The organism is Hymenobacter sp. CRA2, from assembly GCF_002007105.1.
GTDB lineage: Bacteria > Bacteroidota > Bacteroidia > Cytophagales > Hymenobacteraceae > Solirubrum.
Genome location: NZ_MVBC01000005.1, coordinates 1 through 230686 on the forward strand (window position 1 = coordinate 1; position 230686 = coordinate 230686).

The 230686-nt window shown below is 61.8% G+C and carries 192 protein-coding genes, 1 tRNA gene and 1 pseudogene (1 of these 194 cut by a window edge); 93 read left to right on the top strand and 101 right to left on the bottom strand.

Going from position 1 to position 230686, the window contains the following annotated elements:
• Positions 1 to 190, top strand: a 190-nt coding sequence (locus B0919_RS09570; protein WP_139362026.1) for a transposase, incomplete at its 5' end; no start/stop codon positions are given.
• Between the two features lie 126 nt (positions 191 to 316).
• Positions 317 to 871 (top strand): helix-turn-helix transcriptional regulator, encoded by a 555-nt coding sequence (locus B0919_RS09575; protein WP_176132965.1) that lies wholly within the window; start codon positions 317 to 319, stop codon positions 869 to 871.
• 153 nt (positions 872 to 1024) lie between these two features.
• On the opposite strand, the gene B0919_RS25860 is transcribed toward B0919_RS09575, so the two are convergent.
• Positions 1025 to 1159, bottom strand: a complete 135-nt coding sequence (locus B0919_RS25860) for a hypothetical protein (protein ID WP_262490547.1) — start codon at positions 1157 to 1159, stop codon at positions 1025 to 1027.
• Here B0919_RS25860 and B0919_RS26050 point away from each other — a divergent pair.
• Entirely contained in the window at positions 1122 to 1649 is a 528-nt protein-coding gene (locus tag B0919_RS26050) for a helix-turn-helix transcriptional regulator (RefSeq protein ID WP_410503621.1), read from the top strand. The two genes, B0919_RS25860 and B0919_RS26050, sit on opposite strands and share 38 nt — an antisense overlap.
• A 221-nt stretch (positions 1650 to 1870) precedes the next feature.
• Here B0919_RS26050 and B0919_RS09585 read toward each other — a convergent pair.
• The 3 genes from B0919_RS09585 to B0919_RS09595 form a co-directional block, all read right to left on the bottom strand.
• Positions 1871 to 1944 (bottom strand) — tRNA-Arg (locus B0919_RS09585).
• A gap of 109 nt (positions 1945 to 2053) precedes the next feature.
• On the bottom strand, positions 2054 to 2767 hold the full coding sequence (locus tag B0919_RS09590) for a TVP38/TMEM64 family protein (RefSeq protein ID WP_078012029.1): 714 nt from the start codon (positions 2765 to 2767) through the stop codon (positions 2054 to 2056).
• An 81-nt stretch (positions 2768 to 2848) separates the two neighbouring features.
• Positions 2849 to 3838, bottom strand: a complete 990-nt coding sequence (locus B0919_RS09595) for a DUF2167 domain-containing protein (protein WP_254846534.1) — start codon at positions 3836 to 3838, stop codon at positions 2849 to 2851.
• Between the two features lie 149 nt (positions 3839 to 3987).
• Between B0919_RS09595 and B0919_RS09600 the strand changes: the two genes are divergently transcribed.
• The 5 genes from B0919_RS09600 to B0919_RS09620 all read left to right on the top strand — a co-directional run bounded on the left by B0919_RS09600 (position 3988) and on the right by B0919_RS09620 (position 10394).
• The gene (locus B0919_RS09600) at positions 3988 to 5127 is read left to right on the top strand and encodes a cystathionine gamma-synthase (RefSeq protein WP_078012031.1); all 1140 of its coding nucleotides are present in this window, start codon (positions 3988 to 3990) and stop codon (positions 5125 to 5127) included.
• 123 nt (positions 5128 to 5250) lie between these two features.
• Positions 5251 to 6555 (top strand): hypothetical protein, encoded by a 1305-nt coding sequence (locus B0919_RS09605; protein ID WP_139362028.1) that lies wholly within the window; start codon positions 5251 to 5253, stop codon positions 6553 to 6555.
• A 29-nt stretch (positions 6556 to 6584) separates the two neighbouring features.
• Positions 6585 to 7895, top strand: a complete 1311-nt coding sequence (locus B0919_RS09610; protein WP_078012033.1) for a DUF2029 domain-containing protein — start codon at positions 6585 to 6587, stop codon at positions 7893 to 7895.
• A 10-nt stretch (positions 7896 to 7905) separates the two neighbouring features.
• Complete coding sequence (locus B0919_RS09615) at positions 7906 to 9120, top strand: hypothetical protein (RefSeq protein ID WP_078012034.1); 1215 nt, start codon at positions 7906 to 7908, stop codon at positions 9118 to 9120.
• A complete protein-coding gene (locus B0919_RS09620) occupies positions 9117 to 10394 on the top strand; it encodes a hypothetical protein (RefSeq protein ID WP_139362030.1) in 1278 nt (425 codons plus the stop codon). The genes B0919_RS09615 and B0919_RS09620 overlap by 4 nt, the downstream gene beginning before the upstream one ends.
• Positions 10395 to 10480: 86 nt before the next feature.
• Here the strand turns inward: B0919_RS09620 and B0919_RS09625 are convergent, their stop codons facing one another.
• Positions 10481 to 11491 (bottom strand): OmpA family protein, encoded by a 1011-nt coding sequence (locus B0919_RS09625; protein ID WP_254846535.1) that lies wholly within the window; start codon positions 11489 to 11491, stop codon positions 10481 to 10483.
• Between the two features lie 256 nt (positions 11492 to 11747).
• Here B0919_RS09625 and B0919_RS09630 point away from each other — a divergent pair, with 256 nt between their 5' ends.
• The 11 genes from B0919_RS09630 to B0919_RS09680 all read left to right on the top strand — a co-directional run bounded on the left by B0919_RS09630 (position 11748) and on the right by B0919_RS09680 (position 22701).
• On the top strand, positions 11748 to 12797 hold the full coding sequence (locus B0919_RS09630) for a class I fructose-bisphosphate aldolase (protein ID WP_078012037.1): 1050 nt from the start codon (positions 11748 to 11750) through the stop codon (positions 12795 to 12797).
• A 64-nt stretch (positions 12798 to 12861) separates the two neighbouring features.
• Positions 12862 to 14151 (top strand): hypothetical protein, encoded by a 1290-nt coding sequence (locus tag B0919_RS09635; RefSeq protein ID WP_078012038.1) that lies wholly within the window; start codon positions 12862 to 12864, stop codon positions 14149 to 14151.
• Positions 14152 to 14176: 25 nt separating this feature from the next.
• Positions 14177 to 15472, top strand: coding sequence for an SPFH domain-containing protein (locus B0919_RS09640; RefSeq protein ID WP_078012039.1), 1296 nt, complete (start codon positions 14177 to 14179; stop codon positions 15470 to 15472).
• A 210-nt stretch (positions 15473 to 15682) separates the two neighbouring features.
• Entirely contained in the window at positions 15683 to 16558 is an 876-nt protein-coding gene (gene accD, locus B0919_RS09645) for an acetyl-CoA carboxylase, carboxyltransferase subunit beta (RefSeq protein ID WP_078012040.1), read from the top strand.
• Positions 16559 to 16758: 200 nt separating this feature from the next.
• Positions 16759 to 17499, top strand: coding sequence for an OmpA family protein (locus B0919_RS09650; RefSeq protein WP_254846536.1), 741 nt, complete (start codon positions 16759 to 16761; stop codon positions 17497 to 17499).
• A 189-nt stretch (positions 17500 to 17688) separates the two neighbouring features.
• Positions 17689 to 17973, top strand: coding sequence for a YMGG-like glycine zipper-containing protein (locus tag B0919_RS25205; RefSeq protein ID WP_078012041.1), 285 nt, complete (start codon positions 17689 to 17691; stop codon positions 17971 to 17973).
• Positions 17974 to 18406: 433 nt separating this feature from the next.
• A complete protein-coding gene (locus B0919_RS09660; protein WP_078012042.1) occupies positions 18407 to 19114 on the top strand; it encodes an OmpA family protein in 708 nt (235 codons plus the stop codon).
• 148 nt (positions 19115 to 19262) lie between these two features.
• The gene (locus tag B0919_RS09665; RefSeq protein ID WP_078012265.1) at positions 19263 to 20027 is read left to right on the top strand and encodes an endonuclease III domain-containing protein; all 765 of its coding nucleotides are present in this window, start codon (positions 19263 to 19265) and stop codon (positions 20025 to 20027) included.
• A 152-nt stretch (positions 20028 to 20179) separates the two neighbouring features.
• A complete protein-coding gene (locus tag B0919_RS09670; RefSeq protein ID WP_078012043.1) occupies positions 20180 to 21163 on the top strand; it encodes a radical SAM protein in 984 nt (327 codons plus the stop codon).
• Between the two features lie 94 nt (positions 21164 to 21257).
• Positions 21258 to 21782 (top strand): gamma carbonic anhydrase family protein, encoded by a 525-nt coding sequence (locus B0919_RS09675; protein ID WP_078012044.1) that lies wholly within the window; start codon positions 21258 to 21260, stop codon positions 21780 to 21782.
• A 55-nt stretch (positions 21783 to 21837) separates the two neighbouring features.
• Complete coding sequence (locus B0919_RS09680) at positions 21838 to 22701, top strand: aminotransferase class IV (RefSeq protein WP_078012045.1); 864 nt, start codon at positions 21838 to 21840, stop codon at positions 22699 to 22701.
• Between the two features lie 39 nt (positions 22702 to 22740).
• Here B0919_RS09680 and B0919_RS09685 read toward each other — a convergent pair whose 3' ends face one another.
• Positions 22741 to 24057: a hemolysin family protein gene (locus tag B0919_RS09685; RefSeq protein ID WP_254846537.1), complete on the bottom strand. Its 1317-nt coding sequence runs from the start codon at positions 24055 to 24057 to the stop codon at positions 22741 to 22743.
• A gap of 165 nt (positions 24058 to 24222) precedes the next feature.
• Here B0919_RS09685 and B0919_RS09690 point away from each other — a divergent pair, with 165 nt between their 5' ends.
• The 5 genes from B0919_RS09690 to B0919_RS09710 all read left to right on the top strand — a co-directional run bounded on the left by B0919_RS09690 (position 24223) and on the right by B0919_RS09710 (position 33004).
• A complete protein-coding gene (locus tag B0919_RS09690; protein ID WP_078012047.1) occupies positions 24223 to 26466 on the top strand; it encodes a protein-disulfide reductase DsbD family protein in 2244 nt (747 codons plus the stop codon).
• Between the two features lie 88 nt (positions 26467 to 26554).
• Positions 26555 to 27685, top strand: coding sequence for an isoaspartyl peptidase/L-asparaginase family protein (locus tag B0919_RS09695; protein WP_078012048.1), 1131 nt, complete (start codon positions 26555 to 26557; stop codon positions 27683 to 27685).
• A 579-nt stretch (positions 27686 to 28264) separates the two neighbouring features.
• Complete coding sequence (locus tag B0919_RS09700; RefSeq protein ID WP_078012049.1) at positions 28265 to 28729, top strand: Lrp/AsnC ligand binding domain-containing protein; 465 nt, start codon at positions 28265 to 28267, stop codon at positions 28727 to 28729.
• Positions 28730 to 29040: 311 nt separating this feature from the next.
• On the top strand, positions 29041 to 31935 hold the full coding sequence (locus tag B0919_RS09705) for a T9SS type A sorting domain-containing protein (protein WP_176132969.1): 2895 nt from the start codon (positions 29041 to 29043) through the stop codon (positions 31933 to 31935).
• 127 nt (positions 31936 to 32062) lie between these two features.
• Positions 32063 to 33004, top strand: a complete 942-nt coding sequence (locus B0919_RS09710; protein ID WP_078012051.1) for an energy transducer TonB — start codon at positions 32063 to 32065, stop codon at positions 33002 to 33004.
• A gap of 73 nt (positions 33005 to 33077) precedes the next feature.
• Here the strand turns inward: B0919_RS09710 and trxA are convergent, their stop codons facing one another.
• The 4 genes from trxA to B0919_RS09730 form a co-directional block, all read right to left on the bottom strand.
• A complete protein-coding gene (gene trxA, locus B0919_RS09715) occupies positions 33078 to 33407 on the bottom strand; it encodes a thioredoxin (protein ID WP_078012052.1) in 330 nt (109 codons plus the stop codon).
• 202 nt (positions 33408 to 33609) lie between these two features.
• Positions 33610 to 37326 (bottom strand): DNA polymerase III subunit alpha, encoded by a 3717-nt coding sequence (gene dnaE, locus B0919_RS09720; RefSeq protein WP_078012266.1) that lies wholly within the window; start codon positions 37324 to 37326, stop codon positions 33610 to 33612.
• Positions 37327 to 37848: 522 nt separating this feature from the next.
• The gene (locus B0919_RS09725) at positions 37849 to 38088 is read right to left on the bottom strand and encodes a hypothetical protein (protein ID WP_139362032.1); all 240 of its coding nucleotides are present in this window, start codon (positions 38086 to 38088) and stop codon (positions 37849 to 37851) included.
• Positions 38089 to 38276: 188 nt separating this feature from the next.
• Positions 38277 to 38756, bottom strand: coding sequence for a hypothetical protein (locus tag B0919_RS09730; protein WP_078012054.1), 480 nt, complete (start codon positions 38754 to 38756; stop codon positions 38277 to 38279).
• Positions 38757 to 39148: 392 nt separating this feature from the next.
• Between B0919_RS09730 and B0919_RS09735 the strand changes: the two genes are divergently transcribed.
• Positions 39149 to 40216 carry a fatty acid desaturase family protein gene (locus B0919_RS09735; protein WP_078012055.1) on the top strand — a complete coding sequence of 356 codons (1068 nt, stop codon included), beginning with the start codon at positions 39149 to 39151 and terminating at the stop codon, positions 40214 to 40216.
• A 97-nt stretch (positions 40217 to 40313) separates the two neighbouring features.
• Here the strand turns inward: B0919_RS09735 and B0919_RS09740 are convergent, their stop codons facing one another.
• The 9 genes from B0919_RS09740 to B0919_RS09780 form a co-directional block, all read right to left on the bottom strand.
• On the bottom strand, positions 40314 to 41531 hold the full coding sequence (locus B0919_RS09740; RefSeq protein WP_078012056.1) for an NAD(P)/FAD-dependent oxidoreductase: 1218 nt from the start codon (positions 41529 to 41531) through the stop codon (positions 40314 to 40316).
• 150 nt (positions 41532 to 41681) lie between these two features.
• Positions 41682 to 44099, bottom strand: a complete 2418-nt coding sequence (locus tag B0919_RS09745) for a LysM peptidoglycan-binding domain-containing protein (RefSeq protein ID WP_078012057.1) — start codon at positions 44097 to 44099, stop codon at positions 41682 to 41684.
• Between the two features lie 274 nt (positions 44100 to 44373).
• Positions 44374 to 47397, bottom strand: a complete 3024-nt coding sequence (locus B0919_RS09750) for an outer membrane beta-barrel protein (protein WP_078012058.1) — start codon at positions 47395 to 47397, stop codon at positions 44374 to 44376.
• 116 nt (positions 47398 to 47513) lie between these two features.
• The gene (locus B0919_RS09755; RefSeq protein ID WP_078012059.1) at positions 47514 to 48161 is read right to left on the bottom strand and encodes an O-methyltransferase; all 648 of its coding nucleotides are present in this window, start codon (positions 48159 to 48161) and stop codon (positions 47514 to 47516) included.
• A gap of 170 nt (positions 48162 to 48331) precedes the next feature.
• The gene (locus B0919_RS09760) at positions 48332 to 48805 is read right to left on the bottom strand and encodes a YDG/SRA domain-containing protein (RefSeq protein ID WP_078012060.1); all 474 of its coding nucleotides are present in this window, start codon (positions 48803 to 48805) and stop codon (positions 48332 to 48334) included.
• Positions 48806 to 48963: 158 nt separating this feature from the next.
• Positions 48964 to 50202, bottom strand: a complete 1239-nt coding sequence (locus tag B0919_RS09765; protein WP_078012061.1) for a M16 family metallopeptidase — start codon at positions 50200 to 50202, stop codon at positions 48964 to 48966.
• Between the two features lie 243 nt (positions 50203 to 50445).
• Positions 50446 to 51501 carry a glycosyltransferase family 9 protein gene (locus B0919_RS09770; RefSeq protein WP_078012062.1) on the bottom strand — a complete coding sequence of 352 codons (1056 nt, stop codon included), beginning with the start codon at positions 51499 to 51501 and terminating at the stop codon, positions 50446 to 50448.
• 88 nt (positions 51502 to 51589) lie between these two features.
• On the bottom strand, positions 51590 to 52045 hold the full coding sequence (locus B0919_RS09775) for a hypothetical protein (protein ID WP_078012063.1): 456 nt from the start codon (positions 52043 to 52045) through the stop codon (positions 51590 to 51592).
• Positions 52046 to 52074: 29 nt separating this feature from the next.
• Entirely contained in the window at positions 52075 to 52560 is a 486-nt protein-coding gene (locus tag B0919_RS09780) for a hypothetical protein (RefSeq protein WP_078012064.1), read from the bottom strand.
• Positions 52561 to 52702: 142 nt separating this feature from the next.
• Between B0919_RS09780 and B0919_RS09785 the strand changes: the two genes are divergently transcribed.
• Both B0919_RS09785 and B0919_RS25935 read left to right on the top strand, forming a co-directional pair.
• Entirely contained in the window at positions 52703 to 53992 is a 1290-nt protein-coding gene (locus B0919_RS09785; protein ID WP_078012065.1) for an aminopeptidase P N-terminal domain-containing protein, read from the top strand.
• Positions 53993 to 54245: 253 nt separating this feature from the next.
• Positions 54246 to 55709, top strand: coding sequence for an OmpA family protein (locus B0919_RS25935; protein WP_078012066.1), 1464 nt, complete (start codon positions 54246 to 54248; stop codon positions 55707 to 55709).
• Between the two features lie 550 nt (positions 55710 to 56259).
• Here B0919_RS25935 and B0919_RS09795 read toward each other — a convergent pair.
• From B0919_RS09795 to B0919_RS09810, 4 genes are all read right to left on the bottom strand, one after another.
• A complete protein-coding gene (locus tag B0919_RS09795) occupies positions 56260 to 56820 on the bottom strand; it encodes a DUF4252 domain-containing protein (protein WP_078012067.1) in 561 nt (186 codons plus the stop codon).
• Between the two features lie 60 nt (positions 56821 to 56880).
• Positions 56881 to 58413, bottom strand: a complete 1533-nt coding sequence (locus tag B0919_RS09800) for a hypothetical protein (protein WP_139362033.1) — start codon at positions 58411 to 58413, stop codon at positions 56881 to 56883.
• Positions 58414 to 58689: 276 nt separating this feature from the next.
• Positions 58690 to 59097, bottom strand: coding sequence for an EVE domain-containing protein (locus B0919_RS09805; protein ID WP_078012069.1), 408 nt, complete (start codon positions 59095 to 59097; stop codon positions 58690 to 58692).
• Between the two features lie 108 nt (positions 59098 to 59205).
• Positions 59206 to 59607: a hypothetical protein gene (locus B0919_RS09810; protein ID WP_078012070.1), complete on the bottom strand. Its 402-nt coding sequence runs from the start codon at positions 59605 to 59607 to the stop codon at positions 59206 to 59208.
• 99 nt (positions 59608 to 59706) lie between these two features.
• On the opposite strand from B0919_RS09810, the gene polX reads away from it, so the two are divergent.
• Positions 59707 to 61476 carry a DNA polymerase/3'-5' exonuclease PolX gene (polX, locus tag B0919_RS09815; protein WP_078012071.1) on the top strand — a complete coding sequence of 590 codons (1770 nt, stop codon included), beginning with the start codon at positions 59707 to 59709 and terminating at the stop codon, positions 61474 to 61476.
• A gap of 79 nt (positions 61477 to 61555) precedes the next feature.
• Positions 61556 to 62626, top strand: coding sequence for a glycosyltransferase family 9 protein (locus tag B0919_RS09820; protein WP_078012072.1), 1071 nt, complete (start codon positions 61556 to 61558; stop codon positions 62624 to 62626).
• Positions 62627 to 62663: 37 nt separating this feature from the next.
• On the opposite strand, the gene B0919_RS09825 is transcribed toward B0919_RS09820, so the two are convergent.
• A complete protein-coding gene (locus B0919_RS09825) occupies positions 62664 to 62966 on the bottom strand; it encodes a DUF2695 domain-containing protein (protein ID WP_078012073.1) in 303 nt (100 codons plus the stop codon).
• 166 nt (positions 62967 to 63132) lie between these two features.
• Between B0919_RS09825 and B0919_RS09830 the strand changes: the two genes are divergently transcribed.
• From B0919_RS09830 to B0919_RS09840, 3 genes are read left to right on the top strand one after another with little or no spacing between them, the layout of a single operon-like run.
• Complete coding sequence (locus B0919_RS09830) at positions 63133 to 63606, top strand: OsmC family protein (protein WP_078012074.1); 474 nt, start codon at positions 63133 to 63135, stop codon at positions 63604 to 63606.
• A 13-nt stretch (positions 63607 to 63619) separates the two neighbouring features.
• Positions 63620 to 63889, top strand: coding sequence for a UBP-type zinc finger domain-containing protein (locus tag B0919_RS09835; protein WP_078012075.1), 270 nt, complete (start codon positions 63620 to 63622; stop codon positions 63887 to 63889).
• Between the two features lie 9 nt (positions 63890 to 63898).
• Positions 63899 to 64303, top strand: coding sequence for a zinc ribbon domain-containing protein (locus B0919_RS09840; RefSeq protein ID WP_176132971.1), 405 nt, complete (start codon positions 63899 to 63901; stop codon positions 64301 to 64303).
• 51 nt (positions 64304 to 64354) lie between these two features.
• Here the strand turns inward: B0919_RS09840 and serS are convergent, their stop codons facing one another.
• Positions 64355 to 65635: a serine--tRNA ligase gene (serS, locus tag B0919_RS09845; protein WP_078012076.1), complete on the bottom strand. Its 1281-nt coding sequence runs from the start codon at positions 65633 to 65635 to the stop codon at positions 64355 to 64357.
• A gap of 532 nt (positions 65636 to 66167) precedes the next feature.
• On the opposite strand from serS, the gene rho reads away from it, so the two are divergent.
• Both rho and B0919_RS09855 read left to right on the top strand, forming a co-directional pair.
• Complete coding sequence (gene rho / locus B0919_RS09850) at positions 66168 to 68393, top strand: transcription termination factor Rho (RefSeq protein WP_078012077.1); 2226 nt, start codon at positions 66168 to 66170, stop codon at positions 68391 to 68393.
• A gap of 362 nt (positions 68394 to 68755) precedes the next feature.
• Complete coding sequence (locus B0919_RS09855) at positions 68756 to 69436, top strand: DsbA family protein (protein WP_078012078.1); 681 nt, start codon at positions 68756 to 68758, stop codon at positions 69434 to 69436.
• Positions 69437 to 69450: 14 nt separating this feature from the next.
• On the opposite strand, the gene B0919_RS09860 is transcribed toward B0919_RS09855, so the two are convergent.
• The 4 genes from B0919_RS09860 to B0919_RS24680 all read right to left on the bottom strand — a co-directional run bounded on the left by B0919_RS09860 (position 69451) and on the right by B0919_RS24680 (position 72139).
• The gene (locus B0919_RS09860; protein WP_217701021.1) at positions 69451 to 70062 is read right to left on the bottom strand and encodes a hypothetical protein; all 612 of its coding nucleotides are present in this window, start codon (positions 70060 to 70062) and stop codon (positions 69451 to 69453) included.
• Between the two features lie 77 nt (positions 70063 to 70139).
• Positions 70140 to 71027: a UbiA family prenyltransferase gene (locus tag B0919_RS09865; RefSeq protein WP_078012080.1), complete on the bottom strand. Its 888-nt coding sequence runs from the start codon at positions 71025 to 71027 to the stop codon at positions 70140 to 70142.
• Between the two features lie 31 nt (positions 71028 to 71058).
• Positions 71059 to 71853: a class I SAM-dependent methyltransferase gene (locus B0919_RS09870; protein ID WP_078012081.1), complete on the bottom strand. Its 795-nt coding sequence runs from the start codon at positions 71851 to 71853 to the stop codon at positions 71059 to 71061.
• 4 nt (positions 71854 to 71857) lie between these two features.
• Entirely contained in the window at positions 71858 to 72139 is a 282-nt protein-coding gene (locus B0919_RS24680; RefSeq protein WP_139362034.1) for a hypothetical protein, read from the bottom strand.
• A gap of 331 nt (positions 72140 to 72470) precedes the next feature.
• On the opposite strand from B0919_RS24680, the gene B0919_RS09880 reads away from it, so the two are divergent.
• The 8 genes from B0919_RS09880 (at position 72471) to B0919_RS09915 (ending at position 80221) form a co-directional block, all read left to right on the top strand.
• A complete protein-coding gene (locus tag B0919_RS09880; protein WP_078012083.1) occupies positions 72471 to 73172 on the top strand; it encodes a hypothetical protein in 702 nt (233 codons plus the stop codon).
• Between the two features lie 90 nt (positions 73173 to 73262).
• Positions 73263 to 73562 carry a winged helix-turn-helix domain-containing protein gene (locus tag B0919_RS09885; RefSeq protein WP_078012084.1) on the top strand — a complete coding sequence of 100 codons (300 nt, stop codon included), beginning with the start codon at positions 73263 to 73265 and terminating at the stop codon, positions 73560 to 73562.
• Positions 73563 to 74039: 477 nt separating this feature from the next.
• The gene (locus B0919_RS09895) at positions 74040 to 75707 is read left to right on the top strand and encodes a DUF4173 domain-containing protein (RefSeq protein ID WP_078012086.1); all 1668 of its coding nucleotides are present in this window, start codon (positions 74040 to 74042) and stop codon (positions 75705 to 75707) included.
• A gap of 37 nt (positions 75708 to 75744) precedes the next feature.
• Positions 75745 to 76047 (top strand): hypothetical protein, encoded by a 303-nt coding sequence (locus B0919_RS09900; RefSeq protein WP_078012087.1) that lies wholly within the window; start codon positions 75745 to 75747, stop codon positions 76045 to 76047.
• Positions 76048 to 76138: 91 nt separating this feature from the next.
• Positions 76139 to 76906, top strand: a complete 768-nt coding sequence (locus B0919_RS24685) for a hypothetical protein (RefSeq protein WP_139362035.1) — start codon at positions 76139 to 76141, stop codon at positions 76904 to 76906.
• Between the two features lie 11 nt (positions 76907 to 76917).
• Positions 76918 to 77400, top strand: a complete 483-nt coding sequence (locus B0919_RS24690; protein WP_139362036.1) for a hypothetical protein — start codon at positions 76918 to 76920, stop codon at positions 77398 to 77400.
• The gene (locus tag B0919_RS09910; RefSeq protein ID WP_078012089.1) at positions 77397 to 77744 is read left to right on the top strand and encodes a hypothetical protein; all 348 of its coding nucleotides are present in this window, start codon (positions 77397 to 77399) and stop codon (positions 77742 to 77744) included. The genes B0919_RS24690 and B0919_RS09910 overlap by 4 nt, the downstream gene beginning before the upstream one ends.
• Positions 77745 to 77827: 83 nt before the next feature.
• Positions 77828 to 80221, top strand: a complete 2394-nt coding sequence (locus B0919_RS09915; protein WP_254846538.1) for a penicillin-binding protein 1A — start codon at positions 77828 to 77830, stop codon at positions 80219 to 80221.
• A gap of 204 nt (positions 80222 to 80425) precedes the next feature.
• Here B0919_RS09915 and B0919_RS25865 read toward each other — a convergent pair whose 3' ends face one another.
• The 4 genes from B0919_RS25865 to B0919_RS09935 form a co-directional block, all read right to left on the bottom strand.
• Entirely contained in the window at positions 80426 to 80671 is a 246-nt protein-coding gene (locus B0919_RS25865) for a BPTI/Kunitz domain-containing protein (RefSeq protein ID WP_078012091.1), read from the bottom strand.
• Between the two features lie 114 nt (positions 80672 to 80785).
• Positions 80786 to 81715 carry a TIGR01777 family oxidoreductase gene (locus tag B0919_RS09925; protein WP_078012092.1) on the bottom strand — a complete coding sequence of 310 codons (930 nt, stop codon included), beginning with the start codon at positions 81713 to 81715 and terminating at the stop codon, positions 80786 to 80788.
• 94 nt (positions 81716 to 81809) lie between these two features.
• A complete protein-coding gene (gene folE, locus B0919_RS09930) occupies positions 81810 to 82472 on the bottom strand; it encodes a GTP cyclohydrolase I FolE (protein WP_078012093.1) in 663 nt (220 codons plus the stop codon).
• The gene (locus tag B0919_RS09935) at positions 82465 to 82872 is read right to left on the bottom strand and encodes a 6-pyruvoyl trahydropterin synthase family protein (protein ID WP_078012094.1); all 408 of its coding nucleotides are present in this window, start codon (positions 82870 to 82872) and stop codon (positions 82465 to 82467) included. Before B0919_RS09935 ends, folE begins: the two co-directional genes overlap by 8 nt.
• Before the next feature lie 264 nt (positions 82873 to 83136).
• Here B0919_RS09935 and B0919_RS09940 point away from each other — a divergent pair, with 264 nt between their 5' ends.
• The gene (locus B0919_RS09940) at positions 83137 to 83841 is read left to right on the top strand and encodes a hypothetical protein (protein WP_078012095.1); all 705 of its coding nucleotides are present in this window, start codon (positions 83137 to 83139) and stop codon (positions 83839 to 83841) included.
• 78 nt (positions 83842 to 83919) lie between these two features.
• On the opposite strand, the gene B0919_RS09945 is transcribed toward B0919_RS09940, so the two are convergent.
• Complete coding sequence (locus B0919_RS09945; RefSeq protein ID WP_254846549.1) at positions 83920 to 84396, bottom strand: inorganic diphosphatase; 477 nt, start codon at positions 84394 to 84396, stop codon at positions 83920 to 83922.
• Between the two features lie 127 nt (positions 84397 to 84523).
• Complete coding sequence (locus tag B0919_RS25210; RefSeq protein ID WP_176132975.1) at positions 84524 to 87520, bottom strand: M1 family metallopeptidase; 2997 nt, start codon at positions 87518 to 87520, stop codon at positions 84524 to 84526.
• Positions 87521 to 87674: 154 nt separating this feature from the next.
• On the opposite strand from B0919_RS25210, the gene B0919_RS09950 reads away from it, so the two are divergent.
• Positions 87675 to 88085 (top strand): hypothetical protein, encoded by a 411-nt coding sequence (locus tag B0919_RS09950; protein ID WP_078012097.1) that lies wholly within the window; start codon positions 87675 to 87677, stop codon positions 88083 to 88085.
• Positions 88086 to 88211: 126 nt separating this feature from the next.
• On the opposite strand, the gene rplS is transcribed toward B0919_RS09950, so the two are convergent.
• The 4 genes from rplS to B0919_RS09970 form a co-directional block, all read right to left on the bottom strand.
• Entirely contained in the window at positions 88212 to 88568 is a 357-nt protein-coding gene (gene rplS / locus B0919_RS09955; protein ID WP_078012098.1) for a 50S ribosomal protein L19, read from the bottom strand.
• Positions 88569 to 88660: 92 nt separating this feature from the next.
• The gene (gene trmD, locus B0919_RS09960) at positions 88661 to 89398 is read right to left on the bottom strand and encodes a tRNA (guanosine(37)-N1)-methyltransferase TrmD (RefSeq protein ID WP_078012099.1); all 738 of its coding nucleotides are present in this window, start codon (positions 89396 to 89398) and stop codon (positions 88661 to 88663) included.
• Between the two features lie 45 nt (positions 89399 to 89443).
• The gene (gene rimM, locus B0919_RS09965) at positions 89444 to 90040 is read right to left on the bottom strand and encodes a ribosome maturation factor RimM (protein ID WP_078012100.1); all 597 of its coding nucleotides are present in this window, start codon (positions 90038 to 90040) and stop codon (positions 89444 to 89446) included.
• A gap of 135 nt (positions 90041 to 90175) precedes the next feature.
• On the bottom strand, positions 90176 to 90715 hold the full coding sequence (locus B0919_RS09970) for a 30S ribosomal protein S16 (RefSeq protein ID WP_078012101.1): 540 nt from the start codon (positions 90713 to 90715) through the stop codon (positions 90176 to 90178).
• 614 nt (positions 90716 to 91329) lie between these two features.
• Here B0919_RS09970 and B0919_RS09975 point away from each other — a divergent pair.
• Positions 91330 to 92685 (top strand): T9SS type A sorting domain-containing protein, encoded by a 1356-nt coding sequence (locus tag B0919_RS09975; RefSeq protein ID WP_176132977.1) that lies wholly within the window; start codon positions 91330 to 91332, stop codon positions 92683 to 92685.
• 70 nt (positions 92686 to 92755) lie between these two features.
• On the opposite strand, the gene B0919_RS09980 is transcribed toward B0919_RS09975, so the two are convergent.
• From B0919_RS09980 to B0919_RS09995, 4 genes are all read right to left on the bottom strand, one after another.
• Positions 92756 to 93523, bottom strand: a complete 768-nt coding sequence (locus B0919_RS09980; RefSeq protein ID WP_078012103.1) for an acyl-CoA desaturase — start codon at positions 93521 to 93523, stop codon at positions 92756 to 92758.
• Between the two features lie 173 nt (positions 93524 to 93696).
• Complete coding sequence (locus B0919_RS09985; protein WP_078012104.1) at positions 93697 to 94413, bottom strand: RluA family pseudouridine synthase; 717 nt, start codon at positions 94411 to 94413, stop codon at positions 93697 to 93699.
• 302 nt (positions 94414 to 94715) lie between these two features.
• Entirely contained in the window at positions 94716 to 95531 is an 816-nt protein-coding gene (gene panB, locus B0919_RS09990; protein WP_078012105.1) for a 3-methyl-2-oxobutanoate hydroxymethyltransferase, read from the bottom strand.
• Between the two features lie 169 nt (positions 95532 to 95700).
• Positions 95701 to 98478 carry a putative LPS assembly protein LptD gene (locus B0919_RS09995; RefSeq protein ID WP_139362037.1) on the bottom strand — a complete coding sequence of 926 codons (2778 nt, stop codon included), beginning with the start codon at positions 98476 to 98478 and terminating at the stop codon, positions 95701 to 95703.
• Positions 98479 to 98716: 238 nt separating this feature from the next.
• Between B0919_RS09995 and B0919_RS10000 the strand changes: the two genes are divergently transcribed.
• From B0919_RS10000 to B0919_RS10015, 4 genes are all read left to right on the top strand, one after another.
• The gene (locus B0919_RS10000) at positions 98717 to 99448 is read left to right on the top strand and encodes an N-acetylmuramoyl-L-alanine amidase (RefSeq protein WP_078012107.1); all 732 of its coding nucleotides are present in this window, start codon (positions 98717 to 98719) and stop codon (positions 99446 to 99448) included.
• A 122-nt stretch (positions 99449 to 99570) separates the two neighbouring features.
• The gene (locus B0919_RS10005; protein ID WP_176132978.1) at positions 99571 to 100557 is read left to right on the top strand and encodes an MlaD family protein; all 987 of its coding nucleotides are present in this window, start codon (positions 99571 to 99573) and stop codon (positions 100555 to 100557) included.
• 202 nt (positions 100558 to 100759) lie between these two features.
• Complete coding sequence (locus tag B0919_RS10010; RefSeq protein WP_078012109.1) at positions 100760 to 102415, top strand: acyl-CoA carboxylase subunit beta; 1656 nt, start codon at positions 100760 to 100762, stop codon at positions 102413 to 102415.
• A gap of 18 nt (positions 102416 to 102433) precedes the next feature.
• Entirely contained in the window at positions 102434 to 102886 is a 453-nt protein-coding gene (locus tag B0919_RS10015) for a hypothetical protein (protein WP_078012110.1), read from the top strand.
• 477 nt (positions 102887 to 103363) lie between these two features.
• Here the strand turns inward: B0919_RS10015 and B0919_RS10020 are convergent, their stop codons facing one another.
• Positions 103364 to 104848, bottom strand: coding sequence for a serine hydrolase (locus B0919_RS10020; protein ID WP_078012111.1), 1485 nt, complete (start codon positions 104846 to 104848; stop codon positions 103364 to 103366).
• A gap of 523 nt (positions 104849 to 105371) precedes the next feature.
• Between B0919_RS10020 and B0919_RS10025 the strand changes: the two genes are divergently transcribed.
• The 4 genes from B0919_RS10025 (at position 105372) to B0919_RS10040 (ending at position 109904) form a co-directional block, all read left to right on the top strand.
• On the top strand, positions 105372 to 106679 hold the full coding sequence (locus B0919_RS10025) for an Ig-like domain-containing protein (RefSeq protein WP_078012112.1): 1308 nt from the start codon (positions 105372 to 105374) through the stop codon (positions 106677 to 106679).
• A gap of 5 nt (positions 106680 to 106684) precedes the next feature.
• On the top strand, positions 106685 to 107035 hold the full coding sequence (locus tag B0919_RS10030) for a low molecular weight protein tyrosine phosphatase family protein (RefSeq protein WP_078012113.1): 351 nt from the start codon (positions 106685 to 106687) through the stop codon (positions 107033 to 107035).
• Positions 107036 to 107113: 78 nt separating this feature from the next.
• Complete coding sequence (poxB, locus tag B0919_RS10035) at positions 107114 to 108850, top strand: ubiquinone-dependent pyruvate dehydrogenase (RefSeq protein WP_078012114.1); 1737 nt, start codon at positions 107114 to 107116, stop codon at positions 108848 to 108850.
• 169 nt (positions 108851 to 109019) lie between these two features.
• On the top strand, positions 109020 to 109904 hold the full coding sequence (locus B0919_RS10040) for a transglutaminase-like domain-containing protein (protein ID WP_078012115.1): 885 nt from the start codon (positions 109020 to 109022) through the stop codon (positions 109902 to 109904).
• Between the two features lie 143 nt (positions 109905 to 110047).
• On the opposite strand, the gene B0919_RS10045 is transcribed toward B0919_RS10040, so the two are convergent.
• Positions 110048 to 110653, bottom strand: coding sequence for a redoxin domain-containing protein (locus tag B0919_RS10045; RefSeq protein ID WP_078012116.1), 606 nt, complete (start codon positions 110651 to 110653; stop codon positions 110048 to 110050).
• Positions 110654 to 110669: 16 nt separating this feature from the next.
• Positions 110670 to 111338 (bottom strand): 4'-phosphopantetheinyl transferase family protein, encoded by a 669-nt coding sequence (locus B0919_RS10050; RefSeq protein WP_176132980.1) that lies wholly within the window; start codon positions 111336 to 111338, stop codon positions 110670 to 110672.
• 125 nt (positions 111339 to 111463) lie between these two features.
• Between B0919_RS10050 and B0919_RS10055 the strand changes: the two genes are divergently transcribed.
• The 3 genes from B0919_RS10055 to folB all read left to right on the top strand — a co-directional run bounded on the left by B0919_RS10055 (position 111464) and on the right by folB (position 114130).
• The gene (locus tag B0919_RS10055; RefSeq protein WP_078012118.1) at positions 111464 to 112396 is read left to right on the top strand and encodes a WD40 repeat domain-containing protein; all 933 of its coding nucleotides are present in this window, start codon (positions 111464 to 111466) and stop codon (positions 112394 to 112396) included.
• A gap of 115 nt (positions 112397 to 112511) precedes the next feature.
• Positions 112512 to 113516 carry a DivIVA domain-containing protein gene (locus B0919_RS10060; protein ID WP_078012267.1) on the top strand — a complete coding sequence of 335 codons (1005 nt, stop codon included), beginning with the start codon at positions 112512 to 112514 and terminating at the stop codon, positions 113514 to 113516.
• 242 nt (positions 113517 to 113758) lie between these two features.
• Complete coding sequence (folB, locus tag B0919_RS10065; protein ID WP_078012119.1) at positions 113759 to 114130, top strand: dihydroneopterin aldolase; 372 nt, start codon at positions 113759 to 113761, stop codon at positions 114128 to 114130.
• A gap of 2 nt (positions 114131 to 114132) precedes the next feature.
• Here folB and B0919_RS10070 read toward each other — a convergent pair whose 3' ends face one another.
• Entirely contained in the window at positions 114133 to 114798 is a 666-nt protein-coding gene (locus B0919_RS10070) for a hypothetical protein (protein WP_078012120.1), read from the bottom strand.
• A 215-nt stretch (positions 114799 to 115013) separates the two neighbouring features.
• On the opposite strand from B0919_RS10070, the gene B0919_RS10075 reads away from it, so the two are divergent.
• The 4 genes from B0919_RS10075 (at position 115014) to B0919_RS10090 (ending at position 121283) form a co-directional block, all read left to right on the top strand.
• On the top strand, positions 115014 to 115439 hold the full coding sequence (locus tag B0919_RS10075; RefSeq protein WP_078012121.1) for a BlaI/MecI/CopY family transcriptional regulator: 426 nt from the start codon (positions 115014 to 115016) through the stop codon (positions 115437 to 115439).
• Positions 115426 to 117936, top strand: coding sequence for a M56 family metallopeptidase (locus B0919_RS10080; RefSeq protein WP_078012122.1), 2511 nt, complete (start codon positions 115426 to 115428; stop codon positions 117934 to 117936). Before B0919_RS10075 ends, B0919_RS10080 begins: the two co-directional genes overlap by 14 nt.
• Before the next feature lie 177 nt (positions 117937 to 118113).
• Positions 118114 to 120795 (top strand): DUF5916 domain-containing protein, encoded by a 2682-nt coding sequence (locus B0919_RS10085; protein ID WP_078012123.1) that lies wholly within the window; start codon positions 118114 to 118116, stop codon positions 120793 to 120795.
• 98 nt (positions 120796 to 120893) lie between these two features.
• Complete coding sequence (locus B0919_RS10090; protein WP_078012124.1) at positions 120894 to 121283, top strand: VOC family protein; 390 nt, start codon at positions 120894 to 120896, stop codon at positions 121281 to 121283.
• Between the two features lie 81 nt (positions 121284 to 121364).
• Here B0919_RS10090 and meaB read toward each other — a convergent pair whose 3' ends face one another.
• Positions 121365 to 122342, bottom strand: a complete 978-nt coding sequence (gene meaB, locus B0919_RS10095; protein ID WP_078012125.1) for a methylmalonyl Co-A mutase-associated GTPase MeaB — start codon at positions 122340 to 122342, stop codon at positions 121365 to 121367.
• Positions 122343 to 122498: 156 nt separating this feature from the next.
• On the opposite strand from meaB, the gene B0919_RS10100 reads away from it, so the two are divergent.
• Complete coding sequence (locus B0919_RS10100; RefSeq protein WP_078012126.1) at positions 122499 to 123899, top strand: DUF5723 family protein; 1401 nt, start codon at positions 122499 to 122501, stop codon at positions 123897 to 123899.
• Positions 123900 to 124055: 156 nt separating this feature from the next.
• Here the strand turns inward: B0919_RS10100 and B0919_RS10105 are convergent, their stop codons facing one another.
• The 5 genes from B0919_RS10105 to B0919_RS10125 form a co-directional block, all read right to left on the bottom strand.
• On the bottom strand, positions 124056 to 125147 hold the full coding sequence (locus tag B0919_RS10105) for a YncE family protein (RefSeq protein ID WP_078012127.1): 1092 nt from the start codon (positions 125145 to 125147) through the stop codon (positions 124056 to 124058).
• A 109-nt stretch (positions 125148 to 125256) separates the two neighbouring features.
• Complete coding sequence (locus B0919_RS10110; RefSeq protein WP_078012128.1) at positions 125257 to 125670, bottom strand: hypothetical protein; 414 nt, start codon at positions 125668 to 125670, stop codon at positions 125257 to 125259.
• A 140-nt stretch (positions 125671 to 125810) separates the two neighbouring features.
• On the bottom strand, positions 125811 to 126371 hold the full coding sequence (locus tag B0919_RS10115; RefSeq protein WP_078012129.1) for an NUDIX hydrolase: 561 nt from the start codon (positions 126369 to 126371) through the stop codon (positions 125811 to 125813).
• A complete protein-coding gene (locus B0919_RS10120; protein WP_217701023.1) occupies positions 126368 to 126826 on the bottom strand; it encodes a VOC family protein in 459 nt (152 codons plus the stop codon). Before B0919_RS10120 ends, B0919_RS10115 begins: the two co-directional genes overlap by 4 nt.
• A gap of 168 nt (positions 126827 to 126994) precedes the next feature.
• On the bottom strand, positions 126995 to 127720 hold the full coding sequence (locus B0919_RS10125; RefSeq protein WP_254846539.1) for a murein L,D-transpeptidase family protein: 726 nt from the start codon (positions 127718 to 127720) through the stop codon (positions 126995 to 126997).
• 193 nt (positions 127721 to 127913) lie between these two features.
• On the opposite strand from B0919_RS10125, the gene B0919_RS10130 reads away from it, so the two are divergent.
• Positions 127914 to 128474 (top strand): hypothetical protein, encoded by a 561-nt coding sequence (locus B0919_RS10130; RefSeq protein WP_078012131.1) that lies wholly within the window; start codon positions 127914 to 127916, stop codon positions 128472 to 128474.
• A 59-nt stretch (positions 128475 to 128533) separates the two neighbouring features.
• Here the strand turns inward: B0919_RS10130 and B0919_RS10135 are convergent, their stop codons facing one another.
• Complete coding sequence (locus B0919_RS10135) at positions 128534 to 129322, bottom strand: SDR family NAD(P)-dependent oxidoreductase (protein ID WP_078012133.1); 789 nt, start codon at positions 129320 to 129322, stop codon at positions 128534 to 128536.
• A gap of 210 nt (positions 129323 to 129532) precedes the next feature.
• Between B0919_RS10135 and B0919_RS10140 the strand changes: the two genes are divergently transcribed.
• Positions 129533 to 130021 (top strand): ankyrin repeat domain-containing protein, encoded by a 489-nt coding sequence (locus B0919_RS10140; protein ID WP_078012134.1) that lies wholly within the window; start codon positions 129533 to 129535, stop codon positions 130019 to 130021.
• An 11-nt stretch (positions 130022 to 130032) separates the two neighbouring features.
• Here B0919_RS10140 and B0919_RS10145 read toward each other — a convergent pair whose 3' ends face one another.
• Positions 130033 to 130839 (bottom strand): class I SAM-dependent methyltransferase, encoded by an 807-nt coding sequence (locus B0919_RS10145; RefSeq protein ID WP_078012135.1) that lies wholly within the window; start codon positions 130837 to 130839, stop codon positions 130033 to 130035.
• A gap of 204 nt (positions 130840 to 131043) precedes the next feature.
• On the opposite strand from B0919_RS10145, the gene B0919_RS10150 reads away from it, so the two are divergent.
• Positions 131044 to 132039: an alpha/beta hydrolase gene (locus B0919_RS10150; RefSeq protein WP_078012136.1), complete on the top strand. Its 996-nt coding sequence runs from the start codon at positions 131044 to 131046 to the stop codon at positions 132037 to 132039.
• A gap of 301 nt (positions 132040 to 132340) precedes the next feature.
• Here the strand turns inward: B0919_RS10150 and B0919_RS10155 are convergent, their stop codons facing one another.
• Complete coding sequence (locus tag B0919_RS10155) at positions 132341 to 132652, bottom strand: hypothetical protein (protein WP_139362040.1); 312 nt, start codon at positions 132650 to 132652, stop codon at positions 132341 to 132343.
• A 64-nt stretch (positions 132653 to 132716) separates the two neighbouring features.
• Complete coding sequence (locus B0919_RS10160) at positions 132717 to 133163, bottom strand: hypothetical protein (RefSeq protein ID WP_078012138.1); 447 nt, start codon at positions 133161 to 133163, stop codon at positions 132717 to 132719.
• 807 nt (positions 133164 to 133970) lie between these two features.
• Here B0919_RS10160 and B0919_RS10165 point away from each other — a divergent pair.
• Together B0919_RS10165 and B0919_RS10170 are read left to right on the top strand one after the other, a co-directional pair.
• Entirely contained in the window at positions 133971 to 135563 is a 1593-nt protein-coding gene (locus B0919_RS10165; RefSeq protein ID WP_078012140.1) for an ABC-F family ATP-binding cassette domain-containing protein, read from the top strand.
• Between the two features lie 214 nt (positions 135564 to 135777).
• On the top strand, positions 135778 to 136515 hold the full coding sequence (locus B0919_RS10170) for a DUF4397 domain-containing protein (protein WP_139362041.1): 738 nt from the start codon (positions 135778 to 135780) through the stop codon (positions 136513 to 136515).
• A gap of 201 nt (positions 136516 to 136716) precedes the next feature.
• Here B0919_RS10170 and B0919_RS10175 read toward each other — a convergent pair whose 3' ends face one another.
• From B0919_RS10175 to B0919_RS10190, 4 genes are all read right to left on the bottom strand, one after another.
• Positions 136717 to 137214, bottom strand: coding sequence for a hypothetical protein (locus B0919_RS10175; protein ID WP_217701024.1), 498 nt, complete (start codon positions 137212 to 137214; stop codon positions 136717 to 136719).
• 320 nt (positions 137215 to 137534) lie between these two features.
• Positions 137535 to 137936, bottom strand: a complete 402-nt coding sequence (gene tssD, locus B0919_RS10180) for a type VI secretion system tube protein TssD (protein ID WP_078012142.1) — start codon at positions 137934 to 137936, stop codon at positions 137535 to 137537.
• A gap of 100 nt (positions 137937 to 138036) precedes the next feature.
• Positions 138037 to 139410 (bottom strand): DUF5458 family protein, encoded by a 1374-nt coding sequence (locus B0919_RS10185; protein ID WP_078012143.1) that lies wholly within the window; start codon positions 139408 to 139410, stop codon positions 138037 to 138039.
• 42 nt (positions 139411 to 139452) lie between these two features.
• On the bottom strand, positions 139453 to 139893 hold the full coding sequence (locus B0919_RS10190; protein WP_078012144.1) for a hypothetical protein: 441 nt from the start codon (positions 139891 to 139893) through the stop codon (positions 139453 to 139455).
• Positions 139894 to 140246: 353 nt separating this feature from the next.
• Here B0919_RS10190 and B0919_RS10195 point away from each other — a divergent pair, with 353 nt between their 5' ends.
• The 3 genes from B0919_RS10195 (at position 140247) to B0919_RS10205 (ending at position 144477) form a co-directional block, all read left to right on the top strand.
• Positions 140247 to 142772 carry an ATP-dependent Clp protease ATP-binding subunit gene (locus B0919_RS10195; RefSeq protein ID WP_078012145.1) on the top strand — a complete coding sequence of 842 codons (2526 nt, stop codon included), beginning with the start codon at positions 140247 to 140249 and terminating at the stop codon, positions 142770 to 142772.
• Positions 142773 to 143043: 271 nt separating this feature from the next.
• On the top strand, positions 143044 to 144015 hold the full coding sequence (locus B0919_RS10200) for a helix-turn-helix transcriptional regulator (protein WP_078012146.1): 972 nt from the start codon (positions 143044 to 143046) through the stop codon (positions 144013 to 144015).
• A gap of 69 nt (positions 144016 to 144084) precedes the next feature.
• Positions 144085 to 144477, top strand: a complete 393-nt coding sequence (locus tag B0919_RS10205) for a RidA family protein (RefSeq protein WP_078012147.1) — start codon at positions 144085 to 144087, stop codon at positions 144475 to 144477.
• Positions 144478 to 144604: 127 nt separating this feature from the next.
• Here the strand turns inward: B0919_RS10205 and B0919_RS10210 are convergent, their stop codons facing one another.
• From B0919_RS10210 to B0919_RS10230, 5 genes are all read right to left on the bottom strand, one after another.
• Positions 144605 to 146485: a type VI secretion system baseplate subunit TssF gene (locus B0919_RS10210; protein WP_139362042.1), complete on the bottom strand. Its 1881-nt coding sequence runs from the start codon at positions 146483 to 146485 to the stop codon at positions 144605 to 144607.
• Positions 146486 to 146597: 112 nt separating this feature from the next.
• Entirely contained in the window at positions 146598 to 147023 is a 426-nt protein-coding gene (locus B0919_RS10215) for a GPW/gp25 family protein (protein ID WP_078012150.1), read from the bottom strand.
• Between the two features lie 45 nt (positions 147024 to 147068).
• On the bottom strand, positions 147069 to 147968 hold the full coding sequence (locus tag B0919_RS10220; protein WP_078012151.1) for a hypothetical protein: 900 nt from the start codon (positions 147966 to 147968) through the stop codon (positions 147069 to 147071).
• Positions 147969 to 148000: 32 nt separating this feature from the next.
• Positions 148001 to 149182 (bottom strand): hypothetical protein, encoded by a 1182-nt coding sequence (locus tag B0919_RS10225; protein ID WP_078012153.1) that lies wholly within the window; start codon positions 149180 to 149182, stop codon positions 148001 to 148003.
• 108 nt (positions 149183 to 149290) lie between these two features.
• Positions 149291 to 150136, bottom strand: a complete 846-nt coding sequence (locus B0919_RS10230; protein WP_078012154.1) for a TssN family type VI secretion system protein — start codon at positions 150134 to 150136, stop codon at positions 149291 to 149293.
• A gap of 192 nt (positions 150137 to 150328) precedes the next feature.
• On the opposite strand from B0919_RS10230, the gene B0919_RS10235 reads away from it, so the two are divergent.
• Positions 150329 to 151408, top strand: coding sequence for a type VI secretion system baseplate subunit TssG (locus B0919_RS10235; RefSeq protein WP_078012155.1), 1080 nt, complete (start codon positions 150329 to 150331; stop codon positions 151406 to 151408).
• 47 nt (positions 151409 to 151455) lie between these two features.
• On the opposite strand, the gene B0919_RS10240 is transcribed toward B0919_RS10235, so the two are convergent.
• The 14 genes from B0919_RS10240 to tssD (B0919_RS10300) all read right to left on the bottom strand — a co-directional run bounded on the left by B0919_RS10240 (position 151456) and on the right by tssD (B0919_RS10300) (position 165635).
• On the bottom strand, positions 151456 to 152004 hold the full coding sequence (locus tag B0919_RS10240) for a hypothetical protein (protein WP_139362043.1): 549 nt from the start codon (positions 152002 to 152004) through the stop codon (positions 151456 to 151458).
• A gap of 28 nt (positions 152005 to 152032) precedes the next feature.
• Complete coding sequence (locus B0919_RS10245) at positions 152033 to 152467, bottom strand: SMI1/KNR4 family protein (protein ID WP_078012157.1); 435 nt, start codon at positions 152465 to 152467, stop codon at positions 152033 to 152035.
• Between the two features lie 63 nt (positions 152468 to 152530).
• Positions 152531 to 152923, bottom strand: coding sequence for an immunity 22 family protein (locus B0919_RS10250; protein WP_078012158.1), 393 nt, complete (start codon positions 152921 to 152923; stop codon positions 152531 to 152533).
• A gap of 106 nt (positions 152924 to 153029) precedes the next feature.
• Complete coding sequence (locus B0919_RS10255; RefSeq protein WP_078012159.1) at positions 153030 to 153554, bottom strand: hypothetical protein; 525 nt, start codon at positions 153552 to 153554, stop codon at positions 153030 to 153032.
• A 14-nt stretch (positions 153555 to 153568) separates the two neighbouring features.
• Positions 153569 to 157723, bottom strand: a complete 4155-nt coding sequence (locus B0919_RS10260; RefSeq protein WP_078012161.1) for a DUF6531 domain-containing protein — start codon at positions 157721 to 157723, stop codon at positions 153569 to 153571.
• A 60-nt stretch (positions 157724 to 157783) separates the two neighbouring features.
• Positions 157784 to 158614, bottom strand: coding sequence for a hypothetical protein (locus B0919_RS10265; RefSeq protein ID WP_078012162.1), 831 nt, complete (start codon positions 158612 to 158614; stop codon positions 157784 to 157786).
• 11 nt (positions 158615 to 158625) lie between these two features.
• A complete protein-coding gene (locus B0919_RS10270; protein WP_078012163.1) occupies positions 158626 to 160449 on the bottom strand; it encodes a type VI secretion system Vgr family protein in 1824 nt (607 codons plus the stop codon).
• Positions 160450 to 160645: 196 nt separating this feature from the next.
• A complete protein-coding gene (locus B0919_RS24695; protein WP_139362044.1) occupies positions 160646 to 160825 on the bottom strand; it encodes a hypothetical protein in 180 nt (59 codons plus the stop codon).
• A 52-nt stretch (positions 160826 to 160877) separates the two neighbouring features.
• Positions 160878 to 161309, bottom strand: coding sequence for a hypothetical protein (locus B0919_RS10275; RefSeq protein ID WP_078012164.1), 432 nt, complete (start codon positions 161307 to 161309; stop codon positions 160878 to 160880).
• 6 nt (positions 161310 to 161315) lie between these two features.
• Positions 161316 to 162212 carry a glycoside hydrolase family 19 protein gene (locus B0919_RS24700; RefSeq protein ID WP_139362045.1) on the bottom strand — a complete coding sequence of 299 codons (897 nt, stop codon included), beginning with the start codon at positions 162210 to 162212 and terminating at the stop codon, positions 161316 to 161318.
• A gap of 43 nt (positions 162213 to 162255) precedes the next feature.
• Positions 162256 to 162663 (bottom strand): type VI secretion system tube protein TssD, encoded by a 408-nt coding sequence (tssD, locus tag B0919_RS10285; RefSeq protein ID WP_078012165.1) that lies wholly within the window; start codon positions 162661 to 162663, stop codon positions 162256 to 162258.
• Positions 162664 to 162670: 7 nt separating this feature from the next.
• Complete coding sequence (tssD, locus tag B0919_RS10290; RefSeq protein WP_078012166.1) at positions 162671 to 163063, bottom strand: type VI secretion system tube protein TssD; 393 nt, start codon at positions 163061 to 163063, stop codon at positions 162671 to 162673.
• 123 nt (positions 163064 to 163186) lie between these two features.
• Positions 163187 to 164104 carry an ankyrin repeat domain-containing protein gene (locus B0919_RS10295; RefSeq protein WP_176132982.1) on the bottom strand — a complete coding sequence of 306 codons (918 nt, stop codon included), beginning with the start codon at positions 164102 to 164104 and terminating at the stop codon, positions 163187 to 163189.
• Between the two features lie 88 nt (positions 164105 to 164192).
• A complete protein-coding gene (tssD, locus tag B0919_RS10300; RefSeq protein WP_078012168.1) occupies positions 164193 to 165635 on the bottom strand; it encodes a type VI secretion system tube protein TssD in 1443 nt (480 codons plus the stop codon).
• A gap of 474 nt (positions 165636 to 166109) precedes the next feature.
• On the opposite strand from tssD (B0919_RS10300), the gene B0919_RS10305 reads away from it, so the two are divergent.
• Together B0919_RS10305 and B0919_RS10310 are read left to right on the top strand one after the other, a co-directional pair.
• Positions 166110 to 167306 carry an SDR family oxidoreductase gene (locus B0919_RS10305; RefSeq protein ID WP_078012169.1) on the top strand — a complete coding sequence of 399 codons (1197 nt, stop codon included), beginning with the start codon at positions 166110 to 166112 and terminating at the stop codon, positions 167304 to 167306.
• A 647-nt stretch (positions 167307 to 167953) separates the two neighbouring features.
• A complete protein-coding gene (locus tag B0919_RS10310; protein WP_078012170.1) occupies positions 167954 to 168226 on the top strand; it encodes a DUF4242 domain-containing protein in 273 nt (90 codons plus the stop codon).
• 535 nt (positions 168227 to 168761) lie between these two features.
• Here the strand turns inward: B0919_RS10310 and B0919_RS10315 are convergent.
• From B0919_RS10315 to B0919_RS10325, 3 genes are all read right to left on the bottom strand, one after another.
• Positions 168762 to 169481: a hypothetical protein gene (locus B0919_RS10315; RefSeq protein WP_139362046.1), complete on the bottom strand. Its 720-nt coding sequence runs from the start codon at positions 169479 to 169481 to the stop codon at positions 168762 to 168764.
• A 350-nt stretch (positions 169482 to 169831) separates the two neighbouring features.
• Positions 169832 to 170149 carry a hypothetical protein gene (locus B0919_RS10320; protein ID WP_078012172.1) on the bottom strand — a complete coding sequence of 106 codons (318 nt, stop codon included), beginning with the start codon at positions 170147 to 170149 and terminating at the stop codon, positions 169832 to 169834.
• Positions 170150 to 170211: 62 nt separating this feature from the next.
• Positions 170212 to 171300 (bottom strand): DUF4062 domain-containing protein, encoded by a 1089-nt coding sequence (locus B0919_RS10325; RefSeq protein ID WP_078012173.1) that lies wholly within the window; start codon positions 171298 to 171300, stop codon positions 170212 to 170214.
• A 277-nt stretch (positions 171301 to 171577) separates the two neighbouring features.
• On the opposite strand from B0919_RS10325, the gene B0919_RS24705 reads away from it, so the two are divergent.
• Positions 171578 to 172243: a hypothetical protein gene (locus tag B0919_RS24705; RefSeq protein ID WP_139362047.1), complete on the top strand. Its 666-nt coding sequence runs from the start codon at positions 171578 to 171580 to the stop codon at positions 172241 to 172243.
• A gap of 61 nt (positions 172244 to 172304) precedes the next feature.
• Here the strand turns inward: B0919_RS24705 and scpA are convergent, their stop codons facing one another.
• Both scpA and B0919_RS10335 read right to left on the bottom strand, forming a co-directional pair.
• A complete protein-coding gene (gene scpA, locus B0919_RS10330; protein ID WP_078012175.1) occupies positions 172305 to 174497 on the bottom strand; it encodes a methylmalonyl-CoA mutase in 2193 nt (730 codons plus the stop codon).
• Between the two features lie 166 nt (positions 174498 to 174663).
• Positions 174664 to 176487, bottom strand: coding sequence for a methylmalonyl-CoA mutase family protein (locus B0919_RS10335; protein WP_176132984.1), 1824 nt, complete (start codon positions 176485 to 176487; stop codon positions 174664 to 174666).
• A 337-nt stretch (positions 176488 to 176824) separates the two neighbouring features.
• Between B0919_RS10335 and B0919_RS10340 the strand changes: the two genes are divergently transcribed.
• The 4 genes from B0919_RS10340 (at position 176825) to dnaA (ending at position 181636) form a co-directional block, all read left to right on the top strand.
• On the top strand, positions 176825 to 178054 hold the full coding sequence (locus tag B0919_RS10340) for a porin family protein (RefSeq protein ID WP_078012177.1): 1230 nt from the start codon (positions 176825 to 176827) through the stop codon (positions 178052 to 178054).
• Positions 178055 to 178084: 30 nt separating this feature from the next.
• Positions 178085 to 178837: a 5'-nucleotidase C-terminal domain-containing protein gene (locus tag B0919_RS10345; RefSeq protein WP_078012178.1), complete on the top strand. Its 753-nt coding sequence runs from the start codon at positions 178085 to 178087 to the stop codon at positions 178835 to 178837.
• Positions 178838 to 178953: 116 nt separating this feature from the next.
• Positions 178954 to 179892, top strand: a complete 939-nt coding sequence (locus tag B0919_RS10350) for a bifunctional metallophosphatase/5'-nucleotidase (protein WP_078012179.1) — start codon at positions 178954 to 178956, stop codon at positions 179890 to 179892.
• Positions 179893 to 180025: 133 nt separating this feature from the next.
• Entirely contained in the window at positions 180026 to 181636 is a 1611-nt protein-coding gene (gene dnaA / locus B0919_RS10355; RefSeq protein ID WP_078012180.1) for a chromosomal replication initiator protein DnaA, read from the top strand.
• Positions 181637 to 181734: 98 nt separating this feature from the next.
• On the opposite strand, the gene B0919_RS10360 is transcribed toward dnaA, so the two are convergent.
• Positions 181735 to 182232 carry a hypothetical protein gene (locus B0919_RS10360; RefSeq protein WP_078012182.1) on the bottom strand — a complete coding sequence of 166 codons (498 nt, stop codon included), beginning with the start codon at positions 182230 to 182232 and terminating at the stop codon, positions 181735 to 181737.
• A 94-nt stretch (positions 182233 to 182326) separates the two neighbouring features.
• A complete protein-coding gene (locus B0919_RS10365) occupies positions 182327 to 182758 on the bottom strand; it encodes an OsmC family peroxiredoxin (RefSeq protein WP_078012183.1) in 432 nt (143 codons plus the stop codon).
• Between the two features lie 108 nt (positions 182759 to 182866).
• On the opposite strand from B0919_RS10365, the gene B0919_RS10370 reads away from it, so the two are divergent.
• The 10 genes from B0919_RS10370 to B0919_RS10415 all read left to right on the top strand — a co-directional run bounded on the left by B0919_RS10370 (position 182867) and on the right by B0919_RS10415 (position 192062).
• A complete protein-coding gene (locus B0919_RS10370) occupies positions 182867 to 183457 on the top strand; it encodes a hypothetical protein (protein WP_078012184.1) in 591 nt (196 codons plus the stop codon).
• A 58-nt stretch (positions 183458 to 183515) separates the two neighbouring features.
• Positions 183516 to 185009 (top strand): GH3 auxin-responsive promoter family protein, encoded by a 1494-nt coding sequence (locus B0919_RS10375; RefSeq protein ID WP_078012185.1) that lies wholly within the window; start codon positions 183516 to 183518, stop codon positions 185007 to 185009.
• Positions 185010 to 185027: 18 nt separating this feature from the next.
• Complete coding sequence (locus tag B0919_RS24710; protein ID WP_139362048.1) at positions 185028 to 185468, top strand: hypothetical protein; 441 nt, start codon at positions 185028 to 185030, stop codon at positions 185466 to 185468.
• A gap of 155 nt (positions 185469 to 185623) precedes the next feature.
• Positions 185624 to 186136, top strand: coding sequence for a hypothetical protein (locus B0919_RS10380; RefSeq protein WP_139362049.1), 513 nt, complete (start codon positions 185624 to 185626; stop codon positions 186134 to 186136).
• Positions 186137 to 186456: 320 nt separating this feature from the next.
• Entirely contained in the window at positions 186457 to 187182 is a 726-nt protein-coding gene (locus tag B0919_RS10385; protein ID WP_078012187.1) for a slipin family protein, read from the top strand.
• An 11-nt stretch (positions 187183 to 187193) separates the two neighbouring features.
• Positions 187194 to 187634 carry a hypothetical protein gene (locus tag B0919_RS10390; RefSeq protein ID WP_078012188.1) on the top strand — a complete coding sequence of 147 codons (441 nt, stop codon included), beginning with the start codon at positions 187194 to 187196 and terminating at the stop codon, positions 187632 to 187634.
• Positions 187635 to 188094: 460 nt separating this feature from the next.
• The gene (locus B0919_RS10400) at positions 188095 to 188544 is read left to right on the top strand and encodes a 3-oxoacyl-ACP synthase (protein WP_317043891.1); all 450 of its coding nucleotides are present in this window, start codon (positions 188095 to 188097) and stop codon (positions 188542 to 188544) included.
• A 264-nt stretch (positions 188545 to 188808) separates the two neighbouring features.
• Positions 188809 to 189975, top strand: a complete 1167-nt coding sequence (locus tag B0919_RS10405; protein WP_078012191.1) for a 1-deoxy-D-xylulose-5-phosphate reductoisomerase — start codon at positions 188809 to 188811, stop codon at positions 189973 to 189975.
• A gap of 173 nt (positions 189976 to 190148) precedes the next feature.
• Entirely contained in the window at positions 190149 to 191465 is a 1317-nt protein-coding gene (gene rseP / locus B0919_RS10410) for an RIP metalloprotease RseP (protein WP_078012192.1), read from the top strand.
• A gap of 99 nt (positions 191466 to 191564) precedes the next feature.
• Positions 191565 to 192062, top strand: a complete 498-nt coding sequence (locus B0919_RS10415) for a DUF6702 family protein (protein ID WP_078012193.1) — start codon at positions 191565 to 191567, stop codon at positions 192060 to 192062.
• A gap of 155 nt (positions 192063 to 192217) precedes the next feature.
• On the opposite strand, the gene B0919_RS10420 is transcribed toward B0919_RS10415, so the two are convergent.
• Positions 192218 to 194224 carry an OmpA family protein gene (locus B0919_RS10420; protein ID WP_078012194.1) on the bottom strand — a complete coding sequence of 669 codons (2007 nt, stop codon included), beginning with the start codon at positions 194222 to 194224 and terminating at the stop codon, positions 192218 to 192220.
• Between the two features lie 308 nt (positions 194225 to 194532).
• Here B0919_RS10420 and lon point away from each other — a divergent pair, with 308 nt between their 5' ends.
• Together lon and porQ are read left to right on the top strand one after the other, a co-directional pair.
• The gene (gene lon, locus B0919_RS10425) at positions 194533 to 196995 is read left to right on the top strand and encodes an endopeptidase La (RefSeq protein WP_078012271.1); all 2463 of its coding nucleotides are present in this window, start codon (positions 194533 to 194535) and stop codon (positions 196993 to 196995) included.
• Positions 196996 to 197183: 188 nt separating this feature from the next.
• On the top strand, positions 197184 to 198224 hold the full coding sequence (gene porQ, locus B0919_RS10430; protein WP_254846540.1) for a type IX secretion system protein PorQ: 1041 nt from the start codon (positions 197184 to 197186) through the stop codon (positions 198222 to 198224).
• Positions 198225 to 198313: 89 nt separating this feature from the next.
• On the opposite strand, the gene B0919_RS10435 is transcribed toward porQ, so the two are convergent.
• From B0919_RS10435 to B0919_RS10445, 3 genes are all read right to left on the bottom strand, one after another.
• Positions 198314 to 198862 (bottom strand): energy transducer TonB, encoded by a 549-nt coding sequence (locus B0919_RS10435; protein ID WP_176132986.1) that lies wholly within the window; start codon positions 198860 to 198862, stop codon positions 198314 to 198316.
• A 212-nt stretch (positions 198863 to 199074) separates the two neighbouring features.
• Positions 199075 to 200820 carry a RagB/SusD family nutrient uptake outer membrane protein gene (locus B0919_RS10440; protein WP_078012197.1) on the bottom strand — a complete coding sequence of 582 codons (1746 nt, stop codon included), beginning with the start codon at positions 200818 to 200820 and terminating at the stop codon, positions 199075 to 199077.
• Positions 200821 to 200841: 21 nt separating this feature from the next.
• On the bottom strand, positions 200842 to 204027 hold the full coding sequence (locus tag B0919_RS10445; RefSeq protein ID WP_078012198.1) for a SusC/RagA family TonB-linked outer membrane protein: 3186 nt from the start codon (positions 204025 to 204027) through the stop codon (positions 200842 to 200844).
• Positions 204028 to 204526: 499 nt separating this feature from the next.
• On the opposite strand from B0919_RS10445, the gene hslU reads away from it, so the two are divergent.
• Entirely contained in the window at positions 204527 to 205942 is a 1416-nt protein-coding gene (hslU, locus tag B0919_RS10450) for an ATP-dependent protease ATPase subunit HslU (protein ID WP_078012199.1), read from the top strand.
• 116 nt (positions 205943 to 206058) lie between these two features.
• Positions 206059 to 206802, top strand: a complete 744-nt coding sequence (locus B0919_RS10455) for an SDR family NAD(P)-dependent oxidoreductase (RefSeq protein WP_078012200.1) — start codon at positions 206059 to 206061, stop codon at positions 206800 to 206802.
• Positions 206803 to 206862: 60 nt separating this feature from the next.
• Here B0919_RS10455 and B0919_RS10460 read toward each other — a convergent pair whose 3' ends face one another.
• The 6 genes and pseudogenes from B0919_RS10460 to B0919_RS10485 form a co-directional block, all read right to left on the bottom strand.
• Positions 206863 to 208230, bottom strand: a complete 1368-nt coding sequence (locus B0919_RS10460) for a RagB/SusD family nutrient uptake outer membrane protein (protein ID WP_078012201.1) — start codon at positions 208228 to 208230, stop codon at positions 206863 to 206865.
• A gap of 26 nt (positions 208231 to 208256) precedes the next feature.
• Positions 208257 to 211274, bottom strand: a pseudogene (locus B0919_RS10465) (SusC/RagA family TonB-linked outer membrane protein); the annotation flags it as partial.
• Between the two features lie 466 nt (positions 211275 to 211740).
• A complete protein-coding gene (locus tag B0919_RS10470) occupies positions 211741 to 213393 on the bottom strand; it encodes a RagB/SusD family nutrient uptake outer membrane protein (protein WP_254846542.1) in 1653 nt (550 codons plus the stop codon).
• A 20-nt stretch (positions 213394 to 213413) separates the two neighbouring features.
• Positions 213414 to 216590: a SusC/RagA family TonB-linked outer membrane protein gene (locus B0919_RS10475; RefSeq protein ID WP_078012203.1), complete on the bottom strand. Its 3177-nt coding sequence runs from the start codon at positions 216588 to 216590 to the stop codon at positions 213414 to 213416.
• Between the two features lie 189 nt (positions 216591 to 216779).
• Complete coding sequence (locus B0919_RS10480) at positions 216780 to 218273, bottom strand: RagB/SusD family nutrient uptake outer membrane protein (protein ID WP_078012204.1); 1494 nt, start codon at positions 218271 to 218273, stop codon at positions 216780 to 216782.
• Positions 218274 to 218293: 20 nt separating this feature from the next.
• Complete coding sequence (locus B0919_RS10485; RefSeq protein ID WP_078012205.1) at positions 218294 to 221527, bottom strand: SusC/RagA family TonB-linked outer membrane protein; 3234 nt, start codon at positions 221525 to 221527, stop codon at positions 218294 to 218296.
• A 663-nt stretch (positions 221528 to 222190) separates the two neighbouring features.
• Here B0919_RS10485 and B0919_RS10490 point away from each other — a divergent pair.
• Positions 222191 to 225355, top strand: a complete 3165-nt coding sequence (locus tag B0919_RS10490; protein ID WP_078012206.1) for a SusC/RagA family TonB-linked outer membrane protein — start codon at positions 222191 to 222193, stop codon at positions 225353 to 225355.
• Between the two features lie 70 nt (positions 225356 to 225425).
• Positions 225426 to 227039, top strand: coding sequence for a SusD/RagB family nutrient-binding outer membrane lipoprotein (locus tag B0919_RS10495; RefSeq protein ID WP_078012207.1), 1614 nt, complete (start codon positions 225426 to 225428; stop codon positions 227037 to 227039).
• 75 nt (positions 227040 to 227114) lie between these two features.
• Here B0919_RS10495 and prfB read toward each other — a convergent pair.
• From prfB to B0919_RS10515, 4 genes are all read right to left on the bottom strand, one after another.
• Positions 227115 to 228192, bottom strand: a protein-coding gene (gene prfB / locus B0919_RS10500; protein ID WP_139362050.1) for a peptide chain release factor 2 whose coding sequence is annotated in 2 segments (ribosomal slippage) — positions 227115 to 228140 and positions 228142 to 228192 — 1077 coding nt in all. Because the reading frame shifts where the segments join, the coding sequence is not laid out codon by codon here.
• 165 nt (positions 228193 to 228357) lie between these two features.
• On the bottom strand, positions 228358 to 229422 hold the full coding sequence (locus B0919_RS10505) for a branched-chain amino acid aminotransferase (protein WP_078012208.1): 1065 nt from the start codon (positions 229420 to 229422) through the stop codon (positions 228358 to 228360).
• A gap of 74 nt (positions 229423 to 229496) precedes the next feature.
• A complete protein-coding gene (locus B0919_RS10510; RefSeq protein WP_078012209.1) occupies positions 229497 to 230051 on the bottom strand; it encodes a cob(I)yrinic acid a,c-diamide adenosyltransferase in 555 nt (184 codons plus the stop codon).
• 131 nt (positions 230052 to 230182) lie between these two features.
• A protein-coding gene (locus tag B0919_RS10515) for an ABC transporter ATP-binding protein (RefSeq protein WP_078012210.1) crosses the window boundary here: on the bottom strand, positions 230183 to 230686 show its 3' portion. It continues 219 nt past the right edge of the window; only the last 504 of its 723 coding nucleotides appear in the window; its start codon lies beyond the right edge, outside the window; its stop codon occupies positions 230183 to 230185.

Sequence of the window (230686 nt, forward strand, 5' to 3'; positions counted from 1 at the left end):
ACCCCGGCGCAAGCGCCGCCACCCCCGCGCCTTCGACGCGCAACGCTATGCCCAACGCCACCCGGTCGAGCGGCTCTTCAGCCGCCTCAAGCAGTTCCGGCGCGTGGCCACACGCTATGAAAAGCTGGATGCGCATTTCCTGGCATTCATCCACCTCGCCGCTACCGTGCTCTGGCTGCGTGACTGTTAACACTTCCTAGGCTTCAGTGCCGCACTACGAAAACTGATCGGGCGCCTGACAAAACAAGTCAGCCAGGCTGCGCAAGCAGAGGCAGCCGAAGTTCCGGTTCTCCATTTTGCTACGCCGCCAGATTATGTGGGTACCAAACACTTGCAGCCGCTTTACCAGGCTATTCGGCGGCAACAGGTGTTGCGGCTACATTATCGGAAATTTGGCGCACCTGAAGCAGATGAAAGAATCGTGCATCCATTTGTGCTGAAAGAATACAACCACCGGTGGTTCCTACTGGCCCGGGACCAAGATTTTGCTTCGGTAAGCACCTTCGCACTGGATCGTATCGTGAGCTTTGAGCCTGATAGTAGAACATATCGGGCGGAAGGACTTAATCCCACGGACTTCTTTTCCGAAGTGATTGGGGCCACAGTACCGGCAGTGGCAGCAGAGGAAATTCGCTTACTGTTTCGCTCGGGTCGTGGTGAATACGTACTGACGAAAAAGCTTCATCATAGTCAGTTGGAAATCAGCCGAACCGGCGAAGAGCTGGAAATTAGTCTGCGCCTAAGGATTAACCGGGAGCTGGAGACGGTGCTGCTGGGTTTTGGAGAAGACGTCGAAGTACTGGCGCCGTCATCGTTACGGGAACGTATAAAACAGCGGCTACAACGTGCGGCTGGCTTGTATTTTTCCTGAAGAGTTGGTAAACGTTGATTTGCTTCAAAAGCAAAGAACGCAGCCCGTCCAGGGCTTCCTAGAAGTCGGCCAGCCATCAATAGTTCCCGAGACATAGGGCGCAGACCAGGTAGAGTAAGCTGTTTTTCGTACCTCACATAAACGTCGGCGCACCTAGCCGAGGACGCGCTCCACTTCGTTGCGCACGGCCCAGCTGCTAGCTGCGTGGTTGTTGTTTATGAAGGCAAAAGCCACCAGCCGGCCTTTGCGGGTGCGCAGGGTACCGCAGAGGTTAAAGTCGTGGCGCAAGGGTGCCAGCTATCGAGTTCGAGCAAGTACCCAGTCGTTCGATGCTGCGGATAGCTGGCAGGAAGCCGTGCATCCGTATCAGCTAATACAGTACAACAACGGCTGGTTTCTGATGGGGCCAGGCTCCGGCCGGGAAGGCATCAGCAACTTCGCCTTCGACCGGATCCTTGCTATGGGACCTGATTTAGCAACGGCCTTCTTGACCTCAGAAATCGCCTTGTTCGCGCGTTTTGCGGAAATAATCGGGGTGTCATTCAACGAAGCAGAGCCGGTTCAAGAAATACATCTGCGCTTTTATGATGGCCGAGGCAGTTACGTGCGCACTAAGCCATTGTATGCCAGCCAGCCACTTGTAGCAAGTGACGCAAACACACTAGAACTAACGTTGAGGTTAAGCCCAAACCGCGAACTAGAGCCCCTCTTGCTAAGCTTTGGGCAGGACTTAGAGGTTGTCGCACCCGCTTCGTTGAGAGAACGAATGCAGAAGTGATTGTTCGCTGCTATCAGTCGATATAGTGCTCCTACTTCATGAAGCGTTAGCGCTTCCGGTTAGAAGAGCAGCAATCCATCCGGACAGAACTAAGCTTATATGGAAGCTAGCAGACTCAATGAGTTGTTGAAAGCGAAGAGCCCTAGATGTCTTGATCTGTACCCCTAACTGTACCCTTGAAAACAAAAACGCCCTCAGCGCAGTGCTGAGGGCGTTTTGAGTGGTCACGTAGGGAGTCGAACCCCAAACCTCCTGGTTCGTAGCCAGGTGCTCTATCCAGTTGAGCTACGTGACCGTTTTTCCGTTTTGGTGCTGCAAAGATAAGCGCCCCTTTTTGGCTTCTGCAAATGTTATCCGAATATTTCCTGGGCGGATGCCGTTCTCATGCTTCAAGCAGCTGAAAGTCAGGCGACATTTTTTTGCGATTTTTTTAGCGCCCGTTTCAGCGCCCGGTCGAAAAGGTAGTAGAGGCCAAACACCGATACGGCAATGAGGCCAGCCACCAGGAGCTTGCCGGCCGTGCCCGTGTCCGGGTCGCGGACCAAGGCAAATACATCCTGTGCCTTAGTGCCTAGCCAGTAGAAAAAAAGACTGCGCGGGAGCATGCCTACCACCGAGGCGGCCAGGAAGCGTTTGCGCTCCACGCGCATCACGGCCAGCACAAAGGTCATCAGGGCGAAGGGCAGCACGGGCGAGATGCGCGTGAGCAGGATAAGCTGCCAACTGTCGTTTTTTAGCTCCTGCATCACGGCGTCGGCCTTGGGAAAGTGATGAAGGAACTGCAGCATCTTGCCGTGGTCCAGCGACGCGGCCACGAGGTAGCCCACCATGGCCGCCAGCGCGTAGCTGAGCACCATGCCCGGAAAGCCCCACCAGCCCAGATAGAAGCCCGTCACCAAGGCCACGAAGGTGGTGGGGGTGAGGGCAAAGGCCATGGTAAAGGCAATCAGGGCCAGGTACAGCAGCACCTGGGCCGTGGAAAGGTGCTGCAGCAGCTCCTGATTGCGGTACAGCACCCAGCTCAGCGACGAGCTGCCCAGCACGGGCAAAGCCACCAGCAGGCCCATGGAGAGCAGGGTAGAGGCGTTGTAGCGGAATAAGTCGCGGAGGAAGCGCATGGGCGGGCGGCAAAAGCAAAGCGGGCCGGCCACCTGAGGCCGGCCCGCGTGCGAGGCTAAACGTAAAACCAGGGGCCGAAGCTACACTTCGGCCGTTGGATTCTCGTCGGTGGCGGGTAGCACCTCCGCGGCCGGCTCGGTGGCCACGGCGGCCGAGCGGCCCCCAAAGAAGCGGCGCAGGGCCTGAATGCCACCGGCGGCAGCCAGGATCAGCAGCTTCCAGCCCTTGGCCAGCAACAGCACGATGACCTTGCCGAATTTGGCAATCAGGGCGAAGAAGCCCACTTTGGCCAGCACCTTGCCTGCCACCAGGCCGCCCAACGAGTAGGCAGCTACCTCGTCCACGTCGGCGTCGAAATCGATGTAGCGGGAGCCTTGGGCGAAATCGGTGCCCTCGATGACGGCCGGAATCTGGGCCTGCACCAGGGCCAGCTGCATGGGGTCGGCCACGGCGTTCAGGCTCAGCACGCCCTTGCGACCGAGTAGGCGCACGTCGTAGTTGAGGGTGGGGTTGGAGTTGTCCTCAAACTGAATTTTCTTGGCCCAGTGCAGGGCGTGGGCTTCCTTGTCGTAGTGCGGGGGCACGGCCCAGCCCAGCAGCTCGCGGGTGGGGTAGCCGGCGGCTTTGCGGTCGGGGTTGCTCTCGCGAATCTCGGCCTGCATGTCGCTCAGCAGCTCGTCGTAGTTGATGTCCTCCGCGTCGTCGTCCTTGACGTAGCCCATGGCCTCGTAGCTGACCACGAAGGCCCAGCCGTTGTCGTCGACGGGGCCTTTGTCGGCGGGGAAGAGCATGCCCTCCACGCCCTCAGCGGCGGCTTCGGGGTTGCCCCACAGCTTCACCAGCACGGTGCGGCTCTGCTGCGCGTCGAGAAAGCGCATGCCTTTCGGGACGGTGAGCGTGCCCAGCTTGTCGCCGAGCTCCACGCGGCCCGTGCGGTAGTGGAAGCTGGCGTTGACAGAGTCCAGCCGGGCTTTGTAGAGGGCGGCCGAATCGGCGGGTGGCGTGGCGGCGGTAGCGGCCAGAGCCGGGGCCAGCAGCCAGCATAACAGAATGCGTAGTAGTTGTTTCAAGCGCAAAAGGTGAAGGTTAACAACGGGATACAATCGGCCGCAAGTTACGCGGCCGCATGGACCCGGCCAGCGCGGGGCCGTAAAAAAACGGCCTGCTACCTTTGGGGCTGCAAGCGTTTCTCTTGCTCACTTCTCAGCTGACATTCCCTATGAAATTCGGCACCAAAGCCATCCACGCCGGCGTGCACCCGGACCCGACCACCGGGGCTATCATGACGCCCATCTACCAGACGTCGACCTACGTGCAACGCTCGCCCGGCGACCATAAAGGCTACGAGTACTCGCGCACCCACAACCCCACGCGCACCCAGCTGCAGGACGCGCTGGCCGCCCTCGAAAACGGCAAGCACGGCCTGTGCTTCGCCACGGGCATGGCTGCCATCGACTGCATGATCAAGCTGCTGGAGCCCGGCGACGAAGTGGTAGCCACCAACGACCTGTACGGCGGCTCCTACCGCATCTTCACCAAGGTTTTCGCCAAGTACGGTATCAAGTTCAGCTTCGTGCCCATGCACGACGCCGAGGCCGTGCGCGCGGCCATGACCGAGCGCACCAAGCTGGTGTGGGCCGAAACGCCCACCAACCCGCTGCTGCACGTGGTCGACATCCGCGCCATTGCCGAAGTGGCCCACGCTGGCGGCGCTCTGCTGGTAGTCGACAACACCTTCGCCACGCCGTACCTGCAGGTGCCGCTGGACCTGGGCGCCGACGTGGTGATGCACTCGCTGACCAAGTACATGGGCGGCCACTCCGACGTGGTGATGGGCGCCCTGATTGTGAAAGACGACGAGCTGCACCAGCGCCTGAGCTTCATCCAGAACGCCTGCGGCGGCACCCCGGGGCCCCAGGACTGCTTCCTGGTGCTGCGCGGCCTCAAGACCCTGCACATCCGCATGCAGCGCCACTCGGAAAACGGCCGCGCCGTAGCCGAATTCCTGCGTCAGCACCCGCGCGTGGACAAGGTGTACTGGCCCGGCTTCGAGTCGCACCCCAACCACCAGGTGGCCCGCCAGCAGATGCGCGACTTCGGCGGCATGATGTCCTTCGTGCTGAAGGGCGACAAAGTGGAAGATGCCGTGGCCGTGCTGGAGAAGTTCCAGCTGTTCTCCCTGGCCGAAAGCCTCGGCGGCGTGGAAAGCCTCTCGGGCCACCCCGCCACCATGACGCACGCCAGCATCCCGGCCGAAGAGCGCCGCAAAGCCGGCCTGTCGGACTCGCTGATTCGCCTGTCGGTGGGCATCGAGGATGCCGAGGACCTGATTGAGGACCTGGCTCAGGCTCTGAGCTAAGCGTTGCTGCTGAAACACTTTTCTGCGCCGCCCCACGCCCGCAAGCGTGGGGCGGTTGTGCGCTAGGCAGCCAGCGGACACGGCCGCCCAATGGTATAAAGTATGATAAACGGCTACTGATCAATGAATACCAAAACGGGGACGTGGCGGGCGCGGTGGGGCAGCTGGATTGGGGGCAGCGCGCTGCTATTGGGGCTGCTGGTGGTATTGCTGCCCGGCACGGGCCACCGCCTGGACGTGTGGTGCTGGACGGTGTGGGCCCATTACATCCACGAGCACGGCCTGGCCAACGTCTACGAGCTGGACCTGAACAACTACAACCCGCTCTACCACTACGTGCTGTGGGCGTACGTGAAGCTGGCCGGCTCGGCCGCGGCCATCGAGCACTACCGGCACTACCTGAAGGCGGCCACCGTGGTGTTTGACCTGGCCGGGGCGTGGCTGGTGGTGACGTACGCTCCGCACTGGCGCCGCCGGCCTTACCTGCTGCTGGCCTTGCTGCTCAACCCCGGCTACCTCTACAACACGCTGGTGTGGGAGCAGATGGACGCCATCTGGACGTTTTTTGTGCTGGCCGCAGTGACGCTGGCTCTGCGCGGGCGGCTGGTGCTCAGCGGCTTGCTGTACGTGCTGGCGCTCAATACCAAGCTGCAGGCCATTGTGTTTTTGCCGCCGCTGCTGCTGCTGTGGCTGCCGGTAGCGGCGCGGGTGCCACGGCGGCGCCTGGTAGAGGTAGTGCTGGTGGCCGCGCTCCTGCAGGGGCTGCTGCTGGCGCCCTTCGTGCTGGGGGCACGCCACAGCCCGCTGCCCCGCATTCTGCAGATCAACTTCGACTCGGCCGGCTACTTCCCTTACATCACCATGATGGCCTACAACGTGTGGGTGCTGCTGATGCAGAAAGCCGCGCTGCAGGGCACCAGCGACGAGCTGATAAAGCTCGGGCTGAGCTACCGGCACTGGGGCGTGCTGGCCTTTTGTGGCGCGGCGGCGCTGGCGTTGCTGCCCCTGCTGGGGCTGAGCTGGCGCCGGTTGCGCAGCCGCACAAGCTGGCAGCCGGCCGATATGCCGGTGGTGCTACTGGCGCTGGCGCTGGTGCCGCTGGTGTTTTGCTACTTCAACACCGAGATGCACGAGCGGTACTGGCACTCCGGGGTGGTCTTGCTGGCCGCCTACGCCGTGCGCACCGGCCGCTACGCCGCCTACGTGGCCGCCTCGCTGGCTTATCTGCTGAACATGGAAAGCGTACTGGGCTACGCGGCGAAATTCGACGAGCCGAGCATGCCGGCTGCTTACCCTGTAGCAGTTGTGTTTACTCTCGTCATCGGCTATTGTTTCTGGCAGCTATACGCGGCCGTGCGCAGCGCTCCGGGCTACTTCTGGCCGTGGCGGCTAGCGCCTGCCGAAGTACCTGGCGTGATGACCCGGTAGCATCGTTGTGCCTATTTATCTGCGTTTTTATGTCACGGCCCGCTTCGCCTCCTGATCATCGGCTTTCGACCCCGCCGGCGGACCGTCGGCGGAGCAGCTGGCACTGGCTGCGGCGCTGGCCCTTCGGGCCCTACGCCGGCTGGTACCTGCTGTGGCTGGGGCTGGTGGTGGCCCTGCTGCCCCGGGTTTCCTTCACTGCCGACACCGACCTGTGGATGCGCTGGGCGCAGTACAGCTACGCCAAAGGCCTAGGCAACGTGTACGCCCTGCACGGCAACAACTACAACCCGCTGTATCACTACGTGCTGTGGCTGTTTGGCCACCTGATGGGCAGCGCGGCGGCTATGGAGCAGCACCGGCACTGGCTGAAGCTGGGCACGCTTGTTTTCGACGTAGCCGGGGCGCTGCTGGCTGCCTCGCTGGCCGCTACCGACAAGCAGCGGTTTTACGCTTCGCTGCTGTTGTTGCTGAGCCCGGCTTACCTCTACAACACCCTCGTGTGGGGCCAGGTCGATGCCATCTATACCGGTTTCGTTTTTGCCGCCGCGTGGCTGGCCCTGCGCGGGCAGTTGGCTTGGAGCGCAGTGTGCTTCGTGCTGGCGCTGAATGCCAAGCTGCAGGCGCTGATTTTCCTGCCCCCGTTGCTGATGCTCTGGCTGCCCCTGGGAGTAGCCGCGCCGCGCCGCCTGCCCGTGGCCGCTCTGGCGGCGGCCCTCACGCAGGTACTGGTGCTGCTGCCCTTCGTGGTGGGCGGCGCGCGAAGCTACCTGCCCGAAATCCTGCGCATCAACCAGCAAGCCGTAGGCTATTATCCCTACCGGTCGCTGAACGCCTACAACTGGTGGTACCTCACAGCCAGCGGCGACCCGGCGACCCAGCTCGATACCGGCCTCTGGCACAGCCTGACGTACCGCCACTGGGGGATGCTGCTGTTTGCGCTGGCCGCCGTGGCGGTGCTGCTGCCCCTGCTGGTGCATACGCTGCGCCGCATCAGCCGCCCCCAGCCGCCCGATGCGGCGATGGTGCTGCTGAGCCTGTCCCTGGTGCCGCTTATTTTCTGCTTTTTCAACACCCAGATGCACGAGCGGTACTGGCACAGCGCGCTGCTGTTTTTGGCGGCCTACGCCTTCGTATCGGGGCGCTACGGCCTGCTGGTGCTCGGCTCGGTGGCGTACTTGCTGAACCTGGAGGCTGTAATGGGCTACTTGGGGCTGCCGGCCGCGCTGCTGTCACCCGGGCTCATTGCGGCTCTGTTTGGGCTGGGCATAGTGTTGGGCACCGGGCAGCTGTACCGCCGCCGGGCAGGGCAGCTGGCCAGTCGCGGTGAGAAACAACAGTAGCATCTGTTCCGTGAAAAAAACCTACTGGCTGCTATACGCCCTGCTGTTCGGAGTCCTGGCGGCCTTGCTGCCCCACACGGGGTACGGCCCGGATCTGTCTTCCTGGATTCTGTGGGCGCAGCACATTCACGCGCTGGGCTTGGGCGAAGCCTACACGATTCCGGACAATAATTACCCGCCCGTTTACCTGTACATCCTTTGGCTGTACGGCAAGCTGGCGGGCAGTTCGGCGGCCATCCGGGAGCAGGTGTACTACTTGAGGCTGCTCACGCTGCCCTTCGATTTTGCGGGGGCACTGCTGGCGGCTTCGGTGGTGCGGCGGCCCGCCCGGCGCTTTGCCGCGTCGCTGCTGCTGCTCGGCAACGTGGCCTATCTGTACAATACCCTGCTGTGGGGGCAGACCGATGCCATCTACAGCTGCTTTGTATTCGCAGCGTTTCTGCTGGCCAGCCGCCAGCGCACCGCCGGCAGCTGCTGGTTTTTTGTACTGGCCGTCAACACCAAGCTGCAAGCCATGGTGTTTCTGCCGGCGCTGCTGTTGCTGTGGCTGCCAGTATGGGTTGCAGAGCGAAAACAGCTGCCGCGGGCGCTGGCCGGTGGCCTACTGCTGCAAGTCCTGCTGCTCGTGCCGTTTTTCAAGGCCGGTGGCTGGGCGTACCTGGCCAAGCTCCTGGCCGTAGGGCAGCACGCGGTGGGCTACTACCCATTTTTGTCGATGAATGCCTACAACATCTGGTATTTGCTGGTGGGCAAGGACCAGATCGGCCTTTCGGATACGCTGCCGTACCTCGGCCTGACGTACCGAACGTGGGGGCTGGTATGGTTTGGCCTAGCCGCGGCCATCATTTTGCTGCCGCTGGCGCGCGAAACCCGGAGCCGCTTGCTGGGCGAGGCCCGGCCACTCGACGCCACGCGTTGGCTGCTGGCCTTTGGGCTGCTGCCGCTGGCTTTCTGCTTTTTCAACACCCAGATGCACGAGCGGTACTGGCACAGCGCGCTACTGTTTCTGGCCGCCTACGGATTTCGCTCGGGGCGTTACGGCCTGCTGGCGGTCTGCTCGGTGGCGTATTACCTCAATCTAAATCAGGTGCTGCGGGCTGCCCCCCAATTCGTGCCCATCCCGGAGCCAGTGGTAGCCCTGCTGTTTGCCGCTGTGCTGCTGCTCGGCACTTACCAGCTGTACCGGCCGGGTACCCCGCCCACACTGCGTAGCTTTGAAGCATGATGACTAGGTTCCGGCACACCGGGCGTTATGCAGGCCTGCGTCGGCTGGTTTTCTGGCGTTTCGGCCCGCTCTACGTTCTGCTGTTCAGCCTGCTGCTGGCGCTGGCCGGCCCTACGGCGTACCCCGGCGACTTGGAATACTGGCAGAAGTGGTCGGTGCACATCTTCCGCCGGGGCCTGAGCAACGCCTACGAGCTGCCTGGCCTCGACTACAATCCGCTTTACCACTACTTCCTGTGGGCGTTCGGGCAGCTGGCGGGCAGCGAAGCCGCTATTCAGTCGCACGTGCACGGGCTGAAGGTTTTCACGCTGCTATTTGACTTTGCCGGGGCCGTACTGGCTGCTTCGTTTTTGCGCGGGGCCTGGCAGCGCTTTGTCGGGTCGTTGTGGCTGCTGCTCAATGTGGGCTACCTCTACAACACGCTGATCTGGCAGCAAGTAGACGCCATTTATACCACGCTGGTCTTTGCCGCCGTGGTACTGGCCCTGCGCCGGCACGGGGCAGCCAGCCTGGTGGCTTACGTGCTGGCGCTCAATGCCAAACTGCAGGCCATTGTGTTTTTGCCGCCGCTGCTGCTGCTGTGGTTGCCGTTGTGGCGCCAGGCCGGCCGGCAACTGGCGCTGGGCCTGGCCGCGGCCACTGTGGTGCAGCTGCTGCTGCTGGCCCCGTTTGTCTGGGGCGGCGAGCGAAGCTACCTGGGGCACATCATTGGCATCAATACCTCGGCCGTCAGCGTGTACCCCTACGTTACCGTCAACACCTTCAACCTCTGGGTGCTGCTCATGCCCGATGCGGTGCTGTGGGTGCCCGACACCTTGGTCAAGCTCGGGCTGCGCTACCGCACCTGGGGGCTACTGGCTTTTGGCGCGGCTTCGGCGGCCGTGCTGCTGCCGCTGCTGGCACTGGCGTGGCAGCGCTGGCGCACCCGCCGCCCCTTCGCCGCTACCGATGCCCGGCAGGTGCTGCTCGTCTGCGGGCTGATTCCGCTGGTGTTTTGCTACTTCAATACCGAAATGCACGAGCGGTACTGGCACCCGGCGGTGCTGTTTCTGGGTGCCTACGCCCTCTGTACGCGGCGGTGGCTGCCCTACGCGCTGGTATCGGTGGGCTACGCCCTGAACCTGCACGCGGTATTTAACAGCTACCACGAGCCGTCCTGGCTGCTGCGGCACCCGCGCCCGGTGGCGCTGTTGTTCACCGCGGCGCTAGGGATGGGCGCGTACTATCTGTACCTGGAAGTGCGCCGGCAGTGGGGCCGCCTGCCGCAAGGGTAGGCTAGGTCTAGGCTAAACTAAACACACGAATGCCCCGCCGGGCTGTCCCATAGGGGCCGGGCGGGGCATTCAGTGTATTATGGCGGCTACTTTGCCGCCTGCGAGTTGGAATCCAGAATCTGGAACAGCTCGTCGAGCTTGGGCGTGAGGATAATTTCGGTGCGGCGGTTCAGCGACTTGTTCTGCGGTGAGTCGTTCTGGGCTACCGGCACGTACTGCGAGCGGCCCGAGGCCGTTACGCGCTCCGGCTGCACGCCGCCGGTGGTGAGCAACCGGGCAATTTCCGTAGCGCGCAGCGCCGACAGGTCCCAGTTGTCCTGCATGCCGGCAGTGCCCTTCAGAATAGGCACATTGTCGGTGTGGCCTTCCACCACCACGTTCACGTCGCGCTGCTCCTTGAGCACGGCCGCCAGCTTGGTCAGAGCTTCCTGGCCCTTTGGGTCGACTTTAGTGGAGCCCGATTTGAACAGCAGCTGCTCCGACAGGGACACGTACACCTTGCCGTCCTTCACTTTCACCTGCAACTCGTTGGACTTAAAGGCCAGCAGGGCATTGCTGACTTTGGCCTTGAGCGCATTCACCGCGGCGTCTTTTTCGGCTAGGGCCTTTTCCAACTCGGCCAGGCGGGCTTCGCGGCTCTTTACGTCGGCCGAGAGCTTGTCGATTTCGTTGCGGCTCTTGTTCAGGTTGGCTGACAGTTCGCCCAACTCGGCTTCGCGCTTGGCCAGGCTCTGGGCCACTTTCTGGTACTCGTCGTTTTTGTTCGAGAGCACCTTTTCGTTGTTGCGCAGCAGCTTGTCGTAGGTGTCGCTCAGCTCGCGGTACAGGCTCTGGGTGCGGCGCAGCACGTTGCCGGTCTGGGCCGAGTCGTTGACGAGGCGGCGGTTTTCCAGGCGCAGCTCGTTGAGCGACTCAGTAGCTTTCTTCAGCTCGGCCACGGCTTCGCGGGCCTGGCGCTCGGCGGTTTCCTTGGCTTGCTCGGTGGCCGTCTGACGGGCGCGCAGGTCATCGTACTTTTTCGACGCCACGCAGCCCGGCAGGCCTAGGCTGGCTACGGCCAATGCGGCTACCAGCAGGGTAGGGGTTGACTTCTTCACGGACAAAAAAGGGCAATACAGCCCGGCCCAACGGCTGGGCACACGGCCCCGGCAAGGTAGCGAAACCCGCGCGCATCCCGAAACGCCAACGCCTAAGACAGGCCGCGGCGGCCGACCAGGGGGCTTCAGGCAAGGAGTCCGGAATAAACGGCGCAACTATCCCAGCCTCAAATACTAACCATGCGTATGGCCTCGGGCGGCGCATTTATATTTGCTCACCCCCTTTTTCTCATTCTCACTCCTTATTCCTGCCCTCATGGCCACATCCCTCCAGCTCACTGCCGACCACGAAGCGCTGCTGCAGCACGAGTGCAAGACCATTTCCAAAGACCTGCTGCACCTGCCCGGCGCCGACTTTCTCGACCGCAGCTTCGTGCCCAGCTCCCGCTCGGCGCAGGTGATTCGCAGCCTCGGCCAGCTCTACAACTCGGGCCGCCTCGCTGGCACCGGCTACCTGAGCATCCTGCCCGTCGACCAGGGCATCGAGCACACGGCCGGCGCCTCCTTCGGCCCGAACCCGATGTACTTCGACCCCGAAAACATCATCAAGCTGGCCCTGGAAGGCGGCTGCAACGCGGTGGCTACCACTTTCGGCACCTTTGGCACGGTGGCCCGCAAGTACGCCCACAAGATTCCCTTCCTGGTCAAAATCAACCACAACGAGCTGCTGACCTACCCGAATAAGTTCGACCAGATCATGTTCGGATCGGTGGAAGAAGCCTGGAACCTGGGCGCCGCCGCCGTGGGCGCCACCATTTACTTCGGCTCCAAGGAGTCGAACCGGCAGATTCAGGAAGTATCGGCCGCCTTCGAGCGGGCCCACCAGCTGGGCATGGCCACGGTGCTCTGGTGCTACACCCGCAACGACGCCTTCAAGACCAGCGACAAAGACTACCACGTATCGGCCGACCTTACCGGGCAGGCCAACCACCTGGGCGTAACTATCGGGGCCGACATCATCAAGCAGAAGCTGCCCGAAAACAACGGCGGCTTCACGGCCCTGAAATTCAGCAAGACCCACAAGGCCATGTACGAAACGCTCACCACCGAGCACCCCATCGACCTGACGCGCTACCAAGTGGCCAACTGCTACATGGGCCGCATCGGGCTGATCAACTCCGGCGGCGAAAGCCTCGGCGCCGGCGACCGGGACGCGGCCATCAAAACGGCCATCATCAACAAGCGCGCCGGCGGGCAGGGCCTGATTTCGGGCCGCAAGGCCTTTCAGCGGCCCTTCGCCGAGGGCGTGGATTTGCTGCACGCCATCCAAGATGTTTACCTCGACGAATCCATTACCTTAGCCTGATGCGGGGCGCGCCCAACGGCGCGCCTCGTTTCTTTTACGCCTTTTCCCCGCGCTTATTGTCCCGATGTACCAGGACGAGCTAAACCAGCTGATCGAGGCCACCATTGCCGATGGCCAGTTAACCGCGAAAGAACGCAAGGTCCTGCTGCGCCGCGCCCAGAGCTTCGGCGTCGACATGGACGAGTTCGAAGTGTACCTGGACGGGCTGCTCTTCAAGCGGCGCGAGGAACTGGCGTTCTGGCGGGACAGCGAAGACGACGAAGCCGCGACTGAGGACTCGTTCGAAGAAGCCGAGGTGGAGGAAGGACGGGGCCACGATGCCCAGCGTGGCTCCTTTGCTCACAAGCCTCAAAACCGCCGCCAAATGGAAGCCGGCCGCAGCGCCCGCGGCCACGGCGACATGAGCAAGTGCCCCGCCTGCAAGGAAATCATCAGCGGGCTGAGCCACGTGTGCCCGTCCTGCGGCTTGGTTATCGACGCCGACCACGACGCGCACGGCAGCCTGGAGGAAATGATGGAGGAGCAGGAAAGCATCCTGCTCGAAGCCAAGGCGTTGGCCCGGCGGTCAGCGGCGCCGGCCACCGGCGGGGTGAGCTACCTAGCCGTGCCGCTGGGTATCATTGTGCTGGGCGCTGTGGCTATTGAGTGGAATTGGACGGTGCTGGGCTTTAGCCTGTGGGCCTTGGCCGTAGTGGTGTACCGGGTGTTGCGCAAAAAGCAACGTCCTTCGTCCAGCACCAATGCTGACGCCCCGCTGCGCCTGGCCGCGCTGCGCGACGCGTTTGAGAAGAACGAGCGGCAGATGACCCTGTTTTTTGGCGCCGACCGCAAGGTGACGCAGGTGCTTGGCACGCTCAACCGTGAAATGGCCAGCCTGGGCGGCGCCACCGAGCCGGCGGCGCCCACCCAAACGCAGACCAAGCGGCTGTTGCGCGTGGCCATCGTGGCCACCATCCTGTTGGTCCCCGTGGCCAGCAGCATATTCCGGCAGCGCGACGAGGAAGTGCTGAAGCAGGCGCAGGCGGCGCTGGACTACGGCCGCCTCGAGGAAGCGCGCGCCCTGACCGACGACCTACACTGGGACGACGCCCGGGTGACGCTGGCGGCCCAGATTCAGGGCCAGGAACTCAGCCACCGCCTCGATTCGCTCGAAGCCCTGCTGCCGCTCAAGCACTACTCCGCCGTGCAGCAGCAACTGCAGCAACTGACCTGGCGGCCCAACCCCACGTCCATAACCTGGACGGCGCCGGCCAGCCGCACCCCCCGGCGGGCTTTCCTGGCCCGCAAAGCCGCACTCAATGAGCAGCTGCCCGCCCGCTACCGCGTAGCCGTCGATACCACGCTGGTCGAGTAGCCGTTCACGTTCGACTTTCCTGACTATGAGCTTGTTTAACGACCTCCTCTTTGGCCAGAAGCGCGAAGGCGGCTGGCTCGATGTCATCCGCTGCGACGAGCCGGACTACCTCGTCTGGAAGTGGCGTCCGGCCGGCACCGAAGGCGCCACGCACAAGGAAAACGCCCTGCGCTTCGGCTCCTCCCTGCGCGTAAAAGACGGCGAGCTTGCCGTGTTCGTGTACCCGCAGAACGACGGCACCCAGCAGGACTACATCCTCGGGCCACAGGACCGGATGATCCGCACGCTGAACCTGCCGGTGCTCAGCGAATTGCTCGGCGGAGCCTACGGCGGCGACTCGCCCTTCCAGGCCGAGGTGTATTTCATCAACCTGGCCGGCAACAATCAGCTGCGCTTCGGTATCCCGGAATTCGATCTGTTCGACCCGCGCTTTCCGGACCTGGGCGTGCCCTGCACCGTGCGCGGCTCGCTCACCTTCAACCTGACCAACTACCAGCAGTTCATCAAGCTGAATCGGTTGGTGAACTTCAGTCTGGAGGACTTCAACGAGCAAATTCGCAGCGCCTTCACGCGCAAGGCCAAGTCGGTGGTGGCCAACGTGCCCATCGAGCAGGGCCTGCCGGTACTGCAGATCGAACGTAAGCTTGATGAGCTGTGCGCGCTGCTGCAGGAGCGCCTGCGGCCGGTGCTGGAAGACGATTTCGGCGTGAACCTGAAGCGCGTCGACATCGGCGCTATTGAGCTGGACAAAGCCCATCCGCACTACCAGCAGCTGAAGCTCACCACCGCCGACCAGCAAACCAAGCTGGCGCAGGCGCAGACGGATATCGGCATCGTGAACCTCGCCGAAAACGCCCGCATCCAGCGCAAAGACACCGAGCTGCAGGTGGAAGGCCGCAACTTCCCGGTGCACCAGCTCGACCTGCAAGCCAGCGTACTGCACGCCGCCGCCGACAACCTGGGCCAGATGTCGCAGCTCGGCGACGGGGGCTACAGCGCCGCCGGCCTGATGACCGGCGTGGCCGTGGGCGGCCTAGTAGGTCAGCAGATGGGCGGAATGTTTGGCAGCCTGGGCCGCATTCCGGCCATGCCGCCTCCGCCGCCCGCCGGCCCGCTCTACCACCTGGCGTTGCGTGGGCAAACGCTCGGCACTTTCACCCTGGAGCAGCTCCGGCAAATGGCCCTGAACGGGACCCTGACCACCAATCACCACGTCTGGCGCGAAGGGTTTGCCGCCTGGGAGCTGGCCGGGCAGAGTGCCGATCTGGTACCTGTATTCGCCGAGGTGCCGCCCCCGCCGCCCGCACCGCCGCAGCCCTGAGTAGCGTGCCGAAGCGCCGCCGCTTTTAATGATGATTTAACTCTTTACGGCCTTTGGTCCGGTGGATAGTTTCAAGTCGGCGGCTACTGGTTTACTTTTGTGCTGCAACCCGCGCTGCGGCGCGAGGCTCCAGCTTGCTGTATCTTCGAACCACAGCAGCGGCCGGGCCGCCGGGTTGTTCTCCCTTCATCGAATTAGTTTTTCAGCATAATGGCTTGGTTTAAGCGGCAGGAAAAAGGCATCATCACTCCCACCGAGGAGAAGAAGGAAACGCCCGACGGCTTGTGGTACAAGTGCCCCGAATGCGGCACCGTGGCCGATATGGGCGAGCACCGGCGCATGCTCTACACCTGCGCCAAGTGCAACTACCACGACCGTATCGACTCGGCCGAGTACTTCGAAATCCTCTTCGACAACAACCAATTCACGGAGATGGACGCGGACCTCACGTCCGGCGACCCGCTGAATTTCGTCGATACCAAACCGTACCCGCAGCGCATCAGCTCCACGCAGCGCAGCACCGGCCTGAAGGACGCCGTGCGCACCGCCCACGGCCCCGTGAACGGGCAGCCGCTGGTGGTAGCCTGCATGGACTTCCGCTTTATTGGCGGTTCCATGGGCTCGGTGGTGGGCGAGAAGATTGCCCGCGCCATCGACTACGCCCGCCAAAACCGCATGCCGTTCCTGATGATCAGCAAGTCGGGCGGGGCGCGCATGATGGAAGCCGGCTACTCGCTGATGCAGATGGCCAAAACCTCGGCCAAGCTGGCCCTGCTCTCAGAAGCAGGCATTCCGTACATCTCGCTGCTCACCGACCCCACCACCGGCGGCGTCACGGCCTCCTACGCCATGCTCGGGGACTTCAACATCTCCGAGCCCGGCGCCCTTATCGGCTTTGCCGGCCCCCGCGTGATTAAGGAAACCATCGGCAAGGACCTGCCCAAGGGCTTCCAGAGCGCCGAGTTCGTGCTGGAGCACGGCTTCCTCGATTTTATCGTGGATCGTAAGCAGCTGAAGCAGAGACTCAGCGACCTGTTGCTGATGCTGCACGCGGCGCCCGTACCGGCCGAGCCCGCCGCTAGCTAAGCTGCTTCGGCACGCTTGTTGGATAACCCCGCCCGGCTGCCACGCGGTAGTCGGGCGGGGTTCGTCGTTTCGGGCCCCAGGGTGAGCGAGAAACTTCCGGCTCAGCAGTAGGCGGTTGGTATGTTCGCTCAACCTTTTCGGCTCTGGTCGGGTAAAGCCCAACTGAAAACTCTCTCCCAACACCATTTTTCACTGACACCATGAAATCATTCAATTCATTGATTGCCCTGCTGTTGTTGTTCACGATGGCATTCAGCTCCTGTAAGACGTCGCAGACGGCCGGCAGCAGCGACCTGCCCACCTCCAACGGCACGGGCCAGCGTAAAGACGGCATGAGCCGCACGGCCAAAGGCGGCGTTATTGGCGCCGGTGCGGGCGCAGCGGCTGGGGCTATCCTGGGCCGCGTTATCGGCGGCAAATCGGGCACGGCCATTGGTGCTATTACCGGCGCGGCCGTAGGTGGTGCCACCGGGGCCGTTATCGGTCGCAAAATGGACAAGCAGGCCGAAGAGCTGCAGCGCGATATGAAAAACGCCCGCGTAGAGCGCGTGGGTGAAGGCATCAAAATCACCTTCGACTCGGGCATCCTGTTCGACACCAACAAGTCGGACCTGCGCGCCGCTTCGCAGACGGAAATTCAGAAGATGGCTGAGGTGCTGAAGAAGTACCCCGACACCAACGTGCTGGTGGAAGGCCACACCGACAACACCGGCTCGGACGCCATCAACCAGCCGCTGTCGGAGCGCCGGGCCCAAGCTGTGGCCAACTACACGATTCAGCAGGGCGTGGAGTCCGCGCGCGTAACGACCCAAGGCTACGGCTCGACCCAGCCGGTAGCCGATAACGCCACGGCCGAAGGCAAGCAGGCCAACCGCCGCGTGGAAATTGCCATCTACGCCAACGAAAAGATGAAGCAGGCCGCTGAAAAAGGCCAGCTGTAATCTGAACGCCGAGTAATTATGCGCAAAGCCGCTTCCGTATTCGGGAGCGGCTTTGTTGTGTTCGGTGGTAGCCGTGACGGTACAAAATTGGGAAAAAACGTAACCTGGGCGGGCGCGAATTACGTTCAAATCCAAGCAGCCCGCTATTACCGCATTTATTGGCGGGCCTCACTCAACTCTGTCATAGCCATGAACTTGCATAAAGGAATCGTAGCTGCCGTACTGTCGGTAGCCTTGCTGGGCGGCACCGTGTCGGCCCAGGCCCAATCGAAAGTAACCAAGCCCAAAACCTGGAGCGGCAAAGCCAAAGGTGCTGCCATCGGCGGGGGCGCCGGGGCTGTAACCGGTGCCGTAGTCGGCGGTGGTAAAGGCGCGCTGATTGGCGCCGCAGCCGGTACCGTAGGCGGCGCCGTAATTGGCCGTAAGCGCGACAAGAAAAAAGACCCGGTGCGCTACTCGGCCTACAAGAAGTAGCCTCACCCTTGCCTGAGAGCTTATACCGCCACTAACGGTGACCAGGTAATAGGATGCATCTCAGTTATTTGAAAACAAAAAGACCCTGCCGGTTATCCAGCAGGGTCTTTTTGTTTTTGGTGATTTGCACAACATTCGGAAGTATTCGGCGTTGTAGGCTGCGCGGTCGGCTACGGGCGGTAGCGGCCGAAATGTGGCAGGGCAAGGCCGCACGAGCCCGGTGCAGTTGCTATATTGAGCCGCTGAAACGCCCCCAAATTGCACGTAAGACAGCTAAATGGTAAAATTATTTGCCACGTTGTCAATTAGTTGCAATGCGAATTCTGCCTGATTTCCAGGTTTGGCAAGGTGGTTGCAAATTGCCTTGCCAACCGGGGCCTACTCTCACTGCTTGCGCCTCTCAACTCAACCTGAACAACTCATTTTTTCCCTCATGAACACCCTACGTTCCTCTCTTGCCTTCCTGCTGGCTTTCGTGCTGCTGCTGACTTCGGTGGCCTCGCAAGCCCAAACCACGACCACCAAAAAGCCGATGAGCAAAACCGCTAAGGGCGGCATCATCGGGGGCCTCGGCGGTGCTGCTGGCGGTGCTGTACTGGGCCGCGTTATCGGTGGTAAAAAAGGCACGGCTGTAGGTGCCGTTATCGGGGCTGCCGTGGGCGGTGGCGCCGGTGCGCTGATCGGCCGCCGCATGGACAAGCAGGCTGAAGAGCTGCGCCGCGAAATGGCCGGTGCCAAAGTGGAGCGCGTAGGCGAAGGCATCAAAATCACCTTCGCTTCGGGCATCCTGTTCGCTAAGAACTCGTCGGAGCTGACCGCTTCCGCTCAGGAAAACATCGGCACGCTGGCTACTACCCTGAAGAAGTACGGTGACACCAACGTGCTGATCGAAGGCCACACCGACAACACCGGCTCGGACGCCATCAACGACCCGCTGTCGGTACGCCGGGCCCAAGCCGTGGCCAACTACGCCATGAACCAAGGCGTGGAGTCGTCGCGCTTCGAAGTGAAAGGCTACGGCTCGAAGCAGCCGATTGCGGATAACACGACCGAAGCCGGCCGCTCGCAGAACCGCCGCGTGGAAGTTGCCATCTACGCCAACGAAAAGCTGAAGAAAGCCGCCGAAAAAGGCCAGATCTAAGCCGGGCCGGCCATAGCCGTAGTTCCGTTGCTGCTCCGGCGGCTCTCACTCAGGTGGGGGCCGCCGGTTTTTTTGTGCCGATTTGGTTTCGCACCGGTATTCGGCAGGGGCGTGCAACCCCGGCTACGCCGCGGCGGTACACCGGGGCATGCCCATCACTGCCCTGACCGCCGCCTACGACCTGCCTCCGGCCGCCAAAACCCGCGAAGACCACCGCATCCTGAATGAGTTTTACGGGCCGGTGCCCGAGGGCCCGCGGCGCACGCCCATGCGCGAGCTGATCAGCACGGTACTCTCGCACCGCACCACGCACCGCGACGAGGAACTGGCCTACGACCGGATGCTGGAGGCCTTCGGCGACTGGCAGGGCGTGGTGGATGCGCCCACGCCGGAGCTGGCCCACGCCATCCGTACCACGCGCTGGCCCGATACGCAGGCGCCGCGCATCCAGGAAATTCTGCGGCGCATCAAGGCCGAGTTCGGGGAGTATTCCCTGGATGCACTGGCCGGGTGGCCGGTGGAGCGCGGTCTGGCCTGGCTCACCGATATGCCGGGCATCGGGCTGAAAACGGCCTCGCTGGTACTGCTCTTTAACTTCCAGAAACCCGTGCTGCCCGTGGATACGCACGTGCACCGCGTGGCGCAGCGCGTGGGAATGATCGGGCCGAAGGTGTCGGTGGAAAAGGCGCACCAAGTGCTGCTGGCGCAAATGCCCGCCGATGCCGATGACTTGCTGAATTTCCACAAGCACAACTACTGGCTGGGCCAGCACATCTGCTTTTTTACCAAGCCCAACTGTCCGGCCTGCCCGCTCAAGGGCATCTGCAACTATTATTTGGAGCACTACGGCCCGGCCACGGAAGCTGAGCTGGCCGCCGTGGCGCCGGAGTGGAAAGGGGAGAAGCTGCACTGACCACAGATCGGAACGGATAGGAACGGATTCGTTCTGATACCTTCGTATAGCAGTGCCGGCCAACAATGGCCCTACAGAGCGGTTGTTGCCCAGGCACGGCATCAGAACGAATCCGTTTCATCCGTTTCTTCATCCGTTCCATCTGCGGTCCAATGCGCCTCGTTCGTCACCCGGTTCTGTGCAACTACTACGTCACCTACCGGTGCAATGCGAAGTGCTCCTTCTGCGACATCTGGGAGAAACCCTCGCCCTACATCCAGTTGGCCGATGTGGAGCAGAACCTGCGTGACCTGAAGCGGCTGGGCGTCTCCGTCATCGACTTTACTGGCGGCGAGCCGCTGCTGCACCGGCAACTGCCCGAGTTTCTGGCGCTGGCCCGCGACATGGGATTCATTACCACCGTCACTACCAACGGCCTGCTCTACCCCAAGTACGCCGAGCGCCTGCGCGGCAAGGTGGACATGCTGCACTTCTCGCTCGATTCGTCGGAAAAGGAGCAGCACGACCGCGGCCGCGGCGTGGCCTGCTTCGATTTCGTGCTCGAAAGCATCCGCGTAGCGAAAGAGCTGGGCGAGCGACCCGACGTTCTGTTCACCGTTTTCCGCCAGAACCTCGACCAGCTCGAAGCCGTGTACCGTGACATCACCCGGCCCAATGGCCTGGTGCTGATACTCAATCCGGCTTTCGAGTATAACACCGTGGAAACCGGCGAGCAACTCACCGAAGCCGAGCTGGATTACCTCTCGGCCTTTGGCAAGCGCCCCGGCGTGTACCTCAACGAGGCCTTCATCCAGTTGCGCCGCGACGGGGGCAACCACGTGGCCGCGCCCGTATGCCGCGCCGCCAGCACCACGCTGGTCATTTCGCCCCAGAATGAGCTGGTGCTACCCTGCTACCACCTGGGCACACGCAGCTTCCCCATCGACGGGCAACTCTACGAGCTGTACCGCTCGGAGCAGGTGCAGCAACTGGCCGCGCTGGAAGGCCGCCTGCCCCAGTGCGAGGGCTGCACCATCAACTGCTACATGCAACCCAGCTTCGCCGTCGAAACCAGTAAGTATTTCTGGCAGGCGTTGCCGAGTACACTGAAATACAACTGGTACAAGGGCACCTGGAAGCGGATGCTGACCAGATAAGTAGTTTCTCCAACGCAGCAGCTTGCCCGAGGAGTAGCCAGCGTAAGTTTAGCGTGGCGTATACCTTCGGGCCCTGCCCACAACTTCATAAACTATGCCCCCAATCATCCTGCCCGTTCAGGGCAAGCACCCCGAAATCGGCCCCAACTGCTTCGTGGCCGACAACGCCACCATCGTCGGCGATGTGGTGCTCGGGGCCGACTGCACCGTGTGGTTCAACGCCGTGGTGCGCGGCGACGTGAACAGCATCCGGGTAGGGGAGAAGACCAACATCCAGGACGGAGCCGTGATTCACTGCACCTACCAGCGGGCCGCTACTACTATCGGCGCCCGCGTCAGTATCGGGCACAAGGCCATTGTGCACGGCTGCACCGTGGAAGACGACGTGCTTATCGGCATGGGCGCCATCGTGATGGACAACGCTGTGATTGGCCGCGGCTGCATCGTGGCGGCCGGCGCCATCGTGCTGGAAAACACCCAGTGCGAGCCGGGCTACCTCTATGCCGGCGTACCCGCCCGCAAAATCAAGCCCGTGACGGAAGTGCAGGCCCAGAACATGAGCCGCACGGCCGACAACTATGTGATGTACGCCGGCTGGTTCAAGGACGGCCAGCCCTAACCACCGCCCAGGCCCGTGCCGCGCGGCGTAGTAGCCCGGTTTCCAGCTCTCTGCCATGTCCTCCATCACCACTACCCACGCCTACGTGCGGGGCGAGTTTTCGCCCTGGCACCAAGCCTACCTGCACATCAGCGACCTGGCCATCCAGCGCGGGTACGGCGTGTTCGATTTCTTCCGCGTCGAAGCCGGGCAGCCGCTGTTTCTGCAGCCGCACCTCGACCGGTTCTTCCGCTCGGCTGAGTTGCTGGAACTGGCCGTACCGCTGACGCGCCCGGAATTGGTGGCGGCCATCCACGAGCTTATCCGGCGCAACGACCTACCCCGGTCGGGCGTCAAGGTATTGCTGACGGGCGGCTACTCGTCCGGTGGCTTCGAGCCTGCGGGCGAGGCCAGTCTCATCATCACGCAGCAGCCTATTGAGCTGCCCACGCCCGAGCAGCTAGCCCGCGGTATTCGTATTATCAGTCACGAGCACGGGCGCGAACTGCCGGAAGCCAAGTCCATCAACTACGTCACGGGCATTCGGCTGCTGAAGGAGCTAAAAACGCGTGGCGCCGACGACGTGCTCTACCACCAGCACGGCCTGGTCACGGAGTTTCCGCGCGCCAATTTCTTTATCGTGCGCGCCGACGACACCGTGGTCACGCCCGCCGCGAATGTGCTGGCCGGCATCACGCGGCAAAATGTGCTCCGCCTCGACGGGCTGCCGTACCGCGTGGAAACCGGACCCGTCAGGCTGGAAGACGTGCGAGCCGCTAAAGAGGCGTTTCTGGCCAGCACCACCAAGCGCCTGATGCCCGTGGTGCAGCTGGACGACCACCCCATCGGCCAAGGCACGCCCGGCGCCGTAACGCGGGCGCTGCTGGCCCGCCTGCTGGAGCTGGAAAAAAGCAGCGCGGGCCCCAGCATCGTCGGTTGACAAAGCTGGGGCCCGCGGCAAGGCCAGTAGTACTACTGGTTATTCTTCCATGTCGGGCAGCTCGCCGGCGGCTTCGCGCTCGGCTGGCTCCAGCACCCGCAGCTGCACCAGCTCCACGGCCCGACGCGAGCGGTTCAGAATGCGAAACTCGTAGTTCTCGAACACGGCCACGTCGCCGACCTCGGGAATGGCGCCGTAGATGACGTTGACCAGGCCGCCCACGGTTTCGTAGTCGTCGCCCTCGGGCAGGGGAAAAGGCAGGAATTCGTTGGCGTCGTTGATGGCCGTGGACGCGGCCACCCGGTATTCCAGCTCCGATACTTTTTCCACCACGGGCACTTCGTTGTCGTACTCGTCCTGGATTTCGCCCACCAGCTCCTCCATGATGTCCTCGATGGTGACGATGCCCGACACGCCGCCGAACTCGTCCGACACGATGGCCATGTGCAGGTGCTTGCGCTGGAACTGGCGCAGCAGGCGGTTAATCTTCTTGGTTTCGGGCACGAAGAAGGCCGGGCGCATGATCTGGGCCAGGTTGATTTCCTCGCCGCGGCGGATGAGGGCAAACATGTCCTTCACGTAGAGGATACCCACGATGTTGTCGATGTTGTCCTCGTACACCGGAATGCGCGAGTAGCCCTCGTTGAAGGCCGCCTCGATGATTTCCTCCTGCGAGCAGGTCACGTCGATGGCCGAAATCCGGGTGCGCGGCACCATGATTTGCTTCACCATCCGGTCGTTGAACTGGAACACGTTCTCGATCAGCTCGTGCTGCGACTCCTGAATCTCCCCGCTCTGCTTGCTCTGATCGATGAGCAGGCGCAGCTCCTCGGCCGTGTGCACTTCGTGCTCCGACGCCGGCTGAATGCCCACCAAGCGCAGGATGGCGTTGCTGAGCTTGTTCATCACCCAAATGATGGGGAAGGTGAGATAGTAGAACGCCTGCAGCGGTCCGGCTACCACCATGCTCACTGCCTCGGAGCGCTGAATGGCCAGGGACTTGGGCACCAGCTCACCCAGCACAATGTGCAAGAGGGTAATCAGGGCAAAGGAAATCGGAACGGAGATGCTGTGGGCAGCGGCCGGGGCCAGGTCATAGCCTAAGCTGTGCAAGGTGGCCAGCACCAGTTCGGCTACCACTTCCTCGCCAACCCAACCCAGGGCCAGCGAAGCCAGGGTAATGCCCAGCTGCGTGGCCGACAAAAACGCATCCAGCTTGTGCAGCAGGCGCAGGGTCAGTTTGGCAAAGCGGTTGCCTTCCTGCGCCCTTAATTCAATCTGGGACGCTCTTACCTTAACTAAGGCAAACTCGGCAGCGACGAAGAAACCATTCGCCACCACCAACAGAAGCGTCAAAAAGATGTTTAAGCCCATATAGCCAGCGCGGCCGGCACCCGCGGGTCCGACGCTGTATGTCACAAAAGTACGAGAATCCGCCTAAGCGGTTCGGGCGACGCGCCCGGGCAATGGATGCAACGGTTAGCGTAACTTTGTTTCTTCTCCGGAAATTCCGAATCCCCTATGTTTTTGCGACTAATTCTGTGGCTGAGCTTGCTGCTGCCTTTGGTAGCCGTAGCTCCCGCCGCGGCCCAGATTCTGGAGCCCACCAAGCTCAGCACTACCGTCAGCCCGGCCACCGCCAAAGTGGGCGACGAGGTAGAGCTCATCGTCAACGCCCGCATCGACCCCACGTGGCACCTGTACGCCACCGACTTCGACCCGGACCTCGGCCCCACGGTGTTTACCTTCACCTGGGCCAAGAGCCCGGCCTACGCGCTGGTGGGCAAGCCCAAGTCTGTGGGCACGAAAAAGAAGTTCGACGAAGTCTTTAAGGGTGACATCACCTACTTCGAAACCACCGGGCAGATTCGCCAGCGCATCAAGCTGCTGCAGCCCGGCCCGGTCACCGTCAAGGCCGACGTGGAGTTTCAGACCTGCACCGACGTGGACGGCCGCTGCATCCCCGGCGAGGCCACGCTGAGCTTTGGTCCGATTACGGTGACCGGTACGGCGGTAGCCGCCGCAACGGCTACTCCCGCTGCGCCGTCCGCGGCTACTGCGGCGGCTACCAAACCAGCCGCGCCCACAACGCCAGCGCCCGTCACTACGGTCGATTCCACGGCAGTTACCGCCGCTGCGTCTGTCGTGGCGCCCGAATCGACCGCCGTAGCGCCGCCAGCCGCCGAAATGACCTCGAGCCAAGTGCTCCAGGCGGCCACCGATGCCGAAGCCGCGCGGGCTGCTACTGCCGCCACGGCAACAGCCACGGCTCCGGCCACGGCGGGCAGCGGCCTCTGGGGCTTCGCGCTGCTGGCGTTTCTGTCGGGCCTTGGGGCGCTGCTCACGCCCTGCGTGTTCCCGCTGATTCCCATGACGGTATCCATCTTTACGAAAGGGTCGGCCAACCGGCAGCAGGGTATCCTCAAAGCCCTGTTTTACGGCCTGTCCATCATTTTCATCTACGTGGTAGTCGGGCTGCTCACGACCATCCTGCTGGGGGCTGATGGCCTGAACCTCATCAGCACGCACTGGTTGCCGAACCTGATTTTCTTCGTTGTCTTCGTCGTCTTCGGCCTGTCTTTCCTCGGCCTGTTCGAAATTACCCTGCCCCACGGCGTGGTCAACAAAATCGACGCCCAGGCCGACCGCGGTGGCTGGGCTGGCGTGTTCTTCATGGCCCTCACGCTGGTGGTGGTGTCGTTTAGCTGCACCGGGCCCATTGTGGCGTCCATCCTGACGATGGCCGCTCAGGGCGAGCGGCTGCAGCCCGTCATCGGCATGCTGGGCTTCTCGCTGGCTTTTGCCCTGCCGTTCATGCTGTTTGCCCTGTTCCCCACCTGGCTGAAGGGCCTGCCCAGCTCGGGCGGGTGGCTGAATACGGTGAAGGTGGTGCTGGGCTTTGTGGAGCTGATGCTGGCGCTGAAGTTCCTGAGCATGGCCGACTTGGCCTACCACTGGAACCTGCTCCCCCGCGACCTGTACCTGGTGCTCTGGATTGCCTTGGCGGGCTTGTTGGGGCTGTACCTGCTGGGCCTCTTCCGCCTCTCGCACGATTCGGACCTGTCGCACCTAAGCGTTGGCCGCCTGCTCATGGCCGTGCTGGCCTTTGCCTTTATGACTTACTTGGTGCCCGGTCTGTTTGGGGCGCCGCTGCCGCTGCTGGCCGGTTACCTGCCGCCCCAGCGCAACAGCGACTTTACCCTGGCTGCCTCGGCCGCCCCGGTGCTGACCACGGCCGCCACGCCCAACGCGCTGTGCGAAACGCCGCGCTACGCCGACTTCCTGGAATTGCCGCACGGCCTGCAAGGCTACTTCGACCTAGCCCAGGCCCAGCGATGCGCCCGGGCACAGAACAAGCCGATTTTTATCGACTTCACCGGCCACGCCTGCGTGAACTGCCGCAAGATGGAGGCTACCGTGTGGAAGGACCCGCAGGTGCTCAAGCGCCTGCGCGAAGACTTCGTGGTGGTGGCCCTCTACGTCGACGACAAAACGGATCTGCCACAGAACGAGTGGTACACCTCGCACCATGACGGCAAGCAGAAAACTACCCTGGGCAAGAAAAACGCGGATTTGCAGCTTACTGGCTTCAACGTGAATGCCCAGCCCTACTATGTGCTGCTCGACCCGAACGCGCCGGCCGACCTAAGCCACACGCTCACTGCGCCCGTGGCGTACGAGCCCGATGTAGCGCAGTTTGTGAAGTTCCTCGATGCCGGGCTGGCGCAGTACCGGCGTCAGCGCCAGCCCGTGGCGGCCAAGTAGCGCGCATTGCTTACTTTTCGTGGCCCGTCGTGCCGGTCTTTGGGCCGGGCGGCGGGCCACTTATTTTTCCGGTTTCCCTGCTTTGGCTATGAAAAAGTTGTTGTTGCTCCTGCTACCTGCCTTGCTGCTGAGCGCGGCCCCACCGGCGTGGGCCCAGGCGCCCGCTCCGGCGGCTACTGCCGCCCCCGACCCTTCGCGCATCACCTTGGTCATTCACGGCGGCGCGGGCACCATCACCCGGCAGAATATGACGCCGGAAAAAGAAAAGGCCTACACCGAAGCCCTGAACCAAGCCCTGCAAACCGGCTACGCTGTGCTCAAGCGCGGTGGTACCTCCATTGAGGCCGTAGAAGCTACGGTGCGGGTAATGGAAGATTCGCCGCTGTTCAATGCCGGCAAAGGCGCCGTATTCACCCACGACGGACGCAACGAGCTGGACGCCGCCATCATGGACGGCGCTACGCTCAAGGCCGGTTCGGTAGCCGGCGTAACCACGGTGCGCAACCCCATCAGCGCCGCCCGGGCCGTGATGGAAAAGTCAGAGCACGTGATGCTGATGGGCCCCGGCGCCGAAGTCTTTGCTAAGGAAAAAGGCTTGGATATCGTCGAGCCGAGCTACTTCTACACCGAAGCCCGTTACCAGCAGCTGCAAAAAGCTATTGCCGCGGAGAAGGGCGCCGTCACCGATCAGCTGAATACGCCTACCAAGGCTGCCGCGCCCGCCGCTGAGCCCACCAAAGTGAAGGTGAAACAGAAGGGCGGCAAACCACAGGGCGCCCTCGAGCCTCCTATCTTCACCGAAGGCCGCAAGTACGGCACGGTAGGGGCGGTGGCGCTGGACCAATACGGCAACCTGGCGGCAGCCACCAGCACCGGCGGCATGACCAATAAGCGCTACGGCCGCGTGGGGGATGCGCCCATTATCGGGGCCGGCACCTACGCCGACAATCAAAGCTGCGCCATCTCGTGTACTGGCTGGGGCGAGTTTTTCATTCGAGCCACCGTCGCGCGCGACATCGCCGCCCGCATGGAGTACGGCCGCGCCCCGCTAGGTACCGCCGCCCAGGCCACCATCGATAAGGTAGCCCGGCTCGGTGGCGACGGTGGGCTTATCGGCCTGGACCGTCAGGGCAACATCACCATGCCTTTCAACAGCGAAGGCATGTACCGGGGCTTTATCAAAGCCAACGGGCAAACGCAGGTACTTATTTATCGCTGATATCAGCTGGCAGCGAGAATATTATCTTTTAGTGACTAAGCAAAAAAGCAGCCTTCGAGGCTGCTTTTTTGCTTAGTCACTAAAAAAATGCGCCAAAATATGCGCCTGTATGCAACAAAAGGGCATTTGGGCTGTCATTCGCCCAATGGGTTCCTCTGCTGATTGTAGCCGCGACGCGTTGCGTCCATTCTTAAAATTGCCAAATTGCCTTCGAAAAGGCACAAAAAAGGCGGCACCCACCCAGATGCCGCCTCTATTGAAGGACGCACCCACCCAGATACGTCCCGGTTTTTCCCTCCTCACACGATCCACCCAAACTGTAGAAGAAAGCTACGAGCCTTCCCAAAATCAGCAGCCAGAGCTAGCCCAACTGTTATGTTCGTTTGTCGCATAATTACTGCAACCGCAAGGCTACAGCCATCTGTTTATCAGATTTGCAATGCCGATTGCGTTGCGTTGAGACAAATGTAACAGCTTAAATCAATTGGTAAAATATCTTCAGTATAATTCTTAAAATTTTACACACTTTTTTGCCTGCGCCACTTCCTTTTGCAACTTTCTTAAGCAAAGCCTCCCAAAATGTCTCGTAATTACGAACTTGACGACACCGACCGGAAAATTCTGGCACTACTGCTTGAAGATGCCAAGATGCCTTACACCGAAATTGCCCGGCGCGTCCACGTTTCTGGTGGCACGGTACACGTAAGGATGGCTCGGCTGGAGGAGCTTGGCATTGTAAAGGGGGCCACCCTGCGCATCGATTACAACAAGCTGGGGTACGGCGTCAATGCTTTTCTCGGCATCTACCTGCTGAAGAGCTCCGTGTACGGGAGCGTTGCTGAGCAGCTGCGCGACATTCCTGAAGTTGTTAGCATCCATTTTACCACCGGCGCCTACGGGGTCTTCGCCCGGTTGGTGTGCCGCGATACGCAACACCTGCGCGACGTGCTGCACGACCGGATTCAACTCATTGAAGGCATCGAACGCACGGAAACCCTGATTTCGCTGGAGGAAACGTTGAACCGTCCCATCCAACTGATGTAGGCGCGGATACGCACAATTTAGCCTGATTCCGGAAGCCCTGACTAGAGTAGTCAGGGCTTTTGTGTTTAATTAAGTTTGTAGGATATATAAAAATAAAAAGTAAAAATTATCCTTTGTAAATTTTTAGTGCTCATTAATGGTATTATACTTACTGAAAATTGTGTTATAGGGTTGCGCCACATTCCTTAGCACAAGCCTGCCGGCGTGCCACCGTCCCAGGCATCTATCAGTCCACCATCCCGATTAAAATCATGTACTCCGCCACCAGCCCACCGTCACGATGGTTTCATCGAACATGCTTGCTACTGGGTATGCTGCTTAGCTGGTTCAGCAGCAATATCGCCCAAGCACAAGCCGTCGGGGATTACCGTTCCATTGAGGGGGTTGCCAACTTTGCTACGCGTAGTGGCTGGCAGCGCTGGAATGGCTCCGCCTGGGTGGCCAACAGTACCGCCCTGAACTTTGCCAAAACCTTTACTGTGCGGCACACCAAGACCATTACGCTGGCGGGCCTTGCTACTCCCGTGGGCCGCATCGCGGTGACGGTGGACATGAGCAACGGTACTACGGGCGTGCTGACGGTGAACGGCCCGGTAACCTGCGCGGCGCTGGAAATAAGCGGGGATGGCGCCCAGGTACTGGCCAAAAGTGACCTGATGAGCGTCGGCACTACCTATATAGATGGCAAGGGATTAATGTCGTTACGCAGCGATGCCGACCTGGGAAGCATCACGGTGGAAAACGGCGCCCGCATAGAGCTGACCGCAGGCGTAGGCATTAACACCGCCATTGGCCCTATTACCGTCGACAATGGCGGGACGCTGAGCGTGAGCAGCAGCGGCGCTACCATCTCCGGACTGCAGGTGGCTGCGGGCGGACAGGTACTGATCAATGCGGACCTCTCCTTAGCGAAAGCGCGCGTGGAGACCGGCGGACTGCTGGTGCAACAAGCCAACGGCGCCATTACCGTGCTGCACGATGCGTCCGCCAGCGGCGACCTGACCGTGGAAGGACAGCTCCGCAACGAAAACAGTACTGCGGCCGTCACGCTGGCCAATATGGCCGTGATGCGCATGCGTGCCGGGGCCTGGTATACGCACTCAGCCAACGGCGGCGAGCTGCCTACCTGCGACTGGGACCCCGCCTCCACACTCCAAATCACCGGCGTGGTCGACGCTTCCGGCTTCGGCAACGACGGCCAGACGTTCGGCAACGTAACCTGGGATACGCCCAACTACGGGTCGGCGAGTACGGGCAGCAATATCTTCTACCTGAACAGCTCGGGCAATATGGTTATTGCCGGTAAGCTGCTGGTGCTCAATACCGGGCGCGGGCAGCTGCAGCTCACACCTCCCGCCGGCAACGGCACGGCGACGACATACATTGGCTCTTACGAACAGCTTAGCGGGCTGGTGTGTCTGGCACGTTCCGGGGCGTCGCTGACGCGCACGGCTACCATCGGCGGCGACTTCACCCTGACCAGTGGGCGGTTTGAGCTCAGCAATTCCTCGTCGTCGGGGCCTGGCGTGCTGAACGTAGGCGGCAACATGACGCTGAGCGCCGGGACCCTGCTGATGAGCGGCGGAACGGCCAGCGGCACGCTCAACCTCAGCGGTGACATGACGCTGCAAAGCGGCAGCGACCTGCGCTGGGATGCCGGAGCCGGCCTTGCCACGATACGGTTTGCCGGTACCACGGTGCAGAATTTTAGCCGTGCTGGCAGCGCCGCTATCAACGGGAAGGTAGATTTTGAAGTGCAGCCGAGGGCAACCTTGAACGTCGCCGACCAGATCATCGACGGAGACGGCCGCTTCACCTTGAACGCCGGCGCAGCTCTGCGCATCGGGCACACGCAGGGCATCACTGTCAACAATCCCAACAACACGGTGTACCGGGGCAATATTCAAGTGACGGGTACCCGTACTTACGATGCCAACGCTACCTACGTGTACGCCGGAACCGGCATCCAACAAACCGGTACCGGCTTACCCGCCGCGCTGGGAGCCGGCGCGGAGCTGGCGCTGGATAACAGCGCCGGAGCCGTTACCCTGAGCCGGGCTACCTCGCTGGCCGGGGAGCTGCGGCTGCACCAGGGGCGCCTGCTCACTGCCTCCGCTGCGCTGACACTGACGCCCGCCGCCACTTGGAGCGAAGCCAGCAACGCCAGCTACGTGGATGGCCCGCTGGAGCGCCAAACGAACAGCAACGCACAAGTGTACACCTTTCCGGTGGGCGCAAACGGGCGGCTGAAAGTAGGAGGCGTACGCCCCGGAGCCAACAGCAACGCAACCTTCCGCATGGTGGCCTTCGCCGCTTCGGCGCCGGATGCCCAGGATTTGGCTGCCGGCTCGGATCTGTACACCGTCAGCTTGCGCGAGTACTGGACCGTGACGCGCATCAGCGGCTCGGCTAACGCCAACCTACGCCTGTACTACACGGTGCCCTACAGCAGCATAAGCGAAACGCCCGCGGCGCAACGCGACCTGCGCATCGCGGCCTACCAGAACGGGCAATGGGCCAACTATGGGCAGGCGGCTTTGCCCAACACCACGGAGCGCTACCTGGATGCCGGCCAATTACTCGTGCTGACCACTAACACCGCTACCAACGTCACGTTTGCCAGCGTCTCGGCACGCAACCCGCTGCCGGTAAGCCTGGTAGAGTTTCGGGCCAGACTACTCGGCAACCAAAACGTGCAGCTGAACTGGCGTACTGCCCAGGAGAAAGACTGCGCCGGGTTTGAAATCCAATCCTCCGACAACGGGGTGGATTATCGAATATTGGATTATTACAATGGTCAGGGAACGGTTTCTGTCGCTACCAGCTACAGCTACTGCGATATGCGGGCCTTTAGCCAAGGACAACGCGTCCGGTACTACCGCCTCCGGCAAATCGATACCAACGGACAGTTCGCGTACTCGCCCGTCGTGAGCGTGGCACCTACACTGGCCAAAGGCGAGCCAATAACGGCATGGCCCACGCCTGCCACCGACTGGCTCAATATAGCCCTGAGTGCCAGCCTGGACGAAAGTGTGACAGTGCGCATTTTTGATGACCTGGGACGGCTGTGCCAAACCCAACAGTATACCGCGGAGAATGTGCCGGCTGTAGCCCGGCTGCCCGTGGACCGATTGCACCGCGGGCTCTACTTTGTGCAGGTGGAGACAAAGCAGAGTCGCGTGCAGGTGCGCTTCCAAAAAGAGTGAGGCGCCCGACGCCGGCCGTGGGTGGCGCCACGGCCGGCGTTAATTTTTGTAAAAAACCGGGGTAATTGACTTTCCTTTTTCTGCCGGTCGCGTATATTTCGGAACTATTGATTTCACATTCAAGGTCATGAAGGCTTGGTTGGTAGCGTTACTGATTGGCGGAAGCGTACCGGTAGCGGTAGGCCAAAGCCTGCCGGCGGTGTACCTGAACGAGCAAAACCAAGTCACCGTACCTGACAGCGCCACCCACTACCGCGTGGTGGAGCAGCGCCAGGAAGCCGGCTTGTACCCCATGCGGGAGTTTGCCATGAATGGCACCTTGCTGCTGCGAGGCTACCTGGCCAGCATCGACCCGCCACTGCGCAGCGGCACCTTCATCGGGTATCATCCCAACGGTGCCAAGGCCAGCCAGGTGCACTTTCAGGACGATCAGCCGGAAGGCCTGTTCATCGGCTGGTATGACGACGGCAAGGTGCAGGAGCGCGGCGAGTATCACCGCGGGCAGCGCGTTGGGCGCTGGCTAAGCGTGCACCACAACGGGCAGCGCCGATCTACCGGCGCCTATACCGCCGACCGGCCTACCGGTGAGTGGCGCTACTTCTTCAGCTCCGGTCAGCCAGCGGCCGTGGAGTACAGCCAGCCCGGGCAGCCTATGGCCCTGACCCTGTACAACGAAGACGGAAGCCGCTTCGAGGGCTTCCCGCAGCGGCGGCAGCAGCCCGAGTTTCCGGGCGGCGAGCAGGCGTTGGTCGAGTACTTGGCTCACCATACCAACTACCCCAAGGATGCCCGGCGCAAGGGCATCACCGGCAAAGTCTACGTGAGCTATACCGTAGGCGAGGACGGCCGGGTAGGGCAGGTGCGCGTGCTACGTGGCCTCTCGCCCGATGCCGATAACGAAGCCAAGCGCGTGGTAGCGAGCCTGCCGCGCTTTCGGCCGGGCCGCGAGTACAACGTGCCCACGAGCTTTACTTACACGGTGCCCATTTACTTCGCGCCGCAGTTTTCTTTGTTTGGCGGGCCCAAGCCGCCGCCCACGCCGCCGGTAGAAGCCCGCGCCAACTGGTAACAAGCCAAACGCAAAGGCCCCGCTGTCACGAGCTTGACAGCGGGGCCTTTGCGTTTGGCTTGGTAGGAAGGGCTTAAGCCGTTACCTGGGCATCCAGCTTTTGAGCCAGTACGTGCTTGGGCACGGCGCCAACCTGCTTGTCTACCACCTGGCCGTTCTTAAACACCAGCAGCGTGGGGATGCTGCGGATGCCGAACTTGGTCGAAGTCTGCGGGTTAGCGTCCACGTCGACTTTGCCGATAACGGCGCGGCCTTCGTACTCGCCGGCCAGTTCTTCTACTACCGGGCCTACCATGCGGCACGGACCGCACCATTCGGCCCAGAAGTCCACCAGCACGGGCTTATCCGAGTTGATGATTTCGTCGAAGTTGGCGTCGGTGATTTCAATGGCTTTGTGTCCCATTGTCGTATTCAGTTAGTGAATGTGGGTGTCAATGTTGAGTAACCTGCTTACGCGGATTAGTCGCGCAAGGTAGCAGATTGGATGTCAAACATGCACCACGCCGGAAAGTTCAAATATCTGTTTCGAGCTATGCAGGTGGGGTAGCCGGCTGACGTTCTATCTTGCTCGGCATGCCGGACTGCCGTTCGGCTTGGTACCGCCTTTAAATCAGTTGGCAGGCGTCGATTTCCATCTCGCGCATCTTGAAGATGAACGACTTAGGTTCGATGCGGTACTTGCGCGAGTAGGTGTCCACCGTGAGGTGCTCGTGGGGCTCGGCAAACTTGATTTCCAGCTTCTTTGAGCCGGCGCACTCCTCCACAGCAGCCATAAAGCGGTCCATGAAGGGCTCAGTGATGGTGCGCAGGTCGAGCTGCACGCGCACGCCGCCGGCCAGCTTCTCGGCCACGTTGAAGAGCGGCTCCATCGTCATGATCTTGAACTCGAACTGGTCGGAGTCGCGGAAGCGGGGGGCGTACTTGCCGCGGATGAACATGGGCGGTACCTGCTCCTTGTCGTAGTTGCGCGGGTTGATGATGTTGGAAAACTTCGTGTAATCGTCGCGGAACAGCGCCAGGTTCAGCGAGGAGTCGTAGTCTTCGATGTTGAAGGAGACGAAGGGCTGTCCGGTCTTGGTGGTCTTGAACATCACGTTCGAAATCAGCCCGGCCACGTTGATGTCGCGGTTCTTGTACGTCTCGATCTTCTCCAGCGAGCAGGTGCAATAGGAGTCGATTTCCAGCTTGAAGTCGTCGAGCGGATGGCCGGAGAGGTAGAAGCCCACCACTTCCTTTTCGCGGCGCAGCTGCTCGGTAGCAGGCCAGGGCTCCATGTCTGGCACCTTGGGCAGGGGCATGGCCACGGCCCCAAAGGCGCCGCCGCCGAACAAGCTCTGCTGGGCCGAATCCTTATCAGCTTGGTGCTGCTGGCCCAGCTTCACGGCCTTGTCGATGAGGTTCTGGTCGCCGGCGGGGGCTTCCACGAACTGCCGGCGGTGATAACGCTCAAACGAATCGAAGGCGCCGGACAAGGCTAGGCTTTCAAAGGTTTTCTTGTTCACCGCCCGCAGGTTCACGCGCTTGGCGAAGTCGAAAATATCCGAGTACGGGCCCTTTTTCTCCCGCTCGGCTACGATGTTCTCGATGGCCGCCTCGCCGGCGCCCTTCACGGCGGCCATGCCGAAGCGGATCTGGCCCTTCTCGTTCACGTTGAACTTCAGCACCGATTCGTTCACGTCAGGACCGAGTACCTGCACGCCCTGCCGGCGGGCTTCCTCGATGAAGAAGGTCACCTTCTTGATGTCCGACATGTTGTTGGTGAGCACGGCAGCCATGTACTCGGCGGGGTAGTTGGCCTTGAGGTAGCCCGTCTGGTAGGCCACCACCGAATAAGCGGCGGAGTGGGAGCGGTTGAAGCCGTAGGCCGCAAACTTCTCCATCACGTCGAAGACCTCGTTGGCTTTCTTCTCCTTGATGCCGTGCAGCTCCGCGGCGCCTTTGCAGAATTTCTCCCGCTCCAGTGCCATCTTCTTCATGTCCTTCTTACCCATGGCGCGGCGCAGCAGGTCGGCGCCGCCGAGGGAGTAGCCGGCCAGAATCTGGGCAGCCTGCATGATCTGCTCCTGGTACACCATGATGCCCTGGGAGTAGTTCAGGATGGGCTCCAGCAGCTCGTGCGGGTATTCCACTTCCTCGCGCCCGTGCTTGCGGTTGATGAAGTTCGGAATGAACTGCATAGGGCCCGGGCGGTAGAGGGCGTTCATGGCAATCAGGTCCTCGATGTTGGTGGGCTTGAGGTCCTTGAGGTACATGCGCATGCCCTCGGATTCGAACTGGAACGTGCCGATGGTGTCGCCGCGCTGGTACAGCTCGTAGGTCTTCGGGTCGTCCAGCGGAATGTCGTCGATGTTGATATCGACGCCGTGGTTTTTCTTGATGAGCGTGAGAGCGTCCACGATAATCGTGAGCGTCTTCAGCCCCAGAAAGTCCATTTTCAGCATCCCCGCCGACTCGATGACCTTGCCATCGAACTGCGTGACGAGCAGGTCCGAATCCTTTGAAGTCGAAACGGGGATATACTTCGTGATATCGTCCGGGGCGATGATGACGCCGGCGGCGTGGATGCCGGTGTTGCGCACCGAGCCTTCCAGCTTGTGGGCCAAGCGCAGGATGTGGCCGCGCAGGTTGTCGGGGGCCTCGTCGCGCAGGATGTAGTCCAGCTCCGGGTTTTCGGCGAAGGCGTCGTTGAGCGTGGTGCCAGGCTTTTCAGGCACCATCTTGGTCAGTTCGTTGGTCTGCGGCAGCGGCAGCTCCATGGCGCGGGCCACGTCCTTGATCGAGGACTTCGCGGCCATCGTACCGAAGGTAATGATCTGGGCCACCTGCGTCTTGCCGTACTTGTCCACCACGTAGTCGATGACGCGCTGGCGGTTCACGTCGTCGAAGTCGATGTCGATATCAGGCATCGACACGCGCTCCGGGTTCAGGAAACGCTCGAACAGCAGCGAGTACTTGATGGGGTCGATGTTGGTGATGCCCACGCAGTAGGCCACCGCCGAGCCGGCCGCCGAGCCACGGCCCGGCCCCACGGCCACGCCCATGTCGCGGCCCTTGTTGATAAAGTCCTGGGTGATGAGGAAGTAGCCGGCGAAGCCCATCGTCTGGATGATGCGCAGCTCGTAGTCCAGGCGCTCCTCTATTTCGGGCGTGCGCTCGGCGTAGCGAGGCGGCTTGGTCATCGTCACGATGCCTTTGCCCGCACTCGGCCCGAAAGCCCCGACGTAGGTCAGTTCGCGCAGAAACTCGTCCGCGTTGGCGAAAGGCGCGGGAATGGGGAAGTTGGGCAGCAGGATGTCACGCTGCAGCTTGGGCGGCGTGATTTTATCAACGATTTCGTTGGTGTTGTCCAGGCTTTCGGGCACGTCGGCGAAGAGCACGCCCATTTCCGCCTGGGTCTTGAAATAGAACTGGTCGTTGGGGAAGCCGAAACGCGTTTTGGGCTTGGGCATCTGCATTTCCTCGTCGATGCGCATGAGCTGGCGACGCACGGAGTCGTCGCGGCCAGCCAGGGGGCGCAGGTTGTCGAGGTGGTCGTAGAGCACCTTATTTTCACCCGACACGAGGCGGAAGTACTTGGTCTGGAAGTCGCCCACGGGGATGCTGTGCTCCTCGCCGGTGTTCACGCACAAAAGCAAGTCGTGCGGGGCAAAGTCCGTCTGGTCGACGTAGTGCGAGTCGTTGGTGGCAATGACCTTGACGTTGTACTTCCGGGCCCAGCGCAGCAGCGTCTGGTTGAGGTCCTCCTGGCTTTTGCCGGTGTTGTCGATATTCTCGATACCGTGGCGCTGGATTTCGATGTAGTAATCCTCGCCGAACACGTCGAGCCACCACTTCAGCTTTTCCTCGGCTTCGGCTTCGGTTTTCCACAGCAGCGCCTGCGGAATCTCGGCGCCGATGCAGCACGACGTGGCAATCAGCCCCTCGTGGTACTGCAGCAGCAGTTCCTTGTCGATGCGCGGGTACTTCGAGTACGTGCCCTCGATAAAGCTCATGGAGCAGAGCTTGGCTAGGTTCTGGTAGCCAGCCTGGTCCTTGGCCAGCAGCAGCTGGTGGTGGCGCACGTCCCGTTCGCCCTTTTCGCGGCTGAACTGCTTTTTGTGCCGGTCCTCCACCAAATAAAACTCGCAGCCCACGATGGGCTTCACGTTGTACTTATTGGCTTCGGCCACGAAGTTGAACGCCCCGAACATGTTGCCGTGGTCCGTCAGCGCTACGGCGGGCATACCGTCCTTCTGGGCCTTTTTCATCAGCGCGCTGATGCTGGCCTGGCCGTCGAGCAGAGAGTATTGGGTGTGGCAGTGCAGGTGCGAGAACGTGGGCATGGGCAAGCGGCGTCGAGCGCGTTAGTGCGCCAAACGGAAGGTAAAGTTACCGCCGCAGCGGGGGAAAGGAAACGTTGCGGAGGCGGGAGTTTTTGCGTATCGGAGTAAACAGAAAAGGATGGTTTTTGGAGCCATCCTTTTCTGCTTCAGTTCGCATGCCGGTGTTATCTGAGGGCCAGGCGCTGCATTGCCGCCGGCACACCCGGGCGGACTACGCGCAGCGCATAGACCAGGAAGTCAGCCCAGCAATGACAAGCTCTGCATCACCTGCGGGGAGAGCAAAACGGTGCACCAGCCGTCCTTGTATTGTGCTGAGGGTGTGTACCGCGGTGGGACCTGGGGCTAAGCGAAACGATTGAGCCCGCCAGGGGGTTGGGCCAAGCTAGCGGTAGCGCCGCGCGTAGCCGGGGCAGTAGCTAGAATTCGGTTTTGGTTAAAGCGCACGTACGCTCCTTGCGTGGTTGAAAAGGCGGAGGTTGCCACTCAGTCCAGGTCGCCGTCGGCTTCTGTATCGCCCAGCGCCTAGGAGTTGATATAGAGGTGCCCGCGGGGCGTTTGGCTGCTGCCGCTGAAGTTACCCTGGCCGTCGTTTTCGCGAACCGTTACGGCTTGGTCGAGCCAAGTGCCGGTGAGCAAGTCTAGGTCGCCGAGCTGAAGCGCCATGGGGGCCGTGCTGCCGGCAGGTAGAGCCGTGTTTGGTGCAACGCCGCCGCAGCCGTCACCGAAGAAGGTGAGAATGGTGCTGCTCGGCAAATGCGGCACCAGCGGGCCGAGCTAAGGGTGGGTATTTGGGCGAAGGCGCCGCCCGCAACAGTGACCATCAGCACGGCGGAGGGCAGTACGGAGTATAAGTTTGCGCATCGGAATACAGCTGGGACCAACACCAGGAACGAACATTCCCAACCGTATGACCGGCAAAGGCCCGCAGGCGTTGCAGCCACCTCCCGATTTTACCGCGTGGCCGCGTCGGCCGGCAGCAGCTCCGCTAGCCGGGCATCGTTGAAGCGCTGCAGGGCGGTTTCCAGCGCCGGGTTACGTACAGTGCGGTCCGGTATCTTGGCCGCGGCCGGCGTTTGCAGAATGGCTTGCTGTTCTTGTCGCCACGGGCCTTGTTGCAGGCGCTTCAGCAAGGCCTGGCGCTCGGCGGCGGGTAGCGTGGGCTGCAGGTGTGCCAGCTCCAGACGCAGAGCTTTGCGGCGGGCGCCAAACTCCTCGGTGGCCGTGCTCAACAGGCTGATGGCGCGGCCGTCGCCCGGGGCTTCGTAGATGGCGCGCAGCCGCTGGGTGAGGTCAGCGTAATACTGCTGCACGCGCGCCTCGACGGTATTGGCCGCAACCAGGTCGGGCTTCGGGACTGGAGTTGTAGGCTTGGTTTGGGCGTGCAGGGCGGTAGCCAACAGTAGGAGCGCAGGAAGCAAGCCGATTTTCATAGTAATGAAGGAGCTAGGTGCAACTGCCCTTAATGTGGTAGAAGAAAAGGCCGGGCAGTACTTTAAGAGCTGGTCTTTAAACGAGGCGTCGACCCCAAGTAGTGCCGTACGCGGCCGGTGCTAGTCCGTTTTATTATTAATAGTTGCACCAAACGGCTTCCGCCGCGCGTTGAAGTACTACCTCTGCACCATGCCCATGCCGCAAGGCCGCTTGAAAAAGCCTTACCTTGTCCACATGCTCCGGGCTTCTGCCCGTTTTGATTCGGCCTCCGGCCGAAGCTATTCGTTTACTTGCCTTAGCTTCGTCGCTGGCCGCGGCCGCGAATCCGATGCATTTACCATCAGCTCACTACTCACTGATGCCGGCTCGCTAGTGCGTCCGAATCCAGCCCATGAAGACTTTTGTTGCCCTTTCGGACCCGACTTACCAGGAGCCAGCCCAGCGTTCCGCTTTCAATCAGTGGCTGTTGGGTCTTATCAACGATAAGCGCGACCTGCCCTTCGTGCACCTCACGCTGCAAATCAGCGCGACGCTGCTGCCGCTGGCTGCGCTGATGTTTGTGCCTGGCCTGCCGGGCTGGGCGTGGTGGCCGGCGGCCGTGGCCTACCAGTTTCTGAACAACTTCACTTTCAAAGGGCCGTTCGGGCTGATGCTGCACTGCACCAGCCACCGGGCCTTGTTTAAGAAGGAATACGGTTTCCTGAACCACTACCTGCCCTGGGTTATTGGGCCGTTTTTCGGGCAGACGCCGGAGACCTACTATGCCCACCATATGGGCATGCACCACGCCGAAAACAACCTGGAGGAGGACAAAAGCTCCACCATGCACTACCAGCGCGACTCGGTGCGCGGTTTTCTGCACTACCTGGGCACGTTTGTGATGCTGGGCATCTTTCACCTCGCGCACTACTTCATCAAGAAGCGCAAGATGAAACTGCTGCTGCGCTCGGTGCGCGGCGAAGTGCTTTACGCCCTGATGTGCGTAGGGCTGTGGCTGGTCAATTGGCCCGCTACGCTGGTGGTATTTGTGCTGCCTTTCCTGATTTCGCGCGTCATCATGATGCTCGGCAACTGGACTCAGCACGCCTTTGTGGACGGCAACGACCCCGGCAACGACTACACCAACAGCATCACCTGCATCAATACCAAGTACAACCACAAGTGCTGGAACGACGGCTACCACGCCAGCCACCACCTGCGGCCCGCCCGCCACTGGACCGAGCACCCGGCCGCGTTCCAGAAAGACCTGCACAAGTACGTGCAAAACGATGCCATCGTATTCGACGGCATTCACTTCCTGCACGTGTTTGCTTGGCTGATGCTCAAGCGCTATGATTTGATGGCCAAGCACTTCGTAAACCTCGGCGACCGGTACAAGTCCGATGCGGAGGTCATCGAGCTGCTGAAAGCCCGCACACGCCGGATTCCACGCGTGCAGTCCCAGCTGGCAGCCGCGTAAACAGGCGCATAGTCGCCTGGCATTGGCAAATCAATAACGAAAAAGGCAGCCCTGCTCAGGGCTGCCTTTTTCGTTACAGCCGCGTGGCGGTAAGGCGTCAGCCACCTATGCGGTCGAAGCCGAACGTGTCGGCGAAGCGGTGGCGGCGACCGGTGAAGGTGTCGCGGATGATTTCGGCGGCCAGCAGGCTGTAGGTGGTGCCGTTGCCGCCGTAACCGAGGGCGAACTGCGTGCGCGGAAAGTCCTTGTGCGGGCCGATGTAGGGCAGGCCGTCGTCGGTTTCGCCGTACACGCCACCCCACACAAAGTCGCGGGTAAAGGGCACGTCGCAGGCAAACAGCTCCTGAAACTGGTCTTCCAGCTTGCTCACCTTGTGCTCCAGCACGGCGTTCTGGAAAGTAGCCTGTTTGATGACCTCGTCGCGGCCGCCTACCATGACGCGGCCGTCGGGGGTAGTGCGCGTGTAGAGGTAGGGGCGGGCCGTTTCCCAGATCTGGGCGTTGCCGGTGGGCAGGCCCGGCATTTGCCCCGGCTGGCTGACCACCACGTAGGTCGAGTGCAGATTTACCAGGTCCTGCGGCACTAGGTTGTCGGCTTCGTAGCCGGTGCACACCACCACGTGGCGGGCGCGCACCCGATGCTCGCCGGCGTGCACGGTCACTGTTTGTCCATCGGCGGCTGGCTGAACCTGCTGTACGGGCGTGCGCTCAAAAGCTTGCAGGCCCTTGGCGGTAGCCTGCTGGAGCAGCGTGTGGGTGAGCTGATAGGGATTGAGTTGGGCCGTGTCGCCGGATAACAGCGAGGCCGGTGCCTGGAGCTGGTAGCGCCGCAGCAGTTCCTCACGCGTCAGGAAGTCCACGTCGATGCCGATACCGCGGCGGGCTTCGCCTTCGTCGGCTAGGTGCGCCACGTCCCGCTCGCGGCTGGCTAAGTAAAAGCTGCGGCAGTACTCGAAGCCGCAGTCAGTGGGCAACTCTTCGCGGCAGAGCCGGTGCAGGGCGTGCACCGCGTACACGTTGGCCAAATAGGCTTCGTTGGCACGCGCCACGCCCACCTTTTTGCGCAAATCAATCAGGTCTACGTCGAGCTCGTACTGGCACATGGCCGTGCTGGCCGAGGTGCTGCCCCCGCCGAGGTACCGGGCTTCGAGCAGTACGGTACGTAGCCCGGCCTGCGTCAGATAGTACCCGATAAGCGCCCCGGTGATGCCCCCGCCGATGATGACCACGTCGCTGCTGAGGTCCTGGGTCAATACGGAGTAGCGGACAAGTCCTTGCTCAGTAAGCCAGAACGGCTGGCCGGTAGTCAGAATCATAGGTAACGAAGCCGCAATAACGGCCGGCAAAGCACCAACCGCGCTGGCTAAAACTTACGGCAAAACCGACTCGGCCGTTTGGGACCCAACGAAATAGGGCCACCCGAAGGCGGCCCTGTCAGCGTGAATCCCAGCACTACTTGGCACTATTTACTTAGCCGGCTGAATCACCAATACCTCGCCCGGCCGCACGTTGAAGTCGGGCTTGTTATTCCATTCCATGATCTGCTTGATAGTCACCCCGTACTTGCGCGAAATAGCGTACATCGACTCGCCGGCTGCTACGGTATGCTTCACTGTGGCGGCAGCTGCGGGCGTCGCAGGAGCAGCAGGCTTGGCAGCAGGCGCTGGTTTGGCCGTAGTGGCTGGGGCACTAGCCGCTGTTTTGGGCGCGGCCGGCACCGGAGCAGCCGTCTTCGGCGCGGTGGGCGCCGGCGAAGCCGAAACGGGCGCTGCGGCAGCCGAAGCCGTCGGAGGTGCCACCCGAATGATCTGGCCCAGGCGCAACGAAGGATTCGGCGGCAGCTCGTTCCACTGAATCAAATCCGCCGGGCGCAGACCGAAACGGCGGGCAATTCCGTAGAGCGTTTCGCTTTTCTGCACGGTGTAGAGGCCGCTGGCTGGCACAGGCTCCACCGCTGCCGGCATAGCTGGGTAAGCTGGCGGCTGCACTGTGGGGCGCGTAGCTGCGGGCGTAACCGGAGCCGGAGCGGCGGGCTTGCTCGGGGCAGAAGCCGTGGTTGCTGCTGCCGGGGCTGGCGCCGGGGTAGCAGCCGCAGGGGTAGGCTTAGGAGTTGCCGGTTTCGGGGCTGGCGTAGTAGCTACGGGTTTGCTGGAAGTGGCCGGCTCATCCTCGCTGGGCTCGTCTGCGACAGGCGCGGAAGGCGGCAGCTTGCCGGGTTCGGTACCGGAGTACAGGCCCCGGTCGGGCTTAGTTGTTGCTGGTTGCGGAGCGGTTGGGGTAGCGGCTTCTTCCGCCGGGGCCGGCGTTGCCTCCTCCGAAGCATCGGCCGTAGCTGCGTCGGTGGCTTCGGCTTCCGGTGTTGGCTGCAAGGTCTTACCCAATAGGCCACCCAGGCGGCTGCTGTCCTGGCCCGCTTCCGGTGCGTCGTCGATAACGCGCTGGGCCGCGGCGGTCCGGCCTGTGTACACGTCGGCTGCCGGCGCTTTCGGCTTGGCGGGTGCCGGCGCAGGAGCTGTCGGCGTGGGCGTCGGAGCCGGTGTGCCGGTGGGGCGCTCCATAGCGGCGGCCACGCTGCCGGTCTTATCCTGCACAAACTCCACCGCTACGGCGCGGGGGCGCGTGTGCTGCAGCCAGAGCACGCGGCCAGGCTGCAGCGGCTCATTGGCAGCCATGCGGTTTTTGCTGCGGATAGCCCGGCTGCGGATGCCGTATTTCTGCGACACCGACATCAGGCTTTCCCCGTTTTGCGCCACGTGGTATTCCACCGCCGCCTTGTCGCGCTTTTTCTGTACGAAGTAGGGCTGGCCCACCACGATGTTGTCGAAAGGCATCAGGTCGTTGAACTGCATGAACTTGCGCAGCTTCACGCCCGCCCGGCGCGCCAGGTCCTCCTTGGTTTCGCCCGGCAGGGCCACCACTGCGCGCAGCCCGTTCACGTTCACGAAGGCCGCGTTGTGCGCGTCGGTTTCCGGCGGCGTCACCAGCTTGCCCACGTTGCGCTGCTGCACGGCCATGGCAATGAGCTGCAGCGAATCGGTGACGGGCACCAGCGCGGTGTACGACTTGCCGGGGGGCACCGTGCCGGCCAGCAGCCAGCGGTTGTACTTGCCCAGCTCGTTGGGGTCGGTCTGAATGGCCTGGGCCAGGGTGCCGAGGCTCTGGCCGGCAATGGCCGGGTACTCGCGCAGCATCATGGCCGGGCGCGGGTTGGTGCCTACGGCCGGCTCGTAGGCCAGTTTGTGGGCCAGGAACGTCAGCACGTAGGGGTGCGTCTGCTCCGTAATCTGCATCTCGGTGGCGTTGGCGTCGGTGGGCAGGGTGTAGGGCTTCACGCCGCCGGGACCCAGGTTATAGCTCAGCAGGGTGTGCAGCCAGTTCTGGTACATGCGCTGGCTGCGCTGCAGGTACTTGGCCGCGCCGCGGGTGGCAGCCACCAGATGCTTGCGCTCATCCACGTTGTCGCTGACTTCCAGACCGAAATCGGCCGCGGCTTCGCGCTTGAACTGCCAGTAGCCCACCGCATCGTGAATGCTCTGCGCGTCGCCCTGCAGGCCGCTTTCCTGCAGGCACAGGAACCGAAAGTCCAGCGGCACGCCCTCTTCCTGAAACACGCGCTCAATCAGCGGGAAGGCGGCGTCGGCCAGGGCTACGCGCGCCTGAAAGGAGCTGGGGTGGCGGCGTAGCGCGTCCACTTTCTGCTGCACGGCGGCGCGGCCGCCCTCGGTCAGGCGCAGGCGCAGGCCCGCAAACTGCAGTTGGGCGGGCACGGGCACCGCGGCCAGGGTAGTAACCGCCGAAGCGGCCGTGGGGGCTTTGGCCGGCTTGGTTTGGGCCGTGGCCAGCAGGGGCATAGTCCCGAGCAGGACGAGCAACAATCGATTCATAAGCAGGCTGAGCAAGCGGGGCCGGCCCGGCACTGCATCCGCGCAGACCCCTCAGTCTACAAAGTAGGCGAAAAATTCGCGGCGTAAGGCGCGGAGCCGGCCGAAATGCCTGCTTGGCGACCTGAATTTCTGTGGTTTGCTCAGCCTCGGCACTGCCGCGCACGACTGCTTTCACTATCAGGTCATCGGCTGCGCAGCCACAGCAGCTACTGGCCGGGTAATACCATTCAAAAAAGAGCGGACCGGCAAGGCTGCCGGTCCGCTCGTAGGGCTGTTAGTAAGGTCCGCCGCCGGGAGGGCCACCAGGGCCCGGGCCGCCACCCGGGAAGCCTCCGCCGGGCTGACCGCCACCGGGGAAACCGCCCGGCCGGCCGCCGGGGAAGCCGCGGCGCTCATTTTCCGGTACCTGCAGGTCGGGCGAGCCGCCCTTGCCGCCGAAGTTGCGGATGTTGTAGGTAAACATCAGCATCACGTAGCGCGTCAGGATGTTGGTGCGCACGTCCTCTACGTAGGCCGCCGTCTGGTTGGGCTGAATGCTGTTGTTCTGCTTCAGGATGTCGAAGGCGTAGAGCTTGATTTCACCCTGCTGGCGCGCAAACACCTTCTTGCCCACCGACGCATTCCAGAGCACGAAATTCTGGTTGAAGCCCGCCGAAAGGCCGTTGTAGGACACGTGGTTCACGTCCGATTGCAGCGTCAGGCCCTTGATGATGATCCAGCTGAAGCGCAGGTTGGTGTTCTGGCGGAAGTACTGGCGGTTGGCCGTCGTCTGCGCGCTGTTGCGCACGTAGGTCTGGCTGGAGTTTGAGGAGAGCGTGAAGTCCAGGTTCGGGCTGATATTGCTGCTCAGCACCGCCCCGAAGCCGAAGCTGGGCGTGCGGCTGTAGTTCAGCTGCTGGCCGTCGACGCCCGTCACCGACACCAGACCCGGCGTCTGCGAGAAGTTCGCGTTGGCGTTCAGGTTCAGGTTGGACTTGATGAAGGTCAGCGGCAGGGTGTAGTTGCCGAAGGTGCGCAGCGAGTACTGCTCATTCAGGTTGATGGGGCGCGTAATCTGGCCGCCGGCCGGCACCACCACGCCGCCGATGTTTTCGGGCCGCGTCAGGATCTGGGTGCTGTTGCTGATGTAGTTATCGGTGTACGAGCCGCCGATCAGCGCAAAGAACGAGGTCGACTTCTCCACGTTGGCCGAGGAGTAGCGCAAAAACAGGTTGTGGGTGTTTTCCTGCCGCAGGTTGGGGTTGCCCGTCGTGATTTGCAGCGGGTTGGAGTTGTTCACCACCTCCTGCAGCTGGCCGATGCTCGGCGCCTGGGTACGCATCTGGTAGTTCAGGCGCAGGTTCTGCTGCTTCGAGAAGTTGTAGCGTACCTGGGCATTGGGCAGCACGTTCAGGAAGTTGCGGCGCGTGCTGGCCGTGCGCGGAAACTCCTGCTCATTGCGCAGCTGCGCGTTCTGCACCTGCGCGCCCACCGACCACTGGAATTCCCGGTCGTTGTAGCGGTAGCTGATGCCGCCCGAATTGGTCAGGTAGCGGCTCTGGAAGACGTTGCTCAGGTCGGGGTTGAAGTCGCGGTACTCGCCCGAGCTGGACTCCAGGTTGTAGGTCTTCTTGTCCGAATCGTTGGGCGTGTACGAAGTGGTGTAGGTGAGCTGCAGCTGGCTTTTCAGGCTCAGCGGCTCGGTGTAGTTGGCGTTGGCGCTCCACACCCAGCCCGTCTGATCCAGGTTGGAGTACTGGTCGGTGCGCGAGGTGAGGGGCGTCGCGCCGCGGGTGTAGTCCACGTTGGCCGAGTTCAGGTAGTTGTCGGCGTCGCGGGTGTTGTAGCTCATGTTGGCGCCGAGCGAGAACGTGCGGCCGCGCTTGTGGAACCGGTGCCGGTACAGCAAGGACTGCCCGAAGTTGATGCCCATGTTGTCGGCGCGGTAGTCGCTCAGGTTGCTGCTGCGCAGCTCGCCGTTGTCTTCGCTGTTGGTCACGGCCCGGTACGTGGTGCCGGCCAGGTTGTTGTTGCTGTTGTTGTCTTGCAGCGAGAGGCGCGGCTGCCACAAAATCGAGTTCAGCGAATCGAACTTGTGCTCCAAGCGCAGGTTGATGCGGTGGTTGATGTTGGTGCTGCCCGTGCGCGAATTCTCGAAGTAGCGCAGGGCGCGCCCCGCCGAATCCTGGGCCGTGTACCGGCGGTTGGTAGAGCTGTTGAGCGTGTTTACGCTGCGGTTGAAGAAGTAGCTGGCCTGCACGTCGGTCTTGGTACCCCACGAGTCGGAGTAGTTCAGGCCCACCGCGTTGGTCTTCGAGATGCCGCCGCTCTGGCCCACCAGGAAGTTGCCCGCGTTGCCGCCACCCCCGCCGCCGGGGCCTCCCTGGCCACCCTGCCCGCCGTTGCGGCCGCCACCGCCGCCGCGGGCCGAGGTGCCCACCACACCCAGCAGGTCATCAGTGCCGAAGTTCTGCTCATTGACGTTGTTCGACTGCGCGATGATGGAAAAGCGCTGCTTGCCGCGGAAGGAGTTAATGTTGCCCGAAGCGCGGTAGCGCGTCTGCCCATCGCCGCCCTGGCCCACGCCGGCCAGCACCCGCCCAAACTGCCCGTTGCGGAACTGCGGGCGCGTCACGATGTTGATGGTCTTCTGCTGGTTGCCGTCGTCGAAGCCGGTGAACTGGGCCTGGTCCGAGGCCCGGTCGTACACCTGAATCTTGTCGATGGCTTCGGCTGGCAGGTTCTTGAGCACCGCGTCGGGGTCGTTGCCGAAGAATTCCTTGCCGTCGACGAGCACGCGCTGCACCTGCTCGCCCTGGGCCTGAATCTTGCCCGAGCCGGGGTCCACCGTCACGCCGGGCATCTTGGTGATGAGGTCCTGGGCGTTGGCGTCGGGGTTGGTTTTGAAGGCGCGCGCGTCGTACTGGGCCGTGTCGCCCTTCTGCACGGCGGCGGCGGCGCGGCCAGTCACTTCCACACCCTTCAGCGTCACGCCGCCCACTTGCAAGGCCAGCGTGCCCACGTTCAGCGGGGCGTCGCTCACTGTCACCAGCCGCTTCAGCGACTGGTAGCCCAGAAACGACACCGTCATGCGGTAGCGGCCGGCCTCGGCGGCGGGCACCGTGAAGCCGCCGTCGGCGTCCACGGCGGCGCCCACGCGGGCCGAGTCGGCCGCGAGGCGGGTCAGCAGCACGTTGGCCCCGATCAGCGGGGCCTGGTCCTTGGCATCAAGCACCCGGCCACTCACCGGGAAAGTTTGCGCCGCCGCGGGGGCCGCGACGACAATCAGTGGAAGGAGTACCCCGAAGGCGTGTTTCATGTCAGCAATGCGAAGCCCAACGAGGGCCTTAGACCGGGCAAAGACCCGGCAGTTTAACCGGCGTCGTATACGTAAGCCCGCGGTGCGGGGTGGGTAATCGGTAATTGATTGGCTTATCAGCGCTTACGGACGAAAAAAATTCCGTCACGCAGTGGAACGAATACGTTTTCCACCCGTGCGTCCTGCTGCACGAAGTCGTTGAAGGCCCGCACGGCGTGGGCGTCCTTGTCGGCGGGCTTGAGCGGGTAGGAGGGCAGGGCCTTGCCGCTCCACAGCACGTTGTCGATGAGGATGAAGCCGCCGGGACGCACGCGCGGCAGCACCAGCTCGTAGTACACCTGGTTGCGGATTTTGTCGGCGTCGATGAACACCAAATCCCAGGTTTCCGGCAGCGTGGGAATGATTTGTTCGGCGTCGCCGATGTGCAGGTGCACGCGGCCCGTGAGGCCGGCTTCCTGCACGTAGCGGCGCACGCGGCTTTCCAGCTCGGGGTTTTGCTCCACAGTATGCAGCTCGCCGTCGTCAGCCAGCCCCTCGGCCATGCATAGCGCCGAATACCCGGTAAACGTGCCCAGCTCCAGCACCCGGCGCGGGCGCAGCATGTGGCTGAGCATGCTCAGCAGGCGGCCCTGGTAGTTGCCCGAGAGCATGCGCGGCATCAGCGTCTGCAGGTGCGTTTCGCGCACGAGGCGGCTGAGCAGGGGCGGTTCGGGGGAGGTGTGCGCGTCGGCGTAGTGCTGAATTTCCGCTTCGGACGGAGTCATTGGATTTCGGGTAACGGAGAAAAGCTGTTCCGATCCATACGGAGCCAGAACAGGCAGAAGTCGAAATCAGCAGCCAAAAGCCGTGGGGCTCCGGCCGAAAAGCAGCGGCGGACCAAAGGTGCTGTGCCCCGGCCCGCCGGCTCTCCTGTGCTGTTATGCTTGGGGCACTTTTAAGCGGTGGGCAGTTGCCCGGCCGCCAGCCGCTCCGGTACCAGCCGAAAGCGCCACACGCCCACGCCGGATTTGCCGAGGCCATATTCGTAGCTCAGCACGCGGTATAGGCCTTCGTAGCGAAATACCTGCGCGCCGCTCCCCTCGTCGGTGACTTTGCGGATGACGCGCACCGGCTGGCCTGTTTCCTGGCTTTTCATCAGCGCCAGGTTTCGGTCGTTGGCCACCTGGCTAGTCACTTGGTGCCCGGTTTTCGGGTCGCGGCCGCCCTGCCCGGTGTAGATGATTTCGTCCTCACTGAAGACGTCGTCCTCGTACACCTGCGACAATACGATGCTCTCTGCCCCGGTGTGCTGCGAACCGGCAATGCCGGCCCGCACCGGGCGGTGCATCCCCGTCAGGCGCAGCTCCAGCCGCGAGGCGAAGGTGTCGCCGGGCAGGTAAGAGCCGATGTGGCCGAAATGAGGAGGCATAGCAGGGACGCTACGTAGAAAAGGCGCTTGAACGTCATGTCGAGCGCAGCCGAGACATCTCGCATGCTGATGCCCGATAGTAACTCAACGAGAAAGTTACCACCCGAGCGAGATGCCTCGGCTGCGCTCGACATGACGTTTCTGAGGCAATACGGGGCTTACCGGCCTTCGGGCACGTACTGCAGGGTGCTCAGGCGGTCCTCGGCGAAGATTTCATGGGCCAGCTCCTGCAGCTGCGGGGCCGACACGGCGCGAATCTGGTCGAAGATTTCGTTCAGCGACTCCACCCGACCGAAGTCCAGCGTGTTCTTGCCCAGCACCTGCATCATGCCGCCGTTGCTCTCCTCCGACATGGCCAGCTGGCCCATCAGCTGCTCCTTGGCAATGTGCAGCTGCGAGGTCGTCAGCGGCTTTTCGCGCAGCAGGCGTAGCTCCTTGAGCACCAGCTGGGTGGTGCGCTCCAGGCGCGCTTTTTCGGTGGCGAAGTAGATGCCGAACAGGCCCGTGTCGGTGTAGGGCGCGTAGTTGGCGTCGATGCTGTACACGAAGCCGTACTTCTCGCGCACGGCTAGGTTCAGGCGCGAATTCATGCCCGGCCCGCCCAGGATATTGGTCAGCATGAAGAACGGCAGGCGGTTGGCGTGCTGCAGGGCGTAGGCCGGGCAGCCAATAAGGCTGTGCGCCTGCGTGATGGGGCGCTTTTCCGTCTGCTGCTTGGCCTGGTAGTCGCCGAATGCCTCGCGCGGCCGGGCGCCGAGCTGGGCCGGTAGCGGGGCCAGGTACTTATCGGCCAGGCGCTTCACCTGAGCGAAGGCCAGGTTGCTGACGGAGCTGAACACCAACTGGTCGGTGCGCAGGTTCTCCTTCAGAAACTGGAAGAAATCGGCCTGCTGAAAGCCCGACACGCTTTCCCGCGTGCCCAGAATGTTGTGCCCCAGCGCGTGCTGCCCGAACACTACCGCGTCGAAATCGTCGATGATGGCGTCCTCGGGCGCGTCGACGTACATCGACATTTCCTCCAGAATCACGCCGCGCTCCTTCTCGATTTCCTTGGTTGGAAATACCGAGTGGAACGTCAGATCGGTCAGCAGCTCAAAGGCCCGCTCGAAGTGCGTGCTCAGCAGCGAGGCGTAAAAGCAGATTTTCTCCTTGGTGGTGTAGGCATTCAGCTCGCCGCCGACGGATTCCAGCCGATTCAGGATGTGAATCGAGCGGCGCTTTTCGGTGCCCTTGAAGGCCATGTGCTCCCAGAAGTGGGCCAGGCCGTACTGCTCGGGCCGCTCATCGCGCGAACCGATGTCGAGCAGGAAGCCGCAGTGGGCAATTTTGGTGTGCGGCACCTGCTTGTGCAGCAGCCGGATGCCGTTGGGGTATTCGTGAATATGGTAGTCGAGCATCGAATAGGAGGACGGGCACCGCGGCGCCAGAGAGGGCCGGCAAGGTGCTGAAAGGCAAAGGGAAAGTAGGCGCAGGTAGGTGGGCTGCCGCCGGATTTGCGCAAAGGCTGCAAAGATAACCTGCAAGCTCCATCAACGGTTCGGCGTAGCAACGGTTCCCCTTGCTGGCAGCGGCCGTACCAGCAGTCATTGCGAGCGAGGCGCGGCAATGACTGCTGGTGCTGGCGTGGCAAGCCTGCCGGTTTACCTACCAGCCGGCTGCAGGGTCCATTGCTCGGCTTCGGCCAGCACGGCCAGCAGCTGCGCGGTCTGGATGCCGTGGGCGCAGTGGAAGTGGTTGAGCGGGCATTTCTGGTAGCCGTGCAGGCCGCAGGGCTTGCAGGCCAGCTCCTCGGGCAGCTCCACTACCCGCGCAAACGAGCTGAGCGGCCCGAAGCCGAAGTAAGGCACCGTGGAGCAGAACACGGCGCAGGTGGGCGCATCTACGGCCGAGGCTAGGTGCATGGGGGCCGAGTCGTTGACGTAGTTCAGCACCGCGCCGCGCATCAGCGCTGCCGAGGCCAGCAGGGAGAGTCTGCCAGCCAGATTGACCACGTTGCGGCGGCCGACGCGCTCCAGCAACTCCTGGCAGGCGGCCACATCGGGCGGGCCGCCGAGCAGAAAGACGGCGTAGTGCGGCGGCAGGGCCCGCAGTAGCTTTTCCCACTGCTCCAGCGGAAACTGCTTGGTGAACCACACCGATGTAGGCGCAATGCACACGTACGGCCCTTCGCCGGCGCTGCGGGCGGCCTGCGCAGCCGCGGCTTCGTCGGCAGGGGAGGGGTAGAGCCGGGGGCGGGTGAGCGGGCCTTCGGGCTGCAGCTCCAGCAGACTCAGGTTGCGGCTCACCTCGTGCAGGCCGGGCGCGAAGCCGTGCGGCACGCAGCGGGTAAAGAAATGGCTCAGCGGGTTCTTGTCGAAGCCGACGCGCTGCGGGGCACCCGAAAACGCCGTGAGCAGGCCGGTGGAGGCGAAGCGCTGCAGGTTGTACACGCGCCCGTAGCCGGTGCCCCGGATGGTGCGCAGCAGCTGCCAGAGGCCGCCGTACTTGTTCTTTTTTTTGTCCCAGATCAGCACGCGGCGCACGTGCGGGTGGCCCTGCAGCAGCCCTTCGTTGCCGCGCCGCACCAGCACATCCACGGGCGTGGCGGGCTCCAGCTCGTGCAGGCGCTCCAGCAGCGCCGTGGCCAGAATAACGTCGCCGATAAAGGCAGTTTGAATCAGCAGAACGGGCCGAATATCAGCGGGCGGGTTGGGCATGGCACTGGTACAGAGTTACAAAGATACCACCCGCAGCGGTTCCTAAACTATCCGTAACAGTATTGCCGCTGGGGCGCAACCCGGCTGATCAGGCGCGGGGCCGGCGCCGCTCCCGCAACACGTAGTAGCCGGCTGCAAGGCAGGCCAGCAGCCCAAAAGCTAGCAGCGCCGTCAGCGCCGGGGTGGCCGAGCCCAGCAGGCGAAAGACGATAAACGCGCCGACCAATAGCAGGCACTCGGTGCCCAGCAGCACGAAAGCCAGCCACGATAACCAGCGCCAGCCCCACAGCCGGGAACCGAAAAAACCTACGCCGCTAACGGCAGGCAGCATCAGCAACAGGCCTTGGATGTAGCGGGTGGTTTGGGCAGGGCGGGCCGCCTCAGCCGCAAACTGCGCGCTGCTCAGCCAGTGCTGGCACCAGAGCACCACGGCTATACTGGCCACCAAGCCCAGCGCCGACCAGCTCCAGTGGCTTCGGTGGGTCGGCGGGGCCGGAGGCGGCGCGGCAGAGGTTAAGGGTTCGGGAGGCGGCAAGTCGTTCATGGCGCAGCAAAGATTGGCACGGCTTGGCTTTATTGATCGGTACTGCGCAACCACTTTTGTAGTAGCCGGATGGCGGCCCAGGAGCCAGTGCCCAGCAGGCCCAGGCCGGCCAGAGGTCCGACTAATACCCCAACGCCGGCATAGCTTAGCGCACTGCAGAGGTACAGCAAAAACAGCGCGACCAGGCTGCAAAAAAGCACGCTTAAGCCAAATAATAGCTGCGTGAGCCGGAGCAAAAGCCGAAAGCGTAGTACCTGCCCGAAGCCCAGACCCATCAACCCCAGGCTGGCCGGTATCAATAGTTCGGCTATGAACTTGTATTCACTTTGGTCATAGGCGCTGTAATTGCTGCGCCAAGAATACGTGCGGGCATTGCTAATCCAGTACATGCACCAGCCGAGCAACCCGAATCCGGCCAGCAAGCAGAGCAGGCCGAGCCACAAGTGGCGCCGTGACCAGTAGAGGACCCGATGGCTAGGAAGCAGGGAAGCCAGGATGGAATCTTCGGTGCGCATGGGAGAAATGGTGCGTGCGGCCAAAAGATAGCGCCACCGGCTTTTGAAAACCCAATCGAAGCTGCCTGCTTTACCCAATCCGCCTAACTTGCAGCCCACCGCCCCGGTGGCGGTCTTTCCCGCGTTTTCCCAACCCTGCCCTATGCGCTACGGCTCCATTTCGCCCGACCTGTTCACCCAGAACCGCCGCAATTTCGAGCGGCAGCTGCTGCCCGGCTCCCTGGCCATCTTCCACTCCAACGACGTGATGCCGACCAACGCCGACGGCACCATGGCGTTTCGCCAGAACAACGACCTGTTCTACCTCTCGGGCGTGGATCAGGAAGAAAGCATCCTCGTCATTTTTCCCGATGCCAAGCTGCCGCAGTACCGGGAAATTCTGTTTCTGAAGGAGACCAGCGAGCATATTCTCGTCTGGGAAGGCTACAAGCTCACCAAGCAGCAGGCCCGCGAGCAGTCCGGTATTCCGACCATCCTGTGGCTCGACTCCTTCAAATCGGTGCTGCCGGCGCTGATGAACGAGGCCGAGCATGTGTACCTGAACTCGAACGAGCACATCCGCGCCGTGGTGGAAGTGGAAACGCGCGACGCCCGCTTCATCAAGGAAATCAAGGCCCAGTACCCGCTGCACGACTACAAGCGCGCGGCGCCCATCATGCACCATTTGCGCGCCATCAAGCACCCGGAGGAAATCCGCCTGATGCGCAAGGCCTGCGAAATCACCGGCAACGCTTTCCGTCGCCTGCTGGGCTTCGTGAAGCCGGGCGTGATGGAGTACGAGCTGGAGGCCGAAATCCTGCACGAATTTGTGCGCAGCGGTTCGCGCGGGCCGGCTTACGGCTCGATCATCGCTTCGGGGGCCAACGCCTGCATTCTGCACTACGTCTCGAACGACCGACCCTGCAACGACGGCGACGTGATTCTGCTCGACTTCGGGGCCGAATACGCCAACTACGCCGCCGACCTCTCGCGTAGCATCCCCGTCAACGGCAAGTTCACGCCGCGCCAGCGCGAGGTGTACGACGCGGTGCTGCGCGTGATGCAGTACGCCAAGTCGCAACTGGTGGCCGGCAATAACATCGAGGAGTACCACGCCGGCGTGGGCCGCTTCATGGAGCAGCAACTCATCGGCCTCGGGCTGCTCAGCCAGGGCGACGTGAACAACCAGGACCCCAGTGCCCCGCTCTACAAGAAGTACTTCATGCACGGCACCTCGCATTACCTCGGCCTCGATGTGCACGACGTGGGCGCCAAGTACCGCACCTTCGAGCCGGGCATGGTCTATACCGTCGAGCCGGGCATCTACATCCGCGAGGAAGGCTTGGGCATCCGCCTGGAAAACGACGTGGTCATCACCCGCTCGCAGTGCGAGGACCTGATGGCCGACATTCCGCTGGAAGCCGACGACATCGAGCGGCTGATGGCCCGCTAAGCCGCGGCTGCTTTCCGTGGCATGGACCGCCTTCCGCGCAGGAAGGCGGTCCATTTTTTTGACTCTGGCGCTATAGTAGCAATACGGCGGTAAAGGGCTTGGCGTACTGGGCGCTACGAAGGGGGGCGCACGAGAAAAGTGGGTTTTAACACAACTAAGCGGCTTCACAAAGGGTATAGGCAGGCATTAATGTTTGAGGCCGTGGCTTATTTCGCGTCCTCAATTGCCCTTTTCCAACCTAACCGTTTCGTCTATGAAACACCTCGTAACCACCACTGTCCTGGGTCTGGCGCTGTTGGCGGCCGCCCCACGTGGACAAGCTCAAACTGCCGACAAAAAATGGGGCATCGGCCTCATGGGTAATGCTTTTCAGTACAAGGGCAACTACGGCTCGGACTACTGGAACTTCAGCAGCAACAAGTACGGCCCGGGCATCTCCATCAACCGCTACCTCTCGCCCGGCCTCGACTTGGGCCTGCACGGTAACTACGCGGAACTGAAGGGCACTCAGAACGCGGGCAACACCTTCGCCACCAACGTGGTGAACGTAAACCTGGCCCTGAAACTCAAGCTGAATAACGGCTGGGCCTTTAAGGAAGACGCCGTGGTGCAGCCCTACCTGCTGGCTGCCCCGGGCTGGACCTACACCAGCCGCGAAAGCCTTTACAACGGCGCGCGCAACGACGAAGACAAAAGCTACTTCGACCTGTTTGGCGCGGCCGGCATCAACTTCCGCCTGAGCGAGTCGGTGGGCCTGTTCGTGCAAACCGGGCAGCACATTCCGCTCAACGCCAACATCGACGGCGACCAGAACCGCGACGACAACAAGTGGGACGACCGGTTTTTGCAGCACACCGTGGGCCTGAACATCAGCCTGGGTAAAGCCAAGGACACCGACGGCGACGGTGTGCCCGACCGCAAAGACAAGTGCCCCGATACGCCCTCCGGCGTGCAGGTAGACGAAAACGGCTGCCCGCTGGATAAGGACAAGGACGGCGTACCGGATTACCAGGATCAGTGCCCCGACCAAGCTGGTAAAGCCGAGCTGCAGGGCTGCCCCGATGCCGACAACGACGGCGTGCGCGACTCCGAAGACGAGTGCCCCGACCAGCCCGGCACGGCCGCGCTGCGCGGCTGCCCCGATGCCGACGGCGACGGCGTAGCCGACAAGAACGACAAGTGCCCCGATACGCCCCGCGGCACCCAGGTAGACGCCAACGGCTGCCCGCTGGTAGTGGATAGCGACGGCGACGGTGTGCCCGATAACGTGGACCGCTGTCCGAACACCCCGGCCGGCACCAAGGTCAACGCCATCGGCTGCCCGGAAATCCCCGCCGACATCCGCAAGCTGGAGCAGCCCGTGCGCTTCCGCACCAATAGCACCCAGCTGCTGCCCTCCTCGTACCCGGCCCTCGACAAGATGGTGCGGGCTCTGAAAGACCACCCCGAGTACAGCCTGCGCATCGTAGGTCACGCCGATAGCCGCGGCACCGCGGAGTACAACCAGGGCCTCTCGGAGCGCCGCGCGGCTTCCGCGAAGCGCTACTTCACCGGCAAGGGCGTCGACCCGGCCCGTATCCCGACCCTGGGCATGGGCGAATCGGCTCCGGCCGCCCCGAACACTTCGTCGTCCAACATGGCCAAGAACCGCCGCGTTGAGTTCCGCTTCGAGTTCTACATCCCCGGTCAGGAAGGTGGCGCCACGCCCCAGCCCTAACCCGGCACCCTGCGCCTGACGCGAAAAGCGGCGTCCCGAGCTTCGGGGCGCCGCTTTTTTTGCGCCCCACACCTGGTCTTGTCTGTCTGTCATCCTTGATCTAGCGTCCGCAAAGCGAAGGACCTTCTCACGCCAGAACGAGTCGTTGGAACGATGGCCGTTCTTACCGCATAAGGCCCTTCGCTTTGCGGACGCTAGATCAAGAATGACAGAGGAAGCATGACACTTCCTAAACTCAGCCCAAACTTGATACTCGGCAGATGCCGCTAAGACCTAGGCAGATGCTATTAAGAGGTCGGCAGCACCCAGTAAGAGCATGGCAGAAGCTATTAAGACCTTGGCATATGCTATTAAGCGCAGGGCAGAGGACATTAAGACCTAGGCAGAAGCCGCCAAGAGCACGGCAGCAGACGCTGGATGCTGGTCAGTACCTGATCGGACCAAGGCAGAGCGGCTTGGAGGCCGGCAACCAATAAAAACCGCTGCCGCCGGGCCGAAGCAGCTCTGCAGCAGCTCCGGCCCGGCGGCAGCGGGGCGTTTCAGGTAAGGCCTACTTGGTGATTTCGCCGCTGATGCCCGGCAGAATCTTTTGCAACTGATCCACCTGACTTTGGGTGAAGTCGCCGCTGATGGCCAGCATCAGGAAGGAATCGGGGGCGTCGTTTTGGCGGCCGGTGGCCACTATTTCCTTGATTCGGTCGCCGGAGCGGCGCACGGCGTAGCGGTAGGCCGCATTGCCGCCGCTGGCTTCCTTGGTGGGCAGCGGCTCGTACCGTTCGCTGCGCAGCAGCCCGTCCACTTCGTTGAGCAGGCCGCGCTCGGTCAGGTCGCGGGCCCCCGACGAGGTGGGCGCGAAGGTGAGGGCGCGGATACTGCGCACCGCCGTCAGGGCCTGCACAGCGTCAGCGTCGCTGATTTTGCCGACTCGGGCCAGTACAATGCGGGTGAGGAAGTTCGGCTCGAAAGTAGTGGCGTGGAAGCCCGAGCGGCTCTCGTATTTGTTGAAAAACTCGGCCACGGTGCGGGCCGGCTTTTCGGGGCCGGCGGCGCGGCAGGCTCCCAGCCACAGCAGGACGAGCAAGGGCCAGAAACGAAGCAGACGATTGGTCATAAGCGCGTGCAAAAAAGGTTGGATGCCCCTCCTACGGGGCTACCCTGGCCCGGGATGTAGCTAAGGCTGCTCGAAAGCTACGACGTTGAGGAAAAATACCTGCCGGTTGGTACCGTGCTCGGGCCGGACGCGCTGAAAGCCGTAAGCCAGGTAACGGCTGCCGTACCAAGGCAAAATGCCCTCGTGCGAAGTGCCCAGCGTCTTTTCCTTTCGTCCTTCGGTATTGGTTTGCACGGTCACGTTCAGGTCGTTGGGCGAGGACGCGGTGCGGTCCACCACCTTGTAGCGAATGTGCTCTTCGTCCATGTAGGCCAGCACGAGGCGTTGCCCGTCAGGCAAGGGGCGCAGGCGCACGGTTTCGCTCAGGGTGAAGTGCTCCACGTCCTTCAGCACGAAGGTGTTGTCCCACAGCAGGGTACCGTTGCGGTCGAACCCGCACACGATGGCGTGGGTGGACCGGTAGCCGTCGAAGGGCCGCATGTACGCCGAGCGCAACGAGGGCATCATGCTGTAGTTGCCATAATTGCCGTAGTAGTACGGGTTGTCGGAACGGTAGCGTGGGTAGTACACCTCGCCCACCAGCACGTAGCCATCCTGAAACGGTATCATGCGGTGGGTGAGGATGCGGTAGCGCAGGCGCAGCTCGCGGCCGGCGGCGCGTAGCTCGGCGCTGCGGCTGCGGAGCCGCTCGGCGCGGCGCGGCTTCATGAAGTCGAAGAAGTGCTTGAGCACCGTGAAGTCGTAGAAGCGCAGCGACGGGCGCAGGGTCGGGTCGGGCGGCAGATTGGAAGCAAACAGGCCCTGCGAGTAGCGCGAGTCGCGCAGGGTGTAGGTGCCGGCCAGCAGCCGCTGCGTGCTGTCGCCGGGGCTGAGCTGGGCCGTGAGCAGGCCGCGGCCGCTTTCGGCCTGAATGAAGCGCGAGGCCAGCAACTGCCCGCGGGCCGAGAGCTGCTTCACCTGCAGGCGCGACAAAAAGCCGTTGGACTGCGTCACCACGTAGCCGGCGCGCTGCGTGGCCGAATCGGGCAGGAAGGTCAGCTCCGTGGGAATGTTCTCGTACACGGCCGGCAGCAGGCGAAATTCCTCGTGGGCCACGTCGATATGAAGCACGGTGATGTGGCGCTCGACCTGCACCGTGGCGAAGAGCTTATCATCGAGCACCTCCAGGTCGTACACTTCGTCGACGAGCTTGGTGTCGAACGAGAAGCCCTGCACCTCGCCGGTGCGCACATCGAAGCGAAACACCTGAAAGCGCGACGCAATGAAGTTGGACTCGAACAAAGCGTACGCGTACGGGGCCGCCGAGCTGGTCTGAATCAACTCGAACTCGCGCGGTACTTCCACCGGGGCTTCGCGCAGCGGTTCGAGGGTGCGCCCAAAGTGCCGGAAGCGGTATTCGGGATGAAACGAGCCGAAAGGGCGGTTTTCGACGAACAGCACCACCGAGGAGTCCATCAGCGGCATCACCTGCACGTCGCTCAGGTCCGGGTCCAGGTTGAGCTCCAGGCGGTGGGGCTGCGTGGGCGTGGGCACGGGCTGCGCCCGCAGCGTGCACGACAGCAGCAAACAGACGAGCAGGAAAAGGCGATTCATGGCGGGCAGAAGAGCTTGACGCAGCATTAGCTAAAATACGGCAAATCGGCCCAAAAGGCGCTTCGTCCCCAAGACAAATCCGGTGGTGAGGAGCGTTGCGCATTGCGCCTGCCGCCGCGGGCTCCTGCTTGATGCGCGAGCCCACAAAATTCCCTACGGAAAGGCCCGGTTTTTTACGTCTTCGGTCAGGTTCTGGCCAGTCCCAACGGCACCGGCCCGCCGTTTCGCAGGGGCGGAACGGCGGGCCGGGAAGGCAAAGCAGCAAATCAGAAAGGCTTAGTGCCCGAGTTCGAGCACGGTGTCGAATTCCTCAGGGCGTAGCGCCATCACCGACAGCCGCGACTGGCGCAGCAGGCCGATTTGCTGCAGGCGGGGCTCGGCTTTGATGGCGGCTAGGGACACGGGCTTTGGCAGACGCTGGTGCGGCGCCAGGTCCACGGCCACCCAAGGCGAGCCGGGTTCGGCGGTGCGGTCGGGGGCGGCGGGGCGTAGCACCTGGGCCACGCCCACCACTTCCTTATCGGTTACGCTGTGGTACACCAGCACCAGGTCGCCGGGCTGCATCTGGGCCAGGCAGTTGCGGGCCTGGTGGTTGCGCACGCCGGTCCAGTCGGTCTGGCCGTCGCGTTCGAGGTCGGCAAAAGAGTAAGCGGAAGGTTCGGATTTGACGAGCCAGTAATTCATGCCGCAAGCTAGCCACAGAATCGGCGCGACGCTACGACATCCGGCCACAGCCCGGACGGCGGCCGTGAGCTATGAAAAAGCAGGCAGTAGGGGCAAGCGCCCTGCCTGTTACGGCTTGCGGCGCACCTTCAGCACATCCTTGTCCAGGGACACGATTTCCAGCAGGTAATTCGGCTCCTTCTTGTCGTCCAGCGAAATGCGCAGCGTGTGCGCGTCCATCACCATCCACTGGCCTTTGTGGCCTTCCACGCCGTCGGTGGGGGCAATGTCATACTGGGTAAACAGGCCATTCTGGTCGAAGGCGAAGCCCGTACGGCCGCGTGAGGGCCGGAAGCTGTAGGTGTTGGGGCGGTACACCTGCACGTCGCCCTGGTCTTCCTCGTGGGCATGCAGCCAGGTGCGCGTAAGCAGGTTCAGCTGGGCTTGTTGCACGGCAGTGGTCGAATCGGTACGGCAGGTGCTCGACAGCAGGAGCACGCTCAGGACAAAAAGCAAGGCAGGGAGTCGCATAGGTGCTAACATACGCGTTTGCCGACTGCTGCGGTGAACACACGGCCTGCTGCCGCCGTTTTGCGTAGTAGCTTTACCGCCCCAAAACCCCGAACTGCCTTGGAAAACCGCGCCCTCATTCGCGCCTTTCGTCTGATGGCCCAGCTGCTGGAGCTGCACGACGAAAACCCCTTCAAAGTGCGCGCCTACGAAGGTGCCGCTGCCGCCATCGACCGCCTAGAGTTTCCGCTCACTGACCTCGATCCGAGCGAATACACCACCAAAGGCGGCTTGGGCAAAAGCGCGGCCGTAGCGGCGCAGGCGCTGCTGAGCACCGGCACGTTTCCCGAGTTGGCCCGGCTGCAGGAAGTCACGCCGGCCGGGGTGGTGGAAATGCTTAACATCAAAGGCATCGGCCCGAAGAAAATCCGCACGCTGTGGCGCGAACTGGGCGTGGAGTCGGTGGAGGCGCTGCGCGAAGCGGCCGAGCAGAACCGCGTCAGCGCCCTGAAAGGCTTCGGGGCCAAGACGCAGGACGCTATTCTGGCTGCGCTGGAATTTACGGCCCAGAGCCGCGGCAAAGTGCTCATCAACCAGGGTCAGGACCTCGGTCAGCAACTGGTAACCTTGTTGCAGCAAGCCCTGCGCACCGAGCAGGTGGCCGTGGCCGGCGAGGTGCGCCGCGCCCTGCCCGTGGTGGAAACCGTGCGCGTGGTGGTCGGCACCAATCAGCCCTGGCAAGCCCACGAGGCGCTGAATGGCGTGGACGGCCTCGCCGCCGACGAGCGGACCTCTGGGCCCTTTGCCTGGCGCGGTTCGGCCGCGCAGTCGGGCGTCAAAATCGAGGTGCAGCTGGCCAAGCCCGAGGACTTTACCAACTGCCTGTTTCTGCAAACCGGCTCGGACGCTCACCTGAACGCGCCGCTGCCGGCCAGCGCCCCCGCGCCTTCGCTGCGCCGCCTGGTGAAAAGCACGCGCTTCTTTACGGAGCAGGCCATCTACGAAACCGCCGGCCTGCAGTACGTGGAACCCGAGATGCGCGAGGGCCAGGGCGAAATCGAGGAAGCCGCGGCTCACAAGCTGCCCACCTTGCTGACCGATGCCGACCTGCGCGGCTCGCTGCACAACCACAGCACCTACTCCGACGGCGCCCATTCCCTGCGTCAGATGGCCGAATTCCTACGCGACAACGGCTACCAGTACCTCGGTATCTGCGACCATTCGCGCGCCGCGCACTACGCCGGCGGCCTGAGCATCGAGCGCGTGCGCGAGCAGCACCGCGAAATCGAGCGGCTCAACCAGGAGCTGGGCCCGTTCCGCATCTTCAAGGGCATCGAATCCGATATCCTGGCCGATGGCTCGCTGGACTACCCCGACGACGTGCTGGCCGAGTTTGACTTCGTGGTGGCCTCGGTGCACAGCGGGCTGAAAATGGACCAGGAGCGCGCCACCGAGCGGCTGCTGCGCGCAATTCAGAACCCTTTCTGCACCATGCTGGGCCACCCCACCGGCCGCCTGCTGCTGCGCCGCGAAGGCTACCCCATCGACTACGAAGCCGTCATCGACGCCTGCGCCGAGCATCAGGTGGTCATCGAAATCAACGCCAACCCCTGGCGCCTCGACCTGGACTGGCAGTGGGTGCGCCGCTGCATGGAAAAGGGCGTGCGCATGAGCATCAACCCCGACGCGCACCACACCGACGGCTACGCCGACATGCGCTACGGCGTGTCGCAGGGCCGCAAAGGCGGGCTGACCGCGGCCATGACGCTGAACACCTACACCACGGAGCAAATCGACGACTACTTCCGGCAGCGGCGGGAAAAAGCTGTGAAATTCGGCAGTCCCGCCCCGGCCAAGAAACCCGCCGACTACGGGCCGCTGTTCGGGTAATCGGTACCCGGGGCGCCGGTTCGGCTCCGTCAGGAGCCGAACCGGCGCCGGCCGGCAGCTGCCAAACCAGTTTCCTCGCATGAAAATTCTTGTTCTGCGCTTCTCCTCCATCGGCGACATTGTGCTGACGACGCCCGTTGTGCGGGCCCTCAAGCAGCAGGTGCCCGGCGCGGTGGTGCACTATTGCACCAAGCCCGCTTACCGCGGCATGCTGGAGGCCAATCCCTACGTGGACAAGGTGCATTGCCTGACGGGCTCGTTGGGCGAGTTGGTGCAGGAGCTGCAGCAGGAGCGGTTCGATTTCGTGGTGGATCTGCACCACAACCTGCGCACCCTGCTCATCAAGCTACGCCTGGGCCGCCCCAGCGCCAGCTTCGACAAGCTGAACTGGCGAAAGTGGCTGATGGTGAACCTGAAGTGGGACGTGCTGCCGCGCACCCACATCGTGCAGCGCTACCTGGCGGCGGCCGCCCCGCTGGGCGTGCACGACGACGGCCAGGGCCTGGATTATTTCATTCCGCGCAATCAGGTAGTAGATGTGGCTGAGGCCCTGCCCGCCGAGTTTCAGCGCGGCTACGTGGCCTTTGCCATCGGGGCGCAGCACGCCACCAAGCGCCTGCCGGTGGAGCGCATCATCGAGCTGTGCGCGCAGCTGCGGCGGCCGGTGGTGCTACTCGGCGGGCCCGAGGACGAAAGCACCGGCCACGTGGTGGAACTGCACTTCGAGCAGGTGCCGGCCGAGGCGGAGTCGCCGGGCGTCACGCCGCTGGCCTTGTCGCCGCGGGCGCACTACTACGATAAGAACGCCCTGCCGCCGTCGCGTACGCTTATCTACAACGCCTGCGGCCGGTTTTCGCTGCATCAATCGGCTTCGTTGGTGCAGCAGGCACAGCTGGTCGTCAGCCACGACACCGGGCTGATGCACATTGCGGCGGCCTTCCGCAAGGAAATTTTCAGCGTGTGGGGCAACACCATCCCGGAATTCGGCATGTACCCGTACCGCACCGAGTTCCGGGCTTTGCAGGTGGAAGGGCTGGCCTGCCGGCCCTGCTCCAAAATCGGCTACGATAAGTGCCCGCAGGGCCACTTTCGCTGCATGCGCGACATCCGCTTCGACCTGGACCTGACGCCTTCCCGCGACGCCCGCTAAGTAGCCGCAAGCCCGCTGCTACGGTACGGTGCCAGCGCTACAGAATGCCGGCGTACTGCTCCTGGACTTTGGCCCGCACGGCGCAGTCGCAGCGGCCGCCGTGGCGGGAAAGGAACTGCCGCAGCGGCTCGAAGGCCACGCCCTGAGCGGCGGCAAAACAGCGCGTATGGCCCAGCGTATCATCGCAGCTATGGGTGCTGAGGCGCTGGTCGAGGTAGTCAAACAGCTCGGCCAGCTGCTCGGTGGTCAGCGGCAGATTGGCCAGCAGGGCGGCGCGCTGTGGCTGACGAAGTAAAGGCGAAAGGGTAGGCCGGCGAGGATGTTCAGTAGCGGCGAGCATAGGCAAGGGAGTAAGCTTCAGGGGTAAGTTAAGCAGTTGAGCTTTACCAAGCTAGTGGGCCGCAGGAGGCCGCGCAACTTTATCCACCCATCCGCCGCACAAACCAGCCGCATTGGCTACCTTTTCGGTCTTGCTGCCACCCACACCTCTCGCTTAATCTTCACCTATGGAAGCTGCTACCACTGCCCCCGCGCCGTACACCGTGCTGGTGCGCGTTGGCCCCGATGCCTTGATGGCCGACGTACAGGCCGGACGCCACACCTACATCATCGACGAGCCCCTCGGCGTGGGCGGTCAGGACCGCGGCCCCACGCCCTACGACCTGCTGCTCTCCGCCCTCGGGGCCTGTACCGCCATTACGCTGCGCCTCTACGCCACCCAGAAAAACTGGCCGCTCGACGGCATCGAAGTGCGCCTGCGCCACCAGCGGGTACACGTGCAGGACTGCCAGGCCTGCGAAGCTGCCGATGCGCGGCTGGACGAAATTCACAAGGAGCTACGCCTGCTCGGCGACTTGAGCGAAGCGCAACGGCAGCGGCTGGAGCAGATTTCGCAGAAGTGCCCCGTGCAGAAAACCCTGCTGGCCGGCGTGCGCATCAGCACCCGGCTGCTGCCCGCCGAAGAATCATTTCCCGCCTGACACTGCCGTAGCTATGCAGCGCAAACTCTGCTCCCATCTCGCCGCCCTCAACCACGTCACGCCCGCCGCCGAGTACGCCTGCGCCGAATGTATCGCCCAGGGCGACACCTGGGTGCACCTGCGCGTGTGCCAGGAGTGTGGCCACGTCGGCTGCTGCGACGACTCCAAGAACAAGCACGCCACCCGGCACTACCACGCTACCCAGCACCCGGTCATTGCTTCCGCCGAACCCGGCGAAAGGTGGCTCTGGTGCTTCGCCGACCAGTCATTTGCCGAGTACTAAGCTGCCGCGATGAAAATCCTGTGGTGCTGGCGCTGCCAGCAGGATATGCCCATGCTGGAGCCCGCCGAGTTTCGGCTGATGATACGGGCCAGGGAAGAAGGCATGGGGCTGGTGGAGCAGGAGCGGTTGAGACGCGGCGGGTCTGCGTTGGCTCCCCTGGCGCTGGAGGGCCTGGCCGAACGTTTTCGGCCCATGCTGGAAATGTACCGCCTGCTGACTGGCTTCGAGGAAACCAACCCCAACGCCGTGTACCACCATAGCACAGCCCAGTTCGGCCCGCCCTGCCCGCAGTGTCACAAGCCGCTGCGCACACCGCAGGCCCGCTACTGCCCGCAGTGCGGTTTCGGCAAAGACGACATGAGTGCCGATCCGCGGCCGTTGCTCCTAAAACGGCCCGATTTGTTCAGGGAATAAAAAAGGTCCGTCAAATGAAATGACGGACCTTTTTTATTCAAGCTAAGCTATTTATTGTCCCAGCTGCTGAAATCCGCAATAGCGGTGCAGCACCTCGGGCAGCTTGATGGTACCATCAGGCTGCTGATTGTTTTCCATCAAGGCCGCCACGATGCGCGGCAGCGCCAGCGCCGAGCCGTTGAGCGTGTGCAGCAGCTGGGTTTTGTTGTTTTCGTCGCGGTAACGCAGTTTCAGGCGGTTGGCCTGGTAGGTTTCGAAGTTTGAGGCCGAGCTGACCTCCAACCAGCGCTGCTGCGCCGCCGACCACACTTCCAGGTCGTAGGTCAGGGCCGAGGTGAAGCCCATGTCGCCACCACAGAGGCGCAGCACGCGGTAGGGCAGACCCAGCTGCTGCAAGAGCCCTTCGATGTGGGCCACCATGCCGTCGAGAGCCGCGTAGCTGTCTTCGGGCTTGGCAATCTGCACGATTTCCACCTTGTCGAACTGGTGCAGGCGGTTCAGGCCGCGCACGTGGGCGCCCCAGGAGCCGGCCTCGCGGCGGAAGCAGGGCGTGTAGCCCGCGTTGCGGATGGGCAGGCGCTCCGTCGGGATGATTTCGTCGCGGTAGAGGTTGGTGATGGGCACCTCCGCCGTCGGAATCAGGTACAGGTCATCGGCCGTGGCGTGGTACATCTGGCCCTCCTTGTCGGGCAGCTGGCCGGTGCCGTAGCCCGACGCCTCGTTGATGAGAATCGGCGGCTGGATTTCGGTGTAGCCCGCGTCGATGGCCTGCTCCAGGAAGAAGTTGATGAGGGCGCGCTGCAGACGGGCGCCCTGGCCCTTGTACACGGGGAAACCGGCGCCGGTAATCTTGTTGCCCAGCTCGAAGTCGATGATATCGAGCTTCTTGATCAGCTCCCAGTGCGGCTGCGCGTCGGCAGGCAGCTCGGGCTTCTGGCCTACTTCGCGCACCACTTCGTTGTCGTCGGCCGAGCGGCCGGCAGGCACGCTCGCGTGCGGCACGTTCGGGATGCGGTACAGCGCGTCCTGCAGCTCCTTTTCGGTCTGCGTCAGCTCTTCGGCGGCGGCTTTGGTTTGCTGCTTCAGCTCCGCGGTGCGCACCTTCAGCGTCTCGGCGCCGGCCTTGTCGCCGCTCTTCATCAGCCCGCCGATCTGCTGCGCCAGCTTGTTGGCCTCGCCCTGCGCCGAGTCGTGCTCGGTTTGCAGCTGGCGGCGGCGCTGATCCAGGCTCAGGATGCGCTGCACCTCGGCTTCGGCATTGGGGAAATTCCTTTTCGCTAGGCCGGCCAGCACGCGGTCGGTTTGCTCCTTCAGAACGGAAACTTGCAGCATAACGCAGTCAAAACACAATGAAACGGGGCAAAAGTAGCGGTTTTCGCCCGTGCCCGGCAGTACGGGCCGCTACTCGTTGGGTTAGTCGCTCTTCCACTCGTAGCTGGTGGCATGCGCATCGGTCAGCTTATAATAGGGAATTCAGCAGGCGAGGTAAAGGCAAAACACTCTGCAAAGCTGCGTATGCAGATGCGCCGCTAATGGGCCTGCTGGGCCGGGCTGAACTTTCCCCATCTGCGAATAGTTAAATTTCTGCCCGGCGTCCATAAAAAAGCTGTATCCTATTGGGGCTTTTGGGCGTATTGCGTAACATTGCGGAAGCAAGCCGGCGCCCGAGGCCGGGCTTCGCCCCGAGCGAATCGCCCGAACCGTTTCAGTCCCAGCGCCCGGACCCTCTACCTGTTTTGCCACTCTGCCCGCGCGTCAGCGCTGCGTTACCGTTGGGTTGTGTGTCGTGGCGGCCTGCATAGGCTGGGCCACGGCGGCCGTTGCCGGGCATCTCCACCCCGATTTTCCCTCCCCGTACCTCTTTATGTACACTATTGACGAGCTCAAGGACCGGTTGTTGTCCGAGCTGAAGGAAATTGCCGAATCCTTGAACGTGGGCAATTTCCGCCGCCTGAGCAAGCAGGACTTGATTTATAAGATTCTGGATCAGCAGGCCATTACGCCGCTCGATAAACTGCCCAGCAAGCGCGATACCACCGAAAACGAAGCCCCTGTCGCCGCTCCCGCGGCCGAAGCGCCAGCGGCCCCGGCGGCACCAGCCCGCCCCGAGCGCCGCACCAGCCGCAACGGCGTAGCGAAAGCCGCTGCCGCCGCTGCTCCGGCTGCTGCGGTGGTAGCCGAAGCCCCAGTGGCCGTGGCCGAAGAAGCCCCGGCTGCGCCCGCCGCCCCTGCTACCAATGGCCGCACCCCGCGCGGCGGCCAACGCCCTGCCCGTGGCAGCCGCAACGCCGCTCCGGTGGCTGCCGCTGAAGTTGCCGAGGCTCCTGTAGCCGAAGTAGCTACTCCCGTACTGGATGTGCCCGCGCCGCTACAGGAAGCGGTAGCGCCGCCCGTGGAAGCCCCGGCGCCGCGTCCGGCCGAAGAGGTACCCCGCCCGGTGCGCTTCGTAGTGCCGCAGCCCGGCCGCGAGCCGCGTGAAATCCGGCCCGCTGACTACCGCCGCGACGCCCCACGGCCCGACCGCAACCGTCCGCAGGAAGGTGCACAGGGCGTAGCTACTCCGCCCGCACCGCGCCCGAACCCCGATGCCCCGCGCATTATCGTGCCCCAGCCGCCCCGCGAAGAGCGGGAGGTGCGCGACGGGCGGGAGCCCCGCGAAAACCGGGACGGCCGCGACCTGCGCCGCGACGAGCCGCGCCGCAACGATGAGCAACGCCGCCCGGATGAGCCCCGCCGGGAAGAAGTGCGCCGCGATGAGCTGCGTCGGGACGAGCCGCGCCGCGAGGAACTGCGCCGTGACGAACCCCGCCGCGGCGACGAGCAGCGCCGGGAAGGCCGCGAGGAAGGCCGCCGCGATGAGCAACGAGGCGACCGGTTCAACCGCGACCGTGACCGGCAGCAGCCGCGCCCGGCCGGCGAGCAGCAGCCGCAGCAACAGCAGCGCGCCCCGCAGGCGCCCCGCGTGGATTCGTTGGAAATCACCATTCCGAGCGAAGGCGCCCTGGAAATGATGCCCGACGGTGGCTACGGCTTCCTCCGCTCGCCTTACTACAACTACCTCGCCTCGCCCGACGACATTTACGTGTCGCCGCAGCAGGTGAAGCAGTACTCCTTGAAGGCCGGCGACACGGTGAAGTGCACGGTGCGTCCGCCCAAAGAAGGCGAAAAGTACTACGCGCTGGTGTCGGTGGAGAACATCAACGGCCGCTCGGTGGAAGATGTGCGCGACCGGATTTCCTTCTCGCACCTCACGCCGCTCTTCGCCGATGAGCGCCTGAAGCTCACCACCACGCCCAACCAGCTCAGCACGCGTATTCTTGACCTGTTTGCTCCCATCGGCAAGGGGCAGCGCGGCCTGATCGTGGCCCAGCCCAAGGTGGGCAAAACGGTGCTGCTGCAGGAAATTGCCAACTCCATCGCCGAAAACCACCCCGAGGTGTACCTGATGATTCTGCTCATCGACGAACGCCCCGAGGAAGTAACCGAGATGCAGCGCACGGTGAAAGCCGAGGTGCTCAGCTCGACCTTCGACGAAACGGCCGACCGCCACGTGAAAATCGCCGCCATGGCGCTGGACAAGGCCAAGCGCTTGGTGGAATGCGGCCACGACGTGGTCATTCTGCTCGACTCCATCACCCGCCTGGCCCGCGCCTACAACACGGTGCAGCCTTCGTCGAGCCGCATCCTGTCGGGTGGTATCGACGCCGGCGCGCTGCAGAAGCCCAAGCGCTTCTTCGGGGCGGCCCGCAACGTGGAAAATGGCGGCTCGCTGACCATCATTGCGACGGCGCTGATTGACACGGGCTCGAAGATGGACGAGGTTATCTTCGAAGAATTCAAGGGCACCGGCAACATGGAACTGGTGCTGGATCGGAAGCTGGCCAACAAGCGCATTTTCCCGGCCATCGATGTGCCGGCTTCGGGCACGCGCCGCGAAGACCTGCTCATGGGCAAGGACGAGCTGAGCCGTACTTGGGTACTGCGCAAGTTCATGTCCGACATGTCGGCCACCGAGGCCATGGAGTTCCTCAAGGACCGCATGAAGGGCACCCGCGACAACCTGGAATTCCTGGTGTCGATGAACGGCTAATCAACCGCACGTTCTACAAGCCAACGGCCCGCCGGACAATGCTGTCCGGCGGGCCGTTGTGTTTTCCGGGTGATGATCAGGCGGTGGCTGTGCCTTGGTCGCTGCGTCGTGGCGGTTGCCACAAGTAAGTGCAGCCGCACAACCAGCGAAGCCGCAGAGAATCAAGTGATGGTTAATGGAGGTAGGTGCTAGCTTGATAGAGCTAAGTTGGCCAGTGAAAAGTTAACGGTAGAATAGTGAAGCTTTATGGTTGATAAATAATATTGATTGTTGTTGGTCTAATTCCACCCGGCCTGTCTGTTGCCAAGCAGACCGTACTTTCGCAGGCCGACACTACCCTTCGTCGTTTACCATTGCCTGCTATGTCTGCCACTGCTGCCGTTCAACTGCTCTACATTTTCGATCCGCTATGCGGCTGGTGTTACGGCACCGGGGCCGTTAGCGAGCGGCTGGCCGAGGAATACGCCGACCGGGTGCCCACCACGGTACTGAGCGGCGGCATGGTGACGGGGCCGGACGTGCAACCCATCCGCAACGTGTGGGAATTCGTGAGCCAGGCTTCGCAGCAGGTAACCGAGGTAACGGGCGTAGCGTTTGGCGACGCGTACCGGCGCCTAGGCGAAGAAGGCAGCTACATCAGCAACTCCGAGCCGCCGAGCCGCGCGCTGATGGTGTTCAAGCAACTCGACCCGCTGAACCGCGAGGCCGCCTTTGCTCATGCCTTGCAGCGGGCGCATTTCGTAGAAGGCCGCGACCTGAACGCGCCCGAAACCTATACCGAACTGGCCCGGCAGTTTAGCCTCGACCCCGAGGAGTTTCTGCGCTGGTGGGACAACGACGCCAGCCGGCAGGCCACGCAGCAGGAGTTTGAGGTGGTGCGTCAGCTCGGCGTGCAGGGTTTTCCCACGCTCATCCTCGTGCACGGCCAGGATGGCTACGTGCTGGCGCGCGGCTACCAGCCCTACGAGGCGCTGAAAGCCGGCCTGGAGCAACTGTTGCAGGAAACGGCCGCACCCGGCGCGGCGCCCCAGCCTCAAGCCTAAACGGTCTGCCGCGCCTACCCGCCGAAGCCGCCGATGCGCACCACCTGCCTGCGCAGCGGCGACCAGGCAATGCGGCGGCCGTCTTCCTTGCCCACCAGGTACTGAAAGCTCACGGTACCGTTGCGCTTGCGTAGATCGTCCCACACCACCCGGTCGACGGTGCCCGGCTGGTAGGTGGCTTTGGGGTCGATGGCCGGCTGGTGGAAGTTCTTGGGAGCGAAGAATTCGCCCATGCGTCGGCGTAGGAAGGCTTCACGTTCCTGCCGGGTAGCGTCGGGTTTGTTCATCTCGTACACCATGGAGGCTTCCAAATCAGCCGAGCTCAGGGCTTCGCGGAAGATGACGGTGCCATCGGCCGCGGTAATGGTGAACGTGGCCTCGCCGCCGAGCAGCGAGTCGCCGCGCAGCACCAGCTGAAACAGATCGGGAGCGGAAGGAGAGGAGAATAAGTGGCGGGTGCGCACGGCCTTGAGCGTGTCGGAGTGCACATTGGTGGCCGAGGCCGCCGTGGTGTCCATGGGCGCCAGGGGAGGGGCGTCGCTGGAATCGGTAGCGGCCGAAGGCGGGCCGGCACTACGGTCGGTAGAAGGCGTGGAACAGGCCGTCAGCAGAGCGGCTGTGAGCAAGAAGGGGGCAAAGCGGCATACTTTCATAGCGAAACTGTACGCGGCCAAACCGGCGAGTGTTGAGCTGGCAACCGGCCTCAGTAGCGCCAGTGGCGCAGGGCCAGCATCAGAATAAACGCCGCGCTCAGGCATAGGGACGATACCTGATTCATGCGCATGGTGCGCCGAAAATCGGCGGCGGCCGGCGCTTCCCACACCTGCCACACCCAGCGGGTAAACAGCGCTACCACGGGCAGGGTGGCCACGGCAAATACGGCCAGAAACAACAGTTCCCGGCGCAGCCAGTAAGCATAGCCAAGCACCAGCGCCCCGGTCAGCAGCCCCAGGCCGGCAAACAGGAAGGTGCCCCGCACGCCCAGCAGCAGGCTCAGCGTCTGGTCGCCGCGCTGCCGGTCTTCCTGGTGCTGGTACACCTGCGTGAGCGGGTACGAGCCGCACAGGAACAGGCTGCTGACCCCGGCCACCAGCAGGTTAGCCGGGGCGAGGATTTCGTCGGGGGCGCCGCCGGCCCCCACCTGCGTCATCAGAAAGGTAAACGCACCCTGAAACAGCACCACCACCAGCGTGCTGATGACGGGGTACTTCTTGAGGCGAATCCGCTCGTAGCTGTAGGCTTTCGAGACAAGCAGGTACACGGCCAGCAGGCCCGCAAACGGCAGCGACACCAGCGCGGCGCCGAGCACGGCCAGCCCATCGAAGAGCAGTACCAGGTGCCACAGCTCGCGCGTGACCTGGGGCGGGCGCTCCAGGCCGCCGATGCTGCCCTCGTCGCGGTCGAACCAGGAGTTGTACCCGTTGGAGGCGGGGTAGGCCAGCAGGTGCAGCACCACGAACACACCCGCCGCCTGCCCCACCGAAAACGGCCCGCGCAACGCACTCAGCGCAAACCAGTACACCGGCATCAGGTACACCGAGAACGGAATGCGCAGCAGCGGCAGGGCGCGGCGGTAAGCGGGCAGGAGCATGGCGTAAATGTAGCGGACGCGTAGGCTTACGCTACTGAGCCGATTTGGGCCAGCCGATCAGGTACGTTACTTCCGGGCCCCAGGCGTGGCGCACTTTGCCGGCCTGCCAGGTGTACTGCCCAGCCGTGTCGGCGCGGTGGGCCAGGGCCAGCAGTTGTTCGGGCGGGTACATGCGCAGGATGGACACGCAGCCGTCCCAGATGGTAAAGAGCGGAATCAGCGGCACGAGGTAGGTGAAAAACAGGCGGCTCAGGCTAAACGGGCGGATAAAAGGCGTGATGAGCAGCTGCGCGACGGGCAGCACCGTGAGGGCCAGCAGGATTTCGGCCCAGTGCTTGCCGGCGCCCTCGAACACGCCGATGCCGGTGCCGGCCCGTACGGCGTCGCGCAGCAGGGCCTCGCCCACGGCCGGGCGGAAGTGGTGAAACGCCGAAAATACCGCCCGAAAGCCCGATAGCCCGGCTGGCACTTCCAAGGCATTTACCGCTTCCGGCGCAAACCGGATGGCGCCCTGCGTCTGCGCTTCGATGTGGCGCCAGGCGGCCGGCTGCGGGTACAGGTCGGTGAGGGTAATCTGGGCCTCGGGCACCAGCTCCGCGCGCAAAGCCCGCAGTACGTCTTCGGTGCCGCCGCCCGCGCCCGCGCACAGCTCCAGCACCTGCGTCTGGCCGGTGCGGCGCAGCCCCTCGGCCAGCAGCGGCACTATAGGACGGTAGGTGTGCAGGTGCGTAATCATGAAGCGCAGGTAATCCATCATGCCCGCCCGCACGGCGTTAGGAAACCAGCTTTGGTCTTCGAATTCGAACAGGTGCAGGCGCAGCTTCATACGCCTAAGGTACGCGCACAGGCTGGCGCAGTTCGCGACGGTTCAGCCAAGCCGCGGCGCTAAGCGAGGCTAGCCACCAGCCAAGCACGGAGACGAGCAATTGCGTGTGGCGCCAAAATGCCTTGATGGATTCGGTTGTGCGCAGCGGCTCATCGACGATAAGTGGAGCTAGCAGGAGCAGGGGCGCGGCGTGCACCAGCGTGCTGCCGCCCAGCAGCCAACTCCAGCGTTGCCAAGGCCGCCAGTGGTCTAGGTGACGGTAGAGCTGGCGCTGCAGCAGCGTCATGACTACGGGGGAGGGAAAAGACAGCACCACCGCCGCCAACCAGCACAACAGGCAGAGCCCTAGTGTCTGGCCCGTGCGCATCAGTAGCGAATCGCTCGTTGCGTGGCTTTCACTGAAAACCCAAAGGCGCACAGGCAGGGCCAGCAGTACCCATAGCGCCGGAGTCAACCACCAGTGAAAGAGGCTGCGGGTAACCGCCAGGTCCTTCGCAGACTGGCGTTGGGAAGTGAATTCAAGCATGCACGGGTTCGAGGGAGGGCAACAAATATTTCCGGAAGATATTGCGGGGCCGAAGCCAATCTGTAGCTTTGCCATACAAAGTGCTCTGAATATGAAGCCTGCCGTTGATCCGTTAGCCCAGCTTGCCGAAATCCGCTCCATCATGGAGCGTTCCTCACGGTTTATTTCCCTGAGCGGCCTGTCGGGCGTAGGAGCTGGGGTGGTGGCACTGGCCGGGGCCGCTTTCGGGCATTGGTACCTGAACACGCAGTTTGGCGGCAAAAACGGCGTGGAGCTGTACGGCGCTTCCTTTGGCAGCAAAGAGGGCTTTGTGCACCTGATAGAAGGCTCGCCGGACTTGCGCTTGTCGACGCTGCCCTTCCTGCTGATGCTGGCCTTGGGCATCATCGCGCTGGCCGGGGGAGTGGCGGTATTCTTTACCCAGCGCCGCACCCGCAGCTCGGGCCGCTCGCTCTGGGACCCGGTGGTGCGCCGCCTGTTCTGGAGCATGGCCATTCCGCTGGTGGCCGGCGGGCTGTTTTGCCTGCAGCTCTACCTGCGTGGCGCCGTGGGGCTGGTGGTGCCGGCCATGCTCATCTTTTACGGCGTAGCTTTGCTGAACGCCAGCAAGTATACCCTGGATGAAATTAAGCTGCTGGGTATCTCCGAAATAGCCATTGGTTTAGTGGCAAGCTTGGCTCCCAACTGGGCCTTTCTGTTCTTTGCACTCGGGTTCGGCCTGTGCCACATCGGTTACGGCCTGCTCATGTACAACCGCTACGAGCGGCAGGCCCACGCCGCCTCGGCGGACTAAGCTGCCGTAGTTGCCCGCTTTTCATCCGCTAGCGGCCCGGGGCCGTACCTGCTACCTTTGCCGCCTGACTCCGGTCAGCGTCCTGCTTCCGTGAAACATGTCATCCACCAGCTCAACAAGGCCTTCGACCACCGCGTGCGGCTGGGCGTGATGGCCGTGCTCATGGCCAATGACGCGGTCAGCTTCAACGACCTGAAGGAAACGCTCCAACTGACCGATGGCAACTTGGCCAGCCACGTGGCTGCCCTCGAAAAAGCGGGCTATCTGCAGGTCAATAAGCAGTTTGTGGGCAAGAAGCCCAACACCACGTACGCCGCCACTGCCGAGGGCAAACAAGCTTTTCAGGACCACCTAACCACGCTCGAAAAGCTGCTGCGCGCCGACGGATAATTTTTTTGGCCATAAACTTTGCGAAACAAAGTACTTTATAAATGAGTATACTGCGCTACGAAACTTTACCTCACTGCCGCCAGAAGGCCGCTTCTGCTGATGAAGCGCTGCTGGCGCTATTGCTTACCGCGGGAGCCGGTATACTTTTCCTTACCAGCTGGCTTTTGCTGCCTCCGCTGCTTGGGCTAGTCACCGATTTCGAGGCTTCGGCCCTGACAGGTGCCAGCTTGACGCTGACTGGCAGCGCGGCGGCAGTGGGGTGGTGGGTACTCCGCCGCTGTGGCCGCGGCGCTACGAAGGTTCGGCCGGCGTGTGGGGCGTAATGCTGCTCAGCGTAGGATTTCTGTTGGCACTAGCGGTGGCGTGCTTCTGGATTTTGCTAGTAGTAAGTGGGGCAAAGCAGGAATAAACTCCGACGGCCCAAGCAGAGGCTTTTTTAGATCAATAAGCTTTGAAATACAAAGAACTTTACATCTTATGAGCGTACTCCCGCTTTTCTCCACCGAAGCCGCATTGCGCACCGCTGCTCCAGCGGCCAGTAGCACCTGGCGCCCGGTCCGCTTAGCACTGACGACCACCCAGAAATGGCTCCTGCCGCTGGGCGTCGTGCTGTTTGACGTGTTGTTCTGGCAGCAGGGCATGGGGCTGAACCTGGCCCTGTACACCCTGCTGGCAACGCTGGCTCTGCTGGCGAGCTGGCCGCACGCTGCCTGGCGCTCGGGCTACTTCCAGCTGACCCTGGCCGGAGTACTGCTGAGCTGCGGCGCCATGGGCTGGTACGGCTCGTTTACGGCGGCGCTGGCCTGTAGCGGTTCCCTGCTGATGCTGTGGGGCTACGCCAACCAGCCGCACCTGAAATTGCTGATCCTGGCTTTGCTGACCGGGTTCGGCGCGGCGGTGGAGGTAATCGTGGCCTTGCCGCCGGCGCTGGCACGGCGCCTGCCCAGCCGCGAAACCAAGGCCGGCCGCGTGCTGTGGTACGCCCGGCTGCTGCTGGTGCCGGTGCTAGTGCTCGGGGTGTTTCACATGCTGTTTGTGGTGGCCAACCCGCACTACAGCGCTGTGGTGGATACCGTGTGGCAGCAACTGAGCCTGTGGCTAAGCCGCTGGCTGGAACTGCTCTCGTTCGGGCACCTGCTGTTTTGGGGGCTGGCCCTGGCAGTTACGGCGACCGTGCTGCTGCGCGTGCCACTCCCGGGGCTGGCGCAGTGGGAAGCGCGTTTTGGCGAAGTGGTGCTGCGCCGCCGCGACTGGGTGGCCTCCTTTGCCGTGCGCCACCCCGATTTCAGCAGCCGTAGCTTCCGTCTGGCCGATCTGCGCAAGGAATACCTGGCGGCCGTGGCCGTGTTCGGGCTGGTAAATCTGCTGCTGCTGGCCGTCAACGCCATCGACATCAGCTGGCTGTGGTTTGGCTTCGAGCCGGAACCGGGTTTCAACCTTGCGCAATTCGTGCACGAGGGGACCTACGTGCTCATTTTCAGCATTCTGCTGGCCATGGGCATCGTGCTCTGGTTTTTTCGCCGCAACCTTAACTTCTACCGGCCCGGCCTGCCCGCCCTGCGCTGGGGCGCTACCGTGTGGGTCCTGCAGAACGCGGTGCTGGCCGTATCGGTGGGCCTGCGCAATTACTACTACATCAGCCACATGGGCTTGGCCTACAAGCGCATCGGCGTGTGCTTTTTCCTGCTGCTGACCTTGTTCGGGCTCATGACCATCCTGCTCAAGATCTGGCAGCGCCGCTCGGCTTTCAGCCTGGTGCGCCTCAATAGCGTGGCCGCCTACGTGGTGCTGCTCAGCCTGGCCCTGGGCAACTGGGAAAGTTGGATTGCGCGCTACAACCTCACCACGGGCTTCGCGCAGATTGATTACGGCTTCCTGCTCGACATGCCCGGCCGCGTGCTGCCCGAGCTAGTTCGGCACCGGGCCACGCTGAACCGCACGCCGCACATCGTGCGCGCCAACGGCAACTTCTACACCCTCTACGAGGAAGTGAAGCCCGCCGAAGCCCAGCTGCTGCTCGATGCCCGCGTGGCGGAGTGGCGCCGCACTTACGAGGCCGAAGCCAGCTGGCAGGACTGGACCTACGCCGACTGGGCGGCTTATCAGCAGCTAACCACCGGGTCCAACGCTGCAGTTGCGCACTAACCTGTCCAAGCCCGTTATGAACTCTCAACCTGCTTTTATGCCGTTGAATCGCGCCGGTCTGCGGCGAAGCCTGGGCCTGGTGCTTGGGGTGGGCCTATTGCTGCTACTGTTCCGAACCATCGACGACTTCCCGGAGTCCTGGCAGCGGCCCATCTTCTTTCTGGGGCTGGGCAGCGCCAACACCCTGCTCTACTTGCTGGTCACGCGCCGCAGTAGTACCACGCCCGGTGCCGGCAACGCCGGGCAAGCACGGCTGGTGGCCGTGCTGATTCACGTGCTCAGCGCCGGCCTGGTGCTGCTGGCTTGCCTGTTCATAGCCCTCGGGCTGAACCCGCACTAGCCCGGCGGATGATTGCGCCGGGTTTGCTACTGACTAATTGCTGATTGCTCACTCCTGATTTGTCACCGCCTCGCCGCGGCCCGCTACTACCATGACCTTTACTGACTGGACCGCGTACTTCCGCGCCAATAAAACCCACCTGGCCGACGTCAGCTGGGACGACCCTTACTGCCTCAGCGCCCGCGAAAAACGCGCTGCTGGCCGCTCTCTGCAGCATTTTCAGCGCTTCGAAACCTCCGAGGGCCAGTTTTTGCAGCAGCGGGCCGCCGACCTTGGCGACCCGGCTTACGTGGCAGCCATCCGCGGCCTGATTCAGGAAGAGGGCGACCATTCGCAGGCGCTGGGGCAGTTTCTCGACCAGCAGTGCCTGCCGCGCCTGCGCCGCTCCTGGGTGAACGACGCTTTTCGGTGGCTGCGACGCTGGGGCAGCCTCGAAACCACCGTGCGGGTGCTGCTCACGGCGGAAGTGGTGGGCACGGTGTACTTCCGGGCGCTCTACCACGCCACTTACTCGGGCCTGTTGCAGCAGCTGTGCCTGCGCCTGCTGCGCGACGAAGAAATGCACGTCAACTTTCAGTGCTTCACGCTGAGCCAGCTGCGGCCGCGCCGGAGCGCCCTGGGCTGGTGGTGGCGGCAGCGGCTGCACGGCTTGCTCACGGCCGGCACCGCGCTGGTGGTATGGCTGTGGTACAACCGCGCGCTGTGGGCCGGCGGCATGGGCCCGGTCGGCTTTTTTGCGAGCGTAGCCGAGGAATGGGAGCGAGCCTGCAACCTGCTGCGCCAGCCCGAAACCATCAGCATCCGTCCGCCCGCGCCCGCGCCGCACTCGGCCCCCTCATCATACCGCCGTGCTTCCTGATGCCGCGCCCGATGACTTTGCCTGTTGCTAATCAAGTGCCCGCCGCGGCCAGCCCCGGCGCGTCGGCCCCGGCGGAGAAAAGCTACTCCGTTGCCCAGGGGCTGGCCATGTTCCAGCTGTTCAAGGATGCCGTGACCATTCTGCAGCTCAACGTGCTGCTGGTGTTTGCCATCATCATTCCCATTGGCGTGCCGGGCTTGCTGCTGTGCGCGTGGCGGTGGCGCTTTGCCATCAGGCCGACTTCCCGCACGGCGGCCCTTTGGCACTGGTCGCTTACGCTGGGGCACGAGCTGGCCTGCACCTGGCTATTCGTGCAGCTCAGCCAGGAACCGCCCGACCCAGACTTTCCCAACTGGCATTTTCTGGCGGCCGGGTACATCATTGGGAGCCTGACCTCGGTGCTGGCCCTGGCCGAGGCTTGGGCCCGCAACAAGATTTTCGGCTCAGTATCGAATGCCCCGCTAACTCAAGCTGTGAAAACGGAGGCGCTATGAAATGGCTCTTTAAGGCGCTGCTGGCCGCTGCCCCGCGGCTGCTGTGGTGGGCGCTGGCCGCACTTGTGTTGGCCGCCCTGAATCTGCTTGCGCGCGAGGAAATCTGGCCCAACACCCCGGCGGCCGAACCCGCCTGCCAGGTACTGCTGGCCGCGAGTGTCATTGGGCTGCTGCTCACCGGGCCGTGGACGCTGTGGCGGCTGGCCGATGCCTTGCCCTGGGCGGTATTGCGGCTGGGCGCGCGGGTGGCGGCGGTACTGGCTGGGCTGGTCGCATTGCCGGTGGTGCTGTTTGCCCTGGGAGCCTTGATTGTAACTGGTTCGAAGATGATTGGCGCCGGATGAGCCCGCACCCGGCCTGCAACCGGTATATTTGTACTTCCGCCGGCCTGCCTACTTGGTGCCTGACGTCCGGTGCTTTTCGCCCAATGCCTTCGACCGAAGCTCCGAACCATACCAATCCCACCCCTCGCAAGCCCCGCGCCAAGCGGCCGTGGCCCAACCGTCTTTCGCGCATGGCGTGGGCGGTCTTTGCCGTTGCGGCGGGTTTTTTCCTGCTGCTGCCCATTCTGGTAGCCTCCAACTTTCTGTTCCTGTTCGGCAAGTCGCCGAGCCTGGAGGAGCTGGAAAACCCCAAGGTGGAGCAGCCCTCCGAGGTATACACCGCCGACGGGGTGCAGCTGGGCCGCTACTACCGCGAAAACCGCTACCCCGTGCCGCTCGACAGCATGTCGCCCTGGTTGGTGAAGGCGCTGGTAGCCACCGAAGACATCCGCTTTCAGGACCACTCCGGCATCGATCCGCAAGCCCTGGCGGGCTCCGTGGTAGCGACCCTGCGCGGGCAGAAGCGCGGCGGCTCCACCATCACGCAGCAGCTGGCCAAAAACCTCTACAAAACCCGTCGCGAGGAGCAGGGTGTGCTGGGGAAAGTGCCGGTGGTAGGCACCGTGGTAGCCAAGCTCAAGGAGTGGCTGACGGCCGTGGAGCTGGAGCGTCGCTACACCAAGGAAGAGATTCTGCGGATGTACCTCAACACGGTGGATTACGGCTCGCAGGCCTACGGCATCAAAGTCGCCGCCAAAACGTTTTTCAGCACCACGCCCGATTCGCTCACGCCCGAGCAGGCCGCTGTGCTCATCGGTGGGCTGAACAACCCCACGGCCTACAACCCTAAGTTTCACCCCGAAGCGGCCACCAAGCGCCGTAACCTGGTCCTGGCGCGCATGGGGCAGGCGGGCGCGTTGCCCGTTGCTCAGGTGACGGCGCTGCAGGCGCAGCCCATTGTGCTCAGCTACCAGGTAGAAAAGCACGTGGACGGGCCCGAAAACTACTTCCGCTCGGCCATTAGCCAGTTTGTGAACAACTGGTGCGAGAAGAACGGCTACGACATGTACCGCGACGGGCTGAAAATCTACACCACCCTCGACTCGCGTATGCAGGCCCACGCCGAAGAAGCCGTGCAGAAGCGCATGAAAATGCTGCAGCGCTCCTTCGACAACTTCTGGCGCAACCGCGGCAAGAACCCCTGGGTGGACGAGGACGGCAACGAAATTCCGAACTTCATCGAGACGCAGATCAAGCGGACGGAGCTCTACAAGGAGCTGGCTGCCCGCTACAAGGGCCAGCCCGCCCGCCTCGATTCGGCCCTGCACGCCAAGCGCCCCATGAAGGTGTTTACGTGGAAGGGCGACGGCGACACCACGCTGCTGCTCTCGCCGCTCGATTCGCTGGCGTACTACAAGCACTTCCTGCACGCGGGCATGATGTCCATGGACCCGTACACGGGCCACATCAAGGCCTGGGTGGGCGGGCTGAACTACCGCTTCTTCCAGTACGACCACGTCAAGCAGGGCAAGCGCCAGGCCGGCTCCACCTTCAAGCCTTTCGTGTACCTGACGGCTCTCGACAAAGGCTACGCGCCCTGTGACCGAATCCGGGACCAGCGCGTGACCATCAAGTACGTGGAAAACGGCAAGCCCATGGAGTGGCAGCCCGACAACGTGACGCGCGAGTACACCGGCTCCAACATGACGCTGCGCCACGCCATGGCCCGCTCCGTCAACTCCGTGACGGCCCAGCTGACCGAGCGCGTGGGCTGGGACGAGGTGGCCAAGTACGCCCACAAAGTCGGCATCCGCAGCAAGCTGCTGCCGGTGCCCAGCATCGGCCTGGGTTCGGCCGGCGACGTGAGCGTGTTCGAGATGGTCAACGCCTACAGCACCTTCGTTAATGGCGGTTTTCGGCCCGAGCCGCTCATCGTCACGCGCATTGAGGACCGCAACGGCAACGTCATCAAGCAGTTTGATCCGCAGCAAACGCCCGCCATTTCGGCCGAAACGGCTTGGCTGATGGTGTATATGCTGCGCGGCGGCATGGAGGAGCCCGGCGGCACCTCGCAGGGCCTGTGGGACTTCGAGCTGTGGAAGAAGGACAACCAGATCGGCGGCAAGACCGGTACCACCTCCAACTACTCCGATGGCTGGTACATGGGCATCACCAAGGATTTGGTAACCGGGGTGTGGGTCGGCGGCGAAGACCGCAGCATCCACTTTTTCCGCTCCGAGCAGGGCGAGGGCGGCCGTATGGCCCTGCCCGTATTCGGCTCGTACATGGAAAAGCTCTACAAGGACTCCGACCTGAGCATCACGCCCGGGCCGTTTCCGAAGTACCCCGGCAAAATCAACCGTAAGTACATCTGCTACAGCGAGGACGACCGGCCGCGCCGCAAGAAGATTGAAATTGATACCATTGCCACGGATAACCTGCTGGAGCAGCTCAACACCGGCACTATTGCAGTACCCGATAGCCTAAAAATCCCGTAAGGCCGCCTTACTGGATTTTTACTTGGCTTGCCGGCAGGGGCTACGAGACGGATGGTGTAAGCTGCGCCACAACATACGCGGACTGATAGCATAGGACAGCGTTTGGCTAAAGTCCGTGCCTCAGTACCAACACAACACGCGGTTCCCTAGCCGATGCATGAAGCAAATGGCGGGTGCGCAATTAGCACGCATTCGTCGCTGAAGCTACTTTTCGCAGCCGCAGTCCTTACACTCTTGCAGTGTTTGGAAGGGCACCACGCCGCCGCAACCACCCCAGATGAACTGCTCACACCGGCCATTTTTGGGATTATAATAATACTTTGGCATAGCAGCCATGCACGGACCGGCGTTGGGCTCCAGCCGGCACTGCTCAGGCAGGACGCGTTCTTTCTTTTCGCAACCCAGGAGCGTGCCACAGCTGAGCAAGAGGGCATAGTATATCTGCTTCATACCTTGAGGAGTCGAGGCAGCGAAGAAAAGTTGCAAAGCAACATTATCGCAGCTACTTAGCCGCCTAGGCCAGAGCAGTCATCCGCTCTCTTAAACTGGCGGTGAGGCTGGCTACTACTCCTCGTCGCGCTGGTAGAAGGAGGCCAGCGCGCCGCGCAGCTCCGGGTACTCAAACTGGAAGCCCTGCTCCATGATTTTCTGCGCACTCACGCGCTGCGAGGCCAACACAATTTCGCTCATCTCGCCCATCACCAGCTTCAGGCCGAACTCCGGCACCTTGGGCAGTACCAACGGGCGGTGCAGGGCGTCGGCCAGGGTGGCAGTGAATTCTTTATTGGTCACCGGGTTGGGTGATACTGCGTTGTAAGTGCCCTGCCACTCTGATTCTTCCATCATCTGAATCAGCAGCCGGCATACATCGTCGATGTGAATCCACGACATGTACTGCCGGCCCGAGCCGAGCACGGCGCCCGCCCCCAGCTTCACCGGACGGGCAATGGTTGGCAGCGCGCCACCCTCGTTGCTGAGGACTACCCCAATGCGCGTGACCACCGTGCGGATGCCCAGATCCTGCACTTGCTTGGCAGCCCGTTCCCACTGCGTGGCTACTTCGGCCAGGAAGTCATCGGCGGGCGCGGGCGGGGCATCTTCGGTGAGTAGTCGGTCGTCGGCGTCGCCGTACACCCCGATGGCCGAGGCCGAGATGAACGCCTTCACGTGGTGGGGCTTGTCGCGCAGCTCGCGGGCCAGCAGGGTAGTACCGCCCACGCGGCTGGCCAGGATGTCCTGTTTCCGCTCGTCGGTCCACTTGCCTTCCGAAACGCTGGCTCCGGCCAAGTTCACGATGAAGTCAGCGTAACCGATGGCGGCCTCGTCGATTTGCCCGGCGGCCGGGTCCCAGCGGAAGGAGCAGTAGTGCCCGTAGGTAGTTTGCCGGCTGAGATGCGCCACCTCATAGCCGGCATCAATGAGCATTTCCGACAACCGCATACCAATCAGGCCGCGGCCACCCGAAATCAACACTTTGCGCAAGGAAGGTTTCATGGATAGAGCAGTACGCCCGGCTTAATGGGAAAAACGCCGGCCGAAAAGGCCGCAAAGGTACAGCCCAAACGCAAATCGGTAGAGGGTCAGTTCGTTATTTGCCGAGCAGGCGCAGAAACTCGCGCCGCAGGGCTTCGTCCTCCCCAAAACGGCCGCCGTATTCGGCCGTCAGCGTCGAGCTACTCGTGTCATTCACGCCGCGGCTCATCACGCACAGATGATCGGCCTCGATGAGCACGGCCACATCTTCGGTTTGCAGGCTCTGCTGCAGCTCCAGTGCAATTTGGCGGGTGAGGCGTTCTTGTACTTGCGGCCGGCGGGCGTAATACTGCACCACGCGGTTGAGCTTCGAGAGGCCCACTACGTGCTTGCCCGGCAGGTAAGCCACGTGCGCCTTGCCGATGATGGGCACGAAGTGGTGCTCACAGCAGCTGAACAAGGTAATGTCGCGCTCTACCAGGATCTGCTGGTACTGGTAGCGGTTCTCGAATAGCCGCACCTCGGGTCGGTGCTTGGGGTCGAGGCCGCGGAACCACTCGTTAACGAACATTTTGGCCACGCGGCGCGGGGTACCGGCCAGGCTGTCATCGGTCAGGTCGAGGCCGAGCAGATCCATGATGTGGCGGAAATGCTCGGTGATGCCTTCGATTTTTTCTTCTTCGCTCAGGGCAAAAGCGTTGGGGCGCAGGGGCGTACGCAGGTCGGCTGCCAGATGCGAATCGGGCAGGCCGGCGGCGGAGTCGGGCTGGTTAGCCATGGTATTCTACAAAATTGCGGTCCGTCTCGTGGAGCGTGACCGATAAGGCCAGATGAGCGGCCAGGTGAGGACGCAATCGCTGCCAGCACACCATGGCAATATTCTCGGCCGTGGGGTTGAGCTGGCGAAAATCCGCAACGTCTAAGTTGAGGTTTCGGTGGTCAAAGGTATCCAGAATCTCGCGCTTGATGAGGTCACTCAGGCGCTTGAGGTCATATACGTAGCCCGTGTCGGGGTCGGGCGTGCCGGTCAGGCGCACCGTCAGCACGTAGTTATGCCCGTGGTAGTTAGGATTGTTGCACGGGCCAAATACGGCCGTGTTCTGCTCGTCGGACCACCCCGTATTGTGCAGGCGGTGGGCGGCGTTGAAGTGTTCGGTACGACCGATTGTTACGTTCATGGGGGGCATAACCCGCGGAAGATAAACTTTGTTTTCAATTTTACATCATCCTAAAGCACAGTACTTTATCAAGGATGTATTTTTGATATGTTGTACTTTGTAAATATGTAAAATTACTAATCTAATAAAAGTGCTGCTTTCGGAAAAAAATCCTTGGTACTACGTCGGGCATTGTACAGGGTTGGTTAAATTTGGTGAGTTGTTAACCAAGTTTACGCCGGTTACGACTTTTTCCAACGTTTCTTCCAACTCATTTCACTTCTTATGAAATCAGGCGTACTCCTCTCACTGTTGCTGTTCGTCCTGACGACTGCTGGTTTCGCGCAACGCTCCCCCGTTGACGAAACGGACATGGCTATTAAAGGCATTCCGCGTAAAGGTCAGCGCGTCACGATTCAGTTGGACAGCAAGCGCGTCGAAGACTCGTGGGTAAAACTCATCAACGAGAAAATCGGCAAGGTAAAGGCTGATAAAGGTGTGTACTCGATGGACGGCGTGGTGGTGGAATCGATTTCCAAAACCCCAATCCGCATCATCTCGAAAGTAGACGCCGTGCCGACCGGTACCACCGTGTGGTGGTCAATTGACCTGGGCAACGCTTACCTGAGCAAAGACGCCACGCCGCAGCAGTGGAAGTCGGCCGAAACCTACTTGAAGGACTTTGCTCGCAGCCTGTACCGCGAAGACATTGCCCTGCAGATCAACGAAGCTGAAAAGGCCCTGATCAACTCGCAGAACAACCACATGGCCGTTATTGCTAAGCAGGACGCTATCAAGAAGGACATTGAGAAGAACAAAGCCAAGAAGATTGAAATTCAGCAGCAGCTGGCCGAAAACGCCGCCGATCTGGTGAAGCTCAACAACATGGTGGACTCCAACCTGAAAGAGCAGGAAGCCGCTCGCGCCGACATTGTGAACATGCGCGTGCAGCTGGAGTCGGTAAAAGAGCGCATGAACAAAATCGAGTAGTCTGCCCCGCTACTTAAGATTAGCTCAACCTGAAGCGGCCCCGCCTACCCGGCGGGGCCGCTTTGTTTTTGGCGGCAGTTACCGCGTTGCCTGCCGGATTTGCTTTTCGGCGGCGCGCTCGTCGCGCCAGCCCACCACACGCACTTCGCCTGGTTCGCCGGAGCGCTGAAACCACAGCCGTAATACCTCGCGGGCGGTGGGGTACTGGCTAAGCAGCTCGTGCCAGGTGGTAACCGGCAGGATGCGCTGGCTTGGTCTTGCTGGCACCGTCACCAGTACCGATTCCATTTCGCCGGCCCGGTCGAGCAACAGCAGCCCGATGGGAATAACTTCCAGCACCGTACCCGCAGGCTGGCTTTCGGCCAGCACCAGCGCGGGCTGCCGCTGGCCTTCGGGGTGCCGCGGCGAAGCCGGTAAGTGCGTGGCGGGAACGAAGCCCAGGTTAGCGGGCGTCGGCAGAAACGAGACCATGCGGTCAACACCGGCGCGTTGCTCAGGCTGAAAAGTGTTCTGCGCAGCGTTGTAGCGCACGAGGCGGTTGGTGCCGGCAGGCATTTCCACTACCACTTGCAGCAAGTGGCGCTCCTCCGAGTACGTTGGCAGCTCATCATAACGCGACTGGCAGCCGACCAGAAGGCCAGCTGCCAGTGCGACAAGGGATGCCCAGCGCCCGAAGGCGTGGTTACTGCAGGAGCTGGTCGAGCAAGCGTAGGGGGTTGGCTTTTTGCAGGTTGAGAACAAAGCGGATGCGGTCGGTGAAGTCCTTACGGCTGTTGGGAAGGCCGTCGGCGTACTGCGAGCCGGCCACCGGCAAATAAAAGCGCAAGAAGTCATTGAACACCGGCAGTACTAAGCCGGCGTCGTAGAACAGGCGCTGGTCGCGGCCGTTAGGCAGTAGCTGGCGGCGGTCGGTGGCCCCAAAATCGGCAAAAACTGCGAAGGACGTCACCGGAAGGTCAGCTTCCAGGTTCAGCGTGGTCAGCCAGCGGTTGGTAGCCACGGGCAGGAAGGCTTTAAAGGCGCCGTCACGGTCGTCGGTCTGGTGCACCTGCGCCGTGTAGGCGTCGGATATCTGCCGGCGGTCAAGGAAGGTCGTTTGGCGGCGGTAATCGGGGCTGCCGCTCAGGCCCATCACGTAGCGGAAGTTGTCGGCCTGCTGGTTGAAGAACCGGCCGCCAAACAAGCGGGCGCGCACGCCGTGCTTAGCCGAATACAAGTGCGCGTAACGGACGGCCGCTCGTGCCAGTAGGGGAGCTTCGTAGCTGGTGCCGGCCTTGCGCGGGGTGAAGCTGTTCAGCTCCAGCTCGGCACCGAACTGCCGGATAGCGTCGCCGCCGCGCAGCTCGTAGCGGGCCGTCGGGATGATGTTGTCGGAAAGGAAGTCATCTGACCGCACGATGGTGTAAGCAAGCTGCACCGTTTGCTGCGGGCCAGCGGGGCGCCGGCGGCGCAGCTCCAGCATCACGCTGGGTTCCAGCTTGGTGTAGCGCTCAAAACGCGTGGCTAGGAAGCTGGTGGTGACGCGCTGCAGCACGCGGCCGCTGGGCAGGGAGTTGAGGTTGATCTGTCCGAAGCCTTTCAGGTCGCCGCGGTTGAAGCTGAACATGGGCGCTACCACGTAGCTGATGCGGTTGAGCACCAGCGGGTTGTTGTAGAAGGCAGCGCCGAGCATAAACTTGTCGTAGGTGTTGGCTCCGAGCACGGGCAGCCAGTTCACGGCCGAACGGTCCCAACGCTCCATGCTCAGCAGCGGCCGCAGGCGCACCGGTTCCAGCGTGGACAGCGCGCCGCTGAGGCGGCGCCGGTCGTCGCGGCGGTTCAGCTGGGGCGTAAGGTACTGCGGGTCGACAACCACGGCAGCTACTTCGGGCGTGCGGCGGAAGTTGAGTTGCGTAACGTCCGTATCCTCCGTGTTAGAGTTGGTTTCGGCTTCGCGGCCGCCAAATACTGGCGTCCATTGCAGTTCCAGCACCTTGCCTTGCGTATCCACGGTAGCCACAGGCACGGCCCAGGGCGAGGTGGATTCGTTGCGCACTAGCACTTTCACCTGCTGATCGGCCAGCATCAGGTCGCCGATGGTGGCGTTGTAACGCGTGGTCGTGCCCATCATCTGCTGGAAGAACCAGTCCAGCTTCTGGCCGGCGGCTTCTTCAAACGCCGCCTGAAAATCGGCCGGGCTGGGGTGACGGAATTTCCATCGGTCGAAGTACAGCCGCATACCCTGGTCGAACTTCTCCTGACCAAGGTAGCCAGCGAGGTAGCGCAGCAAGCCGGCCGTCTTCATGTACACTACTGCTCCGTAGTTGTAGCCCGTGTACCCGGCGGCTGGTACGCCTGCCACCGCCTGGTCGTAGCCGCGGCTGGCGGGCACCTGCCACTGCAGCTGCGATATGGCCGCAGCTGGCACGCCTTCCAGATCGAACTTGGCGGCCACCTTGGGGCCCGTAGCCACTTTGGCCAACGGGTCCGATGGCGGCTGCTGAGCCGCTTCGGTCACGCGGCTTTCCAGGTAAGTGTTTACGCCTTCGTCCAGCCACGGGTACTCCCGCTCGTTGGAAGCCAGAATGCCGTAAAACCAGTTGTGGCCTACTTCGTGGATGATGGCAAATGGGTCAGTCACCGTCACCATGGGGTACTCCATGCCCGAGCCGGCGCTCAGCGCCCCGTCGACGGCGGTAGCAGCCGAGTACGGGTATTCGCCTACCCAGCGGGAGTAGCCTTGCAGGGCGTAGCGCAGGTCGTTGCGGTGGGCCACCCAGCCCTTGGCATTGCCGTTGGTGAAGAGCATCCACGCCGTCACCACGCGGCCCGAGCCGGGCAGCGTTACGGTGTCCTTGAGCACGTTGAAGCGCTTGTCGGCAAACCAGGCGAAGTCGTGCACGCGGTCCTGCACGTAGCGCAGGGTCTTGGTGTTGGGGGCCGAGGCCGGAAACTTATCGTCCTTGCCGAAGCCGTCCGGACTGGCCGCCTTCTGCGCCCCGGCGGTGGCCAGCTGATCCAGGCGGGCTTTTTCGTCGGGGTTCTGCAGCTCACCGGTGGCGCCCACCACGTAGTTGTCGGGCAGCGTGATGCGCACATCGAAGGAGCCGAACTCGGAGTAAAACTCGCCCTGATCAAGGTAGGGGATGGGGTGCCAGCCGCTGCGGTCGTACACCGCCGGCTTCGGGTACCACTGGCTGATCTGGTAGCTCTGCCCCACGTGGCCCATGCGCGAAAAGGAGTCGGGCAGTTTTACGCGGAAAGGCGTGCTGATGGTGACGCGCTGGCCCGGCTGTAGCGGCTGCGGCAGCACCAGCTTGGCTATATCGGGATTCTGCGAGTCGTATTGCAGCTGGGCCGACTGCCCGTCCACTTTGAAGTCGAGCTGATCGATGTAGCCGCGCTGGCTGGCCTTGGCAAACTCGTACTTGCGCTTGTCCTGCTGCCGCTGCTGGCGGGCAAAGGCGCTGCTGTTGTCTTTGTAAGCGTTGGGCCAGAGGTGAATCCAGATGAATGGCAGCGCGTCGGGCGAATTGTTGACGTACTGCATTTCCTCGCGACCCGTGAGCAGGTGCTGCTGGTCGTCGAGGCTCACGTCGATGGAGTAATTGACTTCCTGCTGCCAGTAGGGGCGGTCAGTCTGCGCCGAAGCCGCCAGGGGCAGCACCGCCAGCGCGAGGCCAGCTAATAGTTTTTGCATAGGAAAGTAAGGGGCGAATGCGTGGCGAAAGTACGTGTTCAAGGCCGAAGGCGTTTTCCCGCTCGTGCCCGCGCATAACCCCGGCTTTCCGGCGCACGTTAGCCTGATGCCGCAGCTTGGAAGATCCACGTTTCACCCTCAACCCGCGTAGCTCATGCAAAAGGACTCGAATCACCAAGTACACCTCGACGCCACGGCCAACTTCCTCAGCGGTGATTTGCAGGAAGGTGCCGCCCGCGCCAGCCTCGACAACCGCCTGCAGAACTGGATTGAAGACCTGAAAGTGGCGCACAACCCCGAGCTGCACGACCTCATCACCGATTTGCAGGCCCTGAAGGCGCACTTCGGCGGCGGGGCCATCGACCACAAGCTGGTGGGCCAGCTGCTGCACCGCCTCGGCGTCAATACCCAGAAAGCGGCCCACTTCGCTCAGGAGAGTGGCATTCAGTCGCGCATTGAGAACCTTGGCCAAGCGCTGCTGGAGGCAGCCAAGCAAGTAGCGGGCGGCCGTACTTCCGCCGAAGATGACCTGCGGCAGGATTCTGCAAACCGCAAAAACGCCTGAACCCAATAGCTCGTTGCGTAGCACTTCGAGCCGCGCCTGAGGAGTTGCTCCGCTTGAATTGCGCATAAAAAACCGGGCCTCCACCGCAAGGGTAGAGGCCCGGTTTGAGCTTGGAGACAGGGTGCCTTAGGCGCGCTTCTCTTTGATACGAGCAGCTTTGCCCGAGAGGCCGCGCAGGTAGAACAGGCGGGCGCGACGCACTTTACCGCGGCGGATCAGCTCGATCTTGTCGATGTTCGGCGAGATGATCGGGAAGATACGCTCGGTGCCGATCTGGTTCGACACTTTGCGCACGGTGAAGGTTTCACCGTTGGTGCCCGAGTTCCGGCGCTGGATAACCACGCCCTGGAACTGCTGAACGCGCTCCTTGTTGCCTTCGCGGATCTTAACGTGCACGTTTACGGTGTCACCGGCAGCGAATTCCGGGAAGCTGGCGCGGCGCTCTTTGGCTTCCTGGTTGATGAGGTCGAGAAGTTGGCTCATGACAGCAAAAAAATCTAAAAAAGGCGGCGCCGCCGCCCAAGTGGTTTCAGTAAGGAGGCGCAAATATAGTGAGTTTCGCCCGGGCTACAACACTAAGCGTTAGGTTTTTTCCGGCGGCGCGGCTTGCGCGGCTCTTCAAAGGCTTCCGCGGGCATATCAGCCAGCAAATCGGGGCGACGCTGCTGGGTGCGGGCCAGGGCCTGCTCGTGGCGCCAGTCCTCTACTTTGGGCGTGTCGCCCGACATGAGGATGGCTGGCACCTCGCGGCCGCGCCACTCCGCCGGGCGGGTGTACACCGGTGGCGCCAGCAGATTGTCTTGAAACGAGTCACTGAGGGCGGATTCCTCATTGCCGAGCACGCCCGGCAGCAGGCGCACCACGGCGTCGACTACTACGGCCGCGCCTAGCTCACCGCCGCTGAGCACGAAGTCGCCCACGCTGATTTCCTCCGTCACGTACTCCTCGCGGATGCGCTCATCCACGCCCTTGTAGTGGCCGCAGAGCAGAATCACGTTCTGCAGCAGCGAGAGGCGGTTGGCGGCCGCCTGCCGGAACGTGGGCCCGTCGGGCGTGAGGTAGATGATGGCGTCGTACGCGCGTTCGGCCCGCAGCCCGTCGATGCAGGCGGCAATGGGCTCGGGACGCAGCACCATGCCGGCCCCGCCGCCAAAGGCGTAGTCGTCGATCTGCCCGTGCTTGTTGATGGCGAACTGGCGCAAATCGTGCAGGTGAATTTCCGCCAGGCCTTTTTCCTGGGCCCGCTTCACGATGGAATGGGCAAAGGGGCTGGTCAGCAATTCCGGCTGGCAAGTGATGATGTCGAAGCGCATGACGCGGGTGCAGCAGCAGGGGTGAGGCTTGGAAACAGCAGACGGTTACTGAGCGGCTTTTTCGTCTTCCGACGGTTCCGCTTCGTCCTCGTCATCCGGCGCGCCGGGGTTGAGGTAGATGTCGAGCAGGCCTTCGGGAAGGGTGACGTGCAGCTCCTTGGTGTCCTCGTCGGCGTGCTGAATCAGCTCGTCGACTACCGGAATCAGCACTTCCTGCTCCTGGTAGCGCATGGCCAGCAGTACCTGCTCCGGTAGTTCGTAAAACGACTCCACGGTGCCCAGCCGGCCTAGGTTCGCGTCGACCACGGTATAGCCCACCACCTCGTGGAAGTAGAACTGGTCTTCTTCCAGCTCGGGCAGGTCGGCCAGCGGGCGGTACAGCTTCAGCCCGCGGAACAGCTCCGCGTCCTCGATGCGGTCCACGGTTTTGAGCTTGAGCAGTACGCGGGTGCCGGCCTGCGGCGTGAGGCGCTCCACGGCGAAGGGGTGCAGCTTGCCCGAGCCGGCCGGGCGCTCCACGAATACTTCGGCCACTTTGCGGTAGTCCTCCACGCTGTCCACGTCCAGCTCGGCCACCAGTTGCCCGCGCAGGCCGTGGGTTTTTACCACATAGCCCAGCTCGTAGCTTTCGTCAAGGTTCATGGGAGTTGATGAGTTGTTGAGTTTGGGAGTTAAAAAGTTTAGGAGTTATTGAGTTTAAGAGTTGAAGCCTCCAGGTGGAAACTCCAAAACTCTCAAACTCAATAACTCCTAAACTCAAAAACTTCCTAAACTGAATTAGGCGTTTTCCTCGGTGCTTTCGGCCGGAGCTTCGGCAGCCTCGGGAGCTTCAGCAGCCGGAGCGTTGGCAGCGGCAGCAGCGGCTTGCTTCTGACGCAGTGCTTCAGCGCGAGCCTCGCGCACCTTGGTTTCGGCGGCCAGCTGCTGCTTGCGCGCTTCGTCCTTGGCGGCGCCCACGTCGGTGCGCTTGCCTTCAATCTTGGCGTTCTTCTCGTCCAGCCACGTGGTGTAGCGCTGATCAGCTACGTCCTGCGTGATGGCGCCTTTGATAACGCCGAGCTGCAGGTGTTTGCGGAACAGTACACCGCGGTACGACAGCATGGCGCGCACGGTGTCGGTGGGCTGGGCGCCCTTCATCAGCCAATCGAAAGCCTTGTCGGCGTCGAAGTTGATGCTGGCCGGGTTGGTGAGCGGGTTGTAGGTACCGATCTTCTCGATAAAGCGGCCGTCGCGCGGGCTGCGCGAGTCAGCTACTACGATGTCGTACATAGCGGCCTTTTTGCGGCCGCGGCGGGCGAGGCGGATTTTAACTGCCATAAACCGTGTCGGTTAGGTGACGCAACTCGTGCGTCGGATGAAAAAATATTTGGGCTGCAAAGGTAGGTATTTTCAGCGCATCAGCTACCTGCGGTGCAAAATTATAACGCTTATGGTAGCCGCTTGATGGCCCCGTTGCCCAGCCCCCATGGCTAAGCAGACTTAGGCCAAGGGCCAAATACCGTTAGGGAAACGCAAAACTGCCCTTTTGCCCGAGTCGCTAGCAGGTGTGGTGGGCTACCGCCATTTGTCAAACAAAGGCTATAAACAGGCCTGTAGCTAGATGGCAGGTTATGAAGCGAATGGGGCGGCAAAAGTATATCAAAAGTTTAACCTTAACATCACAATATTCACTTGCTTGTATTGAAGTTTAACCCTTCTTTTCAGGCATTATTTCACTTAATCATCTTTTCATGAAAAAAACATTATTACTCGCATTGTCATGTTGGCTGCTATGGCAAGGGCCAGCAAAAGCTCAACAAATCAGCCCGGTATGCGCCACGCCGAATGCGCAACCCCACGCGGCAGGCACTGCTGCCCGCATCGCGCCGGGGGGAGGTGACCCGCCCCTGCCCGCGCCTTGGTGTACCGACCGAAGGAACATTAAGGTCAATGTGCATTACATCCTGCGTTACGACGGCACGGGTAACTTCAACGAGTTCAACGACGGCACTAATGAGTTTGTCCCCGTAGGGCAAACCAGCGCCCCGCAATTGCCCACCAACCCGCAAGCCAACGGTTACGAATTTGCAAAAGGCATCGTGTGGGCTGCCAACGTGCAGCTCGACAGCCACCCGCAGATGACCAGCCCCGCGGGCAACACCATTGCCAATCCGCACTCCAAGCTCAACTTCGTGCTGCGGGGCGTGTACTTCCACCGCCGTTCCGACCTCTACAACTACACCAACACCAACCACAGCAGCACGGGCAACGGCATTGCCAGCCCTGACCAGTTTGATCAGTTAGGCAGAAACAAGGCCGACGAAATCAACGTGTTGGTGCTCGGCCAGGACGATAACCCGAACTACGAATACCTAGGCGGAATTGCCCGCGGCTTTGGGTACGCCAACGCGCAGAACTGGGTGAAACTGCTTAACGTGTGGCGTATTCATTGGAGCTGCCGCCTGAGCAACAACCCGCTAGCCAGCTGGGCGACCGGGCAGGTACTTACCCACGAAGTAGGGCACTTACTTTCCTTGCAGCACCCGTTTCAGGGCGACAACTGCGCCGACACTGACGGTATCTGCGGCAACAACATGATGGACTACTGCGGTGGGGGATACGCGCTGACGCCCTGCCAGATCAGCACCATGCAGCAGCAACTCAACATGTACTGGAACAACTACATCGGCAGCTGCGGGTGTATCGTGCCGCATGCGTCTATGGAAGTGCCTGAGTGCACGGCCGGCAATACAACGGATATCTGGTTGGAGGGCCGGGGTAGCTTTGCCGAAGATGCGCATACGGTAGACATAGTCGAGATTGACGGCTACGGCGCCCCGGTGCCCGGCACCCAGGCAAGCTACTCTTACTTCAGCCCTGCGAGCCGCCTGAACCTGGCAACGATTTACACCTTCGCACCCAACAAGCGCTACGACGTGCGGCTAACGGTCAGCTCGGGGTGCGGTTCGAACGCCGTGACCAAGACGATTTCCACCGGGGTACGTTGTGCGCCCGTCGAGTACCTCGCGCGTAGCAGTGCGGCGGGCAACGCCCCCGGCAAAGCGGCGTTGGCCGAGCTAAGCGTGTTCCCGAACCCGGCACGGGGTACGGCCGAAGTGCTCTGGCAAGGTGGCGAAGGCAAAACAGTGCCGGTACAGCTGCTCGACGCCACTGGCCGCGTAGTTTGGAAAGGTCAGCTGACGGGCGCGCAAACCCGGATTCCGCTGACTGGCATCAAAGCCGGAGTGTATTCGCTGGAGGTGCAGGCTGCCACCGGTATGGTGCACCGACGCCTGCTGGTAGAATAGTCGGTGCTGCCCCAACAAAAAGCCCGCGACTTCACCGAAGTCGCGGGCTTTTTGTTGGGGCAGTTTAGGCCTAGGCCGCCATGCGCTCCGGCTCCTGGGCCGAGGCCTGCTTTTTCAGGCGGATGATGCCGAACTTATCCAGCGTCCAGATGACGGGGTAGGTCGGGTCCAGTTCCCACCACTTCACACCAAAGTTGACGCGCATGGGCAGCTTGTGGTGGTTGTTCTGAAACAGCTCACCGCCGGTAAGGAAGTCAAAGAACAGCGAGTTGCGCGACTTGTCGTTGTTGTCGAAGTTCTGGTAGCCGTACTTGTGGCCGCTCCAGTTTACGATGGCGCCGTGGACCGGGCCCATCAGGAAGTGGAAGGGCAGCAGCAGGTACAGGTACCACATGCTGGCCGGCACGAAGGCCACGTAAAACAGTACGTAGGCTGTGCCCCAGCCCACGCGCGACACCCAATGGTCGCCGATACGCTCCAGGGCGCTCCAGGTGGGGTAGTCGCCCTCGAAGCGCTTGGCCAGCTCGTACTCGTCGTTGAGGACCGAGTTGTAGATGTTTTTCGTCTTCCACATCATCGTGAAGGCATTCGACGAGAAGTGGGGGGAGTGCGGGTCCTTCTCTGTGTCGGAGTAGGCGTGGTGCATGCGGTGCAGCAGCGCGTAAGCCCGCGGCGAGAGGTACGACGAGCCTTGCGCCAGGTAGGTCAGCAGGAAGAAGAACCGCTCCCAGAAACGGTTCATGGTGTACATCTTGTGGGCCGCGTAACGGTGCAGGTAAAACGTCTGCACGAAGAGCGACAGGTACCAGTGCCCGACGAAAAACAGCAGGATCGGCATGAAGCGGTGTGGAAAAAATGTGGTAAAGCCTTGACGCCTAAACGCGTCAAAGGCCGTTTGGTTCAAGCGAAGCACAAACGTAGTGCACCGGCAAAGTTCGGCAAAATGACTTTTGTCAGTGCCGCTTAAAGCGCAACGCGGCGCATATCGTTCACCGGCGGGCGTTTGTTGAGCTAGTTTACCAGCTCGCCGCTACGAATCGGGTCCCACACCTCTGCGTCGGGCAGCGGAGCCACGATGTCCATTTCCTGGTGCGTGACGGGGTGCTTGAAGCGCAGCCGCCGGGCGTGCAGGGCAATGCTCAGGTCGGGCAATGGGGCCATGGCTCCATATTTCACGTCGCCGGTGATGGGCGTGCCCAAGCCGGTGCTCAGCTGCACCCGGATTTGGTGCGGGCGGCCGGTGATGGGGTTGACCTCGATCAGGTAGCGGTGGCCTACTTGGCCCAGTACCTTGTAGTTCAGCTCGGAGCGCTGGCCCTGCGGGTGCTTCTGCGGGTAAGCCTTGGTCACGTTGCGCATCGGGTCCTTCAGCAGCCAGTGCACTAGGTTGCCTTCGGGCTGCTGCGGCATCTTGCCCACCAGTGCCCAGTAGGTTTTGTGCATCAGGTTGTCGCGGAACATTTCGTTGAGCCGGCTTAAGGCCTTGCTGGTTTTGGCCAGCACCACGATGCCCGATACGGGCCGGTCGATGCGGTGGCACACGCCGATGAAGGCGTTGCCGGGCTTCTTGTACTTCAGCCGCAGGTACTCGGCGGCTTTCACGGAGAGCGGCTCGTCGCGGGTTTCGTCGGCCTGCACCAGCGTGCCGGCGGTTTTATTGACGATGAGCAGGTGGTTGTCTTCGAACAGAATTTCTTTCTGCTCTGACCAGATGGCAGGTCTGTTCACTAGCGGAGTCCGGAAAAGGTAAAGGCGGCGGGGCGGGCTCGGAATAAGTCAACTTTCAGCAACAAACGCGCGCTCCACTGCGGGAGCCGGTTGCCGCACCGACCGACGGTAACTGCAAATAAACGACAGAGTTCGGACTTGCATTGTGCCGCCGACCCGTTGGGTCCGCAGACGACCCCCCCAACCACCGCGAATAACAGCGGCGCCGCGTCCTTGTTGGAGCGCGGCGCCGCAAAATTTTACGCGTCGTTCAGCAGCCGGTGTGGTGCCTCGGCCTGGAGTAGGCTGGCACGCCGGAAAAGCTAGTAGGCTTCTTTCTCAGTGGGAAATTCGCGGCTCTTCACGTCCGACACATATTGCGTCACGGCCTGGTGCATCAGGTCGCCCAGCTCGGCGTAGCGGCGTAGGAAACGCGGCTTGAATTCCTGCGTGATGCCCAGCATGTCGTGCACCACCAGCACCTGCCCGTCTACCTCGGGGCCTGCGCCAATGCCGATAACCGGGATGGTCAGCTGCTCGGCTACCTGCTTGGCCAGGGAGGAGGGAATCTTTTCCAGCACCAGCGCAAAGCACCCCAGCTCTTCCAGCAGTTTGGCGTCCTCGATGAGCTTCTGGGCTTCGGCTTCTTCCTTGGCCCGCACGGTGTAGGTGCCGAACTTGTAGATGCTCTGCGGGGTGAGGCCCAGGTGACCCATCACCGGGATGCCGGCCGTCAGGATGCGAATGATGCTTTCCTTGATTTCGGCGCCGCCTTCCAGCTTGATGCCGTGCCCGCCCGACTCCTTCATGATGCGAATGGCCGAGCGCAGTGCCTCCGACGAATTGCCCTGGTAGGAGCCAAAAGGCATATCCACCACCACGAAGGACCGGCCCACCGCCCGTACTACGGAAGCCGCGTGGTAGATCATCTGGTCCAGCGTGATGGGCAGCGTGGTTTCGTGCCCGGCCATTACGTTAGAGGCCGAGTCGCCCACCAGCAGCACGTCGACGCCGGCGCCGTCCAGGATTTTGGCCATGGAGTAATCATAGGCGGTGAGCATGGAGATTTTCTCGCCGCGCTGTTTCATGGCCAGCAGCTGGTGCGTGGTCACGCGTTTGATTTCCTTGTGTTGGGACATGCCTGCCAGGAAAGTAAGGGTACCATAATCCGCCGGGGGCGGGGCCGTAAAACTGCGGCTTTTTTGGCAATTAGAACCGCTCGTGCGCAGGTAGCCCGCAGGTGTTAAAAGCGCGTGCCCGCTTTCCGGGTGGAAAGCGGGCACGCGGTAGGCAAGGCGCCCGGAACCGTTAGCGGTTGAGGAAGGTGCGGTTGCGGTTCAGCTTCAGGTCCTGCAGTAGCGCCGATTTGGCCCCGATGGTGACGTTGAAGCCCTGAATAGGTCCGAAGGGCGTCCAGCTACCCGTAATCTGCCAGCAGTGCAGGTCGCGGAAGAAGTTGAGCTGCGTCAGGGTGATTCGGCGCGACACGAAGTCGTAGCCCGAGGTGTAGCTGACGCGCATCTTGTCGGTCAGCTTAATCTCGCCGCTCACGTTCATCGACACGGTGGGCCAGGAACGCGGGCGCGTGATGCCGGCGCGGGCGATGCGCGGACCCGGGTCTTGGTAAAGGGCGCCCAGCGAGGCATTGAGCGTCCACGGAATGGAGAAGTCGAGGTAATCGACGTAGGAATCGGGCTGGTTGGGGTTGCCCAGCACCGGGTCGTTGGCGGGAGCCACGCGCTGGGCGCGGTTGGCGGGTTGGCCCGAGCGGCGGTTGCTGTCGAACTGGTAGGTGAGCTGCGCCGACGCGTTGTCCCAGCGGGCCAGGCGCGGCTTGGGCTGGTTCCACAGGTACTCATTGATGAGTGTGCCCGTGGAGTCACGCTGGTAGAAGTTCAGCGACGACGACACGAGGATGTTCAGCTTCTGGGCTACCTGCGTGCGGAAGCTGCCCGCAAGCGGCGCCAGCTTGAAGGCGTTGGCCGCGAAGTTGTAGCCGGTGCTGAAGTCCAGCCCGTCGATCAGGCTGACCTTCTTGAACGGCTCGTTGCCGGTGGTGTCGTTGCTGTTGCGCACCTTCATTTCCACCTGGTTCTGCAGGCTGAAACTCAGCTGGCTGACCTGGCCGCCGCCCGGTTGCTGCCCGGCAAAGCCCTGGAAGCGCGAGAATTGGGCCCGCGTAAACTCCTGGCCGCTGGTGTTGAGCACGTCGGCCGGCAGCGAGAAACGGGAGCTTACGTTGTACGGGTCCTGGTAGTAGTAAGGGTCGGCGTAGAAGTTGGGGGAGTAGCTGTAGCTCAGGCTCGGGGCCACGCGGTGGCGCAGGGCCTGGATCTTGCGGCCCGGTCGGCGGTTGATAGTGCCGTACAGGTTGGTGGAGAGCGAGGCGCTGCCGGAGTAGTTATTGACGGGGTAGAAGCCGCGGACGGTATCGATGCGTATGGCTTGGGCTTCCTGGATGTACTTGTAGGTCAGCTGCTTGAAATACCAGGCCGAGCTGTAGTTGATGGAGGGCGCAAACGAGAGGTGGCGCAGCACGGTGTAGTTGCCCAGCGAAATGCCAAAGCGGTGCAGGATGTTCGTCTGGGCGTTGCGCAGCAGCGGCGAGAGGTTGTTCAGCCGCACCGGGATATTGCGCGAGGTAGCCAGGCCGCCGATCAGCGGCAACCCGGTGCTGAGCGAGCGGGCGGCTTCGGTGTTGGTGATGCGGTTCTGCCCGGTGAATTGGTAGTCCACCGCAAACTGCTCGTACCACAGGTCGCGCTGGGGCAAGCCAAACAACCGGTACAGGTTTTGGCGCTGCACGCCCACGGTCACGTCGGGCAGCGTCAGGTTCACCGTGCCCGTGAGCGTGTTCAGGTCCTGGCTGGCCTGAATGGCGTAGTTGATGGGCAGGTTGCGCAGCTGCTTGGAGTAGCTAATGGAGGAGTTGAAGGCCGGCGTGAGGTAGTTGCGCACGTCCAGCGAGTTCTGCTGGTTGTATTCCGGGCTACCGGTGCGCACGTTGGCCGAAAAGCGGCCGCCGCCGGGCCTTGGCGTAGGCGTGTGCGACCAGCTCAGCCAGAACGTGCGTGGCTTGATGGTGCGGCGCGCGTTGTTGTTGGCGGTCAGGTCAGTGCCGCCGAGAATGGCCGTGGCGGGCCGGCGCGAGTAGCTAAACTCCAGGCGGCCGTCGTAGCGGTAGCGCTTGCGGTACGTCATGTCGGCATTCACGCCCCAGCCGCCGGTGGCGTCGAGGTTGCCGGCGTAGAAGCTGCCCGTCACGCGCGCGCCGATGTATTCATTGACAGCCCAGTAGTAGCCGCCGTTGGTCAGGTAAAAGCCGCGGTCGATGGCCTGCCCGAAGGTGGGGATAATCAGGCCCGAAGCACGTGATTTGCCCGGGGTGGGAAAGTAGCCGAACAGAAAGCCCAGCGGCGTGGGAATGTCGCCGATAACCAAGTTGAAGGGGCCGGTCACCACGTTTTTGCGCGGCACCACCTTCATCTTGGTCGAATTGATGTAGAAGTGCGGGTGCTCCAGGTTGCAGGTGGTGTAGCGCCCGTGCAAGCCGTAGATTTCGTTCAGCTCGTTTTTCTTCACCACTTCGGCGTGGATGTAGCCTTCGCCCTGCTGGGTAATGGCCTCCGAAATCTTGCCCTTCTTCGACTTGAAGTTGTAGGCAATGCGCCCGGCCTGGTAGGTCTCGGCCGCGTCCTTGAACACAGGCTTGTCGCGCACCTTACCCGTGGAGTCGGCCTGGCCCTCGGCCGTGAGCAGGTTTTGGCTGTAGTCGACGGTGATGACGCCCGCTTTCAGGTCCATCTCGCCGTAGTTTACGCTGGCCTTGTTGTAGAGCACGGCGCGCTTTTCCTGCACGTTGAAGCGAATCGAGTCCTTGGCCTGGTACGTCACCGTGGTTTCGATGTCGCCCTTGGGCTTCACGCCTACGCGCAGAGAGTCGGCGCCGGTACGGGCGGTATCGGGGCGGACGGTGGCTGGAGCGGTAGGCGGAACGGCCCCGCCGGGCCGCGGCACGGGGCGCTGCTGCGCCACTGCCACCGTGGTCAGCAGGCAATAACTGAACAGCAAGGAAAGCGTACGCACAGAGCGAAGCGCCCACCCACTGCGGCATAGCGTTTGAATATGCACCGCGGAAAGAGTCACGAAGAGCAGATTTGCTTTATTTTGTGGCTAAGAGTGCAAAAATAGCGGGTAGCCGCCCCATCTAACGAACTCCGTGCGGAATATTGTCCTTCTCGGCACTGCCTTGCTGGCGTTGGGCGTAAGCTCGGCGGCGAGCGTCGCGCAACAACCCGATTCCACCAGCGCCCCCAGGAGCCACGTGGTGCCTTCTACGGGCGGTTATCGCCTGCGCACCGTGGTGCTCGACGCCGGTCACGGCGGCAAGGACCGGGGCTGCGCCGGGCAGTCGGCCCGCGAGGCGGACGTATCGCTCAAGATCATCCTGGAGCTGGGCCAACTCATTGAGGAGAATATGCCCGAGGTAAAAGTGGTGTACACCCGCAAGACCGATGAGTTTGTGGAGCTGGCCGACCGCGCGGGCATTGCCAACAAAAACAACGCCGACCTGTTTATCTCCGTGCACTGCAACGCTGGCCCCTCGGTAGCGCACGGCACGGAGGTGTGGACCATGGGCCCGCACAAAACCGAAGCCAACCTGGCCACGGCCAAGCGCGAAAACGCGGTAATCCTGCAGGAAGACAACTACAAGGAGCGCTACAGCGGCTTCGACCCCCGCTCGCCGCAGTCGCACATCCTGTTTTCGCTCTACCAGAGTGCCCACATCGACAACTCCCTGCGCTTCGCTGCGAAGGTCGACCATGAGTTTCGCACCTCTGTGGGGCGCACTTCGCGCGGGGTGAAGCAGGCCGGTTTTCTGGTGCTGTGGAAGTCCACCATGCCTTCGGTGCTCATCGAGGCGGGCTTCCTGACCAATCCCACCGAGGAGCGGTACTTGAACGATAAGTCTGGACAGTCGTATATGGCCTCGGGTATCTACCGCGCGTTTCGCAAGTACAAGCAGGACCTGGAAGCCAGCAGCGCTGCCGATTAAGTGGCCGCTGCTTGCCATCTTGCGCCGCGGCGCTGCCCTGCCTCCTTTATCTCCCTCTCTCGTCGCTCCCCCTCGCCGTGTCCAAAGAAGCCAAAGTTGCCCTCCTGGCCATTGTTGCCCTTGTGGCGTTGTTTGTTGGCTTTCGATTCCTGAAAGGCAGCAATGTCTTTTCCTCCGACCGCACCTTTTACACCACCTTCCGCAACGTGGATGGCCTCAATGATGGGGCGGCCGTGCTGCTCAACGGGGTGCCCGTGGGGCAGGTAAAAAGTCGTGAACTGGTGCTCGGCCAGCGCAACCAGGTACGCGTGGCCCTCGAAATACAGAAGCGCGTGGAAGTCGGCGACTCCACGCTGGCCGTGCTCGGCGGCTCGCTGCTGGGGTCCAAAACCATCGACTTGCGCCAGGGCCGCAACACCAAAATCTTCGACGGTGGTGAGGAAATCCGCGCCTTCGCGCCGGCCAGCATCACCGACGCCTTTCAGGCCAAAGCCGGCTCGGTGCTCGGTACTGCCGACTCGACGCTGATCAAAGTCAACCAGTTTCTGAGCAAGGAAGCCCGCCTGAGCCTTCAGCAAACCTTGCTCAACTCGCAGGCTACCACCGAGGCGCTGCGCAACCTGCTGGTGGCTAACCAGCGCAACATCAACCAGATTACCACTAACATGGCTAAGTTGAGCTCCTCGCTGACCGTGACGGAGCGCAAGTTTGACCAAGTAGCCACCAATCTGGCCCTCATTACCGACACGCTTAAGCGCGCGCCGCTGGCCAAAACCGTGCGCGACCTGAACACCACCGTGGGACAGGCGCAGGTGGCCATGAAGCAGCTGAACCAGTCGCTGACGACCACGAAAGGGTCGCTCGGCAAGCTCATCAACGACGATTCGCTCTACACCAACCTGAACGCCACCTCGGCTTCGGCCAACGCGCTGCTCGTCGACCTGAAAGCCAACCCCAAGCGCTACGTGCACTTCTCCGTGTTCGGCGGGGGCGGTAAGGAAAAGAAGAAGACCGAAACCGAGCGGAAGCCCGACGGCTCGGTGGAGCGCGAAACCAAAACCGTAACGCAGCAAACTACCACGCCCGTAGATACCGCTGTGCGTCCTTAACCTCAACAAGACCAACGCCGAAAAGCCCGTGCCGACAGCGCGGGCTTTTTTGTGTCTGGCAGCGAAAATAACGGGCCAGGCAGCGGGCAAGAGGTTTTTCTGCAACCTTCCTAACACTCGTTAGGTTGATGCGTTAAATAGCTTACCTTTGAAATACGCCTCCCCGGCGTCCGTTCCCTTTCCCCAACTGCTTCCCACTCCCGTGAACCCGACTGCTGCTCCCACCCGCCAAGACCTCGAATTCAATAAAAACGAAGACCAGCTCAAGCAGCTGAATTTTCAGCTGCAGAAGCGCCTGGAGAAAGTCCGACTCGGCGGCGGCGAAAAGCGCATTGCCGCGCACAAGGCCAAGGGCAAGCTCACGGCGCGGGAGCGGATTGAGTACTTGATTGACAAAGGCTCGGCAACCATCGAAATCGGGGCCTTCGCCGGCGAGGGCATGTACAAGGAGGAAGGCGGCTGCCCGAGCGGCGGCGTAGTCGTGGTAATCGGCTACGTGCAGGGCCGGCAGTGCGTCATCGTGGCCAACGACGCCACGGTGAAGGCTGGAGCGTGGTTCCCCATCACGGCCAAGAAAAACCTGCGCGCCCAGGAAATCAGCATCGAAAACAAGCTGCCGATTATCTACCTGGTGGACTCGGCCGGTGTGTACCTGCCCATGCAGGACGAAATCTTTCCCGACAAAGAGCACTTCGGCCGCATCTTCCGCAACAACGCGGTAATGTCGTCGATGGGCATTGTACAGCTGGCCGCCATCATGGGCCCGTGCGTGGCTGGTGGGGCCTACCTGCCGATTATGTCCGACGAGGCCATGATTGTGGACGGGACGGGCTCGGTGTTTCTGGCGGGCTCCTACCTAGTGAAGTCGGCCATCGGCGAATCCATCGACAACGAGACGCTGGGCGGGGCTACCACGCACTCGGAAATTTCGGGCGTGACGGACTACAAGTTCAGCAGCGACGAGGAGTGCCTGGACCACATCCGCAACATCTTCGACAAGCTCGGGGCCCAGCCCACGGCCGGCTTCTCGCGCAAGGCTCCCCAGTCTCCGGCCGAAGACGAGCGGGAAATCTACGGCCTGCTGCCCGCCGACCGGGTGAAGCCCTACGACATGATGGACATCATCAGGCGGCTCGTGGACAACTCGGAATTTGAGCCTTACAAGGACCTCTACGGCCAAAGCCTGATCTGCGGCCTTGCGCGCATCGACGGCTGGGCGGTGGGCATTGTGGCCAACCAGCGCAAAATCGTGAAGACCAAGAAGGGCGCCATGCAGATGGGCGGCGTTATCTACTCCGACTCGGCCGACAAGGCGGCGCGCTTCATCATGAACTGCAACCAGAAGCGCATTCCGCTGGTGTTTCTGCACGACGTGTCGGGCTTCATGGTCGGTTCGCAGTCGGAGCACGGCGGCATTATCAAGGACGGGGCGAAGATGGTCAACGCCATGTCGAACTCCGTGGTGCCGAAGTTCTCGGTCATCATCGGCAACAGCTACGGCGCCGGCAACTACGCCATGTGCGGCAAAGCCTACGACCCGCGCCTGATCGTAGCCTGGCCTACCGCTCAGCTAGCGGTGATGAGCGGGGCCGCCGCGGCTAACACGCTGCTGCAGATTCAAGTGGCTGCGGCCGAGGGCAAGGGCGAACAGCTCACCGAGGAGGCCAAAAAGGAAATGTTCGACAAGATCAAGGCCCGCTACGACGAGCAACTCTCGCCCTACTACGCCGCTGCCCGCCTCTGGGTGGACGCCGTCATCGACCCGCTGGAAACGCGCAAGGTAATTTCCGAAGGCATCAGCATGGCCAACCACGCCCCGATTGAAAAGGCGTACAACGTGGGGGTGATTCAGGTATGAAACGCAGAGTGGCTACCAATGGACAGGCTGTATTCCTTTGACTGGTACGACGGCATAAGGGGTGGGGTGGCCACGTACAACGGGCAGCCCTGCTACTTCGAAAGCCAGTGCGTGGATATCTTCACGCAAGGCGTCGACTGGTTCAAATTGAGCCCGATATCGAACGAGGCGTTTGAACAGGAAATTGAGCAATGGACCTTGTGGCGCAAATACGACGCTGCTTTTCGAGCAGGTTTGGTTGGCGCTGAGCATCATCCGTTCTTACCTGAAGACGGGGAGAAAGGAGAAGAGTTACAACGGCGCCTTAATCATCAGCTAGTAATTGATGAGAATAACGTCCTGATAGCTCAAGCCGAATTTTTTGGTCTAGATGAGCAGATAAAACAAGCCGATGAAGCTGAACTAGAGGTGCGTTGGACCATCCTTTCAGCACCACCTTCGGCAAGCTGGCGGACTAGCTATGACATATAACCGGAAATGCTCCACCTGCTCAGGTGGAGCGTTTTATTTGTAAATACCTTGCTATAGGATGAAGCACATCTACCTCCTTGCCGGCTGCAACGGCGCGGGCAAAACCACCGCCGCCTACGCCCTACTGCCCTTACTGCTCGACTGCTGCGAGTACATTTCAACGAACCAGCGCTGGGCCTTTCGCCAGAGTAGCCCGAGACGGTGAGCGTGCAGGCGGGGCGGCTGATGCTCACGCGGCCGCAGGAGCTTTATTTACTTCGTGCGACGGGCAGGTGCTGGCCGTGTAGCCCGACGACATAGCGCCGGCTTGGCCGGTGGAATAAGCCAAGCAGACAACGCAAAACGCCCCGGCCAGCCGGGGCGTTTTGCATTCAGCGCTTTACCACTCACCCAAAGCATGTCACCTCGCTCGCCGTTAAAGCTTGGGCGGCAACGTGAACCGGGCGTTGCCGGGCGGTTACTATTAGGCGCTGGGGTTTATTGTTTCAGGTACTCGGCAGCCGCACGGTTCTTCGGGTTCAGCTCCAATGCCTTCGCGTAGTGCTGCGTAGCCAGCTTCTTGTTGCCCATGGTGGCATAGGTTTCGGCCAGGCTGTCGTAGGTATTGGCGCTGCCGGGGTATAGGCGCACGTTCAGCTGAAACACGGCCAGCGCGTCGGCCAGTTGGCCCAGCTCCACCAGCGAGTAGCCCCAGGCGTTGACGGCCTGCTCGGGCAGGGCGTAGGCCGGGTCCTTGCGGCGAGCCTTCTTCACTTCTTCCTCCAGGTGGCTGAAGCCGCGCTGGCGCAGCGTGCGGTGCAGGGCGCGCAGGGTGGGCGGCAGGCCGAAGCCATCGGCCACCTGCATATCGGGCAGGTAGCAGGCGGCCAGCGCGTCGATGAACCGCTCGGGGCTGGCGCCTTGCAGGTTGGTAAGTACGACGAAGGCTAAATCATCCTTGGGGTAGAGGAACACGGCGGAGCGGCCGCCGCCCACCGGCGCCACGGCCGGATGCTCAGGTCTATCGACGGTGGGCCAGCCCAGGGCGTAACCGGTGAGCTTACCGCCGAAGCTGCGCGTAGTGCCGTTGTTGAGGCGGCCGGGCGTCCAGAGCACAGGCAGGCTGGTGGGTTGCAGCAACTTGCCTTGTTGCAGGGCAATCAGCCAGCGGGCCATTTCCTCGGCCGTGGAGCTCATACCCGCCGCCGTGCGCAGGGAAGGCGGAAACACCTCGAACAAATTGCGCATCTCCTTGCCGCGGCGCACTTGCCCGTCGATGTACTGGGTGAAGGTGTAGCCCCGGGCCATGCGGGGCAGCACGTCATGGGCGTCGCCGGAGGAGGTGCGGGGCATGCCCACTACATCGAGCTGCCGCTGCCGGATAAACTCGGCGAAGGGCTGGCCGCTGAGCTTATCGATCAGCTTGCCCAGCAGCAGGTAGTTGGTTTGGTTGTAGGCAAACTGCTGACCCGCGGGGAAGTCCAGCGGCTGGGTTTGCACCTGAGCCCAGGCGGCTTTTTCGTTGTTTTCGGTCACCAGCGCGTCCTCGGGCATGATGTCGGGTAGGCCGGAAGTGTGCGTGAGCAGCTGCCGCACCGTGACGGGGTGCCAAGTGGCGGGCAACTCGGGCAGGTAGCGGCCGATGGGGGCGGCCAGGTCGAGCTTGCCGGCTTCCACCAGTTGCATGGCCGTCACACCCACGAAAGCCTTGGTAATCGAGTTGAGGAAAAAGCGCGTCTGCCGCGTAACGGGCACCGAGTCCTGCACGTTGGCCAGCCCGTACTGCGCCAATTTCTCGACGCGACCATGGCGCACCACCGCCAGCTGCACGCCCGGAATGCGCAGCTGCTGCATGGCCCGGCGCACCAGCACATCCACGCTGTCGGGAGTTGCCTGGGCCAAGCCCGCCGAGGCATTGCTCAGCACGATGATAAGTGCCGCGCCAGCAGTGCGCAGCCAGTGGGGGAGTCGGTAGTTTTTCATGGCGGAGAGAGAGGCGGAGTAAGGAAAAGCGTCGGCGTGGCAGGCTGAAGGGCGAATGTAGACGGCAGATGGTCGTCCGAAGCTTCGCGTTGCCCCACCGCCTGCGGGCGGCCGTAGAAGCTTAAGAGACAGTCTGATAAAATTTGGTATTTCATCAGTGGACGGCGTATTGTAACTGAGAAAAGCAAAGCTCCACATCAGAGCCCGTGGCATCTTGCCGATCCGGCGAAAAGTGTGGCTGGGGAGGTGCTGGTTTTCTCGCCAGTGAAACGACTGCCCGGTAACACAAAAGCCCCGGCTCCCACACGGGCCGGGGCTTTGCACGTTTAGCAAGTACCGCCCACCCGTTGGCGCAGCACTTCACTCGCCGCAAAGGTCAGGCATGCGTGTGTGCTGGGCGTTGCCGTAAGGTTATGCTTCTGTGTTGCTCTGAGCCTACTCCATAAAGTTCTGCGCCATTGGGATGAATATCTTCTACTTTCGTCCCGGTTGCCCCGTGCGGCTACGATACGTTTGTGCTACCATGAAAAGAGCTTTCCTTGGTGCCTGCGGCCTGGCCGCCGGCGTGCTACCCGCTACGGCGCAAAAAGCCGCAGCGCAAACCGTCTTCACCGCCGACGTCGACCACTTCTGGCAGGCCTACGACAGCGTGCGCAGCACCCCCGACCCCGCCCGGCAGCTGGCATTTATGCAGCGCCTGTACGTGGACCGGGGCAGCGCGGGGCTGGCCGCCTTCATGAAAGCGCGCAATTACTCGGCCGCGCTGTGGGTGGAGCGAATCAACAAGTACCCTAAGTTCTGGGCTTCGGTGCGGCCCAACACGTTGGCAGTAAAAACGAAGACAAAAGATATCGAGCGGGGCGTGCAGCATCTGCGCCGCCTTTACCCCGAGTTGAAAGACGGACAGATGTACTTCACCGTCGGCGCGCTGCGCTCCGGCGGCACGGTGGACGGCACGATGGTGCTGATTGGGACCGAAATAGCCACCGGTACGGCCCGGACCGACGTATCTGAATTTTCGGACAAGTGGCTGGCCACGGTGTTTCAGCACCAGTCGCTCGACAACGTGGTGGCCCTGAACGTGCACGAGTACGTGCACACCCAGCAGCGCGGCGAAGGCACCACGCTGCTGGCCAATTCCCTGCACGAGGGCGCCTGCGACTTTGTGGCCGAGCTGGCCATGCGGCAGCCCCTGCGCGTGGCTTACTTGGCGTACGGTGCCGCGCACGAGGCCGAGCTGCGGGCCAAGTTCAAGCAGGAAATGTTCGGCGACGACCAGCGCGACTGGCTTTACAATGGCGCCAGCGCCCGGACTGTGGCCGACCTAGGCTACTTCATGGGCTACGCCATTCACAAGGCCTACTACAGCCAAGCCAAAGACAAGCGCAAAGCCATCAAGGACATCATCGAGCTGGACTACTCCCAGCCCGAGGCGGTGGAAAGCTTCCTGAAGCAGTCGGGCTACTACCCCGAGGGCTGGGACAAAGCCGCCCTGGTGGCCGCGCAGCAGGCCCGCTACCCGGTACTGACGCAGCTGTTGCCCTTCGCCAACGGCGCCACCAACGTGGACCCAGCCGTCCGGCAGCTGGTGCTGCAGTTCGACCGCGCCATGGACCTGCAGGGCCGCTCGTTTGCGCCCAGTGAGCGGGGCCAGGAGTACTTCCCGCTGAAAAACCCCGTGGGCTTCTCGCCCGACGGCAAAACCTTCACGCTGGACGTGGAGCTGCAGCCCAACCACGAGTACGAGTTTGTGGTGACGCCGCGCGGCTTCAAGTCGCAGGACGGCTACCCGCTGCGCGAGGCCTACACCGTGCGCTTCAAAACCCGCTAGCAGTTATGGCCGAAGCCAGGTTGAAAGTGCTGTTCGTGTGCACCATCAACCGCATGCGCAGCGCCACCGCCCACGAGCTGTACCGCCACGATGCGCGCTTCGAGGTGCAGTCGGCGGGCACGGCAGCCACGGCCCGGCAGGTGCTCACGCCCGAGCTGCTGGCCTGGGCCGACGCCGTGGTGGTAATGGAAAAAGCCCACCGCAGCGCCATTCGTAAGCAGTTTCCGCAGGTCTACGCACAGAAGCACATCGTCTGCCTATACATTCCCGATGAGTACGACTACCAGCAGCCCGAGCTGGTAGCCATGCTGCAGCAGCGCTTCGAGGACGTGTACCGCCGCGGGCTGCTGGGCTGAGCTGGCACTACGGGTAAAAAGACCGGACCCGGGCCCGCCCGCTTGCGTATAGCCTTCAATTCAACCGAAGCGAAGATTATGGCCAAGACAACTGTAGCCGAAATGACGGTGGATACCCTGGTAGCCGCCGGCGTACGGCGCATTTATGGCGTGGTGGGCGACTCGCTCAATGCCATTACCGACGTCATCAGCCGCCGGCAGGACGACATCCAGTGGGTACCGGTGCGCCACGAGGAAAGCGGCGCCTTCGCTGCCGGCGCCGAAGCCCACCTGACCGGCACGCTGGCCGTGTGCGCCGGCAGTTGCGGCCCCGGCAATACCCACCTCATCAACGGCCTCTACGACTGCCACCGCAGCCGCGTGCCCGTATTGGCCATTGCCGCCCAGATTCCCACCGGCGAAATCGGCAGCGGCTACTTCCAGGAAACGCACCCCACCCGAATTTTCCAGGAGTGTAGCTGCTACTGCGAGGAAATCGTGCACCCCGACCAGATGCCGCGGGTGCTGGAAATAGCCATCCAAACGGCCCTCACCCAGCGCGGCGTGGCCGTGGTCATTATCCCCGGCGACTTTGGTCACGTGGAAGTGCCCGCTCTGAAGCCCGCCCTGCCCGTGCTGAACCGCTCGGCCCTGCTCGTGCCCGCCGACACGGACGTGCGCCAGGCCGCCGCCATGCTCAACGGCGCCGAAAAAGTGACCATCCTGGGCGGTGCCGGTTGTGCCGGCGCCCACTCCGAGCTGCTAGAGGTAGCCGAGGCCCTGAAGGCACCCATCGTGCACGCGCTGCGCGGCAAGGAGTTCATCGAATACGACAACCCCTACGACGTGGGCATGACCGGCCTGCTGGGCTACGCCTCGGGCTACCACGCCATCAAGGACTGCGAAGTGCTGCTCATGCTCGGCACCGATTTTCCCTACCGCCAGTTTCTACCCGCCGACGACGCTACCAAGGTCATTCAGGTGGATATCCGCGGCGAGCATATCGGGCGGCGCACCCGCGTGGCGTTTGGCCTGATCGGCGACGTGGGCGCCACCCTGCGGGCCTTGCTGCCGCAGCTGCAGGTCAAAACCGACCGCGCCCACCTCGACAAGGCCTTGGCGCACTACCGCGACTCACGCGAAAACCTCGATGACCTGGCCACCGGCACCCCCGGCAAAACGCCCATCCATCCGCAGTACCTGGCGCGCACCATCAACGAGCTAGCCACCTCCGACGCCATTTTTACCTGCGACGTGGGCACGCCTACCGTGTGGGCCGCCCGTTACCTGCACCTGAACGGCCGGCGCCGCCTCATCGGCTCCTTCAACCACGGCTCCATGGCCAATGCCATGCCCCAGGCCCTCGGCGCCCAGCTCACGCACCCCGAGCGGCAGGTCATTGCCCTGTGCGGCGACGGCGGCTTTGCCATGCTCATGGGCGACTTTCTCACGCTGCGCCAGCTGCGCACGCCTGTCAAAATCGTCATCTTCAACAACAGCTCCCTGGGCTTCGTGGAGCTGGAAATGAAAGCGGCCGGCCTGCTCGAATACGGCACCGAGCTGCAGAACCCCAACTTCGCTGCCATGGCCGAAGCGGCCGGCGTACGCGGCATCCGCATCGAAGACCCGGGCGAGCTGCCTGCCCAGCTGCGCGAGGCCCTGGCCCACGACGGTCCGGTGGTGGTGGACGTGGTGGTGAACCGCGCCGAGTTGTCGATGCCGCCCACCATCGACCGGAAACAGGCCATGGGCTTCAGCCTGTACATGGTCAAAGCCATCATGAACGGCCGCGGCGACGAAGTGCTGGACCTGGCCACCAGCAACCTGCTGCGCTGAAGAAGGCCGCCCGCGGGCACTTTCCAGCTCGCTGCCGGTGTTTTAACGCGGTCCTATATCGGCCGCTGCTGAGCTCAACAGGCGCGGCAGCGGCCGATTATCATTTACCTTTGAAGACGGACGAAGCGGCGCTACAACCCTGGGAACCTGCTTTGGCACCGATACCTGAATGACTAACAAAGAAATCAAAGCCCTTATCTCGCTGCTCGACGACGCCGAAATCCGGCCCCAGATCGAAGGGCGCATCCACGAGCTGGGCGAAAGCGTGATTCCGTTTCTGGAAGAATCGTGGGAGGAAAGCCTCGACCCGGAGCAGCAGCAGCGCCTCGAGGAGCTCATCCACGACCTGCAGTTTGCGGGCCTGAAGGAGCGCCTGCGCGTGTGGCGCGACTCCGGCGGCGAAAACCTGCTGGAGGGCATGTGGCTCATCAACAAGTACCAGTACCCCGACGCGGATTTGCAGGCGCTGAACCGCGCCATCGAGCAGCTGCGCTACGAGGCCTGGACGCTGATGTCGGCCGAAATGGGCCCCATCGACCAGGTGCGGGCCCTGAACCACGTGCTGTTCAAGGTGCACCGCTTCGCCGCCAACACCCAGAACTTCCATGCGCCGGCCAACTCCATGCTGCACCTGGTGCTGGAAACGCGCCGCGGCAATCCGCTCACCCTGTGCGTGATATACCTGCTGGTGGCCCAGCGCCTGAAGCTGCCCGTGTACGGCGTGAACCTGCCCAACCTCTTCATCCTGACCTATAAGCCCGAGGAAGAGCAGCACCAGCCGTTCTACATCAACTGCTACAACCGCGGCCTGATCCTGACGCGCACCGACATTGAGCACTACGTGGCGCAGCTGAACCTGCCCGCCAACGATATCTTCTTCGAGCCCTGCTCGCACCTCGACATCGTGCGCCGGGCCCTGCGCAACCTCTCCGTAAGCTTCGAGAAGATGCAGGAGCCGGAAAAAGCCGCCGAAGTCAGCATGCTGCTCGCTATTCTAACGGGGGAAGAAACGCCCGCCCCCAGCAGCGAAGAAGGCGAGCCGGACGAAGAGTAGAAGGACTGAAAGCATAACGCCTGTCATCCTGACGAAGAAAGGACCTTACCACGCGTGAACGAATCGTGACAACGATGGTCGTTCAGCAGTGATAAGGTCCTTTGCTTTTGGCTCAGGATGCCAGGCAATTTGCCTGGGTTGGCTTAGTTGCGCTTGATCAGGCAGCCGGAAGCGCGCTTCTCGGCAATAGCGGCCGACTGCCCGGCTACCACCGCGTCAATGGCGCTTTTCAGGTAGTGCTCCTTGGCGTAGGCTTCCATCTGCGGGTTGTCGTCGATGGCGCCGCGGTAGCGCACCGTGAAGCCACCCGCCACCGGCTGCAGCACCACGGCTTCGGGCGTCTTGGTGACGCCGAGCAGGCTGATAGCTTTCAGGCCTTCGTCGGTGAGGTAGCTCACGTCGGCGCCGGAGGTTTTCACCTTCAGCTTATCCGAGTTCAGGGTTTCGGCCGTCTGCTCCAGGTTGATGGGCGCCGTTACGAAAAGGAATTCCACGCCCTGTGCGGCGTAGGTGCTGCTGAGGCTGCTCAGGCGGCTTTGGTACAGGCGCGAAAAAGGGCAGGCGGGGTTGGTAAATACCACCACCACGGCCTTACGGCCCGTGAAAGAGCTAAGCGAAACGGCCGAGTTATCGGCGCGCTTCAGCGTGAAATCGGATACCAGCGCAGTCTGGGCCCGCGCCGTGGTAACGGCCACGGTGGCCGTGAGTAGCAAAGCGGCGGCGAGCAGGGAAAAGCGGCGAAAAGACATATGGGCGGGCTGACAATCAGCGGGAAGAAGTAGGGGAGAGGCACCAGGTAAGCACGCAGCCCGAAGGTAGCAGCTCGTAGCCAAGTTGGTGCCGGGAAGGCGGCTCGTCGGGCGGAAGCAGGTGGCCGGTGAGGGTGCCGGCCGCAGTCAGGGCGAAGGGCTCCAGCTGAATGTGCTCCTTGAACAGGAGCCGGCGGCGGCTGTAAAGCTTGTAGAGCGTTTCCTTGGCGCTCCAGTAAAGGCTGTGTTTTACATCGTCGGGGCCGGCGTCGAGCAGCTCGGTTTCGGAGAGAAACTTGCGGGCCAGTTGCCGGGCTTTGGGCCGCACTAGTTCAACATCTATGCCAACGCGCCCATCGGTGGTCAGCAGCGCCGCGGCCCATTCGCCGGAATGCGACAACGACACGCCAAATGCGGGTAATTCGGGGATAAATGGCTGACGCGTAACCTCGTCGTTGCGCACCGAGGCCGGTGCGTCGGTCAGCTCACTGAGCAACGCATGCGCCAGCACGCGGCCAGCCAGCCACTGCCGCGGGCGCTCCGGGTCGCGGCCTGCGGGCAGCAGCCCGGCGTACGTGGCTGCATTGGGTAGCTGGGTCAGCAGCTCTTCCACCGACTCGGTAAGGTGCCAGAGGCCGAGGCGGGCGGAGGCGGAAGGCAGGTCGATGAGGCGGTGAAGCGGCACGGCAAACGGGGGCGAAAACAGTCCGAAGGACGTGAATTTAAGCCCAACTACGGTGCGGCCGGGTCGGCGGCTGTACTTTTGCGGCGGCACCAGCCTGGCCGGCGCCGCTCCGATTCATCGCGCCCATGACTGCTACCACCCGCCCGCAAGTACAGAAACTAGCGGCCCTGACCGGGCACCGCGACTGCGTGTACGCGCTGGCCGGCCACCCGCAGGAAGCCACCTTTTACTCGGCCGGGGCCGATGGCTTGGTCGTCGCCTGGAGCGTGGACGAGCCCGAGCAGGACGGACAGCTCATGGCCCGCGTCGAGAATTCAGTGTACGCGCTGCACTACGAGCCGGCACGGCAGCAGCTCATCATCGGCCACAACTACCAGGGCGTACAGGTAATCGGGCTGGAGGACAAAGCGCTGCTGCACGCCACCGCGCTGCCGCCCGCACCCATCTTCGACTTCGCTTACTCCGCCGCGCGGGAGCGGCTGTACGTGGCCCTCGGCGACGGCACGCTGGCGGTACTGCGCACCACCGATTTTGCCGTGCTGCGCCTGCTGCGCCTCAGCGACAAAAGCCTGCGCTGCCTTAGCCTGCACGAAGCCCGGAACGAGCTGGCCGTGGGCAGCTCCGACCACCGGTTGCGCATCCTCGACGCCGACACGCTGGCCGTGAAGCACACGCTCACCGATGCCACCAATTCGGTATTCACCGCAGCTTTTCATCCCACCGGCAACCTGTTGTATTCGGCCGGCCGCGATGCGCATTTGCGCGTGTACGACGCCGCCAATGGCTACCGCGAAGCCTTTACCGTGGTGGCGCACCTGTTTGCCATCAATCACCTCACCTTCAGCCCCGATGGGCAGCTGCTGGCCACCTGCAGCATGGACAAGAGCATCAAGCTGTGGGACGCCGCCTCGGGCCGCCTGCTGCGCGTGGTGGATCGGGCGCGGCACGCCGGGCACGGCACCTCGGTGAACCGCCTGTTTTGGTCGGGGCGGCAGAATCGGCTAGTTTCGTGTAGCGACGACCGTAGCCTGGCCATTTGGCAGGTCAGCACCGAGTAGTTGGTATTGAGCAGCACGTGCAAAGTCAGTTGGGTTGGTGCCGAAAATCCGGCGGCGCCGCTGCACTTTTTCCCGCTTGCTCAATGCCCGGTACTCCATACCTAATACCAGCATCATGAAAATTACCGCCCTCGATATCCGCCAGAAAACCTTCGAACGCGCCTTTCGCGGCGTCGACAAAGACGAAGTAGACGGCTTTCTGCTGACCCTCTCGCAGCAGTGGGAGCGGATGACCGACGAAAACCGCGAGCTGCGCCGCCAGCTGGAGCAGGCCCAGCAGGACGTGCAGCGCATGCGCGAGGTGGAAACCTCCCTCTACCGCACCCTCAAAACGGCCGAAGACACGAGCAGCAGCATCGTGGACCAAGCCCAGAAAGGCGCCGACCTCAAGCTGCGCGAAGCCAAGATGCAGGCTGAGCAGATGCTGTCGGAAGCCCGGCAGAAGGCCCGCTCGGTGGTGGACGAAGCCTATAAGCACGCCGAAAAAGCCATTGCCGACATGCAGCGCGAGGTGAAAGTGCTGGGCCAGGAGCACCAGCGCCTCGAAGGCGTGTACGACAGCCTCGTGCGCGACCTGCACCAACTGGCCACCGATGTGCAGGAAAAAGTAGCCAAGGCTGAGGAGCGGCCGCGCGACTCGGTGGCGGCTATCCTTTCGCGTGCTGCCAGCGTAAAGGTTACTCGCGAGGAACCCGCCTCGCCCGCAACCGACGCCGCTATGTACGTGCCTGCTTCCTCTTCCTCCGGTTCCTCTACCGCTTACGTTCCCGCGCCAGCTGCCGCTACCGGTGGCAGCGCCGTGGGTTTCGAGCCGACCAGCCGCCCCATTGGGCCGCAGCCGGGCCGGCAGCCCCAGCCGGGCTCCCCCTCGCACCCCGAAATCAGCCCCAGCGAGCCGCGCGAAAACCCCGGCGTGGCCGACCCCGGCCGCATTTACCAGCCCGAGCCGGCTACCGTCCCCAATCCGGTGGAGCCTCGCATCGAGCCGACGCAGCCGGATATCCAGCCGGTAGGGCCGCCCTCCCCCGAAATTGCGCCCCAGCCTTCGCCGCACCCCGGCTTTGCCGCCACCCCGGCCGTAGCCGCCGAAGCGGAGAAGTCGTTCTTCGACGAAATTTAAATCACGAGTTTAGGCGGATTTTTCAGATTCCACGGATTTTTGTGGACGAATATCGTCTAGGTAGTGCCACGGCCTGAAAGCTGTGGCACTACTTGTTTTAAGCGGTTGGCCGCACGAGCCCGCGGGGAGGGCATTTTTGCTTCCTTTGCCGGTATTGAAAGGAGGCAGGCCCCAAAGCAGTCAGCCGTGGGCCGGCGCCGGCCGTCAACTCACCATTTCACCACTTCACTATTTCACCGCCAATGGGTCAGATTGCACTGGAAGGCCTCGAATTCTTCGCGTTTCACGGCTACTACGACGAGGAACAGAAAATCGGCAACAAGTACGGTGTGGACCTGCGTGTGCGCACCAACCTGTACCGGGCCGGCAGCACCGACCACCTCTCCGAAACCGTCAACTACGAGGTGCTTTACCGCGTGGTGGCCGAGGAAATGCAGGCCCCCGCGCGGCTGCTGGAGCACCTAGCGCACCGCATCATCGACCGGGTGATGCACGAGTTCGGGCACGTGCGCTGGGTGGAAGTAAGCGTGTCGAAGTTCAACCCGCCGGTGGGCGGTATCTGCCAGCGTGCCCGCGTGACCTTGAAGCGCAAGCGGCCCCAGCCGGCTATGTAAGGCTACACCGCATAACCCTGCTCCCTGATCTGCGCCCGAATCAGCTCCTGGGCTTCCCAATAATGACGGCTCTTTTTGTCGGAGCAGATCAACTCGAAAAGGTGATCCGCTTGCCCAAGGTCGGTACTGTCGGCGGCGGGGCCGGGCAGCTGGTACAGATGGCGCAGCGTGGCCAGGGCGTGGTAGCGCACCAGATAGTCTTTGTGAGCAATCAGGGCCAGCACCGTAGCCGGAATAGTGGCGGGCAGTTGCGCCAGCGTAAACCCCAGGCGCAACCCGACCAGCACATCCAGCAGTGTAAACTCCGATAGCTTGGAGCGGAGCAGGGCATTGAGCCGCGTCGCGTCGAGGGCCTTCGCGTCGATGCGGGCAATGGCGGGAAGCGCGTACGCCCCAGCCGAGGCTAGAAACTCGTGGAGTACCGGCAGGGCCGCGCGGCTGCGCAGGTGGCCCAGGCCAATGATGGCGCGTGAGTCGGCGGTGCGGGCTTGCAGGCCGGCTATCAGTTCCTGCTCGGCTACGGCTTGTTCGGCCGGTGTCAGCGCGTCGAGGGCAGCGGTGTTGGCGTCGTAGCCGTCGTGCCAAGCCAGGTACTGATCAATTGGGTCGAAGAACTCTTGGCGGAAGTGGTCGAGTGCAGGGGAGGAGGCAGAAGTGACGTTGGCCATAAGCAGCGGCAAAGTAGTAATAGCGCAGCAAACGCAGGAGAGAAGGTTTGTAGAGTTATTTGGCGGTAAATCAGGAAGCTGCACGCAGCCTTGTTGTATCTGGCACGGTCTATATTACGTGCTTTCACGAAATAATTCGTAGCAAATACTTGACATCTACGATGTGTTTCGTATATGTTTGCTACGAAGCCATTCGTAAAGGCTGACTTACCCCGATGACTAAGAAAAACATACCGCGCCCGACGGAATCGGAGCTGGAGATTTTGCAGGTGCTCTGGCAGCACGGCCCGAGTACCGTACGCTTCGTCAATGACGAGCTGAGCAAGCGGCGCGACGTGGGCTATACCACCACCCTGAAGCTGCTGCAGCTGATGCACGAAAAGGGCATCGTGACGCGCGACGACAGCAGCCGCACGCACGTGTACCGCCCGGCCCTGCGCGAGCAGGAAACCCAGGGGCAGATCATCGACCGTCTGCTGGAAGCGGCCTTCGGCGGCTCGGCCCTGAAGCTGGTGCAGCAGGCCCTGGGCAACCGCCGCACCACCCGCGAAGAGCTGGATCAGATCCGCGACTTACTCGACAACATCGACCCACAGACCCCGCCTCCACCCACAACCGACGCTTCCGATGAACTGGCTTGAGAATCTGCTGACGCCCACGCTGGTTCGCGCCGTGGGCTACACCATTCTGCACTCGTTGTGGCAAGGGGCCGTGGTAGCCCTGGCCCTGGGCGGGCTGATGCTCGTGTTGCGCCGGCACTCGGCGCAGGTGCGCTACCGCGTCACGGCCGTTGCCCTCGGGCTGCTGCTGCTGCTGGCGGGCGTCACCTTCCTGCGTTACTACTGGACGGGGCTGCCGGCCGCTGCGCCAGCAGATTTATCTGCCGTAGCCACGGAAAGCGTGGAACTAGCCGCGCCGGTGGCAGCCGTGGAAGGCCCGCTGAGCACCAAAACTGTGCTGCGCTACGTGGAGCACCACTTGCCGCTGCTCGTGGCGCTGTGGTTCCTGGGCCTGCTCACCATGACGCTGCGCCTGCTCGGCGGACTGGCCTACGTGCAGCGCCTGCGGCACTACGGCACCCGGCCGTTGGGCCTGCTCTGGCAAAACCGCCTCAATGCGCTGGCTGAGCGCGTGGGCCTCGATAAGTCGGTAGCCTTGATGGAATCCTCGCTGGTGCGCGTGCCGGTAGTAGTAGGCCACCTGCGGCCCATAATTCTGCTGCCCCTGGGCGCCGTGGCGGGCCTATCGGCTCTGCAGCTGGAGGCCATCCTCGCCCACGAGCTGGCCCACGTGGTGCGCCGCGACTACCTCATCAACCTGCTGCAATCCGTCGCCGAAATCCTGTTTTTCTACCACCCGGCCGTGTGGTTCCTGACGACTACGCTGCGCTCGGAGCGCGAAAACTGCTGCGACGACGTGGCCGCTTCCCTCTGCGGCGACCCGCTGGTGCTGGCCCGGGCCCTGGCTGCCCTGGCCGAGCTGGGCCTGGAGCGCGCCGTGGCTCCGCGCCTGACCATGGCCGCTGTGGGTCCGAAAGGCTCCTTGCTGACGCGGGTACGCCGCCTCGTGCAGGGCCGCACGGCGCCCACGTTTACCGAGGGCTTTATGGCCGCCTGCGTGGTTATCGTGGGGCTGATGATGCTTTCCTTCACGGCTGCCGCCGCGCTGGCCAACCCTCGCCTGACCGCCGAAGCCCCGCGCCTGCTGCGCAACACCGTGCTGAAGCCTTTCCTGCGGGAAGTAGTGCAGCCCGAAGAAGTATGCGCCGACGAACCGGTGGTGCCCGCCTCGTGGGAAGTGCCGGTGCGGCCGGAACTGGTCCCGGCGGCTCCCGCTGACGACGATGACGACAAGCGTAAGCGCAAAAACAAGCGCAAAGACACGAGCAACCAAGTGGTGGTAGTGGATGGCAACGGCCGCCGCGGCAACCCCAGCACCGTCGTTATCGAGAAAGACAAGAAAGGCCGCGTCACGGAGCTGTACGTCAACGGGCAGCGTGTGGAAACCAACGCCGCTGATGGACGCGGGGGCAAAGCCGGCAAGGATGTCAGCACGCAGATCATCCGCGTACCGCTGGATACCTATGCCCGCCTGGAGCCCGGCGACTTCAAGTTTGACTACAAGTACGATCAGAAATTCAACGAAGCCGAGTTCAGAAAGCAGTTCAAGGCGCTGGACCTGAATGCGCAGCAGCTCGTGCGGCTGAAAACGCTGGGCCACAGCAGCCACTGGCAGGACGTGCAGCGCCAGGCCCTGGCCGACGCCGAAAAGTCGCTGCTGAAAGCGCGACTCGACCGCGACCTGAGCGAGGATGAGCGCGACAAAATCGAAGACGCCTTGGACCGCATCCACGACCAGCGCGACGAGCTGCGCGACCGGGACGAAGAAATGCGTGAGCGGGACAACGACGCCCGCGCCCGCCTGAACGAAGAGCGCGCCCGGCGTAACGAAGAGCTGGCGCGCCGCAGCGAAGAGCGTGCCCGCCAGAACGAGGAACGCGCCCGAGTGAACGAAGAGCGGGCACGTGAGCGGGAAGAACGAGCCCGGGAGCGGGAGGAACGCGCCCGCCGCATCGAGGAACAGTTTGTGGCCGAGCTGCGCAGCGAAGGCCTGATCAAGGACGAGAAGAACTTCGAGCTGCAGCTGTCGGAAAGCAAAATGACCGTGAACGGCGTGGAGCAGCCCGAAAGCGTGCGCCGCAAGTACCTGGACCGCTGGGCCAGCGCCAACGGCCGTGGCCTGGGCGCCACGGGCAAGCTGAGCATCGGCCGCAGCAGCAACAACTCGCACACCTGGATTTCGGACAACGGCGGCAGCAACGTGGCACCGCCGCTGCCACCGGCCGCGCCGCGGGCACCTCGCGCCGGCGTAGCACCGGTGCCCCCGGCCCCGCCGCGGGCCCCACGGGCTCCGCGCCTGCGCACCACCATGGTCAACGGTGTAAACCTGGCCGATGAGCTGCGCAAGGACGGGCTGATCGGCGAGGCCGACCGCAGCTTTCAATTCCGCCTCAACGGCAGCGAAATGGTGGTCAACGGCAAGAAGCAGCCCGCCGCCACCGCCGACCGGTACCGCAAGCTGATGGGCGGCGAGAAGGGCGGCAAAGTCAACATGGACATCGTCGTCAACGCCGATTGATAATGCCACGGGCCGGCCGGGAAATCTTCCTTGCCGGCCCGTAGTGCGTCCATTTGGATAGCATATTTCCGCGCTCGGTGCAGGATTTTATAAATTCTCGGGTGGGCAAGCAACGCTTTGGGGGGCCTCATCATCTATCGCGCACTTCCCTCTCTCTACCCCCCTCCTTATTCCTCCATGTTTACCCGTCCGCTGTTGCTGTTGCTGTGTCTGCTTATTGGTGGGCCTGCCCTGGCGCAGACATCTGCTCCGGCCGCCGACGCGGCTACCGCAGCCAACACTCCGGCCCCGAAAAAGCACCTGCAGGCCGTGCGCATCGCCGGCGGCATCAAGCTCGACGGGCAGCTCGACGAGCCGGTGTGGCAGCAGGCGCCCATTGCGACTGACTTCATCCAGAACCGGCCCAACCCCGGGCCGCCCGAGCGCCACAAAACCGAGGTGCGCGTGCTCTACGACGACGCCAACCTCTACGTGGGCGCCATCATGCACGATGTGAGCCCCGATTCCATCCTGCGCGAGCTGACGGCCCGCGACAACATCGGCAACTCCGACTTTATCGGCATCTTCCTCGATACCTACCACGACAAGCTCAACGGTTACGGCTTCATCGTGACGACCGGCGGCGTGCAGGCCGATGCGCGCTACTCGCCCGCCGGCGGCGAAGATTTCAACTGGAACGCCGTGTGGGACTCGCGCACCAGCATTCAGGGCACCGACTGGGTGGCCGAGCTGCGCATTCCGTATTCGGCCATTCGCTTCAGCAAGGCGCCGACGCAGCTGTGGGGCGTGAACTTCATGCGCCAGCGCAAAAAGGAAAACCAGGCTTTCTTCTGGAACGAGGTGAAGCCCGCCGTCGACGGCTTCGTGAACCAGTGGGGCGAACTGGAGGGCGTCAGCAATGTGCAGCCGCCCCTGCGCCTGTCCCTGACGCCGTACGTTTCGGGCTACGTGGAGCACAACCCCGTAGCCGAGGGCAACCAGCGCCGCACCACCACGAGCTTCAACGGCGGAGCCGACGTGAAGTGGGGCATCAACGAAAGCTTCACGCTGGACGCCACGCTGGTCCCCGACTTCGGGCAGGTGCAGAGCGACAACCAGGTGCTTAACCTGTCGCCCTTCGAGGTGCAGTTTGCCGAAAACCGGCAGTTTTTCACCGAAGGCACCGAGCTATTCAACAAGGGCGGCCTGTTCTATTCCCGCCGGGTGGGCGCCACACCCATCGGTTTTTACGGCGTGGGCCGGCAGCTGCGTGAGCACCGCCGCGACGGCGACGGCAACATCCACCGGGGCGAATTCGTGGTGAGCAACCCCGCCGTGACGCGCCTGCTGAACGCCACCAAGGTGTCGGGCCGCACCAAGAACGGGCTGGGCATCGGCGTGTTCAACGCGCTGAGCAACGACGTGTACGCCACGGTGGAGGACAGCACTACCGGCGCGCGGCGCGACATTCTCACGCAGCCGTTTTCGAACTACAACATCGTGGTGCTCGACCAGTCGCTGAAAAACAACTCGTACGTGTCCTTGATCAACACGAACGTGACGCGCTGGGGCCGCACCTACGACGCAAACGTGACCGGCGGGCTGTTTCGCTTCGCCAACAAGAAGAACTCCTACGCCGTGGACGGGCGCGTGGTGTACTCGCGCCGCCGCGGCAACGAGTTCGGCTCCGACACCACGCGCATCAACGACCGGGACGGGTACAAGTACCGGGTGAGCGTGGGCAAAATCAGCGGCAACTTCACCTGGAACCTCAGCCACGGCATCGAGTCGCAGGCCTACAACCCGAATGATCTGGGCATTCTGTTCGGCAACAACAACATCACCCAGGAGCTCTACCTGAGCTACAACAAGTACAAGCCCTTCTGGAAGGTCAACAACCTCTACACCTGGGCCGGTGTGGCGCACTCCATGCTCTACCAGCCCACGCAGTACCAGAACGTGAACTTGTACGGCGGCTGGAACACCACCTTCACGAAGAACTTCCTCTCCGCAGGGATGAACTTCGACGCCAACCCCGTGACGCGCGATTACTACGAGCCCCGTTCGCGCGACGTGCTGGGCATCGACCTGGGGCCGTACTGGGTGCGCGTGCCGGCCAACGTGAACGTGGGCGGTTTCCTCTCCTCGGACTACCGCAAGAAGATGGCCTACGACCTGAACGCCGGCATCCGCGTGTACGGGCAGGACAACCGCCTGCCGCGCCCGCGCCGCCTTGGCATTGGTTGGAGCCTGTCGCCGCGTTACCGCGTCAACAACAAGCTGAACTTCCGCTACTCGCTCGACTGGAACTACTCGCACAACCAAATCGGCTACGTCAACGGCGGCATGGATTCCGACGAGGTGCTGGACCAGCCCTTCATGGACCAGATCATCCTGGGGCGCCGCAATGTGGTGACGGTGTCCAACGTGCTGCAGATGGCGTACACGTTCACCAACCGCATGTCGTTCACGTTCCGCACGCGCCACTACACCAGCAACGTGCGCTACCGCGACTTCGCCCGCCTGGACCCTGCCGGCGCGGAAGAGCTGGTGGATTACCGCCGCAACCGCGACAACACCTACAACGCCTTCAACATCGACGCGGTGTACTCGTGGTGGTTTGCGCCCGGCTCGCAGGTGAGCATTGTGTGGAAAAACGCCGGCTACACCTCTCTCGACGCGGAGCGGGCCACGCCGCTGTACTTCGACAACCTGAGCAACACCGTCAACACCCCGCACAACAATTCTGTCTCCATCAAAATCCTTTATTACCTGGATTACCTGACGGTGAAGCGAAGCCTGCGCTGGGGGCCGCCGTCTGTGCCGCCCGCCTCCACAATGCCGCTGCCAACGGCACCGCCGCAGGTACGCCCAAACTAGCATTGGGGATAAAAATGGTTGCTGAACCGACAAGGCCTGGGCTCAAGTCCGGGCCTTTTCGGTTCAGCGAATTCTCGAACGGCTCTACCTTTGCCCGCATGGCACAACGCATCGGCAACATCACCCTGCTCGTCCGCGACTACGACGAGGCAATTGCATACTACACCGGCGTCCTGGGCTTCCAGTTACTGGAAGACACGGACCAGGGCAATGGCAAGCGTTGGGTGGTAGTGTCGCCTGCTGATGCGGGTAACACCGGTCTATTACTAGCCCAAGCCGTCACCGACGAGCAGCGCGCTAGCATCGGCCGGCAGGCCGGCGGCCGCGTGTTCCTGTTTCTGCACACCGAGGATTTTGAGGCCGACTACGCCCGCTACAAAGCCGCCGGGGTGCAGTTTCTGGAAGAGCCGCGCTACGAGACCTACGGCTCGGTGGTAGTATTTGCCGACTGCTTCGGCAACAAGTGGGACCTGCTCCAGTTGAAGTAGCGGCGCAACTCCGTTTCGCGACGAGCCGCAGGCGAGTACAAGGGGCTGCGCAACCGCTCTTCACCAAACGGAGTTGCGCCGCTACAGCCCGAGCAACTGTTCCGCCGCCCCGAATGCCGTTTGCTGGCCCGCGCGCACGGCCGCCAGCAGCTGCGGCAGCTGCGCCTGCACCTCGGGCCGGGCATAAAACCGCTCCTCCAGCGCCTGCCGGATGGTTTCGTGGAGCCAGTGCAGGTTCTGCTCCTGCCGACGCTGCTCGAAGAAGCCGTTGCCGCGCGTCAGCTCCAGGTAGCGGCCGATTTCCTGCCACACGCCCGGCACGCCTTCACCCGACACGGCCGAGCAGGTGCGGGCCACCGGCGCCCAGCCCGAAGCCGCGTGCGGAAACAGATGCAGGGCCGTTTGGTACTCGCGCCGGGCACGCTTGGCGGCCAGCTCATTGCCCGAATCGGCTTTGGTGATGACCACCGCGTCGGCCATTTCCATGATGCCGCGCTTCACGCCTTGCAGCTCGTCGCCGGCGCCGGCCAGCATCAGCAGCAGGAAGAAGTCGACCATGCCGTGCACGGCGGTTTCGCTCTGACCCACGCCCACGGTTTCCACGAAAATGACATCGAAGCCGGCGGCCTCGCAGAGCAGCAGGGCCTCGCGGGTGGCGCGGGCCACGCCGCCGAGGGAGCGGCCGGCCGGGGAGGGGCGGATAAAGGCCTGCGGGTGCGCGGCCAGCTGATTCATACGCGTCTTGTCGCCGAGGATGCTGCCGCCGCTGCGCTGGCTGGTGGGGTCCACGGCCAGTACGGCGAGCCGGTGGCCTAGCTCACCCACTAGGTGAGTGCCCAGCGCTTCGATGAAGGTGCTTTTGCCCACGCCCGGTACGCCGGTGATGCCCACGCGCACCGAGCGGCCGGTGTGGGGCAGCACGGCGCTGAGCACCTGCTGGGCCAGGGCGTGGTCGGAGGGCAGGGTGCTTTCGACAAGCGTAATGGCGCGGCTAAGCACGAGCCGGTCGCCGGCAAGCAGGCCGTCGATGTACTGGGCGGCGGTAAGACGTTTGGGCACGGCAAGCGGGCAAAGGGCAGACAATCAACGGCAACTCGCCTGGGTACACTACAGCTGCGTTGTTTCAGCGGCTTAAATGTAGGTACTTGCGGCGGCGTTAGGGCCCGCCACAGAGCCGGTGAACTTCGGGCCGACCTTCTATTACCACCTTCTGCGATGCAAAAATCCTTATTCACCGCTCTGGCCCTGGCCAGCCTGGCGCTGGCGCCGCTGGGCCTGCGCGCCCAAAACGAACTGAGCAATTTTGGCTCGACGGGACGCGGCGGCGTGGCCAATACCTTCGTCAGCGACTACCAGGCCATCGGCATCAACCCCGCCAACCTCTCGCGGCTAGGCAGCCCGAAGTTTGCCGTGGGCGTGCTGCAGTTCGGCGTCGGGCTGGGCTCCCAGTCGCTCACGCGCGAGCAGATGTACCGCTTCATCCGGCGTACCGACGATAAGTTAACCCCGAGCGAAAAGCAGGAGCTGGCCAAAGCTTTTACTTCCGACAATGCCCTAAACCTGAACGCTGACGTAACCACTTTTGGCCTTTCGGTAGCAGTGCCGGGCGTCGGCACCATTGCCGTGAGCAACCAGCAGCGGGTGGTGAGCCACATCGGCCTGAACAAGAACATGGCCGAAATCGTGTTCCTGGGCAAGGATGCGCCGATTTACCAGAACTACGACCCACGCACTTCGCCGCTGGTATCGGAGGCCCTGGCTGGCACGCGCATGCAGATGAGCTGGCTCAACGAGTTCAACGTGGCTTTCGGCCGCCGCATCCTCGATAACGACGCCTTCCAGCTTTCGGGCGGGGTGGGCTACCGCTACATTGAGGGCGTGGGCGTGGTCGACATCCGGGTGGAACCGGGCAAGCTGGAAGCCTACGGTTCCGTGTCGCCGCTGTTCGATATCAACTACGGCGACCTAGCGCGCAACCCGCAGTTCAACTACCGCAAGGGCGGCTCGGGGCTGCGGCCGGTGGGCAAGGGCAACGGCGTGGACCTGGGCCTGGCGCTGGAAACGGGCAAGTTTCTGCGTGTGGGCGTGTCGGTGACGGATATCGGCAACATGAGTTGGGAAGGAAACCTGCTCACCGCTAATGACCAGCGCCTGAAGCGCCTGCAATCAACGGGCGTGGATTCCTACAACTTCTTTAAGGAAGCCACCGAGCTGGTAGCCGCCGGCACCGACAGCCTGTTTCAGTACCAGCCCAGCGAAAAGCGCACCACTGCCTTGCCCACCAAGCTGCGCACCGGCGTGGGCATCCGCATCAGCGAGTACCTGGAAACGGGCCTGGACGTGACGCTGCCCCTCAACGAAGTGGCGGGTAACCTCACCAAGCCCTTCATCGGCGCCGGCATCGACTTCAAGCCCCGCCGCTGGGTGCGCCTGAGCAGCGGCCTGACCACCGGCGCGGGCTACGGCTTCAGCCTGCCGCTGGGCGTCACTTTCACCACCAAGTGGTACGAAGCTGGCGTGAGCACCCGCGACGTTATCGGTTTGTTTGCCTCCGAGCATCCCTACGCCTCAGTAGCGGCCGGTTTCCTGCGCTTCCGGTTCGGGGAGCAGAAGTAGGTCGGTTACCAACCAGAACGTCATTCCGAGCGCAGCCGAGGAATCTCGCGTGCTGATGCCCGATAGTAACTCCTCGTTAAACGAGAAAAATGCTATCAGACTAAACACGCAAGATTCCTCGGCTGCGCTCGGAATGACGTTCTAATTGACAACTAGCTACTTGAAATAGCTCTGGATGAAAATGGGCAGGCCGAGCTTGCTGCGGCGGCCGCCGAGCTTGATGCCGTCATCGACGTACTTAGCTGCTTTGCCGGCCGCATTGGGGCTTTCGATGATACCCAGGAACGGGTTGTCTTCGCGGGCCACGTAGATGCGGCCGTCGGGGCCGAGCTGCATGGAGCCGATTTTGCGGTTGGCCGAATTCCCGATGGATGTTTTGGCGCCGGTTTTCAGGTCGACCTGCCAGATCTGGGCGTTGCCGTTGCCGTTGCTGGTGGCGTAGAGCTTGGAGCCGTCGGACGAGAATTCCACGCCGTAGGCTTCCTCGAAGGGGCCGTAGCTCTTGGGGCTCTTGACCAGCCCGGTGGCGTTGTCGAAATCAAACACCTCGACTTTGTTGGCTTCGCGCCAGATGGCTACGCCGAGCTTTTTGCCGTCGGGCGAGAATTTCATGCAGCCGATAGCGTTGCGGCCCGGGCCGGCGTGCATGCTGCCCACATTGCTCAAAATGGGTTTGGTCTGCACGCCATCGGGCGTCACGAGGTAGCTCACGAAGGCGTTGGAGTTCCAGCGGTGGCCCACTACCCAAATGTCGCGTCCGTTCTTGTGGCGCACGGCGGCCAGCTTTTCGGCTACCGGTGAGATGAGCAGGCCGTTGGTGCGCTTCACGTCGCCCATGCCGTCGGCATCGGTCATGTCCACCACGGAGTAGCGCATGCCTACCTGGCTGCCCTCGGCGGCGGTGGTGAAGATGTAGAACACGTTGCCGCTGCCGGGGTCGGGAATGACCAGGGCGCTCTGTGAGGAGGATTTGCTACCGGCCAGGCCTTTGCCGTTGGGCATGAGTTGATGCTGACGGTTCCACACGTTCACGCCGTTGGTATAAAACAGCAGTTGGCCGCGCGAAGTAGTGGCCACCGACGAGCCTTCGTAGGTCGCCAGCTTGCCGTCGAGCAGGGGCGTAGGAGCCCCCTGGCGGAAATCGAGGCCGGCCTCCTGGCCGAAGTACCACAGGGACGCTTGCTGCTGGGCCTGGGCGCTCAGCGTCAGGCACAACGCCAGCAGCAGGCCGAAAAAACGAATCTGCATAAGCTGTACGCGCGGCCAGCCGGGTAGGTGAACGACCCGCCGCGCAAGGCCTAATAACGCAAAAGCGTGCCAACGTATGCACCGCGGCCCAAAATCTGCCCCGGATGAGCTATTCGGCCGGGTCGGCAGCAGCGGCCCAGGCCCGCGCTTCGCTGAGCAGCTCGAAGCGGCTCATCTCAAACGAGAACTGCGGCGTGGACTTGTGGTACATGTTGTTTATCGTCAGGCGGTTGAGCACATCTTCCGACTCTATCAGCGCCAAGCGGCGCAGGCCCATGTCGTCCAGGGCCGGCAGCAGGTATTCCGATACCCAGGCCAGATCAGCGGGGCGGACGGCCCGCAACTGCCGGTCGTTGGCTATCCAGCCCGTTATCTGGTATTGTTGTGCCAATTGTAGCCCCTGCTCAATAGCTTGCCGGAATTGCTGACTGCCCGCGAAGCCCAGCCACTCTGCCTCCAACACTGGGGCAGGGTATTCGTGCAGGTAAATGTTGACAAACGGGTGGGACACGAGCAGTTGCATAGCAAGGAAAAGGCACTAGCGGAGCCGCCGATGTGGCGGAGCGGCAGTAGGGTGAGCATCAGCGTGCGGCAACTGACTCCGGCAAATTTACTTCTGCCCGCGCCGAAATGGTGATTTCTCCGGATAGCGAAAGCGGCCGTTCAGACAGCCCATTCGTCGTTTTGCAGGCGCGGCAGCAGCTCGTGCACGATGCGGTAGCTCAGGCCCCACAATTTATGCTCGCCCAGGCGAACAAACGAGATGCGCGCGGCGCGCGGCCAACCGGCGAGCTGCCAGTCTTCGGTGAAGTGCCGGGCAGGGTCCAGCAGCTCGGCCACGCGCACTTCCAGCACTTCTTCCACTTCGCGCTCCAGCCAGCGCCACACCGCCGGCCGCGTAATCAGCCCTAGAAACGGCGTGACGCGGAAGCCCGTCACCGTTTCGACCACGGGCAGCTCGGCCAGCACTTCCACCGCCGAGCGCGGCAGGTATACCTCTTCCTCGGCTTCGCGCAGGGCGGTGTCGAGTAGGGACGCGTCGTCCGGGTCGCGCTTGCCGCCGGGAAAGGCCAGCTGCCCGCCGTGCACGCCAAAGTTGCTGCGGCGCACCAGCACCAAGCGCAGCTCGCCCGCGTCGTCGCGAAAGATGGGTACGAGAACGGCCGCGGCGCGCAGCTGCGCCGGCGCGGCCGGAACGTTGGTTTGATCGGGCGGCAGCATCATTGATCAGCCCAGGCCTGCAGCTCGATGACGTTGCATTCCGGATCCATGACGTAAGCCCAGGTGACGCGCCGGCCAAGCGGGGTCACCTGGGTGGCAATGTCGCCCAGGGCCGTGCCGCCTTCGGCCAGCACCACCGCGCGGGCGGCGGCTACATCAGGCACTTCAAAGGCAATGTGGCCGAAGCCGGGGCGGTTGGGCGCCGTGCGGGCGCGGTGACTCAGCGGGTCGTAACCGAAGATTTCCAGGGTCGGGCCGTTGTCGCCGTGGCCGGGCAGGCGCAGGTGCACGCCGCGCAGGCGCAGGCGCGAGGTTTCCAGGGCTTCGTCCTGGTAGTCGCGCTGGGGCAGCAGCCGCACGCAGCCAAATACGCGCTCATAAAACGAGGCCAGGGTTTCCCAGTCTTCCGCGGTAAGATTCGTGTGGGCGTATCGGGCCGCTAGCAAAGGTTTTTCCACTAGTAGGGGCAGGTTGGTGGCAGAAGCACATTCCGAACGAACAGGCAATATATCCATTCGCGGCCGTCCGGCGAACCGGCGGTACATGTGCTTCAGACCGAAATAAAGCCGGCGCCAACTGTTACTGTTTACCGGATAACTCCGCCGTCAGGCAGAACCAGCCGGCCTTCAGCGCACCACGTACTGGCCGGCCGCATCGGTGGGCGGTAGGGTGCGGTGGGCTTCAAAATACTGGTACACGGGCGCCAGGCCAGCCCAGAAATCGTGGTGTGGGCTGGCCCAGCGGGCTTCCAGGTCCGTCGGGTTCAGCTCGAAGGGGAAGATGTGCACGGGCAGTTCCAGTTGGCCGGCGGCCCGGGCTTCCACGGCCAGCACATATAGCTCCTCGATGCCGGCGTCGGTGATGGGCAGGCAACCGATGGTGACGTTGGAGCCGTGAATGAAGATGTCGCCGCCCGGGTTGGGCTCCCCACGGGCCTGGTCGAGGGCGTTGGGGTAGTTCAGGCCCAGCGACAGGTGGTAGAGGCTGCTGGGATTGAAGCGGTCCACGTGGTAGCAGCCTTCGGGCACCTGCCCGTCGCCGGAGCGGCGTTTGGGGCCCAACGTGCCCGAGGTGCCGGCCAGCGCGTAGCGCCGCAGCAGCTGGTAGCGGCCCTGCCCACGATTGCGCGCCCACACTTCCACCCGTCGCCCGATTTTGAAAGCCCGCAGGTACAGCTCCAACTGATCGGCCGCGAGGCCGCGTCGGCGCAGCTCGCTTTGCAGGGCGGGCCAGCGCGCGGCGTAGGCGGCGCGCACCCGCGGGTAGCGCTGCTGCTCGAGGCGAAAGGAAGCATCGGCGGGGCCGAGGCCAATAAGTACAGGAACCAGTAATAACAGCAGCAGAGCGCGCACGGGCAGCAGGCGGTAAAATTCGCTGGCTTAACGTCGAGCTTTGGGGCAGAAGTATATGTTTGAGTGGATATAGGCCCAGTTGTATAAATAATGCCTTGCCCGGTAGGCAGAAGCATACCTTGCGGGCCACAAGCGCGTTGAATAAGCACAGCTAACCGCCTGTATTCGCCGCGCCCACTTGCTGCCAAACCGTATGACCCAGCCGCCGACTTCAGCACCCGGCAAGCGCCCGCTCCGCCGCGACCCGGTGCAGGAAATGATGGCACAGTACGCGCCCGGAGCCCGGCGGCTCAATGCGGTGCTGCTGGCCTTCTGCCTGTTGTTGGGATTGGATTGGGCGCTGCCACCGCGCGAGTATGCCAACGAGCCTGTGCTGAGCCGGCAAATTGTGCTGACTTCCTCGTCGGCGTCCGATCCGCGCATGGCCTACGACATTGCCACGCCCCACGCCCGGTTTCGCCTGGCCAGCGAGCAGGGTGCCCGCGTGCGCGACGGGCAGCGCATCACGGTGTGGAGCAGCCCCGTATTTGGCGTCGTGCGGCGCGTTAGCTCCCCCGCGTCGCCCGAGGGTGCGGTGCCGTTTCGGCCGGCTAGCGGGATTATTTACGGGCCGTTCGCCGTGGCGCCCGTACTGCTGCTGGCGGTGGCGTTGGCCGGCGTATGGCCGCGGCGCCGGCCCGAGACGTACGTGAATACCGCCGTAGCTGGCGTATTGCTGGTCCTGATTGTAGGTGCGCTGCTGGTCTGGTCCTAAGCCCCCAATCGGCCCACGGCGCGGCGTTTGCCGTTCCCCGCGCCGTGGGCTGAAGCCGCCTAAATGCTGCGCACCGTGCCGCCGTCCACGCGCACGGAAGCGCCATTAGTAGCCGAGGCCAGCGGACTGGCCAGGTAGGTAACCATGGTGGCTACTTCATCCGGGGTGGCAAAGCGCTGCAGCAGTGACGAGGGCCGCGCGTGCTGGAAGAAATCCTGCTCGGCCTGCTCGCGGGTCTGGCCTTCGGCGGCCAGCTTCCCGATAAAATCCTGCACGCCCTCCGAGGCCGTGGGGCCGGGTAGCACCGAATTGACGGTAACGCCCGTGCCCTTGGTCAGCTCGGCCAGACCGCGGGCCACGGCCAGCTGGGCCGTCTTGGTGGTGCCGTAGTGAATCATTTCCTGCGGAATCTGCAGGGCCGATTCGCTGGAGATGAACAGGATGCGGCCCCAGTTGCGCTCCAGCATCTGCGGGAAGTAGTGCCGCGACAGGCGCACGCCGCTCAGCACGTTCACTTCGAAGAAGCGCAGCCAGTCCTCGTCGGGAATGTCGGCGAAGGGCTTGGGGTCGAAGATGCCCACGTTGTTGATCAGGATGTCCACGGTGGGCACGGCGGCCAGGAGCTGCTGCACGTCGGCGGCGCGGCCAAAATCCACGGTGATGCCGCGCACCTCGGCCTGCGGCGTATCGGCGAGGATGCTGTTGCGCGCGTCGGCGAGGCGAGCTTCGGTGCGGCCGGTGAGGATTACGGCGGCCCCTTCGGCGGCCAGGCGCCGGGCAATGGCCAGGCCGATGCCGGCGGTGGAGCCCGTGACAAGGGCGGTTTTGCCCGTGAGTTGTAAGTCCATGCGGAAGAAATTGCGGATTGACGATGGGAGTTGCTGTAACCGCCCAAGGCCGGTTTTGTCCGCGCTGCCGCCGCGGATTTTCCGGACCGCGGCCGCTAGGGAAGTGCGGGAAAGTCGCTAATTCGGAGCCCGCCCGGCCGATGGCATCGGTTTGGGGCCGCGCCCCGTATGGGCAAGCACCGTTTTCGTTTTACCTTTTTCGGTTTGCCGATGTCCTTTTACTCTGCCCGCCCCGAAGACCTCATGTTTGATGCCGCCCGCCGCGGCGACGTTGCCCTCATCCAGGAACTGCTGGCCACCGGCCTCGACGTGAACGTGCAGAACAGCAAGGGCTTCACGCCGCTGATTCTGGCCACCTACGACGACCACCTGGAGGCCGCGCAGGCGCTCATCGCCGCCGGGGCCGACGTGAACGTGCAGGACGTGACCGGCAACACCGCGCTGATGGGCGTCAGCTTCAAGGGCTACGCCGACATTGCGCGCCTGCTGCTGGCTCACGGCGCCGACGTAAACCTGCAGAACGGCAACGGCGGCACGGCCCTGATGTTTGCCACGCTTTTCGGCCGCCACAACATCGTGCCCATCCTGCTCGAGGCCGGCGCCGATACCGCCCTGCGCGACGTACGCGGCCTCTCGGCCCGCGACCTGGCCTTGCAGCAAGGCAACGAGGAAGCACTGAAACTGCTGTCGGCGCAGTAAAGCACGCTCATTCAGGGCTTCTGGAGCAGGAAGTAAGCGTAGCGCCGGTCGTGCACCAGCGGCTGCTGCGGCTCCAGTACCACCAGTTGGGGCATTAAGCCGCACTGCTCCGCCAGCTCCCAGAACTCCTCGACGCGGTAAGTGGTCATGTTGGCCATGTTTTGCGCGTAGCCCCAGCGGTAGGGCTGGCTGTTCAGCGTCAGGTCGCTGTACTTGATCTGAACGAAGGCCAGGCCACCGGTGGCCAGCAGCTCCGCCATGACGCGCAGCACCCGTCGGCCGTAGGCCTGCGAAGGAAACAGCTCGTACACGTAGGTCGACAGCACCAGGTCGCAGGGCTCCGCAATCAGTGCGGTTACGTGTTCGGGCTGCGCTGCCTGAAATAGCAACGGTACATAGTTGCGCAGCCCCTCGGTCGCCATTTGGCGCTGGCATTCGGCAAGGCTGGCCTGGGTGATGTCCACGCCGTAGTAGCGGGCGGCATCCACGCCGAAATGCACCGCGTTGGCCCCACCTCCACAGCCCCAGTCAACGATGCGGCGCGGCTGACTAAGCCAATCGGCGCCGGCCAGGCGCTGAAAGATGCGCAGGTTGTGGCGGCCGATGGCCAGCCACCGTTCGTCGTCGTGGGCGAATACGCCATTGCCGCGCCAGTGAGCATTGCCGCCTTCCTGCTCCTGGGTCGAAAGCGCGTTCCAGTGGCGCTGCGCATCATCAATGAGCTGTGCCTCGCTCTGGTACATGCCCAAGCTGTTGTGCAACAGGCGCTGGCTTGCCCGGTAGCCGGTGCCCAGCAGTGAGCGTAATGCGTTAGCCATAGCAAGATGGGATTGGAGCAAAAGACGATAAAATATATAACTATTTATGGTGAAACCATTGCCAAAGCCATAACTCAAAGCAAGGCTGCAGACGCCAGCGTCGGGGCTTGGTACTCAATGCACTATCTGTAAGTTGGCTCTTCTAAACCTCCAAGATAAGTGCATCAGTGGCAGTAAGATGATGTGTAAGTTGCTGCAATACCTATGAATACCACTCCGCCTGACCACGGGCTGCCCGGTCTGTACTCGACTGATGTGCTAGGGCCGGATTTTGAGCAGCGGTACATTGAGCAGCCTGCTGATTACGAAGGCCCCGTGTGCTGCACGCTGGTGCGCTACCGCCCCGGTGCTGAGATGCGCCGGGCAGTGCTGTACGTGCATGGCTTCAATGACTACTTTTTTCAGCGTGAGCTGGCCGCGGCGTGGCAAGCCCAGGGTTACCGCTTTTATGCGCTGGATTTGCGCAAATACGGCCGCTCACTGCTGCCGCACCAGCGCCCCAACAACGTCCGCGACCTACGCGAGTATTTTCCGGACCTCAACGCAGCGCTGGCCATTATCCGGGAAGAAGGCGCCACCCAAATCGTGCTGAATGCGCACTCTACCGGCGGGCTTATCGGGGCGCTACACGCCGATGCGCATCCCGGCACCTGGGCTGCGCTGGTGCTCAACAGTCCGTTTTTAGAGATGAACCAACCGCTCTGGCTGCGCCGCGGCGTGCTGCCTTTGGTCACGCGCCTGGGGCGGTGGTGGCCCAATTTGGTAATTCCGGCCAACTTACCCCTGGGCTACGGGGAAAGCCTGCACCGGCAGTACCACGGCGAATGGGACTACGAACTGCGCTGGAAGCCCGTGCAGGTGTTTCCCATCAACGCCGGTTGGCTGCGGGCCATTCGGGCCGGGCACCGGCGTGTGGCCCGCGGCCTCGCCATTGCGACGCCCGTGCTGGTGCTGCACTCGGCGCACACCGTGCGGCATTACCACCCCTTCAGCAACGAATACTTCACGGCCGACGGCGTGCTCAACGTGACCCACATCCGCGAACTGGCCCCGCGCCTCGGGCCGCAAGTAACGGTGCAGCCCATCGAAGGCGGCCTGCACGATTTGGTTTTGTCGCGCCCGGCGGTGCGCGCCGAGGTGTATCAGCATCTGTTTGCGTGGTTGGCGGAGGTGCTGCCTGCCTCAACCAATGCGGTCTAAGTACACGGCAGCTTGCGGTAAGTGCCCTACGTCCTACGCGGCCTATCATAGCTTGCCCAGGTCAGCGGCCTCCGGCTGCCACAGATGCGCGGGCACGAAGAGGCTGTTCGTAAACCACGGGGCGAGCAGGATGACTTTGGGCGTGACGAGCCGAAACGACGCGTCATCAAGGAATTATAGCTGCGTGGCAGGCATGGGAAGGCGGAAAAAGGGATGAATGGCCAAGGTCGCTGCTCACCGGATTTTCGATGCCTAACCGACTATACCTAGCTGCTGTACAAACAGGCTACGCAAAGGCTGTTTAGCCCGGCAGGGGCTGCCACGTCTGTTCGGCTACTGCGGCCGTGTTCGTGGAGAGGTACTCGTTGTAGACCTGCTCGGCCCGACCCTGGCCAATGAGTGGCTGGCCTTCGGTGGGCAGCACCAGCAGCAAGGCGTCGGCCGACAGGCCCAGGGCCGCGGCAAGTTGCGGGCCGAGCTGGCTGTTGTCGCCGGTGTAGGCTTCCTGTAGCTTCACCACGGTCAGCGGCTGGCCGGCGTGGTCGATGCGGGCAAAAACGGCGGGTGGAACGGTGGCGTGCGGCGCCATGGAGGCCGGGGTAGGATGATCCATACAGCAAATCAGGAAAGGTGATAGATAGCAGTACGGACCGGGGCACAGCAAGGCTGTATTCGGTTTAGTCAACGCCGGCTATGTCCAGCTGCGTTGCGTCTTGCACCGAGAGCGGCAGCTGGGTGCGCAGCAGCAGGGCGGCAATGGGCCCGGGCAAGGTACCGAGCAGTAGGGGAGAGGCCGGGCGTGCCACCAAGTGGTAGCCGGTGTCGGCGGGCGCGTTGAGCCGGGTTTTGTCGAAGGCGAAAAGCCCACGCCGGGCGTAGCGCGCGAAGCTTTGGTAGTTGCGGCCACTCTGCTGGGCGTTCGGCTCGATCTGCACCAGGGCGGCCGCGGGTGTTTCCGGCAGCGTCAGAAAGTACTGGTGCAGCTGCAGCAGCGCCTCTTCCGACGCCGCCACCGACTCGGGCAGCGTTCCACCGCCGGAGGCCAGGTACACCACGTGCCCGTCGCCGTCGACGGCAAACCAATCGATATCGGAATCAGCCTGTTCGGCGGCATCAATGCGCATAACTCAAAGCCTGCTGTGGTGTGAAACGGTGCCTGACGCTCGGGCGGTAAAAGGCAGCGGAAGATACGGCAAGCAGCTGGCCGCTCGGCAAACCTGCTGCCTGCTGCTGCCCTGGCCCGGCCACCGTTTTCCGCACTTTGCTTATACTTGCAGCAGGATAAGCCCCTAAGCCTCCGATGGAAATCCACTAAGCCACGACGTATTGGCGTACCCGCATCCCTCCAGCGCATCGGAGCGGATAGGTAAACGGATTATCCATTTGCGCATCGCCTCCTAGCCAGGCCGATGCCCCAACCCTGTTTGTATGTAATGCACGTAATGGCCACTGCGCAGCAGCGTACCGGGAACAGTCGTTCTAGCCGGGCGCTTGCCCTGTAGGCTTGGCCCGAGCTGCAACCACAGCACCTTGGCGCAAGCTCCGCGCTGGCCGGTCGGCTAGGTGGGCACCCCTGACAAACAGCGGGCGATAACCACCTGGCTTCTCTCGAAGAGGAGCGGGCGTCTTCGTTCGGGCACTGGCTTGTCACCTACTCTAAGGCAAGAAGTATCCGGCTGCCATCAGGCACTTGATCAGCTTCAGTGACTAACGTCCCCTGACGCTCATGCAGCCGCCCTGCCGCAAGTATGCTGAACCCTTGCAGCCGACCAGCTAGCTGCGGTACCGCATAGCCTCCTGCTGCCTATGTCAGCCCCGGGAGCTGCGCCATTTGGCTTTTCCTGCATCGTCTCTGCACGACTCACCGTCGGGCCGGCAAGTGCGCTGCCCCTGCTAGGTCTTTCTTCTTTTTCTTAATTAACGCTCTATTTATGAGTGTCGTAGTCAACGCACTTTCTTACGTGCATCCCGACGGCGAGATGCTGTTTCAGGACCTGCACCTGGCCGTTCCGCAGGGCGCCAAAGCATCTATTGTGGGTCTCAACGGTGCTGGCAAATCCACCCTGCTGCGCATCATTGCCGGGCGCGTGCCCCCGACGGCGGGCGAAGTGCTGCTGCCCGAAGTGCCCTACTACGTACCCCAGCACCTGGGCCAGTACGACGACTATTCCGTGGCGCAGGCTTTGGCCGTAGCCGATAAGCTGGAGGCGCTGGAGGCCATTCTCGCCGGCGACGCAGCTCCGGACCATTTCACGCGCTTAGACGAGGATTGGGGCATCGAGGAGCGCGTACAGGCTGCTTTGGCCGCTTGGCAGCTGACGCACCTTCAGCTCACGCAGCCCCTGCGCAGCCTGAGCGGGGGCGAAAAAACTAAGGTGTTTCTGGCCGGAGCCCTGATTCACGCGCCCGGTATCGTGCTGCTCGACGAGCCCTCCAACCACCTCGACGCTGACAGCCGCCGCTTGCTCTATGACTTCATCGACCGCAGCGGCGCCACATTGCTGGTCGTCAGCCACGACCAGGCGGTGCTGAACCGGGCAACGCTGACGCTGGAGCTGAGCCGGCACGGCCTCGACGTGTACGGCGGCAACTACGACTTCTACCGGGACCAGAAGCAGCAGCAAGTAGCCGCCCTGCAGGCTCAGCTCGACGACAAGGCCAAAACCCTGCATCAGACTCGGCAAAAAGCCCGCGACCTGGCCGAACAGCGCCACAAGCAGGAGGCCCGCGGCAAGGCTCAGGGCGCCAAAAAGGGTTTGCCGCGCATCGTGGCCGGCGCCCTCGGCAGCAAGGCCGAGCAAAGCTCCGCCCAGATGAAGGAAACGCAGCACGAGAAAATCAGCGGCCTGACCACCGGCCTGAGCCAGCTCCGCGCCCAGCTGCAGGAGCAGCAGGCCCTGAGGCTGGACCTGGGCCACTCGGCCCTGCACCGCGGCAAAGTGCTCGTCGACGCCCGCGCCATCAACGTGGCTTATGCCGAGCACCACCTCTGGCCGCAGCCGCTAACGGTGCAAATCCGCTCCGCCGCCCGGGTGCGGCTGGCCGGCCGCAACGGTGCGGGCAAGACCACGCTGCTGCGCGTGCTGACGGGGAGCTTGCCGCCCTCAGTAGGCAATATTTTCGTGGCCGCATTCGAGTATTTCTACATCGACCAGGACTACTCGCTGGTAGAGCCCGCGCTGACGGTGTTTGAGCAAGTGCAGCGCCACAACTCGCGCGGCCTGCTGGAGCACGAACTGAAGACGGTGCTGCATTACCAGCAATTTCCGCGGGAAAGCTGGGACCGGCCTTGTGCGGGGCTGAGCGGCGGGGAGAAAATGAAGCTGATTCTGGCCTGTCTGACCGTGCGCAACAACGCCCCCGATGTGCTGATCCTCGACGAGCCGACCAATAACCTCGACCTGCGCAGCCAGGAAGTATTAACGGCCGCCGTGCAAAGCTTCGGCGGCACGGTACTCGTCATTTCCCACGACCAGTACTTCGTTGATGCTATTGGAATAGATACCACAATCAATCTGGGATAGGGGTAGCCAGTCCGTAGCCAAGCAGCTACGGGCTGGCATTGCGTTGCTGTCACCCAATGTCAGTCTTAATTTGTTAAGGTGAAATATGTTGAACAACAGGGCTTTATGTTTGTTTTGCAACTTTTTGTGCGGCCTAGTGGAACTATTTCGGAAGGCTTTGGCACATCCGTTGCATCCCGGCTCCATACAGCTCATCTTCTAGCCATCAGTTCCTGTGAAAACTTCCTTATTCTTCTCTCTGCTAACGTCGGCTGCGCTACTGGGCGCCTGCTCCAAAGACAAGACCACAGACCCCGTGCCACAGCCTACTCCGGCGCCCGCGGTGGAGCAAGGCTACGTGCGCATCGTCAATAACCTGGCAGTACCCCCGAATAGCTCGGTGACGGCGGGGCCCATCCGCCTGCTGGTGGCCGGCAACGAGGTGGGGCCTACGGCTGCCGTTGGGGCAGCCGCTCCGTACCAAGCCGTGGCAGTAGGCTCGCCGGCTGTGCAGATCATGCTGCCCTACACCTCGGGTACGGGTTATGTGCAGCTGAATGCGCTGCCGGTAGCCAAGGACAAGCACTATTCCCTCTTCACTTGGAACGTCGGCACTTTCCATACGGCGAAGGCGGTGGAGGACCCTGTAGTACCCGCAGCCGCAGCCGGCAAAGCCTACATCCGCATCGTCAACATTACGGCCCAGGCTACGCCAGTCCGCATTGAAGAAGCCGGAGCGGCGGCTCCGCTCTACAGCGAAGTAAGCTGGGGAGCCGTCACCGGTTACCAGGCCGTCGACGCCCGTGCCTACGCGCTAAACGTGTCGCGCACCAACGGCACGCAGGCTCGTCTCTTTACCCAAACCGTCGCCCTCGCCTCCGGCAAGGCATACGCCCTGGTGCTGCGCGGCTCTACCGACGCCAGCGCCGCGCCCAGCGAGCGGGCAGCCTTTGACGTGGTAGTGGATGAGTAGCCAGCGCCGAGGTAGTCACCGGCAAAAGCCACAAGCATCAGCGCACTTTCTAGGCTGACTGATATCCTTAAACAACCGCAGCTGGTCATTACGGCGGGCCGCGGTTGTTTTCTTTTGAGCAAACTGCCGTGGAAAATGAGCTAGCCAATAGTTGTGCGCCGACGAAGCCAAGGCGGTCTGGTGGCAGTAAGCTGGATAAACTCAGGCGGGCCGGCCCACCGTCCAGCCCGCCCGCGGCGTTGACGGGCGGGGCGGCCCGGCTACCAACCCATCGGCCACGGCACCAGTGACAAAAGCGTAAATCCCTTTGTGAAGCAAATCGATGGTTTGCTCGTCGCGGGGCCAGGTCCAGGGCGGAGCACCCACCCCGGTGGCGTTTTCCAGGGTTTGGTCGTTGAGCAGGCGCAGGTTCAGGAACAGGAAGGAACCGACGGAGCCGCGCAGCACGCTGGCCGCCATAAGCCCGCGCACGGCCCCGAGCAAAATACCCTGTCCCCAGTGCATGGTGTGGTTAAGCGCCAGCCGCTGCTCATCGGGGCGGTGGGGCAGACCTAGTAGGCGCTCCAGGGTGTGCGCCGGCACGTAAGAGTTGGGCCGGCGTGTAAACCGTTGTTCTACTTTTTCGGCCAAGGTCATAGCTGCTACGCCCACCGCTCCTGCCACCAAGCCCCACAGAGCCGCCTGCATGTTCTTGTTCATCACTGCTCGAAATAAGTGCCTGCCCACCCAGGCATCCGACATAAATGGCCAGCAGCCCGCCCGACTTGGTGCAGTAGCTGTTTTGAGGCTTACGCGTAGCTGCCCAAGCCGTTTTGGCTGAGCTTCCCCGCCCACTGCTTTAGCCGCCCGAAATACGCTTGCCCCTTTGCCAAGTACAGCGGGGCTACGGAAGATGACTGATATTGAGCCTTTGGGCTCGGTGGAGAGGGTGTTCCAGCAGGTTTATTAATAGCTTTCAGGCATAAAAAAACCGCAGTAGCATAGCGCTACTGCGGTTTTGGTACTAACTGGCCGGTAGGTTATACCCACTTGTTGTCGAGCACAGCGCCGTTGGCGTTGATCTTGTTGGCCGAAATCGTCAGGCTCAGGATCATCGAGGTGTTCGTGTCGGCACCGCGGGCGTCAAACTGCTCCTGGTAGCTTACGCAGTAGGCTTCCTCGAAGGAAATTTCTTTCAGCGTCGAGTCCTGGTCGATGCGCTTGAAGGTAATCTTGCCGCTTTCGCGCTTGTACGGGTCCAGCATCCAGCTCGTCAGAGCGGCGCTGTCGGTCGATACGATGGTCACGTCGATGGTACCACCCTGTACTTTGGACGAGGGACGGCCTTTGTCGTCAATGGCCTGGTTGAACGAGTAGCTGCATTTTACTACTTCGCAGTCACCGCTGCCTGCGGCATTGAAGAAGGCGCTAAATGATGCCATGGTGGAAGGGTTAAGTTTGTTTGGGTATGGTTGAAAAAGGGACTCGGTACTCTCGTATTAAACTCCACTCGCAACAGTCTCCCCTACAAAATCTTCAGCCCTATTGCTGCTTGTATTCGGCGTTCCAGTCGCGGCCGGGGTTGTCCGGGTCGTCGCCCTTGGTGCCGTCGAGCGACACCAGGAACGTTTTGGCCGGGAAGTAAGGCACCATGTGGATGTCCAGCAGGATGCGGTCCTTCTGATTCGGGTCGCGCTCGAACTTCTTGATGGAAAACTTCTCAATCAGCTTGCCCGGGCCGGTGATGCTGTCCAGGAACCGCACAATCTGGCTCTGAATGTCCATGCGCACGTTGTGGTCCCAGTTTTCGAAGGCCCGGCGGTTCAGGAAGTCGATCAGCACCTTGGTCACGTAATCGAACACGCGCACCACGGAGTAAGTCTGCAGGCCGATGTTGTCGCCGTTGAAGAGCGTCTTGGCCGAGAAGGCCATCACGCGGCCGTACTCATTGACCATGGGCACCAGGCCCATTTTCTCCAGGTTGGCAATTTCCGTCTTGCGTAGCGGGAAACGCACGCCGTCCACCTCGTTGAGGGTGCCGTGCTTGCGGCCGGCCGTCACTTGCGAGGCCAGGGTGGTGTAGATGCGACCTGCCAAGGCGGTGGAAGGCGGCACAAACAAGTCTTCCTCTTCGCCTACTTCCTCCAGCTTGCCGCGGCCCACCAGCCAGTTGCAGGCCATGACCACGTTGGACTTGTGCGGCTCCGAGCCGGTGAGGTTGGCTTCCTCGAACAGCTCCAGCACGTCGTCGGGCGTGTCGTAGTGCTCGAAGTCGGTGATGAGCATCACCTTGTTCTTGTGGGCAATTTTAGCCCACTTGTCTAGCACCTTGTTGGAGCCCAGGTAGCCCGGCACCACCAGCAACGAGTAGTTGTCGCGCAGGTCGAGGCGGTCGTAGTTCTGCTCCAGCTCCCCCGACACGGCGTCAATGAAGGTGGTGTTGTCCAGATCCTGCAGCTGCTCTTTGTCGGCGTTGAGGATGGAGATGTTCTTGACCTCGTTCTGGTCGGTGTTGCGGTAGAAGAGGGTAACCGAGCGGTAGGCCTGCTCCAGGTCGTGGGTGGCGTCGAGGGCCAGCTTGAGGTTGTCGGTGAGCTGCTGCTGCGCCGATTCAATGCGGGCTTCGGCTTTCTCGACGGCTTCGGCGGCCGTTTCGGAGTTGCTGAGCAGCTCGTGCCACAGCGCCAGGCGCTTTTTCAGCTGCTGGCGGTCCTGCTTTTTGCTGTCCTCGGTCAGGAAGATCTTCTTGCGAGCCTTCTTTTCCGGGTTGAGGTTGGAGGCCCCGTCAATGGTGGTTTCGAGCAAGTCGAAGCCCCCAAATTTGGCTAGTGCCTGGGTGGTTTGCTCCAGCTGCGGGGCACGTTCCCGTTCGCGGGCATTGGCGGCGGAGGCGGAGTTCTGCTGTTCGGTTGCCATAGGCTGATTCCGTAGCGGTAGTAAAGCGTCGTAAACCGGGGCTTAGTCCAGTTCGTCCATCATGGCCTCCAGGGCCGCGAGAAAGGCAGCTTTGGTTTCGGCGTTTTCCAGGGCTGCTTTCAGGATTTTGTTGGATTTGAGTTGGCGCAGCAGCTTCTGCAGGTTGTCCGACTCGGTGTTCAAATCCTGCAGAAAACGGCTCTGCGCGATGATGCCCTGCTTGCCAAAGTCGCCCAGCGACTCGAACCGCAGCGTCTCGGACGTGACCGAGCCGTCCTCCTTCTCGAAGTCGACGCCGACTTCCGGCTTGTAATGCGCAAATACTGCTTCCGGCGTGCGCAGCCCCTCCACTACCTGCGGCCGCAGGGGCGGGTTGGCAGTGAGTTTTTGGATCAGCAGCGTGCGGTTGAGCGGGATGTCCGTTATGGCCTCCTGCGCATTGTCATTTTTGCGCTCCTGCCCGCCTATTCCGTAGGTATACATAAGGGGTGGTTGTGGCTAAGTTTGTAGTTGTCAATCGGTTGGCCGGTTGACAAGTGAGGCATTTCGGCCGTAAGGTAAAAGAAGTTTGCTAAGTACAAGTCAAGTTCGCTCCTCTTTTTGTCGGAACTCCGGCGCAATTGTCCGCTTTCTAGTTCGTGGAGCTATTCTCAGAGGCTTTAACGGATGAGCTGGCAAAAAAGATAGGTCAAAAGCTATTTTTTAGTCGATGAACCGATTTTTTGGCCTGTAGGTGAATGTTCGGCCCGGCATCTACTTTTGGATGGACGCGTACATTCCGCAGCTTTTGCATATTCACGCCATTCCTGCACTCCGGCTTGTTGATTTACGCTGCTATGGCTTACAACGACGAATTAAAGCGCGCCCTGCACATTGCCCAGGCTGTTGCTCACGAGTACCGCCACGAGTACTACGCTGCCCCCCACTTGCTGCAAGCCCTGCTGCACAACGAAATCGGGCTGGCCAGCTGGCTGGCGGTGGAGCTGGGCAAGGACATTCACTACCTGCGCGAATGGGCCGAAGTACGCATTGAAGGCGAGCCGAAATCCTCGCGCCCGCCGGAAATGCCCAACCCCGACGCCAAACTGAAGCCGGTGCTGGAAGTGGCCGACCTAGTGGCCCTGCAGCTCTCAAAGGAGCAAACCGACCCGCTCTGCGCCCTAGCGGCCCTGCTGCGGCCGGGCCTGGTATTTACCGAGCAACAGCTTAAGTCGCTACCACTTACCCAGCGCGAAGTGATGGAGGCGGCCGAAGTCGACACCAAGCAGCCGGTAGCCGTGGGCGCCGATGGGCAGGCCAGCACGCCGCTGGCCGACCGCGCCGCGCCGGGCGGTAAAGCCGGGGCGCTAGCCACGTACTGCGTCGATAAGACCGCGCAGGCGGCGGCCGGCAAGCTGGACCCCATTGTGGGGCGCGACCGGGAAACGCGGCAGATGGCGGAAATCCTGGGCCGGCGCACCAAGCCCAACGTGCTGCTGGTGGGCGAGCCGGGCGTGGGCAAATCGGCGCTGGTGGAGGGCTTTGCCCAGCAGATTGCCCGGCAGCAGGTGCCCACGCACTTGCAGCAGGTGGTATTGTTCGAGCTGGATTTAGGCACCTTGGTAGCCGGGGCGTCCTATAAGGGCGAAGTGGAGGACCGCATTAAGAGCGTGCTGACGGAAATCAAGCAGTACACCCGCGCCATCCTCTTCATCGACGAAATTCACGTGCTGCTTGACCCCAAAGGCTCGGCCGGCGCCGGCATTGCGCAGCTGCTCAAGCCCGAGCTGGCGCGCGGCGAAATCACCGTTATTGGGGCCACTACCGGCGACGAATACCGGCAGTACATTGAGGCCGACGAGGCCTTTAACCGCCGCTTCGAGGTGCTACGGGTGGAAGAGCCCAGCGTGGTGGTGGCCGAGCGCATGCTCGAAAGCGTGCTGCCGCACTACGCGGCCCACCACGGCTTGCAGGTAGGGGAGGGCACCGTGAGCGAGGCGGTGCGCCTGGCCAAGCGCTACCTCAAGGACCGGCAGCTGCCCGATTCGGCCATTGACCTGCTCGACCGCACCATGGCCGCCATCCGCATGCTCGACAGCCACGCCGCAGCCGAGTTGGAACGCCTGCAAACGGAGTTTGAAGCCCTGGCGGTGCGAGGCCAGGAGCTAAACGAAGCCGACTACCTCAAGGAGCTGCGCTGGTTTCTGTACCAAGTGCAGAACCAGGTCAGCCACCTCTGGCTCAACCAGCTCGACCAGGAGCAGCAGCCCGAGGCGCTGGAAACCTCGGAGGCGCTGGAAAGCTACATCCGCGAGCTACTGACGGCCGTGGTGGGTTTGTCGGGCACGAAGAAGGAAAGCGTGGAGCGCGCCGACGTGGCCGCCGTGGTATCGGGCAAGACCGGCATCCCGCTGGGCAAGCTGCAAAGCAACGAGCGGGACAAGCTGCTGAGTATGGACCAGATTCTGCAACGGCGCGTGGTAGGCCAGGACCACGCCGTGAAGGCCCTTTGCGAGGCTATTCTGGAGTCGCGCTCGGGGTTGATCAAGGCCGGGCAGCCCATCGGCTCGTTTTTCCTGCTCGGGCCCACCGGCACCGGCAAAACCGAGCTGGCCAAGTCGCTGGCCGACTTTCTATTCAACGACGAGTCGTTCCTGATTCGGTTTGACATGTCGGAGTTCAAGGAAGAGCACTCGGCCGCGCTGCTTTACGGGGCGCCTCCCGGCTACGTGGGCTACGAGGAAGGTGGCCTACTCGTGAACAAGATTCGCGAGAAGCCTTATTCCGTGGTGCTCTTCGATGAAATCGAAAAGGCCCACAACTCGGTGTTCGACATCTTCCTGCAAATCCTCGACGAAGGCCGCTTGCACGACCGGTTGGGCCGCGAGGGGGACTTCTCCAACGCTGTTATCCTGTTCACTTCCAACATCGGCAGCGAGCAGATCATCAAGTCGTTCGGCGAAGGGCAGATTCCGGCCACCAACGCGCTAATGGACCTCATGAGCCGGCACTTCCGCCCCGAGTTTCTGGCCCGCCTGACGGAAATCGTGCCTTTCGCGCCCATTTCCGAGGACAACGTGGTGCGCATCTTCGACATTCACCTGCGGCCCTTGCAGGAACAGCTTCAGCGCCAGGGCATCACGCTGGAACTGTCGGAGGAGGCGCGCACGCACTTGGCTTTGTCGGGCTTTACGCCGCGCTACGGGGCGCGTCCCATCAAGGGCGTTATCCGGCAGCAGCTGCGCCGGCCCATTTCGCGGATGATTATTGCCGGCGAAGTGGGCAAGGGCTCGGTTATTTCGCTGAGCAAAGAGCCCGAGGCCGAAGACGTAACGTGGCAAGTGCAGCAGGCGGCGCCGGTAACGGAAGAAGCCGAATCTTAAGCTGCGGATAATTCGGATACGCAAGCGCCGCGCTGGTCAAGCCCTCAAAGCTCGATCGGTGCGGCGCTTGTCGCGTAGGTCTTGGTGATGTTATCAGCAATAGGTTTGTTCGCGCCGCCGCGGGCTGGGAGTTGAATCCCGCTGATCCACCCGGGCCCCGGTAACTTTGGCGCGGTGGACCACAAGCTGCGTTAGGGCTGTGTGTCCCAAGCTCCAGGCCAAGCCATTCCATGCCTGCTTACTTCCAGCGCCCATCCTTTTACCGCGTTACATGAGTCGATTTGACCGCGTGGCGGCCATTTTAATCCAGTTGCAGGCCAAGCGCACAGTGAGCGGGCCCGCTTTGGCCGAGCAGTTTGGCGTGAGCCTGCGCACGGTCTACCGCGACCTGCGCACCTTGGAAGAAGCCGGGGTGCCCCTGCACGGTGCCCCGGGCGTCGGGTATTCCTTGGTCGACGGCTACCGGCTGCCGCCCGTCATGTTTACCCGCGAAGAGGCCACCGCCCTGCTCACGGCCGAAAAGCTGGCCAGCCGGCTCACCGACGAGCCCACGGCCCGCCTCAGCGGGGCCGCAATGGATAAGCTGCGCGCCGTGCTGCGCCGCTCCGACCGGGACCACCTCGAAACCCTTGCCCCGCACATTCACGTGCTGGGCCCCCGCGACCCGGCCGTTACCGCTAATGCCTACTACCAGCAGTTGGTCACAGCTGTGGCCACGCGCCGTGTGGTGCACCTGCACTACCAGGCCGCCGACTCCGTCGTCCCCTCCACGCGCGACATCGAGCCCGTCGGGCTGTACCTGAGCCGGGTGTGGCACGTGGTGGCGTATTGCCGGCTGCGGCAGACCTTCCGAGATTTTCGCCTCGACCGCATCCAGCACCTGGAGCTGCGGACGGAAGTCTACACCCCGCGCCCCAAAAACTTGCAGCAGCACTGGGCCGCCGAGGCCAAGCGCCGGCCCCGGGAAAAGGTCGTGCTTCGCTTTCAGCCGGCGGCGGTCCTGCCGGCCTCGGCCCAGCACCTGCAGGATACCAAGTACCAGTACGGCTGGGCCCAAGAGCAGCCGCTGGCGGACGGCAGCCTGGAAATGACCTTCTTAATCGGCGACTTGCCCTACCTGGCTACTTGGCTGCTGCCCTACGCCGAGGCTATTGCCGTCGTTGAACCACCCGAACTGCAGGAGCATCTGCGTGAACTGGCTCAGCGCGTGTACAACTTTTTTTGCGCCCCCAAAACATGCTGACATGATGCTGTCAGCAAGGGGGAGGAACCTTTGGATCATTCTAGTAATTCAAACTTCCTACAACCCCAAATGGAAAAGCGCACCGTAGACCCCTGGAAATGGGGCGAGCAAACCAATTCGGTCCAAGCCGTTGAAATCAAGCAGCCCGCCGGCACGCTTTATTGTTCCGGCCTGGTTGCCATCGATGCAGCGGGCCAGCCCAGCACGGCCGACATGCGTAGCCAGCTGCAGCAAACCTTCCAGAATCTGGAGCAACTAATCGGCCAAGCAGGGTACGAGTGCCAAGGCATCGTGCGGCTGAACGTGTACACCACTTCCGTAGTGGAGTTCTTTACGAGCTGCACGGATATCTACCAGGCCTGGCTTACCCGCCACGGCGTGAAGCAAGCCACGACGCTGCTGGAAGTGCAGGGCCTGTTTGCTGGCTTGACCGTGGAGCTAGAAGCCACCGTGGTGAAATAAGCGGCTCGGTCGTCGGGCCACGCCAAGAGGTGATTCGCCGCCGGCCTTAGCGTGGCCTAGGGTGCGCCACCTGACCGGCTAGGTCAGGTGGCGCAAGCTATTGGCTCAGCGTGTTGGCAAGTCCGTCTTATCCGGCCAGCGTGGGCAGCAGGTTGACTTCGTAGGGCAGGTTCATGGCTGATTGGCCAGCCAGCGTGACCTGCAGCTCAGCGGCGGCGCGTTGCCACTCCGGGGCGCTCAGGCGGCTGTCGGTAGCGGGGGTGAGCAGCACGCGGATGCAGCGCACAAAGCCCGCGCCGGGCGTGGTGCCCGTGCGGAAGCCTTTCTCTACCTGAACCTGCGCCAGCTGACTTCCCAGCTCGGCCCAGCAGGCGGCTTTGATGTCTTCGAGCGTGACGATGCGGTTGCGGCTGAGCAGGTTTTTGCGTAGGGCATGCACCCGCTCCTCGGGCCGCGGCCGTTCCTGTCCGCCGCTGGTGGTGGTGAGCAGTTGTACCTCGTCGATAAACTGCCCGTCGTAGACCTGCAGGCGGGCGCCGGGTGGCAGGCGGTTGCCGGCTTCCCCGTCGCTCGACCAGTACTCCAGGTACACGCTGTCGTTCACGTCGCGGGGGCGCAGCAGCAGGTAGGGCGGCGGGTTCTTGCTCATCGCCGACTGGTTGAGGCGCTCCTCCAGGCGGGCCAGGTTCTGGTTCAGCTCGCGCAGGGTGGCCGAAATGAAGTCGGAGCCGGCGGCGGCAAAGGCCCGGCTTTCGTCGCGCAGCATCTCGAGCAACTCTTCCAGCGCCTCGCGGCCGTTGCGCGTGTCGAAGCGGCCCACGCCGTGGCTGCGCAGCGTATAAGTGTCCGTTTCGCCGCCGTGCAGGCCGGTGAGCGAGGTGGAGCGGTACACCACGTTGCTCAGGCTGTACACCTCGCGCATGGCCAGAAACGGCTCCTCGGCTTCGAGCGGGAAGATGTTCAGGGCCTGCTGCAGGCGGTAGAGGCGCTTGTTGAGGCGGCGGTTGAGCACCGGAAAGCAGTTGAGGGCGCACACCACCTTGCTCAGCGCTTCCACCGGCAAGGCATGCGAAAAGCGCAACTCCAGCCACACCAGCGGCTGCGTGAGGCTCTGCAGCTCATCGGCCGAAAGTTGCTGGGCCAGCGCCGGGGGGTAGGGCTGGGGCAGGTAGCTGGCCAGCGAAGCGCCGGGACTATTCTGAATGCGCACGAATTGGGGACTGTACAGCTCGCTCACATGCTGCTCGACGCGCTGCAGGAAGTCGTATTCCTGGTGCAGAAACACGCCGTCAGTCCCGGCCCCGGAGCTGCCGGGTAGGCCCAGCGTCACGCTCAGGTTTTGCTCGCCGAGGCGCCAGGCGTCGCCGGGCAGAAAGGCCGCGTACGTATCGCGCCGGGGCTCGTTGGGCCAGTCGAAGTAAAAGGCCACGTCGGCCAGGGACGTGACTTCCGGAGCCAGCTCCAGGCCAATCCATAAGCGGCGGTGCTCCACGGGCGCGGGGCGGGCGGCCTGCGTCACGAGGTGCTTTTGCTGATTGCCCGCCAGCTGCCACACGGCCGTGTCGGTGGCCAAGTAGCGCACGGCGCCGCTCACCAGGGGCGTGGGCTGCAAAGGCGAAAAGAACACCGGGCGGGCCGTAATCTGGCGCCCGGCGCCGGGCCGCTGGTAGATAAACTGCGCGTCGGCCGGCAGCAGCGTGCGCGGCTCGCGGGGCTGCGCCTGGGCAATGGCGTGGGCCGGGCGCGGGGCGTCCACTACGTCGGGGTTCAGCAGCCCGGCCAGCCGGTCGACGATGCGGTGCTGGGTGTTGCCGATTTCCTGGCCGATTTTCTCCAGCTCCACGGCGCAGGCTTCCAGCAGCAGCTGCACCAGCGGGTCGAAGCCCTCCAGGTCGGCATCGCCGTAGCCCCACAACTCAGCGGCCTTGTGCGTCAGGCGGCTTTTGATGGTGGCTTTGCTAAAGTCTTCGGGCGGCTGGGGCATGGTAGAATTGGGATAGTGAGACATGAGAAGTGAGACGGACGTCTACTTTCATGGCGGGTAGGAAAAAGACGAGATGTTAGACGGACGACCTCGTGGAACGATTCGCCTGCCTCACCTCTCCCTACTCAGGTCTAATTTAAGACACGGCCAGCGGGGCCACGAACAGGTCCGCCTTGAAGCCGAACGGCTCGTTGGTGCGCGGCAGTACGGCCCGCACGGTTACCTCCAGTCGCTTGCGGATGCGTTGGTGCACGCCTTTCAGCTCGAAGTCCTCCACGGCTACGGCTACCTTGATCTGCTCCAGGCGCGGCTCGTTGCGGCGAATGGCTTCCTCCACGGAGCGCTGTACCGTGTCCTTCCAGCGCATGTTGGTCATGGCCTCAAAGTCCTGTTCCCAGACCACGCACCCGAAGGTCGGGTCGAAGCGCGACTCGCCGAAGTAGGTGGTCAGCATCAGGTACAGGTGCTGGGCAATGGACTCCTGCTCGGAGCAGCGGGCCAGGGGCCGCCGTTGCAGCAGGGCCTCAAAATCGAGGGGAAGGCGGTAGTACTGGTCGCTCATAGCTCGGATTGGTAGGGGCGTCGGCCCACTGGGCGGGTGGCAGGCTTAGCGGAACAGGCCGCGCCGGCGGCCCAGCTCCTTGTCGATGGAGTCAATCATTTTCTCCACGCTGGCCTTCATGTCCTCGGTGCTCGGGTTCTGCAGAATGGCCACGAAGCCCTTGCGCGATTGTTCCAGCATTTCGGTGCGCTGTTCGCGGCTCAGGCCGCTGGCGCGTAGGCGCAGGCAGTCGGCGTTGGCAAAGGCCACCTGATCGGAGAGCAGGGCAATCTGCGACTGGCTTTCCTGCAGGCGCACCTGCATTTCGGCCGTGCGGCCGCTGCTGCGGCCCCCGCCACCGCCTCCGCCGCCACCCCCACCGGCAGAGGCCATGGGCATGGGCGCCGGGCGGTTGGCCGCGGCAGCCTGGTAGGTGGCCAGCATCTGCTTGGTCTGGGCTAGCTCGGCGGCCATTTGCTCCTTGTCCGATACGTCGATGCCTTTCCGGTCGAGGGACTGGCGCAGGAAGTCGATGGTGCTGCGGTTGTTGCGGAACAGGTCGAAGTCGCGCAGTACGTTCTGGGCAATGCGCTTGTTGTCCATCACCTTCATCTTGACCGAGTCGCTGCGGACTTCGTTCAGGGTCACGGCAATGGCATTGAGGTAGTCCTGGCTGCGCTTGTTCAGCTCGCCCACCACCAGGTCATTGCTTTCGGCGCGCAGCTGCCGGTCGGTGGCGTCGATGCGCTGCAGATGGCGGGTGAGCGTGTCCATCTGGGCCAGCAGGCGGCGCTGCTCGGTGCGCGTCTGGTCCAGCTCCTGCTTCAGGCGCGCGTTTTCATCGGCCACGGTGCCGTCGGAGAGCAGGAAGTACACGGCGACAACCGGAATGGCTACGGCCAGCAGGTACAGGAGCGCAAATTTCCACAGACTGGCCGTTCGTTCGGCGTGGTTCAGGGGCTTCATGCAGAGGTGGGGAATAGCAGGTCAGGCGGCGCTTAGGACTGGAAGGGGTTCCAGCGCAGCACGGGGCGGTCGGGCGCGGCGTCGTTGGCCACGGGATTTTCGTTGATGAAGCTTTTCCAGCCTTCCTTATTCTTGCCGATGAATTCGAGCTGGCTGAGCTGGCGGAAGATGGCGTACACCATCTGCCACAGCGCGTACTGCTGGCCCAGCAGCTCGTGCACGTGCAGGGGCTCGTAGCGCATGGTCACGGCGTCGGTCAGGCCGTTGAGCAGGGTAGCCGGGGCGGTTTCCGTCCACTGCTCGCAGTACTTCAGCAGCTCTTCGCGCTCGGCTTCGGTCAGGCAGAACAGAGCCGACTGCAGGTGCTTGGCCAGGCGCATCAGCGTGCCGAGTAGCTGTACCGGTGGCTGCTCGGCGGCCGTTAGGTGCAGGGCAGGCAAGTGCTCGGCCAGGGCAAAGAGCAGGCGCTCCGTAACGCCCTGTACCAAGTCGCTGAGGTGGTTTTTCTTGTCGGCGCGCAGCTTCACCTTGTACAGCACGCGGAAGGCCTCGGCTTCGATTTCCTGCAGCTGGTGCTCCAGCTGGTGCAGCCACTTCAGCAGGCTGGGGTGGCTAACCAGGGCCGTGCTCGGCGGAATAAACTGCGGCACCGGCCGCAGCGCGCCCTCGGCGTAAACCAGCTCGCCCACCACCAGGTGAAAGGAGCTTACCGAGCCGCCGGCCAGCTGCTGGCTGGGCACTACGCTGAGCTTGTATTCGGGCAGGGTGTAGGGATGGCGGGGTGGAATTTCCTCCGGGGCCGGCAGGCCCGTGGGCACCCGCACGTACGGATTCACCGACACCACCACGCTCAGGCGCAGCTGCTCGGTAGCCGTAAGGTTGAAATCGGTCAGCAACTGGGCCAGGCTGCTGCGGTACGTCAGCGGCTCGGTGCCGCCGGTCAGCTCGATGCGCGCGCCGCCGGCCGTGACGGCCCGGCAGTGCGTGAGCCGGGCCAGGATACCCTGCTGCTGGTCGACGGTGAGCTGGAGCTCGAAGGAGGAAAGACCGTGCGGATCGGAGGGGAGCAGGCCGTAGCGGTGCGCACTCAGGCCCAGGGCCGTGGCGTCGCGCAGGTGTTCGGTGGTGAATTGCTCCAGCTCGGTGAAGTGGCGGCGGGAGATTTTCATCCCGTCGATCCAGTTGACGGGATGGTGTTTGATTTCAGGGAGCATGGTGAGGCGGAGAAGAGCGAAGGAGCCAGGCTACGTGGCAGGTAGCTGGCTCAGCTGCGGCAAAATAACTAAGCCCGGCCGATTGGCAGCGGTGCCGGGCTGTGGGGCCTAAACCGCCGGGGCCACCCGGCGGGCTACGATGATGCTGCCCTGGGTCAGAAAATTGTCGCGGAAGGTATGATCGGGGTCGTAGTAGCGGCGGCGTTTCCACCAGGGCGTTTTGGCGTAGAACAGCCAGCCGTAGGGCCGGCCCTGGTCGTCGACGTACTGCAGGGCCTGGTCGGGCTTGAGCACGTTGTAATCGGTGAGGAAGATGTGGAATAAGTCCCCGAAGCGCATTTCGTAGGGCGCCTTGGACGAAAAATCGTGGTAGAGCGCCTCGCCGAAGCGGCGCGACATCCAGAAGTGCACCACCATGAACTGGTTCAGGTCCATGCGCGCCAAGTCGGGCGTGGGGGCATTGGCGCGGTAATACCAGAGCTTAAACTCCGGCGTGGGCACGGCCTGCCAGGCGCGCCAGGCCTGGCGCAGAAAGTACGGTAGCACGAAGGGAACGGCGGCCAGCACGTAATCGAGGCTGGAGCCGGGCGGGGTAAGGCGCGGCAGCCAGCTGGCCAGGGCTATGCCGAAGGCGCCGGCCAGCAGCCCCACCAGGCACATCACCGCGCCGTGGGTCAGGTTTTCGGCGTCGTACCACGGCAGCCAGCGCTCCACGGCTTCCAGGTGGGCCAGGCCCAGCAGCAGGGCGGCCACTTGCACCAGCGCGAAGGTGAGCTTGTAGGTCAGCGGGCTGTAAGCGGCCCCGAGCCCGACCAGGGTAAACATCAGCACGGCTACTACCAAATAAAGCAGCATGCTCATGACGGAGGGGTTGCCTTGGATTTTCGACCGAGCGTTGGACAACCCCGTGTTGACCGCGCTGCGGGCTTCAGACTGCGGATTGGGAGTAAACATACAAGCGTTAAGTTGGGAACGGGCCGGGGTAGAAAGCGGCTTTCCGTGCCGGAAATACGAGTTTTTCCCGCATCTTGGCGAAGCTCCACCGGAAATTGCTCGCCAAAGTCCACCGTTTCAGGCTAAAGGCAAAGACCTGCGGGCGCCAAGCCGCGTAAGAACCCGGCGTTAAGATGCCAGAAAAACGCTAGTATGCCAATTCAGTCCGCCGAAAGCTCCTGGGCTTACCGCCACGCCGAGGTGCTGGTGCAGCCGGCCGCCGTGCCCTCGGGCGCCGGGGCCGGCGCCTCGCCCGATACCTCCCTTCCAGCCCTGCACCGCTTGCTGCGCCACCTGCGCCGGCAGCCCCTGGACCTGCGTGTGGAGGTGGTGCTGGCCGATTTGCTGGCCCACGGCTACCGCTTCGACGACTTCGTGGTGCGGCCCGTCAGCCTGTTTGCCCGCCGCTACCGCCGCGACATCGGTGCCACCAAGGAGGAGCACCTCGACCGGTGGACACCCGCCCGCCTGCACATCGACGTGCACCGCGAAGGGCTGTACGACGCCTTGCCGCAGGAGCTGTTTCACCACAACCCCGACCCCACGCCGCGCCACACGGTGCCGCTGATGGTGGAGGACATTCAGCAGCAGCGGCGCAAGGAAAAATCCGCCCGGCGCTTTTTCCTGCCCTTCGAGCAGGAATTCTACCGCTTTCGGGTGCGGCTGGAGCAGGAGGAGCGGCGCTACATGACCAACCTCTCGGCCCAGTGGTACAACCAGCTGCTGGCCCACTTCTGGGGGCTGGAAGGCCAGCTGCCCGCGCCGCAGCTCACCACCCTGCTCTACCTGCTGCCGCTGGCCCACCGCATCACCGGCGACCTGCACCTGACGCAGCTCTGCTACGAAAGCGTACTGGGTACGCCCGTGCGCCTGCGCACCGTGGCCCCGCTACGCTTTCCGGCGCCCGAAGCCGGCGCTTCCTCCGAAGGCGGGGGCGGCGGACTGACCCTGGGCCGGGTAGAGCTGGGGCGCGACTTCGTACTCGGCGGCGAGTACCAGGAAACGCTGCCGGCCCTGGAAATCAGCATTGAGGGCCTGACGGCGTCCGGGCTGGAAAGCTACCTGGCCGACAGCTGGCAAGCGCGCGCCCTGCAGCTGCTGGGCCAGTATTTCGTGGCGTTCGAGACGGACATCGTGTACCGCTACGAAGTGGTGCAGGAACAGCCCGAGTTTGTGCTCGGCCCCGAGGGCGCCGAAACGGCCGTGCTCGGCTACACCACGGCGGGTATCTGAGGCAGAGGAACCGGAGTAGGTCAGCTAGGGTTTGCGCGGCTGGCTGCCTAATAGACCAGTAGCGTACCGGCGCTGAAGTCCATGGCCCGGCAGCCGGACTCTTCCGGCGCCTCGCCTTCCCAGCCGCAGGGAACGTGGCCGGCCTCGTACAGGGGCAGGAACCGTTGAAACGTGATGGGTACGCGGGCATCAAGCTGCGAATAATGGTTTTCCATGCACAGGCCCAGGAAAATCCATTGGCAATCGTGCGCAAACGGCAGCGGCTCAAGGTCATTGGCCGTGGCAAAGCGCTGCGCCAGCGGCGGCAGAAACTGCAGTTCCTGCTTGTAGGCGTCGACCAGCGTGTTCCAATTCTGGTACTGCCTGTTATGCTTGAGGTGCAAGAAAACGGTTAGGCGGTTTTGGGCCTCCAGCGTGAAATTTTCCCAGACCACGGCGCCCAACGCTTGGTTGACGGCAAGCGGCGTCTGCAGCATCTTGTAGGCGAATGGCAAATGCAAAGTCAGCGGCTGGCCGCAGCACGCAAACAGCGGCAATTGCTTCAGGCGGTCAACAAACCCGTGGTCGAGGGTGGAAAACGGACTTCTATTCATCATTGCTACGCCGCGCCAGTCCGCGGCGGCTTCAGTCTGGCAGGTTTTGCTCGATCAGTTCCTGAAACGTAGCAGCCAGCACGTCTTCCTGCTCGCAGTCGTGGTAAAACACGACAACCAGACCTTGCGCATTGATGATAATCGGGTCGCCGCTGCCCGTCATCGAAACGACGTAGCTACGCTCCAGCACCGGCCACCGGTCCTGCGGGCGGTAGGCGGCCCGCAAGTCCAGCGTCAGGCCGACGACCGTCGTGTCGGGGAGCATGGCGCAGTTGTTGAAGCCGTACACCGGCACGCCGACGTAGCTGCCGCCAAACAGCGCCATAAACTGCCGGTAATCTGCCTCGAACCGGACGCCTAGTCCCTGCTCGGCGCCAGCAAGCTGCGCCTCGGTGGCCGGCTGGCCGCCAAACAACTTATGCTGCGCCAGAAAGCGCCTCAGCCGCGTTATCAGCTCGGCTTTCATAGGCAGACGCGGCAAGCGGCGGAAACCAGCACTGCCGAGTGCCCATACTGCACGGTCAAGCGTCTACGCATTATCGAAGCAGCCCAGGTAGGTCAGGTCGTTGTAGCGCCGCGCGGGGTCTGGCACGACCAGCCCGGCGTACTCGTAGTAGAACATGGCATTGGCCGCCGTGAGGCCCACTTCCTGGCACCGCGCCTGAATCTGCCCAATGGACCGTGGCGAAGTCGGAATTTCATCGATGGCCGTTGCCAGACTATCGTCCTCCTCGTTGTAGTACACCCCGATCAGGTCGTCATCGTACCAGGCGAGCTGCAGGTCGTGGTCGAACTGACTGGCCCCGTGGCCCTGGTCGTGGCCGGCGGGGCTACCGTCGAAGTAGCGCGCAAATTCTTCCCGGCTCTGGGCGGTTTTGCCGAGCCAGACATGAATTTTGGTGGTGACGTTGTAAGTGCTCATGCCGTCAAGGAACTACGGTACTTGTCAGCTGAAGTCAACAGCTGGCCTCCGGTAGCTGGCCTCCCGAAACTGGTTGCTACGGCAAGCCGGCGCAGGGGCAGCTGGGCTAGACCGCGTTGAACGGAAACCTGCTGAACAATCCCTGCTGGATACGTTCCACCTGCTCCACCAAATTCGCCCGGTAGTCAGGTTTCAGCGTGAAGTCGCGGTTGAAAGCGGCCGGATTTGTTTCGTTTAGTGCGTCGAACTGCCGCCAAAGGTCCGCTAGTACCACCCAGTCTTCGAGCGTGATATCCAAGCTGACCACGTTTTCCGGGCGGTAATCTTCTTGGTTGTGGTCGTAGAAGCCCACATTGTTGCGCGTCCGGTCCAGCAGCCAAAAATCTCCCTGCCCGCTGTAGGCAAACACCACCCATTGATCAGCGAAACTGCCGGGCGTGCTGGCCACGTCCTGTGTTTGCTCGGCGGCTACCTCCGGCTCCAGCAGCTGAAAGTCGTCGGCCAATGCGGCGCCCGCCAGGTTCCGCAGCAGCGGGCCGGCATAATCCGGCAGGCCGGCGGTGTCGGAAGTGGCGTTGGTGCTGTGTTCCGCCAGAATAGCGGCGTAATCACGCTTTTGAAAGTAGTCCATGAGAAGGATGGGGGTTAGCAGGGAGGCGAGGTTCGTTTGCGGGCCCGGTTACCGGAAATACCCGCCCGGTCGGCAATGTCGTCCAAGTGCTGCTCAATCATGCGCCGGGCCTGGCGTTTCGAGCCGCCAGCCAGCGTTGCCTGATTCTTGGCCAGCCACTCGCGCCAGTGAGCATTCCATTCCTGGCCCAGCGGGCTGCCTTTGGTATGAATACCGTGGGGGCGCAGAATGTGCTGCTGCGGGGTCAAATCAAAGAAATATTTCCCGTTGTTGACTTTGATGTTCGCGAGCTTTTTGAAGTCCCCGGCCAGTTGCTCGGGCAAGCCGTGGTGCACCTGCCCGGTGGACTTAGTGCCGCTGTACTGCGTCCAGATCCTGCGGAGCGTGCTGGTGGGCGTCTTGGCCAGGCCAAACGGGTCCAGCCACACCAGCGGATCGGCTACGTAGCCGTACAGCTCCAGGCCGCCAGCCAGCCGGATGGGGTCCTGGCTGATGTAGAGGCCGGCCGCCGGGTCGTAGTAGCGGAAGCGGTTGTAGTAGAGGCCCGTTTCGACGTCTTCGTACTGCCCTTGGTAGCGGAACGGGCAAGCGCCAGCCTGACCGGCCGCGCCCGGCCGAACGCGGCCATAGGTATCCAGCTCGGCCTGCCAGGTCAGGCGGCCATCGGGCTCGTACATCTCCAGCGGCGTGCCTTGGTAGTCGCATACGATACCTTGGGAGGCGGCACCCTGCAGCTTGGCCACCGGGGCAAAGGAGTCTTCCTCGAACAGCCACGTCACCAGGTCAGCTTCCGGACGGGCGGCGGTTTCCGGCTCCGTCCACTCGTGCAGCGGCTGGTCGCCGTTCCACACCCAGCGCGTGAGCTGCTGCCGGTACGATTTGCTGACGCGGCGGCCCAGCGCATCGTAGGCAAAGCGCACCTGCTCCCCGTCGGGGCGCAGCACTTCGGTCAGGTAGCCGGCGCCGTTCCACTGGTAGGTCCATTCCTCGCCCGCCGCCGTCACTTTCCGCTGCAGATTGCCGGTCGCGTCGTACTCGTAGCGCGTGCCTCCGGCTTCCAGCAGCTGCCCAGCCGGGCCGTAGCGCCGGTCCAGGGCGCTGGCGCCGGCGAAGAGGTTGCCCACCGCGTCGGCGTAGCGGCGTTGCTGAGTGCCGTCGGCAAAGGTGGCCGCCGTCAGGTGGCCCCGGGCATCGTGCCCGAAGCGCGTGAGCCCACTGCGGCTGTCCTGAATCTGGGCCAGGCGGTCGGCGGGCTGCCAGCCGTAGCTGCGCACCCGTTCGGGGCTTCCCGGCCCCGTGCCGATGCGCTGCTCCGTGGGGCGGCCCAGCGCGTCGTGCTTCCAGCGGCTGCGCACCCGGCTGAACGTGCGTTGCAGCTCCAGGCCCTGCGCGTCGCGCTCAAACCGTACCTGCCAGCGGTTGGCTTCGATGCGCGCCAGGTGGCCACCGGCATCGTGGTCGAAGCGCACGTCGGCGCCGAGCGTGGACTGCAGGCGCACGCGGCGTCCCGGCGCGTCGTAGCTGCTGCTGACCGCGTGCGGGCCTTGGGTTTCGGTGAGCACGCGCCCCAGCACGTCGCGCTCAAACTGCACCGTGCCCCACTGATTGGTGGCTTCGAGCAGGTGCCCGTCGGGGCGGTAGCGGAACGTTTCCCGGCTGCCGTCGGCGTGGGTGACTTCCTCGATGCGGCCGGCGCGGTCATACGCGTAGCGAGTACGCTGGCCCGAGGGCAGCAGCAGCTCCACCACGTGGCCACCGGCGTCGCGCAGGTAGCGGTGGGTGCTCCCGTCGAAGCTGGTTTCGCTGAGCACGTCGCCCACGGGGTCCAGCTCGAACCGGTACGTGAGCCCGTGCTCATTGACGACGGCGCGCAGGCGCTGCTCGGAGTCGTACAGCAGCTCGACGGCCGTACCGGCCTCCACGCGGCGAATCAGCCGGCCCATGCCCTGGTAGACGTAGCGCACGTCCTGGTGCCGGTCGTGGTAATGTACCACGTTGTCGAACGCGTCGTAGGTAAGCGTGCGCACGTTGCCATCGGGCTCGTACACCTTCACCGGGCGGCCGAGCAGGTCGTATTCCTGCCATTGCACGTTGCCCCGCGCGTCGGTGGTTTTGAGCGCCCGGCCCCAGCCGTCGTACAGCCAACGGGTGCGCTGGCCAGCGGGGGTGTACTCTTCCACCAGGTTGCCGGCATCGTCGTAGCGCCGCTCCCCGGGCTGCGGGCCGGCATCGGCGATTCGCCGCAGCAGGCCGTGCTCGTAGGTGTAGCGCGTTACGTTGCCCAGTGGGTCGGTGCTTTCGAGCAGGTTGCCCGCGGCGTCGTAACGCCACTGCCACTCGCCCCCGGCGGCATCGGTTGCGGCCACGGGCCGGTCGGCCGCGTCGTAGCTGAATTGCAGAGCCGCGCCATCGGCCTTGGTCAGCTGAATGGTGTTGCCGCGCTCATCGTACTGAAAGAGCGTCTGATTGCCCAGCGCGTCGGTTTCGCTCAGCAGCTCGTTGTACTCGTTGTACGCGGTGAGCGTCACCCCGCCGCGGGCGTCGATGGTTTCTTCCACCAGCCCGTTTTCGTTGCCGACGTAGGTGGTGGCGTGGCCCAGCGAGTCGGTGACGACGGTGCGGTGGGCGTCCACGTCGTAGCGCAGCTGGTGGTCGTAGATGCCACCGTCGCCCCAGGTGCGCACGCAGCGCGCCTCAGGGCCGCTGCCCTCGTACTGGAAGTAGAAGTTCAGGCCGTGCTTGAACGTTTCCTGCACCAGCAGGCGGTTGTCGTAGCGGTAGTGGGCGGCCTGCCCGAGGGCATCCAGGGCGCTGACCAGCTCGCCGCGGCGGTTGTAGCGGTACTCCACCAGCCGCACCGTTTGCCGCGGCTCGGTGGGGTGCGGCGCCTTGATGTGCAGAATACGTCCCTGCGAATCGGTACTGACCTGCAGCAGGCGGTGGGCACTGTCCTCGATTTCGGTCAAATAGCCAGCTCCGTCGTAGCGGAAGCGGATGCTGAACCCGTTAGGGTGCTCAATGGCGGCCAAGGGCATGACCTCGTCGCCGCGGTTCGGGCCAAAGCGGTAGGTCAAGTTCTGGGCGTGGTCGACGACGGCGTAGCCCTGCTCGTCGCGCAGCAGCGTGAGCTTTTCCAGACGGTTGTAGTCCTGCCCGCCCAGTGGTACTAGGTCGAAAGCAATGCCGCGGCCGTCGGCCGCCCGAAACGCCACCACCTGCTGCTCGGCCTCGACGCACAAGGCCATGTCGTAGCTGTGGTGCCAGCCGTGGCCCAGCGGGCCATCGTGAATAGAGGTTGAGTTCCAGAGCCGCTCCCAGCGCAGCGGAATCGGGCCGGCCAGCTCAAAATCAACGGCTTCGGTGTAGAGGTAGCCGCTGATGACGTCGACGGGGTGGCCTGTGACGGTGCACAGGGTGCGGTTGGCCAGGCGGCAGGCGCGCTCGGAGAGGTTGAGCCGCTTCATGGCCTTCTGCGCAAACTGGCCCAGCCGCTTGACCACGGCCCCGCCCAGCTTGTTCATCACGTAATTGATGGCCAGCTCCTTGACCACTTCGCCTACGATGCTCAGGCCGTTTTGCAGGCTCGGGTCGCGGACAAAGCTGGTGACGCCCTTGGTTATGGCCGCCGCCGAAGCCAGCACGGTACTGGCCGTAATAAGGTGGCCGCCGCCGGCAATCATGGCCGCGCCGAGCGGAGCCGCCACGCCGGTGGCGCAGAGCACCGCCCCGCCCACGGCCATGGCCACTCCGCCCCAGAAAGCCCAGGTAGAAGCCTCCATAGCCGCGTCGGCCGCCGCGTCTATCTGGTCCAGCTTCTGGTCCAGCTCCACGGCCGCTGTGGCATCGGCCTTGGTGAAGTGAATGGCCATTTTGCCGCCCACCCCGCACATGCATTTGCTGGTATCGAGCAAGGGCCGGGCGCCCAGCACCGTCAGGCCGTCCTCCATCACCCGTTCCCACATCACCGGGGCCGGCATGCAGGGCGTGCGCGTAACGCTGCACACCCCAAAGGGCAGGATGTTGACCATGGGTACCTTGTCCAGCTCGTTAGCGAAATGCTCGTCGTAGAGCTGCACGGGCTTGGGCGTCACCATGAAGCGCGACGGGGTTACGCCCTTGTCGCAGGTGAGCCATACCCCGTTCATTACGTACTTATCACCTGTTGCCATAGCTGGTAGTGGTAGGAGGGAATGGAGCGGAAAAGGTCAAAAAGCAGCCCGCCGGGCATGCTAGCTCACGGTTTGTAGCTCATGCTCAACTTCGTTGAGGTAGATGCCGGGCACCTCGGCGCGCAGCTGCTGCCGGGCCGTCACCAGCCAGCCGGCCGCGTCCAGCTCGTAGCGTTCCTGGCAGGTGGCCTGCATATCCACGCGCAGCAGCGGGTTATCTGCCATGGTGCGGAACAGGCGGCGCAGGTCGTCGTCGCGGAAGGCCGCTTCGTGCAGGCCGCCTTCTACTTCCAACGCCAGGTGGCCGGGCGTAGCGGGCTCGGCGGCGCGGGTGCTGGTTTGCAAGGGCAGGCTTACCTGGTTAATGAACTGCTCCAGCACCCGGGTACCGGGCACGGGCGCGTCGGGGGCGTAGCCGTAGCCGTAGAGGCCGCTGAGCAGCACGCCGTGCAGGCCCTTGTGGCGCAGGGTTTTCTCGAATACGCCCTCGGCCCGCAGGTTCTGCTCAAACGACTCGAAGAACGTCTTGGGAAAATAGTCGCGGTACTTGCGCACCACGTCGGGCTTGATGCGTTGCCAGGTGCGCAGCATATCCGGCTTGTTTTCGATGCGCTCCAGCCGGCCGTACAGGTCCGTCTGCACCACCAGCGTGTTGCTGACCTGGTTCAGGTCGGTGGCCAGCTGGTGGAAGAAGGTCGGGTTGTCGACGCGGAAGCTGAGCACTTCCAGCTTGAGGCGGTAGGTATTGTTGGGTTTGCGCTCCAGCAGCGTCTGCCGGGCCGTGGTGTGGTAGGTGTTCTGCTCGGCCTTTTGGTTCATGCGCATCTGCGAGGTGGTTTTCAGCTCGTAGGTGCGCGGTTCCTGCAGGGCCAGGGCGAGGGGCAACGACATAAATGGCGGACTTAGTGAATCTTGGTGCGGCCCGAGCTGATGCTGGCCTTGCTGCCGCCGTTGACGTCGAGCGAGGAGTTGGCGGCAATTTTCATTGTGTCGCCGGCCTGAATGGAGGTGGCCTTGCCGTTCATGTCGACTTTGTCGCTGCCGGTCATGGCTATTTCCTTGGCCGTCTTCGTGATTTTCTTTTTGGCGTTGATGGTCACGTTTTCGGCCGTCAGCGTGATGTCCTTGGTGGCCGTGAGCGTGATGTTGCCGCCGGCCGTCAGGCTGATGGGGCCATTGCTCTTGATGCTCACGCTGCCGTCGCCCTTAAAGCCGACTTCGATAGCCGTGCCCTTGTTGTTGGAGTTGGAAATAAGGATTTTCTGCTCACCCTGCGTGTCCGACATCACAAACTTGTTGCCGCCCGCCGTCTGCATGCCTTTGAGGTTGTTCTGCGGGTTGGTGTACTTGGCGCCCTGCTTGTTCTGGGCGTGAAACAGGTTGCCGAGCACCACCGGCTGCTCGGCACGGTGCTGCTCGTAGTGCACCAGCACCTGCGAGCCGACTTCGGGCGTAAACAGCTGCCCTTTTCCGTCGCCGGCGTAGGGCGTGAGCACCCGCAGCCAGATGCTTTCGGCGTTGGTGGGCTTCTCCACCGGCCAGTAGTAGCGCACCCGCACCCGCCCGATTTTCTGCGGGTCCTGCACGTCAATAACCTCGGCCAGCTCCGGCAAACCGGGCTGGGGGCGCACGTTGGGGTTAGCGGGGGGCAGCTCCAGGGAGTGAAGCACGGCCGTGAAGGAGTTGGTGTAGTTGCCGGTGTAGTCCACGTCGTGGCTGATGCTCACGATGCGGTACTTGCCCAAGCTGTCCACGTTCAGGTTGTCGCTGCCCAGGCCCTCGGCCGAGGCATCGATGAGCGTGCCCAGGCGCAGGTCGGGGTTTTCGCTGCGGCCGCGAAACACGAGCGAACCGGCCGCCAGGGCTGCGCCGGCAGATTTTGCAGCGTCCTCCACCTCGTTGCGGCTCTGCGCGGGCAGGGGCGGGCGAGCGTGGGAGGGCTGGGAGAAGACGTCGTTGGCCGTCTGCAGGGCAAACTGCGCGTACTGGTTCGAGCCGATGCCATTGGCCGTGGCGGGGTTGGTGCCGTCCCAGTGCTGGTGCTGGGCGGGGTCGTAACTGTGCAGGGCCACCTTGGCGGGCCGGATGGCGGCTTCGAGCTGGAAGGAGCTCCAGTGCCGGTTCATTTCCAGCTGCACCGTGCCGCTCTGTTCGGGCAAGCCGAATTGCAGCTTGGTGCCGTCGTAAAAAAACCATTCGTGGCACTCGGCCATCAGGCGGTTCAGAAAGTCGAAGTTGCTTTCGTTGTACTGCACCACATAGGGCAGCGGGCCCTTGCTCTTCAGGTTCTTGCTCGTGGGCAGCAGATTGGCCTTGTAGGGCTGCAGCACCTGCCCGATAATGCCGTCGAGCGTCTGATTCACGAAGGTGCGCTTCTGCACGCCGTCGGTGAGTAGCACGCTGGGGCTGTAGCCGCGGATGAGGAAGCTGCCGGTGTAGTCGTTGTCGCTGGCCACCACCAGGTCCGTCACGAAGCCGGTGAAGGCGAACTTGCTGCCGGTGCCGGTAGCGTCGGGCGTGAGCGAGAAGGCAATGGGCTTGCCCACCAGCTCGCGGTGGGCCTTCTGCATGAAGCCCGCCTTGCGGCTTTCGAGGTAGTCAAAGGGCACGCTGATTTCGAAGGAGTGGTGCGTGTGCAAATCCTGGGAAATGCGCACGTAGTTGTACTCCGACAACGGCGCCGAGCTGTCTTTCGGCTGGATGATCAACTTTACCTGACGCGCCATAACAGTTGATTGTTAAAACGATGGACAATGCCAATGTAGTAGGATTCGGCTTGTAAGAACCGGCCAACGGTTCGCCACGGGCCGCGAAGCTCGGCTGTAGAAGCACTGGTTCCAGTGCCCGGGCCGGGACGGAGTGAGTGTTCTGCAGCAGGGCAAAAAGCCGTTTTGGCGGGGCCTACAGGTTCTTGGGGTAGTCTTAGCTGAGCCGCTGACGATAATACGCATCCTGCGCAGGGCCCTGCCGAAGGGCGGGCGCCGGGCCCGTGGCGGGCAGCAGGGAGAGGCGGGGCCGCGTGTCGCGGCAGCTGGCCCGGCCACTGCGGTTCAATGGCGGCGCGGGGGCGTTCGGGCAGGATGAGCAGAGAGTTGTTTTCATAGGGGAGAGGAGGCGTTGGTATGGCGTGGCAGAGGAGGGCGCAAATGCTGCCCTAGGGCAGCCGCTTGAACCGTAAGGCGTTGCCGCGGCCGATGTAGAGCAGGGTAAGATACTGCTTATCCACGCGGTCGATGGAGTAGCAGTAGCAATCGGCGGGCGAGTCCTCGTACGTCACGAGCAGCCGCTTGGTGTCGGCTTTGAGCGCGGCAGCGGGCGGATTGCAGCGGCAAACGTCGGTGAGCTGATAGTGCAAGGAACTGGGTTTTTCGCCTTTGTATTCTTCGATGTACGCCGTGGCCGTGATGCGCAGCACGAAGCTCGGGTCGCTCAACGACTGCCACCGCCCCAGCAGGAGCTGCTGGTACGGCGCTGCCGCCGACGCGGGCGCAGACTTCGGTTTGCTTTGCCCTTGGCACTGCACGTGCAGCAGGGCCAGCAAGGCGGTGCAGAGCCACCACAAGGTACGGTTCAACAGCTGGGGCATGAGCGTTTACTGAATGCCGAAGGCCTTTTTGGCATTTTCCGTGTAGCGCCGCCGGTCAGCCAGGCCGTTCTGCCCACCGTTTACGGCGCGCGTCACGGCCACTACGTCGTCGCGGTCGGCACGGGCGTTGATGTCCTTGCCTTTCTTGTAAATCAGCCAGAACCAGCCCGAGGCATCCGAGGCGTACGGCTCTTCTTCCACCAGCAGCATGTTGGTGCCCTCGGTCAGGTTTTTGCCGAGGTAGCGGCCGTAGGCGGCGTATACGTCGCGGCCGGTCAGCTGAATCAGCCCCCGCCCCCGAAACCGCTTACCGTCGCCCGGCTGGGTGTTGCCCAGGTCAGCGCGCCCCTCGTAGTTCGAGCCGTCGTGGTACTCGCGGGCCGTGGCAAAATGGTCGCTTTCCTTGGCCACCTGCGCCAGAAAATGCGCCTGCCGCAGCCGCGTATTGATCTGGTACTTGCGCATGGTTTCGTTGAGCGGAGTGATGTGCTTGTTGATGTTGGCCATGCTCGCGTCCGGGCAGATGAGCTTGAGCTGGGCCGCCGTCACGGTCAGTTCGTCGGTGGCCACGGTGGGCTCCCAGTACGCCCACCTCACCTGCCGGTCGTACACCAGCATGCGCTGGTCGACAGCATAATAGTCCTTTTCCTGCCCGCCCCGCGACGAGACGAAGTACAGGGCGTAGTCGGCGGTTTCGTAGGTCGGCGCTGGGCCCGGAGCAAACCCCAAAGACTGCCCGGGCAACGGCGGCGTGAGGGCAAACGCAAACGTATCGGCGCCAAACGGGCGCAGCAGCTCGGTGCTGCCCGTGGGGTTCCACAGGCTCGCCGGCGCGGCCCCCGACAGCTGCCGCAGCACCTCGGCCCGCTTGAACGGGTTCTTCAGAACGACGCGGTATTCCATAAGCCAGAAAGCAAATAGCGCAACTTCAACGGGCAGAAAGGCCTCAGCGGCTCTGCGCCCAGCGGTGGTCTTTGGTGGCTACGCCCAGCGACAGGGAGCCGGCCGCAATCTGCAGGGTGCAGAAGTAGGAGGTGGGGCCGTAGTTCGGGCCCGGCGCAAAGACCTCCTCGTAGGCCACGCAGAAGCCCTGCTCGAAGCTGACTTCCTCGTGCGTCACGGCCTGGTCGATGGCGTTGAAGGTGAGCCGGCCGCTGAGCTTTTTGTGCGGGTCGGCAGCCCAGGCCAGCAGGGCGTCGTCGTCGGGCACCACCAGCGTGAGGCTGATGAAGCCGCCCTGCACCTTGGTGGTGGCGCGGCCGCGCGGGTCCGTCGACTGCGTGAACTCGTAGCTGCAGTGCTCCAGGGGGTACTGCTGGCCTTCGAGGTGAAGAATGCCGTGGAAGGAAGCCATGCGCGGGTTATTTGGGCCAGTGGTTGTTGATTTCGACCGGCCCCACCGTGAGCCGGTCGGCCGACAAGGACAGGGCCATGGTCATGTTCTGGGCCGAGGTAGAAGCGTCAAACACCTTGCGCAGGCCGATGCAGTAGGCATCGGCGAAGGCAATGGTCTTGCGCACGGCCCGCACATCGGAGTAGAGCACCGTGATGGAGCCGCTCATCTGCTTGGTGTCGTCGAGGGCCCAGTGGTGGATGAGGTCGTCGGGCTGCGAGTCCAGCTCGATGCGCAGCTGTCCGCCCTGCACGCGGGCTTCGGGCCGGCCCACGGCGTCGGTGGCCTGCCCGATGGCCCAGCCAAAGCGGCGCACGGCGTAGGTGCGGCCCTCAAGGTGTAATTCGGCGCTAAATGACATAATCGGACGGGGAAGAGGGATGAATACTTACGTCAATCCAGTCTGGAGTGGCGAGCGAAGCCGGGACCTGACGGGCTGGCGGAGATGACGCGCTGTTTGTTTTCTGTAGGTGGATGGTCGGTGCTAAAATCCTTCGATACCAGTAATCTGGCTGCGCTTCAGTTCGTACTGCACCAGCTCGTGGTCGGGGGGCAGCTGCGTCTGCAGCCACTGGTGAAAGGCGCGCTGGGCGTCGAGGCGCAGGCGGAACCGGTCGGTGTCGTTGCCGGCCGCGTCGATGCGGGCGCGCCAGCCGCGGCCCTCCGGCTGCTGCAGCCACTGCTGGCGGTAGCGGGCTACCTCGTTGCGCTTCTGGCCGTTGGCCGCGGCCGGGTTGGGCACCGGGAACTGCACGCCGCGCTCCTCCAGCAGGCGGCGCACCCGCTGCTGCCACTGGTAAGCCTCGCTGTTGTGGTCGGTCAGCACGTGGTCCTGCACGATATAGGCCACCGTGGCGCCGGAGTTGGAGGGCCTGCGGAAGTCGGCGCCGCGCTCGATGAGGTAGGCCACCTGCTCAAACTGGTTGAAGACGGCCAGCATGAGCACCGGCGTCATGCCATTGCCTTCCACGGCGTTGAGGTCGGCGCCGTGGTCGAGCAGCAGGCGCAGGTGCTCGAAGCGCCGGCCGTGGATGGCCTGGGAGATGGCCGTTTCGTCGCCTTCCTTGCTGTTGGGGTCGCCCTTGGCCGCCAGCAGCAGGCGCAGCAGCTCGGTGTCTTCGCCCCCGGCGACCAGGGCCACGGGCTGGGTGAGCTTGGTGCCGCCGAGGCGGGTAGGCAGGTTGGGGTCGGCGCCCAGCTCCAGCAGGGCCTGCACGCAGGCGTGCTGGCGGTTGGCCAGCGCGAAGATGAGCAGCGTCATGCCCTGGGGGCTGACGTAGTTCGGGTTGATGTGCTGAGTCGTCACGGCCTGCCGCGTGCCCGCCGCGTCGCCGCGGTAAATGGCGCGGGCGGCGGCTAGCTCGGGTGGGGCGAAGTAGGTTTCAGGATTCTTGGTAGGCATGGGTTTCGCAACAAAAGGCGCTTGGGCGACGCAACCGGAAAGCAGACAAAGGCAGAAGGCCAGCAGGCACAGCAGCCGGCGGGCCGCGTCAGGGCGCCGTAAAGCGCCGGATAGTGGCCGTATCCTCATCCTTCTGCTTTTCGATGGCGTCGACTACGCCTTGAATGGGGTGGAAGCCGGCCTGCGGCAGCACGTGCTGCTGCGTCCCGGCGGCTTTGGGAATGAGCCCGCCCATGTGGTTCTGCACCCAGTTGAGTGGGTCCTGGCTGGAATACACGTGCTCGATCAGGTGCTGCTTGGCGGCAAAGTCCTCGGCCGTGATGCCGTAGGCTGCCACGGTGTTGCGGTGCAAGCCAGCCGCGTTGAAGGTGTAGGCGCGCACGTTGGCCACCATAGCCGCCGCCGAGGCCAGCCCGCCACCCAACGAATGCCCGGTCACCTGCATGGCCCCTTCCACAATGTCGACGGCGCCGTCGTTGGCCGTAGCCACTTCCTGCGCCCGCAGAATGGCCTGGTCGTACTGCTCGGTGCGCCGGCCCAGCGCCTGCAACACGTCGGCTTTGATGTCGCCCATTTCGGTGGGGTTGGTGCCCCGGAAAGCCAGTACCTGCGCGTTGGGCTCCTCGAAGCTGCTGCGGTAAAGCGCCGCGGCAAACCCGGTGTCGGGGTCGTCCCATACGCGTTCCACCGCCCAGCCTTCGGGTACGGGCCGGGTAAACTCCGGCACCAGCGTGCCGTCCACGTTGGTGGTGGTAAAGGCGTAGGCGTGGGCGCTGAGCCGGGCCCGTTCCACGGCCACGTTGTTGAAGGCCAGGCGCTGCACCGCCGTGCCCAGCGTGGCGCGGTTGGCCTGCAGCAGCTCTTCGGGCGTCAGGGCGGGAGAGGCTGCGGCACCGCCGCGCAGGCCCAGGGCCGAGCCCAGCCGGGCCAGCGGACCACGGGCCGCGGGGGCCTCGTCTACTGCCGCCAGCGCGGGTAGGGCAGGGGCCGTCAGCGTATCCAGTTTTTGCTGGCCTGCCCGGATCAGGCGCAACCGCTTCTGGTAGCGCTCCGCCTTGGATTCGACTACTTCCTGCAGCTGCGCGGCCAGGTGCGGCGTGGGGCCGGCCGCGGCTGCGGCCAGCTGCCGCGGTAAAGCCTCCGGCGCGGCGGCCGGAAAGCCGTTGCCGAGCACGAACTGCGGAGCCGTTATCAGAATGGTGCATTGGTAAGCACCCGTCGGGGTTCCGTCCGGCTCAAAATCCTCCTGGTAGCGCACGCACTCGCCCTGCGCAAACTCAATGGACTCGTGCGGGCTCAGGCGGGCCGTGTCGAAAAAGATGAGGTGGCCGGCGAGCTTCTTGTGCGGATCGGCCGCCCAGGCTACCAAGGTGTCGTCGTCGGGCACGTCCAGCAGCACTTGCAGCGGCCCGTGGCGGACCCGGCCCGCTACCCGACCTCGTTCGCGCGTGGCCTGGTTGAACTCCAGGCTGCAGCGCAACACCGGGTACACACGCCCTTCAACGTACAACTCCGCATAAAAAGAAGCCATAACCGTACTGTTTTAGAGGAAAATAGAACGGGGTTGCCGCAGCCAATATAGGCAGGCTAGCCAATATAGACGCACCGGGCTACTACGGAATACTACCACGGTGCCGTTTAACTACAACGGCAAGGCTCTCCGAAAAAGCGCATCGGCAGCGGCAAAACTCTGCCGTAGCGGCTGGGTTTGATGGGTCAGGCCGCTGCGGGGCTCCCCAAGCAGGCCCCAATCAGAGCCGCTATCAAAGCTCCTACAAACCCGTCCTTGCGCGCTCTAGCTCTGCGGAGCGTGGGCGCTGCGCCATGGAGTCGTTAGGCGTCGAGCAACTCTCGGTTGCGGCCTGAGCAGAGGCCATCAGCCGGTAGCTGGGCTATATCCCCTGAGCAGGCTCTGCGTATGGCTTTGCTTACGGCTGCGGCGGCTAGCCTGACCCCGGCCATAAGCAAAGCCCCGCGGAATTTCACTGAGTAAACCCCCTGACGCATGGCAACCAAGCTCAAGCCTCTTAAGCAACAAATCCTCGTTATCACCGGCGCCAGCAGCGGCATCGGCCTGCTGACGGCCCAGATGGCGGCCGCGCAGGGTGCCAAGGTGGTGTTGGCTGCCCGCAACCACGCCGAGCTGCAGCGCATCGAAGAAGAGCTGCGGGCGCACGGCCACCAGGTCGTGGCCGTGGCCGCCGACGTAGCCAGCCAGGCCGACGTGGCGCGCATTGCCGAAACGGCCGTGGAGCACTTCGGCGGCTTCGATACCTGGATCAACGACGCGGGCGTGAGCATCTGGGGGCGCCTGGAGGAAGGCAGCGACGAAGACCACCGCCGCCTGTTCGACACCAACTACTGGGGCGTGGTCTACGGCTCGCTCACGGCTGCCCGCCAACTCAAAAACCGCGGCGGGGCCATCATCAACGTGGGCAGCGTGGCCTCCGACGTGGCCCTGCCACTACAGGGCATGTACTCGGCCAGCAAGCACGCCGTGAAGGGCTTTACCGATGCGCTGCGCATGGAGCTGGAGGAAGAAGGCGCGCCCGTGTCGGTGACGCTCATCAAGCCGGCCGCCATCAACACGCCCTTTCCCCAGCACGCCCGCAACTACATGAAAGAGGAGCCCAAGCTGCCGCCGCCCGTCTACGCGCCGGAGGAGGTAGCCAAGGCCATTCTGCACGCGGCTGCGCACCCGGAGCGCGACGTGTTCGTCGGCGGTGGCGGCAAGGTCATGAGTTCATTCAGCAAGCACCTGCCCCGGGCCATGGACAAGCTCAGCGAAACCGTGATGGTGAAAGAGCAGAAGCGCGACGAGCGGCCCCGTAACCCGCGCGGCGCCCTGCACCAGCCCGGGCAGGATGGACAGGTGCACGGCGACCATCCCGGTTACGTGATGAAGACCTCCCTCTACACCCGCGCCAACCGCCACCCGGTGCTCACGGCCACCCTGCTGGCCGCTGCCACCGGCGCCGCTACCTGGTGGCTGGGCCGCCGGCGCACCTCTGTACCGGCCACGCCGCCTGTGACGCCCGCTGCCTCCTCTGCCGACACCACCACCGGCCAGACACCACAGATGGTATCGGGCAACCCCGGTACGGGCCGCGATGTGAGGACCCTGCGTGACGCCGGCCTGCCCAATCCGCAGGATGTGGAAGCTCCCTCGCTGACCCCACCGACCACGCCTAGCGGCCTGTAGCCGGCGGGCACCCGCTGAATGCAAAGCGTCCGCGCCGTTTGTACACGGCGCGGACGCTTTCTGTTGGCTGGGCGTACTGAGCAGGTCGCTAGCAGAGGCAGCTGGCAGGCGCCGTCCGGCACCCGCGCGCTACTTATTCGGCCCCGCCGACAAACTGCGCCAGGCCCTGGAGTACCCATGCCTGCACATTGGGCGATACCCTGGCCTGGCTGCTTGCCATGTCGGGTAGGCCCACCGCCAACAAATGTCCCATGCTACCGGTCAGGCTTTGCTCAAAACCAAGCCTGCCGACGGGAGTGGCCGCCCAGTCCCGCGAAGCTGATTGCTAAATGCTCGTGTCAGGCGTGAGGCGGTCGATTAAGCTTTGGTCGGGGGGCCAAGCTGCATAGGCTATTCGTACCGCTGACGGGTAACATTATGGGCTCATTGCTAATAATCGGTATATTATATACCTCATCACGGCTCGGGGCAAGGAGGCGTAGCGTCAGTGGGTGGCGGATAAGAGGATGAAGAAACGAAGCCGCTGCTGCCGCCAACCGCTTTGAAACCCACGTGGCCGGGTATGACCCTGTAGGCCAGCCAACAGGTAAAAAAACGGGGCGGGTCCGAAAAGCCTTACGAGTAGGTAAACCAAACAGTAGAAGGCCATGCCTAAGTATGTAATCGAGCGGGAAATTCCCGGCGCCGGTCAGCTCTCCGCCGAGCAGCTGCAAGCCATTTCGCAGACCTCCTGCGGGGTACTTCGGAATATGGGCCCCGAAATACAGTGGGTAAACAGCTACGTGACGGCCGACAAAATATACTGTGTCTACAATGCTCCCAACGAAGACATGATTCGGGAACACGCGAAACAAGGCGGCTTCCCGGCAAATGCCGTGAACCGGGTGGCCCGCGTCATCGACCCCGTAACGGCGGAGTAAGCAAGACTATAAGCCTGCCCGTGGCGGCGCCCTGAAGCTCAAACAGCCACAGCGCGGTTGGGCATCGAGGCGCCGCCGGCTTCTGCCCGCTGGCACCGAATGCTACCTGGCTGCCCCGCCGCCGTGGCTAGGCAGCGCAGACAATAAAGCAACCGCCACCAAGCCCTGAACTGCCGGCCCGCCCGCCCCGCGGCTGCCGGACCGCCTAAAGATGCCAGAGGGGAGAACCGGTGCGCGTGCTCAGGTGGTCTGCCTGGCGTTTGGGCAGTAAGCGTCGTTGTTTTCTTTTTTCAATACCCTTCACCATGACCAAACTAGTACTACTTGCCGGCGCCTGGCTGACGGCCGGGGCGACCCAGGCCCAAACCCCGGCCAGGCTGGCCGCCGCCCCGACGACGGAAACGCCCGCTCAACTAGTGCAGCGGCACAGCGGAAGGGGGAGAAGGAACGCGCCGGGCATAGAAAAAGCCGGGGGCGCCCGGCTTTTTCATCGTAGCAATAGGGGTAATCGAGTGGGTAACGGGCTGCGCGCAGCTTAGCCCTGGGCTAGCGGGCCAGGGGTACCGGATGACTTCTTAGCCGCCCGTTTGGCCGCGTCGGCGTCGGAGAGGCGGTAGAGCTGGCGCTTGGTGGTGCCCTCGGCGAAGAGCACCCTGGCCGCCCCGCTCACCTGCTGGCCGTAGCCAAAGGCCGCGTTCTGCAGCGCCAGGTACTCGTCGCCGCCTTCCTTGTTGCTGCCCTTTTTCTGCTCCTGACTGGTGTTGGTGGCGGTGAGCTGGGTGCTCAGGGCTTGCAGGGCCAGGCGCTTGGTGGCCGCGTAGCCCTTGGCCGCCAGCGCCGTTTCGTCGCGCTCGGCCGCTTGCACGGCCATGTCCAGCAGGGCGCGCATCTGCTCGTGGCTGTCGCGGGCCCGGTCGTAGTGTTTCTTGCCGTACTGGTCCAGGCGGCCGGCGTTCCTGGGGAAGGCCTGCCCCACGTAGTAATACAGCTGCTGCACCTGCTGGCGGGCCTGCTCCATCACCTCGTCCACGGCGGCGGTCTGCTCTTTCAGCTCACCCACGCGCACACTCCCCGGCGTAGCCGCGTCGGCCGCCTCAATGGCCGCCAGCCACGCGCCGGCAAAGGCCGCGTTCAGGTCGGGGTTGAAGCCGGCGAAAGCGGCCGCATCGGTGAGGAAATGCCCGTGCATGGTGCGCATGCGCTGGCGCATGTCGGCATCAGGTTCGGAATACACGCGTACTTCTGACTTACTCATAAGGGTTGAAATAAAGAAGGTTAAACTCTGCTAATAATACCGCATCTCGCCCACATCACCAACGACCTCCGAAAGGTCTTCCCGCCGTTCCGAAGCCTGTTCCCGAGCTCGGGAAGACCCTTCGGAACGGCGGGAAGACCTTTCGGAAGCCCGGGCAAAGCCTTCGGAACGCCGGGAAGCCGCTGCGGAGCGGCGGGAAGACCCTGCGGAAGCCCGGGAAGCTGCTTCGGAGCGGCGGGCGCGGCTGTAGGAGCAGCCGGAAGGGCACGCGGGCAGGAGAGAGGTGCGGAAGAAGCTGGCGCCCGGCCCACGCACCCGCACGGCTCGGTACCTACGGACGCGGCCAGCTGTTAGCCGTCCAGCAGCTCCCGGTTGCGCCCCCGCGCCTGATCGAACACGGCGGGCCACTGGGCCAGCGGCACGGCCGTTTCCCGCGTCGCGTCGTCAAACATCACCCAGGCCCCGGCCGCCCGCGCCAGCCGCAGCAGCTCCTGAATATCCTCCGCCGTAATACTGCTCCACCCGAACCGCCGCGGCCCGTTAGTGAGGGCGTCCCAGGCCACGTATTCTATGTTCATAATCCACTCCGCGCCGTGAAAGCACCGCTGGGAAAGGCCGCTGATGTAGTCGGATAGCTGCTGCTGGGCGGGGGTGAGGTCTTTGTACATGGAGCGGTGGGCGAGTAGAAAAGAAGCCGACCCGCTGGGGTGGCGGGCCGGCTAGTACTTGTTTAGAAGGGTAACTCTAAACGTGATTCAAGCTGCTTTTTGAACTCATTTCTCCTTGCTTGGGTGTTTAATAATGGTTTAATGATGTTGTTATAAGTGCGGTGCATGGAATATATTTTTGGGGCGATGGTTAGTCTCTCATGAAATGGCAAATCAAGTAAAATTAATTTTAAGGTTTTTATTAGAGATTCGTAGTTTTGAAAATCTTTATTGAAAAAATCGTTAATTAATGCTTTTGCAAGCTGCTCGGCTTCTGTGTTATCTAATAGATCGGTGCTGTCGATGCCTTCTTTTATTTGGCCCATAAATAATGTTAGAGCGTCTAAGAAGCTCTTTTCTTCTATCTGTCTTTGTTTTTCTTCAACCTCTTTGAGTTTGTCTTTTTCTATTACTTGTCTTCCTAATGCCTCAATTATGATATCTATCTTAGATACGGCATTATTTAGTTCCGTTACTGAGCTTAATATTTCTTTATTCGTGGATTCCCTCTTTAGCTGGTCTAGATAGAGGAAAAACATTCCTGCAAGCTGGCTTCTTAAATATTCAATTATCTCTTCTGATTTTTCAAAGGTTTTAGTCGGAAGATGAATAATTGCGTCAATAAATTTGAATACATTAGTTGAATCTACATATGCGAAGTCAAAGTATTTCTCGTCTTTTTGATGCTTGTGTTTTTTTTCAAAATCTTTTTTTAAGCTATTAAATATCTCTTCGTTTCTTTTAAATGTTTGATATTCACTGTGCACATTTTTGTCGATGAATACGAATATAGGTATGCCATTCTTTTGAGCTGTTTCAAATTCTTTTCTGGTTATACTTATATATTGTTCGTCATATTTTTTTCTTATTTTTGCTTGGCTTTCATTGGAAGAAGCGCTTCCGTATCTTCCTCCTACAATCAAAATCATTAATTGACATAAATCAACTTCGTTATAACAAGATATATCTAGCTTTTTTCCATGCTCAAATGTTACATTTCCACTCTCGAATAATACAGAGTCAAATCCATACTGTTTTATGAAATGTTCGAGGTTTTCCCTGACGTATTTGAGGTCATAGTAGGTTGAACTAATAAAAACTCTAGGCTTCATTTGGTGTGAATTTGGTTAAATTTACTTCCCCAGAACCTCCTGCGCGGCTACGGCAATGACGGCGCCGGGGCCGTAGATGCCGGTCACGCCGGCCTCGTAGAGGAACTAAGGGGGCTCAAAGCAGCAAGGTATGAAGCGAAGCGGTACTTATACAATGCTTTTGCTACAGCTTCGAGCAATTGAACGGACTTGGGGTAGAGCTGAACCTGCCTTTACTTTATTTGTATTATTCTGAGCAACTCTTATGCGGAAGGTGCAGACGCGTAGACTTAAGCTAATGGGTATTTCTTCCAAGCTAGGCGCTGCAAGTATTTGCGGACTACTAGGGCTTCTAGCCCTATGTTCATGCGGAGCGGAGCAGAGTCAGGAAAAGCCAATTGAATCACAACGAGCTGTTGCGTTCCAGCCAGTGAACTTCTCTCTTGCCCGGATTGATAGCTTCGAGAGCTTCCTGGATAGTCTGCGGGCGTTGCCTAAAGCCGATGAATTGCTTGTCAAAAGTTTCCTTGCTGCTTCAGACTCACGTTTTGTACCGAATGAAGTATTGGATACTGTAACCACGTACCACCGCTGTAGCTTGCTTCCCGTTGGCGGTCAGCGTGCAGTAGTTTTAGCGGAAATTACCGAGTTCAATACCATTTTCGCTTCGTTGCATCTGTTGCTCTTAGACCAAGCAGGAAAATGCGTCGCAACAACCCCTTTGGCTGTTCATTATGACGAGGCGGGAGGAAAAGAAGAGTGGAGCAGTACTCAGGTAACACCAGTTTCCTTTGTGCGGCGCAAAGAATTGTCCGATTTCGTTTATGCGCATCCTGAGCAACAAGGCGGCGTGATGGACCCAATTGGCAGAGGCATCACGGTGACAAAATCAAGGATTGAGGCGAGAGGAGGGCAACTGTATACAAAACAGATTGACAGCACCTATACTGTTGCGAAGTACTAACCGCATAGACACCAACAAAAAGGCTCGGTAAACCCGAGCCTTTTTGCTAGGCAAGCTGTGGTTACTCCCCCAGCTTCTGCAAAATCTCCTGCGCGGCCACGGCAATGACGGTGCCGGGGCCGTAGATGCCGGTGACGCCCGCGTCGTAGAGGAACTGGTAGTCCTGGGCGGGGATGACGCCGCCGGCAATGACGAGGATGTCTTCGCGGCCGAGCTTGGCCAGCTCGTCGATGAGCTGGGGAATGAGGGTTTTGTGGCCGGCGGCCAGCGAGGACACGCCCACGACGTGCACGTCGTTTTCGGCGGCTTGGCGGGCTACTTCTTCGGGCGTCTGGAACAGGGGGGCAATGTCCACGTCGAAGCCCACGTCGGCGAAGGAAGTGGCAATGACTTTGGCGCCGCGGTCGTGGCCGTCCTGGCCCATTTTGGCCACCATCATGCGGGGGCGGCGGCCTTCTTTCTGGCTGAACTCGTCGGCCAGCTGCCGGGCTTTGGCAAATTCCTGGTCGTAGTCCATTTCGGCGGAGTACACACCCGAGACGGTGCGGATGGTGGCCTGGTGGCGGCCAAAGACGGTTTCGAGCGCGTCGGAGATTTCGCCCAGGGTGGCACGCAGGCGGGCGGCCTGCACGGCCAGGGCCAATAGATTATTGTCTAAGGAAGAAGGAGGAGTGACCAAGGAAGATTCGTTGCCAGCTGCCTTCTTCGTTCTTCCTTCCTCATTCGCGCCTGAGCGGGCGGCTTCGGTCAGGGCCACCAGGGCCTGCTGCACGGCGGCGTTGTCGCGCTCGGCGCGGATGCGGTTCAGGCGGGCAATCTGCGACTCGCGCACAGCGGCGTTGTCGATGTCGAGGATTTCAATGTCGGTCTTCTCGTCCACCTTGTACTTGTTGACGCCGACGATGACCTCCTTGCCCGAGTCGATGCGGGCCTGCTTGCGCGCGGCGGCTTCCTCGATGCGCAGCTTGGGCAGCCCGGTTTCGATGGCCTTGGCCATGCCGCCCAGCTGTTCTACTTCCTGGATGAGCGCCCAGGCCTTGTCGGCCAGCTCGTGGGTGAGCGTCTCCACGTAGTAGGAGCCGCCCCAGGGGTCCACCACGCGGGTGATGTCGGTTTCGTGCTGCAGGTAGAGCTGGGTGTTGCGGGCAATGCGGGCCGAGAAGTCGGTGGGCAGGGCAATGGCCTCGTCCAGGGCGTTGGTGTGCAGGCTCTGGGTGCCGCCCAGGGCCGCGGCCAGGGCTTCCACGGCGGTGCGCGTGACGTTGTTGAACGGGTCCTGCTCGGTGAGCGAGTAGCCCGAGGTCTGGCAGTGCGTGCGCAAAGCCAGCGACTTGGGGTTTTCGGCCCCAAACTGCTTGATGAGCTTGGCCCAGAGCAGGCGGCCGGCGCGCATCTTGGCAATTTCCATGAAGTGGTTCATGCCGATGGCCCAGAAGAAGGACAGGCGCGGCGCGAACTGGTCGATGGTCATGCCCGCCTTGATGCCGGCGCGCACGTATTCCACGCCGTCGGCCAGGGTGTAGGCCAGCTCCAGATCAGCGGTGGCCCCGGCTTCCTGCATGTGGTAGCCCGAGATGCTGATGCTGTTGAACTTGGGCATCTTCTGGGCCGTGTAGCTGAAGATGTCGGCAATGATGCGCATCGACGGCTCGGGCGGGTAGATGTAGGTGTTGCGCACCATGAACTCCTTCAGAATGTCGTTCTGAATGGTGCCCGCCAGCTTCTCTGGCGCCACGCCCTGCTCCTCGGCCGCCACGATGTAGAAGGCCAGCACCGGTAGCACCGCCCCGTTCATGGTCATCGACACCGACATCTGGTCCAGCGGAATCTGGTCGAAGAGAATCTTCATGTCCTCCACCGAGTCGATAGCCACGCCGGCCTTGCCCACGTCGCCCACCACGCGCGGGTGGTCGGAGTCGTAGCCGCGGTGCGTGGCCAGGTCGAAGGCCACGGACAGGCCCTTCTGCCCGCCGGCGAGGTTGCGGCGGTAAAAGGCATTCGATTCCTCGGCCGTGCTGAAGCCCGCGTACTGGCGAATGGTCCAGGGGTTCTGCACGTACATCGTGCTGTAGGGCCCGCGCAGGTAAGGCGCCTGCCCGGCCCCGAAGCCGAGGTGGTCGAGCGGGGCCACGTCGGCGGCGGTGTAGAATGCCTTTACCTCGATGCCCTCGGGCGTGGCGCTGGTAGTAGGCTGCGCCGGCAGCGCGGGCTGCGGGGCGGCGTTGTAGGGAATATGGGAGAAGTCGGGTTTCATGGGAGTAGGGGGCGCTGGGAACGGTGCTGAATTGCCTCTTGCCCGTCATTCCGAGCGCAGTCGAGGAATCTCGCTGGATAGTATTCTGCTCGTTGAGTTTACTATCAGACATCAGCACGCGAGATGTCTCGACTGCGCTCGACATGACGTTCTTTATTATCTCGTACTACCGTCCCTGCAAGCGGGCCAGCACATCATCCGTGCTGTAGCCCGACACGGTAAATTCCTTGAAGCCAAAGTACTTCACCGCGTCCTGCATAGTGGGCAGGTCGCAGGCCAGCAGCACGGGGGCTTCGTGCTGAAGCTGGGCGCCGTCTTCCTCACTGTCCTGGGGGCGGTTGCGGATGAAGTCGGCAAACTGCTGGAACTGCTCCGGGTGAGCCGACATCAGCGTGGCTTCCTCGGGCGAGGAAAACAGCAGCGACAAGGCGCCGCGGGGCGGCACCTCCGTCATGGCCGGGCGCTGGTCGGCGGGCAGCAGGCGCACGAAGGAGTCGTAGATCTGCTGAATGGTATCGGTGCCGAGCAGCACCACGGCCGCCTTTTTCTTTTTCTGCTCCTTGCGGATGAAGTGCATGGCCGTGGCCAGGCGCAGCACCTCCGAGGGGTAGGCCGCCCGCGCGGTGTCAAACTGCCGGCTGCGCAGCAGGTGCTTGGGGTCGAAGGTGAACTGCTCCTTCAGGTTCTGGAAGCGGTTGGTGCCCACGATGACCTCCTCGCCGGTAGCAATGCGGCGGAACTGGTCCATGGTCTTGAGACGGATGCTCTCCATCACCTTGCCGCGCGTGATGAGGAAGCCGCCGGCCGCCTCGGTTTCCTGAAACAGGGCCCAGGCTTCCTGCGCCAGCTGGTCGGTCAGCGTCTCGATGAAGTAGGAGCCGGCGGCCGGGTCGGCCACCAGGTCGAGGTGAGCTTCTTCGCGCAGAATCACCGGCACGTTGCGGGCAATGCGGGCCGAAAACTCGTTGGGCTCGGCGTACAGGCTGTCGTAAGGCGTGACGGACACGGAATCAGCGCCGCCCAGCACCGCGCTCATGGCCTCGGTGGTCACGCGCAGCATGTTGGTGTGCGGGTCCAGCGTGGTTTGCGTCCAGGAGGAGGTGGTAGCGTGAATGCGCAGCGTGGCCGCCACTTCCGGCCGCACCCCGAAGGCGTGCAGCATGGTGCCCCAGAGGCGGCGCAGCGCCCGGATTTTGGCCATTTCGGTGAAGTAGCTGGGGCCCACGCTCACGTGAAAGTGCAGGGCCGAGGCTACGGCCGTGGCGTCCACGTCCTGGTCAGCCGACACCAGGTTGTCGAAAAACGACGCGGCAATGCTCAGCGCGTAGGCCAGCTCCTGCACCGCCGTGGCGCCGCGGTTGCCGAAGAAGCTGCCGTTGATGGAAAGCGGAAAGAACTCCGGCAGGTGGCGCGTCAGCTGCAGGCAGCGCAGCATGGCATGCGTCTGCATGGCGTAGTCATCGGGTGAGGTGCCCTGCCCGGGCGAGTAGCGCAGAAAGCCCCGGAGCTGCACCCCAGCCGTGGCTTCGAGCAGGCGCTGCAGAAACTCCTCGGGGTGGCGGCACACCGTGAAGCCGAACACGCCGTTGCTCAAGGGCAGGGTAGCGGCCAGGTAGCCCAGGTCGAAGCGCTCCGGCTCGGTGATGTCGAAATGAATGCCGTCGGCACCGGTTTGCAGGGTCCGGGCGGCGTGGTCCACGGCGGCGCGGCCGTCCTGCTCAGCCAGCACCAGCAGCGTGGGCATGTTGCGCCAGGAGTTGGGGGCCACGCGGCGGCCGGGGCGCACCTGGGGCGTGGGCGCGTCGCCCAGCGCCGTTAGCGCCTCGCGGTGGTAAAAGGGCTCGAGGGTCAGGCCCGCCGGCGTGTGCCACTGCAGGCCGGTGGGGTCGGCGCCCTTCAGGTCGCGGCGAATCCGCTCCTGCCACGCGTCGGTGGTCAGCGGCTCAAACTCGGAAAAGGTAACAGGGGCGGGACGTGGGCTGTCGGACATAGCTAAGCAACAGGCGGCAGACGGGCCAAAAGGGCCCGCATCGGTGCCCGCAAGATACCGCCTTTGGGCAAGAGGGCCGCGCGAGGCACCGCGGCATTTCATGAAGCGGCTGAGGCTGCGTAGCTTTGCCGGATTGCCAGTAAGCAACCAGGCCTGATACGGGTTTTTATTGTTCGTCGATATCCAATCATTTTTTCCGCTGCTATGCCAGGGCGCTTGGCCCGGTATCACTCTGTTAGCCCTTAATAATCCGCTTTCCGCCCCTCGGGCTGCCAGCCACTGTACCCCGACGCGGCGGGCACCCAACGCTCCGCATTTCCTTCTTTCCTTTTTTATAGTGAAGCACACGCTACTCACCGGGCTGCTCTGCGTAGGTTCAGCCCTGGCCGTTCAGGCCCAATCCGATTTCCGCCCCGGTTACATCGTGCAGCCCGCTGGCGACACGCTGCGCGGCGAGGTAGACTACCGCGGCGCCCAGCGCAGCAGCCGGCTGGCGCGTTTCCGCCCGTCGGCCAGCGGCGCCGTGACTGAGTATCAGCCCGAGCAGCTGCGCGGCTACGGTTTTCCGGGCAGCCGCGCCTACGAAAGCCACGAGGTGGTGGCCGACAGCAGCAACCGCCGTCAGCGCTATTTCCTGGAGGTACTAGCAGTCGGCAAAGCCAGTGTTTACAGCCTGCGCGACGAAAAGGACCGTGAGCATTACTACCTGAGCCTGGGCACCGAGCCCGTGGCCGAGCTCGTGAAGCGTACCGTGCGGGTAAAAGATGCGGACGGCCGTATGTTCGACCAGGAGCAGCCCATCTACCGCAACATGCTGGCCGCCGCCTTCAGCGCCTGCCCCGACGTGCAGGGGCACTTAAGCAAGTTGCCCTTTTCCAGCGGCGCGCTGGCCGGCGCCGCGGCCCGCTACAATGAGTGCATGAGCGGCAGTGTGATGAAGGGCGGATCAGTTCGTCAGCGGCCGAAAGCTCACGCAACGTTCACGGTGACGGCTGGCGCGGGCACTAGTACTTTGACCATTAAGGAAAGCGCGTATAGCAGCGATGGGGAATATAAAGGCTCGTTGAAGCCTGTCGTTGGGTTGGGGATGAATTTCAGCATCCCCGCAGTTAGCGAAAAGCTGTCGTTTCAGCTAGAGGGTCAATACCACGCGCAGAGCTACAACCTGTATTCTTCGTGGGGTACGAGCACCTCGCCGGCGCCGGCCAGCCAAAAGACAAGTTTCAGCTACGTCCGGGTGCCGGTGCTGCTGCGCTATTCCCTCCAGCGAGGATTGGTGCGGCCCTACGTGCAGGCCGGCATTACCCTGGGAATGGCGCTGGAAAAAGAGACAGACCTGCGACTGTTCCCTACCTACCATTTGGAAACGCTGGCAATAGACAATTCCATTCGCCGGTTCGAGCAAGCTTTTGCCGGTGGAGTAGGCGTGCGCATCGGCCGGGAAGGCGCCCGCAAACTGAGTGTGGAGGCGCGCTACGAGCGCAGCAATGGTTTTTCGACCGTTGTAGGTACGTCGACGACTGTTGCGCGCATCTTCGGCCTGCTCAGCTACGACCTGACCAAGTAACCCTCGCGTTCCGCGCCGTACCTTTGCGGCATGAATGCATTCCTGAATCGTAGCCTGGGACTGTTGCTGGCCGCCGGCTTAGTGTTGCCGGCGTGCCAGCGCAGCGGCTACCAGCTGCAGGGGCCGCCCACCGCTACGGCCCCCACCGTCAGCGCCGCCCAGCCCACCGATCCGCAGGTGGAGGCCGTGGTGGCGCCTTACCGCCAGAAAGTAAAGGAACAGATGGACGAGGTGATTGGCCGCGCGCCCGTCGCCATTCGCAAGAACTCCGGTGAGTCGCCGCTGGCCAATTTTGCCGGCGACGTGCAGCGCGAGCGAGCCGCCAAGGAGCTGGGCCAGCCCATCGACCTGGGGGTGATGACCAACGGCGGCCTGCGCGCCGAGCTGCCGGCCGGCAACATCACTGTGGGCTCGGTGTTTGAGCTGATGCCCTTCGAAAACGAGCTGGTGGTGCTCGACGCCCCCGGCCCGGTGGTGCAGCAGCTCTTTAACTACGCCGCGCCCATTCACATGGCCGTGTCGGGTGCTACCTACACGGCTACCGCGGATGGCAAACCCACCGACATCCGCATTGGCCAGGCGCCCTTCGATGCGTCGCGCACCTACACCATTGCCATTTCCGACTACCTGGCTGGCGGCGGCGACAAGCTGGACTTTTTCCGTCCCTTGTCCCCGCGCCACACCAATGTGCTGCTGCGCACCGCCTTCAACGACCACATCCGCCAGCTCACCAAAGCCGGCAAGCCCGTGGAAGCCAAGGCCGAAAACCGGGTTAAATTCTGATGTGCTGATGCCTTAATGCGCTGAGGTGGCTAATAAACCTGAACGGAGTTAGTACCTCAGCGCATTAAGGCATCAGCGCATTAACCCACATTTCTCACATTACCACATTCGACGCAGTGAACCGTCGCGACTTCATAAAATCTTCAGCGTGGGGCGCCGCCGGGCTGGGCCTGCTGGGGCCGGGCCTGATTTCGTCGGCCGCCGCGGCCGGTCAGCAGGTGCACCTTACCATTCTGCACACCAACGACATGCACTCGCGCATCGACCCCTTTCCCAAGGGCTCGGCGCAGTGGGCCGATGAGGGCGGCATGGCCCGCCGGGCCGCGCTGGTGGCCAAAATCCGGCAGGAGCAGCCCAACGTGCTCCTGCTCGACGCGGGCGACATCTGGCAGGGCACGCCGTACTTCAACTTCTTCGGCGGCGAGCTGGAATACAAGCTCATGAGCCAGATGCACTACGACGCGGCCACGCTGGGCAACCACGACTTCGACAACGGGCTGGAAGGCTTGGTGAAGCAGCTGCCCCACGCGCAGTTCCCCTTCCTCGTTGCCAACTACGACTTCTCCCAGACGCCGCTGAAAGGCCGTTTTCAGCCCTATAAGGTATTTGAGAAGCAGGGCGTGCGCATCGGCGTGTTCGGCGTGGGTATCGAAATGGCCGGGCTGATTTCCGATAAGAACTACGGCGCCACCAAGTACCTCGACCCCGTGGCCGTGGCCCGCGAGCAGGTGCAGCACCTGCGCGGCGCCGAGAAGTGCGACCTGGTCATTTGCCTTTCGCACCTCGGCTACAAGTACGAGAGCAGCAAAGTGGATGACCACAAACTGGCGACCGGTGCCCCGGGCATCGACCTGATCATCGGCGGCCACACCCACACCTTCCTCGATACCCCGACGGTAGTGGAAGGCCCGCAGGGCCACCGCACCCTCGTGAACCAGGTGGGCTGGTCCGGCATCAAGCTCGGCCGCATCGATTACGTCTTCGACCGCGCCACCGGCCGAAAAAGTGTCGCTGCGGCTGATGCACTGAGTATCAACGCTTCAGCGTTAGGCTAGCGGAAATCGGTTTGGCGCTCTGCCGACTTTTCCACATTTTTGTCTCCCCTTTGCCGAAACCGGGTACCCAAACCCGGTTTCGGCTGGTTCTGCCCGTTCCTATCCCCACACCGCCTGCGCAGCCTAGATTTTAATGCACAAGGATTGCCGTACAGTCTGGGTTAACTGCCTGCGCGTCATCCGGAGCAGCGTTGGGGAACAGAGCTTCCGCACGTGGTTTGAGCCCATTGTGCCGGTGGCTTTGCAGGGCAACCTGCTCATCATTCAGGTGCCCAGCCAGTTCTTTTACGAGTGGCTGGAAGAGCACTATGTCGATGTGCTGAAGAAGGCCATTGTGCAGGAACTGGGCTCAGAAGGGCAGCTGGAGTATTCCATCGTGGTGGACCAGGGCAACGAGCAGGCCCGGCCCCGCACCGTGAACCTGCCGGCTACGCGCGGTGGCGCGGCGCACCGTGCACCCGCCAACACGCCCACGGCCGCACAGGTGCGGCCCATGGCGCCGCAGCAGCCCAATGGCGGCCAGGGCACCGGCAACCAAACGCCTTACCTGCCCAGCGGCCCGGCCTACGCCGGCAACGCGGGCAACCCGTACCCCAAGCGGCAAACCACGCCCAACCCGGCAGCCAATGCGGCTGCTGCTGCTACGGCAGCGCCCGCCGCGCCGCCGCTGCGCAACCCCTTCGAGGTGCGCTCCGTGACGGACCGCAGCTACCTCGACTCACAGCTCAACCAGAACTACTCGTTCACGAACTACATCGAGGGCTCGTGCAACCGCCTGGCACGCTCGGCCGGCTGGGCCGTGGCGCAGAAGCCCGGCACCACGAGCTTCAACCCGCTGATGATTTACGGCGGGGTAGGGCTGGGCAAGACGCACCTGGTCCAGGCCATTGGCAACCACATCAAGGAGCACGCGCAGGGCAAATTCGTGCTCTACGTGTCGGCGGAAAAGTTTACCAACCAGTTTATCGAAAGCCTGAAAACCAACTCGGTACAGGATTTTGGCAACTTTTACCTGCTGGTCGATATTCTGATCCTGGACGACGTGCAATTTCTGGCTGGCAAAGACCGGACGCAGGAAATGTTCTTCCACATCTTCAACCACTTGCACCAAGCCGGCAAACAGGTCATCATGACCTCCGACGTGCCACCGCGGGAGCTGAAGGGGTTCGAGGAACGCCTCCTGTCGCGCTTCAAGTGGGGCCTCACCGCCGACTTGCAGAGCCCGGACTTTGAGACGCGCGTGGCCATCATCATGAACAAGATGCAGGCCGACGGCATCGATATTCCGCCGCAGGTGGTGGAGTACCTCGCGTACTCGGTCGAGACGAACGTGCGCGAGTTGGAAGGTGTACTGATTTCGCTCATTGCGCAATCCTCGCTGACGCGCCGCGAAATCGACCTGGAAATGGCCAAGCAGGCCCTGCGCCACATCATCGAGGATGTGGAAGCGGAGGTCAACCTGGACTTCATCCAGAAAACCGTGGCCGAGCACTTCAGCATCCCGGTGGACTTGTTGAAGGCTAAAACCCGCAAAAAGGAAGTGGTAACGGCCCGGCAGGTGGCCATGTACTTCGCCAAGGAGCACACCAATCACTCGCTCAAGAGCATCGGCTACCACTTCGGCGGCCGCGACCACAGCACCGTCATTCACTCGGTGCAGACCGTATCGGACCTCATCGACTCCGACAAAACCTTCCGCACCACCATTCAGGAGCTGCGCAAGAAGTTTACCGGGGGTAAGTAGACCGTAGAGAAATAAGAACTGAGCGCTTGGAAGTCGTTCAACTGGAATCAATCCAGAACGACTTCCAAGCGCTCAGTTCTTATTTCTGGTTCTAACTTCTACAGCTCCGAGGTGGTCCGCTCTTCGAAGTCCAGCTTGTTGTGTTGGGCGAAATCCTGGAGCATGGAACGCAGCTGCTGGCGGCGGCGCTTGCCGCGTACCTGACGCAGGTTCAGCGAGTAGCTGGTGCCGTCCTGCATGCGCAGCAACAGCTGGCGCGGCTCCAACAGCAGGGCACGCATGTCCTTGGCTTCGAAGGGCTGCTTGCCGATGAACAGGCCGGGCTTGTGCACTAGGTAGGACGGCGTGATTTCCAGGTAGGTCTGGGTGCCGAACAAGGGCAGGTTCTGCACCATGATGTAGAAGATGTAGAGCACGGCCAGGCCGAGAAACATCCAGTCGAGGTAGCGCAGCACGCCGGGCGTGCGGTTCGGGTCGCCCAGGATGGAGAGCAGGGGGTAAGCTACGGCCACCAGGCCGAACACGAGTTGGCCGAAAAACGGGACGCGGGAGGTGTTGGCGGGCTGCAGCCCGATGCGGGTATACGATGAGGGCATAGGCAAAAACGGCGGGGAGGCGACAAAACTACGCAAAACGCCGCAGCGCGGATGGGGTTCCGGGCTGCGGCGTGCCGCGCAGAGCCCGCGGGCCTTACGATTTCAGCGTGGCCGAGGCCAGCGTCAGCTCGGCACCGCCCTTGAGCAGGGCCGAAATGGGGCAGTTTTCCTTGGCCGTTTCGGCGTAGCGCTGAAACTCTTCCTGCGTGATGCCTTCCACTTCGCCTTCGGTGGTCAGCGCAATTTTGGTCACCTTCGGCACGTCGCCGGAGGTGTCCAGCGTCACTTTCGACTCGGAGCGGAGCTGCTTCACCTGCTTGCCGTCCTTGGTCAGAATCACGTCGAGAAACATGGTGTAGCAGGCGGCGTGCGCGGCCGCTACCAGCTCCTCGGGGTTGCTGCCCTTTTCGCCGTTGAAGCGGGCCCCGACGGAGTACGGCACTTTCACCAGCCCGCTCTGGGTGCTGATTTCGCCGCTGCCTTTGCTGTCGCCGTTCCAGACAGCGTTGCCACGTTGGTTGATCATGGGGTTTGGTAGGTTTGGAAGTAAGGGTGATTGGTATGCGTGTGTTCGGTTCAACCGGCCTTTTGCCGTTGAGCTAATACGTCTGCCGAACATACTGTTTCTTGCGGCATGAGCAAGGAGCAAGGCGTACTGGACGAGCTGGCGGCGCAGGAAATGGCGCTGTACGCTCAGATAAGTGCCGCCCAAACGGAGCCTTCACGGCCAGCCTTCGACGCCATTTATACCCGCGTCACGGCCGAGTACACGCAGGTGTATCAGCAGTACGTGGGGCTGTTGCGCGCCACCACCGACCCGGCCGTGTGGCTGGAAGTGCTGAAGCGGACCGTGTTTCTGCGCTGGTACATCTTTACCGAGCCGGACTGGCTTTCGGGCATAGGCATGCCCCGGCCGGATGATGCCGCTACGGTGTTCGACGCCCTCGACGCGGCCATAGCCCGCCAGCAACTGGACGCGGAGTTCGACTGGATGTTGGCCCATTACGCCAATTGGGTCTGGGAAGAGGCGCTGCAGCCACTGGGCGAGGAAGGCGGCCCGCGTCCTGCTATGACGAGGTTTCTGCGCGAAAAGACAGCGCTTTCGCAATACTCGGGCCCCGGCTACGAGGCCATACCTGCTTACGTCGACCCTAATACCATCACCGGCCGGGGGCAGCTTTCCCATTATTGGCGGCACATGATTAACCGGCAGCCATTGACGTAAGGCCAACTACTTTTACTTACTGCCCTGACACCTGCCTACCCTCAACCCCTCTCCCTGAATGGGCCTGAAGTCTTTCCTGAGCCGCCCGCTCGCCGCCTATACCGTCCGCCAGTACCAGCAGTGGACGCCGCGCCCCGAACTCGCCCAGCAGCGCATCCTGCAGGAGCTGCTGCAGCGCGGCCGCGCCACCGCCTTCGGCCGCGACCATCAGCTGGGCGCGGCCCGCAACGTCCGCGAATTTCAGCAGCGCGTACCGGTGCGCGACTACGAAGCGCTCAGCCCGTACTTCGAGCGCGTGAAGCAGGGCGAAGGCAGCGTGCTCTGGCCCGGCAAGCCGCTGTACCTGGCCAAAACCTCGGGCACTACTTCCGGCACGAAGTACATCCCGATTACCAAGGACAGCATCAGCAACCACATCAACGGGGCCAAGGATGCGCTGCTGCACTACGTGCATTACTCGGGCAAGCCGCAGTTTCTCGACGGTCGGCTGATGTTCTTGTCGGGCTCCCCGGAGCTGGAGGAAGTCGGTGGCATCAAGACCGGGCGGTTGTCGGGTATCAGCAACCACCACGTGCCAGCCTACCTGCGCCGCAACCAGCTGCCGAGTTACGCCACCAACATCATCGAGGACTGGGAGCAGAAGCTGGACCGGGTGGTGGACGAGACGCTTGACCAGCGCATGACGCTGATTTCGGGCATTCCGCCTTGGGTGCAGATGTACTTCGACCGCATCACCCAGCGCACCGGCCGGCCGGTGGGGGAGGTATTTCCGGCGTTTCAGCTGTTCGTGTACGGCGGCGTCAACTTCGAGCCGTACCGGCGCAAGCTGTTCGAGAGCATCGGGCGGGCGGTGGATACGGTGGAGCTGTTTCCGGCCTCGGAGGGCTTCTTCGCCTTTCAGGACCAGCCCGACAACCCCGGCCTGCTGCTGCTGGCCGACGCGGGCATTTATTACGAGTTCATCCCAGCCGAGCAGTTCTTCGAGCCCAACCCGCCGCGCCTGACCCTGGCCGAAGTGGAGCTGGACCGCAACTACGCCCTCGTCGTCAGCTCCAACGCGGGGCTTTGGGGCTACTCCGTGGGCGACACCGTACGCTTCGTGAGCTTGCGCCCGCACCGGGTAGTGGTATCCGGCCGCATCAAGCACTTTCTGTCGGCCTTCGGGGAGCACGTCATCGGCGAGGAAGTGGAGCAGACCTTACGCGAGGCGCTGCAGCAGTTTCCGGAGGCCGAAGTAGTGGAATTCACCGTGGCCCCGCGCGTGAGCGAAGCCGGAGCCGAGCCCTCACGGCACGAGTGGCTGGTGGAGTTTGCCCAACCGCCCCGCGACGCGGCCGCCTTCGCGGCCGCGCTGGATGCCGGCCTGCGCCGCCGCAATGTGTACTACGACGACCTGCTCGCCGGCAACATTCTGGCTCCGCTGCTGCTCACGCCGCTGCCGGCCGGGGCCTTTCAACGCTACATGCGCAGCCAGGGCAAGCTGGGCGGGCAAAACAAAGTGCCGCGGCTCAGCAACGACCGGAAGCTGGCCGACGGGCTGTTGGGTATTTAACTTTAGATAAATGACCACATGAGATTTTTGATACCGCCTGTTTTCGTTCGTCAGCATCGCGTACTAGATCAAGTCTATAATGTTCCAAGTATTAATGACTTCCCTAATGTGAGTGAAATAGCAAACTCAACTGGAATGACAGAAGATGAGGTGGTGCAAGCTGCATATCTTCTGTTGGAACGAGGGATGGTTTCAATCGATAGAGGCCACAAACCATACATTATCCGATGTTCGCCCGAAGGAGCTAGCGCTTATTTACAGAAGAAGCTGCTTGCTGAAGGAGACGAGAAGGGAAAAGCCAATCTGCTGAGATGGATGCAGATATTCGGAATAATAGTAGCGGCATCTATAACAATATCAACGTTCATAATGAACCTCATCAAAACAGATTCCAATACCAATAGAATCACTAAAGTTGAATCAGAAATTCAGCTGTTAAAAGCAAAACCCAAGGACTAAAGCTGTTCAGAGGTTATCGTTCTTGGTGTGTAGGGCCTGCGCCTGTGATAGAAAATGAACGTTGGCTAACTAACTGCTGTGCAGTTATTGAACTTAGGCGATTCTGGGTCTTAGCTCACAGCTATGAGTAATAGATTGCCACTGCCGAACAAGGCATGATAAAAACAGATACTAGTTTCTCCACCGACGCCCGCCAGATGCCGAGCCAGCGCATTGACAACCCCCGCAGCTACCGCCAGCACCTGCTGCGCGAGGTGCCGCTGGTGCTGCTCGGCGCGGGCGTGTGCGCGTGGGCGGCGGTGCAGGGCTACAGCGGGCCGGCCGTGGGTGTGGCCGTGCTGGGGCTGCTGGCCCTGGGGCTGGACCGCCACACGCAAAGCCTGACCTTGACCGACGAGCAGGTGAGCCTGACTTATTACCAGCGCCTGACCAGGCATCAGGTCACCTGGCCGCTGGCCGAAGTGAGCGTAAACGAGCTGCGCAAAGCCGGCGGGCTGCTGGGCAATCAGCCCTTATATGAGCTGCGCATCTCCAACCCCGGCCTCGGCCGCACGCTCACTCTCAGTACCGCCGACGGCTTCCGTGAGGAGCAACTGCTGGCCCTGCACGCTGAGCTAACTGGCTTTGATGAGGAAAAGGAGGAACCCGAACCCGGCGCCGACCGGTAAACTCTGCCGCGCCAATGCTGTAACTTGCCGCCAACCGCCACCCGTTTCATCTTACCGAATCTGCACCCGAAGCGGGGTATTGCGGAGCAGGTTCGGAGAGGTTCGATTCCCCGCAGCGCTGGTTGCCGCCCCACAAGGGCATAAGCACTGAACATGCTGTGAGAAAGGGTGAAAAGCCGGGCCCTTGCGGTCCAAACGGCGCCCGAGCCTGCAAACCCGCGGATACCGCCGCAGCTCTGGCCGCGGCTGAAGCGGGTTTCCCTCGGTCGGCGGGCTTTTCGCCCTTATCGGCTATTCGCTAACGTATTTTTTGCCGCCGCATGGGCCTATTCACCCGCACCTACCACGTCCGCCCCAACCAGGAGGGATACTTATTTCGCGACAGCGTGCTGGAACGGCAGCTGCCGCCCGGCCGCCACGAAGTGCTGGACCTGCGCCGCCGCACCGAGCTGCTGGCTCTGCCCACCGTGCCGCGCCTGCTCACCGTCACGAATCAGGAAGTGCTGACCCGTGACAACGTGGCCCTGCGCTTTTCCTTCAGTTTGCTCTACCGCATCCACGATGGCCGCCAGCTGCTCAGCCAGCTGGAGCTGAACCGCCCCGTGCCCGCTTTGCTGGCCGAGGTAGAGCAGCGCATCCACAACGCGGCCCAGAGCAGCATCCGCAACCGCATCGTGCAGTATGAGAGCGAGGAGCTGAACGAGCGCCGCGCCGAGCTGACCGACCTGCGCAGCGAGGTGCTGGCCGCGGCCGTGGCCCCGCTGGGCGTCGTCATCGAAGAAGCCCAGCTGCGCGACCTGACCTTCCCCAAGAACATTCAGGACCTCTTCGCCCGCCACCTCGAAGCGAAAATCCGCGCCAAGGCCGACCTGGAAAACGCCCGTACCGCCGTGGCCACGGCCCGCGCCCTCAAAAACGCCTCCGAGCTGATGAAGGGCGACGACAACCTGCGGTTCTTCCAGTTCCTCGAAACCATCACCAAGATTGCCGAGAAGGGCAAGCACACTTTCCTGGTGGGGGAGTTTCCGCAGCCGCTGAAGCCGTAACTGGCTTGCCCATGCGCATTGCCTTCGACTTAGATAATACCCTTATTCGCTCGGCACACCCGTTTGCGCTGGAAAGGCCGCGCCTGGGGTGGTTGGCCCGGCTGCTCGGCTACGAAAGCCTGCGTAGCGGCACGGTAGAGCTGCTGCGGCATTGCCAGCGCCAGGGCTGGGAGGTGTGGGTGTATACCACCTCATACCGCTCAGCGGGCTACATTCGCCGGCTGTTCAGGCTGCACGGCATTCGACTCGGGGGCGTGGTCAACCAAAGCCGGCACGAGCGGGAAGTACGCGTTAGCTGCTCCAAGCACCCGCCAACCTTCGGCATTGACGTGCTGGTGGATGACTCGCCGGGCGTGCGGCTGGAAGGCGAGCGGCACGGGTTTCGGGTGATAGTGGTGCGGCCGGAGGACGAAGGCTGGCTGCGCACGGTGCAGCAAGCTTTATTATCATAGTATAGCTTTGTTGGGCTTTAATTCAGGTTTTGTAGGTGGGTTTTTTCGGAGGGTTATGTTTGCTTGGACTGGCCTGCTTACTCTATCTAGGCTGGAAGAATGGGCTTCGGGAGCAGGCTAGAATAGAACAGTTGGGCTTCCATGCCGAAGCCGTAGTGCGCTTCTATCGCGAAGAGTACGTGCGCGTGGCTGGATCGTGGGACTGGCTGGAATACCCATACGTGGAATACACGGATGAGCACGGCGACGTGAAGCTGGAACGGTTAAAATACGCGCAACGCCCAGGACAACCTTTTTCGATAGGACAACCAGTAGAGGTTATCCGTTATAAGGAAATACTGTATTACCGCCAAGGCTTGCAAGAGGGAAGCACTGTCTCCTTGCTGCTTGCAGTTGCTACGCTTGTGGGAGGACTAAGTATGATTATACAGTCCTTTTGATCTGCCCTGTTCCAATGCCAATGTCTGCTAAACTCCAACTCCACGCCCTCTGCCTCACCTTCGTTGAGCAGCGCATGGCTACTTGCCAGGCCGCCATCAACGCCGCGCAGGAATCGGCCAACTCCGAAACCAAGAGCAGCGCCGGCGACAAGTACGAAACCGGCCGCGCCATGGCCCAGAACGAGCGGGACCGAAACGCCGTGCAGCTCCACGAAGCCAAGCAGCTGCTCGGCGAGCTGCAGCGCATCGACCCGGCTCGGGACTGCGACGCCGTGCGGCCGGGCGCGCTGGTCACCACCAGCATGGGGCGGTTTTACGTCAGCATCAGCGCCGGCAAGCTCACGGTCGACGGCGTGGATTACTTCGCTGTATCGGCCGCGGCGCCGGTGGCGCAGGCACTGAGCGGCAAGCGCGCCGGCGAGTCGGCTACGTTCAACGGTAAGCCGGTTCGGATAGAAGCCGTGGCCTGAAGCGGTGAATGGAAGCCCTGGCGTGGCAAACCCTACCGCGAGCTATTCAGGCACATACGAGGCGGTAGGGACCCTACCGGGATGTTTTCACTTCGATAGGCCGTGGTAGGAACCCTACCAGCTGCGCTACAATTCAGGATGCCCCGGTAGGAGCGCGCCGACGCCGCGGGCGCCGGTTTGCGGGCCGGCGGCGTGTTGCCTCGCCCGAAGCCTCTTACCTTTGTTACCCGACCTGCTGCGTCGAGCCGCCGACGCCTTTCCCGTATGACTCCTTCTCCTGCTCGCTCCCTGGCCCTGCTGGGCTCCACCGGCTCCATCGGCACCCAAACGCTGGACGTGGTACGCGCCCACCCCGGCCGTTTCCGCGTGGCGGTGCTCACCGCCCAGCGCAGCGCCGATTTGCTGGTGATGCAGGCCCGCGAGTTCCGGCCCGCCGTGGTGGTCATCGGCGACGAGGCCCAGTACGCGGGCGTGAAAGCGGCCCTGGCTGGTCAGCCCGAAACCACCGTCATGGCGGGCGCCGCGGCCCTGGCCGAAGCCGCCGCCCGCCCCGACGTGGACATGGTGCTGACCGCGCTGGTGGGCTACGCCGGGCTGCTGCCAACCATTGCGGCCCTGAAGGCCGGCAAAGCCATTGCCCTGGCCAATAAGGAAACGCTGGTGGTGGCTGGGCAGCTCGTCACCACGCTGGCCCGGCAGTCCGGTTCGGCCATTTACCCCGTCGACTCCGAGCACTCCGCCATTTTCCAGTGCCTGGTAGGGGAGGAGCCCGATGCAGTAGAGAAAATCATCCTGACGGCCTCAGGCGGACCCTTCCGCGGCCGCTCCGTGCAGGAACTGGCCCAAGTGACGAGGGCGCAGGCCCTGAAGCACCCCAACTGGGAAATGGGCGCCAAAATCACCATCGACTCGGCCTCCCTGATGAATAAGGGCCTCGAAGTCATTGAGGCCAAGTGGCTGTTTGGGCTGACAGATGACCAGATTGAGGTGGTGGTGCACCCGCAGAGCATCATTCACTCCCTGGTGCAGTTCCGTGACGGCTCCCTGAAGGCCCAGCTCGGCCTGCCCGACATGAAGCTGCCCATCCAGTACGCGCTGGGCTACCCCGAGCGCCTGCCCAACGACTTCCCGCGCTTCAGCTTCCTCGATTACCCCACGCTGACGTTCGAAAAGCCAGACGGCGACACTTTCCGCAACCTGCCGCTGGCCTTCGAAGCCATGCGCCGCGGCGGCAACGCGCCCTGCGTGCTCAACGCGGCCAACGAAATTGCGGTGGCCGCTTTTCTACGCGAGCAGATCGGCTTTCTGCAGCTGCCCGAAGTGGTCGAGAATTGCCTCAGCCGGGTTTCGTACCTTGCCGAACCCTCGCTCGACGACTACGTGCAAACCGATGCGGAAACCCGCCGGGTAGCTGCGGAGTTGGTAAAATGAATTTGTATCAAGGCTTCGTTGTCATCCTGAGCACAGCGAAGCGAAGGTCGACGTAGTCAAGGACCTTCTCAAGCTGGAACGACTGGCGTTGGGTAATTGCTATCTAACGTGATAAGGTCCTTCGGCTCCCGCCTCAGGATGACACTACAACCCAACTGACAACTAAGTAACGAATGGATATTCTGGTAATGGTCGGCCAGCTGCTGCTGGGCCTCTCCATCCTGGTGGGCGTGCACGAGGCCGGGCACATGATTTCGGCCAAGTGGTTCGGGATGCGGGTGGAGAAGTTCTCCATCGGCTTTCCGCCCAAGATTTTCGGCAAGCAGATCGGCGAAACCGAGTACATGATCGGGGCCGTGCCGCTGGGCGGCTTCGTCAAGATTACCGGCATGGTCGACGAGTCGCTAGACACCGACGCGCTGAGCGGCCCGCCCCAGCCCTACGAGTTCCGGGCCAAGCCGGCCTGGCAGCGCCTCATCGTGATGCTCGGTGGTATCATCGTCAACGTGCTCACGGGCATCATCATCTTCTCCCTGCTGCTCTACGCCTACGGCGAAACCTACGTGCCGGCCCGCGAGGCCGAGCGGTTCGGCGTGATTCCGAATGAGCTGGGCCAGAAAATCGGCTTCCGCACCGGCGACAAGATTGTGAAAATCAACGGCCGCCCCTTCGAGCGGTTCAACGACGTGTACGCGCCCGACGTGGTGCTGGGCAGTGCCAGCTACTACACCGTGGAGCGCAACGGCCAGCTGGTAGACATTCCGGTGCCCGTAACCATCATGAACGAGCTGTCGGACCAGGACAAAGCCCTGTTCGTGGCCCCGCGCATGCCCTTCAAGGTGAAGCGCGTGGTGCCCGGCAACAATGCCTCCAAGGCCGGCATCCAAGCCAACGACCGGATTGTGCGCATCGGCGACACGCCCATTCAGTTCTTCGACGAGCTGCAGGCTGCCCTGCTGAAGTACGCCGGCAAAACGGCCCCCATTCAGGTGCAGCGCGGCTCGCAGGTGCTGCCCCTGCAGGTGGCAGTGAGCGAAAGCGGCAAAGTAGGCCTGGAGCAGGAGCCGCTGCTGAAGCTCGAAACCCGCGACTACAGCCTGGTGGAAAGCTTCCCCGAGGGCACCAAGCAGGCGTTCGGCATCATCACCACCCAGGCCAAGGCCTTTGGCAAAATCCTGAAGCGCCAGGCGTCGGCGTCGGAGTCGCTGGGCGGCCCCATCGAAATTGCCCAGCAGTACGGCTCGACCTGGGACTGGCCCTGGTTCTGGCGCATGACGGGCATGCTCTCCATGGTGCTGGCCTTCATGAACCTGCTGCCCATCCCGGCCCTCGACGGCGGCCACGTGATGTTCCTGACCTACGAAATGCTGTCGGGCCGCAAGCCCTCCGACAAATTCCTGGAAAACGCGCAGAAGGTGGGCATGGTCCTGATTCTGTCGCTGATGGTGTTCATCCTCGTCATCAACCCCATCATGAAGGCCATGCGCTAGCGCGGGCCGCGTGCTGAGTGTCACGTAATGCCATCTTCTGCCCGGAAGATGGCATTACTTTTTCTAAGCCGGTGTTGTCCTCCGGTAGTACCCCTCCCCATGCGCCGTTTCCTTGTTTTTGCAGCCGCACTGCTGCTTGTCGCTCTTACCGCCGCCGCTCACGCCTACCACGCCAGCATCATGGAGGCGCGCCTGAACGCCAAAACCCAACAGTTGGAAGTAGCCCTGAAAGTCTTTACCGATGATATGGAAGCGGTGCTCTCCAATGGGCAGCCGCGGCACGTGAGCATTGCCGAAACGCCGGCTGCCCAGCTTACGCCCATGCTGGCCGGCTACCTGCGCCGCACCGTCGTCATCGGCACCAAGCCCGGCGAGGTACTGCCGCTGAATTACCTTGGCCTGCAGCAGGAAAAGGACGCCTACTGGCTGTACTTCAGCGTGAAGCTGCCGCGGCCGGTGCAGGGCCTGACCATGCGCCACCGCCTGCTCATGGACCAGTTTTCCGACCAGATGAACATCGTGAACCTGGATGCCGGCGGCAAAAAGCAAAGCGCCCTGTTCCGCGACGGCAACGAGGAGCAGCAGTTGAGCTGGTAGCACGGGCTGTCATTACGAGGAGGAATGACGAGGTAATCGGTCCTCTCGCGGCCCAACTGGCAGCAGCCGAAAACAGCACCGCCCGAAACCTGAGTTACTGGTTTCGGGCGGTGCTGTTTTTCTGTTAGGGCCGGTGCTGCCGCCAGCCAAGCCAGCTAGTTCCACCCGCCGACGTCCTTCACCGGTTTCTGCTCCGAGTCGGGCTTGATCAGGCGAAACTCCACGCGGCGGTTGGTGCGCATGTCTTCCTCGGTCACTTCTTCCTTCAGCGGCACAGTGCTGCCGTAGCCGCGGCTTTCGATGCGGTTGGGTTTGAGCTTGCCCTTGGTTTCGATGTACTTCCGGATGGCGTCGGCGCGGTCCTGCGAGAGTTTCTCGTTCACGTCCGGGTCGCCCACGGCATCGGTGTGGCCGGCAATGCGCAGCTTGGTCTCGGGGTGGTCCACCATGAATACCACGATGCGGTCCAGCGTCGCGTGCATTTCCTGGCGGATGTTGGCCTTGCCCGCGTCGAATTCGATGTTTTTGAAGATGAGCGGGATGTTGTAGTCGATGCTGGTAGTCATCAGCTTCATCACCGTGTCGGCCTTCAGATCAAATTTTTTCTCTACCGTGAAGTAATCCGGGCTCTGAATCAGCATCACGTACTTCGAGCCGTCGATGAGGTCGAAGTCGAAAGTGCCGTCGGGGCGCACGTACTTCGAGGCTACCTCGATGCCGTTGTCCACGTCGATGATGCTCACGATGCCATTGAGCGGCTTTTGCGTGACGGAGTCAATCAGCGAGCCTTCCACGTGGGTGGTAGCCAGCGGCTGGGCCTCCATCGGCAGTGGGAAGGAGTAGAGGTCGAGGTTCTTGAGCTGCTTTTCCTCCGAGCGGGCGTAGTACAGGTTCTTGGAGTCCGCGTCGATAGTGAAGTAATACTCCGAGCCCTTGCCGTTTACCAGCGGGCCGATGTTGATGGGTTCCTGCCAGCGGCCCTGCACGCGGTAGGCCTTGTAGATGTCGAAGTCGCCGAAGTTCAGCAGCTGCCCGCGCGAGCTGAAATACAGCACGTTGTAGAGCGGGTGGTAGAAGGGGCTCACCTCACTTTCGCGGGTGTTGATGATGGGTCCCATGTTCTGCGCCTTGGCCCACTGCCCGTTCTTGAGCTTGTAGGTAAACCAGATATCCGACAGCCCGAAGCCGCCGATGCGGTCCGAGGCGAAGTACAAGGTGTCCTCGGTGCGCGACAAAGTGGGCTGCGAGTCCCAGCTGGTGGAGTTGACGGCCATGCCCAGGCTCTGCGGTACCGTCCACTGCCCGTTCTTGAACTTGGTTACGAACAGGTCGCAGTTGCCGTGGCAGGTGGGGCACTCGCAGCGCGAGAAGTACATGGTGCTGCCGTCCTTGGTGAGGCAGGCCGAGCCTTCGTTGTAGGGCGAGCTGATGGGCTTGGGCAGGGGCGTGGCATCGGTCCAGGTTTCGCCCTCGCGCTTGGCCATGTACAGCTCCTCGTCCACCACGTTGTGCAGGCCGCGGCGCTTGCGCTTGGAGGAGAAAATCAGCTGCTGCGAGTCGTCGTTGTAGCTCGGGCCGTAGTCCTCCACGTCGGAGTTGATGCCCGCGCCCATGTTGGTGTACACGCCCTTGGGCGGCCGGAAGGTGGCAATGTTCTTCCGGTACTCCACAATGTCGTAGTACGTCTTCAGCGGCACGTACAAGTCGGCGTCCTTCTGCTCCAGCGAGTCGTAGTACAGCTGAATTTTGGTGACGTCCTGGCGGTAGTGCTTCAGAGCAAGGCGGTAGTATGCCTTGGCCTTGTCCTCGTTACCGGCGCGCTCAAACAGCTGCCCCAGGCGCCAGAGCATCATGTTGTCCTTGTAAAAGTTCTCGATGCCGAACTGCGCCACGTACTTTTCCAGCAGGTTGCGGGCGGCCGTCCAGTTCTTGCGTTTTTCGGCCTTGGCAATTTCGCGCAGCTGTTTTTTGTCCTGGAAGTAGGGGATGCGGTTGACGTTGACGAAGTCCGGCGTGGCGTCGGGGCGCACGCGCAGCTGGCGGGTAATTTTGCCCTTGAGGGCGCGTTGCTGATAAGGAGACGTTTTCTGCGCCAGCGCCGGGCTGGCCAGGCTAAGCCAGGTAATAAGCAGCGAAAAAAGGAGTCGTATCGAACGAGACATAGAGGAAACAGCGCACGGACCGGGCGTGGGAAAGCCAAGGACACCAAAAATATAGCTTTTCGGTGATGCGGCCCGAATTTATCCGTTGGCGCCCGTTCAAAAGCGGCCTGCCGCCTTGGCGTGCGGCATACCGGGCCACCGCCGCTGTTTTTGCTGCCTCGCAGCGTGGCACGGCACTTGACAAACCGGTATCTTCGTTCGGTGGACCGCACGCTGGCCGTCATGGCCTGCCATTCTGGCGCTGCCGCCTCCCTGTAGTATCTATGCCAAAAAAATCTGATCCGCGTTTGCCCGCCGGGCTGGTGCTCATGACCGACGGCCCCGACGAGCTGGTGCAGGTGGTATCGGCCGACCCCGAGCAGACCAGCCCCGAGCTGGGCGCAACGCCGGAAGTGCTGCCCATTCTGCCCGTGCGCAACACCGTGCTCTTCCCCGGCGTGGTGCTGCCCGTCACGGTTACGCGCAAAAAGAGCATCCGCCTGGTGCGCAAGGCGTACAAAGGCGACAAGCTGGTGGGCGTCATCGCGCAAAAAAACAGCAACGCCGAAGACCCGACCCCGGCCGACCTCTACGAGGTGGGCACCATGGCCCGCATTCTGAAGCTGCTGGAGCTGCCCGATGGCAACACTACCATCATCATTCAGGGCCAGCAGCGCTTCCGCGTGGCCGAGCTGGTGCAGAGCACGCCCTATTACACGGCTCGCGTGGAGTACCTGCCCGAGCTGATGCCGCTGCGGGCTAACAAGGAAGTAAAAGGCTTGGTGGCCTCGCTGAAGGATGCGGCCACCAAGATGCTCAAGCTGAACCCAGAAATCCCGCAGGAAGCCCAGGTGGCGCTGGACAACATCGAGTCGCCGGCTTTCCTGATTCACTTCCTGGCCTCCAACCTCAACGTGGAGGTAGGACAGAAGCAACGCCTGCTCGAAATCAACGAGGGTGTGGCCCGCGGCACCCAGCTGCTGGAAATGCTGCTGAAGGAAATTCAGCTGCTCGAAATCAAGCACGAAATCCAGAGCAAGGTCCACACCGATCTGGATCAGCAGCAGCGCGACTATTTCCTGCGCCAGCAACTCAAGGTGTTGCAAGACGAGCTGGGCCAGGACGGCCCCGACGCCGAGCTGGACAAGCTGCGCGCCCGCGCCAAGGACAAAAAGTGGCCCGAAACGGTAGCCAAGCACTTCCAGAAGGAGTTGGACAAACTGGGCCGCATGAGCCCCATGGCCGCCGAATACCCGGTCAGCCTGAATTATGCTGAGTTTCTGCTGGACCTGCCCTGGGGTGAGTACACCAAGGACAACTTCAACCTGAAGCGCACCCGCAAAATCCTCGATCAGGACCACTACGGCCTGGAAAAGGTGAAGGAGCGCATCCTGGAGTACCTGGCCGTGCTCAAGCTGAAACAGGACCTGCGCGCGCCCATTCTGTGTCTCTACGGCCCGCCCGGCGTGGGCAAAACCTCACTTGGGCGCTCCATTGCCACGGCGCTGGGCCGCAAGTACGTGCGCCTCTCGCTGGGTGGCGTGCGCGACGAGGCCGAAATCCGCGGGCACCGCAAAACCTACGTGGGCGCCATGCCCGGCCGCATCGTTTCGCAGATCAAAAAGGCCGGCGCCTCCAACCCGGTGATGATTCTGGACGAGGTGGACAAGCTCAGCTCCGACTTCCGCGGCGACCCGCAAGCGGCCCTGCTGGAAGTGCTGGACCCCGAGCAGAACTCCACCTTTACCGACAACTACCTGGAAGTGGAGTACGACCTCTCGCGCGTGCTCTTTATTGCTACGGCCAATTCGCTGGATTCCATCCACCCCGCTCTGCGCGACCGGATGGAAATCATCGATTTGACGGGCTACACGCTGGAAGAGAAAACGCAGATTGCCAAAAAGCACCTGTGGCCCAAGCAGGTGACCGAACACGGCCTCACCAGCAAGGACGTGAGCATCAGCACCAGCGCCGTGCAGCGCGTCATCGACGACTATACCCGCGAATCGGGCGTGCGTAGCCTGGAGCGCAAGCTAGGGGCTGTGGCGCGCAACATCGCCAAGCACAAGGCCATGAACGAGGCCTTCCCGGCCAAGCTGGAGCCCGAGGACGTGACCAGAATCCTTGGCGCGGCCATCTTCGACCGCGACCTGTACCAGGACAACGACACCGCCGGTGTGGTAACGGGCCTGGCCTGGACCTCGGTGGGCGGCGACATCCTGTTTATCGAAAGCCTGCTGAGCCGCGGCCGGGGCAAGCTCACGCTGTCGGGCCAGCTCGGCGACGTGATGAAGGAATCGGCCATTACGGCCCTGAGCTACCTGCGCAGCCGCGCCGAGGAGCTGGGCATCGATTACCGCCTCTTCGACCAGTACGACCTGCACATTCACTTTCCCGAGGGCGCCGTGCCCAAGGACGGGCCGAGCGCGGGCATTGCCATCTTCACCAGCATTGCCTCGGTGTTTACGCAGCGCAAAATTCGTTCGCACCTGGCCATGACCGGTGAAATCACCCTGCGCGGCAAGGTACTGCCGGTGGGCGGCATCAAGGAGAAAGTGCTGGCCGCCAAGCGTGCCGGCATCAGGGACATCATCCTGAGCCACAAAAACCGCAAGGACATCCAGGAAATTTCGGCTGAATACCTGAAGGACCTCACCATTCACTACGCCGACCGCGTGGACGACGTGCTGCAGGTAGCGTTGCTGGATGAGCTGGTGAAAAAGCCGCTCAAGCTGACGGTGCGCGAGGATCAGCCGGTGCCCGCCCCGGCCCACGAGGTGGAGGTGCAGTAAGCGCCGACGATAAAATCCAGAACCGCCCGGATTGGCACTGCCAGTTCGGGCGGTTTTTTGTGCCGGTAGCAGCCGTGCCTTACCGGCTCGAAAACTTAACCCGCCCGCAATCATAAAAGTGGCTCCGCCGCGTTAAGGCCGCATCTTCCTGTTGTATCTTAGCTTCAATGATTCTACCTGTACGCCGCTTGTCTCGTGCTTTGTTGATTGGCCCGGCCCTGCTACTGGGCGCTACGGCTGCGCATGCCCAGATCGGTGGGCAAAGCGTATTTTCCTCGCTGAACCTGCCGCCCACGGCCAAGCTGGCGGGCGTCGGCGGCGTGAGCGTATCGGTGCGCGACAACGACCCGGGCATGCTCTTCGCCAACCCGGCCCTGCTCAACGCAGATATGGACGGGCGCCTGGCCCTGAGCTACGGCGGCTACCTCGGCGGCATCAAACAGAGCACGGCCGCGTACGTGCGCAATTCGGAGAAGCTGGGCCGCTGGGGCTTCGGCCTGTCGTACCTCAGCTACGGCGACTTCGACATGTACGACCCCGCCGGCAACCCTATGGGGCAGTTCTCGGTGAACGACTACCACCTGAACATCAGCAACGCGCAGACTTACGGCAACTTCACCATGGGCGCTACGGCTCGTTTTGCGGTGGCAGGCATTGCCGGGGAGCATTCCATGGCCCTGCTCACCGACGTGGGCAGCGTGTTCAAGCACCCGGAGAAGGACTTTACCGTGGGGCTGGCCGTGAAGAACCTCGGCTACCAGATCAAGCCGTTTCCGGGCAGCGACCGGGAGCCGCTGCCCCTCGATGTGCAGATCGGTACCACCATCAAGCCCGAGCACATGCCGGTGCGCTTCAGCATCACGGCCCACCACCTGCAACAGTTCGATATAGTGTACCTCGATACCCTGCAGCGCCGCAACCAGAGCCTCGACGGCAACGCGAAAGCGCCCAAGAAAACTATCGGCGACCAGATTGCGCGGCACTTTGTCATCGGTGGCGAGCTGATGCTGGGCAAAAGCCTCAACCTGCGCGTGGCCTACAACCACCTGCGCCGCCGCGAGCTGCGTCTGGATAATACGTCCGGCGGGGCGGGGCTGTCATTCGGGGCTATGCTGCGCCTCGGGGCTTATCAGTTCGAGTACACCCGCGCCCTGTACCACGGGTCGGGTGGTGCCAACTACATCACGCTGGCCCGCAACGTGCACGAGATGTTCGGGAAGAAAAACTAAACGGCAGAACGCTTTGGCACCAACGCAAACAAGCCCCGCTCAGCTATCTGGGCGGGGCTTGTTGGTGGTTGAGCGGTGAGCAAGCCACGCTAGTTAGGCGTGGTTGTCACTATGCGAAACACGAAGGGCAACTCGTATTGCACCGGTACGGCCCGGCCGCCCTTGCGCCCCGGAATCCACTCGTGGGGAATGGCGCGGGCCGTGCGCAGGGCCTCTTCGTCGCAGCCGGCCCCGATGCCCGTCAGGACCTGGTGGTCCGACGCGACGCCGAGCGTATCAATCACAAAGCGGACTATCACGCGTCCCTGCACGTTTCGTTCGCGCGCTTGGTCAGGGTAAGTCAGCTGGCGGATATAAGTGGCCAGGACGGCTTCGCCCCCCACGTACAGCGGAGGTCTGTCGAGGCTGGCCATTTGCCATTCGCCGTTGAGTTGGATGCGGTAGGGGTGGTCCTCCGGTTTGCGGTAGTAGAGTAGCTTTTTACGGTCGTAGTCGTAGCGCTGAACCAGCACGGTGCGGCCGCTGGCCGTCTGGGCATAAAACGACCACGGCCCGAGTCGGTGGCCTTTTTCAATGCGGCCGCTGTCGAGGTCGGTCTGGCGGACGCGGCCTTGGGCGCGCATTTGGGTGAGGGGCACGCAACAGCAGGCGCCAAAGAGCAGGGGTATAAGTAGACGCATAGGGGAATGCAGCGGCTGCAGCGGAAGCTGCTAGTAGGGACTTCAGCCGCGAGGCGCCCGCAGGCTTGCTGGTTGCCCCCACCGACAATAACGTCGGCGGGGGCAGGAAAGCAGCGTTGTGAGATGCTACAACCACCTGTCGGCGCCCGGCGGGCGGCGGGGTAGTGCGCTTAGTAACCGGGGTTCTGGCCAAATTCCCCGGCGTTCTGCAGGGCATTCAGCTCTTCCTGGCGGATGGGCCGAAGCCGGTGGAATTCCTGCACCTGCGTAATGTCGGGGTTGCGCGCCTTGATGTAGCTGGCGAAATTCTGGTTGTTCTTCATGCGCTTCACATCAAACCAGCGGATGTATTCGCCGGCAAACTCCCGGGCCCGCTCGTCCAGAATGAAGTCGGGCGTGATGTCGGCGGCCGTTACGCGCATGGCCTGCGAGTAGTCAACCGGCGTCTTCTTGGCCGCACGCACGCGCAGCACGTTGACCAGGTCGGCGGCAGCGGCGTTGTTGCCCAGCTGGTTTTCGGCTTCGGCCGCAATCAGATACATTTCCGCCAGGCGCATCACCACGATGTCGTTGGTGCCGTTCTGCACGTTGGCCGCTGAGCGGCTGGTGTCCCAGAATTTCTTCAGGTTGACGTAGTTCAGCCCGGTTTTGATGGTGCCGTTGGCGTTGTACACGTCGTCGCGGTCGTACACCACGTAAGGTTTCAGCCGCTTATTCGGGATGGCGCGCTTGGTCACCACCATGGCCGTATCACCCTGGCGAATCTGCCGCCCCACGATGCTAGGGTCCTTCTGGTAGGTGTTGGCGTCGGCGGCGGTCCAGGTGTAGGGCGTCGTCCGGTTGGCCAGCCACACTTCCTGGAAAGAGCCGTCGTAGCGGTTGTCGCGGGTCTGGTCGTACAGGTCCAGCAGGGTGCGGGTGGGCATCAGGCGACGGCTGCTCTCATAGCCATAGGCCACGCTCGATTCCAGGCCCGGCTTGCCGTTGTAAGGGGCCTGAAACACGTGAAACAGGCGGGTGCCGTTGTCGCTGTAGTTCAAGCCCGGGTTGGTGGAAAAGCTGACCACGTACAGGCCCTCGCCGCCGTCGCGGCCCAGGGTTTTGTTGTTGGCCTGGGCCCAGAGGTCGGCGTAGTTGGCGCGCAGGTCGGTAAGCAGCGTCGCCTTGTTGCGGATTACCTCGTTGGCCGCGTTGCGGGCCAGGGTGAAGTACTGCTGGGCTTCCGAGCCGCTGCTGTAGTAAGCGCGCGAGAGGTAAGCGCGGGCCAGAAAGCCCATAGCGGCCTTCTTGGTAGCCCGGCTATACTCGTTGCCCCAGCTCACAGGCAGGTTATTGGCCGCGAACTGCAGGTCGTTGATGATCAGGTTGTAGAACTCGGGTACCGAGCTGCGTACCGCCGTCGTGATGGGGGCTTGGGTTTCCTCGGTGCGCAGCATCACGCCGCCCCAGGTTTCCACGATGTGCCAGTAGTAGAAAGCGCGCAGAAAGCGCAGTTCCCCTTCGCGCTGGTTGCGCGTATTGGCGTTGGTGAAGCCCGCCTGGTTGATACGGTTGATGCCCGCGTTGCAGAGGTTGATGGCCTTCCACAGCTGCGCCCAGATGCGGTTAGGGTTGCCGGCACCAGAGTTGAGGCCCTGGTACTGCGTCAGCTGCATGGCGTAGGTGTTCTTGTCGCGGTTGAACCACAGGTCCGTCCCGACTTCGCTCATCATGATGCCGTCTTCGTGGCCGTACCAAGTGCGCTGCTCGGAGTACGCCGCGTTGACCACCGTGACGAAGCCTTCCGGCGTCGTCCACACGCTTTCGGCGGTGGCGTTGGAGGGGTTGTATTCGTCCAGGTCGTTGCAGGCAGCCAGGCCCAGGGCCCCGGCCATCAGGGCCACGCGGCCCAGCAACTTCGGTGAAGTAAAGTTCATTATCGTTTCAGAGGGAAGTCGTTAGAAGGAAAGGTTCAGGCCTACCAGCACCTGCCGGCTCAGCGGGGTCGATTCGTCGCCGCCGCGCTCCGGGTCGTAGTTGTCGAGCAGGTGGCTCTTGGTGAGAATGAGCAGGTTGGTCGCCGTCACGTAAAGGCGTGCGTTCTGCAGCAGGGCCTTGCTGCCGATGGATTTGGGCAGGGTGTAGCCCAGGGTCATCGTGCGGATCTTGAAATAAGAGCCGTCGACGAAGTTCAGCGCCTGGTAGCCGAAGTAGCCGGAGTACGAGTTCAGGCCAGCATCCTTGCGCGGGCGCGGAAAGTCGTTGGTCGGGTTTTCGGGGGTCCAGTACTCCAGATTGGCCGGACCGTTGCCGGTGCCGCTGGGGTTGTAGCGACCCAGGAAGCGCGCGTTGATCATCTGGCCGTAGCGGGCCATGGCAAACACGTTCAGGTCGAAGCCGCGGTATTTCACCGTATTCTGCAGGCCCATTACAAACTTGGGCACCGCCGAGCCGATGTAGGACTGGTCGTTGGCCGCGTCGAGCACGAAGTCCCCGTTCAGGTCAGCCAGTTTGATGTCGCCGGGCTGGAAGGTGTAAGTGCCCGTCTTGTACTTGGCAGCCTCGTCGGCTTCGTTGGCCTGCCAGATACCCTGCTTCGTGTAGCTGTAGAACGAGTTGATGGGGTAACCCAGCAGCAGCGAGTTCTGCTCCGAGCCAATGATGTTGCGGCCGTCGAGCAGTTCGGTGATTTCCTCTTTGTTGCGGGTAAAGGTGAGCGTGGTCGACCAGCTAAAATTCTCCGTCGAAAAGTTCTGCGAGGTGATGGACAGCTCGATGCCGCGGTTGCGCGTGGCCCCGATGTTCTCGTAGATCTGCGACACACCCGTCGACTGCGGCAGCGGGCGCAGCAGCAGAATGTCGGAAGTGCGCGTGTCGTAGGCGTCGATCGTCGCCATCAGGCGGTTGTCGAAGAAGCCCAGGTCCAGGCCCAGGTTCAGCGTCGCCGATTTTTCCCAGCCCAGATTGGGGTTGCCCACAGTGGGGGAGAACTGGTACATCTGAGCCGGTACCTCGCCGAAGCTCATGCGCGGCGAGGCGGCCAGCACGCTCTGCGTGCCGTAGGGCGCAATGGCGTAGTTGCCGGTTACGCCGTAGCTGGTGCGCAGCTTCAGCTGGGTGAGCTTGCGGCTGTTGCGCAGGAAGTCCTCGTCGCCGATGTTCCAGGCGGCGGCAATGGAGGGGAAGAAGTCCCACTTGTTGCCGCTGGCCAGGCGCGAAGAGCCGTCGTAGCGGCCGGTCAGCGTCAGCAGGTACTTGCCGGCGTAGTTGTAGTTGGCGCGCGCGGCGTACGCCATGTTTTTCGAGCCCACGTAGGGTAGCGTGCTCGGCGAGGCAAATGTGCGGCCGGAAGTGCTGCTCGAGTTCAGGTCGTAAAACAGCTGCGAGGCAAGCAGCTGGTTCTGACCGCCGGCGTAGGTGTTGTCGACGTCGCTACGGATGTAGTTGGTAATGCCCGTCAGCGTGACGGTGCTCTTGCCAAACTCCTGTACGTAGGTCAGGATGTTGTCCCAGTTGATGAAGCGGCTGAAGGTATTCTGCGTCGAGGCCACCGAAAGACCCGTCCCGTTCTGGGCCAGCGACAAACGGTCGTTGAAGATGCCCTGGCGACGGAAGTCCAGGTTGGAGCCAAAGTTGGTGCGCAGGGTCAGGCCGCGCAGCGGCTTGGCTTCCAGGTAGCCGTTGGCAATGATGTTGGTGCGAATCGTGTTGTTGCGGGCCACGTTCGGACCAGCCTCATCGGCCAGCGGGCTGATGCGCGTCTGATCGGTAATAATCGGGAAGGTGTTGACGCGGCCATTTTCGTCGTAGGGCACGCCCAGCGGGCTGATGGACGTCGCCACGCTCAGCGGGTCGCGCCGGTCGTCCTGCTTGTAGTACGTTACCTGGCTCAGCAACCCGGCCTTAAACACCTTGCTGATGGACTGGTCAACATTCAGACGGGCGTTGTAGCGGTTGAAGTTGTTGTTGGCCAACATGCCTTCTTCCCGGAAATAGCCGGTGGAGGCAAAAATCTTGGTGGTTTCGGTACCCCCGCGCAACGACACGGCGTGGCTTTGCTGGACGCCGCGGTGCTTCACCTGGTCTACCCAGTTTACCCACTGTCCGTTCTGCACCGCGTCGTACTCGCCCGGAGCCGGGAACAGGCGGGCATCGTCGGCCGGGCTGCTCCACTGGCCCACCGTGCGGTAGGCTTCGCGGCGCAGGGCCAGGTAGGAATCGCCGATGCGGGACTCTGGAAACTGGTAATCGTTGACCCCGTAGTACCCGTTATAGTCCACGTGCACTTTGTTGGCCACGCCGCGCTTGGTCGTCACGATAATGACCCCGTTGCCACCCTGCGCCCCGTAGATAGCCGTGGCGGAAGCATCCTTCAATATCTCGATGCTCTCGATATCGTTGGGGTTCAGGTCGTTGATATTGCCTCCCTGGAAACCGTCGATAATCACCAGCGGGCTGTTCTTGTCGATGCTCGAGCCCGCGCTATTGATGGAGCGGTTGCCGCGGATGGTAATGGACGAGTTGGCACCGGCCGCGCCTGAGTTACGCACGATGTCGGCGCCGGGCACGCGGCCTTGCAGCGCTTCCAAGGCGTTGTGGGTCGGCGTCTGCACGATTTCCTCGGCCTTGACGGAATGCACCGAGCCCGTTACGTCACGCTTCTTGACGGCGCCGAAACCGATAACAACCACGTCGTTCAGCGCCGCAATGTTTTCTTCCAGCTGAATCTGGACGACGTTCTGGCCATTTCCAACCGTAAGCTCCTCGGGCCGGTAGCCCAGGAAGCTTACCACTATCGTTGCCGGCTCATTACTCGGCACGTTCAGAATAAACTTGCCATCGGCATTGGTGGTGTTGCCGATAGTGGTGCCCTTTAGTATCACCGTTGCCCCCGCTATAGGCTCCTTGCTGTCAGCTGAGACGACCAGTCCGGAGATGACACGTGTTTGGGTACGGGACTGAGCGTGCGAAGCCGTAGCTACGCAAGACAGCAACACAATGGGGAGTAAATGACGCCTCATGTAAAAGAGTAGAAGTTGGTAAGTTTTCCGTCGTATTCTGTTAGAATACAATTCGTCAAAAGTCCCTATTTGCCCAGTTGCTTCATTGTAACATCTGTTCGTTCTGTTATATGATCTTATCATGGTGATAGGATATTGCCTTGTCTAGCAATGGCCTACCATTAAACTATTTTTAGAATCATCTGATTATTAGTTCTATATATTGAGCTGTATTTTAATGTTTCGGTGGCTTTTAGGACTAGTAAGCTGTGGCCGTACTTTATAGCCATTCCTGATACTATTGTTAAAAAACCCTGTTATAGATAATGGTTAATGAAAAAGTTCAAATAATCGGCGGTGATTCTCATCGATATTATATCAGATAGTGCCGTCTAAAGCTTCACCCCAGACACAGCCAAACGAGCAGAGCCCGTAGCAAACCAGGCTGTGCACTGCAGTCCAGTCGCACGCATTTAGCCCTTTGCTCTTGGCAGGCGGCGGAACTGTTGCTTGGTTTAGCTGTTGTCCGGGAAGCTTACACGGTCTCTGCTTAGCTGCTTGAGGCCATTTTTGTAGTCAGGCAACCCTGCGGCTCCCCTTGAGTATCTAGGCGGCAGCTGCACTTTCCGTTATCTTCCGCTTCATGCTTGATTCCGCGACCTTCCTCACGCCGGCCCAGATTGTGGCTGAGCTCGACAAATACATCATCGGCCAGCACGACGCCAAGCGTAACGTGGCCATTGCCCTGCGCAACCGCTGGCGCCGCCTGCACGCGCCGCAGGACATGCAGCGCGAAATCGTGCCGAATAACATCCTGATGATCGGCTCCACGGGCGTCGGCAAAACCGAAATTGCCCGCCGCCTCGCCGCTATTGCCGATGCGCCTTTCACCAAGGTCGAAGCCTCGAAGTTCACCGAGGTCGGCTATGTGGGCCGCGACGTGGAAAGCATGGTGCGCGACCTGGCCGAGCAGGCTGTGAATCTGGTAAAGCAGCGCCGCAAGGAAGCCGTGAAAACCCAGGCCGCGCAAGCCGTGGAAGACGCCATCCTCGACGCGCTCATTCCACCCATCCAGGGCTCCGGCTCCTCGGTGGTGAAGCCGGCATTCGGCTTTGGCGGTACCACGGGCCCCGATGAAATGCCCTCGTCCGATGTGGAGCTGAACGAGCGGACCCGGGAGCGGTTTCGCGAGAAGCTGCGCCGCGGTGAACTGGAAGAGCGCACCATCGACATCAAGGTGCAGCAGAACTCCGGTCCCGGCATCGGCCTGATGGGCGGACAGGCTGGCCTCGACGAAGCCTCGCTGCAGGGCCTGCAGGACATGCTCGGCTCGATGATGCCCAAGAAGACGCGCAAGCGCAAGGTAACCATCGCCGAAGCCCGCAAAATCCTGCTCGACGAGGAAGCCGCCAAGCTCATTGACATGGACGAGGTGAAGGACGAAGCCATCCGGCTGGCCGAAAACGCCGGCATCATCTTCATCGACGAAATCGACAAGGTGGCTTCCTCCAACGCCAGCAAAGGCGGCCCCGATGTAAGCCGCGAAGGCGTGCAGCGCGACCTACTGCCCATCGTGGAAGGCTCGGCCGTCACCACCAAGTACGGCGTGGTGCACACCGACCACATTCTGTTTATTGCCGCCGGTGCTTTCCACGTCAGCAAGCCGTCAGATCTGATTCCCGAATTGCAGGGCCGTTTCCCCATCCGCGTGGAGCTGCAGAGCCTAACCAAGGAGGACTTCTACCGCATTCTAAAGGACCCCAAAAACGCCTTGACCAAGCAGTACGAAGCTCTGTTGCAGGCCGAAGACGTCGAGCTGACTTTCGATGATGCTGCCCTGGAGCAGCTGGCCAGTATTGCCTTCGAAGTCAACAGCGAGGTGGAAAACATCGGCGCCCGCCGCCTGCACACGGTAATGAGCCGCTTGCTCAACGATATCCTGTTCGACGTGCCCGACCGCATCGGGGCCAACGCCCGCATTCAGGTCACGCGCGAACTGGTGGAGGAGCGCCTGCAAGGCATGGTCCGCAACCGTGACTTGAGCCAGTACATACTGTGAGCCGATGAATTGGCGAAATGGTGAGTTCTTGTTCAACGGCGCTGGCTTTTGCGGCGTAATGCTAGCAAGCACCACCTGAGCGACACTCACCATTTCGCCAATTCACTATTCACCGCATGCACTACTACATCATCACCGGCGCCAGCCGTGGCTTGGGCAAAGCCCTGGCCGAGGCGGTGCTGGCTCAACCCGACACCGCCGTGCTGGGTGTATCGCGCCACGCTACCATCGAGCACCCCCGCTACCAGCACCAGCCCCTCGACTTCTCCGACACCGTAGCTGTGCAGAGCAACCTGTTCAAGCTCTTTCCTGCACGCCCCGATGCCCAGAGCATTACCCTGATCAACAACGCCGGGGTGGTAGGCGACATCGGTTACGCCGGCGAGCAGACCAATGAGCAGTACGAATTCGTGTTCGACGTGAATTTGGTGGTGCCGGCCATGCTGATGAACACCTTCCTTAGTGCCTACGGCAGCCTGCAGTGCCCGCGCACGGTGCTCAACATCAGCAGCGGAGCCGCCCAGCGCCCGGTAGATGGCTGGGGGGCTTACTGCGCCTCCAAGGCCGCGCTGGATATGCTCAGCCAGGTAGCGCAGAAGGAGCAGGACTTACGCAGCTCGCATGTTCGCATCCGGAGCTTGGCGCCTGGGGTGGTGGACACGGCTATGCAGGAGCAGATCAGGGGAGCAGCCAAGCCGAGCTTCAGTGAAATCGAGCGGTTTCAGGAGCTGTCGGCGGGTGGGCAGCTGGCTTCGCCGGATGCGGTGGCTACGCGCATTGTGCAGTGGTTGCAGCAGGGTGTAGATGCTGCTCAGCCAGTAGTGCTGCGCGTAACAGAGCTACCCGAACTCAAGGCTTAACAAAACAAACGCCCCCGGTTATCAACTAACCGGGGGCGTTTGCCTGAAATGCGCGACGGATTAATAACCCGGGTTTTGGATTATGTTCGGGTTATTCACCGTTTCGCGGAATGGAATCGGGAATAACAGGCGACGCGCATCGGGAACGTTGAGCACCTGTGCTGCTTTGCCAGTGCGGATCAAGTCGAACCACCGGTGGCCTTCCAGAGCTAGTTCCACGCGACGTTCCTGCTGGATGGCATCCAGAACGGCCGATTGCGAGGTCGAAGCGAAGTTGGCCAAGCCCGCGCGGTTGCGCACACGGTTCAGCAGGGTCAGCGCGCCGGGCAGGTCCTGCTGCTGGGCCTTGGCTTCGGCGCCGATCAACAGAATTTCCGCAAACCGGATGGCCCGGTAGTTATCCGTGCCCGTGCCGGGGTCGAAATACTTAATCTGCTGACCAGCGGGCACGGTGCGGCCCGTAGCCGGGATTTTATACGTGCCGTCCGAAATGGTGGCGTTTTTCCGTTGGTCGCCGTTTTCATACGCGTTGGGCAGCGTCGAGCCCGTGCCCGTGGGGCTTAGCTCGTTGCGGCCGCCAGCGCTGGTTGGCAGGGCGTAAAAGGCAAACTGACTCGATACCTGAGCGTCAAACTGGATTTCCCAGATAGACTCGGCCGAGTTTTCCGTTTCGAACACGGCCCGGTAGTTCGGCAGCAGGCTGAAACGGCCGCTGGCAATAACCTGATCGGCTAGCGTTGCGGCCGTCTGCCACTGCTGGCGGTACAGCGCCAAACGGGCTTTCATCGCGGTAGCAGCCCATTTGGTGGCCCGGCCGGTATTGGCCACGGGCAGCACTGCCTCGGCCGCGTCCAGATCTTCCCGCACCTGGTCGTACACGGCGCTGACTGGGCTGCGCGACACGTTCAGGGAGTTGTCGGGCGTGGAGGTGGGAGTAAGTACCAGCGGCACGTCGCCCCAGTAGCGCACCAAGTCAAAATAAGCTACTGCCCGAATGAAACGTGCCTCCGCTACCAGCTGAACGCGGTTGGTTTCCGGAATCGAAGCTACTGTTGGCGCCAGGGTAATGACGTTGTTAGCCCGGTTTATAGTGGAGTAAATCTGCTGCCACATCGAGGTAACCTCCACGTTGGAGGTCTGGATGTTACGCTGCTTGATTTCCCCAAACGAGGGCAAAGTACCGGTCCACGCCAGGTTATCAGCGGCCATTTCTGCGAAAAATGGGTAGCGCAGTCCGTAGTAGTTGGAGCTGGTCAGGTTGCCGTAAGCGCCCACCAGTACGGCATTGGCGCCTTCAAGGTCGGTGAACACCTGGCTGGTGTCCAGCGAGTTGGAGGGGTCGGGGTTAAGGAAGTCAGAGCAACTGCTGGCCCCAAGGCTGAGCAAGCCCAGCATGGCCATGGTGGCGACTCTCAAACGGATATTCATGGGAAGAGAAGCGACAAAGGTGGATGTTACAGGCCCAGGTTGATGCCGACCTGATACACGCGGGCTTGCGGGAAGGTGAGGAAGTCCGTGCCGAGAGAGGTGTTGCTACCGCTGAACGTATTAATTTCAGGGTCCAGGCCCGAGTACTTGGTAAACGTGAGCAAGTTTTGGCCGCCTACGTATATCCGTGCCGACTGCAAATGGGCCGATTTGGCCCACGTGCTCGGGATGTTGTAGCCCAACGTGAGCGTCTTCAGGCGCAGGTAGGAGCCATCCTCCAGCCACCGGTCCGAAACGCGGTTGTTCTGGTTAGGGTCGCCGGCCGCAGCCCGCGGTATGTCCGTGTCCGTGTTCGTGGGCGTCCAACGGTCACGTACCGAAGCCAACTGACCAAACTGCCCGCTCATGCCCTCGGCAAAGGAGCGCGTGTTGTTGTAAATCTTGTTGCCGTAGGTGAACTGGAAGAAGAAGGCCAGGTCAAAGCCACCCCAACTCAATTGGTTGTTGATGCCGCCAAAGAACTTGGGCTGCGCCGAACCAATGGTTGTCTGGTCATCCGAGGTGATGACACCGTCGCCGTTTACGTCCACGAAGCGGATGTCGCCCGGGCGGGGCTGGTTGGTGGTGCTGGTGCCTTGGTAGAAAGCGTTAGCATTGCCAGTGCGGGCCCGAGCGTTGGCAATGTCCGCGTTGATTTCTTCCTGCGACTGGTAAATGCGGTCTACCCGGTAGCCGAAGAAGGACCCGAGCGGCTCGCCCACCGCTACGCGGCTGGCAAAACCTTGCAGAATAGGAGCGTTGTTGTAAAGCTTGGTGACTTTGTTGCGGATAAACGAGATGTTGAAATTCGTCGTCCAGTTCAAGCCATTATCCGATTTCACGTTCTGCGACGTGACTTCAAACTCCAAGCCTTTGTTTTCCAGGTTGCCGATGTTCTGCGTTACCGACGCATAGCCCGAAGTAAGCGGCAGCGGACGATTGAGCAACAAGTCATTGTTGTTGCGTTTGAACACGTTCGCGCTGAAACCGATGCGGTCCTGGAAGAAGCCCAGGTCAATGCCGGCGTTGGTTTCTTCCACCTTCTCCCACGAAAGGTCACGTACGCCCAGCTGGGTAGGTGCCAGGCCGGCTACACCGTTGTAGTTAGCCAGGTTGGCTGCGCCTACGCCGAACAGCGTACGCGAGGCGAAGTTGCCGATTTCGAAGTTGCCGGTTTGGCCGTAGCCCGCGCGCAGCTTCAACTCGCTGATAACAAAGTCCTGTGGGAAGAAGCTTTCCTGCGAAACGCGCCAGCCGCCTGATACGGCCGGGAAGTAGCCCCACTTGTTGTCGACGCCGAAGCGCGAAGAACCGTCGGTGCGCATGGTGGCCGTTAGTAGGTACCGGCTCTTGTAGTCGTAGTTCAGGCGCCCGAAGTAGGAGAGCAACGTCCACTGGGTCGCGTCGGATGAGGCTTCGCTTTTCACTGCCCCCGCCGAGAGGCGCGTAATCTTGTTCGTAGCAAAGCCCGTTACCGTCGTCTGAATGCCTTCCTGCACCGACTTCTGGGCGCTCTGGCCGAGCAGCACGCTCAGGTTATGGTCCCCAAATGCTTTGTTGTACGAAAGCGTATTCTCTGTTAGCCACGAGATGTCGTAGCGGCTGTTGGCGTTGCCCAGGCCGTTGCTGCCTACGCCCTGCAGCAAGGTGCTCGGCACAAACCGGTCTTCCTTCAGGTTGAGGTAGTCAGCCCCAAGAGAGGAGCGGAACCGCAGGGTCTTGAGAATATCGATTTCGCCGTACACGTTGCCCACCACCCGGTTATTGCGCGCCGTAAAAGTGGGCTCGGTAGCGGCGGCTACCGGGTTTTCCACCGAGGAGAATGGGTCGCGGCCGTAGGTGCCGTCCGGGTTGCGCACGGGGAACTGGGAGCCAAGCAGGACCGCCGTGCTTAGTACCCCGTAAATGTTGTTGTCGTTGTTAATACGCGTGCTGAGCGAGCGGCTGCCGGTAGCATTCAGGCCGAAGCGAATTTTGTCCGTCAGTTTGTGGTCAAGGTTCACGCGGCCGCTGCCCCGTTTGAAGCCCGACCCGAGAATGATGCCCTGCTGGTCAAAGTACGTCCCCGACACCAGGAAACGGGTTTTGGTGTCGCCCCCCGAAGCCGACAAGGTGTAGCTGCCCACCCGGGCAGTACGGAAAATCTCGTCTTGCCAATTAGTGCTAGCCGTCGAAAACAGTTGCTGTGTCGACGTCGGGTTAGCCGTAACATAGCGCGGAGCCGCTCCCACGTTGGTCCGGGCTTCGTTGATGAGGTCCTGGGACTCCTGGCCGTTGAGCACGTCCAGTCGCTTGATCGTTTGCTGTACTCCTTGGTAAGCATCCAAGGTAATCTTGGTGCGGCCGGCCTGCCCACGTTTGGTAGTAATAAGAACTACCCCGTTGGCCGCACGCGAACCGTAGATGGCTGCCGCCGATGCATCCTTCAGGATTTCCATCGAGGCAATATCATTGGGGTTGATGTCAGCCAGGTCATTGAGCTGCTGGTTACCCACTGCAATGTTCGAATAGCTGCCCGTATTGATTGGCACCCCGTCAACTACATACAAGGGTTCGCTGCTGGCTGAAATCGAGTTATTACCCCGAATGCGCACCGCCACGCCCCCGCCTGGGGTACCCGAGTTGGCCGTTACCTGAACCCCCGAAGCACGTCCCTGCAGTACTTGATCAAGCCCAGCGACTGGTTGCCCTTCAAATTGCTTGGCGTCCACCGATGCCACGGCCCCTGTTACCAGCGTTTTGGATTGCTGGCCGTAGCCCACTACGACGATTTCGCTCAGAGTTTTATTATCGGCGGCCAAACCAATACTGATTTGGTCGCTGCTACCAATTGCCTGCTCGATGGACAAATATCCCACGGAGCTGATAGCCAACGTACCCCCAGTAGTTGGGGCCGTCAGGGTAAAAGTGCCATCAGAATTGGTAGACACTCCATTGTTAGTGCCCTTAACCAGCACGGTGGCACCGGGAATGCCTTCGCCGGTAGCGCGGTCGGTCACGCGGCCAGAAACCTGACGCGTTTGGGCTTCCGCTTAGTGGACAAACGCCGCCAAGGGTATCAAACCCAGTAAAAGTTTGTTCATGCGACTGTGAAGTGAGTGAAAAATGTCCCTTCAATCTAGCTACAGTTCAACTTACTTCAATAGAAAAAGGAGCAAATATTTGGGAAAATGATACATCATAGATTTTGTTAAATTTTTCTGGACAGCTATTATAGTTTCATTATGGTATGTGTTACAATGATAGTACTCGTGGTTTTTGATCGTAGAGTTTTAAATATGGTAATAGGGAGATTGTCAAGTTGTTGCTGGTAACTGCTGCATTTTTGGAGGATATGAGATACAATCAATGTATAATTTATTGGTTTAGTTATAATTTTGTTCATGTCTGACGTTGCTTCCTCTTGAGTAAAGCAATAAAAAAAGGCCCTGGCTGTATCAGCCAAGGCCTTTTTATCCAACTGCCTGAATACTAGTATCCAGGGTTCTGCTGCGCAGCCAGCGTAGGATTGTTGGAAACTTCTTGAGCCGGAATTGGCCACAAGAAACGGTAGTCCGTGTAGGGAATATCGTCAATGGACCCTCTAAGGCTTGCCGGAGGCGTAGCGCAGTTATAGTTAGCACCCGCTGCTTGGGTGGTATCAAACTTACGGGGAATACCACCACCCGGGCGTGGGCTGAACCGCTGGTAGGGGCCAGGGGCTGACAAACGATGAATGTCGTCCCAACGGAAGCCTTCCGAGAATAGCTCAATACGACGCTCGTTTAGCACCGCCTGAATAAGAGCATCACCCGTGAGAGCAGTGTACCGGTCAGCAGCAGCCACCGCGCGGCCACGCACGGCGTTCAGCAGAGCTAATGCCCGGGGAGCATTCGTGGCACCCAGGTTGGCTTCTGCTTCAGCTTGGTTTAGCAGCACCTCGGCGTAGCGGATGATGGGGGCAAAGTCCGTATACGTAGCAGCGTCTTTGTACTTATTGCTGAAGTAAGGACCAGCGGCACCATTACGCGCCATCAGGGCCGTGCGGCGGGTATCGCTGCACGGGAAGGCGGGCAGGTTGAACAAAGCAGGGCTAATAGCGGCCAGACCCCGACCAGGGCCAGCTACCCCGCCATTTGAACGGAACACCGACGCCAACGAGCCGTTGGTAGTGGAGTTGTCGTCAGCGCTGTTCTCGATGGAGAAGATATTCTCGGGCGTGACAGTGGTGCCCCCAGGTGCGGCGGCTTCTGGATTAGCAGCCAATGTGTAACCGCCAGCGGCCGTAGGGGCCGAGAAGGTAGTCGTGCCGGTAATGAGCTTGTCACCCTCCGCTTTGGCTTGAGCCCAGTTGCTTTGATGAATGCGCAGGCGCTGCTTCAAAGCAATAGCAGCCCCTTTGGTGGCACGGGTTACCTTCAGGTTGCCGGTCCGGGCTGCCGGGAGGTTGGTTTCCGCAAAGTCCAAGTCCTCCAACATCTTGGTGTACACTTCCGCTACGGTGTTACGGCCTATGGTGCGGGCACGCTCAACGGCGGCCGGCGTCGTAACTGGGAAATCACGGTACGGTACACCGAGGTTGCCGCCAGCGTTGTCGTTGTAAGGCTTAGCGAAGTTGATTACCAACTCGTGGTAGGACAATGCCCGTAGGAAGCGCATTTCGCCTTCGTACGCGTTAGCCGTTTCCGTCGTAATGGTGCCAGCTTGTGCTGCAGCACGCACGCCTTCAATCACAACGTTTGCCTGATTGATCGTGGCGTACAGGTTGCTCCACATGTTCACGACGTTAGGAGCCGAAGGCGTAACGTTGTTCGCATACACGATTAGGAAGAAGCCTGCCATGTCCGTTACGTCTTCACCACGCACGTCACCTAGTGCCGTAGCTGCCGAGCCAAACGGATAGCCACGCGTACCAATCGCAGTACCGTTCAGGGGGTCGTAGAAACCCGACTGAGCAGCATTATATACGCCGGTTACAGCCAGTGCAATTCGGTCGGGGGTCGAAAAAGCCGCCGTTTCAGAGATGGCGTCCTGCGGCTGTAGGTCGGTTACTTCGCAGGAGAATGTGCCCAACGACAGGAAAGCGGCCAGCGCCATTACCCGCACGCGGTGGGGGGCAAAGGATGCCAGAATGCGATTATTCATGAATGCTAGAGACAAAATGATTAGAAAGCTACGTTGAGGCCAGCCGTGAACACGCGTTGCTGCGGGTTGCTGTTGTAGTCAACGCCGAACGTCTGATTCACATCGCCGTTCGAGTTTACTTCCGGGTCTACCCCTTTGTACTTCGTGAAGATGAAAGCATTGTTTACTTGGCCGTAGATGCGCACGCGGCTCAGGCCGGCAATTGCACTCTTCGGCAAGGTGTAGCCCAGCGTGATGTTCTGAATGCGTACGAAGTCGCCTTTCTCAACAAAGCGGGACAAGGCTTCCCCGTTCTTGTTGATGAAGGTGGAGTTGCCGAATCGCAGCTTCGGTACAGTGGTTACCTGGCCCGGCGTCGTCCAACGGTCCAAAATTTCGGTACCGTTGTTCACGAATTCCATACGCAGTTGCTCCTGACGGGTAACGTTCATGATTTTGTTACCACCCGAGAAGCGAATGAACAACGAAGCGTCAAAGCCTTTGTAGGTGAACGAGTTGGTTACACCCCCGAACCAGGTCGGGTTGGGGTTGCCCAGAATTACGCGGTCTACAGCAGCTAACGCAGCGGTTGCTCCTACTTGGCCGGCCGGCACGGGGCCAGTGCCAGTGAAAATAGTAGCGCCCGGGTTGCTAGGATCGTAGTTGTAGTAGAGGTTGTTATCTACGTTGGCCTGCAGCAACGAGCCATCGGGGCGGCGATAGATCGGATAACCGTTCTGTGGGTTTACGCCTTGGAAGTCGTAACCGAAGAGGGCACCAATAGGCTGACCAACCCGCGTCACATTGTAGGTATTCAGGATGTCTTGACCTTGGAACAGCTCCTTAACAACGCTCTTGTTAGTCGAGAAGTTCAGGTTGGTATTCCAGGTAAAGTCTTCGCTCTGAATGTTCTGGGAGTTGAAATTGAATTCAAAGCCCCGGCTTTCCAAGCGACCTACGTTGGCAATGTAACGGTTGTTCGGCGCACCCAACGACAGCGGTATCGGCACGCTTAGCACCTGATCATCGTTGTCGTTGATGTAGTAGTCAAGCCCCACCGTGATGCGGTTGTCCATGAAGCCCAGGTCCAGACCTGCATCTTTCTTCTTCGAGGTTTCCCACTGCAGCTCAGGGTTGCCGAGGCCACCTTCGCGGTTGTAACCGATGCCGTTTTGCGAGCCGTACTTACCAGGGCCAAAAATGCCTGCGTAGGGGAAGGAGCCGCCAGGAATGGCGTCATTACCCACGATAGCGTAGCTGGCACGGAATTTCATGTCCGACAGGAAATTCAGCCCCAGGCCTTTGAAGAACGGTTCTTCCGAAATACGCCAGCCCACCGAAGCGCCGGGGAACAAGCCGAAGCGGTTGTCGGGCGACAACTTCGACAGCCCGTCGTACCGAGCCGTAACGCTAAACAGGTAGCGGTCTTTGAAGCCGTAGTTAATCCGGCCGAAGTACGACTGGAAGCCTTCCTGCGAAACCCCACCACCTACGGTCGGTGAGGCGACAGTACCGGTAATCAGGTTGTTCGGACCGAAGTAAGTATCCGATAAGCCCGTGCCTTGTGCGTAGTAAGACTGAGCCTTGGTTTTCTGGTATTCAATACCGGCAACAGCGTTAATCTTATGCGCTTCGGCAATGGTGGTATTGTAGGAAATCGTGTTTTGCCAGTTCCAGCGGAACGTTGGGGCAAATTGCTGGAACACGATACCATTCGGGCCAAAACCATCGCCGTGACGCGGGTCGTTGTACTGGAAATCGTCGTTCAGGAAAAAGTCGCTACCGAACTGCGTACGGAGACGCAGGTTCTTAATGGGCTCCGCTTCAGCGTAGACGTTGCCCAAGATGCGGTAGTTGGTAGCCCGATACACGTTGTTTTCCAAGGGGAAGACAATGTTCGGGTAGTTGAAGCCAATCGTGGCAAGGTTAGCGCCCTGGCCAATAACTGCCGTGTTGTTCGTGCCCGTGGGGTTGTTATTGGGCGTGTTGAAGAAGGGCGTACCGTCAGGATTGCGAACCGGCACGTTCGGAAACAGCGACAAAGCGTTTGTCACGTTACCAGACAAGCCGTTGATGCTGGTGTTCAGGCCGTTAGTTTCGGTGCGGGTCAGGCCTACGTTTAGACCTACGCGCAGCCACTTCACTACTTCCTGGTCCACGTTGGTGCGGAAAGTAGCACGCCGCATGGAGTTGGCCTTCAGCACTGCATCCTGGTCCGTGTACCCTACCGAGAAAAAGTAATTGGTCTTATCCGTGGCACCGCTGATGCTCAGGGCATGGTTTTGCTGGAAGCCCGTACGGAAAATCTCGTCTTGCCAGTCGGTGTCGACGCGCTGGCCATTTGACTCGTAGGGAAAAGCAATAGCCGGCTGGTTGTTGTTACTACGCTTCTCGTTGCTGATTTCAATGAATTGATCAGCATTAAGAACTTCGTAGCGCTTCACCGTTTTTGCCCAACCAAACCAGTTGTCGTAGCTAATCTGCGCTTTGCCCAGACGCCCTTTCTTGGTCGTGATAAGGATAACACCGTTAGCCCCGCGCGAGCCGTAGATGGCCGTGGACGAACCGTCCTTCAGCACTTCGTACGACTCGATATCCGAAGGGTTAATGTCGGCCAGCGCGTTGCTAGCTACGACACCGCTCTGGTCACCTGTGATGATCGGTACACCATCAACTACCACCAGCGGCGACGCGCTGGAGGAGATGGAGTTAGTACCACGGATACGGATACGTGGGGCTTGACCAATCAGGCCGGAAGGCGTAGTTACCTGCACACCAGCAGCCCGGCCAGCCAATTGCTGGTCGAAGCTCGGGGTGGGCAAGTTGGCAATAGTTTCGCCTTGGATAGAGGCAATCGAGCCGGTCACATCGCGACGCTCCTGCGTGCCGTAGCCGGTTACTACTACTTCGCTCAGGGTCTTATTGTCGGCCGCCAAACCAATGTTGATCTGGTTGTCGGCTCCAAGCGTGCGTTCTACGGCAATGTAGCCTACCGAGCTAACGGAGAGGGTACCGCTACCCGTCGGAGCACTCAGCGTAAAGGTGCCGTCCGAGTTGGTCGATACCCCCGTGGTGGTTCCTTTGATCAGTACGGTGGCGCCAGGAATGCCTTCGCCCGTGGCGCGGTCGGTCACGCGGCCAGAAACCTGGCGCGTTTGGGCTTCTGCTTGGTGGACAAACGCCGCCAAGGGTATCAAACCCAGTAAAAGTTTGTTCATGCGACTGATAAGTGAGTGAAGTGAGTGAAACTCCCCTAAATGTACAAAGCGACAGTACAATGTCTAAGTTCAGTCCGCTTTTTTTTGCGCTTAGGCCGTCTAAACCCGGTTTGCCTTGTATGAGGCAAATAAAAACCCCGGTCAGTAACCGACCGGGGTTTCGTTATCAATCTGATTAGTAAGCCGGTACTAGTATCCGGGGTTCTGAATCAGGTTCGGATTGCGTAGGATTTCGTTCGCCGGAATGGGAAGTACAGCCCGATTATCCTTCCACGGAATAGCCGGTGTAGGTGAGGTACCGGTGCGGGCCGGGACGCCCAAGCCGTTGCGGAACAAGTCGTACAACCGATGGCCTTCGAACGCCAGTTCAAAGCGCCGTTCCAGCAGAATGGCGTCGATTAAAGCTTGCTTGTTGGTGCCGAAGGTGCTGGCTTTGTAACGCGGAGATGAAGCTGGCTTGGAACGGTTACGCACCAGGTTCAGCAGAATCACGGCGCTGGAGTCGGTGGACGTCCAGGTCGGCTGTTTGACCAACGCCTCCGCACGGGTCAGCAGAATCTCGGAGTAACGCAGAATCGGAATCCGGGCGCCACGATTGGCCCCACCCGGGGCGCCGCTTTGCAGCTCCGCGTTGTACTTGCGCGTCCAGAAACGTCCCGACTTTTGCGCTATCAACTCCGTCCGGCGCTTGTCGTTGGCCGGAATCACGCGCGAGTACGGCGTAACGGAAATGTCGCCCCGGCCGGGTGGCGGCGAGTAGTGTTCCCCAATGGCTGCGTTGGTATTGGGGTTGTCGTTCTGCGACATGGCCACGTAAAAAATCATCTCGCTCGTGGTGGCCTGCGTGTACTCGGGGAAGGGCGAGCGGAAGGGGGTGTACGGCGAGGCTGCCAGCTCGTGCCGATTGGACGAGATGATTTCGCCCGAGTAGCGGGCGGCGTTGGCGTAATCGCCCTTGTATAGGTATAGACGAGCCAGCAGCCCCCGGGCGGCATCCTGCGTGGCACGGGCAGCAGAGGAGCTCGGGTCGCCGTAATCTGCGGGCAGCAGCGTAACGGCGTCTACCAAGTCGCTTTCAATCTGGGCATACACGTCGCGCACCGAAGCCCGCGGCAGCTGTTGCGCTGGGCTGTAGGCTTCTTCGCCGCTGACGGCCATCAGTTGCAGCGGGATACCTGGGTGCGACGCGTCGGACGAGAAGTTGTACGGCTGAGCGTACAGGTTGACCAAGGTAAAGTGGCACAGGGCCCGGATGAACTTGGCCTCGCCAATGTACTGGTTGTACTTGGCTGCGTCTAAGCCCGCACCGTTGCGCCGGGTGAGCTCCTGCATCAAGTAATTAGCCGTGTACATCGACTGGTACCCGGCCAGCCAGGTAGCGGCAGCGTTGCCGTCGCTGGCCGTGGCGTTCGACAGGGCAATGCCCCCAAAGAAGCCCGACGGATCTGTATCGTCGGAGCGGATGTCGGAGTAAATAAGCGCGTGACTGCCCAGGAACTCGCCGTTCTGCAGGCCGTCGTACATACCGATGGCCAGCTTATCAATGCGGGAGGGCGAACCGAATATATCGTTCGGCCCTAGCGCCTGGGGGTCGTCCTGCTCCAGCAGGTCGCAGCCGGGAGCAGTAATAATGAGCAGGCCTAGCAAACTGGCCCGCCACAACATGGTAGGAATGGATTTCATGAGGGAAAAAGCCAGAGGAATTAAAAGTCCAGGTTGATGCCGGCCGTGTAGGTGCGCACCTGCGGGTTGGCGCGGTTGTCAACGCCGTAGGCCAGATTACTGTCCGTGCCTTCGTTGCCCGAGGAGTTCACCTCCGGATCAGTACCCGAGTACTTGGTGAATACAAAAGCATTTTGCACCATCACAAATACGTTGGCGCGCGAGCTGCCGAACTTCTGGCTGACCGGGGTGGGCAGCAGGTAGGCGAGGCGCAATTGACGTACGCGTAGGAAGTCACCCTTCTCCACGAAACGCGTGGACAGTTTTTGGTTATTAGCCGTATTGTCGCCGATGTAAGGCTTGGGCACGTCTGTTACCTGGCCTGGGGTGGTCCAACGGTCTTTGATTTCCGCGAAGTTGTTGCTGATGTAGTTGGTCAGCATGCTGCCACGGGTGAGGTTATACAGGTAGTTGCCCCCGCTATATTGCAGAAACACCTCCAGCTGCAGCCCCTTATAAGAAAAGGTGTTATCAACGCCCCCGAACCACTTGGGGAAACGTTGCTTTCCAATCCACACGCCGTCCTTATCAAGGTCAATAGGATCGACGGGCTGGCCATTGACCGAGGTTTCGCCATTTTGCAGCCATAGGCCTTTAGTAGGGCCGACGCCGGGCTGGTACTCGCGGATGTTGTTGTCCTTGTCGTACCACATCGGGTTGCCGTTCTGTGGGTTTACCCCGGCCCAGCGCAGAATCTTGTACTCCGTGATGGAGTGGCCGACGCTGGCCCGAGCAAACGCGTAGGAGGAAAGGACGTCACCATCCGTTGTGAGTTCTGTGACGCGGTTCTTGACGTAGCTATAATTAAGCGAGGACGTCCATTTGAACCCATTGGCCAACTCCAGATTGGTCGTGTTCACCGTTACCTCCACGCCGCGGTTCCACATCTTGCCCACGTTCCGAATTACCCCAGGCGAACCAATAGACGGGATAAAAGGGGCGCCGGTGCTGTGCACGGCCGAAGCGCCAAGTAGCAGGTTGTTGATGTCGTTGCTGAAAAAGTCGACGGTACCGCTGATGCGGTCCTTCAACACGGCAAAGTCGAAGCCCAAGTCCAACTTGCCCCCAGTTTCCCAGCGCAGCTTGGGGTTGTTTAGCTGGTTGATATTCAGGCCAGCAAAGTTGGCATATTGACCCTGGCCGATGAGGATGCGCGAGGCATACGACGAGATGCCGGCACTATTGCCGACAATACCGTAACTGGCACGCAGCTTTAGGTCGTCCAGGAACGTGAAGCGGCTCATGAACCCCTCGCGCGAAATGCGCCAGCCCACCGAAGCGCCCGGGAAGAACCCGTATTGCGCATTGGCGCCGAAGCGTGAGCTGCCGTCGTAGCGGGCGGTGAAAGTAGCGTAGTACTTATCCGAGAACGAGTAATTCGCCCGACCAAATACCGATTGCCAAGCTGTTACGTCCTGGGAGCCGCCCTGAGGTGACTGGAGCGGGTCGAACAGCCCGTCAAAAATGTCCTTGAACTTGGGGTCCGTGATAAACGCCGCCGAACCAAACTGCGACCCATACGACTCAATATTCTGCTCGTACCCGACGGTAGCGTCCAGATTATGATTTTCGCCGAACAGGTGGTTGTACGAGGCGTAGCTCTGCCAGGTGGTCAGGGTATTATCGGCTCTGAAACGTTGGACCAGCCCGTCGTATGAGCGGCCCAGGCCTGAAATTTCCGGGCTGCTATACTGGTATTCGCTGTTATTCAGGTAGTCGAGGCCAAACTTAGTCGTAAGGCTCAAGCCCTTAGCAGGCGTGAAAGTAATATACGTATTGCCCAGCAGGCGTCGCTGCGTGTTTTCGTTGCGCTGCAGGTCCAGGTTGGCAACCGGGTGGAAGAAGCGGTTGATCAGCCAGGTGTTGTTGTAGGTATTGCCGCCGTTATTGTTTACCAAGATGCCGGAGCTGTCATAGATCGGCCCGTTGCCGGTGCCGATGTCCCCCGCTTCGCTGAGGTAGTAGTAACCATCCGGGCCATACGCCGGCACGTTGGGCGGGGCGTTGTAAGCAGCTACCGTCGCGCCGGCCAGGTATTTGTCCGTCAGCACACCTTGGTTGTAAGCGTGCGAAAAGCCCATGTTGATGCCTGCCTTCACCCAGGTTTTGGGCGTAAGCTCAAAATTCAGGCGGCCGTTTGCGCGGCGCAGACGGTTGTTTTTAATAGACCCGTTGAGGTCGGAGTAGCCGATGGATGCGTAGTACGAGCCCCGGTCGTTCCCGCTGGTCAGGGCCAACTGGTAGTCCTGCATGACCCCACGGTGGTAAACTTCCTTCAGCCAATCCGTTTCGTCGGGCACGCCGTCGCCGTTCACGTCGTTGAATTCCGGAATAATCGGCGCCGTTGCGTTCGGGTTGGCGTTGAAGAACTTCTCATTCGTGATATCCCGAAACTCGCTAGCGTTCAATAGTTTGGGTAGACGCGTAGCTTCCATAAAGCCCGTTGAGGCATTTACGGACAGCTTGGCCGTGCCATTCTTACCGCGCTTGGTAGTAATTAGCACTACGCCGTTGGTGGCACGCGAACCATAAATAGCGGCGGCTGACGCATCCTTCAGCACCGTCATCGATTCGATGTCGTTCGGGTTAATATCCGCCAGCGGGTTGTAACGCAAGCCGTCGGTCAGGATATTAAAATTGCCGAACTCAGTCATCGGCACCCCATCCACTACAAACAGCGGCTGTGAGCTCCCATTGATGGAATTGATGCCGCGAATACGCACCGTTACAGCATCTCCAAGAGTACCGCTCGTGTTGGTAATCTGCACCCCCGCAATGCGGCCTGCCAGGGCCTGATCAGCGCTTTGTACCGGCTGCGAGGTCAGCTTCGACTGATCTACTTTGGCGTACGAACCGGTGATGTCCTTAATGTCCTGCGAGCCGCCGTAGCCCGTCACCACTACCTCGCCAATCTGCTTGGTATCGGGCGACAGGGCCACGATGAGTTTCCCGTCGGTGCTGGCAGGGCGTTCCAGCGTCTCGTAGCCCACCGAGCTGAAGCGCAGGGTTTTGGCATTGGCTGGTAACTCCAGCGTAAAGGATCCATCGGCGCCGGTCGAAACGCCGGTGGTAGTGCCCAGCGCCACCACCGTGACGCCCGGAATGCCCTCGCCGGTTACCCGGTCAGTAACCCGGCCGGCTATGCTCCTGGTCTGCGCGTTGGCCTGGTGGACCAATGCCGCTAGGGGGAATAAGCCCAGTAAAAGTTTGTTCATGCAGTAAAATTTGGGTGATGGAGGTGTGAGGAGGTATGAAAAAGGGTGGTTTTTGGTGCTTGTGCATGATGAACTCAGAATACATAGAAGAAGATTATAAACTTGATAAGCAGGCAGAATACCTTCGATTTTGACGTGCTAATATAGGGGTTATAGATTCAATGACTTATGGTTTTTACTGGCGGGCAGCTAAACAGTAAGATAATAATGCACAGGAGTAGATAAGTCATTTGAATAGGAATAGATATGCTATTGAAATTGGATTTTATTAAGTTGATCAATAGGATTGTTTCTTACTTCATAGCCGGATTTTTATAAGCACGTTGTCCGTTTACAAGGAAATAGTTATAAAACTATCATTCATATCAGATATTATATGCATGGGTTATTATGGCTTGCGGTTTAGCTTCTTTGCCAGTTACTAATCATTTGGGCTAATATTTGTCAATTTGTCAATGATAGTTTGTCTAGCTCTATGCAGAATCAAGACCCACTTCGCATTTGTAGACAATTCAGGTGGCTATAGGCTGAGAGGCAATCCTGATCATCTATAGGAGTTCGTATATGTTATACTTTTTTATCGTTGAGGATTACTGAGCAAAACATAAAAATCGTTAGGTTTGGGGCTACTCATTCACTCACCAACAACCAAGTCTCACTTTTATGGGAAAACTCCTGCTTAGTGCGCTACTTACTGCACCCCTCATGGTGCATCAGGTAGCGGCGCAGACCCGGACTGTTTCCGGTCGTGTAACCGACGCGACCAACGGTCAAGGCTTACCGGGTGTTACCGTTATCGTAAAGGGCACCACCAACGGCACGTCTACCAATGCAGAAGGTAGCTTTAGCCTCGAAGTACCCGCTGGTGCTACCGTATCGTTCAGCTCTATTGGTTACCGCACCATTGAACGTGTAGTTGGTAACAGCAGCGTAATCGACGTAGCTCTGGGTACCGACACTCGCCAACTGAGCGAGGTTGTAGTTACGGCCGTTGGTATTGAGCGCCAGGAAAAGTCGCTCGGCTACTCCGTTGATGTTATCAGTAACCGTTCGCTGACCCAGGGTAAGGAAACGAACCCCATTGCAGCATTGCAGGGTAAAGTAGCTGGTGTACAGATTACCCGCTCCAGCGGCGGTGTAAACAGCTCGCAGCGCATCACGCTGCGTGGCCAACGCTCGTTGCAACAGGATAACCAACCGCTGTTCGTAGTGGATGGTATTCCGATCGACAACAGCTCAATTCAGCCATCGAGCACTTCGGCTAACACCGTGGACGTGGGTAACCGCGTGGGTGACATCAACCCCGAGGATATCGAGTCGATGACGGTGCTGAAAGGCCCGAGCGCCGCGGCTCTTTACGGTTCGCGTGCTTCCAACGGCGCTATCATCATTACCACCAAAACGGGCCGCGACGCTGCTGCCCGTGGTAAGAAGTCGGAAGTAACGCTGACGAGCTCGTTCACGGCCGAAAGCATCCTGAAACTGCCCGAATTCCAAAACGAATTCGGTTCGGGCTACGCTGGGGAGTACATCCCGTACGAAAACACGAGCTGGGGCCCGCGTTTCGATGGTAGCCCGGTGCAGCTGGGACCGCCCGCAGTAGATGGCAGCATCCAGACGGTACCGTTCTCGCCGATCAAGGACAACGTTCGTAACTTCTTCAACACCGGTACGACGTTCCAGAACACCGTGTCGCTGCAAGGCGGTAACGAGAAAACGAACTACTACCTGTCGTTCTCGGATGCTACGCAGAAGGGCATTGTGCCGGATGATAAATTCCGCCGCAATACGGTGAAGTTCACGGCTGGTACGCAGTTGTCGAATAAAATCTCGGCTTCTACGTCCATCAACTACAACCACAACAAGACGGACATTACGTTCCAGGGCACGGGTAACACCAGCGTGCTAAACAACGTGATCAACACGCCGCGCTTTGTGGATCTGAAGAAGTACAAGGACTACAAGAACGATAAGTTCTCGAACCTGGACGGCTTCTATTCGGCTTACTACGACAACCCCTGGTTTAACATCGGCGAAAGCCGCTTTACCAGCGACCTGGACCGCGTAATTGGCAACGCTACGTTGAACTACGCTCCCCTGGATTGGCTGTCGTTTACGTACCGGGCAGGTACCGACGTGTCGTTTGACCGTCGTAAAGAACGGGCCGCAATCCGCACTTACATTAGCAACCGCCGTGACCAAGACGGCGCGCTTGTAGTACGTCCTGCTAACTTCCCCGGCCGCGTTACTGAAACAGACATCTACATTCAGGAGATTACCACTGACCTGTTGGCCACCATCAAGCGCAACATCACGCCAGACATTTCGGCGCAGTTGATCTTGGGCCAGAACCTGCGTCAGCGGAACACCCGTCAGGTTTCGGCCAGCGCCAGCGCTCTGTCGATTCCGGGTTTCTACAACCTGAGCAACCGTGTAGGTGAACTAGGTGGCAGCGAAGAGTCAGTTAAAACCCGTCTTGTCGCCGGCTACGCTGACCTAACTCTGGGCTATAAGGACTTTCTGTTTTTGAATGCCACGGCGCGCAATGACTGGTCGTCAACACTGTCCAGAGGCAACCGCTCCTACTTCTTCCCGTCTGCGAGTTTAGGCTTTGTCTTTACGGAAGCAATTGCTCCTCTGAAAGACAATAAAATTCTCTCGTACGGCAAAATCCGTGTCTCCTATGCCCAAGTCGGCAATGGCACTGGCGCTTATAACCTGGAAAACACCTTCCCGGCAGCTGCTGGCTTCCCCTATGGAGCACTGGCAAGCTTCACGGTAAGTGACCTGAGCCGTAACCGGGATATCAGACCGGAGTTGACGACGAACTACGAAGGTGGTATCGAGTTTGCCATGTTCGATGACCGCATCTCGGGTGACGCTACTTACTACAAGACGCTGTCGCGCGACCTGATTACTTCGATCGACGTGCCGACGTCGACGGGTTTTACTCAGGCTGTGGTTAACATCGGTGAAGTAGAAAACACGGGTCTCGAACTGTCGCTGCGTACTACGCCCATCCGTACCCAGAGCGGTTTCCGCGTGGATATCGGTGCGAACTTCTCCAAGAACGACAGTAAGGTTAATGAACTGTTCCGCGACGTAACCAACTTCGCACTGGGTGGTGGTGACCCCGTACCGACGGCTATCGTGGGCCAGCCCTTCCCGGTGCTGAAAGGCTCGGGCTACCAGCGCGACCCGGAAGGCCGCGTAGTAGTTGACCCGGTTACGGGTGTACCGCTGCGTGACGCTGAGCTGAAAGTATTCGGTCAAGTAAACCCGAAATACATTTTGGGCGGTACGCTGACCGTATCCTACAAAGGCTTGCGTTTGAGCAGCGTAGTAGATATGCGCCGCGGCAACGTGTTCTACTCGGGTACGCGTAGCACGCTGGCCTTCACTGGTACGTCGAAGGAGACGGCTGCTTACGGTCGTGAGCCGTTCGTTTTCCCGAACTCGGTAACCCGTAATGCTGACGGTACTTACACCCCCAACACGACGGTTAAGACGTTCGATGGTGGTTATGACTTCTGGTACGACAAACTCCACGGCGTGTTTGCTGAGGCTAACATCGTAAAGGCTGACTTCTTCAAACTGCGTGAAGTATCGCTGACCTACGATTTGCCGCGTGCTCTGATGGACAAGACGCCGTTCGGTCGCGTGCAAGTAGGTGTATCGGGCCGCAACCTGCTGCTCTTCACGCCCAAGTCGAACGAATTTGTCGATCCGGAGGCCAACATCTTTGGTACGAGCAACTCGCAAGGCCGTGAGTTCAATACCATTCCCTCGACGCGCAGCTACGGCGCAAACCTGACGGTTACTTTCTAAGTCCAACTTGGAACTTAGATCTTCTGTGTCACAGTTTGCAGGCCAATAGCAGCACTCTTCCAATCATATCATGAAAAATTTCTCTTTCAATAAGGCAGTACTGGGCGGCTTGTTAGTCTCCTCTGTTGCGCTGGCTTCGTGTGAGGATTTTCTGGATGTAAACCAGAACCCGAACAACCCTACTGAAGCGTCGGCAACTCTGGTTCTGCCGAATGCCCAGTTCCGCACGGCTACCCGCCTGGGCAATGACCTGAACATTTTGGGTAACCTGTGGACCGAGAACTGGGCCCAGGCCCAGGATTACATCTACTACGTTCCGCAGCAATCGTATGGTCTTACACCGCTCTCGTATGAGCCTACGTGGACGGACCTCTACGCTGGCAGCCTGCGTGACCTGAGCTACGTACTGGCAGAGGCTCAGCGTTCGAATGCTACGAACACCATTGCCATTGTCAAAATCATGCAAGCCTACAACTATCAGTTGCTGGTGGATGCATGGGGTGATGTACCGTACGGCGATGCGCTGCAAGGCACCGATAACCTGGCTCCGCGCTTTGAGGACGACCAGGTAGTGTATGATAACATCATTGACCTGCTGAACGAGGGTATTGCTGCTATCAATACCACGGCTGCTACGCCTGGCTCCGCTGATATTGTCTTCCGTGGCAACATGACGCAGTGGCGCAAGTTTGCTAACACCATCAAGCTGCGTGTATACGTGCGTCAGAGCGGTGCGCGTCCGGACGTAGCCCGCGCAGGCATCCAAGCTATGCAGACGGCTGGCGCTCAATTCCTGGGTGCTGATGAATCGGCTACTGCTAACCCTGGCTTCCTCAATACCGCTGGCAAAACCAACCCGCTGGTGGCTAACATCGGCTACAACACTACTGGCGGCCCTACGGGCGGTTACCAAGCTACGCGTGCTAACACGCTGGGTGTTAACTACCTAAAGGCTACCAATGATACGCTGCGTCTCAAGCGTATCTATACGCCGGTTGCTGGCCGTACGGATATTGCACGTAACTACGTAGCAGTGGCTTCGGGAGACATCCGTGCTCAGGTTCCGAGCCCCATCGCCTCTGCCCGTTTGTCGGGTATTGGCCCTGGCGTAATTCGTCCTTTCGCGCAAAATGGCTTTGCTCAGCCGATTTACCTGCTGAGCTCGGCTGAGTCGTTCTTCCTGCAAGCTGAAGCTGCTGAGCGCGGCTGGCTGACGGGCGGTACGGCTGCTGCGAAAACGGCTTACGAAGCTGGCATCACCGAATCGTTCAAAATCTTGGGTGTAGCTAGCCCCCAAGCTGCTGCTACGGCTTACTACAGCCAGACGGGTGTAGCTGGTAGAAAAGTAACGGATACTAACGCTCCTACCGCTCTGACCAGCAACGGTCAGTTCGATCCGAAGGCAGTTGATCCGTCTTACAACGGTACCGGTGACAAGATCGAGAAGATCATCACCCAGAAGTGGATTGCTAACAACGGCATCAACGGCTTCGAATCGTGGAATGAATACCGTCGTACGGGTTTCCCGTCGGGTATCTACACTTCGTTGAACAGTATCGAAGCTAGCAACCCGAACAAGATTCCGGTGCGTATTCCGTATCCGCAGACGGAAATTGCTAACAACCCGAATTCGCCGAAAGGCTCGACCACTTTCACCCCGAAAGTGTTCTGGGATGTTAACTAGTAGTTTCGCACTACAAGGAAAAGGCTCCTCAGCATTGCTGAGGAGCCTTTTTTATTACGCTTTAGCTAGGTCAACTTAGTTCTCCATCAGGAAAGCCTTGATGTAGTCGTCCAGGTCGCCATCGAGGACGTTCTGCACGTCGGTGCGCTCGACGCCGGTACGAATGTCCTTAATGAGCTTGTAGGGGTGCAGCACGTAGTTGCGGATCTGCGAGCCAAAATCGATGCGCTTCTTGCCCGCTTCTACTTCGGCCCGGGCAGCATTACGCTTGTCCATTTCGATCTGATACAGCCGTGATTTGAGCATACGCAGGGCGTGCTCTTTATTCATGAGCTGGCTGCGCTCGATCTGAACTGCGATAATAATCCCGGAAGGCGCGTGGGTCAGGCGCACGGCCGTTTCCACTTTGTTTACGTTCTGCCCACCAGCGCCGCCGGCCCGGAACGTATCCCAGGAGATATCAGCCGGATTGATCGTGATGTTGATCGTGTCATCAACCACGGGATAGGCAAAAACCGACGCAAAGGACGTGTGACGGCGGCCGCTGCTGTCGAAGGGAGAAATGCGGACCAGGCGATGCACGCCAATTTCGCTTTTCAGGTACCCATAAGCAAATTGACCTTCGATTTCGAGGGTCGCCGACTTAATACCTGCGCCTTCGCCCGGTTGGTAGTTTACCTCGCGGACGGTGAAGCCGTGCTTTTCGCCCCACATGATGTACATGCGCATGAGCATTTCGGCCCAGTCCTGGCTTTCGGTACCGCCGGCACCGGGGTTGATTTCGACGATGGCCGACAGTTGGTCCTCCTCGTTGGAGAGCATGCGCTTGAACTCGAGCTGCTCCACGGCTTGCACCGCTTGGTCATACTCGGCGCGCATCTCTTCTTCAGAAGCTTCACCTTCCTTATAGAAGTCGAACAGCACATCTACATCGTCCACGGCTTTTGACGTAGCCTCGTAGTCGTCGGTCCAGACTTTGATGCCTTTGAGCTCTTTGAGCGTGGCTTCCGCTTTTTTGGAGTCGTCCCAAAAGCTCGCGGATTGGCTTTTTTGCTCCAGCTCGGTTACCTGGGATTTGCGGTTATCGTAGTCAAAGGTACCTCCTCAAGGCCTCCACGCGGCCTCTCAAGTCTTTCACTTGGTCTGCAGTCATCTGCTCAGGGAAAGGGTAGCGGGTGAAAAAAACGGGCCGGTGCCCGGGCTGCCGACCTGGCAGCGCTTTGCAAAGGTAGGGTAGGGGTAAAGAACACCGCGCCCGCAACTGGCCATGCAGTTGCGGGCGCGGTATGTTGGATGCGAAAAAGCTAGCCGAGCGTAATTAGACCCGAACCATCCATTCGTGCGGATCAGCAATTTTACCGGCGCGGATATCGTCCAGCGTTTGGCCGACACGGCGCGAGAAAGAATCGGCAGAGATAGGAGGCAGCGTGTAATCCGTGCCTTCGAAGCCGATTACGGCGATGGAGGCAATGGTGGCGGCGGTGCCAACGCCGAACGCTTCGTGAAGCGTGCCGTTTTGCAACGCGTCGATGATTTCGTGCACCGAGACTTTTCGCTCTTCCACCGGCATTCCCCAGTCGCAGGCCAGCTGCAGCACGCTCTTGCGGGTGATGCCGTCGAGGATGGAGGAGCTGACGGCCGGCGTGATGATACGCCCGTCGATGACGAAAATGGCATTCATGGTGCCCGATTCTTCCACGTAGCGGTGCTCCGAGGCGTCGGTCCAGATCAGTTGGTTGTAGCCTTCCTGCTGGGCCAGCTTGGTGGGGTACATGGCCGCGCCGTAGTTACCCGCGTTCTTGGCAAAACCGGCGCCGCCTTCAGCGGAGCGTACGTACTTCTCCTCGAAGCGTACGCGGATGGGCTTGTTGTAGAACGCACCGGCCGGGCAGGTAATGATCATGAACCGATAGGTATCGGAAGGGCGGACGCCCAGCAGACCATCCATGGCAAACATGAACGGGCGGATGTAAAGCGAGTAACCGTCCTGCGAAGGCACCCAATCCGAATCGAGGCGCACGAGCTGAGTGAGGCCCTGCATGAACAGCTCTTCGGGAAGCTCGGGCATGCACATGCGCACAGCCGACAGGTTGAGGCGACGGAGGTTGTCGAGGGGGCGGAACAGCTGCACCTCACCGGTGGTGGTGCGGTAAGCTTTCATGCCCTCAAAAATGGCTTGGCCGTAATGGAGCGCCGAGTTGGCCGGGCTTACGGCAATGTCGCCGAAGGGCACAATCTGCGGCTCTTGCCACTCACCGTTGGCATAGTCGACGACGAACATGTGGTCGGCGAAGGTCTTGCCGAATTCGATGTTGGCAGGGTCCAGCTCGCCCAGGCGCGAATTGGTCGTGCGCTGGGTGCGAATCGTCAGCGTATCAAGCATGGAAATGGGGAAAAGCGTGGGGGAATGCAGAAAAGGTCGGGTAGAAACGAGCAGCAAGGCCCAACGCTGAAACGCTAGGCAGATTGGCGTGGTTGCCAGGTTACTTCTTCGGCACCGAGGGCGTGAGCCATCCAGCGTGCTAATACAAACAAGTAGTCGGAGAGGCGGTTCAAATATTTTACCACCAGGTCCGGCACGAAGGAGTCTTCGCGCAGGGCAATGCTGAGGCGTTCGGCGCGGCGGCAAACGCAGCGGGCCACGTGGGCCTGCGACACAGCCGGATGCCCGCCGGGCAAAATAAAGTGGCGCAGCTCGGGCAGTACTTCGTTCAGACGGTCCATTTCCTGCTCCAGCTCGGCCACGTCCGAATCAAGTAAATCGGGCAGTTGCATGCGGGAGCGTTCGGGGTCAGAAGCCAAGGTGGCGCCGATAGTAAACAGGCGGTCCTGTACGTGCTTGAGCAGGGCGCGGTGTGGCTGGTTGACGTCCTGGTCGCGTACCATGCCCACCCAGGAGTTCAGCTCGTCGACGGTGCCATAGGCTTCGATGCGCAAGCTGGACTTGGGCACGCGGGTGCCGCCAATGAGTGAGGTAAGGCCTTGGTCGCCGGTACGGGTGTAGATCTTCACGGGAACAGATGCTGAAGAAAAGTCGGCCCGGGGCCGGGCCGGTTGCACCGAAAGTTACGGGAAAAGAACTGCCCCGGTGGCGAGCCGGGGCAGGTGCTTGAAAGCCAATACGCTGCTTAAATGCAGAAAAATCAGGAATGAACAACAGTGCGGTGCGAGAGCACGTCGTGGTTGGGCAAATCGGTTTCGATTTCGCCGTCGCGCAGGCGCACGATGCGGTGCGCGTACCGGGCAATGTCCTCTTCGTGCGTTACCATGATAATGGTATTGCCCTTGGCGTACAGGGCCTCAAACAGCTCCATGATTTCGTAGCTGGTCTTGGAGTCCAGGGCGCCGGTGGGTTCGTCGGCAAGCAGTACGCTGGGGTTATTTACCAGCGCCCGGGCAATAGCTACGCGTTGGCGCTGACCGCCCGACAGCTCGTTGGGCTTGTGCTTGGCGCGGTCGGCCAGGCCCACGGAGCGCAAGGATTCCATGGCCCGCTCTTCGCGCTCCGACTTGGAGTAGCCCGCGTAGATCAGCGGCAGGGCTACGTTATCGAGGGCCGTGGCGCGGGGCAGCAGATTGAAGGTCTGAAACACGAAGCCGATTTCACGGTTGCGGACGTCCGCCAACTGGTTATCGGTCATGCGGCT

Excerpts from the sequence above, each read along its gene's own strand:
- B0919_RS09590 (WP_078012029.1), bottom strand. The coding sequence starts at position 2,767 with ATGCGCTTCCTCCGCGACTTATTCCGCTACAACGCCTCTACCCTGCTC.
- B0919_RS09600 (WP_078012031.1), top strand. The coding sequence starts at position 3,988 with ATGAAATTCGGCACCAAAGCCATCCACGCCGGCGTGCACCCGGACCCG.
- B0919_RS09605 (WP_139362028.1), top strand. The coding sequence starts at position 5,251 with ATGAATACCAAAACGGGGACGTGGCGGGCGCGGTGGGGCAGCTGGATT.
- B0919_RS09610 (WP_078012033.1), top strand. The coding sequence starts at position 6,585 with ATGTCACGGCCCGCTTCGCCTCCTGATCATCGGCTTTCGACCCCGCCG.
- B0919_RS09620 (WP_139362030.1), top strand. The coding sequence starts at position 9,117 with ATGATGACTAGGTTCCGGCACACCGGGCGTTATGCAGGCCTGCGTCGG.
- B0919_RS09630 (WP_078012037.1), top strand. The coding sequence starts at position 11,748 with ATGGCCACATCCCTCCAGCTCACTGCCGACCACGAAGCGCTGCTGCAG.
- B0919_RS09635 (WP_078012038.1), top strand. The coding sequence starts at position 12,862 with ATGTACCAGGACGAGCTAAACCAGCTGATCGAGGCCACCATTGCCGAT.
- B0919_RS09640 (WP_078012039.1), top strand. The coding sequence starts at position 14,177 with ATGAGCTTGTTTAACGACCTCCTCTTTGGCCAGAAGCGCGAAGGCGGC.
- accD (WP_078012040.1), top strand. The coding sequence starts at position 15,683 with ATGGCTTGGTTTAAGCGGCAGGAAAAAGGCATCATCACTCCCACCGAG.
- B0919_RS09650 (WP_254846536.1), top strand. The coding sequence starts at position 16,759 with ATGAAATCATTCAATTCATTGATTGCCCTGCTGTTGTTGTTCACGATG.
- B0919_RS25205 (WP_078012041.1), top strand. The coding sequence starts at position 17,689 with ATGAACTTGCATAAAGGAATCGTAGCTGCCGTACTGTCGGTAGCCTTG.
- B0919_RS09660 (WP_078012042.1), top strand. The coding sequence starts at position 18,407 with ATGAACACCCTACGTTCCTCTCTTGCCTTCCTGCTGGCTTTCGTGCTG.
- B0919_RS09665 (WP_078012265.1), top strand. The coding sequence starts at position 19,263 with ATGCCCATCACTGCCCTGACCGCCGCCTACGACCTGCCTCCGGCCGCC.
- B0919_RS09670 (WP_078012043.1), top strand. The coding sequence starts at position 20,180 with ATGCGCCTCGTTCGTCACCCGGTTCTGTGCAACTACTACGTCACCTAC.
- B0919_RS09675 (WP_078012044.1), top strand. The coding sequence starts at position 21,258 with ATGCCCCCAATCATCCTGCCCGTTCAGGGCAAGCACCCCGAAATCGGC.
- B0919_RS09680 (WP_078012045.1), top strand. The coding sequence starts at position 21,838 with ATGTCCTCCATCACCACTACCCACGCCTACGTGCGGGGCGAGTTTTCG.
- B0919_RS09690 (WP_078012047.1), top strand. The coding sequence starts at position 24,223 with ATGTTTTTGCGACTAATTCTGTGGCTGAGCTTGCTGCTGCCTTTGGTA.
- B0919_RS09695 (WP_078012048.1), top strand. The coding sequence starts at position 26,555 with ATGAAAAAGTTGTTGTTGCTCCTGCTACCTGCCTTGCTGCTGAGCGCG.
- B0919_RS09700 (WP_078012049.1), top strand. The coding sequence starts at position 28,265 with ATGTCTCGTAATTACGAACTTGACGACACCGACCGGAAAATTCTGGCA.
- B0919_RS09705 (WP_176132969.1), top strand. The coding sequence starts at position 29,041 with ATGCTGCTTAGCTGGTTCAGCAGCAATATCGCCCAAGCACAAGCCGTC.
- B0919_RS09710 (WP_078012051.1), top strand. The coding sequence starts at position 32,063 with ATGAAGGCTTGGTTGGTAGCGTTACTGATTGGCGGAAGCGTACCGGTA.
- trxA (WP_078012052.1), bottom strand. The coding sequence starts at position 33,407 with ATGGGACACAAAGCCATTGAAATCACCGACGCCAACTTCGACGAAATC.
- dnaE (WP_078012266.1), bottom strand. The coding sequence starts at position 37,326 with ATGCCCACGTTCTCGCACCTGCACTGCCACACCCAATACTCTCTGCTC.
- B0919_RS09730 (WP_078012054.1), bottom strand. The coding sequence starts at position 38,756 with ATGAAAATCGGCTTGCTTCCTGCGCTCCTACTGTTGGCTACCGCCCTG.
- B0919_RS09735 (WP_078012055.1), top strand. The coding sequence starts at position 39,149 with ATGAAGACTTTTGTTGCCCTTTCGGACCCGACTTACCAGGAGCCAGCC.
- B0919_RS09740 (WP_078012056.1), bottom strand. The coding sequence starts at position 41,531 with ATGATTCTGACTACCGGCCAGCCGTTCTGGCTTACTGAGCAAGGACTT.
- B0919_RS09745 (WP_078012057.1), bottom strand. The coding sequence starts at position 44,099 with ATGAATCGATTGTTGCTCGTCCTGCTCGGGACTATGCCCCTGCTGGCC.
- B0919_RS09750 (WP_078012058.1), bottom strand. The coding sequence starts at position 47,397 with ATGAAACACGCCTTCGGGGTACTCCTTCCACTGATTGTCGTCGCGGCC.
- B0919_RS09755 (WP_078012059.1), bottom strand. The coding sequence starts at position 48,161 with ATGACTCCGTCCGAAGCGGAAATTCAGCACTACGCCGACGCGCACACC.
- B0919_RS09760 (WP_078012060.1), bottom strand. The coding sequence starts at position 48,805 with ATGCCTCCTCATTTCGGCCACATCGGCTCTTACCTGCCCGGCGACACC.
- B0919_RS09765 (WP_078012061.1), bottom strand. The coding sequence starts at position 50,202 with ATGCTCGACTACCATATTCACGAATACCCCAACGGCATCCGGCTGCTG.
- B0919_RS09770 (WP_078012062.1), bottom strand. The coding sequence starts at position 51,501 with ATGCCCAACCCGCCCGCTGATATTCGGCCCGTTCTGCTGATTCAAACT.
- B0919_RS09775 (WP_078012063.1), bottom strand. The coding sequence starts at position 52,045 with ATGAACGACTTGCCGCCTCCCGAACCCTTAACCTCTGCCGCGCCGCCT.
- B0919_RS09780 (WP_078012064.1), bottom strand. The coding sequence starts at position 52,560 with ATGCGCACCGAAGATTCCATCCTGGCTTCCCTGCTTCCTAGCCATCGG.
- B0919_RS09785 (WP_078012065.1), top strand. The coding sequence starts at position 52,703 with ATGCGCTACGGCTCCATTTCGCCCGACCTGTTCACCCAGAACCGCCGC.
- B0919_RS25935 (WP_078012066.1), top strand. The coding sequence starts at position 54,246 with ATGAAACACCTCGTAACCACCACTGTCCTGGGTCTGGCGCTGTTGGCG.
- B0919_RS09795 (WP_078012067.1), bottom strand. The coding sequence starts at position 56,820 with ATGACCAATCGTCTGCTTCGTTTCTGGCCCTTGCTCGTCCTGCTGTGG.
- B0919_RS09800 (WP_139362033.1), bottom strand. The coding sequence starts at position 58,413 with ATGAATCGCCTTTTCCTGCTCGTCTGTTTGCTGCTGTCGTGCACGCTG.
- B0919_RS09805 (WP_078012069.1), bottom strand. The coding sequence starts at position 59,097 with ATGAATTACTGGCTCGTCAAATCCGAACCTTCCGCTTACTCTTTTGCC.
- B0919_RS09810 (WP_078012070.1), bottom strand. The coding sequence starts at position 59,607 with ATGCGACTCCCTGCCTTGCTTTTTGTCCTGAGCGTGCTCCTGCTGTCG.
- B0919_RS09820 (WP_078012072.1), top strand. The coding sequence starts at position 61,556 with ATGAAAATTCTTGTTCTGCGCTTCTCCTCCATCGGCGACATTGTGCTG.
- B0919_RS09825 (WP_078012073.1), bottom strand. The coding sequence starts at position 62,966 with ATGCTCGCCGCTACTGAACATCCTCGCCGGCCTACCCTTTCGCCTTTA.
- B0919_RS09830 (WP_078012074.1), top strand. The coding sequence starts at position 63,133 with ATGGAAGCTGCTACCACTGCCCCCGCGCCGTACACCGTGCTGGTGCGC.
- B0919_RS09835 (WP_078012075.1), top strand. The coding sequence starts at position 63,620 with ATGCAGCGCAAACTCTGCTCCCATCTCGCCGCCCTCAACCACGTCACG.
- B0919_RS09840 (WP_176132971.1), top strand. The coding sequence starts at position 63,899 with ATGAAAATCCTGTGGTGCTGGCGCTGCCAGCAGGATATGCCCATGCTG.
- serS (WP_078012076.1), bottom strand. The coding sequence starts at position 65,635 with ATGCTGCAAGTTTCCGTTCTGAAGGAGCAAACCGACCGCGTGCTGGCC.
- rho (WP_078012077.1), top strand. The coding sequence starts at position 66,168 with ATGTACACTATTGACGAGCTCAAGGACCGGTTGTTGTCCGAGCTGAAG.
- B0919_RS09855 (WP_078012078.1), top strand. The coding sequence starts at position 68,756 with ATGTCTGCCACTGCTGCCGTTCAACTGCTCTACATTTTCGATCCGCTA.
- B0919_RS09865 (WP_078012080.1), bottom strand. The coding sequence starts at position 71,027 with ATGCTCCTGCCCGCTTACCGCCGCGCCCTGCCGCTGCTGCGCATTCCG.
- B0919_RS09870 (WP_078012081.1), bottom strand. The coding sequence starts at position 71,853 with ATGAAGCTGCGCCTGCACCTGTTCGAATTCGAAGACCAAAGCTGGTTT.
- B0919_RS24680 (WP_139362034.1), bottom strand. The coding sequence starts at position 72,139 with ATGACGCTGCTGCAGCGCCAGCTCTACCGTCACCTAGACCACTGGCGG.
- B0919_RS09880 (WP_078012083.1), top strand. The coding sequence starts at position 72,471 with ATGAAGCCTGCCGTTGATCCGTTAGCCCAGCTTGCCGAAATCCGCTCC.
- B0919_RS09895 (WP_078012086.1), top strand. The coding sequence starts at position 74,040 with ATGAGCGTACTCCCGCTTTTCTCCACCGAAGCCGCATTGCGCACCGCT.
- B0919_RS09900 (WP_078012087.1), top strand. The coding sequence starts at position 75,745 with ATGCCGTTGAATCGCGCCGGTCTGCGGCGAAGCCTGGGCCTGGTGCTT.
- B0919_RS24685 (WP_139362035.1), top strand. The coding sequence starts at position 76,139 with ATGACCTTTACTGACTGGACCGCGTACTTCCGCGCCAATAAAACCCAC.
- B0919_RS24690 (WP_139362036.1), top strand. The coding sequence starts at position 76,918 with ATGACTTTGCCTGTTGCTAATCAAGTGCCCGCCGCGGCCAGCCCCGGC.
- B0919_RS09910 (WP_078012089.1), top strand. The coding sequence starts at position 77,397 with ATGAAATGGCTCTTTAAGGCGCTGCTGGCCGCTGCCCCGCGGCTGCTG.
- B0919_RS09915 (WP_254846538.1), top strand. The coding sequence starts at position 77,828 with ATGCCTTCGACCGAAGCTCCGAACCATACCAATCCCACCCCTCGCAAG.
- B0919_RS25865 (WP_078012091.1), bottom strand. The coding sequence starts at position 80,671 with ATGAAGCAGATATACTATGCCCTCTTGCTCAGCTGTGGCACGCTCCTG.
- B0919_RS09925 (WP_078012092.1), bottom strand. The coding sequence starts at position 81,715 with ATGAAACCTTCCTTGCGCAAAGTGTTGATTTCGGGTGGCCGCGGCCTG.
- folE (WP_078012093.1), bottom strand. The coding sequence starts at position 82,472 with ATGGCTAACCAGCCCGACTCCGCCGCCGGCCTGCCCGATTCGCATCTG.
- B0919_RS09935 (WP_078012094.1), bottom strand. The coding sequence starts at position 82,872 with ATGAACGTAACAATCGGTCGTACCGAACACTTCAACGCCGCCCACCGC.
- B0919_RS09940 (WP_078012095.1), top strand. The coding sequence starts at position 83,137 with ATGAAATCAGGCGTACTCCTCTCACTGTTGCTGTTCGTCCTGACGACT.
- B0919_RS09945 (WP_254846549.1), bottom strand. The coding sequence starts at position 84,396 with ATGCCTGCCGGCACCAACCGCCTCGTGCGCTACAACGCTGCGCAGAAC.
- B0919_RS25210 (WP_176132975.1), bottom strand. The coding sequence starts at position 87,520 with ATGCAAAAACTATTAGCTGGCCTCGCGCTGGCGGTGCTGCCCCTGGCG.
- B0919_RS09950 (WP_078012097.1), top strand. The coding sequence starts at position 87,675 with ATGCAAAAGGACTCGAATCACCAAGTACACCTCGACGCCACGGCCAAC.
- rplS (WP_078012098.1), bottom strand. The coding sequence starts at position 88,568 with ATGAGCCAACTTCTCGACCTCATCAACCAGGAAGCCAAAGAGCGCCGC.
- trmD (WP_078012099.1), bottom strand. The coding sequence starts at position 89,398 with ATGCGCTTCGACATCATCACTTGCCAGCCGGAATTGCTGACCAGCCCC.
- rimM (WP_078012100.1), bottom strand. The coding sequence starts at position 90,040 with ATGAACCTTGACGAAAGCTACGAGCTGGGCTATGTGGTAAAAACCCAC.
- B0919_RS09970 (WP_078012101.1), bottom strand. The coding sequence starts at position 90,715 with ATGGCAGTTAAAATCCGCCTCGCCCGCCGCGGCCGCAAAAAGGCCGCT.
- B0919_RS09980 (WP_078012103.1), bottom strand. The coding sequence starts at position 93,523 with ATGCCGATCCTGCTGTTTTTCGTCGGGCACTGGTACCTGTCGCTCTTC.
- panB (WP_078012105.1), bottom strand. The coding sequence starts at position 95,531 with ATGTCCCAACACAAGGAAATCAAACGCGTGACCACGCACCAGCTGCTG.
- B0919_RS10015 (WP_078012110.1), top strand. The coding sequence starts at position 102,434 with ATGGACAGGCTGTATTCCTTTGACTGGTACGACGGCATAAGGGGTGGG.
- B0919_RS10020 (WP_078012111.1), bottom strand. The coding sequence starts at position 104,848 with ATGAAAAACTACCGACTCCCCCACTGGCTGCGCACTGCTGGCGCGGCA.
- B0919_RS10025 (WP_078012112.1), top strand. The coding sequence starts at position 105,372 with ATGAAAAGAGCTTTCCTTGGTGCCTGCGGCCTGGCCGCCGGCGTGCTA.
- B0919_RS10030 (WP_078012113.1), top strand. The coding sequence starts at position 106,685 with ATGGCCGAAGCCAGGTTGAAAGTGCTGTTCGTGTGCACCATCAACCGC.
- poxB (WP_078012114.1), top strand. The coding sequence starts at position 107,114 with ATGGCCAAGACAACTGTAGCCGAAATGACGGTGGATACCCTGGTAGCC.
- B0919_RS10040 (WP_078012115.1), top strand. The coding sequence starts at position 109,020 with ATGACTAACAAAGAAATCAAAGCCCTTATCTCGCTGCTCGACGACGCC.
- B0919_RS10045 (WP_078012116.1), bottom strand. The coding sequence starts at position 110,653 with ATGTCTTTTCGCCGCTTTTCCCTGCTCGCCGCCGCTTTGCTACTCACG.
- B0919_RS10055 (WP_078012118.1), top strand. The coding sequence starts at position 111,464 with ATGACTGCTACCACCCGCCCGCAAGTACAGAAACTAGCGGCCCTGACC.
- B0919_RS10060 (WP_078012267.1), top strand. The coding sequence starts at position 112,512 with ATGAAAATTACCGCCCTCGATATCCGCCAGAAAACCTTCGAACGCGCC.
- folB (WP_078012119.1), top strand. The coding sequence starts at position 113,759 with ATGGGTCAGATTGCACTGGAAGGCCTCGAATTCTTCGCGTTTCACGGC.
- B0919_RS10070 (WP_078012120.1), bottom strand. The coding sequence starts at position 114,798 with ATGGCCAACGTCACTTCTGCCTCCTCCCCTGCACTCGACCACTTCCGC.
- B0919_RS10075 (WP_078012121.1), top strand. The coding sequence starts at position 115,014 with ATGACTAAGAAAAACATACCGCGCCCGACGGAATCGGAGCTGGAGATT.
- B0919_RS10080 (WP_078012122.1), top strand. The coding sequence starts at position 115,426 with ATGAACTGGCTTGAGAATCTGCTGACGCCCACGCTGGTTCGCGCCGTG.
- B0919_RS10085 (WP_078012123.1), top strand. The coding sequence starts at position 118,114 with ATGTTTACCCGTCCGCTGTTGCTGTTGCTGTGTCTGCTTATTGGTGGG.
- B0919_RS10090 (WP_078012124.1), top strand. The coding sequence starts at position 120,894 with ATGGCACAACGCATCGGCAACATCACCCTGCTCGTCCGCGACTACGAC.
- B0919_RS10100 (WP_078012126.1), top strand. The coding sequence starts at position 122,499 with ATGCAAAAATCCTTATTCACCGCTCTGGCCCTGGCCAGCCTGGCGCTG.
- B0919_RS10105 (WP_078012127.1), bottom strand. The coding sequence starts at position 125,147 with ATGCAGATTCGTTTTTTCGGCCTGCTGCTGGCGTTGTGCCTGACGCTG.
- B0919_RS10110 (WP_078012128.1), bottom strand. The coding sequence starts at position 125,670 with ATGCAACTGCTCGTGTCCCACCCGTTTGTCAACATTTACCTGCACGAA.
- B0919_RS10115 (WP_078012129.1), bottom strand. The coding sequence starts at position 126,371 with ATGATGCTGCCGCCCGATCAAACCAACGTTCCGGCCGCGCCGGCGCAG.
- B0919_RS10130 (WP_078012131.1), top strand. The coding sequence starts at position 127,914 with ATGACCCAGCCGCCGACTTCAGCACCCGGCAAGCGCCCGCTCCGCCGC.
- B0919_RS10135 (WP_078012133.1), bottom strand. The coding sequence starts at position 129,322 with ATGGACTTACAACTCACGGGCAAAACCGCCCTTGTCACGGGCTCCACC.
- B0919_RS10140 (WP_078012134.1), top strand. The coding sequence starts at position 129,533 with ATGTCCTTTTACTCTGCCCGCCCCGAAGACCTCATGTTTGATGCCGCC.
- B0919_RS10145 (WP_078012135.1), bottom strand. The coding sequence starts at position 130,839 with ATGGCTAACGCATTACGCTCACTGCTGGGCACCGGCTACCGGGCAAGC.
- B0919_RS10150 (WP_078012136.1), top strand. The coding sequence starts at position 131,044 with ATGAATACCACTCCGCCTGACCACGGGCTGCCCGGTCTGTACTCGACT.
- B0919_RS10155 (WP_139362040.1), bottom strand. The coding sequence starts at position 132,652 with ATGGATCATCCTACCCCGGCCTCCATGGCGCCGCACGCCACCGTTCCA.
- B0919_RS10160 (WP_078012138.1), bottom strand. The coding sequence starts at position 133,163 with ATGCGCATTGATGCCGCCGAACAGGCTGATTCCGATATCGATTGGTTT.
- B0919_RS10165 (WP_078012140.1), top strand. The coding sequence starts at position 133,971 with ATGAGTGTCGTAGTCAACGCACTTTCTTACGTGCATCCCGACGGCGAG.
- B0919_RS10175 (WP_217701024.1), bottom strand. The coding sequence starts at position 137,214 with ATGAACAAGAACATGCAGGCGGCTCTGTGGGGCTTGGTGGCAGGAGCG.
- tssD (WP_078012142.1), bottom strand. The coding sequence starts at position 137,936 with ATGGCATCATTTAGCGCCTTCTTCAATGCCGCAGGCAGCGGTGACTGC.
- B0919_RS10185 (WP_078012143.1), bottom strand. The coding sequence starts at position 139,410 with ATGGCAACCGAACAGCAGAACTCCGCCTCCGCCGCCAATGCCCGCGAA.
- B0919_RS10190 (WP_078012144.1), bottom strand. The coding sequence starts at position 139,893 with ATGTATACCTACGGAATAGGCGGGCAGGAGCGCAAAAATGACAATGCG.
- B0919_RS10195 (WP_078012145.1), top strand. The coding sequence starts at position 140,247 with ATGGCTTACAACGACGAATTAAAGCGCGCCCTGCACATTGCCCAGGCT.
- B0919_RS10200 (WP_078012146.1), top strand. The coding sequence starts at position 143,044 with ATGAGTCGATTTGACCGCGTGGCGGCCATTTTAATCCAGTTGCAGGCC.
- B0919_RS10205 (WP_078012147.1), top strand. The coding sequence starts at position 144,085 with ATGGAAAAGCGCACCGTAGACCCCTGGAAATGGGGCGAGCAAACCAAT.
- B0919_RS10210 (WP_139362042.1), bottom strand. The coding sequence starts at position 146,485 with ATGTCTCACTATCCCAATTCTACCATGCCCCAGCCGCCCGAAGACTTT.
- B0919_RS10215 (WP_078012150.1), bottom strand. The coding sequence starts at position 147,023 with ATGAGCGACCAGTACTACCGCCTTCCCCTCGATTTTGAGGCCCTGCTG.
- B0919_RS10220 (WP_078012151.1), bottom strand. The coding sequence starts at position 147,968 with ATGAAGCCCCTGAACCACGCCGAACGAACGGCCAGTCTGTGGAAATTT.
- B0919_RS10225 (WP_078012153.1), bottom strand. The coding sequence starts at position 149,182 with ATGCTCCCTGAAATCAAACACCATCCCGTCAACTGGATCGACGGGATG.
- B0919_RS10230 (WP_078012154.1), bottom strand. The coding sequence starts at position 150,136 with ATGTTTACTCCCAATCCGCAGTCTGAAGCCCGCAGCGCGGTCAACACG.
- B0919_RS10235 (WP_078012155.1), top strand. The coding sequence starts at position 150,329 with ATGCCAATTCAGTCCGCCGAAAGCTCCTGGGCTTACCGCCACGCCGAG.
- B0919_RS10240 (WP_139362043.1), bottom strand. The coding sequence starts at position 152,004 with ATGATGAATAGAAGTCCGTTTTCCACCCTCGACCACGGGTTTGTTGAC.
- B0919_RS10245 (WP_078012157.1), bottom strand. The coding sequence starts at position 152,467 with ATGAAAGCCGAGCTGATAACGCGGCTGAGGCGCTTTCTGGCGCAGCAT.
- B0919_RS10250 (WP_078012158.1), bottom strand. The coding sequence starts at position 152,923 with ATGAGCACTTACAACGTCACCACCAAAATTCATGTCTGGCTCGGCAAA.
- B0919_RS10255 (WP_078012159.1), bottom strand. The coding sequence starts at position 153,554 with ATGGACTACTTTCAAAAGCGTGATTACGCCGCTATTCTGGCGGAACAC.
- B0919_RS10260 (WP_078012161.1), bottom strand. The coding sequence starts at position 157,723 with ATGGCAACAGGTGATAAGTACGTAATGAACGGGGTATGGCTCACCTGC.
- B0919_RS10265 (WP_078012162.1), bottom strand. The coding sequence starts at position 158,614 with ATGTCGTTGCCCCTCGCCCTGGCCCTGCAGGAACCGCGCACCTACGAG.
- B0919_RS10270 (WP_078012163.1), bottom strand. The coding sequence starts at position 160,449 with ATGGCGCGTCAGGTAAAGTTGATCATCCAGCCGAAAGACAGCTCGGCG.
- B0919_RS24695 (WP_139362044.1), bottom strand. The coding sequence starts at position 160,825 with ATGAAAACAACTCTCTGCTCATCCTGCCCGAACGCCCCCGCGCCGCCA.
- B0919_RS10275 (WP_078012164.1), bottom strand. The coding sequence starts at position 161,309 with ATGCCCCAGCTGTTGAACCGTACCTTGTGGTGGCTCTGCACCGCCTTG.
- B0919_RS24700 (WP_139362045.1), bottom strand. The coding sequence starts at position 162,212 with ATGGAATACCGCGTCGTTCTGAAGAACCCGTTCAAGCGGGCCGAGGTG.
- tssD (WP_078012165.1), bottom strand. The coding sequence starts at position 162,663 with ATGGCTTCCTTCCACGGCATTCTTCACCTCGAAGGCCAGCAGTACCCC.
- tssD (WP_078012166.1), bottom strand. The coding sequence starts at position 163,063 with ATGTCATTTAGCGCCGAATTACACCTTGAGGGCCGCACCTACGCCGTG.
- B0919_RS10295 (WP_176132982.1), bottom strand. The coding sequence starts at position 164,104 with ATGCCTACCAAGAATCCTGAAACCTACTTCGCCCCACCCGAGCTAGCC.
- tssD (WP_078012168.1), bottom strand. The coding sequence starts at position 165,635 with ATGGCTTCTTTTTATGCGGAGTTGTACGTTGAAGGGCGTGTGTACCCG.
- B0919_RS10305 (WP_078012169.1), top strand. The coding sequence starts at position 166,110 with ATGGCAACCAAGCTCAAGCCTCTTAAGCAACAAATCCTCGTTATCACC.
- B0919_RS10310 (WP_078012170.1), top strand. The coding sequence starts at position 167,954 with ATGCCTAAGTATGTAATCGAGCGGGAAATTCCCGGCGCCGGTCAGCTC.
- B0919_RS10315 (WP_139362046.1), bottom strand. The coding sequence starts at position 169,481 with ATGAGTAAGTCAGAAGTACGCGTGTATTCCGAACCTGATGCCGACATG.
- B0919_RS10320 (WP_078012172.1), bottom strand. The coding sequence starts at position 170,149 with ATGTACAAAGACCTCACCCCCGCCCAGCAGCAGCTATCCGACTACATC.
- B0919_RS10325 (WP_078012173.1), bottom strand. The coding sequence starts at position 171,300 with ATGAAGCCTAGAGTTTTTATTAGTTCAACCTACTATGACCTCAAATAC.
- B0919_RS24705 (WP_139362047.1), top strand. The coding sequence starts at position 171,578 with ATGGGTATTTCTTCCAAGCTAGGCGCTGCAAGTATTTGCGGACTACTA.
- scpA (WP_078012175.1), bottom strand. The coding sequence starts at position 174,497 with ATGAAACCCGACTTCTCCCATATTCCCTACAACGCCGCCCCGCAGCCC.
- B0919_RS10335 (WP_176132984.1), bottom strand. The coding sequence starts at position 176,487 with ATGTCCGACAGCCCACGTCCCGCCCCTGTTACCTTTTCCGAGTTTGAG.
- B0919_RS10345 (WP_078012178.1), top strand. The coding sequence starts at position 178,085 with ATGAATGCATTCCTGAATCGTAGCCTGGGACTGTTGCTGGCCGCCGGC.
- dnaA (WP_078012180.1), top strand. The coding sequence starts at position 180,026 with ATGCACAAGGATTGCCGTACAGTCTGGGTTAACTGCCTGCGCGTCATC.
- B0919_RS10360 (WP_078012182.1), bottom strand. The coding sequence starts at position 182,232 with ATGCCCTCATCGTATACCCGCATCGGGCTGCAGCCCGCCAACACCTCC.
- B0919_RS10365 (WP_078012183.1), bottom strand. The coding sequence starts at position 182,758 with ATGATCAACCAACGTGGCAACGCTGTCTGGAACGGCGACAGCAAAGGC.
- B0919_RS10370 (WP_078012184.1), top strand. The coding sequence starts at position 182,867 with ATGAGCAAGGAGCAAGGCGTACTGGACGAGCTGGCGGCGCAGGAAATG.
- B0919_RS10375 (WP_078012185.1), top strand. The coding sequence starts at position 183,516 with ATGGGCCTGAAGTCTTTCCTGAGCCGCCCGCTCGCCGCCTATACCGTC.
- B0919_RS24710 (WP_139362048.1), top strand. The coding sequence starts at position 185,028 with ATGAGATTTTTGATACCGCCTGTTTTCGTTCGTCAGCATCGCGTACTA.
- B0919_RS10380 (WP_139362049.1), top strand. The coding sequence starts at position 185,624 with ATGATAAAAACAGATACTAGTTTCTCCACCGACGCCCGCCAGATGCCG.
- B0919_RS10385 (WP_078012187.1), top strand. The coding sequence starts at position 186,457 with ATGGGCCTATTCACCCGCACCTACCACGTCCGCCCCAACCAGGAGGGA.
- B0919_RS10390 (WP_078012188.1), top strand. The coding sequence starts at position 187,194 with ATGCGCATTGCCTTCGACTTAGATAATACCCTTATTCGCTCGGCACAC.
- B0919_RS10400 (WP_317043891.1), top strand. The coding sequence starts at position 188,095 with ATGTCTGCTAAACTCCAACTCCACGCCCTCTGCCTCACCTTCGTTGAG.
- B0919_RS10405 (WP_078012191.1), top strand. The coding sequence starts at position 188,809 with ATGACTCCTTCTCCTGCTCGCTCCCTGGCCCTGCTGGGCTCCACCGGC.
- rseP (WP_078012192.1), top strand. The coding sequence starts at position 190,149 with ATGGATATTCTGGTAATGGTCGGCCAGCTGCTGCTGGGCCTCTCCATC.
- B0919_RS10415 (WP_078012193.1), top strand. The coding sequence starts at position 191,565 with ATGCGCCGTTTCCTTGTTTTTGCAGCCGCACTGCTGCTTGTCGCTCTT.
- B0919_RS10420 (WP_078012194.1), bottom strand. The coding sequence starts at position 194,224 with ATGTCTCGTTCGATACGACTCCTTTTTTCGCTGCTTATTACCTGGCTT.
- lon (WP_078012271.1), top strand. The coding sequence starts at position 194,533 with ATGACCGACGGCCCCGACGAGCTGGTGCAGGTGGTATCGGCCGACCCC.
- B0919_RS10440 (WP_078012197.1), bottom strand. The coding sequence starts at position 200,820 with ATGAACTTTACTTCACCGAAGTTGCTGGGCCGCGTGGCCCTGATGGCC.
- B0919_RS10445 (WP_078012198.1), bottom strand. The coding sequence starts at position 204,027 with ATGATAAGATCATATAACAGAACGAACAGATGTTACAATGAAGCAACT.
- hslU (WP_078012199.1), top strand. The coding sequence starts at position 204,527 with ATGCTTGATTCCGCGACCTTCCTCACGCCGGCCCAGATTGTGGCTGAG.
- B0919_RS10455 (WP_078012200.1), top strand. The coding sequence starts at position 206,059 with ATGCACTACTACATCATCACCGGCGCCAGCCGTGGCTTGGGCAAAGCC.
- B0919_RS10460 (WP_078012201.1), bottom strand. The coding sequence starts at position 208,230 with ATGAATATCCGTTTGAGAGTCGCCACCATGGCCATGCTGGGCTTGCTC.
- B0919_RS10470 (WP_254846542.1), bottom strand. The coding sequence starts at position 213,393 with ATGAATAATCGCATTCTGGCATCCTTTGCCCCCCACCGCGTGCGGGTA.
- B0919_RS10475 (WP_078012203.1), bottom strand. The coding sequence starts at position 216,590 with ATGAACAAACTTTTACTGGGTTTGATACCCTTGGCGGCGTTTGTCCAC.
- B0919_RS10480 (WP_078012204.1), bottom strand. The coding sequence starts at position 218,273 with ATGAAATCCATTCCTACCATGTTGTGGCGGGCCAGTTTGCTAGGCCTG.
- B0919_RS10485 (WP_078012205.1), bottom strand. The coding sequence starts at position 221,527 with ATGAACAAACTTTTACTGGGCTTATTCCCCCTAGCGGCATTGGTCCAC.
- B0919_RS10490 (WP_078012206.1), top strand. The coding sequence starts at position 222,191 with ATGGGAAAACTCCTGCTTAGTGCGCTACTTACTGCACCCCTCATGGTG.
- B0919_RS10495 (WP_078012207.1), top strand. The coding sequence starts at position 225,426 with ATGAAAAATTTCTCTTTCAATAAGGCAGTACTGGGCGGCTTGTTAGTC.
- B0919_RS10505 (WP_078012208.1), bottom strand. The coding sequence starts at position 229,422 with ATGCTTGATACGCTGACGATTCGCACCCAGCGCACGACCAATTCGCGC.